The sequence below is a fragment of the Mesorhizobium kowhaii genome (assembly GCF_003253745.1).
GTDB classification, from domain to species: domain Bacteria; phylum Pseudomonadota; class Alphaproteobacteria; order Rhizobiales; family Rhizobiaceae; genus Mesorhizobium; species Mesorhizobium kowhaii.
The window spans coordinates 450816-681000 of record NZ_MZXV01000013.1 but is presented as its reverse complement, the minus strand read 5'-3'; the positions used below and the strand labels follow the sequence as shown (position 1 = coordinate 681000).

Sequence of the window (230185 nt, the reverse complement as noted above, 5' to 3'; positions counted from 1 at the left end):
GGTGTCGATCGGCACCGAGGTTGACATCACCCAGGCCGGCATTCCGGACGTCATCCCGGTCGAAGCCTGCTATCTCGGCTGGCAGGAGTCGCTCAGAAACCTGGCAAGGCTCGTCGAGCCCGAGATCAATCAATAAAGCAATTCCAGGAAAAGTGGGCAGCGGCTTTCCGTCCGGAATTGCGTAGAAACAAATAGCTGCAGCGGTGGACGCGGCGGCCGGAGGACCGGCCGTCGATTAACGTCGACGCCAAGGCAAGCTCTCCGCTCGTTCTTGTCCCCTCAGCGCAAATCCGCGCAAAGGTCGCGAACGCCGCGTCCCAGGCGTTGGCCGAGCACCGGCCCGGCATGGAAGCTATCTGACCTTGATGACGACCTTGCCCTTGGCACGTCCGCTTTCGACGTAAGCCAGAGCCTCATTGGTCGCTTCGAAGGGAAAGACCCGATCGACAACCGGGCGGATCGCTCCGGATTCGATGAGGGACGTGATCTTGCTCAGCTGATCGCCCTGTGCTCCCATGAAAAGGAACGAAAACTTCACGCCACGGCGCTTGGCTTTGGCCCGAATGGCACGACTCAGCAGGCGCAGTATCAGCCTCAGCACCAGGTTCAGGCCCTTTTCCCTGGCAAATTCGGGATCCGGTGGGCCGGAGATGGAGATGAGCTTCCCACCCGGTTTCAGCACGTTCAGGGATTTTTCAAGCGTTTTGCCGTCCTGGCTGTTCAAGACGACGTCGTAGCCCGACAGGACTTTCTCGAAGTCGTCCTTCCTGTAGTCGACGACGACATCGGCGCCGAGACCCTTGACCAGATCGGCACTCGCTGCACCAGCGGTTGTGGCCACGGTCGCGCCGAGGTGCTTTGCCAGTTGGATGGCGAATGTCCCCACGCCGCCGGAGCCAGCCTGGATGAAGACCTTCTGCCCCTTCTTCAAACCTGCCCTTTCGATGAGTGTCTGCCAGGCGGTCAGACCGACCAGGGGGATCGAGGCCGCCTCTTCCATGCTGAGGTTCTCAGGCTTCAAGGCCACGTCGGCTTCATCCATGGCGATGAACTCGGCGAACGTCCCGATCCGGCCATCGCGCGGCCGCGCATAGACATCGTCGCCGGGTTTGAATTTGCGGACTTTCGATCCCACGCGGACAACCGTCCCGGCCACGTCGTGGCCGAGGATGAAGGGCCGGCGATAGGGCAGGATGAGCTTGAACTCTCCGGTCCTGATCTTGGAATCGAGGAGGTTCACTCCAGCGGCATGGATCTCGACCAGGACATCATTGTCCTGGAGCGCCGGCTCCGGCATCTCGGCAAGCCGCAGGATACCCTTCTTGTTATACTTGTCGACAACGAATGCCTTCATGCTGGTGACTTTCTGAAAGTGATTTTGATGTATCGCATATGTGTGAAATCTCTTGGTTCGCTGATGTTCAGACCGGCAGACGGAACTGCTTGCGCAAGCTCTTGTCGAACATCTCCGCGGGGGCAAAGCGGCGCAGGAGGCTGACCTGCCGCGCGGCCTTGCCAGCGGTGTAGCGCCGTCGCGGACGGGCATCGGTCGCCGCCTTGACGACCACCTTCGCCACCACCTCCGGCCGATCGGCTGTCGGCATCACCTCGCTCAGCAGCGCCTTGAGCCCGGCCCGAGCCCGATCGTATTCCTTCAACAGCGAATCCGGCTCGATGCCGTTCTGGTCGAAGACGGTACGCACGAATGCCGGCTCGATGACCGAGACGCGAATATTGAAGGCGCGAACCTCGTGATCGAGCGATTCCGAATAGCCCTCGAGCGCGTGCTTGACCGCAGAGTAATGCGCTGAGTATGGCGCGGGTACCAATCCCAGAATCGAGCCGATATTGATGATGCGCCCTTCGCCGCGCCGCCGCATCGACGGCAACACCGCATTGGTCATGCGAATGACACCGAACAGATTGACGTCGAACAAGGCCTGCACCTGTGCGACCGAGGATTCCTCGGCGCCGCCAAGTAGGCCGACGCCGGCATTGTTGACCAAGAGGTCGATCCGGCCGGTCCGCGACAGCACCGTCGAAACGAGTGCCGCGACGGCCTCGCCGTCGGTCACGTCGCAAGCCAGCATGGTCACCCCGTCCGGCTCGTTGCCGGCCTTGCGGCGGCTCGTTCCGAAGACAGTGAACCCCGCCCGCGCCAGGGCCTCGGCGCTGGCGCGGCCGATGCCCGAGGAGGCTCCAGTCACGACAGCGGTTTTTCCGGATTTCATATTCATTTCGTGCTCCAAACTCATGAGGGCTAGCCTTCTCGCCCCAGTTGAATTACACTCATAATATCAAATTATGATCATAATGCAATAGCAGAAAGGAAGTGCGGCTATGCGCTACGAGAAGGGCCGAAAGGACGCATCACGCGGCCGGATCATGGAAGTCGCCGCCGACCGTTTTCGCAGCGACGGCATCGCTGCGTCCGGACTGGCAACCATCATGAGCGACGCCGGGCTTACGAACGGCGCCTTCTATCCGCACTTTCAATCCAAGGCGGAGCTCGTCCGCGAAAGCGTGGCGGCGGCCATGGAGCTTCAGTCGCAGCAACTGGCCGAAGCACTGGCCTCCGGTGGCCCGGAGATGGGAATAGAGGCGTATCTGTCAGCCGAGCACCGGGACAATCCGGAAAAGGGCTGCGCGTCCGCCGCGCTGCTGCCGGAACTCGCACGTCAGCCACCTGAAACCCGCGAAGTCTATACCGACCACTTGCTGACTTTGGTGCGCCAGTTGGCTGAAGCACTTCCGCAGGCCAAGGACCCGGAAGGCGTGGCGCTGGGTGTCTTCGCAACGCTCATCGGCGCGATGCAACTGGCTCGCGCGGTGGAAGGAACGGAATTGTCGGATCGCATCCTCGCGGCGGGGAAAGACGCAGCGCGGACGCTGATTGAGCCGCGTTAGCCCCGCCCTTGCCGCCCCCTCAGCGCAAATCCGCGCGAAGGTCGCGCACACCGCGTCCGAGGGCGCTGGCGCAAAAGCGTGCGCAGTCGAAACGGTCGAAGAGGCCAAGGCGGCGGTCGAGGCGTTGCCGCTGACCCGCCGGCGCCTTCGCCAATTATGAGCTGATGCATGTCGGCCCGCACGCCCCGCTCGGCCTGCTGATCCAGGTCAAATAAGCGCAGAGGCCAAGCAAGCGCCGCAGGCGCCGTCGATGAAGCATCTTCATCGGCGTCGCCCAGCGGCGGCTTTTCAGCATCGGTCGCGCTTCAGGCCTCAATCAGAGCCCAGTCATCTTGAGCGCCCCTTCAGGGAGGCGATCGCCCTGAACCTCGATCTTCGCCAGAGCCTCGGCCAACTCATGAAGATCTTGCGAGGTGAGCGCAACGTCCACCGCACCGAGGTTCTCCTCGAGACGGTGCAGTTTCGTGGTGCCGGGTATAGGCACGATCCACGGCTTTTGGGCCAGCAGCCAGGCGAGCGCGATCTGGGCCGGGGTAGCTCCCTTGCGCTGCGCAACCGATTTGACGACATCGACCAGCGCCATGTTCGCCTTGCGCGATTCTGGCGAGAAGCGCGGCACGGCATTGCGGAAGTCGGTAGGGTCAAACTTCGTGGTTTCATCGATTTTGCCGGTCAGGAAGCCCGCCCCCAGCGGGCTGAAAGGTACGAAGCCGATCCCGAGCTCTTCGCAGAGCGGCAGAGCCTCGGCTTCAGCGCCGCGGTAAAACAACGAATACTCGCTCTGCACGGCCGAGACTCTCTGTACCGCGTGGGCGCGGCGAATGGTCTGTACACCCGCCTCGGAAAGCCCCCAGTGTTTGACCTTGCCTTCCGCGATCAGGTCCTTGATGGCACCAGCCACATCCTCGATCGGCACGTTCGCGTCGACCCGATGCTGGTAGAAAATGTCGATACGGTCCGTTCTAAGGCGCTTGAGAGCGGCTTCGGCCACGCGCTTGATGTGTTCAGGCCGGCTGTTTGTGCCGCCGGTGCGTGCGCCGGTCTCAAGGTCGATGTCGAAGCCGAATTTCGTGGCGATGACCACCTGGTCGCGAATGGGCTCGAGAGCCTCGCCGACGAGTTCCTCATTTGTAAAGGGCCCATAGGCTTCCGCCGTGTCGAATAGGGTCACACCGCGATCGTGGGCGGCCCTGTCGGCGGGCGGCCCGTAGGCGGAGCTCATGCTCATGCAGCCCAGGCCGAGGGCGGAAACCTCCAGGTCTCCCAGTTTTCTGGTTTTCATAACGGTCTTCCTTTTGATTTGTTGCCAGCTCGGGCTCAGCTCTTCTCCGGCGCTTCGACACCCGAATATGCCAGGACAGCCTCAGGCAGGCGTGCTCCCTGGATTTGGATCGACGCCGCCGAGGCATCAAGTTCCGCAAGTTCCGTGGGCGTGAACCGGACGGAAGTCGCACCGATGTTGTCGAGCAGGTGCGCCATCTGCGTCGTCCCGGGGATAGGCACGATCCAGGGCTTCCGCGCCATCAGCCAGGCCAGAGCGATCTGTCCCGGCGCGGCTTCCTTCCGTTCGGCCCAGCTCTCAACCAGCTTTACGAGCGCCAGGTTGTGCACCAGATTCTCCGGTGAGAAGCGGCCCTCGATCTTGCGAATGTCACCATCGGCGAACCGCGTATTTGCGTCGATGGCACCGGTCAGGAAACCCACGCCGAGCGGACTCCACGGCACGAAGCCAATGCCGAGTTCCTGGCAAAGCGCAATGACCTCGCGTTCAGGCCCGCGCCAGAGCATCGAATACTCGCTCTGGACGGCCGTAATGGGCAGCGCCGCGTGAGCACGGCGAAGTGTCTTGAGTCCCATCTCCGACAGGCCCCAATGCAGGACCTTGCCTTGCGCCATCAGTTCGTTGACCGCGCCGGCGACGTCTTCGATCGGCACCTGCGGATCGACCCGGTGCTGATAGAGGAGGTCAATGCGATCGGTGCGCAGACGCTTGAGCATGCCCTCAACGGCCAGCTTGATGTGGTCCGGACGACTATTGAGCCCCGGGCGCCGTTGGCCCGTTTCAAGATCGATATTCCAGCCGAACTTCGATGTAATCACCACCCGGTCGCGGAACGGCGCGATGCCTTCGCCGAGGATACGCTCCACCTCGTGGGGGCCGTAAGCCTCGGCTGCGTCGAAGAAGGTGACACCCCGATCGAAGGCCGTGCGGATGATGTCGATCATCTGCGGCCGTGCAGGAACGATTGTCTGATAGGTCCGGCTCATATTCTGGACGCCAAGGCCGATGCTGGAGACCTCCAGCGAGCCCAGCTTTCGCCGGCCCTCCACGCTTGGGCCAGAGAGTGCTGGGGCTGCCTGCTGAGCCGCGGCTGAAAACGTCGTTCCACCTGCCAGGGTCGCGGCCGCAACCAGGCCCGTTGCGCTGAGCAACGAACGCCGGTTGATATCGCGGTCTACCGAGCGGCCGGTGCTTTCAATGTTATGCATGGTCAGATCCTTTGCGGGGTGGTCAAGGCTGGAGAGGCTGGGGGCTGTGGGACATCTCCCGCAAAATAGGGCTGGGCCGACTGAGTGATAACCAGCTATAATTGATATGATCTTGTTAGAAGGGCTAACAAATAGGCCATGCAGAATTTCAACGATCTTGCCGCATTCGCGACTGTTGCCCAGGAGCGAAGCTTCACGCGTGCCGCAGCGAAGTTGGGCGTTTCGCCCTCGGCGCTCAGTCAGACCATCCGCAACCTAGAGGAGCGTATCGGGCTGCGGCTCCTGACCCGGACCACGCGCAGCGTAGCGCCGACCGAGGCCGGCGAACGGCTCATGCATACCGTGGCTCCCCGTTTCGAGGAGATCGAGGCCGAACTGGCCACCTTGAACGAGCTTCGCGAAAAGCCGGCTGGAACCGTCCGCATCACCGCTGGCGAACACCCGGCGACGTCGGTGCTGCAGCCCGCGCTGAAGCGCTTCTTGCCGGACTTCCCGGACATTCAGGTTGAGATCATCATCGACTACGGCCTGACCGATATTGTCGCTGAGGGTTTCGACGCCGGCGTGCGGATGGGCGAGCAGGTGGCGAAGGACATGGTGGCGGTCCGTATCGGGCCGGACATTCGCATGGCCGTGGTCGGCTCACCGGCTTACTTCAAGCTGTTTCCGGTCCCTCGAACCCCACAGGACCTCACCGCCCACAAGTGCATAAACATGCGGCTGCCAACCCACGGCGGACTGTTTCCGTGGGGCCTCGAGAAAGATGGCCGCGAGATGAAAGTGCGGGGCGACGGCCAACTGGTCTTCAACACTCTCGGCATGCGCCTGAATTCGGCGCTGGACGGCCTGGGTGTTGCCTACATGCCGGAAGACGAGGCCCTCCCCTACGTCGGGGACGGCCGGTTGGTCCGGGTCCTGGAGGACTGGTGCCCGTACTTCCCCGGTTATCACCTGTACTATCCCAGCCGCCGTCACACGTCGCCGGCTCTGACGCTGCTGGTGGAGGTTCTGCGTTACCGAGGCGGCTGACGAACTGCTTGCCGAACGCCGCCTGCTCGATGGAACACCCGAAATCAGTGCCCCGTACTGCGACCGGAAGAGCCAGCGTCCTCCACCAGCGACAGTTCCGCGTCGTCGGCGACATAGCGGACATAGCGATAGTCGCGAATGAAGCTGATCCGCCCCTCCCGCCACTCCAGCCACATGAAATAGCCGGGCTTCGGGTCGCTCCGCTGTTCGAACACCGCGATCACCTCGCGGCCCTCGAGCCAGGCGGTCGTGACCCATACGCCATCGCTCTTGGCATAGATTGTGAAGAACATGCCGACATCCGCGGCACCCGAGCGCGGCGAGTGCAGGGACTGATGGAGCTTCACATCGTCGGCAAGCAGCGCGCGCAGGCCGTCCCAGTCACGCTTGTTGAACAGGGTGACATAGCGGACCACGGCAGCGGACGCGATGCGCGCATCGGGCAGCGGGGTGGCGTGGGCGTTGATCTCCCGAAGCCGGGCGCGGCCGCGCGCCAGATGCCCCTTCACGGCATCGACCGTGATATCCAGCAGGCTGGCGATCTCGGCCAGCGGCTCGTCGAGCACATCCTTCAGGATGATGACGCTGCGCTGGAGGATCGGCAGTTCCGCAAAGCGCGACACCGCGGTTTGGACGGCTTGCCTGCGCATCAGCATCTCCACGGGGTCGGCTTCGGCGTCGTCGACAATTTCGAGGGCCGCCTCGATAGGCTCGGCAGCACGGACCGCGCGACTGCGCAGCAGGTCCAGCGCACGGTTGTGGGCGATCCGGAACAGCCAGGGTCGCAGTTGCGGCACCTCGCACAGCTCGTCCAGGGCAATGAAGGCTCGGGCAAAGGTGTCCTGCACGACGTCCTCGCCGTCGATGACCGATCCCATCAGGCGCGAGCAATAGCGGTGCAGCTCGGGCCGCAACGCGACAGCAAGGGCAAGGAGCCCTTCCTGGCGGTCGCGATCCACGGCAGGCCCTCTATCGCTCAAGGCGTCGCGCCCTCCATGACGGTGACTCCGGCATCGCCGTTGAGGCCGAAGACGACGCCCTCGGCATATTGCGGATCTTCCAGCACGGAAACCACCCTATCGCCAAACGCCCGGGGCGGCATCGGTGCACCGAAGCGGGCGACGAATTGTTCCGGCGTGATGCCCATGGAGCCCGCATAGGCGTTGGCCGCAGCATCCCCGGTTCCGGTGCCGAGGATCATCTGCCGCGGCACGATGGCCTGGAAGCGGATTCCGAGGTTCTTTTCCTGCGAGACGCCATTGGCGTATTTGGCCATGAACCAAAGCATGCGTTTGGAGCCGCCATAGCCGCCAGACATCTGCGATCCGGTAACGGCCGCGCCGCTTGATCCCACCAGCACGCGGCTGCCCGGTTTGAGCGGCAGGTTGAGCGCCGCCTGCAACCAATAAAGCCCGGCTTTGACGTCGGTTTCCCAGGCTATGGAGAAATCCTCCCACTTCAGCTGATCCAACCGGCCCATCCGCGGCGTCGCACCGGCGTTCAGCACCAGTATATCCGGGTGGATTTCGCCAAGGATGCGATGAGCAGCGTCCTCGTCCGTGACGTCAGCGGCGATCGTGGCGACCCCTAGCCGGACGCTGACCGCCTGCAGCGCTTCGGCACCGCGGGCGACGACCGTCACCCTGGCGCCATGTTCGACCAGCGCCTCGACCAATCCGAGGCCAAGCCCGCGGCTTCCACCGGTGACCACGACAGTTTTATCCCTGAGGCTCATTGATCCTGCTCCAATGCTTGACTGAAGCTATGACGTTTGAGGTTCGGGAAAAGAGTCAGCCCCTGCCGCGCGGCTCGCGCGTCAGAGGAGAGATCGCTATTATTTTTGAGGAGTGGGGGAGATTTATCCCTTAACCGAGGCAGCCGACCGCCGCCCGCGGTGTGCCGCGCCTGCGCATTTGCGACGCCTCGATCATGCCACGCCTGACAAGCGGCAACACCAACGCACCGGTGATCATGATCGCCGACCGCTGCGCCGATTTCATCCTTGGCGGCGCGCCTGGTTGATTTGCATGGCACGACCGGCCGAGACCGGCCGGTCGGCCGCGATCCTAGAGCTTTGTTTCGACGCAATTCCGGACGGAAAACCGTTTCACACTTTTCCTGGAATTGCTCTAAAGATCGAGAGCGACCACCATGCCGCGGACTTCGGCCATCTCCAGCAGCAGGTCCTGTAGGCTTTCCAGCGCGGCACCGGTCAGCGTCAAAAGCTCCGTGATGCTCTCTCTCATCGATATGACGGCGGCGCCTGTCTTCTCGGCGAGCAACCGCCCGATGGCCGTGCGGATCAGGTCGTCCTGATCAGACATCGTGTCACCTCCCAATGCAGCCTCCCCCATGCCTCACCGGCGCTTTCGACGACAGGGCGTGGTTTCCCTTACGGTATGATTTTTTGACGCAGCGCCCACTGCTGTGCTCAAGGTTCCCTCAGTAGGGCATCTTTTTCGCGTCGTGGTTGTAGCGCACGTCGTGGCTTCTGTCATTCCACAAGCCAGTCATGCCGCAGCGCAGCACAGGCAAAATCACTGCGCACCATTTTAAATCTTGACGCGTGTCAATTTTTTATAAAACATGCGGAAACGCTGGCAAGGCATCGGCCAGCGCTCTGGGAGGAGCAATGCCTGACACGAAAAAGCGCCCGAACCGGGGCCGTAAGCAGCAAGTCCTGCCGCCGGCATCGGCTTGTCGGCAGCTTGTCACGCCAAGCGTCGGGGTCGCTTGCGTCCTGTCGGCCATTTCGTTCGCCGAACAACGAACCTGATGCAGATCGTCAAACAATCAGGAGGAGGAAAGACATGCGCATGTTCAATTGCCTGAAACTCAGCACAAATCTGCTTGGCGCCGGCATGCTTGCAACCATCATCTCGGCGCCCGTCCACGCCGAGGACGCGGCCAAAGTCGCCGCCATCGTCAAAGGCCTCGACAATCCGTTCTTCCAGACCATGCAGAAGGGCATCGAAGAGCAGGGCAAGGCCAACGGCGTCAATGTCAGCGTCCAGGCCGCCGCCAACATGGGTGACGCCACCGGCCAGGCCGACCGCCTGACCGCCATGGCCATGCAGGACTTCGATTGCTATCTGGTCAACCCGATCAGCGTCTCCAATCTCGTCCAGGCGCTGGTGCCGGTCGCCCAGAAGAAGAAGCCGATCGTCAACATCGACAGCACCATCGACGCCGAGCAGGCCAAGGCCGCCGGCTTTGCCGTCTCGACCTATATCGGCACCGACAATGTCGCTGCCGGCGCGCTGGCCGGCGAGGAGATGCTGAAGCTGGCGCCGAAAGGCTCCAAGGTCGCGCTGATCGCCGGCATCGTCGGCGATGTCGGCAGCAACGCCCGCATCAAGGGCTTCAAGCAGGCCGTCGAAGGCAAGCTCGATGTGGTGGTGATGGTGAGCGCCGACTGGGACCGCGAGAAGGCGCTGACCGCCGCCACCGACATCCTCGCCGCGCATCCGGATCTCGCCGGCTTCTTCGCCGCCAACGACATCATGGCGCTCGGCGTCGAACGCGCCGTGCAGACCTCGGGCAAGGACGTCAAGGTGATCGGCCTCGACGGCATCGTCGACGCGCTGAAATCGGTCGCCGCCGGCGAACTCTCCGCCACCGTCGCTCAGTACCCCTATGTCGTCGGCGCCATGGGCGTCGAAGCCTGCGCGGTGGCCGCCAAGGGCAAGGAACTGCCCGCCAACGTGCCAGCACCTGTGCTGCTGATCAACAAGGACAATGCGGAAGCGTCCTTGAAGAACTTCCCGCGCCCCGGCGGCGATTATCCCGATCCCTTCCGCGAGATGTTGAAGTGAGCACGCCTTCAGACAACGCGCCCGCCGCCCATTCGGCGGGCGCGGCGGAGGAGAGCCGCCCCTCCCTGTCGGCTCTCCTCCTTGATCCTTCCTTCTGGGCCGACTGGGCATCCGTCGTCGGCCTGGTCGGCCTCGTCATCGTCTTCGGCATCGCCCAGCCGGTCTTTCTCAGCGTCGCCAATCTGCAGGCACTGCTGCTGGCGGCGGCGATCCTGGTCGTGCTGTCGATCGGCCAGACCTTCGTCATCGCGACCTCAGGCATCGACCTGTCGCTGGCGGCCGCCGTCATGCTGGGCGCCATCATCCTCGGCCTCGTCAACGCCGCCGGCTACGGCATCTTCATCGCTTGCGTGCTCGCTGTCGCCGCGACCAGCGCCGTCGGCTTCTTCAACGGCCTCATCATCACCGCCGGCAAAATCCCGGATTTCGTGGTGACGCTCGGCACGCTGTCGGGCATCACCGGGCTTGGCCTCATCCTGTCGGGTGGCGAGCCGACCATGGTCGGCTCGACCTTCCTGCTCAGGCTCGCCTCCGGTTCGTTCGGACCCTTCGGCTATCCCGTCTGGGTAGCGATATCAGCCGTCGTTGTAGCGCATATCGCGCTCTATCACACCCGCTTCGGCGTCCATTTGCTGGCAACCGGCGGCCAGGCCGAAAGCGCCGGAGCGCTCGGCATCCGCACCAACCGGGTCAAGATCGCCGCCTACACGATCTCGGGTTTTTGCGCCGGCATCGCGTCGCTGCTTCTGGTCGCCCGCATCGGCTCGGCCGAGCCGCTGATCAACACCAGCCTGCTCCTGAATTCGGTGGCGGCGGTGGTGCTCGGCGGCGTCAGCCTGTTCGGCGGCCGCGCCAGCATTCTCGGGCCAGCCATCGGCGCGCTGATGCTCACCGCGCTGGTCAACGGCCTGACCTTGCTCAACGTGTCGGCCTTCTACCAACCGCTTGCCGTGGGCGCCATCGTGGTGCTGGCGGCGCTGATCATGCGGTATCAGAAATGAGTGCTGCCAATCACATCCCCGCTTCCGACGCGATCATCGCCTGCGAAGGGCTGAGCAAGCATTTCGGCGGCATCCGCGCCTTCACCGACGTTGCCTTCCAGGCCCGCCGCGGCGAGGTCACAGCCGTCATCGGCGACAATGGTGCCGGCAAGTCGACGCTGATCCGCAGCCTGGTCGGCGTGCATCAGCCGGACGCCGGCAACCTGTTCTTCGACGGCCGGGCGCGGCCCTTCGCCAATCCCGACGAGGCGCGCAAGGCCGGCATCGAAACCGTGCACCAGAACCTGGCGCTGATCGACGAGCTGACGGTCGCGCAGAACCTGTTCCTCAACCGCGAGATCGTGCGCCGCGTCGGCCCTTTCGCCTTCCTCGACCGCAAGGCGATGAAACGCGAGGCCCGCTCCATGCTGTCGCGGCTGTCGATCAATGTGCCGTCGATCAACCAGCGGGTGCGGCGCCTGTCGGGCGGCCAGCGGCAGGCGATCTCGATCTGCCGCGCCGTCGGCTCCGGCGCCAAGCTGGTGGTGATGGACGAACCGACAGCCGCACTTGGCGTGCAGGAGACGGCCAATGTCGAAGCGCTGATCCGGCGCCTGCGCGAGCAGTCCGTCAGCGTCATCCTGGTCAGCCACAATTTAGATCAGGTCCGCCGCCTGTCCGACCAGATCTGGGTGATGCGGGCGGGAAAGATGGTGGCGACCGTGCGTGCGTCGGAAACATCAGGCAACGAACTCGTCGCGCTGGTCACCGGCGCTGTGTGAAGACAAACAAGTTGGCCAAGGTGTGTTGGGATTCAGGTCAGGCCGAGCCGAGAATGGCGGTTTTCGAGAACCGGAGCGGAGCGTACTTAAAGTACGTGAGCACCGGAAGCGCAGAAAACTGCCGTTCGCAGGCCGGCATCACCTGAATATCAACACACCTTAAAGCAATCGCGTTGAGAAGGAGTATGCCGTGGCGGTGATCCGTGTCGGGCTTGTCGGTCTTGGAGAGGTCGCGCAGTCGATCCATCTGCCGGTGCTGAGCGATCAGCGCGACCGCTGGGTGATCGCGGGCGTGTATGATGTTTCGCCGAGCCTGGTGACGCTGTGCACATGGCAATATCCAACGGCAAAAGCCTTCGAGACGGCCGAGGCGCTGATCGCTTCACCCGACATCGACGCGGTCTTCGTGCTGTCGTCCGACGACACCCACAGCCGCTTCGTGCGCGCTGCGATGGAAGCCAACAAGCACATCCTCTTGGAAAAACCCGCCTGTCTGACAGTACGCGAGATCGACGACTTGCTGACGCTGATGCCAGGTTACGAGAAGACGCTTTTCGTCGGCTACATGCGCCGCTACGCCCCGGCCTACCTGGCGGCCAGGGATGAACTGCCCGCCTTCGCCGATATCACCCATGTCCGCATCTTCGACCTGATCTCGGAAGGCCGGCATTTCCTCAAGAAGAGCCAGAACGTCCTATACCCCCAAGACATCAACCCCGCCCTGCTTTCGCGTGGCGCCAAGGAACGCGATGCACTGATCCGCGAAGTCGTCGGCGCCGACGCGCCTGCTGACCTGGTGCGCGCCTATCGCGGGCTGACCGCGCTGTCCTCGCACCACATTTCGGCAATGCGCGGGCTGCTTGGCGAGCCGGCGCGCGTGCTCGCCGCCCACCGCACCAATGGCGGCGCCAACACCAGCGTCACCTTCGACTACGGCCATTTCGCGTGTCTGTATGACGCGGTGGTCGACGATCTTGGCCTGTTCGACGCCATGATCGAGGTGCGCTCCAACGCTAGGCGGGTGCGCATCATCTACGACACACCCTATATCCGCAGCCTGCCGACCCGGCTGGAGGTGACCGACGCCGGCCCGCTCGGCCCGGTGACGAGAACCTTCGGCCCGCTCTATGGCGACGCTTTCTCCAACGAGTTGGAGATTTTCCACCGCCATATCAGCGAAGGCACCAGGCCGCTGACCGACCTCGCCGATTCACGCCGCGACCTGGCGCTGATGGCCGAGATCATCAAGCGGATGAAGGAGAGCGGCCAGCGCTGAGCCTGTTTCGAAACTCGCGCTGGTGAGTCATATGATGGCGGTTTCGAGAACCGTAGCGCAGCGGACATTTGGGTCCGTGAGCACCGGAAGCGCAGAAAACGCCATCAGATATCAGCCAGAGTAGAGTTTCTACTTCCCGCAATGGTGATCGTTGATCTTGTTCAACGCATTCGCGTCGGGCCCAACGCGATGGTAGGAGCACGCTCCGGCCGCCGTGGTGAAGAGCTGCTGATCATAGTAACGCGGGCCGCCGAACAGGAAATTGATGAGATCGTCATCGGCGGGAACGTAGCGTTCGGACTGGGCCTGGTGGTGGTGATGCCGGTCGCCAGCGAACGCCGAAGCGCAAAGGCTGCTGCCCGTTGCGAAAGCGAGAGCCAAGATCGCAAGGCATTTCGTGGTCATCGGCAACACCTCCTGGCCATTCGGAATCACACCATACATCCAAAATCGCCAGCCGGACAAAGGTTCCCAAACGGGCGCGGTTTCTTGAGCCCAGCCTGACGCGATGCCGCAGGAATGCCAAGTGCCGCTGATTGGCTCTTGCCGAAGCCGGCGGCCTCGCTCATCCATGGGATTGCAACGACAGCCTTGGAACCAGCGATGATCGATGCCAGCCTTTATCTAGTCGAAGCGACGATCGAGCAATTGCGCCGCGCGCTCGATGACGGCACTGTCACCAGCGTCGAACTGGTCGGGGCATATCTCAGGCGCATCGCGCATTTCGACCGCCACGGCATCAGCCTCAACGCCGTCCCGGTGCTCAATCCTGACATGTTCGAGGAGGCCACCGCCTCCGACCAGCGCCGCCGCAACGGCGCCGTGCTCGGACCGCTCGACGGCATCCCCTACACCGCCAAGGACAGCTACAAGGTCGCCGGCCTGACGGTGGCCGCCGGCTCGCCGGCCTTCGAGCATCTCGTCGCCAATGAGGACGCCTTCACCATCGCCCGGCTGCGCGCCGGCGGCGCGGTGCTGATCGGTCTCACCAACATGCCGCCGATGGCCAATGGCGGCATGCAGCGCGGCGTCTACGGCCGCGCCGAAAGTCCTTACAATGCCGACTATCTGACCGCCGCCTTCGCGTCAGGCTCATCCAACGGCTCCGGCACGGCGACATCAGCCAGCTTCTGCGCCTTCGGGCTCGGCGAGGAGACCTGGTCGTCCGGCCGGGCGCCGGCCAGCAACAACGCGCTGGTCGCCTACACGCCGTCGCGCGGCGTCATTTCGGTGCGCGGCAACTGGCCGCTGGTGCCGACCATGGATGTCGTGGTGCCGCACACGCGCAGCGTGCTCGACATGCTCGAACTGCTCGAAATCATAGTCGCCGACGATCCCGAGACACGAGGCGATTTCTGGCGCGCGCAGTCCTGGGTCGAACTGCCGAAGAGCTCCGATGTGCGGCCATCGCGTTACACGGACCTCACGCTTGCGGGGTCGCTAAAGGGCATGCGGCTCGGCGTGCCCCGCATGTATATCGGCCGTGACAGCGGGGCGAATCAGCCGATCGAGACCCGCGCCTCGGTGCTTGCCCTGTGGGATCAGGCGGCGGCGGATCTCACGCGGCTAGGCGCCGAGGTGGTGGAGGTCGATTTTCCCGTCGTCTCAAATTACGAGCACGACCGGCCCGGCGCGCGCAGCATGGTCGAGCGCGGGCTGGTGCCGGAAGAATTCGCCGACCGCGAAATCTGGGACCTCTGCATCTGGGGCTGGGACGATTTCCTGCGCGCCAATTCCGACCCGGCACTGCCCGATCTCGTCTCGGTCGATGGCCCAAAGATCTTTCCGCAACCGCCGGGCACGCTGCCCGACCGCTATGAGGGCGGCTTCGACCTTTCGGAATATGTCGAGCGGGCAAGATCGGGCGTCACGCCCGTAGTGGACATTCCGACGCTTGAGGACGGTCTGAAGGGGCTGGAGGCGACACGGCGGATCGATTTCGAGGACTGGCTGGACGCACAGTGCATTGACGCCGTGGTGCTGCCGGCCGCCGCCGATGTCGGGCCTGCCGACGCCGACATCAACGAGGCGTCGGCCGCGCTTGCCTGGCGCAACGGCACCTGGGTCGCCAACGGCAATCTGGTGTGGCGCCATTTCGGCATTCCGACCGTCACCGTGCCGATGGGAACGATGGCCGACATCGGCATGCCGGTTGGCCTCACCTTCGCTGGCAAGGCCTATGATGACGACAGGCTCTTGCGCATGGCCGGCGACTTCGAGCGCTCCACTCAACGCCGCAGCCGCCCACCGCGCACGCCTGAACTGGCCGACGATGTCTTTTCAAGGCGCTCCGGCCAAGCCCTCGACGGTAAGGCGCCGCTCACCATTACGCTTGCCGCCGAGACGCGACCTTCGGGCGATCAGCACGAGATCGCCATCACGCTCGACCTGCCCGTCGAGTCAATCGTGACAGCCAGCGTCCGAGTGCACGTCAACGGAGAGGCCGTCGCCCTGCAGCAAAGCGGCGCCCGCTTCACCGGACATGCTCTGGTCCCGGCCGCCGAGCATCAGCGGCTCCACAGCGTCTGGCGTGGCTCGTATGGCTCGATCGTGACAGCGGTGGTGCGGCTGGAGGATGGCCGCACCGCCGGCGCCTATGCGGTCACCGGCGGCATCGGCTGAACATCGCCTTGCAGATCACGCGGCGTTCAGAGACCGTTTCGAAACTCGCTCCTGCGAGCCATATGGTGGTGTTTTCGAGAACCGGAGCGGAGCGTACATTTGAGTACGTGAGCACCGGAAGCGCAGAAAACGCCGCCAGATGGCCGCAGGAGTAGAGTTTCCAAACGGTCTCTCAATCAGTCCTGATCCAGACACCCTTGGTGTTGAGGTATTCGTCGAGATGTTCGGCGCCGCCCTCGCGGCCGTAGCCGCTCATCTTGTAGCCGCCGAAGGGCACCGCCGGGTCGATGGCGTGATAGGTGTTGACCCAGACGGAGCCGGCGCGCAGGCGGTTTGCCAGCTGGTGCGCCTTGCCGACGTCGCGGGTGAACACGCCGGCACCCAGCCCATAGGGCGTGTCGTTGCCGCGCCGCACCACTTCGTCCAGCGTGTCGAACGGCAGCGCCGAAATCACCGGGCCGAAAATCTCTTCCCGGGCGATACGCATATCGTCGGTCACGCCGGAGAACACGCTGGGCGCGATGAAGTTGCCCGCACCGAGCCCGCCTTCGGTGATGCGGTTGCCGCCGGTGACCAGCTTCGCGCCTTGCCTGGTGCCGTCCTCGATGAAGCCGGTGACGCGTTCGAGCTGCTTGGGCGAAATCAGCGGCCCGATCTCGGTTTCGGGGTCGGCGCCGTCGCCGATCCTGAGCTTTGCCGCATAGGCCGAGACCCGCTCGACGAATTCCTCGTAGATCGGCCGCTCGACGAACAGCCGCGAGCCGGCGATGCAGATCTGGCCGGAATTGGCAAACACCGACATCGCCGCTATCGGCACGGCGCGCTCGAGATCGGCGTCGGCGCAGACGATGACCGGCGACTTGCCGCCGAGCTCCAGCGAGACGCGCTTCATGTTGCCGGCCGAGGCGCGCAGGATGCTCTGGCCGGTCGCCGTCGAGCCGGTGAACACAATCTTGTCGACGTCCATATGGGCGGCGAGCGGCGCGCCGGCTTCCGTGCCGGTGCCGGTGACGATGTTGACGACGCCGGGAGGCACGCCAGCTTCCATCATCAGCGCGCCGATCAAAAGCGGCGTCAGCGGCGCTTCCTCGGACGGCTTCAACACGATGGTGCAGCCGGCCGCCAGCGCCGGGCCGATCTTCCAGATCGATGCGGCTGTCGGCGCGTTCCAGGGAATGATGGCGCCGACCACGCCGACCGGTTCCTTGCGCGTGTAGGAGACGATGTCGCCCGGCAGCGAATTGCCGATCGTGTGGCCATGGATCGACGTCGCCATGCCGGCATAGAAGCGCAGCATGCCGAGCACCCGGTTCCTGTTGGCCAGCGTGCGCACGATGGGCATGCCCATATCTGTCGTGTCGGAAAGCGCGATCTCCTCCCAGCGGCGCTCCATCAGGTCTGCGATCTTGAGCAGCAGCACTTGGCGCTCATAGGGTTTGAACCGGCTCCACGGTCCGTCGAAGGCGCGCCGGGCGGCCGCCACCGCGAGGTCAATATCGCTGGAATCGGAGAGCGGCACGGTGCCGATCACGGCGCCGGTGGCGGGGTTGCGCGTCTCGAAAGTGCGGTCGCTGAGCGCGTCGCACCAGGCGCCATCGATCAGCATCTTGCGGTGCCGACCATCGATGGGCGTGTGAAGGGCCAAGTCTCTCACCGATGCCGTCATGGCGCCGTCCTCATTTCCGCGAGCTCCTACCTAGCGGGCGGCCCAGACAAGGCCGCGCTCGACGATCAAGGCCATTTCCGGGACCGCGAACTCGTCGGCATTGTGTCCCAGCGCGCTATAGAAGACCTTTCCGGCCCCATAGCGACGCTTCCAGACCACCGGCATGACAACTCCGCCTATCCCTGGGAAATGGGCGTCGGTGAAGGTGGTCGTGGCCAGCACCTCGTTGCCCGGATCGACATGCATATAGTACTGCTCCGATCGATAGGCGAAATCACTGACGCCGCTTGTGATCGGATCATCCGGCCTGGTGACGGCGACCGTGTAGTCGATGATGTCGCCGGGATGCGCGACCCATTGGCCGCCCGTCATGAACTGATAATCGGTTTCGCTGCGGAAGCTGTCGCACATCGTGCCGTGAAAGCCGCCAAGCCCGCTGCCCTGGCGAACCGCGAGAACCAGATTCTGAAGTTCGGCCTTTTCGATCGTCGACATGGTGATCACGGGCACGATGAGATCGAAGGAAGCGAGCTTCGGATCGGCGAACATCACTGTGCCCTCGCCGAGCGTGACGTCGAAACCGTTGCGTTCAAGCAGGCTGCGCACGACCTTCGCGCTCTGCTCCGGCGTATGTCCCGGCCAGCCGCCCCAGGCAATCAGGGCTTTCTTCGGCATCTTGTCTCTCCCTGCACTATCCGCCCTGATCGATCCGAGTTCAGCGCCAGCCCAGGGCCGGAGCGACATGGGTCAGGATCGCTTCGATGACATGGGCGTTGTAGTCGACGCCGAGCTGGTTGGGCACGGTGAGCAGCAGCGTGTCTGCCTCGGCGATCGCTTCATCCTGCGCCAATTCCTTGATGAGCACATCCGGCTCGGCCGCATAGCTGCGCCCGAAGATCGCCCTGGTATTTTCCTCGATGAAGCCGATCTGGTCGCTGCTCTGGTTGCCGCGCCCGAAATAGGCCCGGTCGCGATCGTCGACCAGTGCGAAGATACTGCGGCTGACAGAGACGCGCGACCCGCGTTTGTGCCCGGCCGCTTTCCAGGCCTCACGATAGATGCGGATCTGCTCGGCCTGTTGGACGTGGAACGGCTTGCCGCTCTCGTCGAATTTGAGCGTCGAGCTCTGCAGGTTCATGCCCAGTTTCGCCGCCCATTCCGAAGTGGCGTTGGTGGCCGCACCCCACCAGATCCGCTCGCGCAGGCCCTCCGAATGCGGTTCGAGCCGCAGCAGGCCGGGCGGGTTGGGAAACATCGGCCGCGGATTGGGCTGGGCGAACCCCTCGCCCCGCAGCGTATCGAGGAAGACCTCGGCGTGATGCCGCGCCATGTCGGTGTCGCTCTGCCCTTCCGGCGGGGCGTAGCCGAAATAGCGCCAGCCGTCGATCACCTGCTCGGGCGAGCCACGGCTGATGCCGAGCTGCAAGCGGCCGCCGGCGATGATGTCGGCAGCACCGGCGTCCTCGGCCATGTAGAGCGGATTCTCGTAGCGCATATCGATGACCGCTGTGCCGATCTCGATGCGGCTGGTCTTGGCGCCCACAGCCGCCAGCAGCGGGAACGGCGAAGCGAGCTGGCGAGCGAAATGATGGACACGGAAATAGGCGCCGTCCGCGCCCAGTTGCTCAGCGGCGACGGCGAGGTCGATGGACTGCAGCAACGCGTCCGATGCCGACCGCGTCTGTGATTGCGATGAGGGCGTCCAGTGCCCGAATGACAGGAAACCGATTTTCTTCATGCCAAGCGATATATGGAAATGGCGGATGGATTGCAAAGCCGTTCGCCCTGGCTGCAGCCTCTCGGCCATCGCGGCGGATCGATGCTTTACGGAGGGAGAAGCCGACGCTGAAAAGGACCCGCATCGTCCAGATCGAGGTGGTTGTGCCAGCGCCCTTCGCCGCCATGTTGCTCGGCGTTGGCCGGCGACGCTGATCGCATCAAATAATACTGATCCGCGCGTGGCACGATGGCGCTCTCGTCGCGAAACCGGCTAGAAGTGGTAGCTACCATTGCGTATAATTAAATCAACTTGATTTGTTTTCTAGGAAAGTTTGTTGGTAACGCGCACATGACCCTCAGGAAAGCCATCGCTGGCACCAATCTCGAACAGGCCAAGTCCCACAATCGCCGCGTGGTCATCGAAGCGATCAGGACCAACGGCGCATTGTCGCGGGCAGCGATCGCGCGCCTGACGGCGCTGAGCACGCAAACCATTTCCAACATCGTCGAGGAACTCGAGCGCGAACAGCTGCTTAGCGCGCAAGCCACGCTGAAAGGCGCGCGCGGCCAGCCGGCGGTCCCCTACTCGATCAATCCCGACGGCGGCTATTCGATCGGCCTGCAGCTCGATCATCAGCTGGCGGTCGGCGTCATCACCGATCTGTCCGGCACGGTTCGCGCCCGAATCGAGCGCCCGGTGGACCGGCCGACGCCGGCGCAGGCGATGCCCCTGCTGGCCACAATAGGCGGCGACTTGATGCGCAAGTTTCGCTTCGACCGCAACCGCCTGCTCGGCATCGGCATGGCGATGCCTGGCCCGTTCGACGTCGAGGGTATGACCTCGGTCGGGCCGACCGCACTGCCCGGCTGGCAGGATTTCCCCGTCGCCGAAGAATTGCAGCGGCTGACCGGCATTCCGGTGACAGTCGAGAACGACGCCACCGCCGCCGCCATCGGCGAGCGGCTCTATGGCGTTGCCCGCAACCTCAGCAGCTTCGTCTATTTGTTCATCGGCACCGGCCTTGGCGCCGGCCTGTTCCTTGACGGCCATCTCTACAAGGGCAGCCGCCACAATGCCGGCGAGATCGGCCACATGATCGTCAAGCCCGGCGGCCTCGAATGCGGCTGCGGCAAGCGTGGCTGCCTCGAACGCTATGTCTCGTTGCGCGCCGCCTATGAGTGCCTGGAAATCCCCGACCCCGATCATGCCTCGCCGGAATTGCTCCAGGCATTGCTGGCCAATGGCGATAGCCTGGAAGCATGGGTCGCCCAGGCAATCGATCCGCTGCGCCAGGCCATCAACATGCTCGAACTCGCGCTCGATCCCGAAACCGTGGTCCTTGGCGGCTTCATGCCGGTCGGCGTCATCGAGCTTCTGGCGAGCCGGCTCGACCCCCTGTACCTCTCGGTCAGTTCGACCAGTACCCGCACCGTGCCGCGGGTTCTTGTCGGCGCCGCCGGCAAGGATACATCGGTTCTCGGTGCCGCCGCACTGCCGATCTTCTCCGAAACCAACCCGCAATTCGATGTTCTGCAAAAGCCGCATTCCGCTTAGGCATACGGGGCTCTTAGAGACTGTTTCGAAATTCGCTCTGGCGAGTCATATGGTGGTGTTTTCGAGAACCGGAGCGCAGCGGACATTTGGGTCCGTGAGCACCGGAAGCGCAGAAACCGCCATCAGATGGCCGCCGGAGTAGAATTTCCAAACAGTCTCTTAGGTCGCCCCGTAGAGCACCGGCATGAGCCCGGCCAGCGCCTTGAACCGCTCCCAGGATTTTTGCTCCGGCTGCGTCCAGCCGGTTTCCGCCAGCGCCGAAATGCGGGGAAACACCAGCCGGTCAAAGACGGCGCGGTCGGTCATCGGCTCCGACCAGATGCAGGCCTGCACGCCGAGCAGTTTCGTCTTCTGCGTGTCCGTCCAGCCCTCGACGGGATCGAAACCGTACAGCTTTTCCGGATCGGACCAGCCGGCCCACGCCGCACCCGGTTCCGACCAGGCCGGGCTGTTGGCCATGTCGAGGTAGTAGACCTGGCCGGGGCACACCACCATCGCATAGCCCTCCCCCGCAAGGGCGGCCGAGGCTTCCACTGTCCGCCAGCCGCAGAGGTAGCTTTTCTGCTTGTCGATGACATTGCCGTGCGCAGCCTCCTGCCAGCCGCCGGTGATGCAGCCGCGAGACGCAAGGAACGATTGTATGCGCTTGAGAAACTCGGCCTGCAGCACTGCCGCTCCCGACCCGTCGATCTCATCGGCGCCGTGCGTGTTGGTGACCACGTTGAGGCGCTTGGCATGCGCTGCCGCCAGCCCCTCGCCGCCAACCTCGGTGAGCCGCGCCAGCGCCTGTGGCGAGCCCGACCAGGCGCCCAGCGGCACCTCGTCGGCGCCGATATGGATGATCTTGAACGGAAACAGCTCGATCAGTTCGTCGAGGATTTTTTCCAGCACATGGTAGGTTTCCGGCCGCGCCGGATTGATGCAATTGTTGGGAAACCCCTGCACGGAGAAGTACTCGCCACTCTCGCCGGGATCACGCAGTGCCGGTATCGCCTGCAGCATCGCGTAACAATGCCCCGGCACGTCGATCTCCGGCACGACCTCGATGCCGAGCTGGCCGGCCAGCTGAACGACCTCGCGCACGGCCGCCTTTGTGTAGTAGCCGCCGCTCGGCTCGGGGCCCGTGCCCAGCAAGGGCGGCACCGGCAGCCCATGGCCGCGCCACGCGCCGACCTTCGTCAACTCCGGATAGGCTGATATCTCGACCCGCCACGCTTCGTCGTCGGACAGATGCCAGTGGAACCGGTTGAGCTTGTTCCAGGCAAGTATTCGCAGGAAGGTCTTGATCTCCGCCGTCGCATAAAACTGCCGGGCGACGTCGAGATGCGTGCCGCGCCAATCGAGCGCCGGCTCATCGCGGATTTCGCCTTCGGCCGGGAACAGAAACGTCTCGGAGTGCGACCGCGCCCCGCGCAGGATCTGGCCGAGCGTGACCAGCCCGTAGAACAGTCCGGTTTTCGTCCCCGCCGAAACCGCGACGCCATCGGCTGAAAAGCGGATCGCATAGGCCTCCGGGCCAAACCCGTCCGCGATGCCGAGCTCGACCGCCAAACCGCCTTCGGCCTCGTTACGCACAATGCCCTCGACAGCGAACAGGCTGTCGACCAGGGTACTGAACGCATCGGCGGCATCGGCGGCGGCAGCACCCTTCGGCCGAAGTGCCAGACCCGGCGGAACCGCGCGGCGGCCGGAGACCGCAACGGTGCGCGGCCACGGTATGATCGAGACCGGCACGGGCGCCTGCGCGGGCACCGGATAGATTTCGGCGCCGCGCTTCAATGCCGCATTGTCGCCGATCGCCTTGGTCGGAGCCAGCGCAACAGGGGCTACGATGCCATCAGCAAGCACGAGGTAGGCAGCCGTGGCGCCGTCGGTCCAGTGCCGCAGCGGATAGCTCAGCCCATGCGCGGTGATGGTCCATGCCTCATTCGGCTCCAGCACGAAACCGTCCGTCGGCGCGAATTCGGAATGGTTGGACAGTCGCTCCGCCAGCCTGCCACCCTCGACGGTGACGGCCGGATCGATGCGGGCCGGACCGCTGACGCACAACTGAAACCCTTCGATCGCTTTCGACGACAAATTGGTGAGCGTCAGTGAATAGGCGAGTTTTTCACTGGCGGTGGCCGGCGCCCAGGTGGTTTCCAGCCGGAATGCGGATTTGGATGTCATGATGAACTTTCAGATGGGAAATCAATCGAGGTTTTTAAGCAGGCCGGCATAAACGCCGGGTTCAGAATCCGGGATCTGCCTGGCGCCGACGGTGCGCTCGTAGAATTCGGACGGACCGACATCGCCGATGATGGCGTAGCCATAGCCCATGACGCGCATGTCGAGCAGCGTCGCCAGCAGCAGCGCGTGGCCGATGCCGGCGCCGCGCGCGGCCTCGTCGACGCCGGTCGGGCCGAAGAAACCACGCGCGATCGCATCGTAGACGGCAAAGCCGACCAGCCTGCCCTCGCGTGTCGCCAAGAAGCACGAGACCGGCTGGCGCGAAAACGCCACCGTCGTCTCGCTCGACCAGCCCGGGCTGAATGTCTGCCGCACCCAGCCGGTCACCAGTTCGAGTTCCGGCGCCAGCGCCCGGCGGATGGTGACGGCGGCGCCCCGAATGCGCGCATCGAGTTCGGGATCGGGAGTAGGCAGCGAAAGATTGACGAGATAGTCCATGGAAACCCTGTGATGTCAGTTCAGGAAGCGGCGCCCAGCGCGCGGACGAAATGGTTGGGGCCGACCTGATCGACCTTGGCGGAGGATGGCCGGCTCAGCCGTCGCACCTCCTCGGCGTGGCCGAGAAAACGCGCGCTGTCACCCGCCATGAAGGGCCGGTCGGGGTCCGGTACAGCCGAAAGCAGCAGTTGCGTGTAGGGATGGCGGGCATCGCCGATCACCGAGAGCGTGTCACCCCACTCGACCATCTGGCCGGCGAACATCACGATCACCTCTTCGGCGACATGGGCCGCGGTGGCGATGTCATGCGTGATGTAGAGCAGCGCCAGTTGCCGCTCCTGCTTGATGCGCGACACGAGTTCGAGGATGCCTAGGCGGATCGAGACGTCGAGCATCGAGGTCGGCTCGTCGGCGACCAGCACGTCAGGCTGCACGGCGAGCGCACGCGCGATGTTGACGCGCTGGCGCTGGCCTCCCGACAGCTCATGCGGAAATTTGTGCGCGGTCAGCGCCGGCTCCAGCCCGACCCAGTTGAGGAGATCGGCGACACCCTGCACTCGTTCCGCCTTGCTCCTGGCATGGCCATGCAGTGCCAGCGGTCGCGCCAGATGATGCTGCACCGAAAACACCGGGTTGAGCGAGGCGAACGGATCCTGGAACACCATCTGCACGGCGCGGCGGTAGGCCTTCTCCTCGGCGGCCGTACCGGTCTGCGTGATGTTGCGGCCGCGGTAGAGCATCTCGCCGCCGGTCGGGGTGTCCATGCGCGAAATGATGCGGGCGCAGGTGGTCTTGCCGCAGCCGGATTCGCCAACCAGCGCCAGCGCGCGGCCGCCTTTCAGCGACAGCGAGACACCGCGCAATGCCTGCACCAATCCGAAGCTGCGTTCGATGCCGTCCAGCCTGACGATCGGCTCGGCCGCGACGGCTGCTGAGGGTACAGTCGTTACGGCATTCATGCGATGGCGTCCTTCACCGCAGGGTGGCCGGGCAGTTGCGGGATCGCGCCCCAGAGCTTTCGCGTGTAGTCGTGCGCCGGCGCCCGGCTGACCTGCCTGACATCGCCGACTTCGACCAGTTCGCCCTTCAGCATCACCCCGATCCGGTGACAGAGCTGCGCCATCAAATGCAGATCGTGGGTGATGAACAGCACCGAGAAACCATAGCCGCGCTGCAGGTCGATGACCTGTTCGAGGATTTCGCGCTGCACGACCACGTCGAGCGCCGTCGTCGGCTCGTCCATGATGATCAGTTCCGGCTTCAGCGCCAGGCAGATGGCGATGACGATGCGCTGGCGCATGCCGCCTGAGAACTGGTGCGGATAATCGGTCAACCGGCTGGCTGGAATGCCGACCAGCTTGAACATCTCTTCGGCGCGCGCCCGCGATTTCTCGCGCGACGAGCCCGTATGCCGGCGCAGCACGTCGTGGAACTGCGCCTCGACCCGCATCAGCGGATTGAGCGAGTTCATCGCGCTCTGGAACACCATGCCGATCCGCCGCCAGCGCACCTCCTGCAGCCGGCTTTCCGGCAGCTTCAAAAGATCCTGGCCGTCGAGCAGGATCTCGCCGCCCGCCACCCAGGCCGGCGCCTTGGCCAGCCGTGTGATGGCATAGGCGATCGTGCTCTTGCCGCAGCCGGATTCGCCAGCGAGGCCGAACAGTTCGCCGCGGCCGATGTCGAAGGACACGTTCTTGACAGCGCGGAAGGCGCCCCTGTCGAGCAAATAGTCGACGCTGAGGTCGCGGATTTGCAGCAGTGCCTCGCTCACCGTGCCGCCTCCAGTTCGCGCTTGCGCAACCGGCTGAGGCGCAGCCAGCGGCTGAGCGCCGGACCGGAGCGCAGTTGCGGATTGGCGATCTCGTCGAAGGTGAAGTTCAACAGCGCGAGCCCCAACCCGACCAGCGCGATGCCGGCGGCCGGCGCGCTGATGTCCCACCAGGCGCCGACGATGATGGCGGAGGAATTCTGCGCGTTGTAGAGCATCGTCCCCCAAGTGACGTTGAGCGGATCGCCGAAGCCGAGATATTCGAGCGTTGTCTGCGCGACGATGGCGTAGATGATCGAGCCGACGATGTTGATGCCGATCAGCGGCACCAGGTTGGGCAGTATCTCGACGAAGATGATGCGCCAGGCAGGCTCGCCGACCATGCGCGCCGCGGTCACGAACTCGCGGTTCCTGAGCGCCATCGTCTGCGAACGCGTCATGCGCGCGCCCCACGGCCACGAGGTCAGCGCAATGATCAGCATGATGGCGACCGGCCCGACCGTGCCGGCGAAGGAAGCAAGCAGGATCAAGAGCGGAATGTTGGGGATCACCAGCACCGCATTGGTGATCAGGTCCAGCGTCGCATCGGTGCGGCCGCCGAAATAGCCGGCGACCAGCCCGATGATGGTGCCAAGTGCGGTGATGAACAGGCCGGTGGCAAAGCCGACCGCCAGTGACGGCCGCGCGCCCCATACGAATTGCGCATAGACGTCGCGGCCCATCTTGGTCGTGCCGAAATAATGCTCGACGGTCGGCGGCTGGTGCGAGCGGCCGACGCGCTCGCCGGGATCGGTCGGCGCTAGGATCGGCGCAAAGAGTGCCATCAGGCAGAGTGCCGTGACGATGATCAGGCCGGCGACGGCCTTCTTCTGACGCCACAGAAGTTGCCAACCGAAGTTCATGCCCGTTCCTCCCGGATGCGCGGATCGACGACGCCATAGAGGATGTCGACCAGCAGATTGGCGCCGAGCGTCGCCATCGTCATCAGCAGCAGCTGGCCCTGGATGACCGGATAGTCGCGCGCCACGCTGGCGGTGAACAGCGTCAGCCCGAGGCCAGGATAGTTGAAGACGATTTCGGTGACGATCGAGCCGCCGAACACGGCGCCCAGCATCAGCGCGAGATTGGTCAGCACCGGCAGCATGGCGTTTCGCGCCGCATAGGAAAACATCACCGCGGTCTCGCCGAGCCCCTTGGCGCGGCCCATGGTGACATAATCCTCGCCGAGAACCGAGATCATCGAGGAGCGCATCGTCGTCTGGAATTCACCGATCAGATAGGGCGACAGCGTCAGCACCGGCATCACCGCATGCCAGAAGACACTGCCGAAAAAGGTGAAGTTCAAGCCCGGATCGAGATCGGGATTGTAGGCATAGCCGACCGGGAACCAGCGCAACGTCACGCCAAAGGTGAACAGGGTCGCCAGTCCGATGATGACGGGCGGGATCGCGATCAGCACGACAGAAAACGGCGAGACGAACGCATCAAAGCGTCCGCCTCGCCGCCAGGCTGCCACTGCGCCGAGGGAGACTCCAACGCAGAGGGAAAAGATGATCGCCGTGGTGACCAGGAAGGCGGTCCAGCCGGCTGAACGGGCAAGGACCTGGGTGACGGTCTGCGGGTAGTATTTGACCGACACGCCGAGATCGAGCCTGGCAAGGCCGGTGATGTAGTCGACGAACTGCCCCAGGATCGGCTGTTCGACGGCACCGAAACGGGCCTTGATCGCCTCGATCGCCGCCGGTGTCGCGCGCGGCCCAAGCTGCGCGATCATGCCGTCGACCGGGCTTCCCGGCATCAGCCGGGGAACGGTGAAATTCATCACGATGGCAAACAGGAAGGCCACGAAATAGACCCCAAGCCGTCGAAGAGGAATCCGCATCGGCTATTCCTTGTGCTCGGTTGCCTTCTCCGTTTGGCGGAGAAGCTGTCGCCAAAGGCGACGGACGAAGAAGCGGCTGCAGGCATCTTACCATGTCCGGCATCCGGCCTCGCGGCGGGCTGCCGCCGAAACCAGGATTTGGGACACGGCCCTTCCCCCTCATGAGGGGAAGGGAGTTGCATCAGACTTATTGTACCGGCTTCAGGCGCAGCAGATGCATCAACCGCATGCGGTTGTTGTCATGGTCCTCCGGGTTCATCACCGGTTCGTCCTTGGTCACCCAGCCGGTGAAGCGCTTGGTCGAATACTGGTACCAGGTCGGTCCGTTGAACACCGGCACGACCGGGAAATTGTCGGCGATGATCACCTGCACCTGGTCGAACAGCTTCTTGCGCTCCTCGTCGGTGGTTGCCTTGCGGTAGGCGTCGAACACCTTGTCCAGCTCCGGATTGGAGTAGCGCGACGGTGCACTGGTGATGCGCCCGGCAAAGGCCGTCGACAGCGACTGGTAGTAGCCGCGGAACGGCGTCGGCCCGTCGGCGCGCGAGTTCATGACCGCATCAAACGAGCCGTCGAGAATCTGCTTTTGCCACTGCTCGTATTCCGGCGTCGCCACCGAGGCGTTGATGCCGGCCTTGCGCAGGCCTTCGGTGGCGATCTGCACGGCGTCGATCCAGTCGGTCCAGCCATTGGGAACGATGATCGAGAAGGCAATCGGCTGGCCCTTCGGCGTGGTGCGCATGCCGTCGGCGCCCTTCTTGTAGCCGGCGTCGTCAAGCATCTTGTTGGCCTTGTCGACGTCATAGGTCATCCAAACGTCCTTGTCGCCTTCGGCCGCCTTGTTGCGCCAGGCGTCGAAGCGCGGCGGCAGGCCGCTGGCGTGCAGATTGACCACCGGATAGCCAAACCCGGCAATGTCCACCATCGCCGTGCGGTCCATGACCAGGCTGAAGGCGTGGCGGAAGTTGATGTCGTTGAAGGCCTCGGCCAGCGCCGGGTTGACGGTCTTGAAGTTCATCTGGAAGGCGATGGTTTCCGCCGGCGGCTGCCAGTAGCCATTGTGGTCCTTGTCGAGCGCGACATAGGTCTTGTCGATCTCGGGCAGGAACGAGCCGATCCAGTCCATCGAGCCTTCCGGCAGCAGTGCCAGCATCTGGTCGTTGCCCGAGATCTGCGGCAGCTTCAGGCAGTCGACATGCAGCGAAGCCGCGTCCCAGTAGTTCGGGTTGCGGCACTGCTCATAGACCTGCGGCGTGAAGCGGCGGATCTCGGTCATCGGACCCGAGCCGACCGGCTTCTCGTTCTTGAAGGCGAGCGGATCGGCGACATGCTTCCAGATGTGTTCCGGCACGACAGGGAAATCGGCCATCGATTCGGGGAAATGGGTGTCCACGTCCTTCAGGGTGATCTTCACTTCGGTCGGCGAAGGCGCTTCGACCGAGGCGACGCTGCCACCGACGCCGACAATGTCGACCGCCGGGTTCTTCAGCATCAGCTCGAGCGTGAATTTCATGTCGGCCGAGGTCAGCGGCTGGCCATCAGACCATTTGACACCGTCGCGCAGCGTGTAGGTGATCGATTTCAGATCGTCGGAGAATTTGTAGCCCGTCGCCAGCCGGAAGATCGGCTTGCCGCTGTCATAGTCATTGAAGATGACCAGCGGCTCGTAGACGAAGTCCATGGTGCTCTGGCGGCGCCCGCCAAGGTCGAACGGGTTGAAGTTCTGCACCCAGCTCGTCTGCTCCTCGATGTGCATGGCGAGCACGGATTCGGCGGACGCCGGTCGTGCGCCAAAGGAGAAAGTCGTGGCAATGGTCGCGGCGACGAACGCCGTGCCAATCAACAGCCGCCGGCGTGAAATGGCCGTCGACGGGTCTTGCGGATAACGCATATGTGGGTCTGGCAGCCTGGCAGTCATACTTCGTCTCCCATTGTTGATCGGCATTTCCGCCTCTTCGGGCGAGTAACGTAAATCAATTTGATTTAATCCTAGGAGGTAAAGGGGGCCAGCGTCAACGGCCCTGTTGGGCCGTCCCCATGAAGCATGCTCTCCGCCCTACCGGGCGAGCAGCAACGACGGAAGCGTTTGCCGCCGTCCCAAGGCAGGATCGAGATGTCGGGAGATCGCGTCGATCCTGGACGCTTCGCGCCAGCGCAGCGAGGGCGCGATCATTCTGACAGGATGGCTTCCCTCTCCGCCGCCGCCTCGCGATGGCGGAGAACAAGCATCAAAACTCACGCATCGCTATTTTCAAAAGCGCCGATGCCTTGTGCGATGAGGTTGGTCGCCATGACCAGCGAGACGATTGCCGCGGAATTGAAGACGACGACCCACCATTTGCCGCCGGTCAGGAAGCCGTAGCCATCAGCGACGGCCAGTCCCCAGTCGGCGGAAGGCGGTTGGATGCCGAGGCCGAGAAAGCTCAGCGTGGCGATCGAAAAGAACGCGTACCCCAGCCGGGTGACGAGCTCGATCAGGATCGTTTCCCTTATATTGGGCAGGATCTCCAGGAACATGATGGCAAATGCGCCTTCGCCACCAAGCCGGGCGGCGCTGACATAGTCGCGCTCTTTCTGCTCGCGCACGGCGGCGCGAACGGTCCGCGCCACCAGCGGCGCGTAGGCGATGGCGATCACCAGAATGACGGTCAGGTTCGATGGGCCGATCGCCACAAGCGTCATGGTGACGAGGACGATGAACGGAAACGCCATCAGCGTGTCGAGCAGCCGCGCCCCGATGGCATCGACGAGACCGTCGAAATAGCCGAGCACCAGTCCGATGATGCTGCCGGCGGCAACGCCGGCAAGCGTAGCCAGCGGCGCAACCAGCAGGATATCGCGCGACCCGACGACGATGCGGGACAGCACGTCGCGGCCGAGCTGGTCGGTGCCGAACCAGTGCAGCGCATCGGGCGGCGTCAGCATCGCCAGAAAATCCTCGGCATAGGGATCGTAGGGAACGAAGAGATTGCCAAACAGCGCGCCGGCGACCCAGAACAGCAGCAGCAACGAACCGACTACGACCGACGGGGGCAGTCCGGCAAAAACGCTGCGGATCCTGCGCAATGCCGGCAGGCCGACCGCGGCGCGCCGCGGCGCGGGAAACTCCGCCAGATCCGTCATGACGATGCCCGGCGGCGTTGCCGCGGATCGAGCAAGGCCAGCACGACATCGCCTGCCGCCGCCGACAGCACGAATATTGCCGCCATCACCAGGACGCCGGCCTCAAGCATCGGGAAATCGCGTGCCTTGGCCGCGTTCAGAACCAGATTGCCAAGGCCCTGGATGCCGAACAGCGCCTCGATCACCACCAGCCCGCCAAGCATGTAGCCGGTCTGGGTCGCAAGCACCGCGATGGTCGGCGTCAGCGCGTTGCGCAGCACGTGCCGAAAGATGATCTCGCGCCGCTCGAGCCCTTTCAGGACGGCGGTGCGTGTATAGTCGGCGGCCATCGCCTCGATCACGCCGGCCCGCGTCATCCGGGCGATGTAGCCGGCAAGGTTCAGCACCAGCGGCAGTGCCGGCAGGATCAGATAATAGCCATTCGTCCAGAAGCCCGCGCCATCGGGCGCGACACCCGAGATCGGGAACCAGTTCAGCCACAGGCCGAAAACGATGAGCAGCATCAGCCCGGACACAAAGTCGGGGACGATGCCGAAGGAAACGCCCGCCATCACGATCAGCCGGTCGATGAAGCGGCCCGCATTGAGACCGGCGATGACGCCGGCGCCGACCCCCAGCGGAACGAGGAAAACCAGGATGATGCCGGCAAGTGCCGCGGAGCGCTTGAGGCTTTCGAGCACGAACGGCGCCACCGGCGCGCGCATCGACAGCGAGGTGCCGAAATCACCAGTGAGCACGTTGCTGAACCAACGCCCGTACTGGACGAGAACGGGCTGGTCGGCGCCCAGCCGCTTGTTCAGTTCCGCCACCGCTTGCGCGTCGGCAAAGGGCCCGAGCATGACGCGGCCGACATCGCCGGGCAGAACCTGCCCGGCAAAGAAGACCAGGATACTGACCAGCCACAACGTCAGCAGAAGTGTGCCCACGCGCGCCGACAGAGTGCGGCCGGTCACCATCGCGTCTTGCCGCCTCGCCTGGACCCTGCCCCATCCCGATGCGATCGGGATAGGTATCTATTTCCGTGTTCCGGCATCATGCCTGGACGAAGGTAACGCGGTCGAGCAGCAGATGCGAAATCGCCGTGAAGCGCACGCCCTCGACCTTGTTGCTGGTGATGCGGCTGTATTGCGAGAAGTAGCTGATGATCACTGGCGTCTCGTCGAGCAAAAGGTTTTGGATCTTGCCGGCGGCAAGGCGCTGCGCGTTGAGATCACGCGCCTTGGAATAGTCGAGCAGCAAGGCATCGTAGGCCGGGTTGTTGAAATGGGCCGCGTTCCAGGCTCCCGAACTCTTCAGCGTGGCGTTGAGGAAGATGTCAGGTGTGCCGCGATGGCCGAAATCGGTGATGCCAAGAACCGAATCCAGCCAGGGCGAGCTGCCGAATGTCGCCGAGCCGTAATAGGCATCCTGCGGCAGAACATTGAGTTTGACGTCGATGCCGGCCTTCTTGGCGAAGTTCTGGATCAGCACGGCATAGTCGGGAATGTCATAGGCGCGCTCGGTGGTCAGCGTCACCTCGAAGCCGTTGGGAACACCCGCCTCGCCGAGCAGCCGCTTGGCCTCGGCGATGTCCTGCTTGCGCTGCGGCACCGACGGATCGGCCGAGGGGAAGATCGGCGCGAACGGGGTGTCGTTGCCAGCGATGGCGCGGCCTTTCAGCAGCCCCTTTACGATCGCCTCGCGGTCGAGGGTGAGCGCCAGCGCGCGGCGGATGCGCTTGTCGGTGAACGGCGCCTGGTCGGTGCGCAGATGCACCTCGTCATGCGAACTCGCCTGCACGCTGAGGAGCTTGAAGTTGGGATTGCCCTCGATCGCCAGTTCGAGCCGCGTCGTGCTCGGGATGACATCGAGCTGGCCGGCCTGCAGCGCCAGCACCTGGGCCTGCTCGTCGTCGAAGAACTTGATCTCGACGCGGTCGGGCAGCGCCTTGTCGCCCCAATAGTCGGTGTTGCGCACGAAGCTGGCACCCTGCTTGGGACGGAAGGATTCGAGCTTGAACGGGCCGGTGCCGTTGAAAGTCTTCTCGAAATCGCCGGCATAGTCGGCCGGCAGGATGACGGCATTGTAGACGTCGGAGGAGACATAGAAGGGGAAGTTGCTGTTCGGACCGTCGAGATCGAAGGCCACGGTCTCGTCGTCGACCAGCTTGGCGCCACCTTTGGACAGGATGCCCTTGTAGGCCGACAACGCCGACGAGCCGCTGGCCGGATCGACAAGCCGCTCGAAGCTCGCCACCACGTCCTTGGCGGTAACCCCGCGGCCATCGTGGAATTTCACCCCTTGCCGTAGTTTGAAGGTCCAGCGGCTGGCTGTCTCGTCGGCCTCCCAGGACAAAGCGAGCTTCGGCTGCAGCCCGTCCTTCGGATCGTCGAGGATCAAATATTCGCCGACCTGGCTGAGCACCCCGATGCTGGCCGGATCGGTGACCGAGACGGGATCGATCGCCTTGGTCGGCTGGCCGAGGCCGACGCGAACCGTGCCGCCAGCGGCGGCTGCGGCGCGCGCGCCTCCGAGCCCCTGCGAAGCGGCAAAGCCGGTGAGGCCGAGCAGCGCTGCATATTTCAGGAGATCGCGGCGCTTGAGAAAGCCGCCCTGATATTCGTCGACGGCGATATTCCAGATGTCCCCCGACAGATTGCGAAGTGCGTCGATGTCGTTACGTCCAGTCATGTTGAAACCCCTGTCTGAAATGAAGATTGAAAAGCTATGCGACGGGTTCGCCGTCGAGATGGATGCGGTCCACGGCCTGCGGATAGAAGGCGACGAGGCCCTTGATCTTGGGCATCTCGGCGATCGGATCGCGGTAGCTCCAGGCGATGTCCGGGCGCACCGAGCCGTCGCTCAGCAGGCCGGACCAGTAGGAAGCGATGCCCTTGTAGGGACATCGCGTCGTTGTGACGGACGCCGTCAGCCGCTCCAGATTGATGTCATCCGGATGCAAGTAGAAGCGCGTCGGCAGATGCGTCTCGAACAGCAGCACCGGGCGATGGCTGTCGGCGATCGGCTCGCCGTCGAACCAGACCTGCACATGGCTCGAGCTTTGCAGCACATCGATGCGCGCATACGGATCGCGGGCATGGACGAAGACCTCCTCGTCCTCCTCGAACCACTGGTCGACGAGCTTCCAGCTGAAAGCGATGCGCCCGGCCAGCGGCGACAGGTTTTCACCCGGCGGCGACACGAACGACCAGGCCGCATTGGCGCTCCGCCTGTCGCCGGTGTCGATATCCCAATAGGCGGTCTCGCCACCGACCGCGTGCGGTTCGCGATGCAGCGAGGGTTTCAGCACCGACGTGTCGACCGACGCCGCCGGGAAGAAATAGATCGGCAGGAAATGGTTGGAGCGCAGCACCAGCACATTGCGGCTGTCGGCGATGGTGCGGCCACCGAATTTTACGCGCACGCGCTTGGGGCTGTGCAGGACATTGACGAGCTGCGGAGCGGTCGCTTCGCGGGGCTGCAGTCTCGGTGCGGCGGTCATCATCGTTCTCCGGGTCAGGACACGGCGCGCGCAGTGTCGCGCTGCTCGGCGAAACGGTTGGCGGGCCGCGCCAGGCCGAAGCGGTCGCGCAGCGTTCCCGGTGCGTATTCGGTCGGGAACACGCCGCGGCGCTGCAGCTCCGGCACCACCTGTTCGGCGAAATTCACCCAGTCCTCGGGCAGCAGCGGGAACATCAGGTTGAAGCCGTCGGCGGCCCCCGAGACGAACCAGTCCTGCAACTGGTCGGCGATCTGTTTCGGTGTGCCGGCGACGGTCGGCACCGAACCGCTGTTGGCGAGCTTGCGCGCAATTTCGCGCAGGCTGAGATTCTGCTTCGACCACTGCTTGACCCGGTTGAGCGACGTGCGCCCGCCATTGAACGTGCTTTCGTCCGGCAGCGGCGGCAGCGGCCCGTCCGGCGGATAGACGGAGAGATCGATGCCGCTCCAGCTGGACAGAAGGTCGATGCCGACCTGATCGGGGAGCAAGGTCTGCAGATACTCCTGCTTTTCCCGACCTTCCGCCTCGGAAGCAGCGACGATCGGCAGGATGCCGGGCAGGATCTTGAAGCTCTCCGGCCGCCTGCCGTGGCGGGCAAGGCGCTCGTTGATATCCTGACGATACTTGATGCCGTCTTCCCGGGTGCTGTAGATGGCGAAGTGCGCATCGGCCTGAGCGGTGGCAAAGTTCTTGCCGTCCTCGGACGAGCCGGCCTGGACGATCAGCGGATGACCCTGCGGCGGCCGCGAGACATTGAGCGGTCCGCGCACCTTGAAATGCTTCCCCTTGTGTTCGATGGGATGGACCTTGTCGGGGTCGGCGAAATAGCCCGACACCTTGTCGATCAGCAGCGCCTCGTCTTCCCAGCTGTCCCACAGCGCCTTGACGATATCGAGGAATTCGGCCGCGCGCTCATAGCGGAACGCATGTTCGATATTGCAGTCGCGGCCGAAATTGCGCGCCTCCTCGTCCATGGCCGAGGTGACGACGTTCCACGACGCCCTGCCCTTGCTGATATGATCGAGCGAGGCGAACATGCGCGCCACATTGTAGGGCTCGCTGTAGGAGCTCGATGCCGTGGTGATCAGGCCGATGTGCTTGGTCACGCCGGCAAGGGCCGACAGCAGCGTCAGCGGCTCGAGGCGGGCATTGGCGTAGTGGGCAACGCCGCTCTTGACCGAATCCCAGATCGACACGTGGTCGGCGACGAAGATGGTGTCGATCCTCGCGCGCTCGGCCGCCTGCACGAGATCGCGGTAGAACTCGAAGTCCAGCACCTCCCGGCCCGGCGCCCGCGGATGGCGCCACGACATCCGGTGATCGCCCTGCGGGTTGAAGAAAAAAGCGCTGAGGATCATGTGATCTCGAGCCATGCCGGCCTCCTTCCAAATCTGCTCCGGAGACCGTCGTGCTGCTTCGGCAGGCGGCGACAATCTCTCCTGAGCGGTGAAAGGTAGATTGCGTTCCAGCTTTATTCGAGTAATTTTATAGAGATTATGTATTGCGAAAGCGGAAGCGATTGCCCTCGATGGCGGCGCTCGAAGAAAGTGGTTTCAAGCTCCCAATGTCCTCCTCGGTTCTGAACGTAGACCAGCTTTCCATCACCTATGACGGGCGCAACGGATCGCATCCCGCCGTCAGCGGCGTGTCGCTGCACATAGGCGAAGGCGAAGCGCTCGGCCTGGTCGGCGAGTCCGGATCGGGCAAAAGCTCGGTGGCGCTCGCCATCCTGCGCTATCTGCCGAAGAACGCCCGCATCGCGGCGTCAGCACTGGAATTCCAGGGCCGCGAAATCCGCGATCTTTCCGCCGAGCAGCTGCGCCAGCTGCGGGGAAATCACATCGCGGCCGTCTACCAGCACCCGGGTGCTGCCCTCAACCCAAGCATGACGATCGGCCGGCAGATCACCGAGACCATCATGCGGCATCGCCCGGTCCGCCATGACGAGGCCCGCGCGCGCGCCGCCGAACTGCTCGGGCGCGTTCGCGTAAGCCATCCGGACCGGGTGCTGGGCCTCTATCCGCACGAACTTTCCGGCGGCATGCAGCAGCGCGCCAACATCGCCATTGCCATTGCGCTCGACCCGTCGCTGCTGGTGCTGGATGAGCCGACGACGGCGCTCGACGCCAGCGTCCAGTCGGAGATCATTGCCATCCTGCACGACCTGCGCAAGGATCACAAAACCAGCGTTCTGTTGATCAGCCACGACATCAACATGATCCGCCGGTCCTGCGACCGGGTGGCGGTGATGCAGTCGGGAACGGTGGTCGAAAGCGGCGCCGCCACTGAGGTCTTCGACAACCCAACCCATGCCTATACAAAGGCGCTCATCGCCTCGATCCCCGCCCTCAACTACACCAAGCGGGACGGCAGGCTGGCGGAGACGGACGGACCCGGTCTGCCAGCGGCAGCCCAGGATGAAGACGCCGGCGCGCGGAAAGAACGCCAGATCGCGATCGCCTGCAAAGGCATCAGCCATGCCTTCGGCACCCAGCCAGTACTGCACGATATCGATCTCGACATAGGCCAGGGCGAGACGTTCGGGCTGATCGGCGAATCCGGTTCCGGCAAGTCGACCTTGGCAAGGATCGTCACCGGCCTGCAGACGCCAAGCGCCGGATCGGTCGAGCTGTTCGGCAGGACGGTCGCGCCGCGCGTCGAGAAAAGAAACCTTGCTGAAGGCCGCGACGTGCAGATGGTCTTCCAGTCGCCCGATCGCACGCTCAATCCACGCCAGCGGATCGGCAGGATCCTCGGCCGTCCGCTGCGCCGGCTCGCCGGCCTGCGCCGCAGCGAGGTGAGAGCGCGCGTCAGCGACCTCTTGCAGTCAGTCCGCCTCGCTGGCACCACGGCCGAGCAGAAGTCGCGATCGCTGTCCGGCGGCCAGCGGCAACGGGCGGCCATCGCACGGGCCTTCGCCGGCGTGCCGAAGGTCGTCGTGCTCGACGAACCCACCTCGGCGCTCGACGTCTCCGTCCAGGCGACGGTTCTCAACCTGCTCAACGACCTGCAGCGCGACAAGGACACGACCTATCTGTTCATCAGCCACGACCTCCGGGTCGTGCGCTACATGGCCGATAGGATCGGCGTGCTCTATCGCGGCCGTCTGGTTGAAACCGGTTCATCCGACCAGATCTTCCAGGGCCCCAATCACCCCTACACGCAACTGCTCCTGGCCGCGTCCTCCGATGAGGCCGTGCCAAAACTATCCGCTCAAGTCGGGATCGAGGCAGCCGGTATCCCGAACACGGGATGTTCCTTCGCCGACCGCTGCCCTCTGGTGCTGCCAGACTGCAGAAAAGCAGGGCCGCCCGCCAGAGAGATCGCGGCCGGCCACCTCATCGCTTGCTGGCGGCGCGGTCAGGGTTCGTGAACGGATCGCCGGCGGTCCAAAGGCCTGTAGCAGCAGGTTTCCGTTCAGGCGCAGTGCGATGCCGCTTGCGAGGCGTCTGAAACTTCGCATCAATCTACACGGCGGTAGCTTCCGCCCTATTACCGTTCGGCGTTGCTATCGATGTTCGATATCGGACCATCGAAAGCGGCGACGATCGCGGGGATCGTCAAGCGCCGGAAAATCGTGTCGACTTCCGCAGGCGACAGCCTTGATTTGCGATCCATCCACCAGGCCAGGACCGACATCAGGGCGCCAACCACGAACTGGATCAGCGCGCTTCGAGGGATTTGTCCGTCGTTGGCGGCGGGGGCGATGGCTGCAAGGTCCTGGCTCACCAGGTCGGCGAGCAGCGCTCGCATCCGGTTCATGACGATGGCGGATCCCCGCTCCCCGACCAGAACGCGATAGATGTCGCGGAAGCTCTGCGCATGTTCGAAGAGCGCCAGGCTGAAGCCGAGGCAACGCTGGCCAACGTCTCCTTCTTCGGCAAGTGCTGCTTGCTGGTGCGCTGTCAGCAGCGCGCGCAGTTCCGCCAGTCCGTTGGTGAGCAGATCCTCCTTGCTTTTGTAGTGCGCATAAAAGGTCGAACGGCCGACATTCGCACGCTCGACGATGTCCTTGATCGTCACCGCCTCGTAGCCTTTTTCAAGCACCAGCGCGACCAGTGCCTGGTGCAGCGCATCGCGCGAGCGCTGGATACGGCGGTCTTCTTTCATGCGTGCGCGCTACCCGGCCATTGGCCCTGTTTCGTCCGTTACCGGACATTTCGTGCCTCAAGTTCATGTTCAAATTATCAGTCATCGTGTCCGATAACTGCCGTTCTGTCCAGAAAATCGAGGAGGCCAGCCATGGCAACAAGAGACACACCAGGTACCCACAGCCATGGCCATCTGTGGCTCGTCGGCTTGATCGGCGTGGCGGCGGGGCTACTCTTGCTGATTTATGTCCCGTCTCTGCCAGCCGTCTCCGGGACAATTCTGCTCTTCGGCGGCTTTCATCTGGTCGGCGCCCTGGTGCTGCTGGCTTCGCTCTATGTCATGGCCGGGAACAGGCTCGCCGGACGCCTGCCCGGCCGGAAACGCCGGCAGGATACAGCGAATTTCGATTTCGGCTGGGCGCCGGCCTGGGCGCTCGGGCCGTGGATCGCGGCGCTGATCCTGGCCGCAATCGCGGTCGCCGTTCAGGTCGCGACACCGGCCTATTGGCCGCTCGCCATGGTGCTGACGCTGCTTGCGGCGAACTTCTTCGCCGGCGGTCTCATTGCCCGCACCGTAGGACGCTACGAGCATGCGGCGCTGCCGATGGTTGACCTACTGCCGTGCGACGCAGGTGTGGTCCTGGATGCAGGATGCGGCGCCGGCCGAACCACGATCGCGCTCGGCCGCGCGCTCCGGAATGGAAGGGTCGTCGCGCTCGACCGCTTCGATTCGAACTATATCGAAGGCGGCGGCCGGGCGTTGCTCGAACAGAATCTGCGGCTTGCCGGCCTGACCGCGCGCGTTGACATCGAACTTGGCGACCTGACTGCGCTACCCTTCCCGGAAGGCCGCTTTGACGCCGCCGTCAGCGCTCATGCGATTGATCATCTCGGCTCGCAAAAGGAACAGGGGCTGCGTGAGGTCTTGCGCGTCTTGAAACCGGGCGGGCGTTTCCTTCTCGTCGTCTGGGTGCCCGGATGGACGATGTTTGCGATCGTCAGTGTGCTTGCGCTGCTTTTCTCGGGCAAAGGCGCCTGGCGGCGGATGGCGGCGAGCGCAGGGTTCGAACTGTGCGACGAAGGCATGCTCAACGGCAACTGGTTTGTCGTGCTCAAGAAGCCGATTGGTGCAAGCCGCCTTCAGCGAGGTGAGGCAGAATTCCATCGGTTGCCAGGCGCCAGCACACCGATGACCTGGTGGCTCGGCCGGCCGTGCCGCCGTCGCCGGTCGATGCGATGTTCAGGCACAGTGCGACGCCGTCATTGTCGCAGCAATGGAATCCGGCTTGCAAATGCCGTCTGTTGAGGTCAGCCTACCCGGATGATGGCACGCTGGTCGCCAAAACATGTCCTTGTCATTCTGCTCGCGGTATTCTTGACCGCCGGGTTCGGCCTGTCTGCCGCTCAGACGAGCGTCATGTCGGCGAAGATGATGATGACGACTGGCATGACCATGCCCGCTGCCGACACAAGCATGGCCAAGATGGCCGACACCGCCATGAATGGCGATTGCAACGCGTGCCTCAAGGGCGCCGCCGACAGCGGCAAACCGATGCAATGTCCGCCGACCTGCATCGCACCGGTGCTCGCGGTGTTGCCGCTTGAGTTCGCGGTGACGACCGTAGTCCGGACATCGCTGCCGTCGGCGCTGCCGATGCCGTTCCTTCACGGGCGAAGTTCCTTGCCCGATCCCTTCCCTCCCAAATCCATCGATCTCGTCTGACGCAGTTTCAGCCGTCCCGCGGCTGATTTCTGGCGTTTGATTGCCGCTGGCGCTTTGCGCCGGCGAGCACACAGCAATTCGACGTCGAGAGGCTCGCCGTCGATCGAGATCGCAAAGGGCTTGAGAGTGAGTATCGATTTCAATCTTTCCATTTCACGCCGCAGGTTTGTCCTCGCGGCGGCGGGCGTCGCGGCGGCCACCGTAGCGCGTCCCGCATCGTCGATGGCATCCGCCGTCGACGAGCGCCGCATCAGGGTCGCGCCGGGCCAGGCCAGGTTCACCGGCTCCAGCGGCCCGCTTACTCCTGTCTGGGCCTATGACGGGACGGTCCCCGGTCCGATGCTGCGCTTACGCCAGGGCGAACCCGCTCGCATCATCGTCGAGAATGGCCTGGACGAGGAAACCACGGTCCATTGGCATGGCATCCGCCTGCAAAACGCCATGGACGGCGTGCCCGGCCTGACACAGCCGCCGATCAAGCCGGGGACAAGTTTCGTCTATGAATTCACGCCACCCGACGCCGGTACCTTCTGGTACCATCCGCATGCCAACAGCCTTGTGCAGCTCGGCCGCGGCCTAGCCGGCGCCCTCATTGTCGAGGAGGCTGAACCCATTGCTGTCGACCGCGACCTCTTGTGGTTGCTGCAAGACTGGCGGCTTGCCGCCGACGCGCAGATGGCGCCCGGCTTCGGCAGCGCGATGGACGCGGCGATGTCAGGCCGCATCGGCAATATCGTCACCATCAACGGCACGGTTCCAATCGATCAGCGCGTGATCGCTGGGGAGCGGATCAGGCTGCGCTTGGCCAATGCCTCGCTCGCCCGCATCATGGCGCTGCGCTTCGAGGGCCACCGCCCGGTCGTCGTGGCGATCGACGGTCAGCCCTGCGACCCGCACGAACTTGAAGACGGCCGTGTTGTTCTTGCGCCTGCTATGCGCATCGATGTCGTGATCGACATGCAGGGCGACCCGGGCAAGCGCTACGCGGTGATCGACGATTACTATGACGGTCTCGCCTACAAGCTGACCACGCTTGCCTATGACACCGCATCGCCGCTGCGGACCCGTCCTCTCGACGCCCCGCTTGGCCTGCCGCGCAATCCCTTGCCTGAACCCGACCTTGCCGAGGCCGAGCGACAGGAGATCGTCCTGCAAGGCGGCATGATGGGTGGCGGCAAGCTCGCCGGCGTCGGCGGCATGATGGGCATGGCGACACCCGGCATGAATGGCGGCGCGGCCTGGGCGATCAACGGCATGTCGATGACCGGTGACGGCCACGCCGGCATGGCGCCGCGGTTCACGCTGAAACGCGGCACCACTTGTCATCTCACCATGCGCAACGAAACCGCGTGGTGGCATCCAATGCACATCCACGGTTTCAGCATGTCCGTACTTTCCCGCAACGGTTCGCCCGTGCCGAACCGGACATGGCAGGACACGGTGCTGCTTGCCCCCAAGGATACGATCGAATGCGCCTTCGTCGCCGACAATCCCGGCGACTGGATGCTGCACTGCCATGTCGCCGACCATCAGATGGCCGGCCTCATGACGGTGTTTCGAGTGACCTGACCCTTTTCGCCAATCAACGTCAATCAAGGAGAACCGCAATGAAACGGACTTACTACCTCGCCGCCCTCACCATCGCGATCGCGATGCCGCTGCCTGCCGTTGCCGCCACGATCAACGCGGTGATGTACAAGAACCCGAGCTGCAGCTGCTGCGAGACCTACGCCGCCTATCTCGAAAAGAACGGCTTCACGGTTGAACTGAAGCCATCCAACGATCTGGACCAGATCAGCGCCGGCCTTGGCGTTCCCGAGAAATTGCAGGGCTGCCATTCCGTGGTGATCGGCGACTACGTGGTCGATGGTTTCGTGCCGGTCGACCTGATCAAGAAGATGCTGGCGGAACGTCCTGAAATCACAGGCATCGCCATGCCGGGTATGCCGATGGGTTCGCCGGGAATGGGCGGCCAGAAAACCGAGTCCTGGACGATCTACGCCTTCACCAAGGATGGCAAGGCGCCAACCGTCTACGCAACCGAGTGACGGCCACATCGATCTCATTTTTCACTCAAGGAGAACTCAAATGAAACGGACTTATTCCCTCACCGCCCTCATCGTCGCGATCGCTATGCCGCTGCCTGCTGTCGCGGCGACCATCAACGCGGTGATGTACAAGAACCCGCAATGCAGCTGCTGCGAGTCCTATGCCAATTATCTCGAACACAACGGCTTCAAGGTCGACATCAAGCCCGTCAACAACCTGTCCCAGATCAGCAGCGATGCGGGCGTGCCGGCCGACCTCGAAGGCTGCCACACGCTGATGGTCGACGGCTATGTGGTCGACGGGCTGGTGCCGGTCGATATCGTCAAGAAACTGTTGACCGAACGGCCTGCCATCACCGGCATCACGCTGGCCGGCATGCCGACCGGCGCTCCCGGCATGGGTGGCGAGAAGGCTGGCCCTTTCATCGTCTACGCCTTCACCAAGGACGGTAAGGCGCCTACCGTCTACGCGACCGACTGAAAGGCAACCGCGATGTCTGCCGATATGTCGGATTGCCCTGCCAGAACCTGGCTCGCGATGATGTTCCTGTCCGTCGCCGGCTTTCTTGTGCTGCTGGTCCTGCTGCTCGCCATAGCCGCGCTCGGAAAATACTTGCTGTCGGGTCGTCGAACCACGGTCGGCGGCGTGGACTTGCTGCCCGAGTCGAAGGAGCGGCAACCATGAAGATAGTCGCTCTCGCCGCGGATGGGTGCTTCCTCGCATACAAGTACATTCGTTAGTGCTAATATATTCTAGTCATGCACATTCGTTCGTGACGAACATATGGGAGGACGCGATGAAAACCATGAATCGCAGGTCTGCAATTGCTCTCGGTGTGACGGCTGCCGCGATAACGCCTCTGTTCACCCTGGTGGCGTCCGCGAAGGCCAAGAAATACGGCCCGAAGGATGGCAAGGAGATTGCGCCCGGCGTCAGGGTGGTAGAGGTCGGCACCGGCAACGCCGACATTCCCGCCTACAAGAGCATCTCGATTGTCGACGTGGTCTTTCAGCCCGGAGCACACGCACCTCAAAGTGTGATGGACAACGACATGGTCTGCACGATTACTTCCGGCGCATTCACCATCAAGAAGGTAGACAAGGAATTCAAGCTCAAGACGGGTGACATGTACACGTGCGCCAAGGGCAAGACCGACGAGTCGACGAATACAAGCAAGGAGGTCGGCGTGCATCGTATCGCCATCTTGATACCTGCATAGCACTGGAATTCCGGAAGAACGGACGGTTGCACACCCGTCCGGCCGTCGCTTGCGCATCGCCGGCTGCTGGCCTCGTCGGCTAACGCTTTCAGCAAGGTGGGCAGGACCGCTTGCCAGGCGTCTGCTGGCGCTCCTGCCCGGCCATGCATCGGGCCGCATGCCCGCTTTCGTTCAGGCACAGTGCGATGCCGTCATTGGCTCTTGAACGGCCAAGCCGGACCCGCGTAACATCGCGCCACCTGGACTGAGTCTGCTTCATTCGTCCGAGCTAATGCCCGGATTGGTTTGGATATTTTCCTTTGAATACGCTAGCAATTGGCGGCGCGCCGGAGCGCGGCAAATCGTTTGCCCATGTGGCGGAAGCCTCGTGGGGCAAGGGCCTCAGCACCTTGCTCCGTATCGTGCGCATGACGCTGCGCCACCCCTGGCAAGTCGCGATCACCCTCGCCTCGACCTTCATCGCCGCAACGCTGCAGCTTTTCATTCCACGCTTGCTGGGACGCGCCATCGACCAGGCGCAGGGCGTCATGGCCGCGGGCGCCGGTGCCGCGGCGGAACATGCGCTGTGGAACACGGCGCTCACACTGCTCGTCGTCAGCATCCTGCGCGGTCTCTTCACCATGGCGCAGAACTATTACGGCGAGGCCGTTGGCCATCGGACCGGCTATGAACTGCGCCTGGCTTTCTACGAGAAGATCCAGCGCCTGAGCTTCTCCTACCACGACAGGGTTCACACCGGCGATCTGATCACGCTTGGGCTGCTCGATCTCGACGGGGTGCGCATGTTCTTTTCCACCGGCATCCTGCGCGTCGTCCTACTCGGCGTGCTGATCGGCGTCGGCGCCTATCTGCTGATCAGCACCGATCTGGTGCTCGGGCTGCTCAGCCTGAGCTTCGTGCCGTTTGTCGCCTGGCGATCCTCGGTCACCCAGCTGGCGCTGCGCAGCACCTGGCTGACTTTGCAGCAGCGACTGTCGGTGCTGAGCCGGGTGATGGACGAGAACCTCGGGGGCATCCGTGTCGTGCGCGCCTTTGCGGCGCAGCGGCACGAGCTGGAGAAATTCGACCGCGCCAAGCAGGATGCGCTCGACCTTGCCAATGAGCGCGTCGACATCCGCGTCGGCAACACCAGTGCCATGAACTTCTCGTTCCTGGCCGCCATGGGCCTGGTGCTCTGGTTCGGCGGCCAGAAGGTGATTGCCGGCCAAATCAGCGTCGGCACGCTGGCCCAGTTCCTCACCTTCATGACCATCCTACAGATGCCGGTGCGTCAGCTCGGCCTGATGGTCAACTCGTTCGCGCGCGCCTCGACCTGCGGCACCCGCCTGTTCGAACTCCTCGACGCCGAACTCGACATCAAGGACGCGCCCGGCGCCAGGGACCTCGTCGTCACTGACGGCGTGCTGCGTTTCGACAATGTCGGCTTCCGCTACGCGAGCGCGGGCGACCGCCCGACGCTGTCCGGCATTTCCTTCGAGGCGAGGTCCGGCGAGACGATCGGCATCGTCGGCCCGCCGGGCAGCGGCAAGTCGACCATCGCGCATCTGATCCCGCGCTTCTACGACGTCACGTCAGGCAGCATTACCATCGACGGCCAGGACATCAGCAAGGTCACGCTGCAATCGCTGCGCAGGGCCGTCGGCGTCGTGCAGCAGGACGCGTTCCTGTTCACCACCTCGATCGAGAACAACATCGCCTATGGCAACCCCTGGGCGCGCGAGACCCGCATCGGACAGGCGGCCGAGTTCGCCCAGTTGCACAACTACATCATCGGACTTCCCGCCGGCTACACCACGGTCGTCGGTGAACGCGGCGCCTCGCTGTCCGGCGGCCAGCGGCAGCGCCTGACCATCGCGCGCAGCCTGATGCTACGGCCATCGGTGCTGGTCTTCGACGATTCCACCGCGGCCATCGACGCCGGCACCGAGCAGCGCATCCGGGCGGCGATGAAGCGCTTCGCCAAGGACCGCGTGACGCTGATCATCTCGCACCGGCTGAGCTCGCTGATGCATGCCGACCAGATCCTGTTCGTCGAAAGCGGCCGGATCGTCGAGCGCGGCACGCATGAGGAGCTGCTGGCGCTCGGTGGGCGCTATCGCGCGCTCTACGACCTGCAGCTGCGGCCGGACGATGACCGGCCCGCGGTGGTGGGAGCCGCGTGATGTCGACGCAGAGCGACGACGAGAAGGAAGACACCAGCGGGCGGCCGACAAAGGCTGTCGTCGGCTCGCATCGCGACGAGGAAGAGGTTTTCGGCAAGGCCTATGATCCACGCATCGTGCGGCGGATCTGGAGCTTCGTGAAACCGTATCAGAGCCGGATTTTCATCTCGGTCGCCGCGGTGCTGGTGTTCACGCTGACCCAGCTGGCGATCCCGCTGGTCATCCGCTACGCCATCGACCACGGCATGGCGGCGGGCAGGCTCGACCAGTCGGTGATGATCTGGGCGATCAGCGCTTTCACGCTGATCATCCTCATCAACTATGCCGCCAGCCATGTGCAGGAAAGCGTCGTCGGCAAGGTCGCCGAGAACGTGCTGTCGGACCTGCGCCGCGCCATGTTCAGCCATCTGCAGCGAGTCTCGCTGAGCTTCATGGACAAGACCGAGGTCGGCCGGCTGATGTCGCGCCTGCAGGGCGACGTCAACTCGATGCAGGAATTCCTTGAGACGTCGGTGATGTCGGTGGGCGACATCGTGCTGTTGTTCGGCATCGTCAGCGTCCTTTTGTGGCTCGATTTCCGGCTCGGGCTGCTGACGCTGTCAACCATGCCGGTGCTGTTCATCGTGCGCCTGTTCTGGCTGCCGCGCGCCAAGGTTGCCTTCATGGCCGCGCACGAGACCAACTCGATCGCCAACGGCGCGCTGGCCGAAGGCATCCATGGCGTGCGCACGGTGCAGAGCCTCGAGCGCCAGCATGTCAATTTCGACCTCTACGACGAGAAGGTGCTGGCCAATCTCAATGCCCATTTGACGTCGGCGAAATATGCGCAGGTGATGGTGCCGATCGTCGACACGCTGACCGGCATCGCCATGGCGACAGTCATCGTTGTCGGCGGTTCGATGGTGCTCTCGCACAGCCTCGACGTCGGCGTCATGGTGGCGTTCCTGTTCTACATCCAGCGCTTCTTCGACCCGATCCGCTCGCTCACCATGCAGTACAGCGTCATGCAGCGCGCCATGGCCTCGGGCCAGCGCATCTCCGAAGTGCTCGACGTGCCGGTGGATGTCAGCGACAAGGACAGAGCTGTGGCGCTGTCGCGCGACATGGACGGCTCGGTCGAGTTCAGGAACGTCACCTTCGGCTACCGGCAGAACCAGCCAGTGCTGAAGAACATCTCCTTCCGCGTCAATCCCGGCGAGACCGTCGCACTGGTCGGCCCAACCGGGTCGGGCAAGTCGAGCTCGATGGCGCTGGTGCACCGCTTCTACGATGTCTGGTCAGGCCAGGTCCTGGTCGGCGGCCACGACGTGCGCGACCTGACCCAGGATTCGCTCGGCGATCAGGTGGCCATGGTGCTGCAGGAGCCGTTCCTGTTCTCCGGCTCGGTGCTGGAAAACATCCGCTATCACAAGACCGGCGCCAGCCGCGAGGAGGTGGTTCGTGCTGCACAGGCCGTCGGTGCGCACGACTTCATCGAGAACCTGGCCGACGGCTACGACACCGAGCTCGAACAGCGCGGCGGCAATCTCTCGCTCGGCCAGCGCCAGTTGATCAGTTTCGCGCGGGCGCTGGTCGCCGACGCCAAGATCCTCGTCCTCGACGAAGCCACGGCCAGAATCGATTCCTACACCGAGATGCTGATCCAGAAGGCACTGATAAAACTGCTGGAAGGCCGCACCGGGCTGGTCATCGCCCACCGGCTGGCCACCATCCGCGGCGCCGACCGCATCATCGTGCTGCAGAACGGCGAGATCGTCGAAAGCGGCAACCACGAACAGCTGATGGCACGAAAAGGCCTCTACGCCCGCCTCTACAACATGAACTACGCCTCATTCGACGACATTTCCGAAGGCGAGCTGGAACTGGACGCGGCGGTCGGCAAGGCGACGTGATCAGGTTCGCCGACGACGGCAGCCCGATTTTTTGGCTTCAGGGCTGGCGGTGGTTTTCGATCGCCAGACCAAGGCCGGCGTCCTCGGGCGGCAAGCACCTAGACATCAGCATGGGCAGTGATTTTCAGGTGCCAGGCGAATCCGCTTGCCATGACGAGGTTCACTTAATAGCATGTTAAGTGAACCCTGAGATCGCCATGAAAATTGCCGAGGATCACATCCCAGACGACAGCGCCACGTCCAGCGCGGAAGCGCGCCGGTCGACGGTGTTGGGCAATCGCATCAAGGACTATCGCACCGCGCGGCGCCTGACGTTGCGCCAGCTCGGCGACATGATCGGCACCACCGCCAGTTTCCTGAGCCAGCTCGAGCGCGGCCTTTCGGGAGCCAACACCAGCACGCTGATGCTGATCGCCAATGCGCTCGGCATCGGCCTCGCCGATCTTTTCGACGATTGCGAAGTGTCGCCGCACGCGGTGCTGACACGCGCCGAGCGGCCGGCGCTGCCGACGAGCGAAGGCTACCGCAAGACATTGCTGTCGCGCCGGCCAATCCGTGAGATGGAAGTCTATTGCGGCGAATTCGCCGTCGGCGGCTCGACCGGCGACCTGCCCTACACGCATGGCAACGCGCACGAAATGTTCCTCGTGCTGCGCGGCCGCGTGCAACTGACGCTCGGCGACGAGAGCTTCATCCTCGAAGAGGGCGACAGCATCGAATATGCGACCTCGACGCCGCACAGGACCATCAACGTCGGCAATACGGTGGCCGAAGTGCTGTGGATCATCGCGCCGCCGACAAGCGGCGCCGTCGATCTCGACCAATATGTAGCCCGGAAACCACTCGCAGCCGGGTTGCCAAAATCAAACAGCGAGTCATCGGAGGGTTAGAAAATGGGAAGCAGATCAATAGTGGCCGGATTTCTCAGTGCCGCCGCACTGGCCATGATTACAGCCGCCGCGGCTCATGCGCAGAGCGCGCCGCCGGCAGGCACCGTGGTGGACGGTTCGCTGAAGGGAAAGACACTGACCTTCGTCTCCTATGGCGGCATCTACCAGGACGGCCAGGTCGCCGCCCTCAAGGAGTTCGTCGACAAGACTGGCGTCAAGCTGCTGAACGATGGGCCGACCGAAATCGCCAAGCTTCAGGCGCAGGTCGAGTCTGGCAATGTGACCTGGGACGTCGTCGACACCGACGATTTTCCGCCATTCGTGCATTGCGGAAAGCTGTTCCAGAAGCTCGACCTGACCAAGCTGGACGTTTCGCACATCCCGGCCGGACAGGTCGGCGAATGCAGCGTGCCGGCGATGAACTACGGCACCGTCCTGATGTACAAGAACGCGACCTACAAGGACAATCCGCCGAAGGACTGGAAGGATTTCTTCGACACCAAGAAATTCCCCGGCACGCGCGCCATCGATGGCAGTGGCAGCCCGATCGGCGGCCTGATCGAACAGGCCATCCTGGCTGACGGCGGCTCGGTCGACAACATGACCCCGGCCGACATCGACAAGGGCATCGCCAAGATCAAGGCGATCGGTCCGGACACGATCTTCTGGAAGACAGGCGCCGAGTCCCAGCAGCTTGCCGAATCCGGCGAAGCCGACATGATCATCATGTGGACCGGCCGCGCCATGACGGCGGTCAAGAACGGCGCTGCCTATACGCCGGTGTGGAAGGACTGGCTGGTCGTCATGGATCAGCTGACCATCCCGGTCGGGGCCAAGGACACCGACGCCTCCTACGCGCTGATCAACGCCTATCTCGGCAAGAAGTCGCAGGAGATCCTGACCGAGCAGACGTCTTACTCGCCGATCAACACCGAAGCACAGCCCAAGGTGGACGCTTCCGTCGCGGCCTTCCTGACCAACACGCCGGAACACGCCAAGCAGGGCTACCAGCAGAACATCAAGTTCTGGGTCGCCAATTTCGCGACAGCGTCCGACAAGTGGACGGCGCTGATGGCTGGCAACTGAGCCGGCTGAACGCCAAGGTGAAGGCGTGAGCCAGACATCGCATACGCTGGCGGCCGGGGGTGAAAATCCCCGGCCGGTGGGTGCCGAGCAGGGGCCGCAACGGGGCCTGCGGCTTGCCGCCTATCCTTCGCTGCTGGCGATGCCGGCCTTGCTCCTGCTCATCGCGGCGATGGGCTATCCGCTGCTGACCGTCACGCTGCGCAGTTTCTCGGATCCCGCCTGGGGAATGCAGAACTACGTCTGGTTCTTTTCCACGCCGGTGAACGTCACCGTCCTGTGGCGCACCTTTTCCATCGCCGCCTGGGTCACCATCGTCTGCGTCATCGCCGCCTACCCCTATGCCTATCTCATGACAGCGGTCGGACCGCGCATGCGGCTCGTCCTCATCCTGTGCGTCCTGGTGCCGTTCTGGGTCAGCGGCGTGGTGCGCACACTGGCATGGGTGATCCTGCTGCAGGATTCCGGCATCATCAATTCCGTCATCAGGCTGCTCGGATTTGATACCGTGAAGCTGATCCGCACGCAGACCGGCGTGGTGATCGGCATGGCGCAGGTGCTGCTGCCGTTCATGATCCTGCCGCTCTATTCGGTCATGCGCGGTATCGACCTGCGCCTCGTGCAGGCAGCGCGCAGCCTCGGCGCGCGGCCCTCGCTGGCCTTCCTGCAAATCTACCTGCCGCTGTCGCTGCCCGGTGTTTTCGCCGGCGCCATCATCGTCTTCATCCTGTCGCTCGGCTTCTACATCACGCCGGCACTGCTCGGCGGACCCCGTAGCACCATGCTGTCGACGCTGGTGCAGAGCCAGGTGCTCAGCTTGCTCAACTGGGGCCGCGGCGGCGCCATGGGTGTCGTACTGCTGGTCGCGACCTTCGTGCTTCTGGCGCTCGCCGCGCCGCTGATGCGCCAGCGCCACAAGCAGGCGTCCAGATCATGAGACTGGCGCCGTTCCGCATTCTGCTCGGCCTGTTCTGCCTGCTGGTCGCCGTGTGGCTGGTGATGCCGACGCTGGTCATCATCCCGATGTCGTTCAACGAGAAGAAATCGCTTGCCTTCCCGCCGTCCGGCTTTTCCTGGCAGTGGTACGAGAATTTCTTCACCAACCCGGACTGGCTGGCGAGCTTCTTCAATTCGCTAAGGGTCGCGGGCCTCGTCGCCGTCGCCGCCACACTGATCGGCACGCTGGCGGCGCTCGGCCTCAGCCGCATGAAACATGCCGGCGCCGGCCTACTGCGCGCCGTCCTGATCACGCCGATGATCGTGCCCGGCGTGGTGCTGGCGATCGGCATCTATGCCGTCTATCTCGACTACCAGCTTGTCGGCACCACCACCGGCTTCGTCGTCGCGCACACAATGCTGGCGATCCCCTTCGTCATCATCGCGGTGTCGGCGAGCCTCGAAGTCTTCGACGTGCGGCTGGAGACGGCAGCGGCAAGCCTTGGCGCCAACCGCTTCACCGCGTTCCGCACCGTGACCTTGCCGCTGATTGCGCCCGGCATCCTGTCGGGGCTGCTGTTTGCCTTCGTCACCTCCTTCGATGAAATCATCGTCGCGCTGTTCATCACCAGCCCCTACTTGAAGACTTTGCCGGTGCAGATTTTCACCAGCATCACCCGCGATGCCGACCCGACGGTGACGGCGGTCGGAACGATCATCTTCATTGCAACGACGCTGGTGATCAGTGCCGGGCTGATCATCAGCTCGAAATCGACGAGGAGTTGAGATGGCAGCGTCCAACAGCAAAGAACGTGGCGCGGCCATCGACATCAAAGGCGCAACCAAGCGCTACGGCAATTTCACCGCGCTCGACGACGTCAGCCTGCACATCGAGCCGGGCGAGTTCATGACGCTGCTCGGCCCCAGCGGCTCGGGCAAGACCACCACGCTCAACGTCGTCGCCGGCTTCACCGACCTGACCTCCGGAGACCTCGCCGTTGGCGGCAAAAGCATCGTCGCGCTGCCGGCGCACAAGCGCAACATCGGCGTCGTCTTCCAGCACTACGCGCTGTTTCCGCACATGACCGTCGGCAAGAACGTCGCCTATCCGCTCGCCCTGCGCGGCATGGACAAGCAGACGCGCGACGGTCACGTCGCGCGCGCCCTGGACATGGTCAAGATGGCCGACTTCGCGCATCGTTACCCAGCCGAGCTTTCCGGCGGCCAGCAGCAACGCGTGGCGCTGGCGCGCGCCATCGTCTTCGATCCGCCCCTGCTGCTGATGGACGAGCCGCTCGGCGCGCTTGACAAGAAACTGCGCGAATGGCTGCAGCTGGAAATCAAGCGCATCCACCGCGAACTCGGCACCACCTTCGTCTATGTGACGCACGATCAGGAAGAAGCGCTGGTTCTGTCCAACCGCATCGCCGTCTTCAACCAGGGGCGCATCGAACAGGTCGGAACCGGGCGCCAGCTCTATGACGAGCCGGCGACATTGTTCGTGGCGAAGTTCATCGGTGAATCGACCAGTTTGCGTGGTGACGCCCAGACATCGGGCGGCGAGACCAGCCTGACGATTGCCGGCCAGAAGATCGTTGCCGGCGGCAAGCTCGCCGGCGGCCAGAAACCGGTGGTCCTGCTGCGGCCGGAAAAGCTTTCGCTTGCCGGCACCAATACGCCTCCGGCCGCCGGACAGAACAGCCTCACCGGTCAGGTCAGCGAAGCGATCTATCTGGGCTCAGGTTCGAAATACCAGGTGACGCTTCGCGATGGTTCGGTCGCCATCGTGCGCTCGCCGCTGGAGGCCACGCCTTTCTCGATCGGCGACACAGTCGATCTGCGCTGGTCGGTCGTCGATGCAAAACTTCTTGCCGATGACGACCGCGCCGACATGACGATGACCTGACCGCTCTTTTTCCCCGCAGGATTTTTAGACATGGACGCCAAAGTCAACGGCAACGTCTCGTTCTGGTATGCCGACATTGGCCTGCCAGCCTATCGCGCGCCGCTTCCGGGCGACCTCGAAGCCGATGTCTGCATCGTCGGCGCCGGCTACACCGGCCTGTGGACGGCCTACTACCTGAAGAAGGCCGATCCTTCGATCCGCATCGCCATCGTCGAAAGGGAGTTCGCCGGCTTCGGCGCGTCCGGCCGCAATGGCGGTTGGCTGTCCGGCGGCTTCAGCTGGTCGCGCGAGAAATATCTGCAAACATCGACCCGCGGCGCCGTCATCGACATGGAAACCGCCATGCACGGCACGGTCGACGAAGTGATCGCGGTGACCGAGGCCGAAGGCATCGATGCCGATATCCGCCGCGTCGACAATCTGACGGTTGCCACCAACCCGCCGCAGTTGGAACGGATCAAGGCTGCCTATGCGGATGCGGTCGGCTGGAGCGTGCCGAAGGAGCGCGTCAGCCTAATCGACAAGGCAGAGGCCAAGGCCCGCATCGACATCCGGAACGTGCTTGGCGGCTATATCCACCACGGCACGGCGCGTGTGCAGCCGGCCAAGCTTGTGCGCGGCCTGTCCGAAGCCGTCGAGCGGCTTGGTGTGCCGATCTACGAACAGACGACCGTGACGAGTATCGAGAAGGGCAAGGTCACGACCGATCGCGGCACCGTGCGCGCGGCCGTCATCATCCGCGCCACGGAGGGGTTCACGGCCGGCATATCAGGCAATGAGCGGCTCTGGCTGCCGCTCAACAGCGCGCAGATCATCACCGAGCCGCTGCCGCAATCGCTGTGGGACGAGATCGGCTGGCAAGGCCACGAACTCCTGGGCGACGCCGCGCACGCCTATTGCTATGCGCAGCGCACCCGTGAAGGCCGCATCACCATGGGCGGACGCGGCGTGCCCTACCGCTACGGGTCACAGACGGATGTGCGCGGCCAGACCCAGCAGGCGACGATCGAAAGCCTGCACGCGATCCTCACCCGCCTTCTGCCACAGACCAGCAAGCTTCGCATCGACCATGCCTGGTGCGGCGTGCTTGGCGTGCCGCGCGACTGGTGCACGACGGCCGGCCTCGACCTGGAGACCGGCATCGGCTGGGCCGGCGGCTATGTCGGGCTCGGCGTGTCGAGCTCCAACCTTTCGGGCCGGACGCTGCGCGACCTCATCCTGCGCCGCGACACCGAACTGACCCGCCTGCCCTGGGTCAACCGCCAGGTCAGCAAATGGGAGCCCGAGCCGATGCGCTGGTTCGGCGTCCACTCGATGTATCAGCTCTACCGCGTCGCCGACGAGCGCGAGGAAGCTGGCCTCCGGCACACGTCGAAACTGGCGGCCATCGCCGACCGCATCACAGGGCATTGAGCCCTGCCGCGCCACACATCGGATTGAAAAGCATTTTCAGTGCCTGCCCGGAGACTGCCATGATCGACTTCCAGACCTTCGCCCATCTCGCTTCCATAGATCTCGGTGAGCCCGAGCCCAAGCCGACCTCGATCAGCGGCGATCAACTCGAAGCGTCGAGGACATTATGGACATCGCCGGACGGGACACTCGAAGTCGGCGTCTGGGCGTGCACGCCCGGCCGCTTCACCGCCACGCGCGACAGCAATTCCGAAACCTGCCACATCGTGTCCGGCCGGGTCTCGCTGCATGGTCCCGATGGTCGCAGCAAGGAGGTTGGTGCCGGCGAAATGCTGGTGCTGCCGAAAGGCTGGAAAGGCGAATGGACGATCCACGAACCGACGCGGAAACTCTACATCCTGCACTTCGAGGCGGCGTGAGCTAATCGTCGTTCCCGGCGGCGTTCGGCTTGCCTTCGATTGCGTGCCGCAAGGCGTCGTTGATCCGATCCTGCCAGCCGGGGCCATCCGCCTGGAAATGGTCAAGCACGGCCCGATCGATCCTGATCGAAACAAGCTCCCTGACACCAGGAGCGGCCGAGGGCTCGCGAACCGGAGCAACCGGCTTCTTGATTGGCTTGAAGGCAGCTTCCGCCGCCGTCATCGGATTTGTCGGTCGGCGCGGGGGATTTGCCATCGGGTGACCCTGACTGGAGACGACTCATGCTTGCCGATGAGGCTGCACGCTTGCGCGCCACCATAGCCCAACTGGCGCCATCGCGCAGGCCCATTTGGTCAGGACCTGTCTTCGATCCCCTACCCCCCGTACCGGTGCTCGTCACTCGGCGGCTTGAAGAATTTGTGCGTCGACGATTATCCTGATCTCGGCACGGCAAGAGCCGCAATTCGTGCCGGCATGCAGGGCTGCCCCGATCGCCTCGACGCTGGCGCAGCCGCCTCGCACCGCTTGCGCGATCTGGTTGGCGCCGACGCCGAAACAGGAGCAGACGATAGCGCCGCGGTCGACGTCGACTCCACCCGGCCGCCCGGCCACGATCGCCAGCCTGCCGCGCCGGTCGACATGATCGGCATTCAATTGCTCCGCCGCCCAGCCGCGCGACACCGCAACCGGGCCGGGCGCCACGAACAAGGCGCCGGACAAGTGATCGCCGTCGAAGGCGGCGATGCGATGCTGGCCGGCATCGCGGTCATGATAGGCGAGGATTTCGGCGCCCGGCGGCGTGCCGAACAAGGCCCCGGCGAAGCCGGCCCAGTCGATGTCGTCATCGGCAAAGGCAAGCTCGACCCGCCAGCCGCCCTTGCATTTGGCCACTGCCCAGTAGGTCGCGGTATCAGGCGTCGGCCTCTGTCGCATCACGGCGAAGCCGAAGGCTTTCGCGGCGAATTTCTCGATGCGGGCGGCGACATGTTTCAGCGCCGGCTGGCCGGAGACCGGATCGGTCAGCGGCGCGGTCAGCGCGTCGAGCCGGCCCTTTGCGGCGAACTGATCCGTCCAGTGCATCGGTGCAAACAGGCTGCCCTGGCGCTGGCGTGCCGTCACCAGCGCGCGCACCAGCACGTCGCCGCGCGGGCTGGAAACGCGCGCGATATCGGCGTCGCCGATACCGAAGCGCTGCGCATCCGCCGGGTGGATTTCGACGAAAGGCTCGGCAATGTGCTGGGACAGCCGCGGGCTTTTGCCGGTCCGCGTCATGGTGTGCCAGTGGTCGCGGATACGGCCGGTGTTGAGGATCAGCGGATAATCCAGGCTGGTACGGGTCTCGACGGCGGGACGAATGGCGATGAAGCGCGCCTTGCGGTCGGGTGTGTAGAAATTGCCGTCGGCGAAGAAGCGGATGGGTTGATGCCCAGTCGTCCTACCCCCCTTTGGCCAGAGGGGGGTGACTGGGCTCGGCGCTGGCCATTGGAACGGGGCCAATTCCTCATACCCCTCCGCATCAACCCCCGCATAAGCACCAATATCGAAATCCCGCGCGCCATCATTCTCGAACCCCGACAGCGCGGCGTGTTCGGCAAAAACCTCCGATGGCGACGCATAGGAAAATGCCTCGGCAAAGCCCATTCGCTTGCCCACCTCGGCGACGACCTGCCAGTCGGGCCGCGCTTCGCCGGGCAGGTCCAGGAACGCGCGCTGGCGCGAGATGCGGCGCTCCGAATTGGTGACGGTGCCGTCCTTCTCGCCCCATGCGGCGGCGGGCAGCCGGATATGGGCGTGGCGGACCGTGTCGGTCCTGGCCAGTACGTCCGACACCACGACGAACGGGCAAGCCTTGATCGCCGCTTCGACGGCATCGGCGTCGGGCATCGAATCGACCGGGTTGGTGGCCATGATCCACAATGCCTTGATGCGTCCGTCGGCCACCGCCTGAAACATCTCGACCGCCTTCAGGCCCGGCCTTTCCGCAATGGCCGGCGCAGTCCAGAAGCGCTGCATGCGGTCGCGGTGTTCGGGGTTTTCGATCTCCATGTGCGCGGCCAGCATATTGGCCATGCCGCCGACCTCTCGGCCCCCCATGGCGTTGGGCTGGCCGGTCACCGAAAACGGCCCTGCCCCCGGTGAGCCGATCCGGCCGGTGGCGAGATGGCAGTTGATGATGGCGTTGACCTTGTCGGTTCCCGAAGACGACTGGTTCACCCCCTGGCTGTAGACGGTCACGGTCTTGGAGGTCGCGGCAAACAGGCTGTAGAAGCGGTCAAGCTCGTCCTCGCTGAGGCCCGTGGCGGCAGCGACGCCGGCAAGATCGAGCACCGATGCCGCGAAAAGCGCTTGCCCGAAACCGGTCGTGTGCGCCGTGATGTAAGCGCGGTCCAGCGCGTTGTGCCGGCCGAGATAGGCGAGCAGCCCGGTGAACAGAGCGACGTCGCCATCGGGCGCGATCGCCAGATGCATGTCGGCGATGTCGGCGGTCATCGTGCGGCGTGGATCAACCAGCACGACCTTCATCTCCGGCCGCTTTTCCCGGGCCGCCGCGATGCGCTGGTAGAGCACGGGATGGCACCAGGCGAGATTGGAGCCGACCAGCACGATCAGGTCGGCAAGCTCCAGGTCCTCGTACGTTCCCGGCACCGTGTCGGAGCCGAAGGCGCGGCGGTGGCCGGCGACCGACGAGGCCATGCACAGGCGCGAATTGGTGTCGATGTTGGCCGAGCCGACAAAGCCTTTCATCAGCTTGTTGGCGACGTAATAATCCTCGGTCAGCAACTGGCCGGAGACGTAGAAGGCGACGGCGTCCGGACCGTGCTCGGCGATGGTTTGCGAGAAGGTCGAGGCGACGAGGTCGAGCGCCTCGTCCCAGCCGGCGCGGCGGCCGTGAATCTCGGGATGGAGCAGCCTGCCGTCGAGGTCGATGGTCTCCGCCAGGGCCGAACCCTTGGAGCAGAGCCGGCCGAAATTCGCCGGATGGCTGGGGTCGCCGCGGACGCTGACTTCACCGTCCGCGGCGACCTTCGCCAGCACGCCGCAGCCCACCCCACAATAGGGGCAGGTGGTCCTCACCTCGCGCGCTTCGTCAATCTCCATGTTTCAGGCCGCGCGGCTGGCCAGCGCTTCAAGCGCAATGAATAGACGCTCGCCTTCGACCCGCACCGGGATGGTGCGCACCGCGCCCTCATCGGCGCCGAGCGCCCTGCCTGTCTCCAGCGAAATCACCCAATTGTGCAAGGGACAGGTCACCGCCGTGCCGTGCACGATACCTTGGCTGAGCGGCCCACCTTTGTGCGGGCAATGGTCGTCGATGGCGTAGACCTGATCGTCGGCGGTGCGGAAGACGGCGATTTTTCCCTCGGGCGTGTCGACGCAGCGTGCGCCGCGGCGGGGGATGTCGGAGAGGGAGCCTATTGATACCCAGTTCATCTCCATCACTCCGCCGCCTGCGCAAAACCGACCGAAGCCATCGGCCGGAACTCGTGCTTGTCCTTGCCGGAAACGCGTTCCGACCATGGGTCGACCTGGGCGAATTTCTGGCTGAAGACGAAGCGGTCGAAATAGGCCTTGCGCCTCTCGCCATCGTCCATGATCTGACGCTTGATCTCGGGGATGCCGATGCGCTTGGCCCATTTGTAGATGCGCTCGAGGTAGCGGCCCTGCTCGCGGTACATCTGCGTCAGCGCCACGATATGCTCCAGCGCCTCGTCCTCGGTCCTGACCAGGCCGAGCACTTCGGTGCCCTTGATGTCGAGGCCGGCTGCCCCGGCGAAATGGATCTCGTAGCCAGAGTCGACGCAGATGACGCCGACATCCTTGCAGGTCGCCTCGGCGCAGTTCCTGGGGCAACCCGACACCGCCATCTTGACCTTGGCGGGGGTCCACGAGCCCCACATGAATTTCTCGATGCGGATGCCAAGGCCCGTCGAATCCTGCGTGCCGAAGCGGCACCAGTCCGAGCCGACACAGGTCTTCACGGTGCGCAGGCCCTTGGCGTAGGCATGGCCGGAGACGAAGCCGGCCTGGCCGAGATCGGCCCACACCGCCGGCAGGTCTTCCTTGCGGATGCCGAGCATGTCGATGCGCTGGCCGCCGGTGACCTTGACCATCGGGATCTCGAACTTGTCGACGACATCGGCGATGGCGCGCAGTTCGGCGGCATTGGTGACCCCGCCCCACATGCGCGGTACCACTGAATAGGTGCCGTCCTTCTGGATGTTGGCGTGGACGCGCTCGTTGATGAAGCGCGACTGGTAGTCGTCGGCGTAGTCGTTCGGCCAGTCGCAGACGAGATAGTAGTTCAGCGCCGGCCGGCATTTGGCGCAACCGCAGGAGGTCGTCCATTCCAGCTCCTGCATGACGGCCGGTATGGTCTTCAGGCGCTTGGCCACGATCAGCCGGCGCACTTCGTCATGGCCGAGCGTGGTGCAGCCGCACATCGGCTGGACCGCGGCCGGGTTGTACTTGTCGCCAATGGTCAGCACCATCAGCTTCTCGACCAGCCCGGTGCAGGAGCCGCAGGAGGCCGAGGCCTTCGTGTGGGCGCGCACATCGTCGAGCGAGGTCAGCCCCTTGGCCGCGATCGCACCAGTGATCTTGCCCTTGCATACGCCGTTGCAGCCGCAGATTTCCGCATCATCCGGCAAGGCTGCAACGGCCGCCATAGGGTCCAGCGGGGCACCCCCTTGGTAGGACTGGCCGAAAATGAGCGTGTCGCGCATTTCGGAAATGTCGGTCTGCTTCTTCTTGAGGTCGTTGAACCAGGTCCCATCCGCCGTCTCGCCATAGAGCACGGTGCCGATGATGCGGTCGTCCTTCAGCACCAGGCGCTTGTAGACGCCGGCCGCCGCATCGCGCAGCACGATCTCCTGGCGGTCTTCGCCCTCGGCGAAGTCGCCGAGCGAGAACAGGTCGATGCCGGTGACCTTGAGTTTGGTCGGCGTGTCCGAATGCACGAAGGCGGCGGCCCCGTCGCCGGCAAGTTGGCTGGCGGCGACGCGCGCCATTTCGTAGAGCGGCGCGACCAGCCCGTAGACCTGACCATTGACTTCGGCGCATTCGCCGAGCGCGTAGATGTCGGGATCGTTGCTGCGCATGCCGGCATCGACGACGATGCCGCGATTGACGGCAATGCCGGCCTCTTTCGCCAGCGCCGCGTTCGGCCTGATGCCGACGGCCATCACCACCAGCGTCGCCGGGATGACAGTGCCGTCGGCAAGCTCAATTTGCTCGACCTTGCCGTTGCCGGTGATCGCCTGCGTGTTTGCCTTGGTGATGACCTTGATGCCGCGCTGTTCCACCGCGCGCTGCAGGAGATAGCCGGCGGCCGGATCGAGCTGGCGCTCCATCAATGTCGGCATGACATGCAGCACGGTGACATCCATGCCTTGTGCGTTCAGCCCGGCCGCTGCCTCCAGCCCGAGCAGGCCGCCGCCGATGACCACCGCCTTGGCCCGCGACTGGGCCGCCAGCATCATCGCCTGGACGTCGTCGAGATCGCGATAGGTCAGCACGCCGGGCAGATTGTGGCCGGGCACCGGAATGATGAACGGCACCGAGCCGGTGGCGATGACGAGCTTGTCGTAGGGCTCGGTGACGCCATGATCGGAGGTGACGGTCTTCGCCGCCCGGTCGATGGCGACTATTCTGTGGCCCTTGTAGAGGGTGATGCCGTGCTTGATGTACCAGCCGTCGCCATGGATGATGATTTCCTCATAGGCCTTTTCGCCCGACAGCACCGGCGACAGCATGATGCGGTCGTAGTTCACCCTGGGCTCGGCGTTGAAGATGGTGACCTGGTAGCGGCCGGGCGCCTTTTCCAGCAGATGCTCCAGCATGCGCCCGGGGGCCATCCCATTGCCGATGATGACGAGTTTTTCGGTCATGGTTCTGATCCGCTCCAGTCTCACTCAGCCGCGTAGGAAAGGGCTGGAGCTTCGGCAGCAGCGCGCTCCATCCGCCGGATGCTGAAGTGCATCCAGGCAAAGCCGGTGACGACGATGACGAAGAGCAGCATGAAGCAGCTCGACCACAGGCCCGTGAGGTCGTTGAGCGCGCCGAAGGCGATCGGCAGGACAAAGCCGCCGAGCCCGCCGATCATGCCGACAACGCCGCCGACCGCGCCAACGCTGCCTGGATAGTAGGCCGGGATGTGCTTGTAGACGGCAGCCTTGCCGAGGCTCATGAAGAAGCCGAGGACGCTGGCGATAGCGATGAAGGCAACCGGCCCGATGGCGAAGTGGAAGGCGATCGGTCCGCTGGTGCCGTGCACGACATAGTCCGCGGGCGGCAGCGACAGGATCAGCGTGGCCACGGCCGACACCGCGAAGGTCCAATAGAGCACTGTGCGAGCGCCGATCCGATCGGAAAGCACGCCGCCATACGCACGGAAGATACTTGCCGGGATCGAATAGGCTGCGCCGATCATGCCGGCGGTCGCGAGCCCGAAGCCGTAGACACCGATCAGATAGCGCGGCAACCACAGCGATAGCGCCACGAAAGCACCGAAGGCGAAGAAATAGTAGAAGGCGAAGCGCCAGACCTGCAGGTTCTTGAGCGGCGCGAATTCCTGCCAGAAGCTTCTCGGCGGTGCGACCTTGCCCGCGCGGCGCTCACGGATGACCGGATCGTCGCCGGTCGTGAACCAGAAAACGACGGCCATGACGACGAGCGCGGCTGCCCAGATCTGCGCAACCGACTGCCAGCCCCAGGCGAGAAGAACGAACGGTGCCAGGAACTTGGTGACCGCGGCGCCGACATTACCGACGCCGAAAATGCCGAGAGCCGTTCCTTGCTTGCCGGCGGGGAAGAAGCGCGAGACATAGGCGACACCAACGGCGAAGGCGCCGCCAGCGAGCCCGACGCCGAGCGCGGCGATCAGCATCTGCCCATAGGTATGCGCAAAAGCGAGCAGAAAGGTCGCGACCGCCGCTGCAAGCATGGTCGCCGTGTAGACCAGCCGTCCGCCGTACCGGTCGGTCCAGATGCCGAGCACCATACGCACGAGCGAGCCGGTAAGGATTGGCGTGCCGACGAGCAGGCCGAACTCCGTCTCGTTCAGCCCCAGCTCCTGCTTTATGCGCACGCCGATGATTGAAAAGATCGTCCACACCGCGAAGCAGACGGTGAAGGCGATGGTGGACATCGTGAGCGCCTGCCGGGAAGCATTGTCCTGGCTCGGCGCGGCTGAAAGATTTGCGGTCATTGTCAGGCTCCGGATTGCGGCGTGGGAGGCACCGCCCTTGTCTGTTCGTTCGCGACCGTCAGCGGCGCGGCATCGGCGAAATGGTTGAAACCGACCTTTGCGCGATCACTTCGGGACCCTTGCCGTCAGTCTTGGCGCCAGCGGGAAAGAGGAGGAGCGCGGCGGTGAACAGCGCCGCCGTCAGCGCGCTGCTGGCCAGGAAATCGCGGCGCGTGAAGTCCGCGAGGGACGCGCCAGTTCCGATCCGTTTCGTCATCGTCGTCTCCGGTTGGGCGCCGCTTGGGACCAGCGCCGTCGATTGCGTTTTCGATCAAAACAAAAAAGCTGCCGGCCAGGTCGCACGCGTCCGTCCATCCGGGATCGCGTGTTGACCTGAGCGGCAGCTTTGCCTGTGGCGCCCGCCATTGGACGCCGTGTCACTTGGCCCTACGGACCTACAATCTCAAAAGCAGGAAGCGTGCCAATTCGACAGCGCTCTGAATTATCGAATGAAATCAATGTGAACCGCAGCCGCGCGACTTTCAACCAAGCCCTGCGGCGGATCAAAGATTAGTCAGAATGCCTTGCACGGCAGCATAATATTTGTGCAATGCGGTAGACTGCCCATTGCCGATGCAGATTGCCAATTGCCGGTGATGACGAGTTTTTCGGTCATGGCCTTACTCCGCGGCTTCGACGAAGCGGTGGCGTTCATAGAGGAACTTCAGCACCGCCTCGCGGCAGCGCAGGAAGGTGCGGTCCGAAGAGAGTTCGACGCGCCGGCGTGGGCGGGCGAGTGGCACCGCAAGGACCTCGCCGATGGTTGCGGCCGGACCGTTGGTCATCATGACGATGCGGTCGGAGAGCAGCACCGCCTCGTCGACATCGTGGGTGATCATGATCGTCGTCGAGCCGAGCCTGGAATGGATGTCCATCACCGCATCCTGCAGATGGGCGCGCGTCAGCGCGTCGAGCGCGCCGAACGGCTCGTCGAGCAAGAGAATCTTCGGCTCCATGGCGAGCGCGCGCGCAATGCCGACACGCTGCTTCATGCCGCCGGAAATCTCGGCCGGGCGCTTGTCCCTGGCATGCGCCATCTGCACGAGGTCGAGATTGCGCATGATCCAGTCATGCCGCTCGGCACGGCTCCTGGTGCCGCCGAAGACCTTGGACACCGCGAGGTTGATGTTTTCGTAGACGGTGAGCCAGGGCAGCAGCGAGTGATTCTGGAACACCACGGCGCGTTCGGGTCCGGGGCTGTCGACCTCCTTGTCCTCGAGCAGCACGGCGCCGGCGGAGACCTTGGTCAGCCCGGCGATCAAATTGAGCAAGGTCGACTTGCCGCAGCCGGAATGACCGATAATCGAGACGAATTCACCCTTGTCGATGGTCAGTCTTATATCCTTCAGCACCTCACTGACCTGGCCGCCGCGGGCAAAGGATTTGTCGATATGGTCGAGTTTCAGATAGGCCGTCATCGCCCTCTCCTCACTTTGCCGTTGTGCCGCGGGTGACGAAGGCGCCGACCGCCGCGACCAGGCGGTCGAGGCAAAAGCCGGTGACGCCGATATAGGCGAGCGCGACGATGATGTCGGGCAGCCGCGACGAGTTCCACGCGTCCCAGATGAAGAAGCCGATGCCGACACCGCCGGTCAGCATTTCGGCGGCGACGATGGCGAGCCAGGACAGGCCGATGCCGATCCGCAAGCCGGTGAAGATGTAGGGGGCGGCGGCCGGCACCATGATCTTGACGAAGAACTCGAACTGGTTGAGCCGCAGGATACGCGAGACGTTGCGGTAATCCTCGGGGATGTTGCGCACGCCGACAGCGGTGTTGATGATGATCGGCCAGATCGAGGTGATGAAGATGACGAACAGCGCCGACGGGCTGGAATCGCGGAACGCCGCCAGCGACAGCGGCAGCCAGGCCAGCGGCGGCACGGTGCGCAGGATCTGGAACACCGGGTCGAGGCCGCGCATCGCCCAGATCGACTGCCCGACCAGCGCGCCGAGCGCGACGCCGACGATCGCCGCCAGGCCAAAGCCGATGGCGACGCGCTGCAGCGAGATCAGCACCCGCCAGGCCAGCCCGATATCCTGCGGGCCATTGTTGAAGAACGGATGCGCGATCAGGTCGTAGGCCTCGTTCCACACCTGGCTCGGCGGCGGCAGGCTGGCGGTCGGCGACGAGCAGGCGATCTGCCAGACGATCAGCATGAGGGCAATGACGATGGCCGGCGGCACCAGCGCACTGGCCAGTTTGCCGGCGATCACGATCGGATCGAAGCGGCGCCGCGCCTTGGCGGTGAAGGCGATGACCTCCGCTGGCTTGGCCGGGAACGCTTTCACCGTTGTGTCCTCGATTGTCTGGATCGACATGACTGGGAAAAACTCCGTGGGGCAGGTCCTGGATCGGAATTGAAGGCGGCAAGCGGCGCCATGGGCGCCGCTTGACGCCGGTTATGCCGAGGCCTTGATTTTCAGGCTGTCGAGATAGGCGGACGGGTTGGCCGGATCGAAGATCTTGCCGTCGAAGAAGGTCTCGACGCCGCGCGACGAGGACGCCGGGATATCGGCGGCCGCGACCCCGAGGTCCTTGGCCGCCTCGCGCCACAGATCCTCGCGGTTGACCTGATCGACCAGCGCCTTGATGTCGGTGGTCGGCGCGAACTTGCCCCAGCGGATGTTCTCGGCAAGGAACCACGAATCATGGCTCTTGAACGGGTAGGACACGCCGCCCTTCCAGAACTTCATGTAGAGATCGGTGCCGGTGGCGACGCGGCCATTGCCGTAATTGATGTCGCCCTTGAGGCGGCCGATGATGTCGGCGACAGGCACGTTCATCCATTGCCGCTTGCCGATGATGGCGGCCATCTCGTCCTTGTTCTCGCTGGCCTCGCACCATTGCTGGGCTTCCATGACGGCCATCAGGATCGCCTTGGTGGCGTTCGGGTATTTGTCGATGAATTCGGCGCGCAGGCCGAGCGCCTTTTCGGGGTGGCCCTTCCACACTTCGCCGGTCGTGGCGGCGGTGAAACCGACGCCCTGGTGCACGAGCTGCTCGTTCCACGGCTCGCCGACACAGAACACGTCCATGTTGCCGACCTTCATGTTGGCCACCATCTGCGGCGGCGGCACGACGATGGTCGAGACATCCTTGTCGGGATCGATGCCGCCGGCGGCCAGCCAGTAGCGCAGCCACAAATCATGGGTGCCGCCTGGGAAGGTCATCGCAGCCTTGACCTCCTTGCCGGCCGCCTTCTTGGCGGCGAAGGCGTCCTTCAGCTTCGAGGCATCGAGGCCGACGCCGGTGCCAGCATATTCCTGGGCGACCGAAATGCCCTGGCAGTCGTAGTTGAGCCGCGCCACGATCGCCATCGGCATCGGCTGGTTATTCTGCGTCACCTTGCCGGTGTGCATCAGGTAGGGCAGCGGCGTCAGGATATGCGCGCCGTCGATGCCGTTGGCAGCGCCCCCGAGCATCAGATTGTCGCGCGTCGCGCCCCAGGAAGCCTGCTTGAGCACCTCGACATCGGGCATGCCGTATTTGGCAAACAGGCCCTTCTCCTTGGCGATCATCAGCGGTGCGGCATCGGTCAGCGCGATGAAGCCGAGCTTGGCGCCGGTGACCTCCGGCGCGGTCGTGGCGGCGTAGGCGCCAGAGGGGAAGAGCTTGCGGGCCGCCATCAACAGCCCCGCCGTAAGCGCGCTGCTGGCGAGGAAATCGCGACGCGTCATGTCCTTGAGTGTCGTTCCAGTTCCGATCCGTTTCGTCATCGTCGTCTCCCGTTGGGCGCTGCTTGGGATCAGCGCCGTCGATTGCGTGTTCGGTCAAAACAAAAAAGCCGCCGGCTAGGCCGCGCGCGTCCGTCCATCCGGGATCGCGTGTTGACCTGAGCGGCAGCTTTGCCTGTAGCGCCCGCCATTGGACGCCTGTTCCGTGACCCCGAGAAGAGTCTGCTTATTGCAAAGCAGGAACCGTGCCAGTTTCGCAATGGATGACAAACATCAAGGAGATCAACGACATGTCACAATCGTCAGTGCGCCGGCCGGCCGGGCGAGCAAGCCAAAGATTGTTCATTAGCGCCGGTGCGCGCACAATTTTTGTGCAATGCACAAGAATGGCGCGGAAATGATCAGGCTTCCGCGCGGGCCGATTTCTGGCGCGCGATGTAGGCGTCGATCTCGTCGGGATCGAAGATCTGGCCGTCGAAGAAACCGTCGGGACCGAGCACCAGGCTTGCCCCCGCCGAACCGACCGGAGTCGCGGCCTTCAGCGCGCCCTCGACCTTGGCATTGGCGCCGGGAAGTGCGACGCCAAGCGGCTTCAGCGCCGAACGGTAGAGATCGGGACGGTAGCAGTCGCGAGCGATGGCGACATTGTCAGGCGTGTGTTCGACATGCCCCCAGCGCACCATCTGCGTGTAGAACCACAGCGCATGGCTCTTCCAGGGAAAGTTCGCCGCCTTGTCGAAGGGCAGGAAGAAGTCGTCGATATCAAGCGCCGCGCCTCCACCCAATTGAAGATGACCTGTGAGGATCGGCATCTGGACTGCCGGCGGCAGGCCGAGGAAGCCGGACTGCGCCATCACCGCGGCCAATTCGCCATGGTTGGCCGGATCCTGGCACCAGCGCGCCGAGTGATGCAGCGCGCGCAGCAGCGCCGCCAGCGCCTCGGGGGACTGCTCGGCCCAGACCTTGCGCACCCCGATCACTTTCTCCGGGCTGTTGCGCCATATCTGCGCCTTGACGGTGACGATGTGGCCGGTGCCGGCGGCAACCGAGGCGCTGTTCCAGGGCTCGCCGACGCAGTAGCCGTCGATGCGCCCAGCGGCCAGCGCGTCGGCCATGAAGGGCGGCGGCACGATGACGATCTCGATGTCGCGCTGCGGATCGATGCCGCAGGCGGCGAGCCAGTAGCGCAGTTCGTAATTGTGCCCGGAATGCGGATGCACCACGGCGAAGCGCAGCGGGTCGTGGCCGGCCACCGCCCGCTCGCGGATAAGCGCGCCAAGTGCGGCACCGGCGCGCGCCGGGTCGAGATCGGGCTCGGCGCCATGCGCCGCCATGCCAGCCCAGACGGCGTTGGAGATGGTGACGCAGTTGCCGCCAAGACCGAGCGAGAACGGCACGATGGTCTCGGAGGCGAGCGGCGTCAGCCCGAGATTGCAGGCGAGCGGCATCGGTCCCAGCATGTGCGCGAGATGGAAGTGGCCGATGGCGATGCGGTCGCGGATATTGGCCCAGGACGTCTCGCGGTGCAGCGTCAGGTCGATGCCTTCGCGTGCGGCGAAACCAAGCTCGCCGGCCGCGACCAGCACGGCGCTGTCGAACAGCGGCATGAAGCCGGCGGTGATCTGATGCCTGGCGCCCATGCTCATTCGTCCTCCGCCGGTCCCAGCAGTCCGGCGGCGGTCACCAGGCTCTGGGCGATGTCGCTGATCTTGCGGTTCTGGTTCATCGCCGTCTTGCGCAGCAGCGTGTAGGCGGCCTCTTCGCTCAGGCCGCGCGACTTCATCAGGATTCCCTTGGCGCGATCGATCACCTTGCGGTTCTCGAGTTCGCTGCGCGCCTCCTCCAGTTCGCGCGCCATGCGCGAAAAGGCGTTGAAACGGCTGACCGCCATGTCGAGGATCGACTTGACGCGCTCCTGCCGCAAGCCGTCGACGACATAGGCCGAAACGCCGGCATCGACCGCCGCCTCGATCGAGGCCTGGTCGGAGCGGTCGACGAACATGGCGATCGGCCGCTTCACCGCGCGCGACAGCTGGAACATGTTTTCCAGCATGTCGCGATTCGGATTTTCGAGATCGATGACGATGACGTCGGGTTCGATCTCGGCGATCCGCCGCGCAATGCCGGTCACGTCGTGGATGACGGTGACCCGCTCATGGCCGGCCTCGCGCAACCCCGCCTCGATGATCGCGGCGCGGATGCGGTTTTCATCGATCACCAGGACGGCGAGTGCGGTTCGGACCATGCCTGCATTGTGACCAAGCGAAGGAATTGTGCAATGCGGGATGATGCAACGATCGCAACATTCGCCGAGCATGGCCATGGCCTCGCCGACCTGCATCTCATTGGCGATCCGCTTGTAGAGCAGGCCCTGGCGCAGCATCTACAGCACCCGCACTGCTGCAGCGTCGGTGTGGACAGGCGCTGCACCATGTCGGCGCGGCCATACTCTCAGCGGGTGGTTGTCGCTCTCCGGTGCCAAATATCGCGGAACGGATAGTTTTCAAGTCAGCCCATCCAAGCAACAAAAACTGTGGCTAATCGGCTTTCCCCGCCTTCACTGATATCTGCTTCGCAACGGCAATTGTAGTAGTCTCGGTCTGAAAACCTCGGCTGAGAATCAGCCGGGGTGGCGGGCGGCTGATCGTGGCGACACTCAACGCGCAGGTTCTGGATTTTCTCGACTGGTGGCTCGATGAGCTGCGAGGCGTCTGGCCGCGGGTCGCGCCCAGGCAAAAGCAATCTTCCACAGGCGATTGGATCGTCAGCCTGGCGGATGACGGCATCCGCGCCCGCGAGGCCAATGCGCCGGAGTTCCAATCGATCCCGTTGGCGCTCACGGCGTCCTCGGACGAAATTCTGGCACTTCTCCACGGCGGGCCCCGGCGCAAGCGGCCGACCTTCGATATCCGGATCCAGCCCGGGCTGTTCCTGACCCGGCAGTTGGCGGCGCGGCGGCTGCCGCTTCGGCAGGCGCGGGACATGGCCGAGCTCGACCTTCTGGCCTCGACGCCGATCGACCCGGCGCAGGTGCATGTCGTTTTCGCCAGGCAGGTCGAGCAGGAGTGCGTCTACCAAGTTGTCAAGGCGAAGACGCTTGCGGCGGTGCTGGACGCGGTCCGCCGGGCTGGCGGGTCGGTCAGGGGTCTGTCGCTATCGCAACCCGAAAACACGCTACAGGCTGATCCGCAGAGCCTCGCCGCGATCTGGCCGCCGACCGCGCGCGACCGGCGCGCCCGGACTGTCTGGGTGACGGCCTGTTCGATGCTGGCCGCGGCAGCGCTCGTCACCTTCGCGCATGCGCATTGGCGCACCTGGCAGGCCGGCGCGGAACTGGACGCAGAGATCGCCGATGCACAGGTGCTGGCCAAGGCGGCACGCACCGCGCTGCAGAAGCGCCAGACCGGCATAGAGCAAATTGAAAAGATCCGCACGGAAAAGAAAACGACGGCATCGCTGGTGCGCGTCTGGGCCGAACTGACGCACCTGCTTCCCGACTCGGCCTGGCTGACCGATCTGTCGGCCAAGGGCGACGACCTGACCATCACTGGCTTTTCCGCTTCCGCCGCCGAGCTGATCAAGCCAATCGACGATTCGCCGCTGTTTTCGGCGCCCGAATTCGCCTCGCCCGTGGTCAGGGTTCCCGGCCAGGACGGCGAACACTTCACCATTTCGGCAAAGATCGGAGCGCTCTGACGATGCTCTCCGCCATCGTCAACACAAGCCCCCTGGTCCGCCGCCTGATTGCGCTGACAATCGCGACGGTGACGGCCTGTGTCCTGGCCTGGGCGGTGTTCGCGGCATTCGATAGCGTCGCCTCGGCGCAAGCCGAGATCGAGGAAAAGCGCGAGCTTCTCGGCCAGTTGCAAAGCGTGGCGGCGCTGGCAAAGCGCCTCGACAGCACCGCCAGCCCCGTGGCCGCGGCAAATCCCGAGTTTCTCACCGGCGAGAGCGAGGCGATCATTCGCGGTGGGCTGCAGACCCGGCTGAACGCGATTGCCACAGCCAACGGAGTGAACGTGCTGTCGGCCGGCAATGCGCCGGTGCTCAGCGAGGCCGGCGTCGATTTCATCGGGCTGCGAGCCAATCTTTCAGGGCCGCTGGAGGGCATTCACAACGCCGTTCTCGCCATCGAAACGTCGCTTCCGGTGCTGTTCATTCGCGAGGCCACCTTGCGCACGACCGATGTCGGACCGGTCGCCGGGCGCAGCGGCGACCCGGAGATCTTTGCCGAGATCCTGTTTTACGGCCCGCTGCAAACGCCGGTGGCGCCGGCACCCGGTGGGGTCAAGCCATGACCCGGAAATTCGCCGGCCTGGCGATTGCGGGGCTGATCGCGGCCCTCGTCCTGGTCAATGTCGCGCTCTACGACACGCCGGTCGACATCTCGCAGGTCGCTTCCGGAAAGGGACATGACGGCGGCCTGGCCTCGGCCGCGGGCTCATTGCAGTTTCCCGAGGCCGGCAATTTCAGCGAGACGTTCGAGCGGCCGCTGTTCACGCCGACGCGCCGGAAATTCGTGGCCCCGCCGGCCGGCCCGCCGCCGGTTGAGGTTGTCGCGGCCGCCGTCGAACAACCGCCGGCGCCGCCACCGCCCGAGGCAGCACCCGCCATTGCGCCTTCGCTTCTGGGCATCAGCATCCACGGCGGAACGGCGAAAGCCCTGCTGCGCGTCGCCGGAAGCGAAACCGCGATCTGGTACGGCAGTGGCGAGACCGTCGACGGCTGGACGGTGTCGGCGATCGACAAGGATCAGGCCGTACTGGAACGGGGTGGCAAGGTGGCGCGGGTTCCGCTTTATCCGCCATGGAAGAATGCCCCGCCGCCACCCCAAAAGGCCCGGCTACCAGCCCCGAATGTCCCGCCACCAGCCACAAATGAACCGCAACTATGAGCGACCGCCACAAAAGCCCAAACGCGGGCGGCGAAAGCGCCAGCAGCGGCTTTTCGCTGGTCGCCGTGCTGGTGTTCATGCTGATCGTCTCGGCAATCGTCGTCCCCTTCGCCGTGACGGCAAGAACGCGGCTGATGATCGCCAACAACGAGGTCGAACAGGAACGCCTGTGGCTGCTCGCTGAAGGCCTCGGCAATGTGGTTGCGAGCGAATTGACCGGCGGCTCGGGGGCGAAAAAATTTCCGCTGGATTTTACACCCTCCGCGTGCCGGGAGGGCGATTTCAGCTTCGATGTGCGCATCCAGGATCATGACGGGCTGATCGATCTCAATGCCGCCGACGACCAATTGCTGGCGCTTGGTTTCGCATCGCTCGGCTTCGAGCGGCAGACGGCGCAAGCGCTGGCCAAGGCCGCGATCCGGTTTCGCGACAACGCCAAGTTGTTCGCCGGCCAGCCCGGTCCCAGAAGCGCCGTCGGGCCGCCCGAAGACAAGCAGGCGCCGTTCGAATCGGTGTCCGAACTGCAGGAGTTTTCGGCACTTGCGTCGACGCCCCTGCAGACCCTCCATGCTGTTTTCACGGTCAACTCGAAACGCGGCACGATCAGCGCCGATCGTGCGCCGAACCGTCTTCGTGCTGCTCTTGCCGGGGGTAGCAGCGCTTCGGTCACCGAAGCGGCGGCCGATGCATCGGCCTACACGGTCGACGTGGTCGTGAGGCGCGACGATTCGGGGATCACAGCCGAAGCCGGCTTCATCATCGAGACGTCTCCGGTCAGCCCCACGGCATTCCAGCGCGCCTCCCGAAGCCCGGTCACTGCCTTGCCGCCAGCCGCCGCCACAACCGACTGCGAGGTGCTTTTCGGCGCCGAGGCGGCGCGGATTCTGCGCGGGTGGAGCTCATGAACGCTGCCGCCCAGACCCAGGGGATCGAGGCGTTCCTTGCCTTTCTCGAGGGCGAGAAAGTGCTGACCGCGCACGCGGCCCAGCGGGCTTTGGGGGCATCGCGAACGTCTGGACACCCGTTCGATACGGTGATGACCGAACTCGGCCTGATCGGCGAGCAGGAGCTTGCCAACAGCCTCAGCCGCTACCTGAACGCACCGACGCCGGTCGAGATTCCCGAACAGGTTAGCCCCGAAATGCTGGCAGGCGTGCCGCTGGCCTATCTGCGTGAAAACGCGATCCTGCCGCTGCAGATGGATGCCGAGCGGCTGGTTGTCGCCGTGGCCGACCCGTTCTCGTCGGCAACCATCGACGCGCTCGCCTTTCATTATGAGCGGACACTGGCGCTGCGGATATTGCCAAGGCGCATGATTGCCGAATGCATCGACCGCATCGAGCATTCGGCCCTGGCGGCCGTTTCAAATGGCGGCAACAGTGGCGAAACCCTGGATTTCGGTCCCGACGACCTCGAACGGTTGAAGGATTTTGCGCGTGAGGCGCCGATTGTCCGCTTCGTCGCCGAGACCATCCACAAGGCGGTCGATGCGAGAGCCACCGACATTCACATCGAGCCGCTCGAGGATCACGTCCGCATCCGCTTCAGGCATGACGGCATGCTGTCCACCGTCGACACCGCATCGATTGCGATGCTGTCCGGCATCTCCACCCGCATCAAGATCCTGTCGCGGCTCAACATTGCCGAACGGCGCCTGCCGCAGGACGGACGCATGCGCATTGCCGTGCGCGGCCGCGACGTCGACCTGCGCGTCTCGGTCATTCCGTCGATTCACGGCGAAGCCATCGTGCTTCGAATCCTCGACCGCGCAGGCGTCGAATTGCGGTTGGAGAAACTGGGTTTCGACGGCGCCGCGCAAGCGAAAATCCGCAGCATGTCGCAATCCGCCAACGGCATCGTGCTGATCACCGGGCCGACCGGAAGCGGCAAGACGACGACGCTCTATTCCATCCTCGCCGAGCGTTCGCGCCCGGATGTCAAGATTTTCACCGTCGAGGACCCGGTCGAATATCGCATGGCCGGCATCACCCAACTGCAGGTCAATCCGGCGATCGATCTCGACTTTGCCGCCGCCCTGCGTTCGATCCTGCGGCAGGATCCCGATATCATCCTGCTCGGTGAAATTCGCGATCGCGAGACGGCGCAGGTCGCGGTCCAGGCGGCCTTGACCGGCCATCTGGTGTTTTCGACCCTCCACACCAACAGTGCCGCGGGCGCGCTGACGCGCCTTCGCGATATGGGCATCGACGGCTATCTGCTCGGCGCGACGATCAGAGGCGTCATCGCACAGAGGCTGTTGCGCCGTATCTGCCCGACCTGCGGCGGTGCGGACCAAACTGTTCCGGCCTGCCGCACTTGCAACGGCTCCGGCTACAGCGGGCGCACGGTGACCTACGAAATGCTGCAGGTGTCGCCGCGCATCGCCGAACTGATCGACCAGGGTGCCGGCGAAATGGAGATCGGGAAAATTGCCGCCGAAGACGACCTCGTGCCGATGTCGGTCCACGCAACCGCACTTGCCCGATCGCAGGTCACCACGATGGACGAAGTCCGGCGTGTCATCGATCTCGCGGGAGGTGGCTGATGCCGGCCTATGCCTATCGCGCCTATCTCGTCGACGGCAGCACCGAGACCGGCGTTCTCGATGCGTCGACCAAGCAGGATGCCGCCCGCAAACTGGCGCAGCAGGGCCGCCGTTCCTATCATCTTGCCCCGGTGAACGGCGAAAGGCAGACGCTTCGCCTGCCGGGACGCAGCGCGCTGACGTTTACCCGCAGGGTCGATCTCAGCCGGCTGTTTTCCGAGCTTTCGGTGCTTTTGAACGCCGGTTTCACGGTCGACCGTGCCTTGAACGCGGTTATCTCGGGCCAGGCCAACCACCAGCGGCGCCAACAGCTGCAATCGGTGCTCGATCTCACGACGGGCGGCCGGCCGATCGCCGAAGCGTTTGCCGGCCTGCCGGGCATCACCTCCGACGTTGCCGCCTTGCTCGCCAGCGGAGAGCGCAGCGGCAAGATGGCCTATATATGCCAGCGGCTGGCGGATACGTTCGAGGCAACGGCCAAGCGCCGTGCGGCAATCGTCGAGGCCCTGGCCTATCCGGCTTTCCTGCTCATGGTCATGAGCGGCGCGCTGGTCATTCTGGCGACGGTTCTGGTGCCGGCGCTGGAACCGATCTTCGAAGGCTCATCCGCTCCCAAGCCGTTCACCATGACCATGCTTTCGGCGCTCGGCACGGTGTTCAGGGACTATCCGTTCGTGTTCCCGCTGGCGGCGGTCCTGGGCCTGCTTTCCTATCTTTTCCTGTCCCGGTCCGCCGGTGCCAGAAAACAGTTTTCGCATTGGCTGTTGAATATCCCTTTGATCGGCCCGCTGGTCAGGGATGCCGTGATCGCGCGCTACCTGGAAACGCTTGCGCTGCTGCTCGGCAATGGCGTGGCGATGACCGAGGCGCTTGGCCTGGCCGCCAACGTTTCCAGACAGAGTTCACTCGCGGCAAGCTTTGCCACGATCGAAGAAACCGTCGCAAATGGCGCCCGCCTGCATGGCGCGATCGTCAAGGCGGGGATTTTCGACAACGCGACGATGTCGCTGGTCGCGCTCGGCGAAGAGGCGAATGCCCTTCCGGTGGTGCTCGATCGCGCCGCGAAAATGCTTCAGCTGACGCTGTCGCGACGGATCGATACGGTGCTGAAGCTGTTGACGCCGGCGCTGACGATTTCGCTCGGTTTTCTCGTTGGCAGCCTGGTCATTTCGGTGATGACCACGATCCTCAGCATCAACGATCTGGCGCTGCAATGACCGCCGCGCCGAGAGCCGGCGCACCGGCAGACGCAACGGCCGGATTTACCCTGGTCGAAATGCTGGTCGTGCTGGCGATCATGGCCCTTGTCGCGGCCATCGCCGCACCGGGGCTCGTCAGCAATTATCGTACCAAGAACCTGGAGACGCTGGCCGGCGAGATCACCATGCGGCTGCGCCTGTCGCGCACATCGGCAATCGCCACCGCCAGCCCGAAGCAGGTCGTTGTCGATCTCGGCAGTCGCGTCATCCGTTTTGGCGAGCGAGATAGTGTCGCTCTGCCGGACGATGTCAAAATGACCGTAATCACCGGCCAGGAGACCGTCGTCGCTGGTCGGCAGACCGTCCTGACCTTCCTTCCCGATGGCAGCGCTTCCGGTATGGACATTTCCCTGCAGCAAAAGGGACGGACCACGCGCATCGCGGTCAACTGGCTGACCGGGCTTCCAACGTGGCGCGCGCTGCCATGACCGAGCCATCGTCGCAGCCCTCCTCCGAAGACGGATTCTCGATCCTCGAGATGATCGTCGCCATGACCATCCTGGCGCTTGTGCTGGGCATCGCCAGCCAGTCGATAGTGCTGGCGAGCCGCAGCATCGCCGCGGCCAAGCGCCAGGTCGAAGCCGCCAGGACCGTGCGCGTGATGCTGGCCGACTACGAAGCCCAAGTCCAACCCATGGCGCAAACCACGACGCAACCCGGCTGGACCCTGAAGACCCGCACGATAGACGTGTCGAAGGCGAAGGTGACCGCTGTTCTCATCGAGAAGAGCGGTGGAGCGTTTCCAGGCGGGCCGTTTTTGACCTTCGTGCCCGCGCAGGACGCGGCTGCCCCATGAGCGGTCTGCTCTTCCGCGCTCGTTCCAAGGTCCGCGCCGTCTGCCGACAGGAACGTCGTCCAGGCGCCTCTCTGCCAGACGCCAGATCGCCGCCGGGACCATTAGCATCGGTGGAGGGATTTGCGCTCATCGACGTGCTAGTCGGGCTGGCCCTGATCGGCGTGATCACATCGCTGATGATGGTCTTCTTGAGCCAGGCCCGAACGATGATGCGCATCGAAAAGGCAACCGAATTCCAGATGGAGATCGATGCCGTATCGCGGTTTCTGGAAACGGCAATCAGCCACGCCGAGCCGTTGCCCTTGTCCAGATCGTCGCCGGACATGGTGCTTTATCTCAACGGCGACAGTGCCCGGATTGAATTCAACGCCGTTCAGGCGATCGGCTTCAAATCCTCCGCACTGCGCGAAATTGCTGTTTCGCTTGGCGATGGTGGCCAGGCCGGAGGCGCGCTGGCCATTGTCCAGAGAACACGACGCGGCAGCGAACCCGGCGCGTCGACGCCGAGCGAACCGGTGCGGCTGATCGGCGGTGTAAGCGCCATGAGATTCGAATATCTCGACAGTGCGGCGGCACCCTCATCGTGGTCACCAAGCTGGAAAGCGCCGCGGCGCCTGCCCGCCGCCGTGCGGTTCACCCTCTCCGTTCTGCGGGATGGTGCTGCCTATTCGGCGACAGGTTTTGCACGCCTCGACCTGGCAAATGCCCAGGTGCCGCGCACGAAATGAAGACCTCGTTCCTGTCGGAATGAAGTCCTGGTTCCGTCAGTTGGAGACGTCCTGGTCTTCGCCGGTTCCGTCCGGCTTGCCGTCTTTTCCGAAGGTGCGGATGATCACGCCGCTCGCATCGGCCTTCACCTCGTAGAAATAAGGCTTCCCCCACGGATCCTTCAGGCCGGTAGTTCCCTTGAGATAGGGCCCGTTCCAACGCGCTTCGCCGGCGGGCGCCGTGACCAAGGCCGAGAGCCCCTCTTCGGCGGTCGGGTATTTCGCGTTGTCGACATAGTAGAGTTCGAGCGCGCTTTCGATGTTGCGAATTTGCGCCTTGGCGGCGTTGGTCCTGGCCGCGCCGAGATAGCGCAGAACCTGTGGCGCGGCCAGCGTCGCGATCAAAGCGATGATGGCGAGCACGACCAGAAGCTCGACCAGGGTGAAGCCGCTCTCGCGATCGTCGCTTTCACCGACAGATTTTCTGGTGCGGCCGGGTTTTTCCAAAGGTTTGATAAAGCGCAGAGTGATCATCAGAGCAGTCCCATGTTCAAACCTGCAAATTGCTCCAGCGCCCAACTGCAGCCGAGGCCGATGGCGATAAACGGGCCGAAGGCAACACGGGCCCGCGCTGCTGCCGGCCCTGTCGCAAGCACTTGCCCACCGACGAACAGCAGAGCGCTGGCGCTGGCGATGAACAGCAGCACCGGCAGCAGCAGCGGGCTGATCCAGCATGCCGCGGCGGCCAGCATCTTGACGTCGCCGAGGCCGAGACCAATCCTGCCGGTCATCAGGAAATGACCGCGCCGGATCAGCCAGGCAGCGGCAAAAGTCGCGGCAGCAAACAGGAGCCGCAGCAGCAGGCCGTCCGCCTCCGTCGCCATCTGATAGCCAAGGCCGATGGTGGCCAGAGCCAGGTTGAGCCCGTCCGGGATGATCTGCCTGCGGAAATCGGCGATCGAGATCGCGGCGAGAACCGCCGCCAGGGCGACCGTGGCAGCCAGCACGAGAGATGGGTACGCAGCCATCGTCAATACGCCAGCCTCTTCAGATCCTGTTGCAGCTTGGTGCCGCCGCGCCGCTTCTGGATCGGCGTCTGCAGGCTGATCTTGCCGCGGAATTCGTCAGTCACTTCGCGGGCTTCGTTGATGTCACGGACAACATGCGGCCGGATGAAGATGATCAGTTCGGTGCGTCCGATACTGTCCGTCTTCTGCTTGAACGCGTTGCCGATAATCGGGATATCGCCGAGGATAGGCACTTGGGTGCGGTCGACATTGTTGCGCGACTGGATGAGGCCGCCCAGCGCCAGGCTCTCGCCGTCATTGACCAGAACGCGTGTCTGGATCTTGCGCTGCTGGATGGTCGGTGAATCGATGCCGGAGCTGGTCGTCTTGGTCACATTGCTGACCTCCTGCTCGATGTCGAGCATGACCCTGCCGGCATTGTTGATGCGTGGCGTCACCGTCAGGATGACGCCGGTGTCCTTCATCTCGACCGAGACGACCGGCGAGCTGCCGAGGGTCTGGTCCACCACTTGCCTTGTGGCGATCGGCACCTGGTCGCCGACCTGCAATATCGCCTTCTGGTTGTTCAGGGCCATGATGGTTGGCGCCGAGATGACATTGACGTCGGTGATGCTGGACAAGGCGTTCAGCGTCACCTGGATGTTGTCGGTTGCGTAGCTCCAGTTGAAGCCGGGCAGTGCTGCCGCGGCGGCTCCCTTTGCCACGTCGGACAGCGAGATCTTCATGCCGCCATTCTCGAAGAACCAGCGCAGGCCGTATTTCAGCTCGTCGTTGAGCGTGACTTCGGCGATGACGGCTTCCAGCATGACTTGCGTAGGCAGAACGTCGACCTTGGCCAGGATCTGTTCGATGCGTTCGTAGTCGCGCGCCGTGGTCTGGATCAGCAACGCATTGTTTTCGATATCGGCGACGACCGTGGCGTGGGCGGGCGGCTGTCCGTCCTGCGGGGGCAGCGAAGGCGACGGCCCGGTCAATGGCACCGGCGTGACGCCATCCGATTGCATGGCGATCGGGGTCTGGTCGGGCGACACGTTCGAGCCGCCCGAGTCGCCTTCGGTCTTGACGGTGGTGCCGAGAACGGAGCTCAGCACCGCGGCCAGTTCCTTGGCCGGGCGGTTCTGGATCTGGTAGACGAAAAGCTGGCTTTCATTGGTCTCGGCCAGTCTGTCGAGCTTGTTGATCCAGGTCGCCGCACGGGCGAGATAGGCCGGGCGCGAAGTGATCACCAGCACCGAATTCAGCCTGTCGTTGGGGATGAACTGGATAAGTTTGGCGCCCGGCCCGTCCTTGGTGCCGAAGATCGAATCGAGTTCGGCGGCAACCGCTTCCGGTTTGGAGGTCTTCAGCGGATGCAGCGCCACCGACATGCCGCGCATCCAGTCGACGTCGAACACCGAAACCGCTTCGCGAATGGCATTGAGGTCGCTGTCATTGCCGGCGACGGTGATCAGGTTGCGGGTGGAATCGACCCGCAGCACCGAGCCCTGGCGGGTGATCGGTTCGAGAATGGTCTTCATCTCGTCGGCGGCGATGAATTGCAGTTGCAGCACCTGCACCTTGACGCCGGGGCCGGACGGTGACGTCGACGGCACGCTGACCGGCGGTGTGCTGGACATGATTTCGGAAAGCGGCACGACCTGGTAGGTACCGGCTCGGTTGGTGATGCCGGCACCATTCACCGCAAGCGCCGATTGCAGGATGTCGACCAGCGCATCCTTCGACACCGGTTGCGAGGTCTGCAGCGTCACCGTGCCTTGCACGCGCGGGTCGACGATGTAGTTGAGGTGAAGCGCATCGCCAAGCACGGCCTTGGCCGCCTCGGCAATCGGCGCGTTGACCAGATTGAGCTCGAACTGGCCCGAGCCATCTGTCGTCACCTTGGTGACGGGGGCGCCGGAGGAGACGAACTGACCCGAGCCCTGGTATTGCGCGCCGTTAAAGCGCTGCGCCTGGCCGGCGGCCGACGTGACGGCGCCAGGCCCGGTGTATCCCGCCCGCAAGGGCGAGTTCCTGGCGTGCAGGCTGTCGATGGTTTCGGTGAAGAAGTCCTTGCCCGGCGCGGAGGTGCAGCCGGCAATCGCCAGCAGCGTGCACAACACGACGCGACCACTCGGCTTGCTCGACATCCACCCGATTCCCCTAGATTCCCAGTCTAGGGCTTCTTGCAAGCGGATGTTTGGAATGATGGGCGTATTTGGGGTCTATCCACAGGGTAGAGCAGCGCATAAAACGACAGCCGCGCGAACTTCTGCATGATCTTTTTTATCATGCCGTCTTCAGCTTGATCCAAACCGCGGTCAGGTGGGATCGTATCGCGGTCCTGGACACGCGACGATCCTCACCTCAAGCCGGCTAACTCAGTACATGATTCTTTGCTTCAACCATGTAAGGAATCCATTTCCTCCAAGTGTCTTGCGAACTCGCGCGGCGGCCCAATGCGCTTTCATGGTGGCGCCGACATGACAATCGCAGACGATTTCGTGCAGTTGCCAGTCGCTCAGTTTGAAGAAACGCCTGGCCTCGCCATACGTGTCATCTTTCAGGCCCGATGCGCGCAACACCGGGTCGTCGAAGGCAACGGCAAGTGCTGATCCGTCCCCACGCAGGCTGGCACGTTCCTCCAGGTGCAAATATTCGGTACCTGTAAACGCGGCAAGGCATCGCTCGGGATGTTGCTCCAGAAGTTCAGCCCAGCGTTCGAGGCGCTGGTTGCGTGTCATTGCCGAATACGCCGCCGAAGTTTCGATCTTGGCGACCGCATGCAGTTGATCGATTGTCTGATGTTTCATGGCAGGCTCCTGTCGAAAGAGAGGGCGAAGCGCGCCCACGCCTTTGAGGAAATTATCGCGCGGTGATGCTTCGACAAGAGCCGGAAGCCGCAGGAAGGAATCTATCTTTGGATGGCAAATCCCAGACATCCTGGGGATGTCGTTCTCATGGGACCATGACGAGATGTACATCGTCGGCATTTGCAAACACTTTCAAAGTGATGTCAGTCATTTGCTCCCCGCCGGGCGTGAAAAACGATTCCCTCCTCTACCTCGCCGAAGCGGAGGCACCCACCGGACGTCCTCGGCCATGACGACATCGACCAAGCCGAACTCTCTATTCGCGTGAAGCGTTGCCATGAGTGTTGATTCAATTGGCTTTTTCGGGGCCTGAATCATCAATTTTCCCGCATTGTTCCGCACGGTCTCGCGACCCGTGACGGCCCCGTGGCGGTCGGGACAACCACGCAGCAATAACACTCAGTCAAAAATGCCATCGTCCCTTTTCTATTTTCATGCGAACCACGCCTTGTCCCACAAGGGCCAGAATTTCGGAGCCATTGCGCGGCTAGTTTTTGCTTGTGAACGCGCCGGCGGATTGTAGCTTGCCCATGAGCCGGTCCGGCAGGGGCAGTTCGCGAGATGGCCGATAGCAAAATTCCCATGGACCAACCATGCCTCTGAAAGCTGCCGCGCATGTCGAGGCCATGTCCGCCTTTGCCTTGGCAAATTTCGGCGGCTACGACCGGCCAACCCTTGCCCAGAACGAGAGCGCTTTTCCGCCCAGCCCCAGGGCGATCGCTGCCGGCCAGGACGCGATTGCTCGCAGCCATCTCTATCCTGACCCGGACTGGACGGCGCTGCGCGAGGCGATCGCGCAAGCCTATGGTGTCGAGCCCAATCTGATCTTGTGCGGCGCCGGTTCGATGAACCTGATCAGCTGTACCATCGCAGCCTTTGCGGAACTGGGCGACGAGGTGCTGGGCACCTCCTATGCCTATAATTTCGTGGCCTCCGCCGCGGCGCGCGCCGATGCGGTCTATGTCAAGGCCGCGGAACGGGATTTCGCCGTTTCGGTCGACAGCATTCTCGCCGCTGTCACGCCGGCAACGCGGGTTGTCTTCGTCTGCAATCCCGGCAATCCGACCGGCACCCGCATCCGCAACGCCGAACTGGTGCGCTTGCGCGCCGCCTTGCGCGGGGATGTGCTGCTGGTGATCGACCAGGCCTATGGCGAGTTTGACGACCAGGATCCACGGCCTGTCTTTGCGCTTGTCGCACGTGGCGATACCGTCGTGCTGCGCACGCTTTCCAAAGCCTATGGCCTGGCTGGCGCGCGCGTCGGCTGGGGGTTGTTTCCGCCTTCGGTCGCGGCGCAAGTGCGCAAGATGCAGAACTCGAACCAGGTCACCACCGCAAGCCTCGCAATGGCGGTCGCGGCAGTGCAGGACGAGACTTACATGCGCGAAACGGTGGCCCGCACGGCCGGGATTCGCGACCGGTTCGCGCATGATCTGAGGGCTAACGGATATGATGTACCGGAAAGCCGGACGAATTTCGTGCTGATCCGCTTCTCCGACGCAGCCGCCGCGGAGGCCGCCGAGAGAGCCTTGCGCGGCGCCGATATCATTGTGCGCGGCCTGGGCGGTTACGGCCTCACGGACTGTTTGCGCGCGACGGTCGGCCCGCAAGAGATAATGGATCAGGCACTGCGCATACTGATCGACATGCACGGCGGATAGTTTTGGCGACCGCATTCGAGGGAGAGTTGAGAGATGCCATACCTGCCCGTCCGTGACTTCATCGGCTATGGCGACAAGCCACCTTCGGCCGCATGGCCCGGCGGCGCCAAACTGGCGCTCAACATCGTCGTCAACTATGAGGAAGGCGCCGAATACAGCATCGGCGAGGGCGACAACGTCTCCGAGGCGATCCTGTCGGACCTTGCCGTGTCGCCAGCGGTGCCGGGCCTGCGCAACCGCAATATGGAATCGCTCTACGAATACGGCTCACGCGTCGGCGTCTGGCGGCTGTTGTCGCTGTTCCAGGACAAGCAGATCATTCCGACCTTCTACGTCGTGGGACGCGCGCTGGAGCTCAATCCGGCCGCCGGCAAAGCGATCGCGGCACTTGGCAGCGATATCGTCTGCCATGGCTGGCGCTGGATCGACTACGCGGCGTTGACCGAAGACGAGGAACGCGACCATATCGCGATGACGGTCGACACCGTGCAACGGATCACCGGCATCCGTCCACTCGGCTGGTACACCGGTCGGCCCAGCCTCAACACGCGCCGGCTGGTGGTGGAGCACGGCGGCTTCCTGTTCGATTGCGACGACTACAATGACGACCTGCCCTATTTTGTCGAAGTCGGTCCAAAGCGTCATCTGGTCGTCCCGCACAGCTTCGACAACAATGACAGCCGGTTCTCGCGTGGCTCCGGCCTGGAGACCGGCGGCCAGTTCTTCGAATATGTCGGCGATGCGGTGGACTGGCTTCTGGCGGAAGGCGAAAAGACACCGCGCATGATGACGGTATCGCTGCACTGCCGGCTGGCGGCGCGGCCGGGCCGGATGGTCGGGCTGGCCCGCTTCCTCGACAAGATCAGGGCCAATCCCGATATCTGGATCTGCCGCCGCTCAGACCTTGCCCAACATTGGCTGGATCGGTTCGGCGGCTGAGGCGCGATCCGGCGGCACTGGCACCGCCGGCGAATATCCTACTTGTTCGGAACCTCGTAGACCTTGCCGTGCCAGGGCGCGGCGTCGATCTGGTCGAGCGCCATCACGTAGAGCACCTTCTCGTCCGGCCCGAAAGCGAAGTTCGGCATGGATGGCGATGGCACCGAGAGCGTGCGCAGCAGCTTCGCGTCCTTATCGACGACGATGATCTTGCCTGGCGCATCGAGCGAGCGCGGGCTCTGGCCGATATACATCTCGCCGGCCCTGTCCATCTTGATCCCGTCAGGCCAGATGTGCGGCTGGTTCGGGAACAGGTCGTCGAGGCGCAGGAAGACGCGGCGGTTGCTCAGGCTGTGGTCGGACTGGACATCGAACTCGATGATCCGATTGTCCTCGGTCTCGACCAGATACAGGATCTTGCCGTCGTTCGACATGACGAGGCCGTTGGCATTGTGCAGGTCACCGGCAACCTTCTTCACGCTGCCGTCCTTGCCGATGTAGTAGGCCGAGGCGTCGATCAGCGGACCGCCCTTGCCGGAACCGGTGAAATAGGTGCCGCCATCCTTGTCGGGTGCGAAGTCATTCGGGCCGCTGAATGGCTTGCCATCCGTGTCCTTGTCATAGGTCGGCAGCGTCTTGCCGTCGGCCGAGATGCGGCCGATCGTGTTGTTGTCGTAGCAGGTGACGAGGAACTCGCCGGCCGTGGTCGGCAGCACGGCCGACGGGCCGCAACCGTCCATCTTCCAGAAGATCTCGTTCTTCTTGCCGTCCCATACGCTGACCGTACCGCGGCCGTATTCGACGTAGTAGAGCTTGCCCTGGTACCAGATTGGGCCTTCGGCGAACCAGGCGTCGTCATTGATGACCTTCACATCCGCCGCGTGCGCGGATGATGTGAGGGCCAGGGCAAACATGGTGCCCAGCAGATGCCGTTTGATCATGCGATTCCCCTTTGTTTTCAGGCGGTTGAAATCTTCCCTGTGTCAGGTTCGCTGGCGTAACCCGCCAGCTTCGATTGTTCTGTCAGTTGGCCCGCCGATCGCCAGACGGTCCAGACCTACGCCCGCAGCCGCTTGCCCTCGGGGTCGAAGGGCGGCTGCTTCAACAGTACCGCGTCATGAGGTCTTCCCAGGATGGCGACCGTGACGACATCGCCTGCCTTGGCCGAGCCGGCTTTGACATAGCCAAGCGCCAGCGACTGCTCGACGAAATAACCATAGGCGCCTGAAGACACCTGGCCGATCGGCGTGCCGTCCGGCAGGAATATCGGCTCGCCGCCGGTCGCGTCGGCATCCCTGGCGTCGATCGACAGCATGATCAGCTCATCGCGCGCCGGCCTGTCGGCGACGGCGGCGTAGGCATCGCGGTTGAGGAATTCACCCTTGTCCATTTTGACAAGCCGATCGAACTTGACCTCCTGCGGCCAGTATTCGGGGGAATATTCCCGGCTCCAGCTGCCATATCCCTTTTCGACCCGCAGCGACATCAGCGCGCGCGAACCAACCGGCCCGGCACCGACTTCGCTGCCGGCCTTCAGCAAGGCACTGTAGAGCTCGATCTGGTTGGCGGCCGCGCAATAGAGTTCCCAGCCCAAGTCACCGGTGAACGAAACACGCAGCGCCACCACGTCGACACCAGCCACCGTGATCTGGCGCGAGCGCATGAACGCAAACGCCTCCGTCGACAGATCGGCATTGGTCAAGCGCTGCAGCAATTCACGTGATTTCGGGCCGGCGACGTTGAAGCCGGCCAGTTCCTCGGTGCGCGAACGGAACGTGGTGCCTTCAGGCAAAGGGACAGCCTTGAAGAACCTTTGGTGGAAGCGCTCGGCCATGCCGGAACCGAACACCATGAACTCGTCGTCGGACAGCTTTGTCACGGTAAAGTCGCCGGCAATGCCACCGCGCTTGCCGATCAGCGGCGTGAGACAGGAGCGCCCGATCTCCGTCGGCATGCGGTTGGCGAACAGCGCGTTGAGCCAGGCTTCCGCGCCGGGTCCCTTGACCTCGTATTTGGCAAAATTCGAAACGTCGATGATGCCCGCATGCTCGCGCAGCATGCGCGCCTCGCGTCCCACCGGTCCCCACCAGTTCTGGCGCGTGAAGCCGATCGTCTCCTCGCGCGGCTCGCCCTCGGCGGCGAACCAGAGTGGGTGCTCCCAGCCGAAATTGAGGCCGAAGACGGCGTTCATTCCCTTTTGCATGTCATAGGCAGGCCTGGTCCGGACCGGCCGTCCGGCGGCGCGTTCTTCGTTGGGGAAATGGATCTTGAAGCGGTGGCTGTATTGGTCCTGCACGCGGGCCTTGGTGAAAGCCTTGCCGGCCCAGTGGCCAAAGCGCGCCATGTCCCAGGCGAACATGTCGAGCGTAGGCTCGCCCTCGATCATCCACTCGGCCGCCAGCTTGCCCATTCCGCCCGACTGCGAGAACCCGGGAATGATGCCGTTGCAGCAGAAGTAGTTCTGCAACTCCGGCGCCGGGCCAAACAGCACGGCGCTGTCCGGCGACCAGATCATCGGCCCGTTGATCACTTTTTTGACGCCCGCGGTGCCAACCGCGGGAACACGGGCGATGGCGCGCATCATGTTGTCCTCGATGCGATCGAGATCGTCGGGAAAGAGTTCGTGGCCAAAGTCCAGCGGGGTCCCATCCTCTGCCCAGAACTTCATGTTGCGTTCATAGGCCCCGATGAGCAGCCCAAGCCCTTCCTGGCGCAGATAATACTCGCCATCGCGATCGGCGACAGAAGGCAGGCGGCGTCCCATCGCGGCGATCTCGGGAATGGTCTCGGTGACGAAATACTGATGCTCGGTGGGGATCAGCGGCAGGTGCAGGCCAGCCATCGCGGCGACCTCGCGGCCCCACAGGCCGGCGGCGTTGACCACCCATTGCGTGTGGATGTCGCCCTTCGGCGTGCGCACGATCCAGCTGCCGTCCGGCTGCGCCTCGGTGGCAGTGACCGGCGTGAAGCGATGGATCTCCGCCCCGCGCTGGCGGGCGCCGGCGGCATAGGCGGCGGTGACGCCGGACGGGTCGACATTGCCGCCTTCCGGCTCGTACATGATGCAGCGTATGCCGTCGAAATCGACCAGCGGGTGCAGCCGCTCCGCCTCATCGCGCGCGACCTCATAAAAGTTCATCTTGTAGCGTCGCGCCTTGGCCTCCTGCAGCCTCAGCTGATGCTCGCGCGCTTCGGTCTGGGCGAGATAGAGCGAGCCCGGCTGGAAGATGCCACAACCCTGCCCGGTCTCGCTTTCCAGTTCCTTGTAGAGCGCCATGGTGTAGTGCTGCAGGCGGCTGATGTTGGTGGAATCGTGCAGGCCGTGGATGTTGGCCGCCGCATGCCAGGTCGAGCCGGACGTCAGCTCGTTGCGCTCGAGAAGAACCACGTCGGACCAGCCGAATTTGGCCAGGTGATAGAGGATCGAGCAACCGATCAGGCCGCCGCCGATGACAACGGCTTGTGCATGAGTACGCATATCCAGATTTCTTCCCTTGGTGCGGCGATTTTTTTGTTCTGCGCTTTCGAAAAGCGCCTTGCAGGTTGTTAGGCTGGCTGGTCAATCGCAGTCGCCCGGCGACTTCAGGGCGCATCTTGCGCCTCTGAAGTCGTTGCTGTGATCAACCCAATCTATGCCTTGTCGAGCCAGACCTTCTCCAGTTGCAGTTCGAATGTCTGATGCATCTTGAGGTTCTTCACATAGGCGGCATGGTGGCGGTAGAGCGAACGCCAGAACGACTGAACCAGCACGCCTGAATCCTGCAACGTCCACTCGACATCCTTCATCAGCTCCTTGCGCTGGGCAGGATCGGCGACGGCAAGTGCAGCATTGAGCTTCTTGTCGAAATCCGGGTTGGCGTAGCCCGTTTCATTCCAGGCCTCGCCACTGCGATAGGCCAGCGCCAGCACCTGCACGCCGAGCGGCCGCATGCCCCATTCGGTGGTCGACCATGCATACTTCGTCCAGTCGTTCCAGAATGAAGTCCCTGGAATGATCGTGCGCTTCACCTTGAATCCAGCCTCGCGCATCTGCGCGGCGACGACATCGGCAGGGTCTTTGACATAGTCCGAATCGTAGGAAATGAGCTCGAACTCATGATCCATCTGGCCGGCCTCGGTCATCAACGCCTTGGCCTTGGCCAGATCGCGAGGCACTTTCGGCAGCTCATAATATTCCGGATGGATCGGGCAGACATGGTGGTTTTCGGCAACTTGGCCAAGGCCACTGTAGCCGAGCTTCAGCACCGTCTCGTTGTCGACCGCGAGCTGGATGGCGTTGCGCACCCGTTTGTCGTCATAGGGTTTGTTGGTCACATTGGTGCGCAGCACGATCGTTCCCGCGGTGACGACGGATTCCTTGACCAGGCCCATGCCATCATAGAGGTCCACGGTGCCGCCGACAGTCTGATAGTTGCAGTCGATCTCTCCGGCCTCGAAGGCGCTGGCGATGGCCGGGCTCGAAGCGTCCGTCCCGTAATCGGTCCAGTCGACACCGTCGAGATAGGTCTCGCCGCCGAACCAGGTGAAGTCCTTGCGGCGTCTCACTGAAGCCGACTCGCCAACCTTGTATGAGATCAGTTCGTAGGGGCCGGTGCCGGGCGTCTTCGTCATGTCGGCACCGTCCTTGTCGAAGTTGCGGTGGACGATGATTGCCGGATAATCCGCGAAGCCTGGAATGATGGTGACATCGGACTGGCCGCACTTCAGCTTGACGGTGTGGTCGTCGATCTTGGTGATGGCGCCGGCGGCCGCCTTCTTGGTGGCCGGGTCGATCAGCGTGGCCATGCGGCCGGCCATGGAATTGCCTTCGGCCGCCTTGTCGCACCAGCGCTCGATGTTGACGACGATGTCGTCGGCGTTGAGCTCGTCACCGTTTGACCACTTCACGCCCTTGCGCACATGCAGCGTATATTCGGTGGCGTCGTCGCTGACCTCCCAGCTCTCGACCAGATGGCCCTCGAAGGTGAAGTCGGTTGTATAGCGGATCATGTAGTCGTTGCACTGGCGCAGCACGTTGGCCATTTCCGACCAGTCCCACATGCGTGGGTCCTTCATATCCTTGATGATCATTTGCATCTTCAGAATACCGCCCTTCTTGCCCGGTTCCGGGGCCGCGGCCCTGGCCGGCGCGAGGCCGATCATCGAATAGGCGAACGCCGTCGAGGCGCCCATCGCACTCGCCATGGCGAGGAACTCGCGGCGGTCCAGCTTGCCGCTCCTGACTTCGTCTGCGTAGCTTTCAATGACTGCCGGCACGCGGTCACCGTTGCTCTTGAAAATCGACATCGTTGATTCTCCGGTTTGGGCTTTTTGCCCGTCACATTCCCCTTGCGACTGCGCATGTTAGGAGCGATGCAAAAATCCCGGAAGGGCTCGAACCCGAAGAAACCGCCGAAACCCGGCTGTTGAGACCTAAAAAAACGACGCCATTGGCGTGTCAAATTTTTGAGTTTGAGAGTATCCCAACTGCTGAAACAGCTCTAGGCGCCGTCCTCCTGCGCCCGCAAAAGAATCCATTCCCGCACAATGCGGGCGATGTTTCCCTTCGAAAGCTGGTTCTCGGTCAGGTAGTAATTCCAGGGGCTCGCAGGCCGGATCGGGAAGGGTTCGACGAGCAGTCCTCGCCGCAGATAGGCAAGGGCCAGCGACCGCTGCGTCGCGACCAGGCCAGCGCCCATCGCGGCCAGTTCAAGTGCGATGTTGGAGGCGTTGGTCGTCAAGCCCTTGTCGTAATCAGCCATGTCGACGCCAAGCGCCGACGTGACGACCTGCCAGTATTCCTGGCGGCCATGCACGAAGATCCAGTCCACCTTGAGAATATCTTCTGGCGCCTTCAGGGCATTCTCGCCATCCAGCAAGGCCGGTGCGCACAACAGAACCAGTTCGTCGTTCCAAAGCGGGACGCCGGCGGGCGGCCGGTCGTCGAAACGCCGTGTGGAAATGGTGATGTCGGCGATCTGCTCGGTGAGATCCTCCCAGATCGTGCCGTGCAGCACGATCTCGATCTCGGGGTGTTTCTTTCGAAACGCGGCCATGCAGCCGGCCAGCCAGTTCTCCGCCAGGCTCATTGGGCAGGAGATAACCACGGTGCGGTTGCGCGACGAGGTCACGATCGCCTCCGTTGCCTGGTCGATCTGATCGAGTGCCTGACGCAGGGTCGGCAGGAATGCCTCCCCCATTTCGGTGAGCTTGAGGCTGCGCGGATAGCGAATGAACAATCGGCGGCCGATGTAGTGTTCGAGCGCGCGGACATGTGTGCTGACCGCCGCCTGCGTGTATCCGAGTTCCTTGGCGGCCGTGGTGAAGGAGAGATGCCGGGCCGAACTCTCAAACGACCTGATATAGTTCAAAGGGGGTGGCGGCTTCATCGCTAACTCCTGCAACATGCACGAGATAGCTATCCCATAGAAGAGCCGACGTTCAATCATGCTGCGCGGCAAGACATGAATTTTTTTGGGCAAAGCCGCCGAACTAATTGCGTGAAAGCGCGATGAACCCAAATTAATGATGTCGTGACGCAGAGGGGAGTAATGCAAGTGGCTGTGCCGTCGCATCGGCGTGAAGGGCCTGACGCGCGTACCGACGTTGCCACCCGCTTGGCCGATTTCGTGTTGCGGCGACCGGCGGCCGTATTCCCCACACCAGTCCTCGACCATGCGCGTTATCTCCTGCTGGACACGATCGGAATTGCCATTGCGGCTGGTCCCATGGAAGCAGGCAGGATCGCCCGCGACACTGCCGCCCTTCTCTACGGCTCGACCGACCCGTTGCATTCGGCGCGCATGCTCTTCGACGGCCGCCGCGCCAGCATCGCCGGGGCCGCTTATGCGGCGGCAACGCAAATCGACAATCTCGACGGCCACGACGGATACAGCCCGACCAAGGGTCATATCGGCGTCGCCGTCGTGCCTGCGCTGGCAGCGCTTGCAGAAGCATGCCCCGACCTTAGCGGGCCGGAGGCGCTGGCATCCCTTGTCGTCGGCTACGAAGTTGCCGGCCGGGCGGGCATCGCGCTGCACGCAACCGTGTCGGACTACCATACGTCGGGCGCCTGGAACGCGCTGGGCGTGGCCGCGGTGGCGGCGAGGTTGCGGCGGCTCAGCGATGAGCAACTCCGCCAGGCGCTTGGCATTGCCGAATACCACGGCCCGCGCAGCCAGATGATGCGCGAGATCGCCACTCCGACGATGCTGCATGATGGCTCGGGTATTGGCGCGCTGATCGGCCTGTCCGCCGCTGTGCTTGCCGAGCGCGGCTTTACCGGCGCCCCGGCGATCACGGTCGAGGCACTCGACGTCGCCCCGCATTGGCAGGATCTCGGCGTCTTCTGGCAGGTGCTGCACCAGTATGTGAAGCCCTACCCGATCTGCCGCTGGGCACATGCGGCAATCGACGCGACGCGCGGGCTCTGCCGCGCGCATCATCTGACGCCGGCCGACATCCACCACGTTCAGGTCAACAGTTTCCACTACGCCGCAACGCTGTTCGACGGCATGCCGGATACGACCTCGAAGGCGCAGTACAGCCTGCGCTTCGCCGTCGCGACCTTCATTATCCATGGCCGCATCGGACTGGAACATATTTCCGGCAACGGGCTCGAGGATGCTGCCGTCGCCGAGATGCTGGGCCGGATCACCGTCTCGGAATCGGAGCGCCACAGCGTCCGCTTCCCGGCAGGTCGCTGGGCCGATGTCGTCGTCACGACAACCGACGGGATGGTTCTGACGTCGGGCGACATCCACGCGCGCGGCGGACCGGAGGCGCCGCTGACGCTGCAGGAAATCGAGGCCAAATATATGGAATTCGCGGCGCCGGTGCTGGGACAGGGCCGGGCCAGCGCGATCCGCGACGCAGTCCTGTCGCTCACCGACCCGGACAGCCGCTTCCGCGATCTCTCGGTATTGCTCTACGACCCTCCAGTGATCAGTACGATCCTCCAGCGGCCAGCGTGGTAGGCTAGATGCCACTCAGGCCGCTGGACTATGGCGTCGTCATTGTCGGCGGCGGCCAAGCACTGCACGGAACCGCATCATCAACACAGGACACTCATGACCCGCCCGCAAGGAACTATCGCACCGATCCTGACGCCGTTCGAAAACGACGGCCGCATCGCACGTGATCTCTGGATATCGCATGCCAAATGGGTGCTGGATCAGGGAGCGCATTTCCTGTCGCCGTTCGGCACCACGGGCGAGGCGTTGTCGCTTTCTGTGCGCGAACGCGTGCAGGCCCTGGAATGGTTGATCGAGGCAGGCATTTCGCCAAGCCAACTGATGCCCGGAACCGGCGTCACCGCCCTGCCCGAGACCGTCGAGCTGTCGACCCATGCGGTCGGGCTCGGCTGTGCCGGCGTGATGGTGCTGCCATCCTTCTTCTACACGGCTGCCGGCGACAACGGCCAGGCCCGCTACTACAGCGAGCTGATCGAACGGGTGGCGAGCCCTGCAATGCGCATGATCCTCTACCACATCCCGCAGAATTCGGGCGTGCCCGTGAGCCCGGCGCTGACCGCCAAGCTGAATGAGGCGTTTCCCGAAATCGTGGTCGCCTACAAGGACAGCGCCGGCGACTGGAACAACACGGCTGCAGTGATTACCGCAGCGCCCAAGGTTGCGGTCTTCCCGAGCTCGGAAGCGCAGCTGACCAGGGGCCTTGCCAGCGGCGCGGCGGGCTGCATCTCGGCCACCGTCAACCTCAATGCGGCCGCCATCCGGGCCCTCTACGACGCAACGATCACAGGAAAGGACGTTGCCGAGGCGGATGCGGCGATCAAGGCGTTCCGCAAGATCATCCAGGATGCCGGACTGATCCCCGCGATGAAGGCCGTGCTGGCGGTGCGTTCCGGCGACAGGCGTTGGCTGAACCTGCGTGCGCCGCATGAGAATGCAACGCTCGAAAACGGCGAGAGGCTGCTTGCCGCGCTCGGTCCTTCGGCCGATCACATTGGCCGCCGGAGCTGAGACCGGCATCATGTCCCCTCGCCCGTCCGTCATCCTGCATACCGATCGGCCGGCCACAGCGCTGGCGGTGCTCAAGGAGACGCATCCGGATCTCGTGGTCCACGCCTGCGACAGCTACGCCGCTCTTCCCGAACTGATCGGGCGCGTGGCGGCGGAAGTGGTTTATTCCGTCCGCTTCGACGGCACGCCGCGATATCCGCGGCAGGCCCTCGTCGAAAGCCCGACCGTGAAATGGGTATCGATCGGCGGCTCCGGCACGGATCATCTCGGGCGTTGGGACCCGGAGCGGCTTGTGGTGACGAACGCTGCTGGCGTTGCCGCTGGCATGCTGGCGGAATATGCGCTCGGCGCGATGCTGTCCTTCTCGCTCGACCTGCGCGGCTTTGAGCGCCGCCAGCAGGCACGTCTTTGGGGCGGAGGTCGTGTCGAGCCGATCGAGGGCAAGACGGTTCTTATCATCGGCCTCGGCAAGACGGGCACGGCCGTCGCAAGCCGCGCACAGGCCATGGGCATGCGCACGCTTGGCATACGCGCACGGCCAAGATCAATGCCTTGCCTCGACGAGGTGCATGGACCGGATGCGCTGCTGACGCTGCTTGGGCGCGCCGATTTCATCGTCGGCTGCGTACCGCTGCTGCCCAGCACGCGCGGCCTGTTCGGCAAAGCGGCCTTCGCCGCGATGAAGCTTTCCGCCGTGCTCATCGACATCTCGCGCGGCGGCGTGGTCGACGAGGCCGCACTGCTCGAAGCTCTTGACGGCAAGCGTATCAAGGGTGCCGCGCTGGATGTCTTTGCGACTGAGCCGCTGCCGGCCGATCATCCTTTGTGGGGCTACGACAATGTCGCCATCACCCCGCATTGCGCAGCGGTCTACGAGAGCTGGGACGTCAAGTCGGTGCGCATGTTTGCCGACAATCTGACGCGCTATCGCAGCGGTGAGCCGCTCGAGAACGTGGTGAATCCGGAGCGCGGCTACTAAGGCCGGGAGGGAAGGCAGTCATATGACCCAGGACAGGCGCGGCGGTGGCCGCAGATCGAGGCTGGAACGTGGCGGCGGCGGCATCGCGCAACTGCCCTGGCAACATGTGGAGAACCCCTATCCGCCCATGCAGCTTCTGGATGAGGAGCGGATGGAGCGGCTGCATGACACGTCGATGCGCATCCTTTCCGAACTCGGCATCCGCGTCATGAGCGACCGGGTGATGGACCTGTTCGCTGCCGCAGGCGCCATCGTCGACCGTGAGAACAAGACCATCAGGATCGACGAAAGCCTGGTGCGCGAAGCGTTGCGCGCTATGCCGTCGTCCTTCACGTTGACCAGCCGCAATCCGGCAAAGCAGATCCATCTTGGCGGCAATTCGCTGGTGTTCGGCCTGGTCGCAGGCCCGCCCAATGTCCATGACCGGATCAATGGCCGCCGCCAGGGCAATCTTGCCGACTACCAGAATTTCATCCGGCTCGCGCACCACTTCAACGCCATTCACGTCATCGGCAACCAGGTGGTGGCGCCGATGGAACTGCCGGCCAATTCGCGCCATCTGGACACCTACTATGCCAACCTGACGCTGAGCGACCTCAGCTTCCACTGCACGGCGATCGGCCGCGCCAGGGCCATGGACGGGATCAACATGATGGCGATCGCGCGCGGCATCAGCGTCGAGGAGATGCGCGCCTCGCCGGGGGTGACGACGATCATATCGATCAACTCGCCGCGCCTGTTCGACGACGCCATGGCCGAGGGCCTGATCGCGATGGCCGAGCACGGCCAGCCGGTGACCGTCACCCCCTTCACGCTGATGGGCGCGATGACACCGGTCACGCTCGCGGCGGCACTCTGCCAGCAGAACGCCGAAGCGCTGTTCGGCGTGGTGCTGACGCAGCTCGTCAATCCGGGCACGCCGGTGATGTATGGCGCCTTCACCTCCAACGTCGACATGAAGTCGGGCGCGCCGGCCTTCGGCACGCCGGAGAACGCCAAGGCCAACATCATCGCCGGCCAGTTGGCGCGGCGCTACAACCTCCCCTACCGCACCTCCAATGCGAATGCGTCGAACGTGGTCGACCTGCAGGCGGCCTATGAGACGGAAATGGCGACGTGGGGCGCGGTGCTCGGCGGCGCCAACCTGATCTACCATGCGGCCGGCTGGCTGGAGGGCGGGCTGACAGCTTCCTATGAAAAGCTCGTCCTCGATGTCGAGATCCTGCAGAACATGATGGAGTTTTTGCGCCCGTTGCCGTTCGAGGAGGACGATCTCGGCTTTGAAGCGATCAAGTCCGTGCCGGCCGGTGGCCACTTCTTCGGCGCCGAGCACACCATGTCGCGCTACACGACCGCCTTCTACCAGCCGATGCTATCCAACTGGCAGAACCATGGCGCCTGGCAGGAGGCTGGCGGCAAGGATGCACTCGAACGGGCCACCGAACTCTGGCAGCAGGCGCTGCATGACTACGAAGAGCCGGTCATGGACGCCTCGGTCCGCGAAGAGCTCGACGCCTATGTTGCGCGCCGTCGCGAAGAGATCGCCGCCAATCCGGAAGGTTAGTGGCCGCACTTCCGAAGTCAGAAGAGGAAATGTCCCCGATGCTCTATGACCTCGTCATACGCCATGCGACGCTGATTTCAGGCGACGGTTCGAGGCGTTTCGAGGCCGATCTCGCCGTCGCCGGCGACAGGATCGCCGCCATTGGCGCGTTGGGCGATGCGCGCGGCACGCAAGAGATCGACGCTGCGGGCAAGATCGTCGCGCCGGGCTTCATCGACGTGCATACCCATGACGATGGCGCGCTGCTGGCGCCGCATGGCATGGACCCGAAGATCAGCCAGGGGGTGACGACGGTGATCGCCGGCAATTGCGGGATAAGCTTGGCTCCCTTGCTGCTGGACAGCGCACCGCCGCCGCCTTTCACCTTGGTTGGCGGACAGGAGAATTTCCGCTTCGATCGCTTCGCCGATTACGTCGCCGAGCTCCGGCAACACGGCATCGCCACCAACGCGGCCTTGCTCGTCGGCCACACCACCTTGCGTCAGCGGGTCATGCCGGTCACCGACCGAGCCGCCAATGAAGCGGAAACGGCGCGAATGCAGCAAGCGGTGGCGCAGGCGATGGCCGAGGGCGCGTTCGGCCTCAGCACCGGCCTCGACTATCCGCCGGCCGTCAAGTCCTCGACCGCCGAGGTCAAGGCGCTGGCAGCGACGGCGGCAAGCCTCGGCGGGCCCTATGTCACCCATACGCGCAATTACTTCGAGACGATGGATGAGGCGATCGAAGAGGCCATCGACATCGCCGGCCATGCCGGCGGCAAGCTGTTCATCTCCCACCACCAGTGCACTGGCCGCGCCAATTTCGGCAAGAGCGGACCTTCCCTGAAGCGGATCGACCGCGCGCGGAAAACCATGGACATCGGCATGGATGTCTACCCCTATGCCGCAAGCTCCACTGTTTTTCGGCTGGAGCGCTGCGACACCGGACTGAAGGTCCTCATCACCTGGTCCACGCCGCATCCCGAGATGGCCAATCGCGAAATTGCCGACATCGCCCGCGAATGGAATTGCAGCGAACGCGAGGCGGGCCGGCGGCTGTTGCCGGCGGGCGCCGTCTATTTCCAGCTCGACGAGAACGATGTGCGCACCATCCTCGCCCATCCGCGCAGCATGGTCGGGTCAGACGGCCTGCCGCATGACATCCATCCGCATCCACGCCTGTGGGGTACGTTCCCGCGCGTGCTCGGCCACTATGCCCGCGATGTCGGCCTGTTCAGTCTGGAAGAGGCCGTGCATCGCATGACTGGCCTGCCCGCGAGCGAATTCGGCATCCAGCAGCGGGGCACGCTGGCGGTTGGCAATTTCGCCGATCTGACGATCTTCGACCCGGAGACGGTGATCGACACCGCGACCTTCGAGGCGCCGCGCCAGCCTGCCGCCGGCATCGAGCATGTCTTCGTCAACGGCATCTCCGTTTGGCGCGACGGCAAGGCGACCGGCGCGCTGCCGGGCGCGGTGCTGCGCCCCTCTCCTTCAACCGCGACCGTCAAGGCCGACAGGTGTGGATGTGGCGCCCATCACAAGGCTTCATAAAGCCGGTCGACGGTTTCCAGCGTATAGGTGAACTCCACCGGCCGCGTGCAGCGCCAGCCGTCAAAGGGCTGGCCGGCCAGCGCCTTCAATGCCTCGGCCATGCGCAATATGCCACCGCCGTAGAGACGGTTGGCCATGTCGAGCATGCCGGTGCGGTGCATGGCCTCGCTCATGCTGCCGCAGGCGTCCTTGACCAGCCAGACGCGGAACCCCTGATAGACGGCATCGAACACGCTCTCGCTCACGCAGCTGTCGGTCAGCACGCCGGTGATCATCAGGTTCTCGATCCCAATTGCTTCGAGGCGCGGCGAAAGATCGGTCCTGCGGAAAACGCTCGGCCAGTGCTTGTGGATGACGATGTCGCCGGGCAGCGGTGCCACCTCGGCACAGATCTCAGCGCCGCTGCTGCCCGCCACGGCGGAGCGGAATTCCTCGGTCAGGATCTCCTCCTGCCTTGCGTAGCCCTTGCGCTCTTCCGGTTTGACCCAGGCCTGAGCATGGATGATGGGCAGGCCCGCCGCACGCGCAGCGGCGATCAGGCGGGCAGCATTGTCGAGGACCGCGTCGTAACCGACGACCGGCCAGGCGGCACCGGGGCGGTATTCGTTCTGCAGGTCGATGGCGAGCAGAGCTGATTTGGCGAGATTCATGGATGCCCTCGGTCGAAGTCGGTGACGAAGCGGAAAAGCAGACGGATCGCCTGATCGAGATCGGCGATTTCCATGCTTTCATGCGGATTGTGGCTGCCGTTCTCATTGCGCACGAACAGCATGGCGCTGGGAACGCTGGCGCCGGCAAAGGTGGCCGCATCATGCCCGGCGCCGCTCGGCACATGGGGCACGCGCATCTGCATGTCCTGGGCGGCGCGATCGAGCCCGACGATCAGCGCGGGCGCCATGGTCGCGGGCTCCCAGGTGAACCGTGGCCCGGCTTCGAACACCACTCCACGTTTGGCACCGACTTCGGCGAAGAGCGCTTGAAGCCGCGCCTCGATCCGTTCCAGCACCGCAGCCTCCGCGCTGCGTACATCTAGCGTGAAGCGAAGTTCGCCAAGCACGCGGCTGCCGCCATGCTGGCTCGGATCGGATTGTACCCGGCCGAAGGTGATGGTGGCCTCGTGGCCTTCGCGCTCGAGCGCGTCCCATTCCGCTTCGAGGCCGGCGACCAGATCGGCAAAGCCAAGTACGCTGTCATGCCTGGCGAAGCGCGGCTCGGCGCCGGAATGGCCATAGGCGCCGAGGCAGGTTGCGTCGACATAGCGAAAGCCGCCGGCGATGCCGGTGACGATGCCGACTGGCACGCCGGCGGCGACCAGCCGCGGGCCCTGCTCGATATGGACTTCGACGAAAGCCGCGATACGGCTGGTGTCGATCCCCGACACGCCGCGCCTGACAGCGTCGGGATCGAAGCCTTCCTCCAGCATGTGTTCGGCCAAGGTCCGGCCGCTGTCGGATCGCCTTGCCTCGAGTGCTTGCGGCTCCAGCAGGCCGAGTGCGGCCTGGCTGCCGGGATAGGACAGAGGAAACCAAACCGCCTCCTCGGCCCGCGTCACCATCAGGATCAGATCGCGCGCGGGCTGTATCTTCTGGCCGACCAGTTCGGCCATCACCGCAAGGCCCGCGACGACACCGGCAGCGCCGTCGAAATTGCCGCCATGCGGTACGCTGTCGAGATGCGAGCCGATGACGATCGCCGGCAGGTCAGGGTTGCGGCCTTTCAGCGTCAAATAGAGATTGCCGGCCGCATCGACGCGCGCCGTGGCGCCGAGCTTTTCCGCTTCCTTGCGGACGAGGTCGTGGGCAAAACGCTCGCCGGGACCGTAGGCGACCCTGGTTATCCCAGGTGCATCGGTCGTGGTTTCCGCTAGTCTTTCCAGCACGCTCCCGGCAAGCCTGCCGCCTGCCGTCAGGCTGGCAGTTGTCATGACGCGGAAGCCTTCTGAAGACCAGCACCCCGCAGCCGTTGCGGGGTGAGATCCGACAGCGCAACGCCTTGCCTGGTGACATCGTCCGGAAGGCCGCCGCCGCAGATCAGGCTGGCGCAGACGCGCGACAGTGCGGGCGAGGTCTTGATGCCGTAGCCGCCCTGCCCGACCAGCCAGATAAACTCGGGAACCTCGTCATCGGGTCCGACAACCGGCGAGCCGTCCGCGACGAAGGTTCTGAGGCCGGCCCATGAGCGCGATACGCGCTGCACCTCGATGGTGGTCGCCTGGCCCAAACGCTCGGCGCCGATGGCGACATCGATGTCCTCGGCATAGGCGTCCATCGGCACTGAGGGCGTCGCATCGGCCGGCGAGACCAGCAACTGCCCAGCATCCGGCTTGAAATAGAATTCGGCGCCGACATCGTTGACCAGCGGCCAGTCGGCGATGTCGACACCGGCGGGCGCTGGAATGTTGAAGGCGGTGCGGCGCTTCGGCAGCAGTCCGATCGGGCGCACGCCGGCCATGACGGCGATCTCATCGCCCCAGGCGCCGGCGGCATTGACGAGCCTCGGTGCAAGGAGCGTTCCTACTGGCGTTTCGACCCTCCATTGGCCGCCTTGCCGGTCGATCGCCTTGACGCCGGCATCGGTGAGGATCCGGGCGCCGCGCGCACGGGCACCGCGCAGATAGCCCTGGTGCAGGCCGTTGACGTCGATATCCATCGAATGCGGTTCGATGTAAGCGCCGGCGAGATAATCAGCGCGCAGCACCGGCACGCGCGCAATTGCCTCGGCGGGCGTCATTGCGACGATCGAGGGAACCAGCGCCCGCGCCGCCTCCAGCTCCTGGTGCAACAGGTCGAGCTGGTCGCTCCGCGCCACCGTGATCATGCCGCGCTTGCTGAGCAGCGGATAGTCCGAGAAGCCGGCCGGCGGCTCGGTCAGGAATGCACGGCTCGCCAGCACGATCCGGCGGATGACGCCATTGCCGTAGTTTTCGGTAAAACTCGCCGCCGAGCGGCCGGTGGTATGGTAGCCGCAATGGCTTTCCCGCTCGAGGAGAACCACCTTTGCAGAACGGGAAATCTCGAAGGCCGCTCCGGCGCCGGCAATGCCGCCGCCGACGATGATAATGTCGGTTTCCTCAGCGGTGCTCATAGACGTCCATCCTTCGACATGGCTGCCTCGCTGCCGCCACGCGGCACCGGACGTGGTTCGCCCAGACGTCCGCGCCGGGCACGGTCGCGGGCGCCGCGGCCCTCTGCGAGATTGTCGGCCAGCGAATTCTGTAGGGCACAATCTTTCAACGCCAAATCAGTCACCACAGGCACCGGCTTGCCTGCAATCTCCATGCCCTTCAGCCGGGCCCAGACCGCGCGACGCTTGCGCACCTGATGCGACTGCAACTCGCCGAGTTCGACAAAGCTGGTCTCGCGCTTGATCGCCAGTGCGCCGGCGGCAACGGCTGCATCGAACAGCTCCAGGCCTCGCCTTGTGCGCACGATGATGCCGTTGAGCGCTTCATCGTCAACCGCCGGACCGCCATTCAGCCAGGCATCCGAGGCGACGATGTCGGCCACCTGGCCGATCGCGTCGGGACAGATCTTGCAACGCGGCTGGATCATCCACTTGTCCTCGTCTTCCCACAGCTGCCGGTAGGTGAGTTCGAAGGCGCGGCCATCCCTGGTTTCGATTCGATTAAGGCCGGGGTTGCCGTGCCCCCGATAACGAAACAGCGCGAGCTCATCCTCGCGCAACCCAAAACGTTGCAGCACCTGTTCCGACTTCGATAGGTCCGAGGCGCCGCCGCAGACGAAGGCCAGCGCATAGCGCATGTGATCATGGACGCGCGGATCGAGCCGCGCCAGATTGCGCACGGCGGTGATGTCGCAAGGCTTGGCAATCAGCGCGAAGGGCTCGCCGCGATCGAGGATGTCGCTGAAATCCGCCAGCGGCGCGACCGGGCCGTAGCGCGACCCCGCGCCTTCGAGAACCGATGCGGCATCGAAGCTCAGGCGCTGCTCGCTGCGCATCGGAGCCGATCGTAATGCAGATACGTGCAGGATGAACTTGACGCGCCCGGAGCTCAGCATGAACTGGCCAAGCGCCGTCAGCACCCCGCCGCTTGATCCGCGGAACCGCACTTCAGGATCCTCGGCATGGCCGAGCGCCAGGCGTTCGGCGGGGCCCCAGACAGGGTCCGTCAACGCGGCATCGCTTGCTTGCGCCTGATCCGGGCCTGCAATCCGCGTTCCCGGGCAAACCGCGTTGATCTGTGTCAGGGTCGAATGACCCAGCGCCTTGCGGGCGATCGGCCGGACGCGCCCTTCCGGCGTCATGATCATCTCGATCTCACCCGGACCGGAGAGCGAACGGCAGAGCCCACAACCGATGCAAAGCCCGTTCTCGACGATGTCGTTCAGAGACAGCGGAGCGGCGGGCGGAACCGTCATGCCGCACAGCCCTGAGCTTGATTGCGGCTCATCTCAGACACCCGATGCCGCCACGGGTTCGCTGATGAGACGGTACTGATCGGGCCGGCGATAGAGCGCGAAGTCGAAATTCACCCTCCGGCAGGTGGCGATGAGGTCGAGGTCGGCACGATGGACGATGACCTCGTCGTCAAGCGAAAGCGCCTGCGCTGATATCTCGCCGGTCGGCGCGATGATGCAGGAACCGCCGATCAGCGCCTGGCCGTCTTCGCGCCCGGCCTTGGCGGCGGCCGCGACCCACAGCGTGTTCTGATAGGCGCCGGCCTGCATCGGCAGATGGTTGTGGAACATGCGCAGATGCGCCAGCGCCGGCGCCTCGTCGAGCAGCAGCGGCGTGTTGTAACCGATCAGGACCACCTCCGCGCCGTTCAGGCAGAGCATCCGGTAGGTTTCCGGCCAGCGGCGGTCGTTGCAGATTGCCAGACCCACGCGGACGCCGCGATAGTCGAAGACGGGGAAGCCGAGATTGCCCGGCTCGAAATAGCGCCGTTCCAGATGGGTGGTCGTGCCCTCCTCCGGTTCGCTCGACCCCGGCACATGCATCTTGCGGTAGCGGCCGATGAAATCGCCGTCCGGTCCGATCAAGTCCATGGTGTTGAAGCGGCGTATCCGGCCGTCTTCGTGCGCGAGTTCGCAGTAGCCGAGCGCGAAGCCGATCTTGAGGCGGGCGGCCGCGTCGTAGAGGCGCTGTGTTTCCGGCCCCGGCATCGCGCTTTCGAAGAAAGCCTCGATCTCGGCGGTATCATCGATGCGCCAGCGCGGAAAGAAGGTGGTCAGCGCCATTTCGGGGAACACCGCAATCTCGGCCCCGGCAGCAGCTGCCTGCTCCAGCAAGTGGACGAGGCGATCGACCGTCTCGGCACGCGCGGCGCTGCGCTGGATAGGCCCGGTCTGGCAGACCGCGATGGTCAGGAATCTAGCCATGGCGTCGTCTCCTCGACAGGTTTTCCAGAAAGAGCCGGATCGGCGGCGGTGCGCGCGAGGAAGCGTCCGAAACCCGGCTGCACCTGCAGCGCGCCGTCAGCGACTACCGGCACCCCGCGCACCAGAACATCGGTCGGTTTACCGGTCACTGTCCGGCCCTCGTAAGGGGTGAAGTCGACACGCGAATGCAAGGCGGCATGGCCGAGCGTCCAGCGGGCCGTCGGGTCCCACAGCGCCAGATCGGCATCGAGCCCAACGGCGATCCTGCCCTTGGCGTGCGCAAGTCCATAGATCGATGCGGCATTGCGCGAGGTGAGATCGAGATAGCGGCCAAGCGTCAGACGACCTGTCAGCAGCCCTTCCGAAAACAGCAGCGGCAAACGCGTCTCGATGCCCGGAATGCCGCTCAGCGTGGTGTTGAAGGCAGGCGTTTGCGATCTGCCGATCTTGTCCGCGAACCAGTATGGCGAATGGTCCGAGGACCAGAGATCGATGCCGCCATCGATCAGTGCCTGCCACAGATGCTCATGGCTACGCGGCGAGCGCGGCGGCGGCGAGAAGACGAAACGCGCCGCGTCCATGGCCGGGCGGTCGAGATCGGCCGAGCCGACAAACAGATATTGCGGGCAGGTCTCGGCGATCGCATCCACCCCGCGCATGCGCGCCCGCGCCACTTCTTCGGCCGATTGCCAGGAGGAGACGTGGACGATGGTCATGCGCGTGCCGGTCATCTCGGCGAAGGCCAAAGCGCGATGCGTGGCCTCGCGCTCCATGGTCTCGCTATGGGCAACGACGTGGTAGCGAATGTCGGTGCGGCCGAGATCGATCAGGCGCTGGCGCGTTCGCCGGATGGCAGCGTCATTCTCGGCATGGACCATGACGATCCAGCCAAGGCCATGTGCGGCATCGAGTATCCGGAAGAAGAGATCGTCGTCGATGGCGAAGCCCTCATAGGTCATGAACAGCTTGACCGAGGCGATGCCGCGCCCCGCCAGTTGAGAGAGCTGCGCCTCGACATCGGCGCCGGTGCCCATAGTCACCACGGCGTGCAGTCCGTAGTCGATCACCGCGCGTCCCGCGGCGCGGTCGAGCGCACGATCCACGGCACCGATCGTCGACATATCAGGACCCGGCATGCCGAACGGGATGATGCAGGTCGTGCCGCCGAATGCCGCCGAAATGGTGCCGGACTCGAAGTCGTCGGCATTGCCTGCCCCGCCCCAGACCGGCTGGTCGAGATGGCAGTGGGCGTCGATACCTCCGGGCATGACCCAGCGGCCGCTGGCGTCCAGCAGCGCCCTGCCGGACAGGCCGTTGCCGATGGCTGCTATGCGGCCGTCATCGATGCCGACGTCGCATTCGACCCAGCCGTCGTCGATCGCAACCCGTCCGCCTTTGATTGCCAGCTCATGCATCTCGTTTTGCCCGCCTAAAATTCCGCCCTAGGCGACAGCCGCCGTCACCATGATCTCGACGCGGTACTGGTCCCCGGCAAGGCGCGCTTCCACCGTCGCTCGTACCGGCATCGCACTGCGGTCGATCCAGGCATCCCATGCCGAATTCATCATGTCGAAATCAGCAATGTCGCGCAGCCAGATCTGGGCACTCAGCAGCCTGGTCTTGTCGCTGCCGGCCTTGGCCAGACAAGCATCGATCTTGGCAAGGATCTCGCGCGTCTGCGCGGTGGTGTCGCCGGAAAGGTCGTCAGCGGTCAGGCCGGCCAGATAGACGGTGCCGTTGTAGCGGAGCACTCGACAGAAGCGTTGGCCGTTTTCAAGACGTTCAATCGTCATGCAGTTTCCTCCTTGGCGGCTTTCGATCCTGGCAGATTGACTATGGTACGGAGCGGACAAAACGACTGTAAAGCCTGGGAAGCGGCAAGATGCTGCTTTCTGCATTTCGGATGGCCAAAAAAATTGACGCCATAGCCGTGTCAATCTTCGCTTGTGACACGATTGGCGAGGTGTAGCTTTCGTCTGGGAGAGCAGCAGCCGCTGATCAGCGGCACTGCCAAGGGGAGCCGCCGCAATGCATGAAAGTCCCGCGTCGGTTATCGGCCCCGTTTGCGATTCCCGATGCCTCTAGCTGGCTGACGGCGGCATTCATGGGGCCAATCGCTCAAACCGCAATGCGCTTCTGGCGGAATGCAGAGCGCTCCCGCGCCTTGCTGCCGATCATGGCCAGCATCTGCCTCGCCTGCATCGGCAGCGCCATGTTGACGACCGCGGTCTCATTCTACCTCGGCAAACCCGGCATCGCCCCGGAGGTCGTCCAGACCGTGCTGACAGCCTATCCAGTCGGCTTTCTGGTCGGATGCCTGATGACGCGGCCGCTGGTCGCCCGCTACGGTCATGAGCGAACCTTCGCGTTGATCCTAGCAACCGCGTTGCTATCGGCCGCGGGCTTCGTCTTCACCGACTTCGTGCCGAGTTGGTTCTGCTTTCGGCTGCTCGGCGGCATGTCGATGGCCTCGATGTTTGTTGTCTGCGAAAGCTGGATCAATCTCTATGCCGAGCAGCACAATCGCGGCGCGATGTTCTCGATCTACATGCTGACGACGGCCATCGCGGTGCTGCTCGGACAGATCCTGGTTGCGCTGGTCGGTCCGAGGTCGCCGCATCTGTTTTCCGTCGCCGCGGTGATGGTGCTTTTGGCGTTCGTGCCCAAAGTCGCCGGCCTGCGCTGGCCGGCACTGCCTTCCGTTCCGGCCGAGCCGGCGCCAACGATCGGAGCAAGGGCCGCACGGCTCGGGCCACTGGCGCTTTTCAAACTGGCGCCGGTGACAGTCGTCGCCATTTTCCAGGCCGGCATCACCAACATGAACATCTTCGTGCTGACGCCGATCTATGGGACACAGATCGGATTGTCGGCATCAGCCACGGTCTGGTTGGTCACAACGGTGAGCATTGCCGGCATGCTGGCGCAGACGCCGGTGGGCTGGCTGTCGGACCGGTTCGACCGACGCGTGATGCTGCTGGTGCAAGGACTCCTGGCGGTGACGGCCTGCGCCTCGATCGCATGGGTCGGCACTCTTTCCGTGCCGCTGCTGTTCGTGTTGTTCTTTCTCTATGGCGCGACCGCGCTGACGATCTATCCGGTGGCGATGGCATTCGCCGCCTCGCAACTGCCCGTCCGGCACATGGTCGCCGCCTCCGGCACACTTCTCTTGCTCTACTCGATTGGCAATGTGGCGACGCCGGGCGTTGCCGCAGGGCTGATGGTGCATCTCGGGCCGCCGGCAATGTTCCTGCTGCTCGGCGGCGGGGCGGTGCTGGTCACGCTCGCGGCCTGCTACAATCTTCTACGCCGGCCGGCCTCAGCACCGATCGCGCAAACTGTCGAGGAACAGGTTTGATGACGGACAATCCGGCAATGAACCGCCTGAAAGGCAGCGTCATCCTGATCGCGGGCGCAGCAAGTGGCATTGGCGCGGCCATTGCCCGGCGCTGCGTCGCCGAAGGTGCCAGCGTGGTCTGCGCCGACCATGATGCCGCGGCGGCGCAGACACTTGCCGACGGGCTCGGTTCCTCGGCAGTGGCTTGCCGTTGCGATGTCACCGACATCAACTCCGCCCGAAATGCCGTAGAGATCGCGAGAGAGCACTTCGGCCGATTGGATGGGCTCGTGCACAACGCCGCCGCGCCATCGACAGGCGCCACCGTCGTCGATCTCGACGAAAGCTCCTGGCGGCATGAGATCGACGTCAGCCTGACCGGCGCGTTTTTGATGAGCAAGTTCGCGGTGCCATTGATCGCGGCAAGCGGCGGCGGTTCGGTGGTGTTCATCGGCTCGCAATTTGGACGCGTCGCCACCACCAAGGCGGTTGCCTATTGCGCCGCCAAGGCAGGGCTCATCCACCTCGCCAAGGCGATGGCGGTCGACCACGCAGCCGACAAGGTGCGCGTCAACAGTCTGTCGCCCGGTGCGGTGGCGACCACGCGCCTGTTGCGCAGATTTCCAGACTTCGAGGCGGCCAATGCGGGTCTGGGACCGGCGCATCTGCTTGGCCGGATCGCTGAACCGGAAGAAATCGCCGCAGCAGCGGCTTTCCTGCTGTCGTCGGATGCGTCCTTCGTCACCGGCAGCGACATGCTCGTGGACGGCGGCTATGCAACGCGCTGACCTCGATATCCCTTGGCCACTTTCACAGGAGTTCACATGACGCTGCTTGTCACCGGCGGTACCGGCTTTGTCATGAGCGTGGTAGCACGCGAATGGCTGGACCGCGATCCGCAAGCCCGCGCCGTCATTCTCGACCGCTCGGGGCTCGATGCGATCGCGGAGAAATTCTTCGCGCCGGTGCGCGACCGCCTCACGGTCCTCACCGCCGACATACTCGAGCCGTCCGCATGGGCGGCCGCGCTCGATAAATACGGCATCAGCGCTATTGTCCACGGCGCGACGGTCACGCCGAATTCGCGCCCGAGCGACCCGAAACAACCGCCCGAGGCCGAGAACCCCAGCACCATCGTCGACGTCAATCTGATGGGCACGGTGCACATGCTGGAATGGGCGCGCAACCGTCCCGGCATCAAACGCTTCGTCTATGTCAGTTCCGGCTCCGTCTATCGCCATAATGGGCCGGACTGGAACGGCGAGCCGCTGCCCGAGGACGGCTACGTGGCGCCGCTGACACTTTACGGCATCTCGAAATTCGCGGCCGAAATGGTCACCGACCGCTACGCCGACCTGTTCGGTCTTTCCGCCATCTCGGTGCGGCTGTCGTCGGTCTACGGCCCGATGGACCGCGTGACCGGCAGCCGCAACGTCCGTCATTTGCCAAACCGCGTCGCGCATATGGCGCTGGCCGGCGAGACGATCCGGCCGAACAGCCTGGAGCCGCTCGGCGACTACGTGCTGTCGAGCGATGTTGCCCGTGCCATCATCGCCCTGCTCGATGCGGACCGCCTGCGCTACCGTCACTACAACATCGGCAGCGGCGCCACGCAGACCGTCGGCGACTTCATCGGCTGGGCCGCCGAGCGCTTCCCCGGCCTGAACGCCGAGATCAGCCCGCCCGAGACCGCGAACATCATCATGAACGCTGCACTGAAGACCGGCATGTGGGGCGAATACGACCTCGCCCGGATCGAGCGCGACACCAACTGGCGGCCGACGCCGGCCAGAGAGGCTTTCCACGACTACATGGACTGGATCGCCGCCAACGAGGTTTGAGGAGGACACCGTGCCAACCGATCACCAGCATGCGCAGCCGCGCGACTTCGTCGGTTACGGTCCGCGCCCGCCCTTAATGACCTGGCCGGGCGGCATCAAGCTCGCCATCAACCTCGTGCTCAACTATGAGGAAGGATCGGAGTACTCGTGGCTGGAAGATGGCCGCAACGACAATTGGGGCGAGTACAATCTCGCCAGCAGCCCACCGGTGCGCGACCTCGGCACCGAGACCCATTTCGAATATGGCAGCCGCGCCGGTGTGTGGCGCCTCGCGCGACTGTTCGACCGCTACGGCATTCCGATCACCATCTCGGCCTGCGCCGTGGCGCTGGAACGCAATCCGGCAGTGGTCGAATGGATGAATGCGCGCGGGCATGACCTGCTCGGCCATGGCCTGCGCTGGGTCGACTACGCGACGATGGAGCGGAGCGAGGAAGAGCGCCAGCTGCACGAGGCGGTCGCCCTTTACGAAAGGCTGACGGGCAAGCGCCCGGCCGGCTGGAACTGCCGCTCGTTCCCAAGCGTCAACACGCGCGACCTGCTCGTGCGCGAGGGCGGTTTTCTCTACCACTCCGATCCCTGTAACGATGACCTGCCCTATTTCCTCGACCACCAGGGCACCGAGGTGCTTGTCGTGCCCTATTCCAAGACCCTCAACGACAGCCGCTATCTGGTGGCGCCGGGCTACAGCAATCCGCGCGACTTCGCCGAGGATTGCCGCTCGGCGATCGACTACATGCTCGACGAAGCGGACGAGACCGGGGGCCGCATGCTGACGATCGGCATCCATGCGCGATGGATGGGCCAGCCCAACCGGGCGTCCGGACTGCGCGAAGTGATCGAGCACGTGAAGAAGAAACCGGCCGCCGCTTTCATGCGCCGCGAAGACATCGCCCGGTTCTGGCTGGAGAACCATGCCGGCTTCGAGCGGCGCGGCTGACGGCATGTTCGAAACGCTGATCCGGGGAGCCACCATCGTCAACGCCGAAGGGCTCGACCGGCGCGACGTGGGTATCGCCGGCGGCCGGATCGTGGCGCTCGTCGCGCCCGGCGAGACGGCTTCGGCCAGGATCGTCGTCGACGCCTCGGGCAGCTTCCTGTTGCCCGGCCTGGTCGACGCGCATGCGCATCTGCGCGAGCCGGGTCTGACGCACAAGGAGGACTTTTCCTCCGGCACGCATGCCGCAGCACTCGGCGGCGTGACGACGGTGCTTGACATGCCGACCGACGAGCCGTGGACGGCCACCGCCGGAGAACTTTCCGACAAGATGGCCATGGCCGAAGGGCGTATCCATGTCGATGTCGGCTTCCAGGCCGTGATCAGCCACGACCTGTCGCTCGTCCCTGGCCTGCTCGAGTTGGCGCCGGTGTCGTTCGAACTGTTCACCGCCGATGTGCCGGAGGCTTTCCTGTTTCAGACATTGGACGCGGTTACCGAGGCCCTCAGGAATTTTGGCGATGCCGATACGCTGATCGGCGTTTCGCCGGGCGATCAGTCGATGCTGACCGACAGCAGTGCGCGCCACAAGGCGGGGACCATCGCGGCCTTTCTCGACAGCCGGCCACCGCTGGCGGAAGCCGGCGGTATCGCGCGAGCCGTTCTTGCCGCCGCCTCGACCAATACCCGAATCCATGTCCGCCAAATCAACTCGGAACTGGGCGTAAAAATCTGGAGCCGACTGCGCGATCTGGCCGATGCCAGCGTCGAGACAACGCCGCAGAATCTGTCGTTCAGCGCCGACGACTACGAAACGCACGGCGCCAATCTGAAAGGCTCGCCGCCCTTGCGATCGCGGCAGGACGTCGATTGCCTGCGCGCTGCGCTGAAGGCCGGGCTGATCGACATCGTCGCCACCGACCACGCGCCGCACGCACCGGCCGAAAAGGCCGCGTCCTACGCGACTTTCGCCGACATCCCGGGCGGCATGCCGGGGCTGCAGACGCTGCTTCAGGCGATGCTGAAACTCGTCGACGAGGAACTGATAACGCTTGCTGATGTGGTGCGTATGTGCGCGCGCAATCCGGCGAAGCGCTTTGGGCTCGGCCAGCGCAAGGGACGAATCGCTGTCGGCTACGACGCGGACATCTTGATCGTCGACCCGCGGAAATCCAGCGCCATCGCCAACGGCGATCAGGTATCGCGCGCGGGTTACACGCCGTTCGATGGCTGGACCGTCAAGGCGCGGCTGACCAATGTCTTTCTGCGCGGGAAAGAAATCGTTCGCGATCAGGTGTTGATCGATCCCGCACAAGGAAAGCCTGTTCGTCGAGAAAGCTGAAGAAACAAGATGCCCCTGCTCAAGGACAAGGTCGCGATCGTTACCGGCGCAAGCTCCGGCATCGGCCGCGCTATCGCGCTCAACTTCGCGGCGGAAGGCGCCAGCGTCGTCATCGCCGATACGGTCGAACTGCCGATCGAGGGTGGCGAGAGCACCGCCAGCCTGATCCAGCAGGCCGGCGGAACGGCCATGCATGTTGTCACAGACATTTCGGACTGGAATTCGGTCGATGCGCTGGTCGCCACCACCGTGGCGCGCTTCAGCCGGCTGGATGTGATGGTCAACAACGCAGCCGTCTACACCAGCACCAATCTCGTGCAGACCTCGCCGGAGCAATGGAACCGTGTGATCGGCGTCAACCTGACAGGGTTCTTCTACTGCTGCAAACGCGCCGTCCTGCAGATGCTCACCCAGGCGCCGGTCAACGAGGTTCGCGGCCGCATCATCAACATTTCCTCCCAGCATGGCATGGTCGCCTGCCCCGGCGATTTTCCCTATTCGGTGAGCAAGGGCGGCATCGTGCAGATGACACGGCAGATCGCGGTCGACCACGCCGACGATCTGATCGTCTGCAACGCTATCGCGCCCGGCAAGATCATCACCGGCAAGCCGGGCGTGGCCAACAACTCCGATGCGCTCGACTATTCACGCCGGCGCACGCCGTGGCCACGGCTTGGTGCCCCGAGCGACGTTGCGGGCGCCGCCCTGTTCCTCGCCAGCGACATGGCAAGCTACGTTACCGGCATCAACCTGATGGTGGACGGCGGCTGGATGGCGGGCTGACGGAGGAAGACTAAGCCCGCCCCTGCCGGTGGGCGAGGTCGGCTCAGGAGTGACCCGGTTCAAGTCAGGGGACAAGGTGATCACCAGCGCGCTCGGCGCTGCGGCGACGATCAATTATAGGGCGAAACCGGAATGGCAGGACGAAGTGCTTCGTCTGACGGAGCAGCCGCTTCGTCGAGGTTTCCGGCATCAGACCCACCATCGACCGTGTCTTCCCGTTCGATGAGGCACCGGCCGCCTATAGTCATCTGGCGGCCGGTCAGCATTTCGGAAAGACCGTCATCGAAATCAGCGCATCGGGACGATCAAGCCGAAAGGCGCATCCGTCATTACAATCTAACGGCGGGCTTCAGGAGATCTTCGAGGCCGATGCGACGGAACATCTCGGCCCGGACGCGGTCCGCAACGCCGTTGACGATCTCGGCGCCGTCCTGAGACGGATCGACGTGGACGCGGAAGGGCCGCTGGCCGAAGGGCCTGCTGACGACGTCGATGATGGCGACGGCAACCTCGCCGGCATCGGCATCGGCAGGCTCGAGCGAGGCGAGCCCCTGCAACGCTTGCTCAGGCACGCCCTTGTAGGGGCCCTCATTGTATTCGGCTGCTCGCGCCGTATCGGCTGGCGAGCCGGAATGAGCGAAGTGGTTGGTTCCCTTGGTGAAGGCGCCCGGCACAATGATCGAAGTCTCGATACCCCAGCGCGTCAGCTCGGCCGCATAAGAGACGGCAAGCGAATCCATGGCGGCCTTGGCAGCGAAATAGGGCGACAGATAGGGCGGCGTACCGCCGCGGGTGCTCGAAGAAGAGACCCAGACAACAAGGCCCGTGCCCACCTTACGCATGTGTGGCAACGCCGCGCGGTTCACACGCTGGGTCGACAACACATTGATGTCGTAGAGTTCGGCGAACTGCTCCGGCGTAAAGGCCTCGGCGGGACCGAAGGACATATGTCCAGCGTTGTGGATCACGACATCAAGCCGGCCCGTGTCTGCGATGATCGTGGCAATGCCTGCCTCAACCGAGGCGTCGTTGGCGACATCGAGCTCGACGGTACGGAGGTCGACACCGTTGTCCTTGGCGAAGACAGCCGCGTCGGCTACGGCCTTGGCGTTGCGGGTCTGTGTGGCGCGGATGCCGGCATAGACAGTATGGCCGGCCTTGGCGAGAGCGCGGGCGGTGAGCGCGCCGAAGCCGCTCGAGGCGCCGGTGATGACGATGACGTGCTTGCTCATCATTGTGTTCCTTTCAGTTGTTCTTTGGGGTTTTAAGTTTGAGGGCGATGGCTCTCGCCATCGCCGCTTCTTCAAATCAGATCACGCCGCCGTTCGCGCGCAGCGTCTGGCCATTGATCCAGGCGCCATCCGGGCCTGCGAGGAAGGCGACGACGGCGGCGATGTCGGCTGGCGTGCCCAGACGTTCCAGCGGATTCATCTTGGCCATACGCTCGACCAGTTCGTCCGACTTGCCGTCGAGGAAGAGGTCGGTCCCAGTTGGTCCGGGCGCCACCGCATTGACGGTGATGCTGCGGCCACGCATCTCCTTGGCCATGATCGCCGTCAGCGTCTCGACGGCAGCCTTGGTGGCGGCATAGACGCCGTAGGTTTCAAGCTTTAGGCCAACGACTGTAGTCGAGAAGTTGATGACACGACCACCGTTGCGCAGGCGCTTGGCTGCTTCGCGCAGGGTGTTGAAGGTGCCCTTCAGGTTGACGTTGACCTGGCGGTCGAAATTGACGTCGTCGGCACTGGCGAGCGCAGACATCATCATGATGCCGGCATTGTTGACCAGAACGTCGATACCGCCAAAGGCGGTCTCCGCGCTGTCGAACATGCGGCGCACGGCATCGGCATCCGCCACATCGGCCTGGGCGGTAACAGCTTTGCCGCCAGCCTGCTCGATCTTGCGGACCACCTCTTCAGCCGCAGCCGCGCTGCCGGCATAGTTGACGATGACGGTGAAGCCATCCTTGCCGAGACGCTCGGCGATCGCGGCGCCGATGCCGCGCGAGGCGCCGGTGACGATGGCGACTTTGTTATTTTGTTCGGACATTGCCTTCTCCTTTGAAAAACGACGCATCGGTGCGTCGGGATAAGGGTGGTTTACATGTGGCCTTCATGCGGATAATTATCCAATATCTGGCATCACTTTCCGACAATCGCGAATAATAGACATGGATCGATTTGACGCCATGCGCGTCTTCACCCGCATCGTGGAGCGCCGCAGCTTCACCCTGGCCGCCGAGGATCTGGGGCTGCCGCGCTCGACCGTGACCGACGCGGTCAAGCGGCTCGAGGCGCGCCTCGGCGTGCGCCTGCTCCAGCGCACGACGCGCACAGTCAGCCCTACACTCGACGGCGAGGCCTATTACCAGCGTTGCCTGACGATCCTCGCCGATATCGAAGATGCCGAGGGCGCTTTTGCCGGCGCAAAGCCGAAGGGGCTACTGCGCGTTGATGTCCATGGTACGTTGGCCCGGCATTTTGTCCTGCCGAACCTGCCGGATTTCCTCGCGACTTATCCCGAGATCCAGTTCTACATGAGCGAGGGCGACCGGCTGGTCGACCTCGTCCGTGAAGGCATTGATTGCGTGCTGCGCGTGGGCGCCCCGCAGGATAGCGATATGATAGCGCGGAAAGTTGCGCTGCTCGATGAGGTCACGCTGGCGTCACCATCCTATATCGCCGCCTATGGGATGCCGAAGCACCCGCACTCGCTGGATGGGCATCACATGATCGGCTTTCGCTCATCGGCAACCGGGGGCTTGCTCCCGCTGGAGTTCTCGGTCGACGGCGATGTGCACGACGTGACTCTACCCGCCACCGTCTCGGTCAATGCGGCGGAGAGTTATCTGGCGGCGGCGAAACAAGGACTGGGCCTGATCCAGATCCCACGCTACCACGCCGAACACGCCCTAAGAGCTGGCGAAGTGGTCGAGGTGCTTGCGGGGTTCCCACCGTCCAGCACGCCCGTTTCGGTCCTCTATCCGCGCAACCGCCAACTCTCGCCACGCGTACGCGTGTTCATCGACTGGCTCGGCAGGATTTTCGTGCAAAGCGCTTAGTCAGAACCGAAGTTGATTTGAGTTGGCTCTCGAAGGTCACGTGGCAAGCTGAGGATGTTCACCAAGGTGAACGCGCGGACAAAGAGGATGTTGAAGCATCCGTCAGTTCGGCGAAGATTCCGCGCTTAGGTCCCTTTCAAAAACGCCTTCATGGAATCTGGAGTTGGGTTTCGGAGTAAGTACCGGCGTGCAGGCCCTTCGGCGACGTCCGATCCAGGCCATTGTATGACGAGCAGGCATTCACTAGTCTTTCCGTTAGGCCGGGAAACGCACGCATGATACCGAAACTGAACCGCTGGAAGCGCTTCGCCGACTGGGACGAACGGCCTTTGCGCCTGGACAAGTTTGCAGCCGAAGACCCTGCCAACGGCTTCTCCGCCTTCTCGAGTCCGGCCGATCCCAAACCAGGCATCGCCATCAAGGGCGGGCGCGTCGTGTCCCTCGATGGCGTACTCGAACACGACTACGACATGATCGACCGCTTCATTGCCCGCCATCACATCGATCCGGAAGTGGCGCCTGAAGCGATGGCGCTGGACTCAGCGACCGTCGCACGCTGGCTTGTCGACATGAACGTGCCGCGCGAAAAGCTCGTGCGGCTCGCCCATGGCATGACACCTGCGAAACTCGCCGAGGTCGTGTCGCAACTCAACGCGCTGGAGATCGCCTTCGCATACTCGAAGATGAGGGCACGCAAGACGCCGGGCAATCAGGCGCATGTAACCAACGCCAAGGACGACCCGCTCCAGCTCGCCGCGGATGCCGCAACAGCCGTCGCCTTTGGCTTCGACGAGATCGAGACAACGATGCGCGTGTCGCGCAACGCCTGGTCCAACGCGGTGGCGTGTGCGGTGGGCGGCGCGGTCGGCCGCTGGGGAACGCTGTTCCAATGCTCCAGCGAGGAAGCGGAGGAGTTGCGCATCGCCATGGCCGGCTTCACATCCTACGCCGAAACTGTTTCCGTCTACGGCACCGAAAAATCGTTCACCGATGGCGACGACACGCCATGGTCCAAGGCATTCCTCGCCGCCGCCTATGCCTCGCGCGGCGTCAAGATGCGCTGCACATCGGGTGCCGGCTCTGAGTTGCTGATGGGCTTCCATGAGGCAAAATCGCTGCTCTACCTGGAGGCGCGCTGCCTCTGCCTGCAGCGCGGCATGGGGGTGCAGGGCACGCAAAATGGTGGCATCGACGGGGCCCCATTGACCGCCACCATTCCTGGTGGTGTTCGCGAGCTGATGGCCGAGAACCTCATCGCCGTCTGGCTCGATCTCGAATGCGCATCAGGCAATGACGCGCGCTCCACCGAATCGGAAATTCGCGTCGGCGCCAAGATCCTTCCCTACCTGATTGCCGGCTCCGACCTGATTTGCTCCGGAATGGGATCGATCCTGAAATACGACAACTCGTTCAACCCGTCGCTGATCAACGGCGAGGAACTGGAAGACTATCTCGTGCTGCAGCGGGATTTCGAGGCCGATGGCGGTTTGACGCCGCTGCCCGAGTCACGCGCGATCGAGTTGCGCGAGCGGGCGGTGGAGGCGATCGCCGCCGTGTTCGAGGAACTCGGCCTTTCGACGCCGACCGAGGACATGAAGACCAGTGTGGTTTATGCCTCCGGCTCCGACGATACGCGCAGCCTGACGCCGCGCGACGTGAGCTTCATCAGCGAGGCCATCAAGGAGCGCGGCATCACCGTGATCGACGTGGTCAAGGCGCTGGCCAACCGCGGTTTCCGCGAAGAGGCCGAGAACCTCCTGAACGTGGTGAAGCTGCGCCTTTCCGGCGACTATCTCCAGACCTCGGCCATGATCCGCAATGGGCGGATCGTCAGCGCGGTGAACGATCCGAACGACTATCTCGGTCCCGGCTCCGGCTATCGCGTCTCCGAAGAACGCCGCCTGCAGCTCAACGACATCCGCGATGTGCTGGATCAGAAGGAAGTGCTGCGCTCCGAAGCCCTGCACGAGAAGGACGAAGCAAGGCACATCCGCTACCGCAACCTTGGGCCGGCGGCCAACGGGTCGGCAAACGATGACGTGGTGATCGGCATCAGCCCGGCCTTCGGGCTGAAGCTTTACCGAACGACGGCCGGACATCGGCTTTCCGAAGTCCTTGGCGCCATGCTCGATGCAATCCAAGCGCGCGGGCTGAAGGCGCGCGTCGTTCGCTTCCGTCACACGGCGGATACGTCCTTCCTCGGTCTGTCCGCCGCCCGGCTTGCCGGTAGCGGCATCGGCATCGGCATCCAGGCCAAGGGCACGGCCGTCATTCACCAGCGTGACCGCCAGCCGCACAACAACCTGGAGCTGTTTTCCAATGCGCCGATCACCAGGCTCGAGCACTATCGCGCGCTGGGTGCCAATGCGGCCGCTTATGCGCTGGGCGAAATGCCGGAGCCCATCGTGGTGCCGCAACGGGGCGAGGCGATGGGTTCGCGCTACCACGCCCGCGTCGCCCTCATCTACGCAATCGAAACCGGGCTGACAGAGGCTGGTGCCGCTCCCGAAGAGGTTGAAGTCATGCTGACGGGGGCGAAATCATGATCCGCACGCGTGCCGACTATCCGCTCGCCGAAACACAGCCCGGCGCCGTGACGGGCAAGCGCGGCAAGTCGCTTCCTGAGATAACGCTGGATTCGGTGCTTGCCGGCGACGTGACGATGGAAGACCTTCGCATCACACCGCAAGCGCTGCAGGCTCAGGCCGATGTGGCGCGCGATGTCGAACGGCCGACACTGGCCCTCAACTTCGAGCGGGGGGCGGAGCTTGTCGAGGTGCCCCAGGATTTCATCATGCAGGTATATGAATTGTTGCGCCCCGGCCGCGCCAAGTCCAAGGAAGAATTGCTAGAGGCCGCTGCGACGATGCGCGATACCTACCAGGCCGAACGCATCGCCCGTTTCATCGAAGAAGCCGCCGAGACTTATGCGGCGCGAGGCCTTTTCACATTCCGCTTCTGAAGGACCGCATGAACTGGAAAACCGGACTCCGTTCGCTCTACTACGTTGGCGCACCCGAGCCAGATGATCCGGTGCTGGTGCCGGCGCAAACCGCCATCCTGGTCATCGATGTTCAAAACACGTACCTGGAACGGCCGGATCGCGCGTCGCTTTCACCGCAAGAGCAGCACCGCTACGATCTGTGGACGCCGTTCCACGAGCGCATGCACGGCACGGTCATTCCGAACACGGCAAGATTGCTGGAGCTGGCACGGGCAAATGGCATCGAATGCCTCTTTGCCCGTATCGCTTGCCACACCAAGGACGGGCGCGACCGTTCGCTCTCCCAGAAAATGCCGGGGTGGAACAATTTACTTCTGCCCAAGAACGACGCGCCGTCGCAACTCGTTGCCGAGCTTCAGCCGGTCGGCGACGAAATCGTCGTAACCAAGACCACCGACTCCGCGCTGACGGGAACAAATCTTCGTCTGATCCTGCACAATCTTGGCATCAGGAATGTCATCTGTTGCGGCATCTTCACGGACCAGTGCGTGTCATCGACGGTGCGCAGCCTGGCGGATGAAAGCTATGCCGTCATCGTGATCGAGGATTGCTGCGCGGCGGCGACCGACGAGCTTCATCGCAAGGAGCTCGAAATCATCAATATGATCTACTGCCACGTCATGTCGAGTTTCGAGCTTTGCAAAATCATGGCCTTGGCAAAGTGACGCTACGTCCGTAGTGTCATTGCAGCACTCGCAGGCTGGGACACATCGGCCGCCATGTGCGGGGAACAAATACAGCTGTCACGAATGGAGGGGCTTCATGGCCATCGAAACTGCAAGCGGAACGATCGACGTTTCGAAGAGTAACAGCATCAACCTTTTGCACTCGAAGGCCGTGGGGCTCGCGGGAGTGCTCTTTCTGGCCGTCACCGGCGCTGCACCAATGTCGGCAATGCTGGGCAATGTCCCGTTCGCGGCCGGCTACGGCATCGGCAAATATACGCCGGCCGCCTTCCTGATGGCGACGATCGTGCTGACTATCTTCTCGGTCGGCTATGCCGCGATGGCATCGCGCGTGTCGTCGGTCGGCGGCTTTTACTCCTTCATCAGCCAGGGGCTCGGCCGTGAGGTCGGCATGTCCGCAGGCATAGGCTCGCTCGCCTGCTATTCGCTGTTCGAGGCCTCCCTCACCGGGTTGTTCGCGTTTTTTGGCAATTTGTGGATTTCCCAGCACTTCGGCATCAACGTGCCGTGGATCGTCCTTGCCCTGGCCATGATCGTGGTCATCGCAGCACTTGCCTATCGCGATGTGAAGGTGTCGGCACGATTGCTCGGGATAGCCCTCATTCTTGAAGTGATCATGCTCGTGATCTTCTCCCTGGGCGTGCTTTTTGCCCATGGCGGGACGAACTTTTCCGGCGATTCGTTGAATATGTTCAAGGTGTTCACGCCTGTCGCCGAGCAGACAGTCGGAACCGTCGCCATACCGGCGGGCGCGGCGGCCGTCGGCATCTTCATGGCGTTCTGGTCGTGGGTCGGCTTTGAGATGGCGCCGAACTATGCCGAGGAATCCCGCGATCCGAAGCGCATCATTCCGCAATCGCTGCTGATTTCGGTCATCGGCCTTGGCCTGTTCTACACCTTCGTCAGCTGGTGCGCGGTGGCAGCCTATCCCACCGAGGCCGACATGGTGGCCAAGGCATTCTCCGACGGGGTGAACTTCTTCCTGACACCGGTTCAGAGTTTTGTCGGCGGCTGGGGCTACCAACTGATGTCGCTTCTCATCCTGACTAGTTCCTTCGCCTGCGGCATGGCCTTCCACAACACCGCTTCCCGCTACCTGTACTCGCTGGCGCGCGAAGGCGTTCTGCCACAGGCGATCGCGGAGACGCATGATCACCACAAGAGCCCCCACAAGGCCTCGGCCCTGCAATCGGTGCTGGCGGCGGTATGGGTCCTGCTCTACGGTTTGGCCTACGGCTTCGATGATCCGTCGGGACAGGCCTGGCTTGGTGTCTATACGCTGTTTGCGGTGCTCGGCACCGGACTGCTCCTGGTGCTGCAGGCCGTTGTCTCGCTGGCGATCTACATGTGGTTCAAGAAGAACGGCGGCGGCGGCGTGCTGACGACTGTCATTTCGCCGTTGATCTCGCTCGTTGTCCAGCTGGTCCTCGTCTACACGCTGGTGGCCAATCTGGCGACACTGGGCGGCACCAATGGCTTCGCCAGGAGCATCCCCTACGTAGGGCTTGCGATCCTTGTCGTCGGCCTGATCTGGGGCTTCGTGCTGAAGTCCGCCAACCCCAAGGCATACGAGAACATCGGTCACATGGTGAACGAAGGCTAGGGCGTCCATCGCCCTGGAATCCTTTTCGGCAACGGGGACAGAGTATCACTCTGTCCCCGTCTCATTTTGGAGCTTCAAATCATGACCCAGTCTTTGAAGGGTCGGTCCGTTGTCGTTACAGGCGGATCGAAAGGCATCGGCAAGGGCATAGCGCGGGTGTTCGCGCTCTCGGGTGCCAAGGTCGCCATCATTGCGCGCCATGCCGACCAGGCCGAAGCCGCGGCCGCCGAGATCGGCCACGGAGCCTTCGGCGTGGTTGGCGACGTCACTTCACTCGCCAGCATTGAGGGCGCACTTGCGGCGGCAGCCGCAAGAAACGCTGGCATCGACGTGTTGTGCGCCAATGCCGGAATTTTCCCGCAGGCGCGGCTCGAGGACATGACCTCGGAACAATGGGACGCGGTTGTCGACACCAACCTCAAGGGCACCTTCCACGCAGTCAGGGCGGCGGTTCCCTATCTCAAGAAATCCGACCAGGGCCGCATCGTGCTGACGTCCTCGATCACGGGACCGGTCACCGGTTTTCCCGGGTGGTCGCACTACGGCGCCACCAAGGCGGGACAGCTCGGCTTTATGCGCACGGCCTGCATCGAGCTGGCGAAATACGGCATCACCGTCAACGCCGTCATGCCGGGCAACATCGTGACCGAGGGCCTTGCCGGCCTGGGCGAGGACTACCAGAAGACCATGGCAGCCTCGATCCCGCTCAAGCGGCTCGGAACCGTGGAGGACATCGGCCACGCCGCGCTCTACTTTGCTTCGAAGGAGGCAGGCTATGTGACGGGGCAGACGATCATCGTCGACGGCGGCCAGATCCTGCCGGAGAGCCTGGAAGCACTGGCCTGATGATGGCGTCCAATCATTCGCGTCGAATGGCGGCCGGGCAGAGCTAGTCTAGGAAAACTTGCTCAGATACGACTCGCACAGCCCGACCGTTCCCTCGGTGTAAGGGAGGCCCATCGACCTGGCGAGGTCCGTCTCCGCGTGCGAGCCGATCCATGCAACGAGGAGCAGGCGCCGCAGCATCACGAAGGTCGGGATCTCGTCCTCGTCCGCCTTGGGCAGGTCAAGCACACGGCGATAGCCGGTCGTCCACGACTGGATAAGATCGGCTGCTTGCGGCTCGTGCTCGTAGAAGGAGATGGGCGTCGCCGCGTCATACATATACCAGCCGAAGCCGCAGTCGTCGAAGTCTATGACCTTCACTGTCTTGCCGTCGATCAGCAGGTTGGCGAGCCGCAGGTCGCAATGAATGAGGCCGAAGCGGTCATGGCCTTTGCCGAAGGCGGCGAGCCTGCGGCCGATCAGGTCTACGGTCCGGCCAAAGAGCTTGGCTTTCGCAGCGTCGACGCCCATGCCGTCGCGCCAACTCCCCCAATGGGGGCTTTCCTCGCCGAGGCTTGTCTCGAAATCCCATACGTGGCGGCTGAACCAGGAAGGGCGCCGCCACTGCCGGGCGTGGATGTGCATGCGGGCCGTCACCTCGCCCAGCACCTCAAATGGTTCCGCGAGCGCCTCGCCTATGCCTGGCTCCGAACCGGTCTCCCATTGCGACAACACGACATGACGGGGTCGCGCCAATCTGGCATGGCCAACAAGCTGGATTTGCTCGCCGTCCTTGCCCGCGACCGGCACGGGTGTAGAGACAATCCGGGTCTGGCGCAGATCGGTCAGCCAGGCCAGTTCAGATTGGATAGCCGTCCTTGAATGGTAACCGTCGCGGTGGATTCGAAGCGCCCACCGCCGGCCGTCGCGAGCCGCAATCTTGTAGGTCGCGTTCTCCGACAGGTTGATCATCTCGACGGAAACGTCCGCCGGCAGATCGTAGCTGGCGGTGGCTGTCTCCGCCGTCTCCTGCAGGATGCCGAGTTGCTGGTCGTGGGTGAGCGCGTCGAAATCCGTCACTATCCGTCCTGCCCAATCATTGCACCCTTGTCCCCTGCCCGAACCCGCGCGATCCCGGCAAGTCCAGCCGCCGGCTTGAACTGGACGCCTGGCAGTTTCAACCAGGTTCGGGACATGTCAACTCGCCTTGCCTGCCTGATGCAGCAGCTCTCGCGCACGCGGCATTGCCGCATCGAAACGATCCATGATGTCCTGGCAGGTTTCGTGATCCAGAAGAACGCCGGGCTTCCACTGCAGCACCCGCTTGTCGAGTGACGAGAAAATCGCCCAAACGCCCTGCTCGTAGAGTGCACGTGACACGAAGACCGCGCCTTCCGGGTGATTGCTGAATTCCAGGCCAAGGATCACGCCTTTCTGGCGCACCCCGGTGAAGATATCGCCGTGACGAACCGACATCTCGCGCATAGCCTTTGCCATGAACCCGGTCACGGTGCCGACATTGGCCACCAATTCAGGCCGCTGCAGCATCTCGATGACCTTGTGGCCGACGACACAGCCGAGTTCGGCCCCGCCGGTGGTCGAGATGTGGGCCGCCCCATCCTCGTTGAGCCAGCCGCCGGCCTTGTCGTTCACCAGCGCCGCGCTGATCGGATAGAGTCCGCCGGACAGGCCCTTTGCCGTCACCATGATGTCCGGCTGGACGCCATAGGCCTGCCAGCCCCACATGCTGCCGGTCCGCATCAGGCCGGTCTGGACCTCGTCGGCGATGTACATCGTGCCATGCTTTTCGCACAGCGCTTTGCAGGCGTTGAGATAGCCGTCTTTCGGCATCGGGAAGCCGTATGTGGCGGGGATCGTCTCGATAATCAACGCGGCGACGTCCTCGCCCTTGAGCGCCTTCTCCATGGCATCGATATCGTTGAAGGGAACCTGGATGAACGTCTCCGGTTGGTCGGAGAGAAAGATCTTGGTGAAGCGATCGTCGCCGGTCGCTACCGCGAGCCCCGAATGTCCGTGATAACCTTTGATGATCGACACGATCTTGCGCCGCTTGGTGGCATAGCGAGCGCTCTTGATGGCGATGTCCACCGCCTCCGCGCCGCCCGGCGCAAAGATCGCATATTTCATTCCCGGCGAGACATTGACGAGGGATTCGGCCAGCGCCGTTCGCGCGACGGACGGGAACCAATGATTGCCGATGTCGAAATAGTCGAGCGCGCTCTTCAGCGTCTCTACCAGCTCCGGATTGCGGTGACCGAGATTGTAGGTGCCGCCATTCAGGTGCAGGTCGATCAGCCGGCGCCCCGACATGTCGTAGAGGAAATAGCCCTCCCGCCTGCCGATCACGAGATCGATCCCGGCTTTCTGCCAGAACCTGGTCTTGTCGGGATTCCAGAAACGGATTGCCTTGTCGAAAAAATCCTGCTTCGACTCGAACTTGAAGGGGCCGAAGTCGTACATGCCTGTCTTTTCCTCAGAGGTTGATCGGCGCGCAACAAAGCTGGCGAGGCTCACCCACCGGATGATGCAGGATTACGAGCCGCGGAGAAAGGGTGGTGAAGGATGATCCTGAAGGACAGGACGGCGATCGTCACCGGGGCAGGATCAGGCATCGGCAGGGCGGCAGCGTTGATCATCGCGCGCGAGGGTGCGATGGTCGGCGTCGCGGATCGCAGTGCTGACGGCGCGAACGCGACCGTCGAACAGATCTGTGCGGCGGGTGGCCGGGCGAAAGCGCTTGTGTTCGACCTGACAGACGACAAGGCTCTTGAAGCCGGTTTTCACGATTTCATCCACACTCAAGGCAGGATCGACATCCTCCACAATCATGCCGGCGTACAGGTCGAGGGTGACGTGCTTGGTGTGAGTGTCAAAGGCTTCGACACATCCTGGACGCTCAACGTGCGGGCTCATTTCCTCGGTGCCCGCATCGTCATGCCGTTTATGAAAGAGGCAGGTCGCGGGGTCATCCTCAACACGTCGTCGAGCTCCGGCGTGCTCTACGACCGTGAGATGATCGCCTATACGACGACCAAGCACGCGGTGATCGCGATGACGAGGCAGATGGCGGGCGACTATGGCCGCTTCGGCATTCGCGTCAACGCGCTTTGCCCCGGTTGGGTGGACACGCCCTTCAATGCTCCTTTCATCGCCCAGATGGGGGGCCGGGAAGCCATCGAAGCCTACATCCGCGAAAGGGTGCCGCTTGGCCGTTGGGCAAGCGTCGAGGAAATCGCGGAGGCAGTGCTGTTTCTGGTGTCCGACCGGTCCTCATACATGACGGGCCAGATTCTGGTTATCGATGGAGGAGAAACGGTGATCTAGGTACTGAGATCAAGGAATTCCTCGATAACTGCAATGAATTCGCATTGCACCAGAGATGGGCTATCCGGCGGCAATGGCCGAACGTGCCGAGCCGGGCGCGACTCCGGATCCGGGAACATCCGCAGCCATTCTTCATTCACGGCATTCCTGTCGCTGCTGTCACGGAGATAGATCTCCACCTTGATAATGTCCTCCACCCTGCCGCCCGTGGCCTCGATGATGGCACGCATATTGGCAAACACATTGGCTGACTGATCCGCCATCTCGACCGACAACTCGTGAGTGGTCGGACTCACACCGTGAACCGCTCCCGAGAACACCATGTTGCCGATCCGACAGGCATTGGGAACTGGATGCCTGTGCCTCAGTCCTTTCACCGAAATGCTCTTGCGCATGGTTCTGTTGATCCTCCGCGAGATCTGATCCGTGGGATAATTCGTAAATTGCCGGTGCCGAACGGTTGGAGTCAGGTTGCACACGAATGCACCTGGACCGGCTATCGTCTCGCGCGCAAAATCGAGGCTTGGGCGGGCGGCGAAGAAACGCCCGTATCAGGACGCGGCGCAGGAGGCTCATAGCCGGAAGTCAGTTGAATTCCGCACGTCTCGGGCAGCATAAGGGTCGCGGCAAAAGCGATGCCGTAGCCCAACAGCGCAACGAGGCCGATCGCCTCCGCCAGGTTGATATATTGCGCCAGTATCCCGATACTAGATACGGCTGCCGCGCCTGCCGCCTTGCCGGAGTTGTAAGCAAAACTCTGGCCGCTCGCGCGAATGGCAGAGGGGAAAAGCTCGGTGAAGAACGGTCCCAACGCCGCATAGTTTCCGATTGTGAAGAAGCCGAACGGCGCACCCAGGACAACCAGCAGCCAGCCGGATAGCGGCAAGAACATGTAAGCGACGGTAACCAGCCAGGAACACACCAGAAAGAGCTGGAATGTCCGCCGCCGCCCCAGATAATCGGCCAGGTATGCGCTGGCCAGAAATCCGAAAAACGAGCCACCGGTCACCACGAACACGTAGTATCCCGAAGTGCTCGGCGGCAGCCCGCGCACGGTCCTCATAAACGTTGGCAGCCAGTTGACGATTGCGCCACCAACGCCAATCACGCCAAATGCAAGCAGCGAGGAGAGCACCGTTATTCGCAGCGTTTCCGGCTGAAATATCGCCCCCAATCCCGGACGAGTTCCGCTCCTCTCGACAAGCTCGCGCGTTTTGACAAAAACCTCAGGCTCCTCGATCTTGCGGCGCAAATAGAGAACCAGAAGGCCGGGAAGAACGCCGATCATCAACAGCACGCGCCAGCCATACTCCTCGGGCAGGTGCGCCAAAACCACGCCTGCCATGATGGCGGCCGCGCTCCATCCGATGCCGAATCCGCTCTGGACGGTGCCCACGGCCTTGCCGCGATGTTCGGCGCGAATGATCTCGCCCATGAGAACCGCGCCGGCCGCCCACTCACCGCCGAAGCCCAGCCCTTGCAGGATGCGCAAGAACATCAGCTGCTGGAAGTTCTGTGCAAAACCGGCGAGGAAGGAGAAGAGGCAGAACCACAGGATTGTGAACTGCATGATGCGGGCACGACCGAAACGGTCAGCGAGGTATCCACAGGCCCATCCGCCGACCGCCGCGGAGAGCAGCGTCGCCGTAGCCAGGTAACCGGCCTGCGCCGTCGTCATTCCCCAGGCCACAATGAGAATTGGCAATACGAAGCTGAACAGCTGCGCGTCCATCGCATCCACTGCCCAGCCGGCGAAGCAACCCCAGAAGGTGTTCCGCTCCCGCTCCGTCAACTGCTTGTACCAAGTGAACATTTTCTCCTCCCGTAGTTGCTTTGCTGTGGGGCCGGCTAAACGACCAATGGGGTGAGACCTCCGTCCATGGTCAGCGAAGCCCCTGTCACGTAAGAGGATCTGGCGCTGGCGAGGAAAAGTGCGGCGTCGGCCACTTCTTCCGGCTTTGCATAGCGCCGCAGCGGAATGCGTTGCTCGTTCAGCCGCAGCAGTTCCTCCGGCGCCTTGCCCGTCATTTTGGATTCGACTTCAAGCGACATCTGCAGACGCTCGGTCATGGTGGCGGCGGGATTGATGACGTTGACCCTTATGCCGGCGGGGCCCCAGGCGGCCGCCAGTCCCGCCGAGGCGAGCATCAGCGCCGCGTTGGCGGCCCCTCCCGGCAAATGCATGGGGGATGCGATCTTACCGCCGGTGCCGACTATGTTGACGATCGTGCCCGCGCGCCGTGCCACCATCAGGGGCAGGACGTAGTCCATGACGTTCATGTAGGTGAAGAATTTCGCGTCCATCGCGGTACGCCACTTGTCTGGCGTCAACTCGTCCGGAGGAACTCTCCTTGCGCCGCCGGCCGAATTGATCAAGGACGAGATCGGACCCACCTGATCCTCCAGCGCGGCGACCATTTCCTTTGCCGCAAGCCCGTCCGACAGGTCGGCGGCGAAGGTCGCTACCGACAGACCATCGGCAGCCATGCTTGCTTTCGCGTTGTCCAGGTTCTCCTGACTGCGCGATACAATCGCCACGCGGGCCCCTTCCCTGCCGAAGGCGTGCGCGCAGGCCAGCCCTATTCCCTTGCTGCCCCCGGTAATCAGGACAACTTTGCCGTCGAGTTCGAGATCCATCTCAGTGATCCTGTTTTGGGCCATGGGCATTGTGGACGTTGATCGGGGTTCCCGTCGCGAACGCCACGATCTGATCGAATGCGTTGCCGTAGGCGAACTCGTAATTGTCACGTTCGACGTAGCCGAGATGCGGTGTGCACAGTGCGTTGGGAAGCCTGAGCAAGGCGTCGTCGGGATTGGTGAGCGGCTCGCGTTCGAACACATCGACGGCCGCTTTTCCGGGTCGGCCGCGCTTCAGCGCCGACACCAAAGCCCCTGGCTGAATCAACTCGGCACGGCTGGTGTTCACAAGCAGAGCAGTCGGCTTCATCATGGCCAGATCATCAGGACCAATCACACCGGTGGTCTCGGCATTCAGCCGCAGATGCAAACTGAGGACATCCGCCAGCCGGAACAGCGAGTCCTTGTCCGGAGCAGTGTTGAACCCTTCAGCTTTGGCACGAGCCAGTGAGCCCTCGCGGCCCCACACCAGCACATCCATGCCGAAGGCCATGCCGATCCGCGCGACCATCGAGCCCAACCGGCCGAAACCATAGATGCCCAGAACACGCCCCCTCAAGCCCAGCCCGATGGTCGTCTGCCAATGGCCTTGCCGCAGCGATGCACTCTCGAACGGAATGTTGCGCATCGCTGCAAGGATCAACCCCCAGGTAAATTCCACCGTCGAATAGGACGGACGCGATGTGAGAGCGGACGAAACGACGACGCCATGCCTATCGCAAGCCGCCAGATCGATGTGGGGGATGTGACCGTTCTGGCTGATGAGCTTCAAGTTGGGCAGGCGGCTGAGCAGGCTTTCATCGATCCTGGTGCGCTCACGCATCAGCACAAGGACATCTGCCTCGAACAGACGATTTGCCAGGACGTCGATGTCCTCAACGATATCGGTCCAGATGGTAACGTCATGGCCTTCCAGTTTGGAAAAGCAGTCCAGCGTGCGGACGACGTCCTGGTAATCGTTGATGATGGCGACGCGGAGCTTCTTCACTGGATGACCTATCGCTCTATGCATTGCCCGGCAGATCCGCCACCGAGGTACCGGCTTCGATCGCTTCGCACTTCGCCTCTTCAAAGGCTGACTTCTTCAGCGCCTTTGCGAGAACTTCGGCGGCTCGGGCGATCGGGATGAAGCAGACGCCGGTTTCGTCCGCGACAACAATGTCGCCGGGGGCAACCCTGACACCGGCGATCTGGATATCGCCATTGATCTCCACGGTTTCGATCCGCCATTTGCCGGTGACAGGTGTGATCTCGGTGGCCCACAGGGGATATCCGACCCGTCGCGAATGTCCGAGGTCGCGAATGCCTCCGGAGACGATCGCGCCCGCCTCCCCCTGTCTTTTTCCTGTCTGGGCCGAAATTCCGCCCATGTTCGAAACGCCGGCGACGCCATCGATGACCACCACATCACCCGGCAATGCCAGGTTGTGGGCTTCGAACTCTGCCATCCGGTTGACGTGGTCGCGCGCCGTTTCGTAGACATGCTCGCGCTGCAGGATGTTGCGCACCGTAAGCGCGGGACCGACAATCGACGTTGATGGCAGGGTCGGCTTCAGAGTTGATGCGCCAATCGCCCCGGTGATACCGAGCTCATCCATAATATCCGAAATGACGCTCGAGGCGTCGCCGATCCGCTTGAACCCGTCGATCAGACCCTTCGGTGGACGCGGTGTTCGCATCAATCGAATGCGGTCAGGGCTGATCTTGCCAGTAAGTTTCGGCAGCACGTCCGCGAAAGCGAGATCATTCATGGCGTATCCTCTATTTTTGTACGGAGCTTTTATCACCGATGGCGAGATGCGCGCATTCACTCGCATGTGTTCGGTTGCTCGTTCGAAACAGGATTGCCTGCCGCGTTCAGTGCGTCCAATTTAGAATTAGACACAAGCATCATTTCCTGGGTGAATAACGTGCGCCTCGATCTGAACCTGATCGCAGTCCTTGAGGCCATCATGCTGGAAAGGAATGTCACGCGTGCGGCCGCGAGCCTGGCGATGAGTCAGCCGGCAGTGAGCAATGCGTTGCGTCGCGCTCGCAAGCTGACGAAAGATCAGCTCTTCCTCAAGACCGCGACGGGTGTCCAACCGACGTCTCGCATGGTCGCGATGTGGCCCGAAATTCATCGCTCGCTTACGGCAATCCGCGCCTCGTTCGCGCCCGACGATTTCGATCCGGGATCGGATACGACCAGTTTTCGAATTGCGGTCACAGACAGTCTTGCAATGGAAGGTGTCAGCGCAATCACGCTGAAGTTACAGGCCGCATCCCCGCGTGCCCGCGTTTCTTTTGCAGTTCATACCCATGAGGACTCGCTGGAGGGAATCGACCGTGGCGCACTCGACTGCGCGGTAGGCATGTTTGCCTCGCTGCCGAGAGAAGTACATGTGCAAAGTCTCCGGACGGATCGCTATGTCTGCGTCATGCGCAGCGGGCACGAACTGGCGCAGTCTCTGAGCCTCGATCAGTTCACCGCTGCGGCGCACGTTTTGGCAACCCCATCCGGTCTGGAACTGGGGCTTGTGGACGGCTGGCTCAGCCTGACGGGGCGAACAAGAACGATCGTTGCCGTCGTCAATCATTTTGCCGATGCGCTGAGGATTGCCGCACAGAGCGACCTTCTTACCTGCGTCCCACTTGGCTTCTTCAACGGACCGTGGCGCGCCATTGCAGATGAGCGTCAGCTGGTGGTGCGCGACTTGCCGTTCGAGACAGAGAAGCTGCTCTACAAGCTGATCTGGCACGAACGATTGCACACTCACCCTGCCCACCAATGGTTTCGTTCGCTGGTGGGAGATGTCTGCGGATCGCCCCGCGACGGCTCGTCGATTGAGGACGCTGCCCCAGCCACGCAAGCATAGTCTGGCTTATGGAGGCCTATCCCTGACTGTAGTCCACGGGCACATAGGTGTAGGCGTTATCGGCGTCGCGTCGCACGCGGCCCAATCCAGGAAACGATATGTGGGCGCCGCCCACGATATAGCCATTCTGTGCCGCATCTGCGAATGCAAGTTCGTGCACCTGTTGGGCCTCCGATGCGTCCCCATCGTACCGGATTGTGACAGAAGGGTCTTTGAACTGCACCGCGGCGACATGCACGACATCGCCCCACAGGACTATCTTATCGCCCCTGCTCTCGACCACGTACATGGTGTGTCCGGGCGTATGCCCATAAGCGGTTTGCGCGCGCACGCCAGGCACGAGGTCGGTGTTGCCTTCGAAGACGGCGAGCTTGCCAGCTCGCATGTATGGCGTGATCGATGCTATGGCGGCCTCAAAGAATCGCTTCGCTTCAGCGGGAGCAGCGCGCATGTTTGCCTCGCTTAGCCAGTAATCGGTGTCCCGCTTTTCGACACGCACAATTGCATTGGGAAAAGCTCTCTGGCTCTCGGCCATGAGACCCCCAACGTGATCCGTGTGCAGATGTGTGAGGTAAAGCTCGTCGATCTGCTCCGGCTGATAGCCTGACGCGCGCAGATTGCTTAACAGATGACCTGTGGTTGCCCCCAACAGTGAGCCTGCGCCAGCGTCGATCAAGACCAGCTTGGCTCCGGTATTGACGAGAAAGGAATTGTGGGAGGTCTCGATGAGGTCGCCGAGATAGTTGCGTTTCAGTGCTTCTTCGATTCGAGCCGGGTCGCCCTGCAGTAACTTCGTGGCAGGCAGCATATTGCTGCCATCGGATAGCGCCGTTATCTCAAAATCGCCCACCGCCAAGCGATAAAACCCGGGTGCCTGGCTTTTCACCATGGGCGCATCCGCGAACAGAGGCGTCGCAAAACAGCTGGCCAGGCAAAAACAGCCAGCGGCCAAAAGGCTGCGACGGGTGGGATTGATGACGCCGCCGCTGGTCAACTGGGACTGGACAGTGCCTTCGGCGTCGTCGAACAAGCGATCAAGCGTTTTGCGGGGAGCGACCATTTTGGACCTCTATTTGCGTTCTGTCGGAGCACCCAGATGGACGTAAGTCCTTCTGCCTCGCTCCTCGTTTGCCGAAGTTTTGCATGCCTCGGCCGAGACTCTTGTGTGCGTACCGTTCCCGAGACAGCTAACCCCGTCCAATTCAGAGTTTAGGGCAGCATCATAATTCCGTTGAATAACGGCCGTTTGCCGCTGCCAATTCAGGCCCAACACCGGCATGTAGGTTGGTGGTTGAAATTTGGTACGACTTGGGTGGCGCCATGGAATTGCGCTTGTTCTTGGCGATCAACCCGCTGAGTTCGGCCGTATCACATTTCCACCGGATGGGCGCTGGGCTGGTGCTTGGTGAAGCGCGGCAGCAGCCCGGTGCACAGCACCAGCAGCATGATGATCGCAAGCTGACAGGCGATGACGGCGCCGAAGGCTCGCGCTATGCCCGCTGGCTCCAGCGCCAGATAGAGCGTGCCCAGCGTTGCGACGCCGAGCGCCAGGCCGGATTGCTGCAGCGTGATGAGAACGCCGCTGCCGACGCCGGCGAGGTGGGCGGGAACATCGGCGAGCACGGCGCGGAACAACCCTGAAAACAGCATCGATTGTCCGGCGCCGATCAGCACCAGGGGCAGCGCCAGTTCGATCAGGCTCACCTTCGGCCAGCCGGAAACGATGATGCCGATCAACAAGGCCAGTCCAAGCGCCTGCAAGAGGCCGCCCGCTGCCAGGGCGCCGCGGCCGAAGCGGTTGATCATGCGCGGGCTGACCACGGAGCCGATGAAGAACATCACCGCCATCGGCAGGATGGCGAGGCCGCTTTCGAGCGGGTTGGCGCCGAGTCCGTTCTGGACGGTGAGCGCGAAGACGAACATGAAGGCGCCGAAGCCGACGCTGAACAGGGTAATCATGGCCAGGCCGCGCGACATCGACGGCAGCCTGAGCAGCGACGGCGGCAGCAACGGCACCTCGCCGCGCGCCTCGGCAGCGCGTTCGACGATCACGGTCAGGGTGGCCAGCACAGCGGCAGCGATCAGCGTCCCCCATGTCCATGCCGGCCAGCCGAGCGAGTGGCCTTCGGTCAACGGCAGTAAAAGCGCCGTCAGCGTGGCGGCAAACAGCACGGTGCCTGGCAGGTCGATGCCGGTGGGGTGCGGCGAGCGGCTGGCCGGCACGACAAGCCGCGAGGCGAAGAACACGATGATGCCGAGCGGGATGTTGATCAGGAAGATCGGCCGCCAGGAGGTGCCGAACAGATTGGCGCTGACCAGCAGGCCGCCGGCGAGTTGACCGACGACCGCGGCGATGCCCGAGGTTGCGCCGTAAAGCGCGATGGCCCGGGTCTTGCGTTCGCCCTGCAGGGTGGCCTGGAAGGTCGCCAGCACCTGCGGCACCAGCATGGCCGCTGTTGCCCCCTGGACCAGGCGGGCGGCGATCAGCGCATCGATGGTCGGCGCCAGGCCGCAGGCCAGCGACGCCAGGATGAAGCCCGCAAGCCCGACCAGAAACAGCGTGTGACGACCGAAACGATCGCCAAGCCGGCCGCCCAAAACGAGCATGGCGGCATAGGCCACGCCATAGACGGAAACCACCAATTCAAGTGCGGCCGGTGTCGCCTTGAGCGAGTTGGAGATCGTCGGCAGCGCCACGTTGACGATGAAGAAATCGGCGACCGGCAGGAAGGCGCCGGCGAGCAATACATAGACGCCGACCCCGTGCAGCCCGCCGGCGCGTGCCATGGAACGAGGAGAGTGCCAGGCGGAGTTTGGTGAATAGGTGGGGGTCATTCGAGCCTCCATGTGATTATTGGGAGATAGTTATGTACACATAATCATTATGAGCATATACATACCTGGCTGGGCGTTGTAAACTCCTCTTATGGAAACCGATCGCGAATCGTCCGCACGCAAAACTCCACCCCCGGCGGTTCGGTGGGCGGATCTGGCCGACCTGATCCTCATCATTGCCCGCGAGATCCAGTTCCAGGGATACCGGGATGAGCGGGCGCTATCCCTCACGCAGTCGGAAGGCATGGTCATGCGTCACCTGGTTGCACACGTCTCGGCGACACCCAGCCAGATCGCGGCGGCGACCGGGCTGCAGCGCACCAACGTTTCTCCGGTTCTGCGCGACCTCGAAGGAAAGGGACTGATCGAGCGGCATGTCGATCCGGAAGACCGCCGCGGTGTCAGCGTCCACCGCACGCGGCGCGGGGCCGAAAACTACGCGCTGGTGCGCAAGGAATGGGGCGCTGCCATCGCTGCCGCAGCCGGCGGCGATACGAACAAGCTCGACGATGCGCTTGCGCTTCTCAGGTCCATTGAAGCCAGCCTCACCGCGACGCGACCGAACGGCGCCGACGGTCCGGTGCGAGGTTCTGCCCGCCGCCAGAACATCTAGTCTAATCCGGGAAAGACGTGCAGACGCTCGCTGCACGGCTACCCTAAACGCAGACGTTCCCGCACCATCCCATTCGCACGTCGTTGCCGCCGATTACCGCACCGATCGCTGAGCAGCCCTTCGACGCGGGAGGGGCACCTGCAAACTGATTTTCGAGACTCCAACTGTCGGCAGTCCATGTCAGCGACGGGCGTCGTTTGTCGGCAGCTACGCTAGTCGTGCTCGGGTCGTACGCGGCGTGGCCAGGAGAAGGCTGGTTTCGCTGCCCGTTATGCCGGCAATGAGTCGGATGCGGCGCAGCACCGCATCGAAATCAGTCAGTGATGCCGTCCCGAGCTCGACCACCAGATCCCAGCGGCCATTGGTTGTATGGATGGTCGAGACTTCCGGGAAGCCGCCCAGTGCCCGGACCACGCGGTCGGCGGCATGGCCCTCAATCTCAATGAGCATGATACCGCGGATGCGCTGATCGACGGCGTCGGCGCGCAGCACCACCGTGTAGCCGATGATGTCGCCGGACCGTTCCAGCCGCTCCATACGTGCCCTGACCGTGGCGCGCGAGACGCCGAGATCGACGGCGAGATCAGACACGCTCCGCCGCGCATCATGTCGCAGCAAGGTCACGAGCCGTTCGTCCAGCGCATCCATCGGGGTTACCATTTTGATCATTTTCTCTGCCATTACGATAAACAATGCTTCTCGAATTGCCAATTCTGCCTGTTCATATCGCCGGCTCGCCATGATCTCCTCGCGGCATTCGAACTTGGCCGCGGGAAAAACAATGCGTTGCAGAATCGTCGGGGCGCCGGTGCAGGACGGCGCTGGCAGAATGGGATGCGAAATGGGGCCGAGTGCGCTGAGAACCGCCGGACTTGCTGAAGTGCTGTCCGGCCTTGGGCACACTGTCGAGGACATGGGCGCCGTCCAGGCAATTCCGGCGAGGCGCGTCGTGCACGGCAACCTGGCGCTGAAGGCCTTGCCCGAGGTATCGGCCTGGACATCCGCCATTGCCGCGGCCGCTTACGCAGCGAGCAAGGACGCCATGCCGATCTTTCTCGGTGGCGACCATTCAATCTCGGCCGGGACAGTGTCGGGCCTTGCCCGCCGCGCCACTGAGACCGGGCGGCCGCTGTTCGTGCTGTGGCTTGACGCGCATCCGGACTTCCACACGCTCGACACCACCGCCAGCGGCAATCTGCACGGTGTTCCGCTTGCTTACGCCAGCGGCCAGCCGGGTTTTAGCGGCTATTTTCCGGATCTGCCGGCAGCGGTCGATCCCAAGCATATCTGCACCATGGGCCTGCGCAGCGTCGACCCGGCCGAGCGCAGCGCGCTCAACCAGGCGGGCGTGACTGTGCACGACATGCGTGCGATCGACGAGCATGGCATCGCGCCGCTGCTGCGCGCCTTTCTGGCGCGTGTCTCAGCGGAAGGCGGGCTGCTGCATGTCAGTCTCGACGTCGACTTTCTCGACCCCTCAATCGCACCGGCAGTCGGCACCACGGTTCCCGGCGGCGCGACGTTCCGCGAGGCGCATCTGGTGATGGAGATGCTGTCCGACAGCGGCCTCGTCTCCAGCCTGGACCTGGTCGAGTTGAACCCTTTTCTTGACGAGCGTGGCCGCACCGCGACGCTGATGGTCGACCTGACGGCGAGCCTGATGGGCCGCCGCATCATGGACCGCCCGACTCGCAGCCATTCCGGGAGCTTTTGATTATGACCACGGCAAAGCTGAACATCGTCCCCTTCGTCAGCGTCGATCGCATGATGAAGCTGGTGATCGCCATCGGCGTCGAGCGCTTCCTGACCGAGCTCGCCAGCTACATCGAGGAAGACTTCCGTCGCTGGGAACTTTTCGACAAGACGCCACGTATCGCCTCGCATAGCCACGATGGCGTCATCGAACTGATGCCGACCAGCGATGGGCGCCTCTATGGCTTCAAATATGTCAACGGCCATCCGAAAAACATGCGCCAGGGTTTGCAGACGGTCACCGCGTTCGGCGTGCTCGCCGATGTTGGCAGCGGCTATCCTATGCTGCTCACCGAAATGACCATCCTGACTGCGTTGCGCACGGCCGCTACGTCCGCTGTCGCGGCCAAGTATCTGGCACCGAGCGGCGCGCGCACCATGGCCATCATCGGCAATGGCGCCCAATCGGAATTCCAGGCGATCGCCTTCAAGGCGCTGACCGGCGTCGACCGGCTCAGGCTCTACGATATCGACCGGTCCGCCTCGCTGAAATGCGCGAAGAACCTAGCTGGCATGGGATTCGACATCACGATCTGCGCAACCGGGCAGGAAGCGGTTGAAGGTGCCGGGATCATCACGACCGTTACCGCAGACAAGCAGTGCGCCACGATTCTCACCGACAACATGGTCGGCTCCGGCGTCCACATCAACGCCGTCGGCGGTGATTGCCCCGGTAAGACCGAACTGCACAAGGACATCCTGCTGCGCTCCGACATTTTCGTCGAGTTCCCGCCACAGACACGCATCGAGGGCGAGATCCAGCAGTTGGATCCCAACCATCCAGTGACCGAGCTCTGGCAAGTGATCGCCGCCAAGGTTCAAGGCCGCCGCGACGCCAAGCAGATCACGCTATTCGATTCAGTCGGCTTCGCCATCGAGGATTTTTCGGCGCTACGATATGTGCGCGACCAGCTACAAGCGACCGGCCTATACGAGGAACTCGATCTGCTCGCTGATCCCGACGAGCCGCGCGATCTATTTGGCATGCTGCTGAGGGCGGCCATGCAGCCAGCAGCTTGAGGGAACTACCTATACGACGTCGGCTATCTGACGGGGGGCGCAGATCGCGGATACACCGGCGACGGTCCTCGCAGGATAGGTCGACGCCCTTGTTCAACGGCGTCCCAAGGGATCCGTCGGCTACTCCATCGCAGGAACGAAAATGGAAAAGAAGCGGAACTTTCGTGTGCAGTTTTTTTGCACACGGCCCCCAATAACTATCTGATTTTGCTCACCTGTTCGTCCCATCCATCATTGGCACCACGGTTTTACGTCGCACACTGGTTGTTGGCGACGAAAGGGGGTTCGAGTCCATGCTCCACAAGAAGCCAGGCGATGTTGCCGTTATAGATTCAGGCGATTCCTAATTCTTCGGGCAGCGGACGCGCCGGTCTGCAGTTCCGCTCTTCGAGTTGATCGGACGCGCGATCGAACGACCGCCTCAGACGCACCTACTGCTTCACCGAGGTAGAGGTGCCCCAGGTATCCGACAGCACGTAGCCTTGAGGGTACGGATCTGTCGGATCGAGATAGTAGCTATGCTCGCCCGTGATCCAGGCCCGGCCGGTGATCTCCGGAACGATCGCTTTGCGCGTGCCGATTTCCGCCAGCTCCACAATCTTGCCCGTGAAGCGGGAACCGATGATTGATTCATGGATCAGTACGTCGCCAACGCCCATCAAGCCCCGTGCTTGGAGGACGGCCATGCGGGCTGAGGTGCCGGTTCCGGTAGGGCTGCGGTCCGAGCGTCCCGGGGAGACGATGCAGGTGTTGCGGGTGACGTTGCCGGGACCCTGGAATGGCATGGCGAACTGCACGATCGACACGCCGCGCACATGGTCGAATTCCGGATGGACGACATCGAGCTGTTCGCGCGCCGCCCGCCGGACCTTCTCGCCCGCCACCGCCAGTTCGCGAGCCTCGTCGGGGGCGACCGAAAAGCCGAGCGCCTTGGCATCGACGATCGCATAGAACATGCCGCCATAGGCGATATCGACCGTGAGCGTGCCTAGCCCCTCGACCTCGATGCTGGCATCCAAGCGATCGACAAAGGCGGGCGCGTTGCGGAAGGTGATCGACAGGCATTTGCCGTCGCGGCATTCGGCGCGCACCTCGATGACGCCACCCGGCATGTCGAGCTTGAAGCGCGTCTCGGGCTCCTGCATCGGCACCATGCCGGTCTCGAGCAGCACGGTGGCAACGCAGATCGTGTTGGAACCGGACATCGGAGGATATTCCGTCGGCTCCATGATGATGGCCCCGGCCACGCAATCCTCGCGCGTCGATGGAACCAGCAGATTGACGTGCCGAGCAACGCTGCCGCGTGGCTCGCAGATCAGCATCCGCCTTATATGGTCGTGATCCCGTTCCATCGTGATCATCTTTTCCATCATCGTGCGGCCCGCTGGCGGCAGGACGCCGCCGACGATGACGTCGCCGACTTCACCTTCGGCATGACAGCCGACCACACGAATAGAGGCTTTCGTACGCATTGTTTTTCCTTGTCGATTGCAAGCTCATTGCGGCGAACGAGCAGCGAGCCGCGAAATTCAGGCCCAGATGTCCCCCACTGTGGAACCTACTGAGAAGGGATGACCCCTGTCGAATACGATCGTGTTCAGCCCATGACTTTTTTGCCCCAAAGCTGGCCGCCCGCGATTGACCTAAGGAGTTACGCCTTCGAACTCGATCAGCGGCTCCAATGCTTTGCGGAGGGCGACACGCTTGTCTGCGTTCAACGCCGAAAGGGGGCGGCGGGGAGCGCCGGCACCATAGCCAACCAAGTCCGCGGCTGCGTATACAGATTGGACGTAGTCGCCCTTTCGACGCGACGCGCTTTTGACCTTTATGCCGGCTTGTCGTCCGGGTGGCCGAGTTCGCAGAACCAGCCGCCGAGATACTTCACCGATGGCTTTGTCGGATCGGGAACGGGTGTTTTCGCCTCGACGGCAGCACGGAATGGCTCGGCACTGTCTTGCGGGATGAACCCCAGATGGTTCGCGCCGCTGTTGTCGACCATCTTCAGCTTGTTGTCGGAGATGCCGAAGGAGATCGTGTGGCCGACACGCGGCGCGGTCAGCGAAGCCTCGACCAAGCGCACGCAGTCGGCGAAGGAAAGGTATGACCACAACATGCGGCGGTCGGCCGGTTCGGGAAAGGACGAGAAGATGCGCAGGCACGCCGTCTCGATGCCGAACTTGTCCCAGTAGAGCCGGCTCAGGCTCTCGACGAAGTTCTTCGACACGCCGTAGAGACTGTCGGGGCGCACTGGCGCGTCGACGCCGATATGGGCTTCGACTTCATGGTAGCCGATGGCATGCACTGAGGAAGCATAGATGACGCGCTTCACGCCATGCTTCCGCGCGCCTTCATAGATGTGATAGGAGCCGCGAATACTGGAATCCAGGATCGTTTGCCAGGCGCATTCAAGCGGCGCGCCGCCGAAATGCACGATCGCGTCGCAGTCCTTGGTGGCGGCAATTGTCGCCTCCATGTCGGCGAGGTCGAAGACCGCTTCTTCCTCATGCGGGGCAAGATCGCCGAACGGTTCGCGGCCGGCCAGGCGGATCGTTCTTGCCAGCGGTACCAGTCCCTTTCGCAGTTCCGAGCCAAGCCGGCCGGCCGCTCCGGTGATCAGGATGCGTTCGTAATGGGGCATGATCTACTCCACTTGTGCGACGGCGGCATTGATCCGCGCGATCGCTTCGGCGAGCACCTCCTCGCTGGTGGCGGTGGAGATGCGGAAATAGGGTGAAAGTCCGTAGGCGGCACCTGGTACCGAGGCCACGCGGCCCTCATTCAGCAGATAGGTCGCAACGGCGGTGTCGTCTTCGAGCACGATGCCTTTGGGTGTCTTGCGGCCGATCAGGCTGGCGCAGCCGATATAGGCATAGAAGGCGCCCTCCGGCGGCGGCAGCGTCAGGCCATTGATGCGCCTTATGCCATCGACGACCAGGTTCCTGCGCGCCTCGAATGCCCGGCGGAAACAGGCCACCTCGTCCTGCGGGCCGTTCAGCGCAGCAACCGTCGCCGCCTGGGCGATCGAGCACACCGAAGTGACTGACTGGCTCTGGATGGTCGCCATTGCCTTGACCAGCGGCGCCGGGCCCGCTGCGTAGCCGACACGCCAGCCGGTCATCGCATAGGCCTTGGCGACGCCGTTGACGATCAGGCTTCGGTCCCGAAGGTCCGGACAAGCCTTGCCGAACGACACGAACTCGCGACCATCAAAAATGATGTGCTCATAGATTTCGTCGGACAGCACCAGGACCTGCTTGTGCCTGGCCAGGGTATTACCAAGAGCCTTCAACTCCACTTCGGAATAGACCGCGCCCGACGGGTTGCCCGGCATGTTCAGGAACAGCCATTTGGTCTTCGGCGTGATCGCCCGCTCGAGCAGTTCGGGCGTGAGCTTAAACCCGGTCGCTTCCGGGCATTCGACGACGACCGGCGTGCCGCCCAGGAGCTTGACCATCTCGGGGTAGGAGACGAAATAGGGCGCCGGCAGGATCACCTCGTCGCCGCTTTCGAGCGTCGCCATCAGCGCGTTAAAAATGATCTGCTTGGCGCCGTTGGCCACGACGATGTCGTCGGCCGTGTAGTCCAAGCCGTTCTCGCGCCTGAATTTCCCGGCCACGGCCTCGCGCACTTCGATTGTGCCGGCGGCGGCGGTGTAGAGGGTCTGGCCCGCCTTGGCGGCCGTGTGCGCCGCTTCGATGATGTGGGCAGGCGTCGGAAAATCCGGTTCTCCAAGGCCAAGGTCGATGACGTCGACGCCCTTGGCCCGCAGCGCCTTGGCGGCCTGTGAGGCGGCCATCGAAGCCGACGGCTTGACCACGGACAGGCGCGAGGAGATGTAGCTCATTTGCCGTCCTCCGTGACATATCCCCTGGATCGGTCCTGCGCCCTCGCCTCCGCGCCACGCTTGGCCGGATCGCCATAGCCGCCGCCGCCCGGCAATTCCAGTATCAACCGGCGGCCGGCCGGTACATGCTGCCAGCCCTTGGGCCGCATCTGCGTGCCATCGTCCAGCCTGACCACGCCCGCGACGCCGGCCTTTCCACCGTTGCGCCCGTGGGCAGGATGATTGACGCGGTCGAACATGGCCGAGAAGTCGAACTCGTGGCCTTCGGTCGCGGCGATCTCGATAACCTGCCCCAGACCACCACGGAATTCGCCGTCGCCGCCGGAATTGGGGCGCAGCTCCTTGCGCCAGATGACGATCGGACCGGTATGTTCCGTCGCCTCGATCGGCATCGTGTGCACGCCGGAGGGGAAGGCCGTCGCCGACAGCCCGTCGAGGCCGGGCCGCGCGCCCATGCCGCCGGAGTTGAACATCAGCACTTCGGCGCGACGGCCCAGACCGCCAGCGGCCGGCCGCACCGAGATGTGGATGTTCCACAGCGCGCCGGCACCTTCCGACAGGATCGTCCCGGGCAACGCCTTGGAAATCGCTCCCAGCACGAGGTCCGGGACCATGTGGCCGAAGATGTGCCGCAGCGCCACGGGCGCCGGCCGCACCGCGTTCAGGATATTGACCGGCGACGACACGGTGAAGAAGGCAAGCGAGGCCGCATTGTTCGGGATGTCGGGCGCCACCACGCATTTCAGGGCGTAGCAGGCATAGGCCTTGCTGTAGATGATCGGGCAGTTGATGCCCCACCGGCTCATCGGGTCGGTGCCGGTGAAATCGACTTCGACACAGTCCTCGCGAACCGTAACAGCTGCCGCGAGCTTCACCGGCTTGTCGTAGCCGTCGGTCACCAGCTCGTTGGACCAGCTTCCCTTCGGCAGTGCCTTGATGCGTTCGGCCATGGCGTCGCGGGTTCGCGAGAAGATGAAGTCGCCAAGCCCGTCGAGAGACGTCAGGCCGATCTCCTTCATCATGTCGACCAGGCGCCGGTGCCCGACTTCGTTGCAGGCGGCGAGCGAGTAGAAATCGCCGACGACCTGGTTCGGCTCGCGGACATTGGCACGCAGGATCCTGACGAGGTCGAGATTGACCTTGCCCTTCTCCGCGAACTTCATGATCGGGATCTGGATGCCTTCCTCGTAGACAGACTTGGCGTCGGCGCCAAAGCCGCGCCCGCCGACATCGACGACATGGGCAGTACAAGCGAAGAATGCCACGAGTTCGCCGTTCAGAAACGACGGCGACACCATGGTGATGTCATGCAGGTGGCCGGTGCCCAGCCAGGGATCGTTGGTGACGTAGGTATCGGCCTCGAACATATTGTCGCGCGGGATTTCGTTCATGAAATGCAGCACCGCCTCGGCCATGGTGTTGACATGGCCGGGCGTGCCGGTGACCGCCTGTGCCAGCATCTGGCCGCTGGGATCGAACACGCCCGCCGACAGGTCGCCGGACTCGCGCACGGAGGTCGAGAAGGCCGTGCGCAGCAGGGTGAGCGCCTGCTCCTCGACCACCGAGATCAACCGGTTCCACATGACCTGCATGCGGATTTCACTGATGTCGCTCATGCCTGGCTGCCTTTGCGGATCAGAAGGATGGCACCGTCGCTCTGGATAACGGCGTCGAAGCTTGTGGTGACGACGGTGGAGGTTTCGCGCTCGACGATGACCACCGGGCCCGCTACACGATCGCCGGCACGGAGCAGGTCTCGTTCGACGATGCCATAGGTTCGTGGCTCGCCGCTGGCCGGGTCGAATACCGCGCGGGTCGTGGCCGGCTCATTGGTGCGGTGGCCCGTCGTCAGATCGTGCCGGGCGGTGGTGGGCCGAACATCCGTCGCCTTGACCGACCAGGTGACGATCTCGATTTCCAGCCCGTCCAGCCCTTCGATGGCGCGACCGAAGAAGCGCTGGTAGTTCGCCTCGAACAGATCCTTGAGGCTGGTGGCGGCACAGTCGCCGAACGGCTTGTCCGGCAAAAGCACGGGGATCTCCCAGCCCTGGCCGGCGTAGCGCATGAAGGCAGTGATTTCGCAAACGATCGTGCCGCTGGCGCCGGTCCGAACGAAGCCCTCGGCGGACGCCTTGAGCTCGCCAAGCAAGGCGTTGACCTCGGCAGGCTTGAATTGCGAGAGCCGCGTGAGCCTGGACGCCAGAGCCTCGTAGCCGAAGGGAGCCTTGAGGAAGCCGATCGCCGAGCCGACGCCCGCGCCCTTGGGAATGATGCACCGGTCGATGCCGAGTTTTTCGCAGAGCCTTGCTGCGTGAAGCGGTGCTGCACCGCCGAAGGCGATCATCAAATTATCGGAAATGTTCTTGCCGTTCTCGACAGCATGGACGCGAGCGGCATTGGCCATGTTCTCGTCGACCACCTCGCAGATGCCGAAGGCCGTCGACATGGCATCGAGCGACAGGCGCTCGCCCAGGTCGCGCAGGATGGCCAGTTCGGATGCGGACGTGTCGAGCCGGATGGCGCCGCCGGCGAAATTGTCGGGATCGAGCTTGCCAAGCACCAGATCGGCGTCGGTGATCGCCGGACGCTTACCGCCGCGGCCATAGCAGGCCGGGCCCGGCTCTGATCCAGCACTTTCCGGTCCGGTCTGGATGCGGCCCATGGCGTCTACCCAGGCGATGGAGCCGCCGCCGGCGCCGATCTCGATCATCTCGATCACCGGAATCGAGATCGGCATCCCGGAGCCCTTGCAGAAGCGATAGGTGCGCGCGACCTCGAAGGTCCGGGCCGTGCGCGGCACATAGTCCTCGATCAGGCATATCTTGGCGGTCGTGCCGCCCATGTCATAGGATACGACCTTCTCCAGGCCGAAGCGCCTGGCGATGTCGGCGGCAAAGATTGCGCCGCCCGCCGGACCGGACTCGACCAGCCGCACGGGGAATTCCGAGGCGGTTTCCACCGAGATCAGGCCGCCGCCGGAATGGATCATGAAAACCGGGCATGCGGCGCCCATTTCCTTCAGGCGTATCTGCAGGCGGGCGAGATAGTCCGCCATCTGCGGTCGCACATAGGCGTTGGCACAGACCGTGTTGAAGCGCTCGAACTCACGCATCTGCGGCGATACTTCAGCGCTGACCGAAATCGGAATGTTCAGCTTCCGGGCGAGAATTTCGCGAGCTCGGAGCTCGTGAGCCGGGTTGGCGTAGGAGTGGATGAAACCGATCGCCACCGAGCCGAAACCGCCGGCCGCAATCCGTCCGGCGATATCTTCCAGCGCTGCTTCGTCGAGCGGCTGCAGTTCCTGGCCCTGGGCTCCGATCCGGCCCTTGACCGTAAAGCGGTCCTCGCGCGGGATCAGCGGCGGCGGCAGTTGGAGATTCAGATCATACTGCTCGAAGCGGTTCTCCGTGCGCATCTCGATCACGTCGCGAAAACCTTCGGTCGTGACCAGTGCGGTCTTCGCGCCACGGCGCTCGATAAGCGCGTTCGTCGCCAGCGTGGTGCCGTGGATCACGATGTCGACGTCCGCCAGCGAAATGCCGGCGTCGCGCACGACGATCTCGATGCCGTCGAGGATCGCCTGCTCGGGCGCGGCATAGTTGGTCAGGATCTTGGTCGAGAAGATCGTGCCACGCACATCGAGCGCGATATCGGTGAAGGTGCCGCCGATATCCGCGCCGAGACGGATGTCATTTGCCGTACTGGTCATACGTTGGCCTTCTGCGAAGCGAGCGCTGCTTCGCGCATCTGGGACAGGGTCTGGCGCGGCGTGAGGGCTTCCGGGGAAATATCCAGCTCCAGGACTGCGCCGGTCGTCGACGCGAGCGCCCTGCCGAAAGCGCCGGCGAAATCAACGGTCGCGCCGACCCGCTCGGCGTGGAAGCCGTAGGCCCGGGCGATGCCTACGAAATCCGGATTTTCGATCGTGGTTCCCGACACGCGCGCCGGATAGTGCCGCTCCTGATGGGCGCGGATGGTGCCGTAGATGCCATTGTTCAGGATGAGGACGATCGGCTGCGCGCCGGCCTGCATCGCCGTTCCCAGTTCCTGGCAGTTCATCTGGAAATCGCCGTCGCCTGCAAAGCAGACCACGGTGCGGCCGGGACACGCAACCTTGGCCGCGATTGCCGCCGGCAGGCCGTAGCCCATGGCGCCGGATTGTGGCGCAAGCAGCCGTGCCTTTGGGCCGAATTTGAAGAACTTGTTTGGCCAGACGGTGAAATTGCCGGCGCCATTGGTCAGGATGACGTCGTCGGGCAGCGTCTCGCGCAACCAGCGGCTGACCTCGACCATGTCGACGGGGCCAGGCTGGGCTGGCGCCGTGAACGTGCCTTCGTAGCTTTGGCGCGCCTGTGACCGCCACTCGGCCCAGTCGCCCTTCACCGGCGACAGCGCTTTGGCGAAGGCGTTCGGTCCGGCATGGATGCCGAGCGAAGGCACATAGATCTTGCCGATCTCGCGATCCGACCCGTGGACATGGATCAACTTCTGCTTCGGCTCGGGCACGGACAGCAGCGTGTAGCCGTCCGTGGTCATCTCGCCAAAGCGCACATTGATCGCCAGGATGACGTCGGCGTCGCGGATCAGTTTCTTGACATGGGGAACCATGCCGACGCCCGCCTCGCCGACGAAGACTGGCGAGCCATTGTCGAACTGATCCTGGAAGCGAAACGCCGCGACCACCGGAATGTCGGAGGATTCTGCGAAAGCCTGGAGCACGGCGCGCCCTTGCGCCGACCAGTTGGCGCCGCCGATCAGGATGATCGGCCTGCGGGATGCGGCAAGCATCGACCGGGCCTCAGCCAGGGCATCGGCATCAGCGGCGGCCTCGAAAACCCTGGCCGGTCCGCTGAGTGCGGCAACATCGGTCAGCGTCGTCAGCATGTCCTCCGGCAAGGCGATCACCACCGGGCCGGGCCGCCCGGTGAGCGCCGTCGTCCAGGCCCGGGCAACGATTTCCGGCAGGCGCTCGACATCGTCGATCTCGACCGCCCATTTCGCCATCGTGCCGAACACGGCGCGATAGTCGACTTCCTGAAACGCCTCACGGCCGCGCATGTCGGTGCCGACCTGGCCGACGAACAGAAGCATCGGCGAACTGTCCTGCATGGCCGTGTGCACGCCGATGGACGCATTGGCGACGCCCGGCCCGCGCGTCACGAAACAGATGCCCGGAGAGCCCGTCAACTTGCCATAGGCCGAGGCCATGAACGCAGCACCGCCTTCATTTCGGCACAGCACATAGTCCAGTCTTCCGGCCGTGTCGTGCAGCGCATCCAGCACGGCCAGGTAGCTTTCCCCCGGCACGCCGAAGCTCTTGCTTGCGCCGAGCGCCATCAGGCACTCGACAAGAAGCTGGCCCCCATTGCGCATCATCCATCCACTTCTTGTTGGCCCAGGCGAAACGCCAGGGCTGATTGCAGCCGAACCTGCACTTTGGGGCATCGCGGCGAAATCAAGAAATCCCATTCATTGGAAAGTTCTTCTTTCCCGACGGGTTCGCGATGATGACGCCGGGGTTCATTGTGTTCAGCGGATCGAGGGCATGTTTCAGCCGGGCCATCAGGTCCCGTTCGACGGGACTGCGATTGCGGTCGGCCAATACGATCTTTGCCCGGCCCAGGCCATGCTCGGCGGCGAAGCTGCCCGCCATCTCGGTGGCGAGCGCCGCCAGTGCCTGTGCGATCTCCGGCGCCTTGCCGGCGAAATCGGCCTCTCCTTGCGGCGGCGAGAGATTGTAGTGGATGTTGCCGTCGCCCAGATGGCCGAAGGGATTGATGCGCACGCCCGGCAGTATGCCCTGGCAGAGCGCCTGCCCCTTGTCGATGAACTCGGCGATGCGGCCGACCGGCACGGAGATGTCGTGCTTGAGCTGCTCGCCCTCCAGCCGCTGGCCCTCCGGCTGTTCTTCCCGCAGACGCCAGAAATGGGCTCGCTGCGCGTCCGACATGGCCAGCGCCCCGTCCAGGATCAGCCCTCGCTCCATCCCCCATTCCAGAGCCGACGCCAGAATGTCATCCAGCTGAACGCGCGTGGAACTCGACGTCAGTTCCACCAGCACATGGACATCGCCCCGGCTTTCCAACGGGAAGCTCAGCCCGGGCAGATGCTTCAAGGCAAGCGAAAGTCCGAAATCGCAGAAGAATTCAAGACCGGTCAGGAATTCACCCGCCTCCCCCCGCAGATACGTGCCGAAGGCAACCGCGGCGGCGCTGTCGCCCAAGGTGAGAAGCGCCGTCGCCCGCTGCTTGGGCGCTGGAGAGAGCTTCAGGACCGCACGCGTGACGACGCCCAGCGTGCCCTCCGCGCCGCAAAACAGCTTGCGCAGTTGATAGCCGGCATTGTCCTTCTGCACCGCCCGCAATCCGTTCCAGATGGAGCCGTCAGGCAGCACGACCTCCAGGCCGAGGACGAGGTTCTGCATCATGCCATGGCGCAGCGCATGGCTGCCGCCGGCATTTGTGCCGATCAGCCCGCCGATCCGCGCGCTCCCTTCGGCACCCAGATGCATGGGAAAGACCAGGCCATGCGGCGCCAGCGCATCATGCAGCGCGGACAGGATGACGCCAGCATCGACGACAACCGAGCCGCTTGCCGCATCAGGCTCGCCGATCGCCGCCATGCGCGAAAGCGACAGGATGATGCCTCCGGCTCGTTCGACGACGGCGCCGCCGCACAGCCCGGTATTGCCTCCCTGCGGCACCACGTTCATCCCTGCGTCGCAGCAGAGCGTCACAATTTCGGCGACCTGCGCCGTGCTGATCGGCCGGGCCACGCCAAGCGGCGCGATGCCGTAGCGCTTCAGCCAGTCCTGGCGATAGGGCTCGGCCTCTTCTCCCGAAAGCCAGCCTTTCGGGCCGAGCATTTGGGCCAGCGCGGCGGCAGGATCAGTCATGTCGACCCCATCAATGGTCAAGCACTTGCGACAGGAACTGGCGCGTCCGTTCGTTCCGCGGCGTGGTGAAAAAGGTTTCCGGCGGCGCCTCCTCGACGATCTCGCCGCTGTCCATGAAGATGACCCGGTCCGCCACGCGGCGCGCAAAGCCCATCTCGTGGGTCACGCAGATCATCGTCATGCCTTCGGAGGCCAGCGTAACCATGACGTCCAGCACCTCGGAGACCATTTCCGGATCGAGGGCCGAGGTCGGCTCGTCGAACAACATGATCTGCGGCTGCATGCAAAGAGCACGCGCTATCGCAACCCGCTGCTGCTGACCACCGGACAGTTGGCCGGGATATTTCATGGCCTGCTCGGGAATGCGCACCTTTTCCAGATAGCGCCGGGCCGTTGCCTCGGCTTGCGCTCGCGGCTGCTTGCGCACGATCATGGGGGAAAGCATGCAGTTCTCCAGCACCGTCATGTGCGGAAACAGGTTGAAATGCTGGAACACCATTCCGACCTCGCGCCTGATCTCGTCGATGTTACCGACGTCGTCGTTGAGTTCGGTGCCGAGTACGGCGATCCGGCCGCCATTGTGCTGCTCGAGGCGGTTGATGCAGCGGATCATGGTGGACTTGCCGGATCCGGAGGGTCCGCAGACGACGATCCTCTCTCCCCGCTCCACGGCAAGGTTTACCCTCCGCAGCGCGTGGAACGTACCGTAGTACTTATCGAGGTTTTCGATGCGGAGCGCCGGCCCACCGGGTTCGGTCGAATTGCCTGATATCACTTGCGCGCTTCCTTACCGTTCGCTGATCGACATGCGGCGCTCGAGAAAGGCGCCATAGCGGGACAGGCTAAAGACGAAGACGAAGTAGATGAAGGCGATGAAGGCGTAGACCTCGACATAGGCGAAGCGCCATTCGCCGGTTCCGTAAGCGGCATTGCCGGAAGCCAGTATCTCGAAGAAGCCAACGATGATCACCAATGAGGTCTCCTTGAACGAGATGACGAACTGGTTGATGGTGGCCGGCAGGGCGTTGCGCATGGCCTGCGGCAGAAGGATGCGGCCGATGCGTTGCCAATAGCGCATGCCAAGCGCCATGGCAGCCTCCTCCTGTCCTGTCGGAACGCCCTGCATACCGCCGCGCACGATCTCCGCCTGATAGGCGGAGAAGAACAGGGCCGAGCCCAGGATCACCCGGTACAGCTTGTCGCCCTGCAGCCATTGCGGCAGCGCGAACGGCAAAACCACTGCAAATGTAAAGAGGATCGATATCAGCGGAAGCGAGCGGACCCCGTCGATGATGAGGCCGGTGGTGCGGGAGATCCAGGGCAGCTCCGACCGGCGCAGCAAAGCCAGGCAGATCGCGAGGGGGAAGCCGACCAGGCAGGTCGTCACGAAGATGAAGAGGGTGAGCGCCAGTCCTCCCCACGCTTCCTCGCCGACATGGGCGAGACCAAGCACACCGCCTTTCATCAACACGTAGAAAAGGGCCGTTCCGGCGCCCCATACGAGCGCAATTCGACGGCCCGTCCAGAATACCGGGATGCAGCTCAGCACCGTCATGACCACCACGACCACACAGGCCAGGGCCGAGCGCCATTGTTCTTCATAGGGATAGAGCCCGAAGAAGATGATCCGCCATCTGGCAGCAATGACCGACCAGCAGGCTCCCGCTGCCGCCTGGCAGGCTTCCGGCCCGCCGCTGGTCGTGAAGACAGCCGAGAAAACCGCCCAGTTCAGGAGCTTCCAGGCCAGGAAGACCATGATCGTCAGGCAAGCCAGCGACAAAACTGCCTGAAGCGGCGTCGCAAAGAAGCGTCGCCTCAAATCCTCGAGCCTGCCGGGAGCGGGCGGAGCGACAACGACCATCTCCATGTCTCAACCCCTCAGTTGATTGCCCTTGAGGGCGATTGCTTTGTTGATGCGATTGAAGACGGCGGCAAGGCTTAGGTTGATGGCAAGGAAGCCCGCCATCAGGATGCCGATCGCTTCGAGGGTCTGGCCGGAATGGTTGATCGTCAGCGCCACGATCATGAAGAAGTCGGTGAAGCCCACCGCGATGCCCATCGTGGTCGCCTTCATCAGCCAGACGTACTGGTTGGCGAGGATCGGGAGCATGGCGCGCAGCGCCAGCGGGAGCCGCACCAGCGTGAAGACCCGCCAGGGACTGAGGCCCAGGGAAAGTGCTGCCTCGACCTGGCCCTTGCCGACAGATTTGAAGCCTCCGCGTACGATCTCCGCGATGTAGGAGCCGCCATAGATCGCGATGGCGATGGCAAGTGTGGCGAACTCAGGTGGAATGCGCAGGCCGCCTCTCAAATTGAGCCCTTGCAGCGCCGGGAAGTCCAGCAGCGGCAGATCCGGCAAACGTCCAACGGCCAGACTGATAGCCGCGCAGACCAGTGCCGCTGCCGCGGCGGTAAATTGGATGGCGCGCCGCTGGCCGATTGGTTGGCTAAGGCGCGACGTCCTGCCCAGCCAGGTCGGCAGCACGATGGCCGCGACCACAGCCAATGTGGCTGCGGCAAACGCCGCATTGCTGACATTGGGAAACGGGATGTAGAGCCCCCGGCTGGTGAGCAGAAAGCCCCAAGCTTCATGCGCGCCGCGCGGTGTCGGCAGGTGTGTGATGATCGCGTACCAGAAGAAGACCTGGAGGATCAGCGGAATGTTGCGGAAGATGTCCACATAGGTGCGGCCGAGCAGCCGCGCCAAGTCGTTCGAGGACGTCCGCGCCAGACCGACGATCGTTCCCACGATCGTCGCCAGCATCAGGCCGACGCTGCCCAGAAACAACGTGTTGATGATGCCGATGAGGAAGTACCACCAATAGGGATCGTTGGCCGTGGCGGGCAACAGCGAGAAATTGACATCCCAACCCGTCGACTTGAACAGGAAGTTGAATCCGGAGGTAATCCCTTGCTCAGCCAGGTTGCGGCGAGCGATCACGATACCGGCAAGCACCAGCGCGGCGATCGAGCCGACATACAGGACCTGCAACAGCGTGTTGCGGACCTTCTGATTTCTCAGCAGGCTGACCATTGACCAATCTTTCTCGAATTGCCGTCGGGGTCCGCCTGGCCGGAGCCAGGTGGAGCCTTGAGCGGGATGCGTTGAGAACGGATCAGTCGATCACCAGCGGGAACAGGACACCGCCATTGTTCCACAGGTTGGTCAGTTCGCGGTCCATCTTGTAGGGCGAGTCCTTGCCGAGATCGCGATCGAAGATTTCGCCGTAATTGCCGACGTTCTTGATCACCTTGTAGGCCCAGTCGTCATCGAGACCGAGACCCTTGCCCATGCCTGGCGTGACGCCGAGGAATTTGGCGACTTGCGGCGAAGTCGGCTTGGCCTTGATCTCGTCGACGTTCTTGGACGTGATGCCTTCCTGCTCGGCAAAGATCAGGGTGCTGAGCGTCCAGTTGGCGATGTCGACCCAATTGTCGTCGCCTTGCCGCATGATCATGACTTCAGGCTCGACGGCGAGCACGTCAGGCAGGATGACATGGTCTTCGACCTTGCCCTTGGCGATGCGCGCAATAGCCAGAGTCGGCCCCCACTGCGCATAGAGATCGCAGCGCCCTGAGAAATAGGCTTGCTCCAGCTCCTCCGTCTTTTCAATCAGCACGGGCTCGAGCTTGATGCCAAGCTTGGCCGTATAGGCCGCGACCTGCTGTTCCTGCGACGTCCCGGCGGGAATGCAGATCGTGCCGCCGGCGGCATCCTTGAGCGACTTGAGATTGAGCTCCTTGTGCGCCATCACCTTGGTCGTGCCGAGGTAATAGGAGGTGGAGAATTGCAACCCGAGCTCAGTGTCGCGGCTGAGCGTGCCGCCTGATGCCTTGATGATGATGTCGACATCGCCCGACTGAAGAGATGGCCAGCGCTGGGCCCAGCTGATTGGCACGATCTTCAGCTTTGCCTGATCGCCGAAGACGGCCGTGGCCACCGCCCGGCAGAGGTCGATGTCCATACCCTTCCAGTTGCCCTTGTCGTCGACTTCGGCGAAGCCGAGATAGGATCCGTCATGGCCGGTGCAATTGAGCACGCCGCGAGCCTTGACGGTCTCCAGCGTCTTGCCGCCCGCCGCTTCGGCCGTCGCCGAGAAATGCACGAGGCCAAGGGCCATGGCAGCGGCCCCCCATTTCATCGTTTTCATGTTCCGTCTCCACTGTTGAGGTTGTTTGGTTTCTTGTTTTTGGAGGTCCGAAACGTTTCTTTCGGAACTCGGTCTCAAAGCCGCTCCTAGTCGGAAAGCGGGGCCGGTTTCGGCAGGGAGGAAATCTTCAGATCGCTGCCCCAGTCCTGCTGGGCGAGCCATCGATGAAGGGCGGCGACCGCCTTCACGCGCAGGTGCCCACGCGGGACGATCAGGTAGAATCCAGGGACTTCCTCCGGCCGCATGTCGGCAAGGGCGTCGCGGCCAACCGGCGCGACCAGCGCGCCCGACCTCAGATCTTCCTCGGCGTCGATGACGGAGACGAGCCCGACGCCGATGCCTTGCAAGGTTGCACGGCGCATGGTTGCCGCATCGTCGAAGCTGATGCTTCGGTTGCCATCCGTCAGTTCTACACCGAGATGCCGCAGAATATCTGGCCACAGCCGCTTCGACTTGACGGTGTCGAGCAACGTGAACAGTGTCAGGTCCTGCGCCGACTTGATCTTCTCGCCGATGGCCGGGGTGCAGCAAATGACCTTCGGATCCGGCACCAGCAGCGTGGTCTCGTAGTCCGGCCAATTGCCGTAGCCCCACTGGACGGTCATATCGATGTCGTCGCGTCCGAAATCGGGCAGGTCGACCATCGTCGTCAGGCGCAGATCGGCGCCCGGCAATATCTCCCGGAATAGGGATAGCCGCGGCAGCAGATAGTGGGTCGCGAAGTAAGGGCTCGCATTCAGGTTGATGCGGTCCCGGTAGTTCGACTTGGTGACGCGGCGAACGCCTTCCGAGAACTCGTCAAATCCGGCTTTGACATAATGCGAGAGAAGGATGGCCGACTCTGTCAATTCGACCGACCGGCCCTTGCGCTCGAACAGCGTCACCTGAAGCGTATCCTCCAGAAGCTTGATCTGCTGTCCGACGGCCTGCGGCGTGACCAGCAATTCATCTGCCGCCTGCCGAAAGCTCTTGTGTTGCGCGACGGCGTGGAAAACGCGAAGCGCATTGAGCGACGGAAGGCGCAGCTTGCCGGTCATTGTAAATTTCGCTCCTTCTCGCTTGAGGTTCGGTTGATCGTGCACCGCTGCAATTCAGTCGCCGTCGGCGCCAAAAACAGCTCAGGCATATATGTAACCACCTGAAACTATTACGTTTTCTCCCGTCATGTAGGTGTTCTTGGGACCACCGGTCATCAGCACCCACTCGGCAATCTCGGTGGGCTCGGCGCCACGCCCGAGCGGGCTCGCCTTGGCCAGTTCCTCGAGGAAGCCGAGGGCTTTTGCCTTCTCCGTGGCCATGCCGGCCGGGGCTACCGAATTCACCAGGATCCCGTGCTTTGCCACGTCATGAGCGAAGGAGCGGGTAAGGCTGACCACCGCGGCCTTCGTTGCCGCATAGTGGGCGTTCTGCGGATGCGCCTTGAACGCGTCGACTGAAGTCAGGTTTACGATGCGGCCGCGGACATGGCTCTTCGGCTCCTGCGATTGCATGTGGCGAACGGCAGCCACCATCATGTGGTAGGTGCCTTTGATGTTGATGCCATTGGAGGCATCCCAATCGGCGTCGGAAATCTCGAGGATCGGGCGGCGCGGGTAGATTGCGGCGCAATTGATCAATGTGTCGATGCGCCCGAGCTTGGCAACGATGGCGTCGAAGGCGGCGTGGCACTGAGCGCCGACCTGAATGTCACACGCAGCGGCCGCAGTCGGCAGGCCCTTGGCCTTTGCCGGTGCGAGCGCGGATTCGGCAGCTTCCTGGTTTATGTCGATGATGCCGATCTTTGCCGCCCCGGCCTCTACAGCCATCCCAGCCAAAAGAGCGCCGAGGCCGGCGCCGCCACCGACGATCAGAACGGAAAGATCCTTCATTCCAGTTTTCCTTACTTGGTGCCGCTCGGCGAGGTTGGCCAGGTCGGCATGATGTCGAAACGGGTAACGTCGGCCCATGTGGGCAGGGTGAGCACCGCGACGACCATCCTGGCCACGTCATCAGGCTGCACCACCTTGCCGGCGTACATGGCCGCGCGCGCCTCGGCGTCTAGGATGTCGTTGTAGAGCTGCGTCTCGACACGGCCGGCAACGATCTCGGTGACGCGTATGCCGAACGGGGAGAGGTCGGCGCGAAGCGCGGCGGCAAAGCCTGATATCGCCGCCTTGGTGGCCGAATAGACGGCAATGTTGGAATACGCAGCGTGGCCCGCGGTGGAGCCGGTGAACAACACGTGGCCGGACTGCCGTTCGCGCATCCGCGGGACAACGAGGCGGGTGAGCAGGATTGCCGCGCTGAGGTTTACCTCCAGCGTGGTGTCGATATCGGCGATCGTCATGTCGGCGAAATTGCCGAGAGGCGGCATGATCCCGGCATTGTTGATCAGCACGTCGATGGTGAGATCCGCCACGACCGATTCCAGCGCCTCGCGGTCGGTGATGTCGACGGCGATCGGCACGATGCTGGCCCGCTCGGCCTGCAGCTCCTTGAGCGCCGCCTGGCTGCGCCCGACCGCATAGACGTCATAGCCAGCGTCGCTCAATGCGATCGCTATGGCCCGCCCTATGCCACTCGTAGCTCCGGTGATGAAGGCTGTCGTCACGTGGGCTTTTCCCGTTTGCCTGGTTTTCAGTGTGCGGCCTGGACCGATGCCGCGAAACCAAGAAAACCAGCAAAAAGGAAAGATAAACTTTCGAAAGATCGCCTTGCCTCCGAAATCTCTCGCGGGGTTTGTACGGTCGCGGAGGCCGCAAACTCAGGGAAACAGCGAGAAGGTGGTGCCATCTGCCCACTGGAAACGATCCCTGCTGGCCGGCGGAGCAAAAACATGGCTTTCGCAATGCGTGGCTAATTTGGTTCCGGGCGAACGGCTATACGATCGAAGTCGCCAGGCCCTATCCGCCGGTCGGGACGGGCCTTTTCAGATCGGTGAAGAGGGAGGCCGCGGCGGCCTTCTGCTCCGCATCGGTTGCCTCGACACCCGAAGCCCGTGCCAAGGCTCGCACGCGCCCGAGGCTGTTGTGCAGGTGCTTGCGCATGGCTTGGCGAGCAGCGCGAGCGTCCTGCCTTTCGATGGCGTCGACGATGGTTTTGTGCTCGTTGTGAATGCGTGCGTAGTAGCTGTCCTTGAGTGCGGGCGTAACCACGTAGCCCAGTTGAAAGCGTGGAACGATCATCGGCCTGAGGTAACTCAGGAAACCATGGATGAATTCATTGCGTGCCGCCTTGGCGATCGCCAGGTGGAAGTCGTAGTCATAATGGATCTGGACGACAGCGGGATCTGCCTGCTGGGCGTCGACCTGTTCCATCACTGCTCGGATTCCATCCGCCTCCGCATCCGTGCGCCGTTCCGCGCAGAGTCCAGCAGACTCCACTTCGACACTTAATCTTAGTTCGAGCAGGGCGATGGTTTCCGGCAAGGTCCTGAGCGCCTCGTCCGGTATCGAGAAATTGCGCGGCGCCGGCGTTTCGCTCACGAACATGCCGCGTCCCTGCTGCGGCACCACCAGGCCTTCGGAGCGCAGCCGCGCCACCGCTTCCCGCACCACCGTGCGGCTGACGTCGTATTCGGCGCAAAGCTCCGCCTCGGTCGGCAATTGCGCACCGGGCAGCAGCGATCCTGAACGGATCTTTTCAGACAGGCTCTCCGCCACGACGGTGGACAGCGGCTTGCGCTTCGTCATCAGTCTCCCTCTCGCCAGATTCGGGATGATGCCCGAACCGACAGGACCATTCAAACCGCCGCGGTGACGATCAACTCGACCAGCATTCCGGGCTTGGCCATGCGTCCTTCACCGGAAGAGCGCGCCGGTGCATGTTCCTTCGGCATCCAGGCGTCCCAGACCGTGTTGACCTCATCGAAATCCCTGACGTCGTCCAGCCACATCTGCACGTGAAGGATGCGGGACTTGTCCGTGCCTGCCTTGGCCAGCAGCGCATCGATCTTGCCGAGCACCTCGCGCATCTGGTCGGCCGCGGACCGGCCGGGTCTGGCGACCTGGCCGGTGAGATAGAGCGTGCCATTGTGGATGACGCCGTGGTGGATGCGGGTATCGAAGTCGAAGCGCTGGATATCACTCACTGGATTGTCCTTGTCAGATTGCCGGCGTCTGCCGGATGGGGTTGCCCTGCAGGTACTGCGCGTAAGGCGCCTGAACGAGCCAGCCGGCATCGACGGGCAGGGTCACGCCGGTTATCGACGCGGCACGCTCCGAGCAGAGGAACAAGGCCGCCTCGGCAACGTCGCGCGGCTCGACGAAGCGGCGCAGCGCCGTGGTGGCCTGGATCGCTTCGGGATTGCGTTCGCCCTTGGCGATCCTGGCCATCAACCCATCGGAAAGCGTGTAGCCGGGCGCCACCGCATTGACGCGCACCCCGCGCGGGCCGAGTTCGGCTGCAAGGATCTGGGTCAGCGCCAGAACGGCATGCTTTCCAGGAGTATAGGCTGGCAGCGACAGCGGCGCGAAAGAGGCAAGCGACCCGACATTCAGGATGGCGCCGCGACCGGCAGCCGACATCAGCCGGCCGAAGACCTGGCACCCCAGCAGGGTGCCGCGATAATTCACCCTCCACAACCTCTCATCTTCGTCCAGGTCCTGGTCGAGCACGTGCTTGCCGCTCTGCAGGATACCGGCACAATTGACGACGACATGCGGCGTGCCGAACGCATCGCTGACGGCCTGCGCCAGCGCTTCCACCGAGTGGGCATCGGCAACATCGGTCTGGGCAAACAGAGCGCGCGGCGCGCCCGCCGCGCCGCAGGCGTCGACCGCCTGATTGCCTCGTGCCGCATCCCTGCCGGCGACGACCACATTGTAGCCGTCCTCGGCGAAGCGCGTCGCGATCGCGCGTCCGATGCCGGAAGTGCCGCCGATGATGACGGCGGTCAGTGTCTCAGCCATGGCTGCGATCCTTCCGCTCGATGTCGAAGAAAGCGGACATTGCTTCGACCTGGAAATCCATCATCGGGCGCCCCGGCTGGATGCGGCAGCCGATCTCCTTCGCTGCCCTGAGCAGCGCCGTCTCGGCCGGGTCCATGATGATGTCGACGACCGTCATGTCTGGAGTCAGCTTGGTCGCATCCATAGGCAGCGGATCGTTGGCCTTCAGCCCGGAAGGCGTCGCGTTGATCGCCATGTCCATGCCAGACGGATCGGGTTGTCCGACCTCGATACGGCATTTTGGAAACGCCTTGCTGACGAGCGAAGCGAGCTTCTCCGCGCGGCCACTGTCGATGTCGGCCAAGCGGATCTCCGCAGCGCCCTCTTCGGCCAGACAGTAGGTCAGCGACGCGCCGGCGCCGCCGGCGCCGACCTGGAGGATGCGGCGGCCGGCAATCTGATGCCCGCCCGCCTTGAGCCCTTCGATGAAGCCGACGCCGTCGAAATTGTCGGCGTACCAGCTTCCATCCGGCAGCCGGCGGACCGAATTGGCGCTTTGGACTCGTGCGGCGCGGTCGTGGGCGGCGGAACACTTGTGGTAGACCGCGATCTTGTAGGGCACCGAGATGATCACGCCGCGGATGTTCTCGGCCGCCGTGATGCCGGCCCAGAAGGTTTCGAAATCCTCCGGCCGGCAGCTCAGCGGTACCATGAGGCTGTCGAGGCCCTTCTGCTCGAAGATCTCATTGAATATGCCGGGGCTCTTGGCATGTGCCACTGGATGGGCCAGCATCACGAAGATGTCGGCCTTGCCGGTTCCGCGCATCGGTTCACTCCTTTTCTTTTGACTGTTCATGATCGCTCAGGATTTTGGGCGCCCGGACGTATCTTGCAGCGAATTAATGTCATATGATATAGGACATCATACAAATTTCAATGAACCGTCTTTCACGGGAGACCGATCGCAAAAATGCAGGAGCGCCGCAACACATTGAAGGCCGCCATGGCGGCAGGCCGGGCTCACATCGGCATCTGGTGCTCGCTAGCCTCGGCCCTGACCACCGAGATCGTCGCGGGCTCCGGCGCCGGCTGGGTGCTGATCGACGGCGAGCACAGCCCCAACCATCTGCGCAGCATCATGGCGCAGCTGCAGGTGATGGGCGGCTTCGATAGCGAGGCGGTGGTGCGGCTGCCGTCCGACGACGCCAATTTGATCAAGCAGGCGCTGGACATCGGCGCACGCAGCCTGATGATCCCCAATGTGCGGACGGCGGAGCAGGCGCGCACCATCGTCGCCGCGATGACCTATGCCCCGGGCGGCGTCCGCGGCTTCTCCGTCGGCCATCGCGCCAACGCATTCGGCCGCATCACCGGCTATCATGCCAATGCGCGCGCCCAGCAGTTGCTTGCCGTGCAGATCGAGGACGAGACCGGCGTCGCCAATGCCGCCGAAATTGCCGCGGTTGACGGCGTCGACGTCCTCTTTGTCGGTCCTGGGGACCTGTCCACCAACATGGGTGCGATGGGCAACCCCGGCGCGGCGCATGTGCAAGAGGCAATTTCGTCCGTACGCAAGGCCGCAACGTCGGCAGGCAAGGCAAGCGGCATTTTGGCGCCAGTCAAGGCAGACGCCGACCGCTATCTCGCCGACGGCTTCACCATGGTTGCCGTCGGTTCCGACCTCGGCCTGCTGGCGCGGGGTTCGGATGCCCTGGTCGCTTCGTTCAACCAATAGACCGGAGACAGACTGTGGCAATCCCTCCTTACAAGGCGCCGTCGCGCACGAGCTATGACATCGTCATCGTCGGCGGCGCGGTCATCGGTTCGTCGACGGCCTATTGGCTGAGCCAGGCGCAGGGCAGCGGCGCCTCGATCCTCGTGGTCGAACGCGACAGCAGCTACGAGTTCTCGTCGACGGCGCTCTCCACCAGCGCCATCCGCCAGCAATATTCCAATCCGATCAATGTGAAGATCAGCCAGTTCGGCATCGAGATCATTCGGACCTTCCAGGAGCGGATGGCACCCTTCTACAAAGACGAACCGGCGCCCGACCTCGGCTTTCGCGAGCATGGCTATCTCTACTGCTGCTCACCCGATGGCGTGGAGGCGGCGCGTGAGCGCGTCGATCTGCAGCGTAGCCTTGGCGCCCACACGGTCTTCCTCGAGCCAGGTCCGCTGAAGGAGCGCTTTCCCTGGTTGAATGTCGAGGATCTCGGCGGCGGTTCCTGGGGGGCGCGGGAAGAGGGCTGGTTCGATTCCATGGGCATGATGAACGGGTTCCGCCGGGCCGCCCGCGCCAGCGGTGTCGAGTATATCGACAATGCCTCGACGGGACTGGATGTTGCCGATGGGCGGGTCATCTCGGTGCGCCTCGCGACCGGCCAGACGATCGGCTGTGGAACACTGGTCAACGCCGCAGGCCCGCGCGCGCAACAGGTCGCCGCCATGGCCGGCCTGTCGATCCCCGTCGCGCCCTACAAGCGCTACAGCTTCGTCTTCGCCAGCGCCAACCCTATCCCCGGCCGGATGCCCAATGTCATCGACCTGTCCGGTACGTTCGTGCGTCCCGAAGGGGAGCTTTTCCTCACAGGCAACACGCCGCAAGACGACGGACCGGCCGACTACGACGACTTCGAGATGCACCATGAAGAGTTCGACGACTACATCTGGCCGGCGCTCTGGCACCGCATTCCAGCCTTCGACGCATTGAAGGTTCAGACGAGTTGGACCGGCCATTACGAGTACAACATGCTCGACCACAACGGCATCGTCGGTTTCCACCCGGAGGTGACCAACTTCATGTTCGCCAACGGGTTCTCCGGGCACGGCCTGCAACAGTCACCGGCCGTAGGCCGGGCAGTATCGGAGCTGATTATCCACGGGGCCTTTCAGACGCTCGACCTGTCGCCATTCAGCTACGAACGCATAGAGCGCGATGAACCGTTCCTGGAAGAAGCAGTGATCTGACCAAGTTCCATCCATTCTCGACTTGCTTGGATTGCGCCGTGTGAAGCGCCAAGAGCATTCATGATTTGCCTAAAAATGACTAATCGTCCAAAGGCCGAGGGCAATGCGAACCACTTGCAGAATGTGGTTCGCAGTCGGGCAGGTGACGGTCGTAAGAACAGGCGCTGACACAGTCGATTGCTCCTCATTGCTGCACTTGCCGTAGCGCTCGGGAACTGTTCGATGGCTCTCTGGAGGTGATCGAGGGCCTTCGATTTCCGGCAGAAGAAGAACCGCAACCGTCACGGCGGCCGCGAGATGTTTATCCCCATCGTCGACAAGCTGGCGCAAGCGTTGGCGCCACTCGATCGTTCGAAAGGCGGGACGGTGCTGAAGAATGCCTATGGGCGTCTATTCGCGGAAAAGAGCCTCACCGGCATGATGGCACATTGGAACAAGCAGGCCGGCATTCCGGAGGGCTACACTCTGCACGGGCTACGCCGTACTTCGGCACATATCTCGCCGAATGCAACATCCAAGCGCGCGCCATCATGGAGGCGATGGGGCATTCTTCCGTGACGGTCACGGACGAATATGTCCGAGAGGCCAACAAGAAGCGAATGGCTGTCGACATAGCCCGCGCCATCAACGAACGTGCGATGAAGCAGCGAGCGGCACTGCGCGTCGTCAAGTAAGTGAAATCAACCGACCATGCGCAGGGCGGCATATCGGCCGCCCTTTCCTTTGGGCCCACAATGGGCCAAAACGTTTTGGGCCGAGGCATATTTTTATCAATAAAATCAATAGTTATGGCGGGTCCGGAGGGACGTCGTCTTTTCAACAAAAACAATCGGTTAGCGGGTGGTTCGCCCAGCCATATCCTTCGTATGTTCTCGTATTCGGTGGCGAACGCAGCGGTGATGACTCCGAATAAATGCCCGTCCGGCGTCACTTTGCCGAGGCAACATTAACGGCAGACCAACTTCGGGGACACGCAATCACTGATACCGACATTCGGCGATCGCGGCGATTTGACGGAATTTTGCCGCATCTCGTCGCCTGCACTTTTCAGCACACGGCGACGGATGTCGACACTCCTCGCCATCTGCTTCATTCCGCCGCTCGGAGCGGCCACAGGATTATTCGCCTTGCCAACGTCGATGCGCTGACCCCACTGAGATCGCGCGCTGGCTCAGCGGCAACTCTTTTCTACCGGTCCATCGGCCGCCCTCGCGAGTCAGGAAAATTGCGCATTTACATTCCAATTGATTTTTGGATACTAATTGGCATCTGAGTGATTTCCCACGCCGTGGATCTATTCCGAAAGCTGCCACGGAGGCGCAAGGTCGGGGCGATCCAGCCGGTGAATTGACACTCATTTGGGAGGACATCTTGGCTTTTGCTGCACGGGTTCTCACCGCGCGGCGCGAGCGCTGCTCTAGCGCCGCGACGGCAGCCGCGTCGGAAATACGCTCCTGCACGCGGCGGCCTGCGACCTGGTTTTCAGGTGAAACTCGCTAAAGCCCGTGTCACCAGCCGGGCCGCCAAGTGAAATAGCGAAGACAAAATGGAGGAAGTGACATGGCAATGACGAATGAGGCACCGAAGAGCCTCGAGAGCATCTTGGAGGCAGCGGGAGGACCGGTAAACCTGCTCCGCGGCTCCAACCTCGGGCCCTACCGCTTTCCCGTCATTCCGCCCGAGTTCACGAACTGGCGCGACGAAGTGCGTGCGTGGAAGGATAGCTGCGCGCTGCTCGAGCAGTCCTACCACATGACTGAACTGCACCTGCGCGGGTCGCAGGTCATCCCCTTCCTCTCGGAGATCGCTGTCAACAAGTTCGACCCGTTCCCGGTCCTGCGCGCCAAACAGCTCGTGCTGGCGGGCCACGACGGGTTCTACATCGCCGACGCCATCATCTTCCGTGAGGCCGAGGACTTCTTTCGCATCGTCGGCGCTCCCTTCGCAAGCGACTGGGTGCTCTACAATGCGGAGAAGAGCAACTATGATGTCGAGGCGAAAAAGGACGACAATTTCTCGATCCGCTCCGGCACACGCGAGGTGTTCCGCGTCCAGATCCAGGGGCCGAACGCCCTTGCGCTGATGCGCGAGGCGAGCGGCGGCGGCCTGCCGGAGATCAAGTTCTTCAACATCGGCGAGTTCCAGATTGCAGGCAAATCCGTCCGTGCCCTCCGGCACGGCATGGCCGGCGAACCCGGATTCGAGATCTACGGGGCCTGGGACGACCAGCAGGCGGTGCGCGAGGCGCTGGAGAAGACCGGCGAGAAATACGGGATGCGCAAGATCGGCGCCCTTGCCTACTCGACCACTGCACAGGAGTCCGGCTGGGTGCCGATGCCGCTGCCGGCCATCTATCACAGCGATGACATGAAGCCCTACCGCGAGTGGCTGAACAACTACTTCCTGGAGGCGGTCGCCTCACTCGGCGGCAGTTTCGTGTCGGACGACATCACGGACTACTATGTCGACCCGATCGAGCTCGGCTACAGGAACGTGATCGACTTCGGCCGCGACTTCATCGGCCGCGACGCCTTGCTGGAGAGGGCGAACAACCAGCGCCGCACGAAGGTGACGCTTGAGTGGAACGACGAGGATGCGGCCGCCGTGATGCAGGACTCCATCTTCCCGGCCAACGGCACCCCCGCCAAGTTCCTCAACATGCCGATGCCCATGTACGCCACATTCCAGGTCGATGCCGTCATGAAGAAGGACAAGGTTGCGGGGATCTCGACCTGGCCGTCTTTCACGGCAAACGCCAACCGCTTTATCTCGCTGGGGCTTGTCGAAATCGAGCATGCACAACCGGGAACCGAAGTCACGCTTGTGTGGGGCGAGCCTGATTCGCGCCGCAACACGGTAGAGAAGCACCAGTTGCGCGAGATCAGGGCGAAGGTTGCACCGGCACCCTACTTCGAAAAGGTGATCAAGACCGGCAAGCATTGACGCCTGGGCATCGTCGCCTGACGGCTGGCCGCGCACGGATCGAAGATTTCGCCGCCCACTGCTGATCAGGCGGCGCCCTCCAGATAGCGCCTGTCGAAGACGCCTTCAGCCGCCTCGCGCTTCGACTTGTCGAGCAGGTTCGCCCTGACCATCAGGTCGATCGTCGTCTTGAGCGCCCTGTCCGACACGGCAAGGCCTTGCGGCCACATGCCCATGCCGCGCATGTATTCCAGCCCCCGCCGCGCCAGGGATCCACTGTCGGGCGTGGTGATGCGCTGGAAGATCGGCAGGGTAATACCTTGGTTGGCCGCCTCGTTGGTGACCGCATGCGCCTCGATCAGCGCCTTGAGGAAGCTGGTCACCACATCGCGGTTCGCGCCGAGCCAGGGAGCCTTTCCGATGATGGCGGTGAAGACGATCTCGGGGATAGCGGCGCAGACCTCCCCGAGCAGGCTGTAGCCCTGGTCCTGCGCGAGGAAGTTCCACGGCGCGGGCTGCGGAGCGCAGTCGATATCGCCCGCCTGGAGCGCCTCCCACCGCTTCGTATGAATGCCGGCCAAGGCAAACTCATAGTCGCCGGGATAGTGCAGCCCTTCCGCGGCCAGCATGACCTGCGTGTAGATCGCAGTCCCCTCCGTCAGCGAGGAGGTGCCGATCCTTTTCCCCCTCAGCTCGGCGAGCGAGTTGATGCCCGAGCGCGCCACGATGGACATCGGCAGGCGCACGGCGTTGGCTGCCACGATACGCAACTCTCCTCCCCTGACGAAGTCTGCGACGGCGCCTTCCGGCGGCGTGATCGCCAGGTCCGCTTCGCCTTCGAGAACGGCCGTGGTTGCCTTTTCGACACTGCCCATCCGCTTGTAGACGATGCGGATGCCGTGCTTTTCGAAAAGGCCCTGTTCGTCGGCAACGAAGACGGGGAGCCAGTTGAACCCCTGCGCGCCGCCCGCGAGCCGAAGATCGACTGGGCCGGCGGGTTCCAGATTGGTCATGACGATGTCCTCCCTTGAAACGTCCGGCGCGAGCACCGGCTTGCTCATCTGTATGGCGAGATGTGGGTCGCTACTGCGACCTTGGCGCCATTCACATTGACAGGCATATCAGATCGAGATACTAATTGGTATCTAAAGAACAATTGGTATGTCAATATATCGATCGGTGAATCGGCTGATGCAACATCAAGCCGAGAGGGAGGACGTATGCACATTACCAAGAGTATTGCCGACGGCCGGCGGTTCGAAGCATTGACGGACTTCTGACATGAGCGGCCTCGCGCGATCGCCACAGGAAGCGCTGATCCTGGGCATGGCTGTGCTGGGTTTGCTGGCGCTTGTCGCTGCTGGACTGCTGCGCTGGCTGCGCGCCGGGCGGGTCTGGACAGACCTCCTGGTGCCGGCCTCCTTCCTGGTCGCCTACTGGCTCGCCTACAACAAGGTGCCGTCCTTTCCGCCCGTGGGCGCGGTCAACAAGATCTTCTTCGTGGCCGTGATCGGAACGGCGCTCGGTGTCCTGGTCGAGGCCGCCGGCCGCGGCGGGCTGGGTCGTGCACTCGTCCTTGCCCAACCGATCGCGTCTGCCGCGTACATTGGAACGGCTCGGCTGCCCGATGCGCTCCTAGAAGTGGCGGCGGCTGCGCTATGGGGCCTGCTGGTGATGTATGGCCTTTCCCGTGGAACAGGTCAGTCCGAGGACGAATCTGGCACGAGGCGCGCCACACTGCTCGGCATTGCATGCGCCGGATTCGCGCCGATCGCGCTGTTGGGAGCGTCGTCCTCGAGCTTCCAGCTCAGCCTGCTTTTTGCAGCCGCCATCGCGGCCATTGTCGCCGCCAACATTTCAAATCCGAACTTCGGATTTCGCTCCGCATCCCTTCTTGGGGGAGCAGGGGGCATGATCGCGGCCGCGCAAACCGTCACGCTGATCACGCGCAAGACCGACATGCTGGCGCTCGCCGTGCTCACCTTGGTCTTTGTCACGCCTTTTGTCGTCGATCCGATCCTGCGCCGGGTCCGCGCCACGAACAAGGTCGTTCAACTCGCCGCATTTGTCGGGATGTGCCTGCTGTCTGTCGGTGCATCCGTGGCGACTGTGATTGCGCGGTACGGCTCAAGCTTCCCGGTATGACCCGGGAAAGGACTGTCAAAACCATCAACAGGGAGGAACTACAACCATGTCGAAGTTACTGCGCACCACCTTGCTTGCCGCTACCATCGCCTGGCTGCCGCTGACCGCCGAAAGAGCGGCGGCCGGGACATTCGATATTGATCCCGTGCATTCAGGGATCGCATTCTTCATCGATCATCTCGGCTTCTCGCAGGTGATCGGAATCGCGAAGGAATTCTCGGGCTCGTTCCAGTTCGACGCGACAAAGCCGACGGAAAGCAGCCTCGATGTTGCGGTGAAAGTTGCGGGGATCTCGACCAACAATAGCCAGCGGGATAGCGACATCCAGGGCGCGGACTGGTTCAATGCAACGGAGTTCCCCCAGATCACCTTTGTCGGGCACGAATTCAAGGCGGTCGACGCCAAGTCCGGCACGATCGCCGGCGATCTAACCATCGCCGGCGTCACGAAACCCGTCACGCTGGACGTCACCTTCAACAAGGAAGGCCAAAACCCGTGGGACAAGAGCCACGTCGTCGGCTTCAGCGCTCGCGCTTCGATCAAACGCAGCGACTTCGGCATGAAAGCCGCGCTAGGAATGATCGGCGACGATGTGAGCCTCGTTGTTCAAGTTGAAGGGCGTGCCCGTTCGTAGGCCAGCGGTGACGTACCCGGCAGGCAACAAGCCTGCCGGGTACCTCGATTCCGCGCAATGGCAGGAAGCGAAGCGCATTGGCGCGGTCCGCCTCCTTCCGGCCAATTGAGAAACTCTCGTCGGTGTATCGCGCCCGATGAAACGTTCAGTGGCCTATTCCGCCGCCACGGGATCCCTTCGCCCGAAAGAATCGCCACCTTGCGCAAAAAGGTGGCTTGCATGAGCAATGACATTCTCGGTCGTCTCGCGGATATGCCGCTCAACCAGATCCTGTGCCGTGGCCGTGTCGCGGGCGATCACCCGATCCATGATCATCTTGTGCTCGACGTCCTTTGCCCGCCATTGCGGGCGAAACTGCGAGGACATCCTGCGGTAGCGGTGGGCGCGCTCGAAGAGCTTCTGCCGGATTTCCAGCAGATTTGGCGACCCACATGCAACGACCAGGGAAAAGTGGAACGCGCCATGCAACGCGGCCCAGTCGTCGGAGAGATAGTAGCTCGCGCCGAGCCGGCTTTGCAGGCGATCCATCCGATGGAAGTTGGCCATAATGTCGGCCTCCCAGCGATCGTCGCCACGATCGATCGCCAGCCTGATGCACTGCCGTTCGATGAGCACGCGAACATCGGTCAGATCGTTGAGATCAAAGAGCGAGACCGGCGCGACCAGGAAACCGCGCTGCCCCTCCGCCACAACCAGACCTTCGGCAACCAACCGCGAGAGGGCCTCGCGCAAGGTGGAGAAGCTTACTTCATACAGCTCCTTCAGCGTTTCGAAGCGCAGCTTGGTTCCCGGCTTCAAGGCGCAGCTGATGATATCGCTCCGCATGCGCGCCAACACATCCCCGGCGCGTGTCTCACCGGCAGGCCTGAGGGTGGTGCTCATGCATACGACTCCGCATTGAATTAGCGCGGAGATTACTGCGGATTTTCGAAATAATCAAACCTGTCGCCCTGAGGGTACGGGTACCGCCGTCCGGCGGGTGAGCAACAGGGCGTAGGTCTTAGCGGTCGGACAACAGCCTCTCGGCATGCCAGCGCAGATGATCGTCCATGAAGGTCGAAATGAAGAAGTAGGAGTGATCGTAGCCCTCCTGCATGCGCAGGACGAGCCTGATGCCCGCCCGGTCGCACGCCTCCTGGAACAGCCACGGCCGCAGACCGTCCTGCAAAAACCCATCGGCCGTGCCCTGGTCGACCAGGAATTCCGGGAAGCGCGCACCGTCCTCGACGAGCGCGCAGGCATCATGCCCGCGCCATGCCGCCTCGTCGCCGCCGAGATATTTTTCGAACGCCGGCCTCGACCAGCCGGCGGTGGTCGGATGCACGATCGGCGCGAACGCCGAGCAGCTTCGGAAGCGGGCGGGATTCTTCAGCGCAATCGTCAGTGCGCCATGCCCGCCCATCGAATGGCCGAAGATCGCCTGGCGCGTCATGTCGGCGGGAAATTCCCGTGCGATCAACGCCGGCAATTCCTCGGTGACATAGGAATACATGCGATAGTTCCCGGCGTAGGGCTCTTGCGTTGCATCGACATAGAAGCCTGCACCGTTGCCGAACTGCCAGTTGTCTTTTTCATCCGGAACGTCGGCCCCGCGCGGACTGGTATCAGGGCAAACGACGATCAGGCCGAGTTCGGCGGCCATGCGCCTGTACTCGCCCTTGTCCATCACGTTGGCATGGGTGCAGGTCAATCCTGACAGGTACCAGACGACGGGCAGCGGACCTTGCGCCGCCTGAGGTGGCACGAAAACGGCAAACGTCATTTCGCAGGCGCAGGCATCCGAAGCGTGGGAATAGACACCCTGGATACCGCCATGTGATTTGGCGGCGGAAATCGGCTTCATCTGTTCTGGCATGTGTTCCTTCTCCGCCAAACGCCAACCATGGCCGGTGTATCTACCGCAGCGTTTGTGATTGCAGCAAGCTTGGTGGACCGACCAACGGGCATTCCGGAACGCCCGTGTGGCTTCCGCCGATCATAGAGCTTTCAGCGCGGCGTGTGGCTCATACCGATCAGTAGACCACGACGCTGCGAATGCTCTCACCGGCATGCATGAGGTCAAAACCCTTGTTGATGTCCTCGAACTTCAGCGTGTGGGTGATCATCGGGTCGATCTGGATCTTGCCGTCCATGTACCAGTCGACAATCTTCGGCACATCGGTGCGGCCGCGTGCGCCGCCAAAGGCGGTGCCCATCCAGGTACGCCCGGTAACGAGCTGGAACGGCCGCGTCGAGATCTCCTGGCCGGCGCCGGCAACGCCGATGACGACCGACTTGCCCCAGCCGCGGTGTGAGGCTTCCAGCGCCTGGCGCATCACCTTGGTGCTACCGGTGCAGTCGAAGGTGTAGTCGGCGCCGCCGATCTGGTCGGCGCCGCGCTTGGTCATGTTGACCAGATGCGGCACCACATCGCCGTCGATCTCCTTCGGGTTGACGAAATGCGTCATGCCGAACTTCTCGCCCCAGGCCTTCTTGTCGTTGTTCAAATCGACGCCGATGATCATGTCGGCGCCGGCAAGTTTCAGGCCCTGGATGACATTGAGGCCGATGCCGCCGAGGCCGAAGACCACCGCCGTCGCGCCTTGCTCGACCTTGGCCGTATTGATGACCGCACCGATGCCGGTGGTGACGCCGCAGCCGATGTAGCAGATCTTGTCGAAGGGCGCGTCCGGGTTGACCTTGGCCAGCGCGATCTCGGGCAGCACGGTGAAGTTGGAGAAGGTCGAGCAGCCCATATAGTGGAAGATCTTGTCCTTGCCGATCGAGAAGCGCGACGAACCGTCGGGCATCAGACCCTGGCCCTGCGTGGCGCGGATCGCCGTGCACAGATTGGTTTTTCTGGACAGGCAGGACGGGCACTGGCGGCATTCCGGCGTGTAGAGCGGGATGACGTGGTCGCCCTTCTTGACCGAAGTGACGCCCTTGCCGACATCGACGACAACGCCGGCGCCCTCATGGCCAAGGATGGCCGGAAACAGACCCTCTGGATCGGCGCCCGAAAGCGTGAACTCGTCGGTGTGGCAGATGCCGGTCGCCTTGATCTCGACCAGCACCTCGCCATCGCGCGGACCATCGAGGTCGACCTCCATGATCTCCAGCGGTTTTCCGGCGGCGACAGCGACAGCGGCGCGGGTTTTCATGCGTGTTCTCCAATTTCGATCAGCATCGGCCCACGACTGCAGGCCGGTTCTCCAGAGTTCGCGGCGAGGCCGTTGCTAGCCGGCCGCCTTCGCGAGCTTCACCTTGTGCCAGGCGATGATGTCCATCAGTTCCGGCGAGAACGCGTCATAGGCGGGAATCCCGGCCTGGACCAGTGCGCCGCGCACGCTGGCCATGCTGGTCGCCGGGGTCCCGGTCTCGACGAGCGAAGACACAAAGGCCGCGAACTCGATCTTCGGCTGGTGCCCATCCGTCGCCAGTTCGGGATGCACGAATTCGAGGCCGTAGAAATGGTGATCCGGATCGGACACCTTGCCGACCATATGCGTCCCGCAGGATCTGCAGCGGTGGCGTTCGATCTTCTGGGTGGCGTCCACGGCCTCGAGTTTGCTGCCATGCGCCTTCACCTTGACGCAGCCCGCCGGCACGACCGCGATCTGCGCGAAGGCGGCTCCGGCAGGCTTCCAGCATTTCGAACAGCCGCACAGATGATTGTGCGCCACGGCCTGATCCACCGTTATCTCCACCGGCTCGCTGGTACACTTGCAGCGCGCGGTGAATGCGCCGACCGGCGCAGCCGATATATCCCGCTCGACGGCCGGGTGTAGCTCGACCGTCTGGTCGCGCAACGCTTCCGCGCGTGCCTTCAGCGCGCGGTTCAAGTCGTGATAGGCCGTTCGCAGATTGGTATCGATGCTAGGCCAGCGCTCGTCTGCCATCGGGCCGTCGAAGACCTCGTTGTGGCGCACCCGCGTGCCGCCATTCTCGGTCGGCCCCAGGATGAAGATGTGCTCCGCGCTGAACACACCGCCGGGCGCCTGGCTCAGCCAGCGCAGTTCCCGCGCCCCCACGATGCGGGTGATGGTCGGCGTGACCTCGCGCTCGGGAACATTGGGCTGGCGCAGCGTTCCGACGACACGCTGACCGACGGTCGTGCGTCCGTGCAGCACCGGCAAGGCCGGATTCCATTCGGGGTAACGCCCGATGTCGTCCAGCACGGCCCACACGGTCTGCGGCGGCGCGTCGATGACGATCTCGGTTTCAAGCAAGCGCATGGAGCATCCTCATTCCTGGACCAGATTTGTGTTTTGGGGTGCGGCAGCGCGCTAATGCGCGACGGCGCCAAGATAGGCGCTCATGACCTTTGCGTCGTTGAGCAGGTTCGGCGCCGTGTCCTCGCCGACGATCCTTCCCGTCTCGATCAGGTAGCCGCGATCGGCAGTCTTGAAGCTCAGCCGCGCGTTCTGCTCGACAAGCAGGATGCCGAAGCCTTCGCCGGCGATGATAGCCAGTGACTTGAACAGCTCCTTGGACAGCAGCGGCGACAGCCCGAGGGAGGGCTCGTCCAGCATCAGGATGTCCGGCTTGGACATCAGCGCCCTGCCGATCGCGACCATCTGCTGTTCGCCGCCGGACATGGTCTGCGCCAGTTGGCGAGGGCGTTCGGCAAGCCGGGGAAACAGGCCGTAGACGAAGTCGAGCATCTTGCCCGCATCGGCTTTCGCGCGCCTGGCATGACTTCCAAGCCGCAAATTCTCGGCCACGGTGAGTTCGCCAAAGATGCCGCGGCCTTCCGGAACCAGCGCGACCCCCTCCTCCACCATCAGATGGGCGTCGAGTTTGGTGACATCCTTGCCGTTCATGACGATGCTTGTGCCGGGCTCCGTGCCGACAAGCCCTGCGACGGCGCCGAGGAAGCTGGACTTTCCAGCGCCGTTGGCGCCCAGGATGACGCAGATCTCGCCCTTGGAAACACGTGCGGAAACACCGTCGAGCGCGACGTGCCGTCCGTAGCGGACGCCGAGATTGGACACCTCAAGCATCGTCGTCTCCCAGATAGGCACGGACGACCTCCGGGTCGGCCAGGACATCGGCCGATCTGCCATCGGCGATCTTCGTGCCGGAATTCATGACCACGCAGCGTGTACAAAGCGAACGGATGGCATCCATCACGTGCTCGACCATGATGATCGTCCGGCCCTGTTCGCTGATCTCACGGATGAGTTCTATGCCGACCCTCAACTCACTCGGGTTGAGGCCGGCGAGCCATTCGTCGAGCAGCAGGACATGCGGGTTTCCCGCAAGCGCACGGGCGAGCTCGATCCTCTTCTGGTCGATGTAGGTCATCGCCGCGACGGGAACCTCCTCGCGACCTTTCAACCCGACCCGCTCCAGCAGATCGCGGGCGAGCGCCAGCGCCTCGGCGCCCCAGAGCCTGTTGTGCCCGAAGACGGCGCCGGCTACGACGTTCTCCAGCGCGCTCATCGACGGCAGGACGCGCACCAGCTGGAAGGTTCGGGCGACCCCGATGCGGGCGATCTTGTGGGCCGGGCGTCCGGCGATGTTCTGACCGGACAGCAGGATATTGCCCGATGTCGGCGATAGCGCCCCCGATATAAGGTTGAGCATCGTGGTCTTGCCCGAGCCGTTCGGTCCGATCAGTCCCAACAGTTCGCCTTTGGTGACTTCGAAGCTCACGTCGTTGATGGCGACAAGGCCGCCGAAGGCTTTGCGTACCCGATTGATGGTCAGGAGAGGAACGCTCATCTGCCCTCCTCGGCGGTCGTTGCCGGCAGGCTTTTGTCGATGGAGCGGCGGCGACGGAACAGGGTTTCCAACTGGCCCGTGACGCCGTCGGGAAGCACATAGACGATCGCCAGAAATGCGAGTCCCATGATCACCGCCGTCTGGTTCGGGAAGTGGCCAGAGATAAAGTCCATCACCACGGTGAAAGGAACGACGCCGACCAGGGGGCCCCAAAGGCGGCGGGTGCCGCCGAGCAGCGCCATGATGACCACGAGGAAGGACGTCATCGGGTTAAACGCTGCGTCCGGCGTTATGTAGCCGTAGCGAGGCGCCATGATCGCGCCGGCTACGGCAATGAAGGCCCCCGAGACCGCGAACAGGATGACCCTAGTGCGAGCGGTGTCGACGCCGACATGGCGCGCCACGGCTTCGTCATTGCCGATGATGCGCAAGGCGAGACCCAGCCTCGACCTGTTGATGAGCCATCCGGTGACGAACACGACCACCGTCAGCGCGAGCAGCATCCAGTAGAGATGCGTCTCGGTGAAATCGGTAAAGACGTAGAGCCCGATCGTGCCGCCGAAATTGGTCTGCACCCAAGTGACGATCTGGCCGAGGAGTTCGGCAAGGCCGAGGGTGAAGATCACGAAATAGACCCCCGAGAGCCTGAGGGTCGCCAATCCGACCAATGTGGCCAGCAAGGCGCCGGCGACGACCGCGATGAGGATAAGCGCAGGGAAAGGCAGGACGTCGATGAAGATCGCGACCGAATAGGTTCCGACTCCGAAGAAGGCGGCGCTGGCCAGCGAGACAAGGTACGTCGGCCCGGAAAAGAGCGCCCAGGCCGTGCATATGGCGGCATAGAGCATGATGTTCACGCTGAGCGACAGCCAGAAGCCCTCGGTGACCAAGGGGAGAAAGGCCAGCACAGCGGCGCCGGCAAGGCCGGCACCAAGAGCCAGGAGTTCGTTGCGCGGGATGTTCATCATGCCGGCCGCTTTCCGAATATGCCCTGCGGCCGGAACAGCAGCACGACGATGAACAGGGCGTAGTTGGCCGCCAGCGTCAGTCCGGGGTCCAGCAGGCTGGCGACGAGCGTCTCGGTCACGCCCAGGACGAGAGCGGCAAGAACCGCACCGCGAACGTCGCCAACGCCGCCCATGATCACGATGATCAGCGCCTTCATCGTGAAGATCACGCCCATAGACGTGTTGAACGTGTAGAAGGTTGACAGCAGCGTGCCGGCGCAGGCCGTGATCGCTCCTCCGAGCGCAAAGGCGAAGGCCGCGGTCTTGCGCACGTCGATCGCAACGAGCCGCGCGGCGCGCGGATCGACGGCGACGGCGCGAACGGCCGTGCCGCGGTCGGTGTGGTAAAGGAAGACATAGAGACCCGTGGCGATCACGGCGGCGGCGACAAAGGCCACGACGCGGTTCAGGCCGAACGAGTTGCCCATGATGGAAAATGGCTGGGCGAGGAACTCGTAGTTGAAATAGGACCCGCCGAAGGCCTGCAGCATCAGCCCCTGGAACAGGAACAGCAGCCCGAAGGTCGCCAGGATGGAATCGACCTCGAGCATGCCGCGATTGCTGGCCCGCTTCACCAGGGGCTGCATCAGCCAGGTATAGATCAGCCAGTTGACGACGAAGGCGCCGGGGCCGATCACCAGCAGGCCCAGGAGCGGATCGATCCCGAAGCCTGTATACAGCCAGAAGGTGACGAAGCACGCGGCAACGAGCGTCTCGCCATTGGCAAGGTTCATGATCCGCGCCACGCCGTACTGGAGCGTGAGCCCGAGCGCGATGAGCGTGTAGGTGCCCCCAAGGAGCAGGCCTGTCAGCAGGATGAGCATTGTACTCTCGCAGTCACGGGCCCGGCGTCAAGAGGACGCCAGGCCGCCGGGAGGATCGGATCAGTTGCTGGGCCAGGCGGGTTTGAGCACCGGCGGCTGCGCACCCTGGATGTTACCGGTCGCCCTGACGCCATGCACGACGCCATCGCTCCACTGACCCACCGTCCAGTTGTTGTTGTTGATGTTGTTCTCGAAGTGGATATCGCCGATGACGGTCTTGAAGGTGCCCGACTGGATTTCCTTGTTGAGCGCTTGCTTGTCCAGGCTGCCGACGTGCTCGACGGCCTGCTGCAGGATCTCCAGGCTGGCATAAGCCACCGGGCTCGCCCACCAGTCGGCTTCCTGACCGGTCACAGCGAGGTGCTCCTTGCGATAGGCCTGGAAGACGGGGTCGCTCGCATTGACGCCGCCCATGATCAGGACGCCGTTGGCTGCGGCACCAAAGCGCTTTCCGTATCCGTCGAGATTGCCGCCGACACTGACGAAGAACGCCTTGACGTCGAGCTTCTGCAACTGCGCCTGCTCGGTGAGAGCGAAGGTGTCCGGCGGATAGGAATAGGCGATGAAGGCGTCGGGATTGGCCGCCTTGGCGCTGGCGATCACCGGAGCGACGTCCTGATTGCCGAGCGGATAGGAGGTCTCATAGACGATATCGAAGCCGGCCTGCTTGAGCGCGGGCTTGCCGGTCTTGATCATCTCGAGGCCGAAGGCATCGGAAACGTTGACCACCGCGACGCGGTTGCCGATCTTGCCGGCGTCGCGCAGATCCTTGAGCGTGCCGACGATGCCGTCGGCGATGCCCTGCGCCGGGCCGAGCAGCCAAAAGGTGTTCGGCCAGCGCTTGACGAATTGGTCGAGATCGTTGGCATTGCCGGTGGAGACGACCTGAGGGTAGCCATACTTCGCGATCAGCGGAGCGGTTGCGAGATTGAGGCCTGTCGAATAGGGCGGAATGATCAGATCGACCTGGTCCTGGGTGGCAAGACGCTGGATGTTCTTGACCGCCTCTTCCGGCGACGACTTGTCGTCATATTCGACGATCTCGATCGGCCGCATCTGATCGCCGACCTTAAGGCCACCGGCCTTGTTCACCTTCTCGGCCCACAGCTTGATGTTCGGCCAAAGCACACCTGACGCGCCGCCCGCAAGCGGACCGGTCTTGGATGCGCTGACACCGATTCTGACCGGGTCCTGCGCAAAGGCCGCGCTGAACGTGCCGGCCGCCAAGGCCGCCGAAAGCATGAGTACGTTGAAACTGCGTCGCAACATCGAAATTCCTCCCAGTTCTGGTTGTTTTTGGCCTCCCCTCGCCTCCCAGCGAGTTGGTCGACCGATCCCCTAGCGTAATTGCTTAGGTCATTTTCCTCCGATGATCCAGCAAATTTCGTAAACTTACATATTTTCGTTATTTTCTCTTAGTGACGATATTCCCAGTCGGCCCGGGTGCCGACGTTGGCCCCGAACGATGCTGATTTGGCCGCACTGCGGAAAACCGGTCCCGCACTGCATCATTTAAGATACTTTATAGTATGCAGATACGCTTTAGAATGTCAATGCCGAGAAGTCCGCCGGTTCGTCCCACTTGTCTGCCTCAGGCGGATGGAATGCCGCCGCCCCGCCCGGGCGCAGCCTCATTTCGAAGTGCTCGCCAGAGCCTCGAGTGCCAGCACCGGATCCGCGACCTGAGCGGGATCGGGGCTGGCCGACATGGCAAGGAGGCGCTTGCCGATCAGATAGTCACGCGGCGCATTCAGCCCATCGACCGCGACAAGCTGCCCTTCGCGGTAGTACCAGTGCGACCGTCCCGGTCCCGCCCCCTGCCTGACAACCACCGTATCGTCCGGCCGGGACAGGCCGGCGATCTGCAGCTTGAGATCGAACTGATCCGACCAGAACCACGGCTTTGGTCTGTAGGGCTGGCGCGCGCCCATGATGTTGCGGGCGACCAGGTCGGCGCTGTCGATCGCGTTGCCGACGCTCTCCATCCGCAGCCTGCCTCCGGGCAAGGAAAAATTGGCGCAATCGCCTGCGGCCCAGATGAACGGGTCGTCCGTGCGCCCGTAAGCGTCGGCGGCGATGCCGTTGTCGACTGCGAGACCCGCCTCAGCCGCCAGCGCCGTTTCCGGCATACCGCCGATCCCCGCCACGACAACGTCGGCGGTGACGATCGTGCCATCGCTGAGCCTGGCGCCGCCAACCCGGTCTGCGCCCAGCAACTCGCTCACCGATTTGCCGAGATGAAACGCCACGCCCCTGGAGCGGTGGAGCGCCTCGACCGCTGTGGCGGTTTGCGCCGAGGCCACGCGCGCGAGCGGGCGATCGGCGGCTTCCACCACATCCACCGTCATGCCGAGCCCGCGTGCGACGGCGGCGATCTCGAGCCCGATATATCCGCCGCCGATGACAAGGAGCTTGCCTTGCTTTTCAAGCGCCGGCCGCAACCCATCGATGTCGGCGAGCGTTCGGATGGTGAAGATACCCGCAAGACCGCGCGCAATCGCCTGCGGCAACTTTCGGGCGGTCGCTCCGGTTGCGAGCACCAGACGATCGTAGGCAAGCATGCCACCATCGGCGAGACATACGCACCGCCGGGCGCGGTCGATGGATGCGACGCGCGCTCCCAGTCGCAACGCGATCCGGTTCTTTGCGTACCAGTCCTCCGCTTTCAGCTTCAGCCGGTCGCGTTCAAGTTCGCCCAGAAGATAGGCCTTCGACAACGGCGGACGCTGGTAGGGAGCATCCGGCTCTTCCCCGATCAGGGTGATCGATCCCGCGAAGCCGTTCGCCCGCAGCTTCTCTGCCGTCGACAGGCCGGCCTGTCCGGCGCCAACGATGACGATCCTGGTTTCGTTGCCAGGCTCGGCCGCGGCGGGATGATCGGCGTGAAGGGACATGGTCAGCCTCAACCGCTAGGCGGCCGGAACGCGGACGGAAATATTGTCCAGCGCATCGCTGACCTTGACCTGGCAGCTCAGCCGGCTTCCGGATTCGCGCGGCGCTTCGGCGAAGTCCAGCATGTCGTTTTCATGCTCGCTGATGGGTCCGAGCGCCAACATGATTTCCTCGGGAAGCACAACATGGCATGTGGCGCAGGCCGCCGAGCCGTTGCATTCGGCGATGATGCCGGGAACGCTGTTTTCAAGCGCGGTTTCCATCAAGGTGCGGCCGTTCTGGGCCTCAACGGCGAACTCCGTGCCGTCCGCGGAAAGGAACCTGATCGTTGGCATGGCTCTCTCCCTCAAGCGTCCCAGACAACAGGCATGTGCGTGGGGCCACGAAACACCCAGCCCCGGACGCGGACGAGTTCCGGATCCTTGAGCCGGAGATTGTGCAGCCGCTCGAACACCATCGGCACGGCGATCTGGCTCACCAGCGCGCGCGACACCCACGTGCCGGCGCAGAAATGCGAACCGGCGCCGAACGCCAGGTGGGACTTCTTTTCCCGGAAGACATCGAACTTCTCCGGATCGCTGAAACGGCGGTCGTCGTGATTGGCGGCGCCGACGCATAGACCCACCTGCTCGCCCTTGCGGACTAGCGTGCCCGAGATCTCGACGTCGCGGGTCAAGCGGCGAGGATACATGCCGATCGGCGAAATCCAGCGCACCGCTTCTTCGAAAGCCTGCCCCCAGAGAGAAGGCTCGGCGCGAACGCGAGCGAACTGGTCCGGGTTCTGCAGCAGGCCCAGGATCAGCGTAAGGATCGAGTCCCGGGTCTCGTTCAGCCCGCCCCCGATCGCGACCTTGATGTTGGCGTAGATCTGCTCGACCGTCTGCGCAGGATCGGCCTGAAGCATCGATGACAGCATCGAAGGATTTGGATTGTCCCGATGATGGGGAAGCATCCTGTCGACGGCGCTCTCGACGCCGCTGGCAGCCTCCCTCGCCTTTCGCGCGATCTCCGGGTTGTGCGAGTAGTTGCCGGAACCGTCGATCAGCGACTGCGACCACAGCGCCATCGTCTGCCAGTCGACGCCGTCGAAACCCAATATGTCGGCCAGCGCGCGTGCCGCGATCGGCGCGGCGAGTTCCTCGAAAAGTTCGGCCTCGCCCTTGTGCTCGATCTGCGAGATGACATCGTCGCAAATGGCGCGCATGGAATCGGCCCAGCACCGCTTGACGACGCCAGGCCGCAGGCTCGGATCCATCGCCACCCTTTCGCGGGCATGGTCATCGCCGTCCTTGCGCATCAAATTCGGCCCGATCACTGTGTTCAGCAGCGACTGCGGATTGATGGAGGAAAACGTCTCGGGGTCGCGTTCGATGGCCATGATGTCGTCGAAGCGCGTGACCATCATGATGTTGGCCGCCTCGACCTTGACGACGGGCCCGAGGTCGCGGACGCGCTTGAAGACCGGATACGGATTGGCAAGCAGCTCTTCGAACGCAACGTCGTCGACCACTTTCACGGCTTCGCTCATGATTTCCTCCCTGTCGGCAGACGAGGTACGAAATCGACGTGTATTCAGCAATGCGATGGGTTAAATAGATGTCATCGAAAATTTGCATGGAGGTGAAGGTCATGCTCTCCGACGAACTTGCCAGTGTAGACCTCGCCACGCTGCAGACGCTTGTCGCCGTGCAGGACCGCGCCTCGTTTTCCGACGCCTCGCAACTTCTCGGCGTCAACCAGTCCACCATAAGCTACGCTATCAAAAGGCTGCGAAAGGCCTTCAACGATCCGCTGTTCGTCCGCCAGGGCAATTCGATCGTGGCAACCGACAAAGGCGAACAGCTCGCCCAGCAGGCGCGCGGCATCCTTGAGCAGATGGCCGCGCTTTCTTCGCCGTCGGGTTTTGACCCAGCCACGGCCGAGGGAAGCGTGACGGTCTCCTGTAACCACCACGAGCGCATGTTCGTCATTCCCGACTTCGTGCGCAGGGCGCAGAAGGAGGCGCCGAAAGCGACGATCCACATCTTCGAATCCGCTGTCGACGGCAAGCAGCAGTTGAAGCAGAACACGTGCGACATCGTGCTTGGACCGGTCGCGATCCTCGGCGACATCTACTACCGCAGGAAACTGTTCACTGATCACTACGCCTGCGTCATGGACCCGGCGCACCCGCTGGCGCGGGGAACGCTGACGCTCGACCGCTACTGCGCCTCGCGGCATGTCGCGGTCACGCATAACGGACGCTGGGAGGCCCTCTATTTCGCCGCGCTGCGCGCAAAGGGCATCGAGATGCAGCCGGAGGTCACCGTGTCGAGCCACGACATATTGGAGCGGCTTATTCCCGGCTCGGAGCTGGTGGCGACAATCCCGTATCGGCTGGCGCGTCGCCTGTCGGACAAGCTCGCTTTGCGCCCTTTCCCGATGGACGTCTTCATCCAGGTCGACATCTACTGGACCGAGCGTACACACCACTCCGGCCTGCACCGCTGGGCCCGCCAGATACTGGCAGAGGTCGCCGAGAAAAACCTCGGCGGCGGGGACGCGCACGAGGCAGGAAGAGGCGACCACTTACCGGGCCGACAGTAGGCCCGGAGAGAGAAAAAGTCGGCGCCGCCCAATCGAGTGCCGGTGAGCGGGTATGCGACGCGGCCTAGTCCGCAGTCGCACCGAGCATGACGACCGAAACCGTCACCGGCTCGTCGAAGGGATTGCGCCAGGCATGACGCGCGCCCTGCTGCACGACCGTATCGCCCTGCTTCAACTCAACGGTCTTGCCGTCGTCGAGCTCGAGGACAAGCCGGCCCTTGACGACGGTCACGTAGTCGACCGTCGGCGTCTGGTGCATGCCGGGACTGTCCATCTCGAAGCACTCGGCGATGCCGGGCGCGGCCTTCAGATGCTCCGGACCCGCCAGCTCAGGCTTCCAGTCGGGCGACATCATCACACTGTCCGGCGGAAAGGTGATCATCCAGAACACCGAGCCTCCGACCGAAGCGAGCATCGTGCTGTCGCTCGCCATCGGATCGGCACCGCCCGGTTTGGCCAGATCCGGCGTCCCGTCGACCTTCCACTGCGGGGAAGAAACGAAACCGGGCGTGTGCCGCAGCGCCATCTCGCGCGGCGAGGCGCCGTCGCTGATGAATATCGATTTTCCTGCGGCGTTCTTTCCGGTGACGACGCGGCGAGTGCTCATGTCTTATCCTCCCAAGGAATAACTCAGATACCAATTGGTATCAGCATACCCTATCGCATACAACTACGGATGGATCACGAAATTCGAGAAGCCGCCATGACGCACGGCGATGCCCGAAATGGCCTCGTTGACCATGTCCATCGGCGTCGCATGGGTCTCCAGGAGACCCAGGTTGACCTTGCCGATCCCGACGAGGTCAGCCATTTCCTGGCCCTCCGAGGTCGTCAGCCATGCGGAACCGATGAGCCGCTGATTGCGATCCATCATCGTGTGCACGTCGATGGAAACCGCGCCCATGACGGCCCCAATGTCGACGGCGATACCGCCGCGGCGCAGCGCCTTGAGGCCCGCCAGGAACGGCTCGTGCGACGTGCCGGGACCGTTGCAATCGATGAAGGCGTCGACCCCCTCGCCGTGCGCCGTCCTGGAACGGGCCCATTCGTCGGGCATTCCGTCCTCCAGCGAATGCGTCTCGATGATGCCGGGGGCAAGCGCTTCGATCTCCTTCAGCAGCTTCCTGTCGCGACCGGTGCCGAGAATCTTCTTGACCCCGAAGGACGGACCGAAGACCGCGATCGCTATGCCGAGCGTGCCGGAGATGCCGTTGACAAGAATTGTGTCGCCGGGGCCGACCTGCGCCTTCTTCAGAGCGGAATAGCCGGTACCCATGTAGCCGAGCCTTGCCGCCTGGTCGAAACTCATGTTGTCGGGAAGCGACACGATCGCTGATGCCGGCGCCGCCATGTACTCGGAAATGCCGCCGACCGGGTAGTCTTGGAATGTCTGCAGGGCGTCGTGACTGAAGCCGAAATAGCCCTGGAAGGCATAGTGGCGGCAAGAGATCGTGTCGCCGCGCCGGCAATGGCGGCAGCTGCCGCAGGAGCGCCCCGGATTGACATAGACGCGATCGCCGGGCTTCAGATTATGGACCTGGCTGCCCACCGCCGCGATCTCGCCGGCCGGGTCGAGGCCGAAGATCGCTGGCAGCGGCGGCTGCGGCATGTGGGGAAACCAGGTCGGCCACATCGCCAGGATGTTGGCCAGGTTCGGAACGATCCCGCACGAGCAGACCCGAACGAGAACGTCCATCGAGCCAAGTCTGGGAAGCGGCACCTCTTCGATCTTGAGCTGGCCGCCCACTTCATGCATGCGCGCAGCCTTCATCGTCGCCGGAATTGCGGTCACGTGGATACCTCCCTTTCGTTCCAACCCAGTGCACGCCGAGCTTTTCGGCACGCAAATGAGCCTCCTCCCGAGTTCATCTCGGTGGTCGCACAGTTTTTTCGAAATATCAAGCTTATTTCGTAACTTCATTCGAAACGCGACCGCTGTCGTCGCGCTCAAGCAGCCACCCGGCGTTGGACGGCGCAAACAAATGGCCTGCATGTTCGATCACGTTTTCGCTCGTTTCCCGGATGTGCCGGTCGATGAGAGCGAGCGCCTCGCCTTCGTCGCGGGCGACCACAGTCTCCATGATCGCCTTGTGTTCGACGTCCTTCTCGCGCCATCTCGTCCGGAACTGCGAGGACATGCGCCGGTAGCGATGGGCACGCGCGAACAGTTTCTCGCGTATCTGCAGAAGATTGGGCGACTGGCATGCGCTGACAAGCGACAAATGGAAGGCGCCATGGATCGCCGACCATTCCTCGTCGAGATAATACTGGTTGCCGACGCGCTGCTGGAATCGTTCCATGCGATGGAAGGTCCCGATGATGGCCGCCTCCCAGGCATCGTCACCGCGTAGCATGGCGCGCCGAAGCGCTTCCCGTTCGACGAGGACCCGGACATTGGTAAGGTCATTGAGGTCATCTATGGATATGGGAGCGACGATGAAGCCACGCTGGCCTTGCGCCAGCACCAGTTCTTCCGCCACGAGGCAGGACAGGGCTTCGCGCAAGGTCGAGAAGCTGACCGCGTAGCGATCCCGCAACGCCTCGAACCGCAGTCTCTCTCCAGGCCCGAGCACGCAACCGACAATGTCCAGCCGCATGCGGTGAAGGACATCGCCGGCGCGGGTTTCGCCTTTCCGTCTGCTCGTCTCTGTCACGTGGTTGTTCCGCGTCTCATTGCATCCGTCTCGGCAGCCCGGGCGGCGACGCGACCAAGCCGCACCCTAGCAACTATTTCGAAATTATCAATTCTTTCGATGAAAATCCCGAGCGCCGCATCAGCTAAGCGCCGCAGCGCCGCTTTCTGATGAAGATCGCACCGAAAAGCCAAAAATTCTGCGAGAATTGCCATTCCGACCCGATATGCGACCAGATTTCCGATCGCCTCTCACAGCCAGCAGCTTGCATATTTTCGAAAATTTTGTTTACGTCGAACCGCAATCGCCCGCTTTCCGGGCATTCCAGGATATTGGGTGAACCATTGAAATTCGCTTCTTTCGTTGATCACTCCGGGGCCGGCTATGGAATCGTCCAAGGTGAAACGATCCTGCGCCTGGATTCCGTTCCCGGCGCGCCGCCGGATCTCAAAGCCTATCTCGGTAGCCGGTTTCCCGACCTTGCACCCAGCGAGCGTGATCTCGAAACCCTGCGGCTGGCCGAAGTCGGCCTGCTCCCTCCGATTCCCAACCCGGGCAAGATCTTCTGCGTCGCCACCAACTTCCACGAGGATGGCAAGCCGGCGCCGCAGTTCCCGCTGCTGTTCACGCGGCACGCTGAAGCACAGATCGGGCATGGAGGCGCGATTTTGAAGCCGGCGATTTCCGAGAAGCTGGATCTCGAGGGCGAACTGGCGGTGATCATCGGTCGCCGCGCGCACAAGATCGCGCGCGCCGAAGCGATGGCGTACGTCGCCGGCTATGCATGCTTCAACGAGGGGAGCGTACGCGACTGGCAGAAACACTCGAGCCAGTTCACGCCCGGGAAGAACTTCTACCAAAGCGGCGCGTTCGGCCCGTGGATGGTCTGTACGCGCGAGATCCCGGACCCGGCGCGGCTCCTTCTGGAGAGCAGGGTCAACGGCGTGACCAAGCAGTCGATCGCGATCGACCGCATGATCTTCGACATCCCCTGGCTGATCTCCTACATCTCGACTTTCGCCCCGCTCGACCCTGGCGACGTTATCGTTTCGGGCACGCCATCGGGCTTCGGCGGAAGCCGCAATCCGCCGGAGTTCCTTTTTCCTGGTGATGAGGTCGAAATCGAGATCCAGGGCATTGGAACGCTGCGAAACACGGTAGTCTCGGACAGCTGCCTTTGATATTTCGTAATAGTATCTTTTTTTCGAAAATTGTTGCCGCCGGGCTGAGTTTGCTCTAAGGAGGTCGCCAGGGCCATGCTGCGACCGCAAGAGGAGAATAGTGATGCACCTGGTGTTTGGGGTCGGTCACATAAAGCTGAATGTCCGTGACGTCGGGGCCATGATCCATGACTCGACGGAGATTCTCGGGCTGCGCGTCACCAAGCAGGCGGCGGGCGAGACATGGCTGAGCTCGAACGGCCGCAAGGCCGAACTTGTGCTTCTCCAATCTGATGAGAATTCCTGCCACACGATCGGGCTCGAAGCCCTGACCGCCGAGGCTGTCGCGGAAGCCGCCTCGCGCGTGGACGGCGCCGGCTGCCGTGTCCTCTCGCGCGACCCCAGCCTGGCCTGCTGCGATGCCGGCGTGACCTTCGCAACGCCGGAAGGACTGCGCTTCGAGGTTCACACCCCGGCACGCGACGACATGTACAATCCGCGCTACCCAACCAACGGCATCAAGCCGCGACGGCTCGACCACATCAATCTCATCACGCCCGACCCGGTCGCCACAAGGCGGCAGCTCGCCGAAATCTGCGGTATGCAGCTCACCGAGCGCATGGTCAACGAAGCACTGAGCTGGATGCATGGCGGCAACCGCCAGCATCACATCCTGGGTCTGGTGAAGGGCCCGATCGGGCTTCACCACTATTCCTTCGAATTCAGCCACTTCAGCGACTACTGCCGGCTCGGCGACATTCTCGACGGGTTCGACCGCCAAGTCCTTTGGGGGCCGGGCCGCCATCGTCCAGGCGACAACACCTACGCCTACTACCTGGATGCCAGTGGAGCGATCGTCGAGTGCTCCGGCGCCATGCACACGGTGGCCGACGACGCCCACTTCGTGCCGAACGTCATCACCAACCTGGAGCGCCCAGGAAACGTCCGCCAGATGAATGTCTGGGGTTCTCCCGCCCCCCAGGAATGGCGCGAGCACCATTTTCCATTCGCCAGGGTCGACTGATCAGGAAGGCGCGGCGACCGGCCGCGCTTCGGCTGACCGTACAAGGATTCAAAGCGAAGCGTCTCGACCGGGTGGGGCGCTGCTGCCGATAGGAGACTGCCATGCAGGAAAAACTGACGTTCGAATCCGACGGTCTGAAACTGTCGGCGATTCTGCACATTCCCGACAGCCACCGTCCAGGACAGAAGCTGCCCGCGTTCATCGTCTGCCACGGCTTCGTCGGTTCCAAGGACGAGTCGCACGCCCAGATCCAGGCGGAGATGATGGAAGCGTTCGGCTATGCCGCGCTGCGCTTCGACTTCCGCTGCTGCGGCGAGAGCGAGGGCGAGCGCGCCCAGGTGCGCTGCTTCGATCAGGTCGCCGACGCAAAGAACGCGTTGACCTTCCTCGCCAGGCGTCCCGAGATCGACCCGAAGCGAATTGGCATCACCGGCCACAGCTTCGGCGCCGCGGTTTCGGTCTATACAGCCGGGGTCGACGAGCGGTTCGCCTGCGTCATCTCCTCATGCGGCTGGGGTCATGGCGAACGGAAGTTCCGCGGCCAGCACCCCACGCCGGAGGCGTGGGAGCGGTTCATGGGCCTGCTCGAGAAGGGGCGCGAGCACAGGCGCGCGACGGGCGAGAGCATGTGGATCTCGCGCTTCGACGCCGTGCCGATCCCAGAAAAACTGCGCAAGAACCTGTCGCCCAAGGCGATCATGGAAATCCCGACCGAGACGGCATGGAGCATGATGAACTTCAGGGCGGATGACGTGGTGGCCAACATCGCACCGCGGCCGGCCCTGTTCTTCCACACCGCCGACGACATCATCACGCCGACCGAGCAGTCCATCCGCCTGTTCGAGAAGGCCGGGCAGCCGGCCGAGCTGATGCTGATCACGGGCACCGCCCATTTCCCGCTCGCCCCGGAGGACGCGCCGCGCACCAGGATGATGATCAAGGGCTGGCTCGACAAATTCTTCCCGGCAACGCCGGTCGCTTGAGGTCAGCGCAGCCAGACCAGGAGACATCAGGCATGCCCGTCGCCCAGGAAACCGAACTGACCGATTTTGCCACTGCGCTCCTGCATGCTGCCGGCTATACGCCGGACGAGGCGGCACAGACCGCGCGGCTGCTGGTGTGGGCCAATCTGCGCGGCGCGGATTCGCACGGTGTTCTCAGGATCCCGCGCTACATCGAGATGATCAAGACCGCTGTCGTCCACACCGGTCAACAGCCGAAGCTGATCCGGGAATTCGGATCGACCTGCGTTTTCGACTACGGAAAGGCGCCGGGCGCCGTCGCGATGATGCACGCGGCCGGCAAGGCCGGCGACCTGGCGGAAAAGTTCGGCATCGGCTGGTGCGGCGCCCGCGCCATATCGCATGCCGGTGCAATCGGTTACTTCACGACCCAACTGGCCGGCCGCGGCCTCATCGGCATCGCCATGACCGCGTCGAGGCCGCTCATGAGCTACTTCGGCGCAAAGGGCGAGGCCCTGTCGACGAACCCCCTGTCGATCGCCGTTCCGCGGCCTGATGGCGCCGATCCAATCGTGCTCGACATGTCCACGGCCGCCGTCGCGCTCGGCAAGATCATGGCGGCGAAGGATTCGGGCAACCCGATCCCCAAGGGCTGGGCCATCGACGCCAACGGCGTCGAAACGCGGGACCCGCATGCGGTGGCAGCCATACTGCCCATGGCCGGCCCAAAGGGATCCGGCCTGTCGTTGATGATCGAGGTTCTGTCGAGCGTGCTGGTGGGCAACGCCGTCATCGCCCCGTTCCTGCGCGGCGAGAAGAACGGCGGCTTCAATGGCCTTATGCTTGCCATCAATCCGGCGGCCTTCGGCGACACCGCGTCCTTTCTCGCCTCGGTGGAAAGCCTCGCCGGCGCGATCCATGCGCTCGATCCGGCAGCCGGCCCCGATGGCGTGAAGCTACCCGGCGAACGCGGCTTCCAGACCGGGCGGGAGCGCATGGCCAACGGCATCCCGCTGGCGAAAGGCACCGCCAGGAACCTCGCCGATGCCGCCGTTCGGCTGGGGCTCGCGGTGCCGGCTTTCCTACAGTGATGCCGCGCGACAGCCGCGGCGCGCCCTATGCGCGGGCCGCCGGCCGCTTCATGTGCCTGTAGAGATGCGCCTCGTGCATCGAGGTGAGCGTGGCCCTGACCATTTCGCCCGGCGAATCGTCCTTCATGAAGCTGGAGAGGCCGCCGTAGATGAGTTCGAGAACGACGCCGCCCACATAGAGTGGTTCAATATCGGAACCGCCGTAGGGGAAAAGCTTTCCGGACAGCAACTTGCCCAGACCCACCCACTGGTCCTTGAACAAGCGCAGATGCCGCTCTTCCAGTGTGTTGTCCCGGCGGGCGATCCGCAGCAGGTCGATGGCAAGTGTTCCCCACCGCTTGTCCTTCGCCCGCTGGTTGGCCCAATTGCACATCGCGTCGATGATCTCTTTCGGATCATCATAGCCGTCGAGCAGGCTGGTGAGCTCGACCACGTCGCCGCCGGCATGGCGCTCAAGCAATTGAAGGAAGATCTCTTCCTTGGTGGCGAAGTTCGAGTAGAAGGCGCCCTTCGAATATCCGGCCTCTTCCGCGATGCGTTCGATGGTCGCGCCGGAGTAGCCGTCGCGCGACACGACCTCGCTCGCCGACAGCAAAAGCTTCTCGCGGGTCAGAGCCTGGCTCTGTTCGCGTGTCAGTCGTGCCATCTTCAGTCCTTCCAGTCCACCATCGGGATACCTTTGGTATCCGAATCGGCCGAAGGTTAGAAGGCCGAAACAATACAGGCAAGCGCCCAGAAAATCGGGTATTCGGGGCCCATCAGCTGCCAGCGCCAGCGCGGGCCATTGATGCGCACCACCGCATAGGCCGCCCCCAGCAAAACAGCCACGGCGCACGCAGCCGCCCAGCGCGGATGAATGTTGAACACCATTCCAACGGCGGCAAGAACCTCCAGCACTATCGTCAGCACGATGGAGGGTTTTCCAGGTTTCAGTCCGGCGGCCTCGAACGTCTTCGTCGCCTTTTCGAAGTTCCTGATCTTTCCGACGAGATGTGGAAGGAACCAGAGTCCGCACAGAATGCGCAGCAGATCGATTGGCGTTAGCGTAAACTCTGGCACTGATCCCTCCGTGTAGGACGCCGAACGGGCCTTCGATGCCCTTCATCTGTCCTTGTTGCCTGGCTGGCGCGACGTTCCCTCGTTCAGCGAGCGAAGTTCGCGGCGAAAGCGTTCGTCGCCGGGCCGCAACCGGCCGGCGTACGCCGAGATCTCCTGCAAATGCTGTCGTCAGTGGAAATCGGCTCTTGCGTCACCCAATCCAGATACTGTACGGTATCCGCAGTCCGATGGGAATGTCAATGAGGCATCTCCGCGAACCGACATACTGGGAGGAACAGACGATGACGATCATGATGCGGGCGGCACGGCTGCATGCCGTGAACGAGCCGATGCGTGTCGAGCAAGTGGCGAAGCCGGTGGCGTCCGGAACGGATGTGGTCGTCGAGGTCAAGGCCTGCGGGATGGTGCCCAACCTCGCGAACGTGCTGAACAACTGGGAAACCTGGTACCCACATCAGCCGCTGCCGATGAAGCCGGCGATCTTCGGCCTCGACCCGGCGGGCATCGTGCATCAGGTCGGCAACCAGGTCGTGGCGATCAAGCCTGGCGACCGCGTGTATGTTAATCCGCTACGCTCCTGCGGTGCATGCCATGCCTGCGTCAGCGGCCATCAGGCGAAGTGCGAGTACTTCACCTTCAATGGCTACTTCGGCTTCAACAGGAACAGCCTTGAGATCTACAACCGCTATCCGGAAGGCGGCTTCGCCCAGTTCATGTGTGCGCCCCAGAATTCGATCGTCAAGATCCCCGACAACATGACCTTTCCGCAGGCCGCCCGCATGGGTTACCTCGGCACATCCTATTCCGCGATCAAGAAGTTCGGCATACCGACCGGCAAGTCGCTGATCATCAACGGCGCGACGGGCACGTTGGGCGTCGGCGCCACTCTCTTCGCGCTCGCCATGGGCGTCTCGACCATCTACGCGGTGGCCCGCGGCAAGCCCCTGCTTGAGCGGCTGAAACAGCTAGCCCCGAACCGGATCCAGACCTTCTCCAACCAAGACGGCAAGGTCGCCGACTGGATCCGCTCGCAGACCAACGGTCTTGGCGCCGACTTCATGCTCGATTGCCTCGGCGCGGTCGCCGACGTCAATGCCATGAAGGACGCCATGATGGGCGTCAGGCGCGGCGGCCGCATCGTCAACATCGGCGGCACCGGCAGCGACATGCTGTTCAACACCAAGTGGTGGATGGACAATTCGATGGAGCTGATCGGCTCGGCCTGGCTGACCACGGCCGAGGGCATGGAGATCGCCGAGATGGTCCGCTCCGGCACGGTCGATCTCTCGGTGCTGGAGGCTAGGACGTATCCGCTCGAGCAGATCAACGAGGCCATCAACGGCGTCGCTTCCGGTGACGGCGGCTTCACCAACTATGTGCTCGAACCGTAGGCGCAACAATCGGCATCGGCGGACCTCAGCGTCCGCCGCTGGCCGATCGCGTCGCGAAGAGAATCGAAATGATCATTGACTGCCACGGCCACTACACGAGCGAACCGCAGGACCATCATGCCTTTCGCAAGGCGCAGGTCGAGTTCGTCGAGGGCACGCGCCAAGCAAGGCCCGCATACCCTGACATCGCAGACGACGTGCTGAGGGCAACGATCGAACAGAACCAACTGCGACTGCAGCGCGAGCGAGGCTCGGACCTGACCATCCTGTCGCCGCGGGCTTCGGGCATGGGCCATCATATCGGCAGCGCCGAGAACAATGCCGAGTGGTCGCGCATCTCCAACGACTTGATCGCCCGCATCGTCGACATGTTTCCAGCCAACTTCGCTGGCGTATGCCAGCTGCCGCAATCGATGAGCGGCGATCTGAAGCCGGTCCTTGCCGAGCTAGAGCGCTGCGTCGTCGAACTCGGCTTCGTCGGCTGCAACCTCAATCCCGATCCGTCCGGTGGCTTCTGGTCGGCGCCGCCGATCCACGACCGCTACTGGTACCCGCTCTTCGAAAAGCTGGTCGAGTTGCAGGTACCGGCCATGATCCATGTCTCCGGCTCCTGCAGCGCATGCCTGCATACGACCGGTGCGCACTACATCAACGCGGACACCGCGGTGTTCATGCAGCTGATCCAGGGCGACCTGTTCAGCGCGTTTCCCGATCTCAAGCTGATCATCCCGCACGGCGGTGGTGCGGCGCCCTATCATTGGGGACGCTATCGCGGCCTGGCGATGATGTTGGACAGGCCCGGACTGGGCGAGCACCTGCTGCGCAACGTGTTCTTCGACAGCTGCGTCTATCATCAGGCGGGCATCGACACTCTGTTCCGCGTCGTTGGTCCGGCCAACATCCTGTTCGGATCCGAACTGCTCGGAGCGGTCAAGGCCATCGACCCGGAAACCGGCTTCGACTTCGACGATACGCGGCGCTACATCGATGCACTTTCGCTCGGCAAGGCCGAACGGAAGGCCGTTTTCGAAGGCAATGCCCGAAAGGTCTATCCAAGGCTTGATACGCGGCTGAAGGCGCAAGGGCGCTAGGCCACCCAGTGAGCACCGTTCGGGCCCGGGCCAGACACCGCGCCTCATCTTTCCAGGAGAACACCGATGGCCAGAGTCGTCACGAAAACCGAGCGCACACCAATCGAGACCTGCGAGGCTCTTGGCCAGCTTGGCGTGGCCACGGTTCACGAGGCGCAGGGACGGACAGGCCTGCTCGCCGCCCGCCTGCGGCCCATCTATGATGGCGCCAGGATTGGCGGCAACGCGCTGACTTGCGAAGTCGCGCCGGGCGACAACTGGATGATCCACGTCGCGCTGGAACAGGCACTGCCAGGCGACATCCTGGTCGTCACCCCGACCTCGCCCTGCGAGGACGGCTATTTCGGTGACCTGCTGGCCGAGTCGGCCAAGGCGCAAGGCATCAGGGGCCTCATCATCGACGCTGGCGTGCGCGATGTTTCGACCCTGCGCTCCATGGCTTTTCCGGTCTGGTCGAGGGCGATCAGCGCACAGGGGACAGTCAAGGAGACGCTCGGCAACGTCCAGGTGCCGATCGTCTGCGCCGGCGCCCATATTCGGCCAGGCGACGTGATCGTAGCCGATGACGACGGCGTGTGCGTGGTGCCGCGCGAAACCGCTGCAAAGATCCTCGAAATCGCCCGCAAGCGCGAGGCGATGGAAGAAGAAAAGCGAAGCCTCTACGCCGCGGGCAAGTTGAGCCTCGACGTCAACGACATGCGCGAACGCCTGCGGCGCAAAGGCCTTGTCTACGAACAATGATCATAAACCGTCCATCAAAGGAATCCTGAATCCTTTAAATCGCGACTGGCTTTAGCCCGGTGGCGGGGCAGCCACAGGGTGGACATTTCAGCCCATATGGAAAATGATCCTGTTGCCATGCACAACACTGCAGTGCTCTGATCTCGACGAGAAGCCTGAGCGTAGAAGCGGATCAACCAACCTCCGGGTCCAGCGAGCGAGGACGCAAATGGACACCCCAGAGAATGGGCAATTGCATCGCGACGCGGGCGCGCGACCCCGTCGATCGGCCGGCTGGCTTGCCCGCGCCGCCGTGTCGGCGGCATTCCTGCTCGGCGCGGCTTTCAGCAGCACTGCGTTTGCGCAGGACCAGCAGCTACCCGTGGTGACGGCGGCCAAGCCGGTGGTCCGTGAAATCGTCGAAGACGACGAGTTCGTCGGGCGCTTCGAAGCCGTCGACCAGGTCGCCATCCGTTCGCGCGTCAGCGGCTATCTGGACAAGGTCAGCTTCCAGGACGGCGCACTGGTCAACAAGGGCGACCTGCTCTTCACCATCGACCAGCGTCCGTACCAGGCGGCTTATGATGCCGCCAAATCGCAATTGGACGTCGCCAAGAGTCTGCTCGAATTCTCCAAGATGCAGCTGGATCGCGCCGACGAACTCGCCAAGACCGGCAATATCTCAACCGCGACGGTCGACGACCGCCGGCGGGAATACCTTTCGGCGCAGGCGCAGATGCAGGGCGCGACGGCTGCGCTGACGACGGCCAGCCTGAACATGGAATTCACCGAGATCAAGGCGCCCTTGTCCGGCCGCATCGACCGCCGGCTGGTGTCGGTCGGCAACCTCGTGCAGCCGGATTCCACCTTGCTGACGACCATCGTTACGCGCGATCCGATCGACTTCTATTTCGACGTCGACGAGCGCCTGTATTTCAGCTACGCCCGCGACGCGAAGGAGCGTGGCGGCAGCATGCAGGAAGGCGCCGGCGGGCTCGAGGTGGTGGTTCGTGTCGCCGACCGCGCGGAGGCGGTATTCAAAGGCAAGCTCGATTTTGCCGAGAACCGGATCGACAACGCGACCGGCACCATGCGGGTGCGTGCAAGCTTTCCCAACGCCGACGGCATTCTCCAGCCAGGCATGTTCGGGCGCATCAACGTGCCGGGGTCGCTGCCGCATGGCGGCGTGCTGGTGCCCGACGAGGCGATCGGCGCCGATCAGGATCGCCGCATCGTGTTCCTGGTGGATGAGGCCGGGATGGTGTCGGCGAAGCCCGTGCGCACCGGCCCGCTTCTCGACGGCTACCGGGTGATCCGCCAGGGCCTGACCGGCGACGAGACGATCGTCGTGAACGGGCTGATGCACGCCAGGCCCGGCACCAAGGTGAAGGTCGAGATGGTGACGTTGCCGCCCAAGGCCGAGACCGCCGAGTTGCAGCAATGAGGTTCGCACATTTCTTCGTCGACCGTCCGATCTTCGCATCGGTCGTTTCAATCGTCCTGTTGATCCTCGGCGGGATCGCTTATACCCAGCTGCCGGTCGCGCAATATCCCGAGATCGCGCCGCCGACCATCGTCGTTCGCGCGCAGTATCCGGGCGCCGACGCCGAGACGGTCGCAGCGACGGTGGCAACGCCGATCGAGCAGGAGATCAACGGCGTCGAGGGCATGCTCTACATGTCGTCCTATTCGTCGGGCGACGGGGCAATGGGGCTGACCATTACCTTCAAGCTGGGCACCGATCTCGACCAGGCGCAGGTGCTGGTGCAGAACCGCGTGTCGGTCGCCGAGCCGCGCCTGCCCGAAGAAGTCCGCCGCCTCGGCATCACCACCACCAAGAGCTCGCCCGACCTGATGATGGTCGTGCACATGCTGTCGCCCGACAATACCTACGACCAGCTCTACGTCTCGAACTACGCCCGCTCGCAGGTGCGCGACATACTGCTCAGACTCGACGGCGTCGGCGACCTCACCATCTTTGGCGAACGCGAATATTCGCTGCGCATCTGGCTCGATCCGGAAAAACTGTCCGCCCTGGGGATGACCTCGGGCGATGTGGTGCAGGCGCTGCGCGACCAGAACGTCCAGGTGTCGGGCGGCTCGATCGGCGCGCCGCCGACCAGCACCGGCACGGCGTTCCAGTACACGGTCACCACGCAAGGCCGCTTCAACGACGCACGCGACTTCCGATACGTGATCGTCAAATCGACCGACGACGGCCGCCTGATCTCGCTGCAGGACGTGGCGCGCATCGAGCTCGGCGCCAAGGATTACGTCACCAACTCCTATCTCAACGGCAAACCGGCGGTGGCGCTCGCCATCTTCCAGCGGCCGGGCACCAATGCGCTCGCCGCAGCCGCGGAGATCCAGGACAAGATGAAGGAGCTTTCCCGCGACTTCCCGAAGGGGTTGAGCTACGACATCGTCTACAATCCGACCGAGTTCGTCGCCGAGTCGATCCAGGAGGTCTACAAGACGATCCTCGAGGCGATGCTGCTGGTCATAATCGTCATCATCGTCTTCCTGCAATCGTGGCGCATGGCGATCGTGCCGATCGTGGCGATCCCCGTGTCGCTGATCGGCACGCTAGCGGTGCTTTACGCCGCCGGCTTCTCGCTCAACATGCTGACGCTGTTCGGCCTCGTTCTGGCGATCGGCATCGTCGTCGACGATGCGATCGTCGTGGTCGAGAACGTCGAGCGCAACATCGCCAGAGGGCTGGCGCCCAATCCGGCGTCGCACCTAACCATGGACGAAGTCGGAACGGCGGTCATCGCGATCTCGCTGGTGCTGATAGCCGTGTTCGTGCCGACAGCCTTCATCCCCGGCATTTCTGGGCAGTTCTACCTGCAGTTTGCGATCACCATCGCGGTGTCGACGGCGATCTCGGCATTCAATTCGCTGACGCTTTCGCCGGCGCTGGCCGCGCTGCTGTTCAAGCCGCACCACGCCGCGGCGGCGCCGCCGCGCTTTTTCCTGGCGCGGTTCGGACGGGCGCTCGCCGACGGCTTCAATCGCGGCTTCGACAGGGTCGCCCTTTGGTATTCGAGCATCATCCGCGTGCTGGTCGGCTCGTGGATAACGATCGCCGCCATGCTGGCCGTTTTCGCGGCCCTCATCTGCGCCACGGTCTACATGGTGCAGGCGGTGCCGCGCGGTTTCATTCCGTCGCTCGACCAGGGCTATGCGATCGTCGTCGTCCAGTTGCCGGACGGCGCCTCGCTGTCGAGGACCGATGCGGTCATCCAGCAGGCGTCGCAGATCATCCAGAAAACGCCAGGCGTCGACTACGCAGTCGCCTTCGCCGGCTTCTCCGGCGCGACCTTCACCAACGCCAGCAACGCGGGCGTGATCTTCGCCAGGTTCAAGCCGTTTCACGAGCGACTGAAAGCCGGCCAGTCGGCGACCCAGGTCATCGGCAATCTGTTCGGCAGCCTGCAAAGCATCAAGGAAGCCTTCATTATCGCACTGCCGCCGCCGCCGATCCGCGGCGTCGGCAATGCCGGCGGCTTCAAGCTGCAGATCCAGGAGCGCAACAGCGCCGACATGCGGCAGATCCTGGCACTTGCCAACGAAATCGCCGGCAAGGCCAACAAGACGCCGGGGCTGACGGGCGTGTTCACCACGTTCTCCGCGTCGAGCCCGCAATTCTTCCTGGCGATCGATCGCGACAAGGCGCGCATCCTGAACGTGCCGATCCCCAACATCTTCGAGACGCTGTCGATCAATTTGGGCACCGCCTACGTCAACGACTTCAACGCTTTCGGGCGCGTCTACCAGGTGCGGGCGCAGGCCGACCAGGCGTTCCGCCTCGATCGCGCCGACATCTTGAAACTGAAGGTGCGCTCGGCGACCGGCGCGCTGGTTCCGCTCGGCACGTTGATCGAGATCCGCGACGTCACTGGCCCGGCGCTGGTCCAGCGCTACAACATGTACGTCTCGGTGCCGCTGCAGGGCAACGCCGCGCCCGGCGTTTCCACGGGCGACGCGCTGGCATTGATGGAAGGGATCACGGCAAAGACGCTGCCGGCCGGTACCTCCTATGAATGGACCGAGCTCGCCTATCAGGAGCGCAACACCGGCAATGCCGCTGTCTATATCTTCGGACTGTCGGTGCTGTTCGTGTTCCTGGCGCTGGCGGCGCAATATGAAAGCTGGGTACTGCCGTTTGCCATTGTGCTGGTGGTGCCGCTCGGCGTGCTCGCGGCGTTGCTCGGCGTGTCTTTCCGAGGGCTGGACAATAACATCCTCGTGCAGATCGGCCTCATCGTGCTGATCGGGCTTGCTGCCAAGAACGCGATCCTGATCGTCGAGTTCGCGCGGCAGGCGCAGGAACGCGGCCTGACGGCCGCCGAGGCTGCCGTCGAAGCCTGCCGGCTCAGGCTGCGGCCGATCCTGATGACCGCCTTCTCGTTCATCCTCGGCGTCGTGCCGCTGATGATCGCAACGGGCCCGGGCGCAGAAATGCGCCAGTCGCTCGGCACCGCGGTGTTCTCCGGCATGCTCGGCGTCACCTTCGTCGGCCTGTTCCTGACGCCGGTGTTCTACGTCACGCTCAGGTCGTTGTTTTCACGGCGCAAGCCCCGTGCCGAGGCCGAGCCTTCGGGGCCGGCAGAGGCGCCATCGGAGACGGCCGCCGAGTAGGGTTACGAATTCGCCGCGTCGGGCGCGGCTTATCACTCCAGAAAATCGGCGCGGCGCGCTGCACACGACCCCAACAAACGATCAGATTGGGGTCAGTTGTCTGCCTCAACATCTTCGTTACTGGCGGACGTGAGACCAATAAGTGCTTGGTCAGAAATAGGGGGTTCGAGTCCACGTCGTGGGCCCCTTCAGAAAATGGTATAAAAATCAGCCACTTACGCGGTCGTTTTGGTGGGCCCGGAGGGCGTATTAAGACCGTTGATTTTATTGAGTTTTTCGTGGGCCAAAACCAGAAGTCTTCCCGTATCGTTCCGTACGGTCCCGCGGCCAATGGGCGACATCTGGTCCGCAGGTTCAAATCATGGACATGCAACCACCGATACCGGCATTCGCCGATCGCAGCAATTGAGAGCGTTGCCGATCAAGATCCCAATCAGGCCGGTGCGTACTCATTTACCTCGAACACATGGTGATGAACACGGCCGGTAAACATCTTCAGCAGATCACCGGTCACGTCCCTACTTTGAAATCTCACATCGGATTGAAGCGCTCGGTTGCAGGCGTCCATGTCGGGGTAGCGAATGGCGAGCGCCATGGCATAGACGGGAGCGCCTTCGTCCCGCGTCGTGCCATCCAGAACGCGCACTTCCTCCGCTCCGGGAAACTGTGTCCACAGCGGCACCAGCCTTTCCCTGACGAAGCGCCGGAACTCGCTCTCTTGTCCGGGGTGGATTTCACCTTCGAAGAGGGCGTAGCGAATGATCATGACGAGGGTTTCCTGACTTTTCTGCAGTTGATGCGACTTGCCGCCGCCGGCGGCAGGTCGCGGGCCGGACACTTCCCGGATTTGCGGTATCGAATGACGCCGGTTTTGGGGGCGCATCGGGTGATGCGCCCGCCTCCTTGCATGCTTATTTGCCCCAGATTTTCTTGTACTGGTCGCGGTAGCCATTTTCGGGGTCGAACGCATTCTTCGGGCCACCGTCGAACTCGACATTGTCGGCCGTCACCACATGCAGGGGCGACAGGTAGCCCGACCATTTCTCACCGGCGATGGCGCGGTTCAATTCGTCGACCAGTTGCCAGCCCTGCAGGTTGAGCGGTTCGGCGACCGTCACCTTCTGGAACTGGCCGGCGCGGATGCGTTGATAAGCCGATTCCGAACCGTCGCCGGCGGCGACATTGATCGGTGCGTCGGTGCCGGCTTTGCCGGCCGCCGCAAGCGAGGGTCCCATGAAGTCGAAATAGAGATCGTTGATCGCCAGCGAATGCGTCCAGGCATCGCCGTATTTCTGCAGCAGCGAGGTGGTGAGCTGCGGCATGCGCTGCGAGGTCTCGGCGATCGGCGTGTCGACATATTCGAGCACCTTGCCGCCCAGCCGCTCGATCTCCGCCTTCATCTTGTCGGCCTTGGCGATGGCGATGGCGTAGGTCGAATCGGTGAAGATGACGACGCCGGGTTTGCCCTTGGCATCGGCGTAGGCCCAGTCGGCCGCCGCCGTGGAGACCTGCATGGCGTCGGTGGAGACATTGGCGAAGACGCCGCTCTTTTCGTCAGGTCCGATCACCGGTCCGGCATGCCAGGAAACCAGCGGGATGCCGGCAGCCTTCGCCTGCTCCAGCGCCGGCGCCTGCTCGATGGCGTCGAAACCGTTGATGACGATGCCATTCGGCTTCAGCGCCATCGCCTGGCCGAAGGCGGCGGTGCGGCCACCGATCGAGCCGGCGCCGTCGATCACCTTGACCTCCCAGCCGATCGCCTTGGCCGCTTCCTCGACGCCGGTGGTGACGCCCAGAATGCCGCCGTTCTTGAGGTCACCGGCGAGCACGACGATCGTCTTGCCCGGCTGCGCCTTCGGACCGGTGGTCGGGCCGTCCCAGGCGGTGACTTTCTGGGCATATTTTTCGACCACCGCCATGGCGTCGGCCATCGCGTCCGCCCGTGCATGGCCGGCGAACAGGACTGGAGCAGCGATTGCGATAGTCATCAAGGCGACGGATGATTTCAAAAATGTTCTGCGTTGCATGTTGGTACCTCCCTTGGTTTCAAAAAAATTGTCTGGTCTTCGGGGACTCGACTTCGGGCGCCAGGTCACTGGCTGATGTGCCCAGCCACCGGGCCCAAACCGGCCGGATGCGCGTCGACGTAGATGGAATAAAGCGACGTCTGGGCGGTGATGTAGAGGCGGTTGCGCTTCGGACCGCCGAAGCACAAATTGGAGACGATTTCGGGTATCAGGATGCGCCCGATCAGCGTCCCGTCCGGCGCGTAGACGCGAACCGCATCGGCGCTGGAGGCCCAGATGTTGCCATCGCGATCGACGCGGAATCCGTCGAAGAATCCTGCCCCACATTCGGCCAGGGTGCCGCGCGACCGCAGCGAGCGTCCGTCCTTAGCGACGTCATAGGTCTTGATCGCACGCGGCAGGCCCTGAACATGGCTTGCGCCGGTATCCGACACGTAGAGGATGCTCTCGTCGGGCGAAAAAGCCAGCCCGTTCGGCTGCACCAGATCGGTGATGACCGCACCCACCTCGCGGGTTGCTTCATCGAACCGGTAAACATGCGACGCGCCGATCTCCGGCCGGGCAATCATGCCTTCATAGTGGCTGTCGATGCCGTAGACCGGGTCGGTGAACCAGATCGTCCCATCGGATTTGACCACCACATCGTTCGGCGAATTGAACCGCTTGCCATTGATGGCTTCGACAAGCGGCTGCCAGCGTCCATCATGCTCAAGCCGGGAGATGCGCCGGCCGCGATGCTCGCAAGCGACGACGCGGCCCTCGCCATCGAGCGTGTGACCGTTCTGGTTGTTGCAAGGGGTTTCGAAGACACTGACCGAGCCGTCGCTTTCGTCGTAGCGCAGCAACCGGTCGTTGGGGATGTCCGACCACAGCAAATGCTTTGCCGCCGGAACATAGACCGGTCCTTCCGCCCAGCGACTGCCGGTCCACAGCCGTTCGAGCTTGGCATGCCCGATCGTCAGCTTTCGGAAGCGATCGTCCAGAATCTCGTAGTCGCTCATTCCATTATTCCCGGATGGGTTCGGCTGGTCACTTCGAGGACTGCGCTACGGTCTTGGTCCTGGCTCTGTGAGCCGCGCCGCGCTTGCGCTGGGCGTAGCCGGCGATGCCGATGGCGACGAGCAGCGTCACGCCGTTGAACAGCGGTTCGACGAAGAACGAGCCGCCGAACTGCTGGATGCCGGAAATGCCGACCGCCAGGATGATGACGCCGGTCATCGTGCCCCAGACATTGACGCGTCCGGGCTTGATGGTGGTCGAGCCGAGAAAGGCGCCGACCAGGGCCGGTAGCAGATATTCCAGCCCAACGCTGGCCTGGCCGATGCGCAGCTTGGAGGCAAGCAGCACGCCTGTCAGCGCCGTCAGGAAACCCGACGAGATGAAGGCGCCGATGACGAAGCGGCGCACCGGAATGCCGTTCAGCGCAGCGGCTTTCGGGTTGGCGCCGATGGCATAGACGTAGCGACCGATCGGCAGATATTCGAGGATGATCCACAGCGCGACGGCGATCGCCAAAACATAGAGGCCGGTGATCGGCAACCCGAACACCATCGTGCCATTCAGCGCGTAGAACCCGTTCGGCAGCACGCCAACCACTTGCCTGCCGCCAGTGTGCCATAGCGCCAGCGCGTAGAGCACGGTGCCGGTGCCGAGCGTGGCGATGAAAGAGTCGATGCGGGCGACTTCGACCAGCAGTCCGTTGAGGAAGCCGGTTGCAGCACCAAGAAGCAGCACGATGATCACCGCCAGCGGCCACGGAACGCCGAACATGGTCTGCAGGCTGATAGCGAGGATGTGCCACAGCACGATGCCATAGCCGACGGTGAGGTCGATACGGCCGGACGCCATCGGGATCATCGCCGCCAGCGACAGCAGCGCGATGATCGCCTTGTCGGAAATGATCGAGCGCAAATTGAGCATCGTCGGAAACGTGTTCGGCAGCAGGATCGAAAACAAAAGGATCAGCAGCGCCGTCAGGATCACCAGCCCGTACACCGGCAGCAGCCGGATGATCTTCTGCCCCAACGATAAACCCGCCATTTCGCCGCGGGTCGGTTCGAGTGCGCTGGATTCAATCGATTGCATGAACTCGCTCCCAGAAAAATCAGGCGGCTTCGGAAGCCGATGCCGCGGTGATCACGGCGGATGTGGTCAGTTTGTCGCCGGTGAGTTCGCGCACGATCTGTCCGCGCGAAAACACCAAGGCGCGGTGGCAGATATGGGCAATCTCCTCGAAATCGGTCGACACCACGACGACGACGAGGCCGGCTTCGAGCGCCCGGCCGATCAACCGGTAAATCTCGGCCTTGGCGCCGACATCGACGCCGGCCGTCGGATCCTCGGCGATCAGCAAGGTGCGGCCGGTGTGGAGCCAGCGGCCGACGACCACCTTTTGCTGGTTGCCGCCCGACAACGCCTCGATCGGCAGGTTCGGATCGTTGGGGCGCAGCCCGACCGAGCCGCCGATCACTTGCGCCAGGGCGGCCTCCTTGTGTGGCGCCAGAAAGGAGAACAGGCCGCGCTTGCCGGCGCCGGGATTGAGAAAACTGTTTTCGCGGATCGACAAGGAGGCCGCGATGGATTCTTCGGTCCGGTCGCGGGCGATGAGCCCAACACCGGCCGACATCGCCGCGATCGGGCTCGACAGATCGGGCGTAACGCCATTGATGGCCACCGAGCCGGAAAAGGCCTGGCAGCCAAACAGCGCCCGGCCGACCAGTTCTTGCCCGGCGCCGCGCAGGCCGACCAGGCCGAGCAACTCGCCTTTGCGCACGTCGAACGACACCGGGCCTGCACCGGCGCAGACCAGGTCACGGACGGCGCACACCGTCTCGCCGGCCTGCGTCTGGGCTTTGCTGAAAACCTGGCTGACCGGCCGACCGACGATCATCTCGACAAGTTCGTCCGGCCTTGTATCGGCGACCTTCTTTTGACCAACCAGCCTGCCGTCGCGCAGCACCGCGACGCGGTCGGCGATGCGAAAGATCTCGTCGAGGCGATGCGAGACATAGATCATGCCAACGCCGCGCTGCTTGAGCGGGCGGATGGCGTCGAAGAGGCGGTCGACCTCGTCGGCCGGAAGGCTGGCGGTCGGCTCGTCGAGCACCAGCACATCGGCCTCGGTGGCCAGAGCGCGGGCGATGGCGACCAGCGATTTCTCGGTGCGCGTTAGATCCTCGACGCGCGTCGTCGGATCGAAATCGCAGCCGACCAGCTTTAGGGCCTCGTGCGCCCGCTTTTCGGTGGAACGCCAGTCGATGAGACCGGAGCGCAGCGAAAATCCCTGGGCGAGGCCGACATTTTCGCCGACCGTCATCCATTCGATCAGGCCGAGATCCTGGTGAATGAAGGCGACGGATTGGCGCTGGTTCGGCCGCGGCGGGCGATGATGATAGGGCTCGCCGCGAAACAGGATGCTGCCGCCATCGGGACGGTAGATGCCGGCGAGCGTCTTGATCAGCGTCGACTTGCCGGCGCCATTCTCGCCGAGCAGTGCCAGGATCTCGCCCTTGTGCAGATCGAGCGTCACGTCGGAGAGCGCGCGGGTGCCGCCGAACTCCTTGGTAATCGACTTGAACTCGATCAGTTTTTCTTCGGTCACAAAGCGTTCCTCCCGAGATCGCCAAATGATGTTATCGATAACATTTCTGAGCGTCAAGCGACAAAATTGGCTCTCCGCTTAGCTGGTCTTGCCGTCGAGCAGCCGCATCATTTCGGCGGAATCCCTAGGCCCCAGTCCAGCGGCGCAGAGCAGGCGGTGGATCTCAACCACCTGCCCGGTCATCGGCATCGGCGTCTTGGTCTTCAGCGCAAAGGCCTGCAGCGAATCCAGGTCCTTCAGCATGTTGTCGATGCGGCCGGTGGCTGAAAAATCGCGGGCGGCGAATTTTGCCATGAACTCCTGCATGATGCTGGAATCGGCCCGCCCGCCCTTGAGTGCGGCCGGGATGGCCTTCGGATCGACGCCGCCGGCTTCGGCGAGCTTCACCGCTTCGGCGACGGCCTGGAACAGCACCGCGCAGAACAGCTGGTTGATCAGCTTGGTCGTCTGCCCTGCCCCGCTCGGGCCCATCAGCGTGTAGTTGGCGCAGAGATGCCGCATCACCGTGCGCGCGTGTTCGAAGTCTGCCGGCTCACCGCCCGCCATGACGGTCAGCCGGCCGGCCAGCGCGCCGGGAACGCCGCCCGAAAGCGGGCAGTCGAGCCATTTCATGCCGGTCTCGGCCGCGAGCTTCTTCGCCATCTCAGCGGTGTCGGCCGGGTCGATCGACGACATGTCGATCAGCAGCTTGTCGGATGATGCCGCAGCCGCGACACCGGCATCGCCGAACACCACCGAACGCACGATATCGGCATGGTTGAGGCTGAGGATGACGAAGTCGCTCGCTCGCGTTGCCTCGGCAACCGACGCGGCGACAGCCGCGCCCTTCGCGGTCAGGGCAGCAACCTTGGCCTTGTCCAGATCGAACACGGTGACGGCCTGCTTGGCCTCAATCAGGCGGGTAGCGATCGCCGATCCCATGATGCCGGCACCGACAACGGCGACTTTTGCAGCTTGCGTCATCTCAACGAGCCTCTTTCCTTATCCTGGCGGGGGCGATCCCGAAGGCGCCCAGGCCCTGCAACGCCGCATCGGCGATGCTGTCGACGGGGGCGTCGATGTCCACTGTGACCACCAGCTTTTCGTCGTCAGGATGTTCCAGCGCGGCGAATTGGCTGTCGAGCAGCGCCGGCGGGAAGAAGTGGTCGCGACGCGCGGCGAGCCTGGCTTGCAGCAGCGAGCGCGACCCCTCCAGGAATACGACAAACAGCGGCCCGCCTGCCGCATGGCGAAGCCGATCGCGATAGGATTTCTTCAGCGCCGAGCAAGAGACGACGAGCCCGCGGCCCTCCTCACGCGCCTGGCGCAAGGCCGCGCCGACCAGATCCAGCCAGGGCCAGCGATCGTCGTCGGCAAGCGGTATGCCCGCCGACATTTTTTCGACATTGCCACGCGGATGCAGCGTATCGCCTTCGACGAAGGCAAGGCCAAGCCGCGCGGCGATCTCGACGCCAACTCTGGTCTTGCCGCAGCCGCTGACGCCCATCACGACAATGAGCGCGGGTTCAAAGACAGGTCGTGATGCCGCCATCGACATAAAGCGTGTGTCCATTGACAAAGGATGAGGCCGGTCCGGCCAAGAACACTGCCGCGCCGACCAGTTCGCCGACGTCGCCCCAGCGTCCTGCCGGCGTGCGGTTGGTCAGCCAGGTTGAAAATTCGGGATTGTCGACCAGCGCCTGGTTGAGCGGCGTCTTGAAGTAGCCCGGTGCGATGGAATTGATCTGCAGGCCATGCTTGGCCCAGTCGGCGCACATGCCGCGCGTCAGGTTGCGCACCGCGCCTTTCGTGGCCGTATAGGGCGCAATGTTGGTCCGTGCCAGCTCGCTCTGCACCGAAGCGATGTTGATGATCTTGCCGCGTCGCCGCGGGATCATGTGGCGCGCCACCGCTTGCCCGACGAAGAACACGCTGGAGATGTTGGTGCGCAGCAACTCGTCCCATTTATCGGCGGGAAAATCCTCGAGCGGCATGCGGAACTGCATGCCGGCATTGTTGATAAGGATATCGATGGCGCCGATCGTCGTCTCGATCTCGGCGACACCGTTCGCCACCGCCGCATGATCAGTGACGTCGAAGACGGCGCTATCGACCTTGTATCCCTTCGCCGTCAGCGCATCCGCAGCCGTTTTGACTTTTTCGGGGCTGCGGCCGTTGAGCACGATTTCGGCGCCGTGCTGCGCCAGCCCCTCCGCCAAGGCCAGGCCGATGCCCTGCCCCGAACCCGTGACCAGCGCCCGCATGCCGGTCAAATCGAACAACGAACTGCTCAAGTGCTCCTCCCGAGGAATGTCCCTGAATCGGGATACGATTTCCACCGCGCCGCCGCCAGTGCCTATTGACATGAATGTTATCGATAACATAGTCAATGGAAAAATGCAGTAGCGCGGGAGACGATGCCGTGACCGACATATTGATGACCGGACCCTATCCGGAATGGGACATGGCAGACCTCGAAGCGAAATATCGCGTCCACAAGCTTTGGCAGGTCGACGACAGGGACGCGTTGATATCAAGCCATGCCGATGCCATCCGTGCCATCGCGACCCGCGGCGAACTTGGCGCCAGCGCTGCGCTGATGGCGAAACTGCCGAAGCTCGAAATCGTCTCCTGCTACGGCATGGGCACCGACGCCATAGACCTGGCCTACGCGAGGGAAAACCGCATTCGCGTCACCAACACACCTGATGTGCTTACCGAGGACGTGGCCGATATCGGCATCGGGCTGCTGCTCGCTGTGGCGCGCATGATTCCGCAGGCCGATGCCTATGTGCGCGCTGGCAGCTGGCGCAAGGCCAACATGCCGCTGGTGACGCGCGTTTATGGGAAGAGGCTGGGCATTGTCGGCATGGGCCGCATCGGCAAGGCGGTGGCCCGGCGCGCGGCTGCCTTCGACTGCGAGATCGCCTATTTCGGCACCCGCAGACACGACGACCTGCCTTACGACTTCGTCGGCAATCTGGTCGAGCTAGCGCGCCGGAGCGAGTTCCTGATGGTGACGCTGGCCGGTGGCGAAGGCACCAGGAACATCGTCAATGCAGAGATTCTGGCGGCGCTCGGGCCGGATGGCATCCTGATCAACATCGCACGCGGCAGCACCGTCGACGAAACGGCGCTGCTCACCGCGCTGGAATCCGGCGCGATCAAGGGCGCCGGACTCGACGTGTTCTGGAACGAGCCGACGATCGACGAGCGCTTCGGAAGACTTTCCAACGTCGTGCTGCAACCGCACCATGGCAGCGGCACGGTGGAGACCCGCAAGGCCATGGGTCAGTTGGTTCGCGACAATCTCGCGGCCCATTTCGGTGGGCGGACCTTGCTGACGCCTGTCGTCTGAGAGAGGATCATCTTCATGAAGTCGATCGTTATCCACGCCGCAAAAGACCTGAGGATCGAGGAGACCGATCCGGGCGTCCTCGGCGATGGGCAGGTCGAAATCGCCGTCGAAGCCGGCGGCATCTGCGGTTCGGATCTGCACTACTACAATCATGGCGGTTTCGGCACTATCCGCCTGCGCGAGCCGATGATCCTCGGCCACGAGGTTGCCGGCACGGTGAAGGCCATCGGCGGCGGCGTTTCCGCCCTTGCCATCGGCGACCGCGTCGCTATCTCGCCCAGCCGCCCCTGCAATGCCTGCCGCTACTGCCTGCAAGGCATGCAGAACCAGTGCCTCAACATGCGCTTCTACGGCAGCGCCATGCCGATGCCGCACATCCAGGGCGCGTTCCGCCAGCGCCTGGTCGCCGAGGCGTGGCAGTGCCACAGAATAGCCGACCACGTTTCCATCAACGAAGCCGCTTTCGCTGAGCCCTTTGCGGTGACGCTGCATGCCATGAACCGCGCCGGCTCGCTGCTCGGCAAGCGCGTTCTGGTCACCGGCTGCGGGCCGATCGGCGCGCTTTGCATTCTCGCCGCCAGAGCCCACGGTGCGCGCGAAATCGTCGCCACCGATGTCATGGACGGCGTGCTGGCCAAGGCCCTGGAGATCGGCGCCGACCGCACCATCAATGTTGCGACCAACAGTGAAAAGCTCGCCGCCTACAATGTCGACAAGGGCAGTTTCGACGTCATGCTCGAGGCCTCGGGCAACGAACGCGCCGTGCGGGCCGGCCTCGATGTTCTGAAGCCGCGCGGCATGCTGATGCAGCTCGGTCTCGGCGGCGACGTGTCGATCCCGCAGAACCTGATCGTCGCCAAGGAGATCGAGATGCGCGGCAGCTTCCGCTTCCACGACGAGTTCGCGCTCGCCGTCGATCTGATCAATCGCCGCCGGGTGGATGTCAAACCGCTGCTGAGCGGCATTTATCCGCTCGACGAGGCGGTTGCGGCTTTCGAGATCGCCGGTGACCGGAACAAGTCGATGAAGGTCCAGATCGCGTTCTGAACCGACGCGGCAACGTCAGGTGCTTTCGCGCTCGACGACGCGGTAGCCGGTCAGGACGATTTCTTGACCGTGCCGTTTCCCGTCACCGCGGATCACCTGGATCAATCTTCGGGCAGCCTGTTGCCCGATGCCGTAGCAGTCGACATTCACGGTGGTGATGCCGGGATGGCAGAAGGCGGCGACCTCATAGTCGCCAAAACCGGCGATGGCGATGTCCTGCGGCACCCGCATACCCCGGCGCTTGCATTCCATCAGCGCGCCAAAGGCCGAGAGATCCGAAACGCAGAGCACGGCCTCAGTGTCCGGCCAGCGCTCCAGCATGCTGACTACGGCTTGGCCGCCCTGCTCGATGGAGATCGGTGGCACGCCGAAGGAAACGAGGCGACCGGGCGGCAGGCCGAGTTCCTCAATGGCTCTTATGAAGCCTTCACGCCGCTGGCTGCCGCGCGTGTCGCGCGAGGTCGTACCACCGATGTAGCCGAATTTTCGGTAGCCCTTCCTGGCGAGCGTCTTGACGAGAAGCCCCATCGCCTCTTCGTTGGAGAACCCGACCACCTGATCGATCGGCTTTACCGGCAACTCCCAGGTTTCGACCACGGGAATGCCGGCGCTCTTCAGAAGGCGGCGGGCGCGATCCGTATGAGCGCCGCCGGTCAGGATGATGCCTTCCGGCCGCCGGCGGAACATCGCCTCGATCAACCTTTCTTCCTTCTCAGCCGTGTAGTCGGTGTAGCCGAGCAGAAGTTGCAGCCCCGTGCTTTCAAGCTCGTCGGTAATGCCGCGAGCAGTGTCGGCGAAGTTGGAATTGTTGATCGAAGGGACGATAGCGGCGACGAACCCCGTCTTGCGCGAGGACAGGCTGCCGGCTGACTGGTCGAGCACGTAACCAAGGTCGTTGACCGCAGCCATGATCTTTTCCCGCGTGGCCTTGGACACCCGGCTGCCCTCCTTCAGGGCGCGCGAAACCGTCATGGTGGACACACCTGCCCGCAGCGCCACGTCAACCATAGTCGGCGCATGGCTTTCGATGGGCCTCGATGAGGCAGCCTTGGCCATCATGCCGCTCCACCGGCCGGCTGCGGTCTGCCCGAGGAAAGCGCTAGACGCTCGGGCACACTGTCTCTGCGGCGTCCGGCATCGCTCATGAACCACCCATTGGAATCAACTTCACGCAAAGGCATGTTATCGATACCATATCAACAAGACAACAGCCACATACGAGGCCCAATTGTGTGTAGACATGGTCATGAGCACTGGTTTGGGCCGCGGTCACACTTTTGATCTGCTACCAGGTCTTCCCGCGCCGTCCTGGTGCCTAGGTGGATTCCGTAAAAGACCCAGAGAGGTTCGAGTCCAAAACGCAAAAACAAAACGAGTAAAAAATTCAACAGAATCAGATGCTTAATACTTTGGTGGGCCCGGATGGCGTATCAAGATCATTGATTTCATTGGCTTTTTCGTGGGCCAAAATCAGAAGTCTTCCCGTATCGTTCCGCATGGGCCCGCGAACCCGTACAGTCGACTTTAGCTAACCCCAATGCCTCCTTTGCGAACATAAGTTGCCCTTCAAACCAAGGTCTCGGAAAATCCTGATCGAGGTGGGAGGCAATCAGCGCCTGGACCGCATCGAGCCGGACATTCGCCCACCGCTATCATTTCTTCGTGGCCTTACGCTGCTCCGACTGCGATGAACCAAGCGCGCGCAGCACCGCCTCGACAGCCTGGCGTATCAATTCGGGCCGGGCGCCTCGTTCGAGGATGCCGCGCGTCACCTGCAGCCATATACCGATCACGATGTCGACTGCCAACTCTGCGTCCCGAACGCTCAGGCGGCCCTGAACAATCGCCTCGGCAATATCCGCCTTGAGGTTATTCCGGATCCCTCGTGCAAATTCCGTTGGTGAGTGAGAACTCTGAACGACCAGTCGGGCCCAGTTGGAGTCCGAGATCGCCTTTTCCAAGAATTGCGTGAAGGCGAAGGACAGGCGTTCTATTGGATCTTGTAGTTCCAGGCGCGCAGGCGTCAGCACGGCGTCAAAGCTCTCCCCGAGCTTCTCGCCTACGGCTGAGGCCAATTCATCGATGCTCTGGAAGTGATAGTAGAAGGTGCCCTTCGCGACACCTGCTGCCTCTACCACTGCATCCACCGTGAGGGCCTCGCGAAGCCGCTCAGCCAGCAGCATCGCCCCTGCGTCCACGATCAGCGTGCGCGTCCTTTCCCGCTTCTCGCGTCCGATCTCCGCCCTGCGCGCCAAATCAACCTTCGCCATCCGTCATACCTTTTTTGCATTGCACCATTACTAAAATCTCATATTGACCATATAGTCGATTTGACCTAAAGATGCAAATTGAAATTGAGCCGGCGACTTCGACCGGCCCCACTCGGGCTCCCCTGCAGCCCTATCGCTTTCAGATGAGAAGGAACAGCATCCCCATGAATGTACTGTCCCGAAAAGACTTCAGAACAGCAAAACGGCCTCTCCCGTTCGAATGCGTTGCCCTGGTGTTGCAGGGTGGCGGCGCGCTCGGAGCCTATCAAGCTGGAGTCTACGAGGCTCTCGCAGAGGCCGATATCCATCCAAACTGGGTCGCCGGGGTCTCGATCGGTGCCATCAATGCGGCCATCATAGCCGGCAATGAACCCACCGAACGGGTTCAGAAGCTGCGGGCCTTCTGGCGCGAGATCACGGCGAACCCACTTCTCGATTGGGCTGCCGCCGCGCCCACACTCGCTCCGAAAGGAGACCTGCCCCGCTCGCTCTTCAATCAGTTCAGTGCGGCCTGCGCGCTCGTCGCCGGTGCCCCAGGCTTCTTCAGCCTGCGGCAGCCCGTTCCCTGGCTGCAAACGGACGGCTCCCTCGAAGGAACGAGCTTCTACGAAACCAAACATCTGAAGAGCACACTTGAGCGGCTCGTCGACTTCGACCGGATCAACGCCGGCCGCATGCGCTTCAGCGTCGGCGCCGTAAACGTGCGCTCCGGAAATTTCGTCTATTTCGACAATGATCAGCATACAATCCGCCCCGAGCACGTGATGGCCAGCGGATCGCTTCCGCCTGGCTTCCCCGCCGTCGAGATCGACGGCGAATTCTACTGGGACGGCGGCCTTATCTCGAACACGCCGCTGCAATGGGTAGTCGAACATGGGGCACGGCAGGACACCCTCGCCTTCCAGGTGGATCTCTGGAGCGCGCGCGGCGAGTTTCCTCGCAATCTGTCCGAGGTCGCGACGCGGCAGAAGGAAATACAGTATTCGAGCCGCACACGCGCGCATACCGATCAGTTCAAGCAGTATCAACGTGCCCGACACACCCTCGCGAGCCTTCTTTCAAAACTGCCGCCCGAGTTGCTCGACAGCGAGGAAGCAACCGCACTGAGCTCGATCGCGGACCATAAGGTCTACAAACTCGTTCACCTGATATATCGCTCAAAACAGCATGAGGGGTACTCGAAGGATTATGAGTTTTCGAGGCTGTCCATGGAGGAGCATTGGCGCGCCGGCTACTTCGACGCCGTGCGCACGTTACGCCATCCCGAGGCATTGCAACGGCCCGACAATCTGGAAGGGGTGAGCACCTACGATCTTGCCGAGGACGGGCGGGAATAGGCGCCTGCAATGGGAGATGCCTGACGTGCTCAGTCCAATCGCAAGCCCTGTGCAACTCCTTTCAATGCAAGCCATCCACTTCAACAATTGAAGGAACTCTTCAACCATGCATCAAGACACCGTCCGGGCAACGGCTTTCGCCATGCCCCTGACCAGTCCAGCCTATCCGGTCGGTCCGTATCGCTTCCGAAACCGCGAATATCTGATCATCACCTATCGGACCGATCCGAAAAAGCTGCGCGGTCTTGTGCCGGAGCCACTCGAACTATCCGAACCCCTCGTGAAATTCGAGTTCATCCGCATGCCGGACTCGACCGGCTTCGGCGACTACACGGAAAGCGGACAGGTCATCCCTGTCACGTTCCGCGGCCGCAAGGGCAGCTACACCCACTGCATGTTTCTTAACGACCACCCACCGATTGCCGCAGGGCGCGAGCTGTGGGGATTTCCCAAGAAGCTTGCGAGTCCGACGCTCCGCACTGAGACTGACACCTTGGTGGGTACGCTTGATTACGGCCCGGTCCGTGTTGCTACGGCCACCATGGGCTACAAGCACGAAGCAGCCGACCTCTCGGCAGTGAAGAGTTCCCTCGCGGAGCCGAACTTCCTCCTCAAGATCATTCCCCATGTCGACGGCACGCCGCGCATCTGCGAGCTCGTGGAGTATCACCTGGAGGACGTCGATCTGAGAGGCGCCTGGACCGGCCCGGCATCCCTGAACCTCTGGTCGCATGCGCTGGCTCCTGTCGCCGAGCTGCCGGTGCTGGAGGTGGTTTCGGCGATGCACATCGTCGCCGATCTCACACTCGCACTCGGCAAGGTCGTTCATGACTACCTCGCGAAATCCGAGCCTGGCGATCTGAAAGGAAGAATCCATGCGTTCGCAGAATGAAGCTCTATCTAACAATTGGGCAGGTGACGCCGGTGGTCGGCTCATGGACAAGGTCGTGGTAATCACCGGAGCTGCGAGCGGCATTGGCAAGGAGATTGCCCTTACCTTCGCCCGCGAGGGGGCAAAGGTGGTCATCGCGGATCTTGACCTGAAGGCGGCCCAGGAGACGGCCCTTGAGATCGATCCAGCCGCTCAGCGGGCGCTCGGGGTTGGCATGGACGTTAGCAACGAGGAGCAGGTCGAGAGCGGAATGGCGCGGGCTATCGAAACCTTCGGGCGCCTCGACGTCCTTGTCAGCAACGCCGGCGTCCAGATCGTCGCGCCGCTCGTCGAGTTCGATTTCGAGAAATGGAGGAAGTTGCTTTCCATCCACCTGGATGGAGCCTTCCTGACCACCCGTGCCGCCTTGCGGCAGATGTACCGCCAGAACAGCGGCAGCATCATCTACATGGGATCCGTCCACTCCAAGGAGGCGTCTCCATTCAAGGCTCCATATGTCACCGCCAAGCACGGCCTGATAGGCTTGGCCAAGGTCGTGGCCAAGGAGGGGGCCGCCCATGGCGTCCGCGCCAACGTGATCTGCCCTGGATTCGTCCGCACGCCGCTGGTGGAAAAACAGATCCCGGAGCAGGCGCGCGAGCTCGGAATCTCCGCAGCGGACGTGGTCAAGACGGTGATGCTGAGGGAAACGGTCGACGGTGAGTTCACGACCGTGCAGGACGTGGCGGAAGCAGCGCTGTTCCTGGCGGCGTTCCCGTCGAACGCGCTGACCGGCCAGTCGATCGTGGTGAGTCACGGGTGGTTCATGCAGTAGGCGCGTCAGAGAGGCGTGCCTTTGCCCGTCTTTCGCTCTGCCCTGCCTACAGATCAATCTTTACAATCCCCCTATCTTTTTTGCATTGCACAATTGCGCAAATCTCATATTGACTATATCGTCGATTTGACTTAAAAGTCTAAAATCAAATTGGGCAATGGCGAACTCGCCGCGCTCGCAAAACGATCGATCCCTTCAACCCACCGTTCCAACGGAGGCTCTCATGCGCCTGCCCTCAGGTCTGTTCCTTTCTGCCTGTATCGCCTGCCTTTGTCTTTCCGGCTGTTCTGAAGAAGAAACTGCCGCACCATCAGCGCCACGGCCGACACGGGTCGTCGTGGTGACGCCTCACAAGCTCGCCCTGGTGGCGCAGGGCGCCGGCCGCATCCGATCGCGTTATGTGAGCGCGGTTGGCTTCGAGGTCGGCGGTCGAATGCTCTCGCGCGAGGTCGACATGGGCGCAATGGTCAAGAAGGGCCAGAAGCTCGCGGAGCTCAGTGCCGTCGACTACCAGAACAAGGTGACCGCGGCCGAGGCCGACGTCGATGCAGCAAGGGCCGCGCTCGCCCAAGCATCCGCACAGGAGGAACGCTTCAGAATCCTGCTCGGCAAGGGCTTCGCCACACATTCCCAGCACGATGACGCGCTCAAGTCGCTGCAGAGCGCACGAGCGGAGGTCCAGGCGACCGAAGCCAATCTGCGTATCGCGCGGAACCAGCTAAGCTATACCCAGCTCCTTGCGCCCGACGATGGTGTGGTGACGGCGACCGGAGCCGACCCGGGTCAGGTCGTGGCTGCGGGCCAGATGGTCGTCGAGATTTCCGGCAATGACGCACGCGAGGCGGTGTTCGCGGTGGCCACCAATGATGTCACACGGGCAAAGCTCGGCATGGCGGTGAACGTATCGCTGCAGGGTCGTCTCGACATCGCCGTCACCGGCACGATCCGCGAGATTTCGCCAGAGGCCGACAGCGCGACAGGCACCTATCAGGTGAAGGTGGCGCTGGCTTCGCCGCCGGCGGAGATGCGCCTCGGGGCAGTCGTTGTCGGTCGCGTCGAAAGCGAAGGAGGTCAGGAGGTTGCGACATTGCCACCGAGCGCGCTGCTGCAGTCCGGAGGCCAGCCGCAGGTTTGGGTGGTCGGCCAAGACGACAAGGTGCAGCGCCGCGAGGTCAAGCTTGTCGAATTCGATGCGGACTCGATCGTGGTGAGCCACGGACTGTCCGCTGGGGAGAAGGTGGTGACCGCCGGCGTCAATTCGCTCGCCGACGGTGACCTTGTGAACCCAGAGACGGAGGTCAAGTGATGACACGCTTCAATCTCTCCGAATGGGCCGTCCACAACCGCGCCCTCGTCGTCTTCCTCATGCTCATCTGCGTCATTGGCGGAGCGAGCGCCTACGAGCGGCTCGGCCGCCAGGAAGATCCGGATTTCACCGTACAGACCATGGTGGTCCAGGCAAACTGGCCGGGGGCCACCACGGCTGACACGCTCAAGCAAGTGACGGACAGGATCGAAAAGAAGCTCGAGGAGACCCCGAACCTCGATTACATCAAGAGCTACACAAAGCCCGGTCAGGCGACGATTTTCGTCTACATCAAGGAATCGACGCCCAAGCGCGACCTTAGCGACATCTGGTACCAGGTCCGCAAGAAGGTCAGCGACATAAGGGCGACGCTGCCGCAAGGCGTGGTCGGGCCCTTCTTCAACGACGAATTTGGCGACGTCTTCGGAACCATCTACGGCATCACCTATGACGGCTTCACCGCACGCGAGGCGCGCGACTTCGCTGAGACCGCGCGGGGCGAGTTCCTGCGTGCGCCCGACGTCGGCAAGGTCGACATCTATGGCGACCAGGATGAGAAGGTCTATCTGAACTTCTCGCCGCAAAAGCTCGCGAACCTCAAGCTCAGCCTGGACGACGTGCTGGCGGCGATCGCCCGGCAGAATGCCGTGGCGCCTTCGGGCATCATCAACACGCCTCAGGAGACTATGCTCGTCGACGTCACAGGTTCCCTGCTGTCGCCGGACGGCATTGCCAACCTCAACCTCTGGATCGACGGGCGCTTCTACAAACTGACCGACATCGCCCAGGTCCAGCGCGGCTACAGCGACCCGCCCAGCAAGATGTTCCGCGTCAACGGCAAGCCGGCGATCGGCATCGGCGTCAACATGCGGGAGGGCGGCAACAATCTCGACTTCGGCAAGGGCCTGCACGAGGCGGCCGAACGCCTGAAACAGCGCTTTCCCGTCGGCATTGAGCTCAACCTCGTGTCGGACCAGCCCGAGGTCGTGCACGAAGCGATCGGCGGATTCACCGAAGCACTTTTAGAGGCGATCGTCATCGTGCTGGCGGTCAGCTTCCTCAGTCTCGGCTTCAGGGCCGGGCTTGTGGTCGCTCTCTCCATCCCCTTGGTGCTTGCCATCGTTTTTGTGGCCATGAATGCGCTGGGCATCAGCCTGCAGCGCATCTCCCTCGGCGCCCTGATAATCGCGCTCGGGCTTCTCGTCGATGACGCCATGATCACCATCGAGATGATGATCTCAAAGATCGAAGAAGGTATGGAGAAGATCAAGGCGGCAACCTTCGCCTACACCTCCACCGCCTTCCCCATGCTGACGGGAACGCTGATTACGATCCTCGGCTTCCTGCCGATCGGCTTCGCCGACAGCAACACAGGACAATACTGCTTCTCGCTGTTTGTCGTGATCGCGGTGGCGCTCGTTGCCTCATGGTTCGTGGCCGTCGTCTTCGCGCCGGTGATTGGTCTCTCTCTTCTGCCGTCGCACACGAAGAAGGCGCACGGAAACGTCGAGCCGGGCCGCTTCATGCGCGCTTTCGAACGCCTGCTTGGCTTCGCCATGCGGCACCGCTGGCCCACCATCGCTGCGGCGGTCATCCTCTTCGGCGCCTCCCTTTATGGCATGGGCTTCGTGCAGCAGCAGTTCTTCCCGACGTCCAACCGACCCGAGCTCCTCGTGACGATGACCCTGCCAAAGAATGCCTCGATCGCTGCGACCGAAGCGCAGACGGAGCGGCTGGAGAAGGCGCTTGCCGGCGACCCCGACATCGCCCGCTTCTCCTCCTATGTCGGAGGCGGCGCCATCCGCTTCTACCTGCCTCTCGACGTGCAGCTCGACAACGACTTCATGGCCGAGACCGTGGTTGTCACCAAGGACCTCGAGGCGCGTGACCGGGTGCAGGCCAGGCTGGCGACCCTGTTCGCAGGCAGCTTTCCGGACGTGACTGTTCGCATCTCGCGCCTTGAGCTCGGACCGCCCGTCGGCTGGCCTGTGCAATATCGTGTGAGCGCCCCGACCACTGAGGAGGCGAGGCAGTATGCCGAGCAGGTCGCGCAAACTCTGCGAGCATCGGGGCTCGTGCGTAATGTCAACTACGATTGGGCCGAGAAGAACAAGGCGCTGCGCATTGTCGTCGACCAGGACCGGGTTCGCCAGGCAGGCCTGAGCTCCGAGCAGCTTGCCCAGGCGCTCAACCGTGTGATCAGCGGTTCGACCGTTACACAGATCCGCGACTCGATCTACCTCGTCGATGTCGTGGCGCGGGCCGAGAGCGACGAGCGGTCAAGCGTCGAAGCCTTGCGCAATCTCCAGATCACGACGCCCACTGGTGCCTCAGTTCCGCTGCGCGAGCTGGCGCAGTTCCAGTACGAACTCGATGAAGGCTATGTCTGGCGCCGCGGCCGTCTGCCCACCATAACCGTGCAGGCGGAACCGCTGCCTGGGCTGCAGCCAGCGTCCGTGCACGGGCGAATCGCTGGCGCAATCGAGGGGCTGCGCAAGTCGATGCCGGCTGGCACGTTGCTTGAGACGGGAGGCACGGTCGAAAAGAGCGCGCAGAGCAACGCCGCGCTGCTGGCCCAGTTTCCGCTCATGATCACCCTGATGCTCACCGTGCTTATGGTGCAGCTCGGAAGCTTCCGCCAGCTGGCGATGGTGATCAGTGTGGCGCCGCTCGGCCTCATCGGCGTCGCCGCCGCGCTGCTCACCACAAACACGCCGATGGGCTTCATCGCGACACTCGGCATCATTGCGCTGGCCGGTATGATCATCCGCAACTCGGTGATCCTGGTCCACCAAATTGAGCACGAGCGGGCGCAGGGTATCGAACCCTGGAGGGCGGTGATCGACGCGACCACCCACAGGTTCCGGCCGATCATGCTGACGGCGGCCGCCGCGATCCTCGGCATGATCCCGATCATGCACGACGTGTTCTGGGGACCGATGGCCTACGCCATCGTCGGAGGGCTCGCCGTCGCGACCTTGCTGACGCTGGTCTTCCTCCCGGCTCTTTATGTCGCTGTAAACGGCATACGGGAAAGGGACGAAACGATAGCAGCGCCCGCCGTTCCGGCAATCCCCATTCTCGCCCTCCAGCACTGAGAAAGGGATAGCCATGCCGGTTCGGGCCGGAAGCGTGACATCGGCAGTGGTACGCCTGAACATTTCAAAATCGGTGAGAGTTTCGGCTTGGCGAGGATCCACTTCACCAAGCCGGCGTCGACCGGAAACTTCAAGAGCAACTCCATGACTTTGGACCCCGCGACCATCTCAGCCCTATCGGCATTGGCCGGCTCGGCCATCGGTGCCCTGGCATCCGTCGCCACGACCTGGCTCACCCAGTATCAAAAGGATCATATGCAGCGGCTCGAACAGAAAGGCTCGCATCGCGAGCGGCTGTTCGGCGAGTTGATCGACCAGGCATCCAAAACCTATGCAGATGGCATCGTCCAGGAACGGCTGGATGACCCAGCCAAGCTTGTTCCCATGTATGCCACCATCAACAAGCTACGCCTCTTTGCCACGCCCAACACGATCGGTGCCGCCGAAGCGGTACTCGAACGCATCATAGAGACATACGAGTCGCCTTCGACTGCTCCGGAGGCGCGGAACACGCATGTCGCCGCCCATGACATCCTGCGCACATTCGCGGAGTCCTGCCGGGTGGAGTTGGCTCACCTGCGATGACATCCAGAGGAACTTCCATGCCACTTACCTATGAGGGTCCGCGCATGCGCTACGTTGGATTGGCAGCCATCCCATGCATTCTGAGGCGAGCGAGAGAGGTAGTGCGCCGCTTCAGGACACCGGAAGCTCTGCTTAGGTCTACCCTCCTTGGCCTGTGTGTAACCCAGCTTGCAGGCTGCATTGCAGCCTATCCACGCGACGGCGTGCCGACAAAACACATGGCCACAGCCGAAGTGAATGGCTTCCCCGGCGACATACGTGCCTGGGGCGATTCCTATGCAAGTGTCCCGGCCGATCGGCTCGTCTTATTTCGCAACGAGCGGTTAGAGGCGGCCAAGACCGACCCATCCATAAAACCGCGAGAGCTCAATGTGCTGACGCTTTCCGGCGGGGGCAGCAGCGGCGCCTTCGGAGCCGGAATACTCGCCGGATGGACCAAGGCCGGGACCAGGCCCAAGTTCGACATTGTCACCGGTATTAGTACCGGATCTTTGATCGCGCCATTCGCGTTCCTTGGGCCAGCCTACGACGATCAACTCAAGCAAAGCTTCGCCACAATCAAGGATGCCAACATCTATACCAAGCATAGCATCCTCGGCGTGCTGTCGAGCGCCTCCTTCACAAGCAATGCGCCGCTCGCCAAGATGCTTGACGAATACATAACCCAGGACATGCTCGATCAGATCGCCCGGGAGTCAGGGAAGGGACGGCGACTCTTCATCGGAACAACCAACCTCGATGCGGACCGAGCGGTAATCTGGGACATGGGTGCTATTGCTGCGAGCAATCGGTCGGACCGGTTGAAGCTCTTCAAGCAGGTCATCCTGGCTTCCACATCCATTCCCGGCATTTTTCCCCCGGTCGAACTGGAAGTGACCGCGGCGGGCAAGACCTATCACGAAATGCATGTCGACGGTGGCACCAGCAACGAGGTCTTTCTGATGCCCGCTGGGCTGAGCCTGCGCGAGCTCGACCAGACGTTCCACGCTCGGGTCAAGGCGCGGCTTTATATCATCCGCAACGGCCGGACGACGCCGGAACCGAGCATCGTCAAGGCCACACTGCCTGACATTGCCGAAAAGGCGGTCTCTTCCCTCATCAAGACGCAAGGGATTGGCGATCTCTATCGGCTTTACGCTGTCGCCAAGCGCGACGGCATCAACTACAGCTACATAGATATCCCGACCGACTTCACGGTCGAAGCAAAGAGCCCGTTCGACAGCAAGTTCATGCGGGCGCTGTACGAAAAAGGCTACGAAATGGGCCGCGACGGCGTACCGTGGAAAACGGTGCCTCCCGGATTTTCGAAATGAGTAGGTTCGGGCCGGCAGACGATGTCGAATCTGGCCGGACCCAACCGAGTCGGAAGCCGCCCCACGTCCCGCTGATTAGCAAGGACTGCAATGTACAGTCGACGTTACCGCCAACAGCGGTCATCGGAGTCTGTACCTTCGGAAGGACTGGATTTGGCCCAACCGCGACCTCCAACGTGTTCGCCGGAGATGTCTGGCTTCGGGCAACCCAAAATTGAACTCTACGGCCGAGATGAGGCGCAAACGGTCATCATCGCATGACCCCTTCAATGGCAGCTTCGGGTCACGACGAGAAGTCCGCGGTGACGGCGCCGGCATTCTCCTCAGGTCTCGATCCGATGGGGTCGCGGGTGCAACAAGCTGTTGCACAACTCTGCTATCTATAACGCCCATGCCTGACCCGAACTACCTCACCCCTAAAGAAGCCATCGCTGCAGCGACCTTGTCGATCCATTCGTAGTCGAGAGCTAAGATCGACCCCGAGGCGGTCATTCAGGATGCCAATTTGCGTGAAGCGGTCCGCGTGGTGCAGAGGGCGAAAGAAGGACTGTTCAGTCGAAGAAGCCCGCATCCTCTTCCCTGAGATACTTCCTGGCTGCTTCGGCGTCGATATCGAGCCCCAACCCTGGCGCTTCCAGCAGGTCCACCATGCTGTCCTTCACGATCTGCGACGGCAGGCCGATGACGATGTCGTTCCACCACAGGTCCGAGGCGCTGGGATATTCGAACGCCACGTAGTTGGCGGGCAAGGTGGCGCAAACATTGATCAGCGCGCCGAGGCCGAGCAGGCCATTCGCGGTACCGTGCGGGGCCATCAGGATCGAGTGCATGTAAGCGTGCTCGGCAATCCATTTGAGCTCGGCAATGCCACCGACATCGGCAGGGTCGGGGCCGATGACGCGCACCGCCTGCGTCTCGATCAGTTCCTTGAAATTGTGCCGCAGGTAGATCTGCTCGCCGGTATGGATTGGTGTCGAGGTGGATGTGGTCAGCTCCCGATAGGCCTGCGGATTGACCCACGGCACGTAGTCGCCGGTCAGCATGTCCTCGAGCCACATCAAATTGTACTTCTCGACTGCGCGAGCGAACTTGATCGCATCAGGCAGCATCCAGCCCGGGCCGCAGTCCAGCGCCAAGCTGACCTTGTCGCCGAGCACTTCCTTCATCGCGATCACGCAGTCGAGCATATGGTTGAAACCGCGCTCGCTGATCACGCCCTGATCCATGGCACCGTGGTAGCCGGCCTTCTTCTGCGTTACGCCATAGTGGAAGTCCTCGACAGTGTCCTTCATGTTGGAGTGGAACGAGATTCCTTGCTTGACCATGAAGAAGTTCTGCGGCTGCTCCATCATCCATTTGACATCAGCGGCATAATCCTCCGGCCGGTCGCCTGAGCGTTTCTGGCGGATCGAGCCGTTATAGACGCGCACCTTGTCGCGCACCTTGCCACCGAGCAATTTGTAGACCGGCACGCCTGCGGCCTTGCCGGCAATGTCCCACAGCGCATGCTCGATCGCGCTGACCGCCGCGCCATAGGGCTTGAAAGAGCCGCGCTGGCGGATCTTCAGCATCACGCGCTCGACGTCAGTCGGATCCTCGCCGATCAGTGCCTCGCGGAAATGCAGCACCCAAGGCTTGAGGTAGGTCTTGGTGAACTCGACCTCGCCCAGGCCATAGAGCCCCTCATCGGTAACGATGCGGACGATGGGGTGCCTGCCGATAACGGCACAGCGCAGGTCGGTGATCTTCATGCTTTCCCTTTCTTACCTTCCCTCAATAGGTGAGGCGGTCAGCTCCAGGTCCGGTCCCAGGAATATTCGTCATCCCAGTGATCGGTCGGTTGCCACATGCCCTTGACCCCTTCCTGCAGGTGCTGGCCGATGACTTCATCAACCACGTCGTCGATGCCCAGACCTGGCTTGTCCGGCACTGTGATGAACCCGTCCTTGACCAGCGGCTTGGGCAAGCCCGTAACGATATCGTCCCACCAGTCCACTTCGACGCTGTGATACTCGAGCGCCATGAAGTTTTCCGTCGCCACCGCGACATGCGCGGCGGCCATCGCGGCGATCGGGCTTTCAGCCATGTGAATGGCCATGGCAACGCCGTGGTCCTGCGCCATGTCACCGATCTTTTTGGTCTCGAGGATGCCGCCGGTGGTAAGCAAGTCCGGGTGGATGACCGAGATGCCTGAATTGAGCAGCGGCTCGAAACCTTCCTTGAGGTAGATGTCCTCACCCGTGCAGATCGGCACCGACGTTGCCTGCTGTAACTGCCGATACTGCTCGGTGTACTGCCAGGGGATCACGTCCTCGAGCCAGGCTGGTGCGTATTTCTCGATCCGCCGGGCGAGACGGATGCCGTCCTGCAGCGAGACGTGGCCGACATGGTCGATGGCGAGCGGGATCTCGTAGCCGATCTCCTCGCGGACCTCGTGGATATATTGATCGAGCAGGTCGATGCCCTTTTCGGTAAAGTGGAGCCCGGTGAAGGGATGCGGCACGTTCTGCGCGTCATAGACGGCATTGCGCGCCCGGCGCTCGTCCGGCGTGCGTGCCCGGCCGCGACCGGCATGCGTGCGGAAACCATCGAGCACGCCAGCCGGCGCGACCACCGTGCCCGGGATGTGGGACATCTGCGCCAGCCCGAGGTCCATCTTGAGGAAAGTGAAACCGAGATCCATCCGCGCCTTGAGCCGCTTTCCGGACTCGGTGCCGCTGGGCTTCTCCGCGTCGGTGTCGCAATAGACACGCACCTTGTCGCGGAACCGTCCCCCGAGCATCTGGTAGATCGGCACGCCATAGGCCTTGCCGGCGAGATCCCAGAGGGCGATCTCGACTGCCGAGACACCACCACCCTGCCGTCCATGGCCGCCAAACTGCTTGATTCGGCGGAACAGCCGGTCAATGTCACAAGGGTTCTCGCCCAGCAGCCGGCTTTTCAGCATCAGCGCGTAGGTGGCGCTGGCGCCGTCACGCACCTCGCCGAGCCCGACGATACCCTGGTTGGTGTAAATCTTGAGCAGCGCCGAGGTGAATGGCGCACCGACGATTTCGGCCACCCGCATGTCGGTGATGCGAAGGTCGGATGGTTTGGAGCTCGTGTTCACCCGATTGAGCGCCTCGTCGGCTCCGCCCGTCTTTGGCATGACTTATCCTCGTTCTGGTCGGTTGGCTTGTCGTCCGGCATGCCGGGCCGACGTAGAGCATTGCTAGCCCAGCTCAATCTCGTGGGCCTGCAGGTAGTCTCGGTTCATCTCAACGCCGAGACCAGGCTTCGACGTCAGTTTGAGGCTGCCGTTCGAAACGTCGAGTGGACTGTCGATGAGGTGATCGTATTTGCCCAGGTTCCACTCCGACGTTTCGAGTTTGTAGAAGTTGGGAACGGTCATCATCACCTGCGCGCCCGCGACCACGTTGATCGGCCCTGCGGCGTCGTGTGGCGAAACCGGGATGTAGTAGGCTTCGCACAGGGCGGAAATCTTCTTGAGTTCGGTAATGCCGCCGGTCCAGGTGACGTCCGGCATGATGTAGTCGGCGAGCTTGTTCTCGAGCACCGGCACGAAATCCCACTTGGTGTGGCCGCGCTCGCCCCACGAGATGGCGGCACTGACCTTCTCACGCACCTGCTTGAGGGCGTTGAGGCTCTCGGGCGGACACGGCTCCTCAAACCAATCGATCTGGCCGGCCTCCTCGAGGCTACGGCAGAGGCGAATGGCCGTGGGAACGTCGAAGCGGCCATGCGCATCGATCAGGATGTCGACATCGGGCCCCGCGGTTTCGCGGATCAGCGCCGTGAGTTCGGCCGCTTCGCGCTCGTCCTTGCGCGCCATGCTACCATCAAGGTAGCCGTCCTGCTGTTCGCGGGACAGGCCGTCGGCGCTGCGGCCCTGGTGGGGGAAAGGATCGAACTTGAGCGCAGTATGTCCGGACTCGACGATGTCTCGAATTTCGCGGACCACAGCCTCCTTGCTGGTAAATTTGGCCTGGTTGGGATGGGTGTAAAGCGCGATTTCATCGCGTACCGGTCCGCCCAGCAGTTCGTAAATCGGCTTGCCAAGGACTTTGCCCCGGATATCCCAGAGGGCGATGTCGATGGCGCTTACGCATTCGACGGCGGCGCCGCGGCTGCCCATGTAGGTGAAGCTGCGGAAAATCTTGTGCCAGAGGTGCTCGATCCGCGCTGGATCCTCGCCAGTCACGGCGATGCCGATCTGCCGCAGGATCGTGCAGAGCGCGCGGTTGGCCAGCTTTGTGGTGGTGGTGATCTCGCCCCAGCCGCTAACCCCCTCATCGGTCGTCACTTCGACGAACAGGTACTCTCCCCAATATGAGGCATCGGACTTGATCAGCCACGGCCGAACGCTCGTGATTTTCATCTCTCAACTACCTTTATCTGATGGTCAGGCTAACGATGTTCCGGATTGGCGATTCTATCCGGCCCGAGCGGCGTTGCGCGCACGCATCTGTTCGAGAACATGCCGGCCGGAACCCTCGACATGGCGGGAAATGAGGTCGGCGGCCTTGTCTGCCTCTCCCGCCTTCACGAGTGCGATGAGTTCGCGATGCTCGCGAAGGATTGCGGCACGCCGTGCGAGCGTGAAATTGAAACGCCGGCTCACGGCTCGCAGCACTTCGCGATGCTTCCACCAGAGCTCGGCGGCATGGCGGTTATAGTGCCGCTGGTACATCACGGTGTGAAAAGCGGTGTCTAGTTCGCTGTGCCTGAACGTGTCGGCAAAGTTGTTCTCTTCGATCAGGCCCTGGATACGTTCGAGTTCGGCAATGTCCTCGACGGTAGCCATGTTCACAAACCATCGCGTCAGGGCAGGCTCGATCAGGACTCCGATCTCGTAGATATCCCGGACAAAATCCTGATCTATAGGCCGAACGCGCGCGCCTCGGTTGGGAACGAAGGTGACAAAGCCCTCGCCGCGCAATAGCTGCAGAGCTTCGCGCACGGGATTGGTCGAGGTGCCGTGACGCCGGGCGAGATCGGTTACCACAAGCCGCTCGTTGGCGGCGAGCCGCCCCTCGATGATGTCTTCCCTGATCAGCTCATAAAGCGAGGCGCCCTCGCTGGAGGCCCCGATGGGGTCAATCCCCGCGGGTGGCTCTGCTTTAAAATCGCTTGTTTCGGCCAAGGCCGGCTCCCCAAATCAATACACGCTTTAATCGATATCACGCACGGTTTCCATAAACAATGTACGATTTATCGCGTTGACAGACAATCCGCGATCTGAAAACGTACAAAGTGCTCGAAGGGATACACAGAACAGGAAGACGTTCCGCGATCGAACGAGCAAAGACCGCTTGCCTCGATGCAGAGCGGCATGGGAGAGAAACCTGGAGGATACCTATGACGAGGATTACACTCGGCGGTGCCGTCCTGCGCGGCACTGTCTCCGCTGCTTTAGTGGTATCGCTAATGTCCGCGTCGGCGCTGGGTGCGCCGCCGGTCGATTTGAGCAAGTGGTCGCCGGAATATGTGCGCTCCATTGCGGGCACACAGGATTTTGATACGGCGGCCGATTGCGGCAAGGTCACCCCGCTCGACTACAAGGGACGGCTGACTTTCTGGTATCAGGGCGTGTTCGAGGGCGACCCCGACCTCCTGCGCCAGTACTACAAGGAGTTCTTCGAGACCTTCCGCAAGACCTATCCGAACATCCAGCTCGAGGAACAAGCCCTCACCTACAACGACCTTCTCGACAAGTTCCGCACGGCGCTCCTGGGCAATGCCGCGCCGATGGCGGTCCGCCTGCAAATCCTGGGTGGTACCGAGTTCGCCGCAAAGGGCTATCTGCAGCCGCTCAAGCCCGAGGATGTGGGGTATTCGACCGAGGATTTCTGGCCCGGCGCCATGAAGGCGGTGACCTGGGACGGAGTGACCTACGGCATTCCGACCAACAACGAGACGATGGCGTTCATCTGGAACGCCGACATCTTCAAGCGTGCCGGCCTCGATCCGGACAAGGCTCCGGCGACCTGGGACGACGTGGTCAAGTATTCCAAGCAAATTCACGATAAGCTTGGCATTTCCGGCTACGGCCTCGTGGCTCGCAAGAATGCCGGCAACACGCCATACCGCTTCATGCCGCAGCTATGGGCCTATGGCGGCGGCGTCTTCGACGAAGCCACCGCAAACCCGACCTATAAGGAGGTCGAACTCAATAGCCCGCAGAGCAAGGCGGCGCTGCAAGCCTCGTACGATATGTATGTTCGCGACAAGTCGGTTCCGGTTTCGGCACTCACCAACCAGCAGGCCGATAACCAGCCGCTGTTCCTAGCCGGCCAACTCGGCATGATGGTCTCGCACCCGTCCGACTACAACGTCATGCTCGACCTGCAGAAAAAGGCGACGGGCACCGACAAGGACAAGGCTCAGACCGTCATCGACAACATGCGCTACGGCCTGATTCCGACTGGCCCAGACGGCAAGCGCGCCGTTGTATTCGGCGGCTCGAACATTCACATCCTGAAGCCCGAATATGTCGAGGGCGGCAAGGTGGACGAGCCGGCTGCAAAGGCCATCATCTGCATGTGGACGAGCCCTGAATGGTCGCTGAAGATGGCCTACGCCGGCTCGAACCCGGGCAACCTCAACGGCTTCAAGACCAAATGGATGAAGGAACGTCTGGACAGCATCAAGTTCCTCGATGTCACGACGTCGATGCTGCCATACGGCATCCCGTTTCCAGCGCTGCCGCAGTCTCCCGAGATCATGAACATCATCGTCCCGGACATGCTGCAGAATGCCCTGACCGGAGCGATGACCGTCGACCAGGCAGCAGACGACGCGGCCGAAAAGGTAAAGAGCCTGGTAGAGGGCAAACTCTAGTTTGAACCTGACTTACGATCCGACCGGCCGCACCGATGGTGCAGCCGGTTCGTTCCAAAGAATATAAGGGCGCGCCACAGTGACGATCGTGACCGGTAAGGCCGAGGCTCGCCGAAGACTGCAATCCGGTAGGTCCGGCGTGCTGTGGAAGATGTGGGAGCATCGCGCCGACTACGCCTACGTGCTCCCGGCGATCGCCGTGATGCTCATCGTCATCGCCTATCCGATCTATTACACAATCGAGTTGTCATTTTTTAAGACGCCGCCTGGCCTACAGCTGCGCGACAAGATCTACGTCGGCTTCGACAACTACACGAACATCCTCACCAGTCCGGTGTTCTGGAAAGTCACCTGGAACACTATGATCTGGACACTGGCATCGACTTTCATCTCCTTCGTCTTGGGGTTTGGCTCCGCGCTGGCGCTCCACCGCGACTTTATCGGCCGTGGCGTCCTGCGCGCTATCCTGATCATTCCATGGGTTATCAGCGCCGTCGCCGCCTCCTACATCTGGAAGTGGATCTACCATTCGGACTTCGGAGTCATCGGTGCGGTGCTGGTCGGTCTCGGATTGGCCGACCGGCCGCCGAATTTCATCGACAACGTCAGCACGGTGCTGCCCTCCCTGATCGTCGTCAATATCTGGCGCGAGTTTCCCTTTGCCATGATCATGATGATGGCCGGCCTGCAGACGGTCCCCGAACAGCTGCTGAGCGCCGCAAAAGTCGACGGAGCCAGTGCGTGGCAGCGCTTCTGGCACGTTACCTTCCCGCATCTGAGCAGCGTCTCGACGGTGACCATCCTGCTGCTCGCAGTGGCCAACTTCAATTCCTTCATCATCCCTTGGATCATGACCGGCGGCGGGCCATCCAACGCATCGCATATCTGGATCACCCACATTTATGAGCTCGCCTTCGGACGACAGCTCTGGGGCGTGGCATCGGCCTATTCGGTGCTCCTGTTCCTCATCCTGATGACGCTGGGCTACTTCTATGTCCGTGCGCTAAGCGGCAACGAACGGAAAGAGGGGAGCGCATGAGCACGATTGCCGGGACAGCCCCTCGGGGTCAGACCCGTCGCCGCATCCGCGTCGACGGATGGCGGTGGGCCGGGCGCATCTTCCTTGTGTTCATGCTGCTTTACACCGCGTTGCCGATGATCTGGATGCTGATCACTTCGATCAAGTCCGGCTTCGCGGCGATGCAATTCCCGCCGCAATGGTGGCCAGACGAGCCTACCCTTGCCAGCTACCAGAAGCTGCTCGATCCGCAGAACAGCGTCGGCCAGGACTTCCTCCGCTTCTTCTGGAACAGCCTTTTCGTGTCGACCGTCACGACAATCCTTTCGGTGATCGTGGCTGTCCCGGCGGCCTACGCCTTCTCGCGCTTCCGTTTCCCCGGCCGAAACTTCCTGTTCTTCGCCGTGCTGCTGCGCAACATGTTCCCGGCGGTGATCTTTCTCGTGCCGCTGTTCATACTGATGCGCATGCTCGGGCTGGTGAACACGCATGGTTCGCTGATCCTCACCTATCTCACTTTCGGCCTGCCGCTGGCGATTTGGCTGCTCAAGGGCTTCTACGACAACATTCCGGTGCAGCTCGAGCAGGCGGCGCGCATTGACGGGGCAACGCGGTTCCAGGCCTTCATCCTGATCGTGATGCCGCTTTCGACGCCCGGAATCATCGCCACCGCGATCTATTCCTTCATCGGCGCGTGGAACGAGTACATCTATGCCTACACCTTCCTCTCCAAGAACGAGCAGTTGACCCTGCCGGTCGGCATCCAGCGCTTCTTCTCGGAAAATACGACGGACTTTCCGGGCCTGATGGCGGCCAGCTTTATGATGAGCGTGCCCGTCGTCGTGTTGTTCCTCGTCCTGCAACGATACTTCGTACGCGCCCTTACAGAAGGCGCGGTCAAGCACTAGGGAGTTGCCGATGGCCCACGTGGTCCTCAAAGATCTCGTCAAGACCTATGGCGGCTTCAAAGCTGTCAACGACGTTTCGCTGACGGTCAATGACGGCGAGTTCGTTGCGCTGGTCGGCCCTTCAGGCTGCGGCAAGACAACCACCCTCAATCTCGTCGCCGGCCTGATCCCGATCACATCGGGCGACATCGTCATCGGGGACCGGGTGGTCAACGACCTCGACCCCAAGGACCGGGACATCGCAATGGTGTTCCAGAACTACGCGCTCTATCCGCAGAAATCGGTCTACAAAAACCTGGCGTTCCCGCTGCAGATGCGCAAACTGCCCAGGGACGAGATCGACAAGAAGGTCAAGGAAGCGGCGCGGGTGCTCGACATGACGCACCTGCTCGAGCGCAAGCCGCGCGAACTTTCGGGCGGGCAGCAGCAGCGTGTGGCCCTCGGCCGTGCCCTCGTCCGCGACCCCGCTGTTTTCCTCATGGACGAGCCGCTCTCCAACCTCGATGCCAAACTGCGCGTGCAGATGCGGTCGGAGATCAAGCGCTTCCACCAAGACCTCAAGGCGACGATCGTCTATGTGACGCACGATCAGCTCGAAGCCGTGACTATGGCCGACAAGATGGCGGTGATGAACGGCGGCCTGCTGCAGCAGTACGATTCGCCGGCGCAGGTCTTTGCCCATCCGGTGAACATGTTCGTCGCCAGCTTCATCGGCAGCCCGGCGATGAGCCTTATTCCGCTGGAGGCATCGACGGCAAACGGCAACACAGTGTTGACCGGCGCGGAGGGCTGGAGCCTTGAGCTCTCGCCGCGCAACGCCCAGAAGGTTGCAGGGGCAACGACCAGGAAAGTCGTGCTCGGCGCACGTCACTCAACGATCAAACTCCACAAGAGTGCGGTGGCAGGCAGCGTCCCGGCCAGGGCCTATACGGTGGAGCCGACCGGAGACGTCACCTTCGTGCAGGCGTTGCTGTCCGGCGCCATCGTTAACGTCAGCGTGCCGCCGAACATAGCCATCGCGCCCGATGAGCAGATCTGGCTCGAGTTCGACCAGGAGCGGATGCATCTGTTCGACGGCGAAACCGAAATGGCCTTCCAGGCCAACTGACACTGGGCGGATGCGTGTGGAACGTGGGCGTTGATGACTACGAAGCTTAAGATCACCGCGATCAAGCCCTATCCAGTGTGGGTAGGAACGCGCAACCAGATGCTCGTCAAGGTCGAGACCGACCAGGGCATCTTCGGCTGGGGCGAGAGCGGCCTGAGCGGTCGCGAGAGGGCCGTGGCTGGCGCGATCGAGCACTATCGCGAATTTCTCATCGGTCGCGATCCGATGCAGATCGGCCGGATCTGGCAAGAAATCTATCGCAGCCAGTATTTCGAAGGCGGGCGCGTTCTGCAGGCGGCGATTTCCGCCATCGACATTGCCCTTCACGACATCAAGGGCAAGGCGCTGGAGGTACCGGTCTACGAGCTGCTCGGCGGCAAGCAACGCGACCGTATCCCCACCTTCGCCTCGACCGGAGACGATTCCGAGGGCGACGTTGCCATCGAAAGAGCCCGCGAACTGCGCGCACAGGGATGGCAGACGATCCGCTTCTTCCCAGTCGGGCAAAGCAGCAGGGACATCTTCGAGCCGCGCGAGTCGATAGGCGCTACCGCGAGCATGCTGAACAAGGCGCGCGAGGCGCTGGGCGACGAGGTCGTGCTCGGCATCGACTATCATCATCGGCTGTCGGTGGCCGAGGCGGCGAGCTTCTGCAACAAGCTCGGCCGCGGCGTGCTTGATTTCCTCGAGGAGCCGATACGGGACGAGACACCGGAGGCCTATGAATCCCTGCGCACGATGACGGCCATCCCTTTCGCCATCGGCGAGGAGTTTGCCAGCAAGTGGCAGTTCCTGCCCTACATCGAGCGCGGCATCCATCAGTTCAACCGGCTAGATGTCTGCAATGTCGGCGGGATCACCGAGGCGATGAAGGTGGCGGGCTGGAGCGAGGCGCACTATGTCGACTTGATGCCGCACAATCCCCTTGGTCCGGTGTGCACCGCCGCGACCATCCATCTCGCCGCCGCGGTGCCGAACTTCGCGTGGCTCGAGACCAGGGCTCCGGAAAGAAAGCTGGGCTTCGACAATTCCGAGTTCTTCCCGGTGCAACCACGGCTAGACGGCCCCGATTATCCGGTCAGTGACCAACCGGGACTGGGGGTCGAGATCAACGAGGAGGCGATCCAGGCGCAGAGTTTCCGTTTCTGGGAAGCGCCCCACCTCAAGCGCCGCGATGGTTCAGTCACGAACTGGTAGCTCGATTTCAACCGGAGTCCACCATGACGCATACTTCCGACATCACCCGGCCGTCCAAAGACTTGATCGACGCGCTAAGGGAGATCGGCGCCGCGACCGTTGCCGGCACGCTTGGCCACATGGGCTTTCGCAATCCGCATATGGTCGGCCCGGTGGCGCAGAACCACGGCAAGTCGATCGTGGGACCGGCGCTGACGCTGCAGTTCATGCCGCAGCGGCCGGACCTCTTCACCGAGGGAGAATATGCCGATCCGGAAACGCAACTGCATCGGCACGTGCTCTACCACGCGCAGGAAGGAGATGTGGTCGTGGTCGACGCGCGCGGCGACATGAGCTCGGGTGTCTTCGGCGATATGATGTCGACGTATTTCAAGGGCAGAGGCGGCGCTGGCATCGTCATCGACGGGTGCATGCGCGATCGGCCCAATGTCGAGAAGCTCGATCTGCCCCTATGGCTGCGCGGCTGGACGCCCAATTACCATGTGCAGACCAGTATCTATCCAAACGCCGTCAACGTTCCGATTGCCTGCGGCAATGTCACGGTGATCCCCGGCGACATCATCATCGCCGACGACGACGGGGTGGTTGTGCTTCCCGTCGCAATGGCCTCGAAGGTAATCGAAGAATCCCAGAAGCATCACGATTGGGAGGAGTTCTCGCGAGTGAAGCTAATGGAGGGCGGGTCGCTGCAACGCTACTATCCGCTGCACCCAAGTGCGAGCGATGAGTACGAGGAGTGGCGGAAAGCCAACTCCAAATCTTGATAGACGGATACTAGTCGCCTTTGCCTATAAACATGATTGCGCGGTTAAGATGCGCCTAGATGAAGCTGAGGCCTGGTGAGGTTCCCCGTTGACACTTGTCACCAATCTTTCCTCGGCCTACCCGATCCTGCAGGCGGTGGGACTCGACAACGCCAAGGGCATCATTACCCGCTTTCCTTAAAGCGCAGATCGCGAAGGCCATAGACCAGCGCCGAACTCCGACGTTCCTGCGTCGGCTAGCCGCACGGGCGGTCGATGAGACCGCGCACACGAGGGCAATCTTGGTATCTGCTGCCATCCTGATCTCCGGCCCTTGTCTGGCCACGACTGGCCCGAGCCGCGGTGAGCAGCAGGATGGTCAGCGCATCGCGCGAGCCCGCTTCACGGTAGAATAATTCCAACCCATCTACCCCGACGGTGCGATACCTCAGGGTCGCCGACGTCGAAGGCAAAACCATGTCAGTTGAAGCACCAGTATGCTTTTCGGGGAGATGCAATGGGGCTCAAACGCCCTTTGCAGCCAGCAGCTTGCGGTATTCGGGGACGGGCATGCCGCCCCAACCCCAATTCTCCATCTCCACTTCCTCAAACACCACCCAGGTCCAGTCCAGCGGCTTCCCGAGGACGTCGAGCAGTACCTCGCTCACGCCCTTGTAGATGGCTGCTTTCTGCTCCGTTGTAACATGGTCCACACCGGGCTCGGTGCCCTCGCGCGTGAGCTGGACGGTAACGATAGGCATGAAGGGTCTCCCTTGACTGGTGGGCTCAGTGGCCAGCGCTCTGGCCGCCGTCGACATGAAGGGTTTCCCCCGTCACGAAAGGGGCATCCTCCAGGTAGAGGACCGCGCCGACGATGTCGGAAATCTCACCAAGGCGGCCCAGCGGATGCAGGCCCGCCAGCGCCTCGTACATCTCCGGCGCATGCATCGGCGTCCTGATGACGCCCGGCGACACGGCGTTCACCCGGATTCCGCTGCGGGCGTATTCGATCGCCAGACTCCGGGTCGCGGCGTCGAGCCCGCCCTTAGTCAGCGAAGCGAGCACCGATGGCACCTTCGAACTGGCCTGCTTCACCAAGCTGGTGGTGATGTTGACGACATGGCCGCTGCCCTGACGTTCCATTGCGGCGATCACGGCCTGGGTGGCGAAGAAGAAACCGGTCAGGTTGGCATTCCATGACCAAGACCGTTGCAGACACCATCGTGGAGCCGCTGCAGGCTGCAGGAGTCCGTGGGGCGAGCGCCACGGTCAATTGGTGGATCCGTTCGGCTGTCGCTGGAACATTGGCCAGCGCCTTCGTGAGGTACCACAGGAGGACATAGTCGCCGCAGCGGCGAAAATGTTCGGACAGCCGGCGACATGAAGCGCGTGCGCAAGGTCCAACGCAACCTGGCTTGATCGCTATGGGTTCGACGTGAAAGTGGTGGAGCGGGCGGACGCTATTCGTAGCAGCGGCTACGCTATCGATGTGCGAGGCACCGCAATCGACGTCGTCTAACGCATGGGCGCTACCTTCGATACAGCAGTTCCACGGCCGCCGGAATCGCCGATATAGGTTTGTTTTCGCAAACTTTGTAGCGCTGCAATAGTTTACTTTCCACGACTGAGGTGCGCGCGTCGGTCCGGTGTCACGGCGTGATTGGTGAATTCCAGTCCCCGCTGCCGGCGGCGCGGCATTGGCGGCCGGGTTGCACCCGTTGCATGCGGCCCATAACTGGCCCACAACGTTCTGGGCCCAAGGCAATTTTTGGTAACAAAGTCAAAGGTTATGGTGGGCCCGGAGGGACTCGAACCCCCAACCAAGCGGTTATGAGCCGCCGGCTCTAACCATTGAGCTACAGGCCCCACGCGGGCTGGATTAATGTTTTTCGCATCGCGGCACAAGGCTTTCCCGTCAGGCTTCCACTGATCGCCCAAATCAACCCATAATCGCGCTCTACGCGACCTCAGCGACTTTGATCGCGGACCAAGGAGATTTTCATGACCAGACGCCTTTTGCCTCTCGCGCTCGCCGCTGCAATCGCTTTTCCGGCGATGGCTGGAGCCACCGATTTGCCGACGCCGCCCCGCATCATTGTGTCGGGCGAAGGCGAAGCAACCGTAGCCCCCGATCTGGCGGTCCTGACGCTCAGCGTCATGCGCGAGGCCAAGACCGCGCGCGCGGCGCTCGACGCCAACAACGACGCCATGGCCGCCGTGATCGCGTCGATGAAGTCGGCCGGCATCAAGGACCGCGACCTGCAGACCGCGGGCATCCAGATCAACCCGCGCTACAACTACACCAACAAGCCGGACGGCAGCCAGGAAGCCGAACTCGTCGCTTATCAGGTGACCAACACGCTGTCGGTGCGGGTGCGCGATGTCGACAAGACGGGCGAGATTCTGGACAAGGCGGTGTCGCTCGGCGTCAACCAGGGCGGCGGCATCGCCTTCACCAATGACAACCCGGCAGCGACCGTCACCGAGGCCCGCAAGAAGGCGGTCGCCAACGCCATGGCCAAGGCCAAGACGCTGGCCGAAGCCGCCGGCGTCAGCCTCGGCCGGGTGCTCGAGATCACCGATCAGAACATCGCGCCAACGCCGATGCCGATCAACGCCAAGGCCTTCGATGCCGCGGCGGGTGCTGCGGCTCCGGTGCAGGCCGGCGAGAATTCCTACAATGTCCAGGTCACCGTCACCTTCGAGTTGAAGTAAGCGGCTCCTGACGATCCGTGGCCGAGCCTTGCTCGGCCACGGTCAAAGACCACTGCCGTGCATGAAAAACCCCGCGGGATTGCTCCCGCGGGGTTTTTTCGAGCCACACCCTTCAGACGGAAAGGGGCTCAGCTACTCCCGGCTAACCCTCGCAGCGGGTTATGCCGCCAGGCTGATCTTCGCAGAAGATCATGCCTCCAGACCGACCTTCGAGGAGGTGCTTCTTGAACCGATCTCAGCGATAAATAACCGGGCAGCCGCGGTCATTGGCGAACACGATGACAACGCGGTCGCCGTCCTGGCGGCCCATCACCTTCACCGTGCGGCGGCTGACGTCGACGATGCGGGCACGGTAGAGGCCCATGCGTTCGGCCTTGTCGAGGGCGCGGTCTGGCGAACAGCCACGGCGCCAGCCGTAGCGGCGTTCATCACCGCGCCAGTCGCCGCGGCGTTCATCACGGCGATGGCGATAGCCATCGTCGCCGGCATAGACGCCGAAACGCGTGTCGTTGTTGTTGCCGAAGCCGAGATAGAGGCTGTCGGCATGGGCTGGGATCGCGGCCAGCGTGCCGAGACCGACCAGAGCCGAAAGGGCTGCCGTCTTGATCGTGTTGAACATCGTCTTCTCTCCTTGTTGCGGGCTTTCGCCCGTCCTCGTGAACCGATGGGGGGAGAATGCACTTGCCTGTCTGAACTTTTTGCGAACCGGCCATTCATCTCCGGTTCATGTGGCGGAAAGGAATTCGCCGGCCATTTACCATCGTCCACGGCAGGGGTGAATGCTCCAAAACGCCTCAGTCAGTCCCCGGTTCCCAATCCAGCAGATCGGCTTGAAGATCAGGCTCGTCGTCCCAGCGCGAGCCTTAGGGCTCGTCGTCCAGCATGTAATCAAAATAGTCTTCCGGCTCGGCAAGGTCGGTCTCGCTCGCCTTGACCCGCCCGCGCATCGAGATGCCGGCTTCATGAACGGTCTCGGCGCTGCCCGACACCAGCCGGTGCCACCAGTAGAGGTCATGGCCCTCGGCCACCAGCCGGTAGGCGCAGGTGCTGGGCAGCCAGCTGATGGTGCGAACATTTTGCGGCGTCAGCCCGACGCAGTCGGGAACGCGCGCCAGCCGGTTGGCATAGTCCGAACAGCGGCAGCTCTGCGCGTCGAACAGACGGCAGCCGACGCTGGTCCAGTAGATCTCGCCGGTGTCCTCGTCCTCAAGCTTTGACAGGCAGCATTTGCCGCATCCGTCGCACAGCGACTCCCACTCGGCCGGGCTCATCGCCTCCAGCGCCTTGGTTTTCCAGAAGGGCTTTTCCATTCCCGGCATGTGGCCCCAGCCGCCGGCAAGGTCAAGCGCGGCAACGGCCGGAATGCGGCGGTTGCCAGGTGAATGACACGAAGTTGCCTTCAAAAGGTCGGCCAATCGCCCCGTACGGCCTCTATCCCAGCCAAACTGGAACCAATCGGCTCAAGATCAGTTTCGGCAAGGATGGGACCCCACAAGGAGAGTTTTCGATGAAACGCCAACCCCGGATTCTGGCAGGCACCGCACTAGGCCTGCTGATGGCATCCGCGCCGTTGGGCGCGTTCCCGCTTCAGGGAAGTGCCGCCTTCGGCCCCGCCCAGCACACGTCAGCCGCGTTCATTTTGGCGCAGGCAGCGTGCGCCGAGGGCGAATCGGCCGAGGCCTGTGCGCAGAAGCAGCCTAAACAAAGGGAGCGGAAGAAGGCCGAGCCAGAGCAGCAGGCGGCGCCCGCCGCCCAGAGCGAGCAGCCCGCCGAGCAGGAGCAGCCGCGCAAGAAGCGTGAGAAGCAACAGCAACAGACCGAGCAGGCGCCAGCCGAACAGGCCGCCCCGGCCGAAGAACAGCAGCCGCGCAGGAAGAAGCGCGACCAGCAGCAGCAGACTGAGCAGGCGCCGGCCAAGCAAGCCGCTCCGGCGGCCGAGGCGCAGCAGCCCCGCAAGAAAAAGCGCGATCAGCAGCAGCAGACTGAACAGGCGCCAGCCGAGCAAGCCGCTCCGGCCGCCGAGGCGCAGCAGCCCCGCAAGAAAAAGCGCGATCAGCAGCAGCAGACTGAGCAGGCGCCGGCCGAGCAAGCCGCTCCGGCCGCCGAGGCGCAGCAGCCGCGCAAGAAAAAGCGCGATCAGCAGCAGCAGACTGAACAGGCGCCCGCCGAACAGGTCGCTCCGGCCGAGGAACAGCAGCCGCGCAGGAAGAAGCGTGATCAGCAGCAGCAGATCGAGGCCGCCCCTGCCGAACAGGCGGCCCCAGCAAACGACAACAACCCACAGCCCCTGCGCAAGAAGCGCAAGCAGGATCAGCAGATCGAAGCCGCACCCGCCGAACAGGCGCCGGCCAAGAAGGAAGCGCCCGCCGGCGAGCCGGTTCCGCAGGCCGAACCGCTTCAGCCTGAGCAGCAGGCGGCGCCCGCCCAGGGCGAACAGCCTCAGGATAAGAAGAAGCGCGGCAAGAAGCCTGTCATCGAACAGCCGGTGACGGGAGAACAGCCGGCCACTGGAGAACAGCCGTCAACGGCCGAACAGCCCGCCAATGGCCAGCAGCCCGTGACCGGCGAACAGCCGGCCCAAGGTGAAAAAAATGCTGCCCAGGGCGAAGCCCCGGCTGACAAGAACGCAGCTCCCATCCTTGATAGCCAGAAGGATGTCCTGCGCAAGCGCAAGGGCAAGAACGGCCAGCAGGGAGGCGAGAATGCGAATGGCGAGCAGGCCAACCAGCCCGCTCAGCAGAATGGCGAGCAGGCGCAAGCTCCAAAGCCGGTTCCGGTCGACCAGGGACCCCCGCCCACCGACGACAAGTCGGCCCAACAGGCAATCCAGCCTGAAAAGATCGCCCCGGTGACGGAGGAAAAGGGCAAGCGCGTAGAGCGTGCACCCGATGAGAACGTCCGCGACCGCCGGCGTCCGAAAGGCGTCGACGTCGTCAGGGAACTCGGCGACCGCGTCATCCTGCAGTTCAACAACCAGACATTCGTCCAGAGCAATGACGCCCCGCGCATGACCCGCGGCGCCAGAAATGTGTACTATGAGGATCTGTCAGGCGATCGCACTCGGGAAATCGTCGAGCGCGACAATGGCGTCCAGATCGTCACCATCCGCAACCGCTACGGCGACGTCATCCAGCGTTCACGGATCACGCAGGATGGGCGCGAATATGTGCTGAGCTATGTCGACGAGCAGGACTATCAGGATGAGGGCGACTGGCGCGATCCCGGCGACGACCTGCCGCCGATGCGGCTGACCATCCCGCGCCGGGAATACATCCTCGATTCCGAGGACGTCGAAAGCCCGGACGACTACTACACCTTCCTCGAACAGCCGCCGGTGGAGAAGGTCCAGCGCCTCTATTCGATCGACGAGGTCAAGCGTTCGGCCCGCGTGCGCGACATTGCACGCCGCGTCGACCTCGACACGCTGAACTTCGAATTCGGCTCGGCCTCGATCTCCGACACCGAGGTGCAGAAGCTCGAGGGTGTCGCCAACGCCATGGAGAAGCTGCTGAAGAAGAACCCGGCCGAGACCTTCCTGATCGAAGGTCATACCGACGCCGTCGGCAGGCCGGAAGCGAACCTGGCCCTGTCCGATCGCCGCGCGGAATCGGTCGCGGAGGCCCTCACCAATGCCTTCGGCATCCCGCCGGAGAACCTGACGACGCAGGGCTATGGCGAGCAGTATCTGAAGGTCAACACCGCCGCGCCCAACCGCGAGAACCGGCGCGTCGCCATTCGCCGCATCACCTCGCTGGTGGCGCCTGTCGCCAGCAACAATTAGGTCATGATTTCAAAACCATGACCTGGTTTGCGGACTCTGCACGAGAAGCAACCATCCCCGGTCCTGCCGGGGATGGTTCGACGTGCCAGGTTCAACAAGAATTGCATCGGCATTAGAGCCGGCTCATTGAATCGCGGGCTCACCCACCCCAGATTCTGGACTGGGCGTTCCCTGCCCCGTCCCGACTCCAGCGGGACGCATTGAGCCCCGCCGGTCCCTCGCCGGCGGGGTTTTTTGTCTTTCAAACAGGGGCGGCCTGACCGAAATACGACCCACCACCCTACGGCGCACTATCCCAAGAGAACCAACCGGAACCACTCTACGAAGCGTCTCGAACTCGCCATCGAATCGATCATCCTTGCCTCACGCTGGCTGCTGGTCGTCTTCTATCTGGGGCTGGGCGTGGCGCTGGCCATCTATGCGCTCTGAGCAAAGGCAAGAAGGACGAGGAGTGAAAGCCTCGCACTCCTATGCTTGTTAGCATTCGGGAAAATTGATACCATCTATTGGTATTGGAGATTCATCATGCCCAAGAACACCTCCATCACCCTAGGTGATCAGTACGATGCCTTTATCCAGCGGCAGATAGCGAACGGCCGTTTTGGGTCGGCAAGCGAAACCGTTCGGGCCGGCCTTCGTCTTTTGGAAGAACAGGAACTCAAGCTTGAGCAACTCCGGTCTGCCATCGATGAGGGAGATATGTCAGGCGATCCAGAGCCATTCGACTTCGATGCCTTTCTAGAGTCCAAGAAGCGCGGATGAAGCGAACCGTCAGGTTCTCACCAAAAGCGAAAGCAGATCTTGACCAGATTTGGGACCATTCCCTGAAAGAATGGGGTCCCGAGCGAGCGGAAGCCTATATCCACGCCATTCGCTCAATCATAAATTTGATAGGCCAATTTCCAGCGATGGCTAAAAATGCGGAGAATATTCGCCCCGGCTTGGTGAAACATGCCGTAGGCTCTCATGTGCAATTTCTACGAATGGCCAATCGCTCCATCAATGTTGTACGCATTTTGCATCAGCGAATGGAC

The 230185-nt window shown here is 63.1% G+C and carries 209 protein-coding genes, 1 tRNA gene and 5 pseudogenes (2 of these 215 only partly in view); 97 read left to right on the top strand and 118 right to left on the bottom strand.

What is annotated here, in order from left to right; translation table 11 throughout:
- Positions 1–136 carry the 3' portion of an SRPBCC family protein gene (locus tag B5V02_RS05685; protein ID WP_111543201.1) on the top strand. The gene continues 308 nt to the left of window position 1, outside the view, so the window shows 136 of its 444 coding nt (coding positions 309–444); its start codon lies beyond the left edge, outside the window; it ends in the stop codon at positions 134–136.
- A 216-nt stretch (positions 137–352) separates the two neighbouring features.
- Here B5V02_RS05685 and B5V02_RS05680 read toward each other — a convergent pair whose 3' ends face one another.
- Together B5V02_RS05680 and B5V02_RS05675 are read right to left on the bottom strand one after the other, a co-directional pair.
- The gene (locus B5V02_RS05680; RefSeq protein ID WP_111543200.1) at positions 353–1354 is read right to left on the bottom strand and encodes an NADP-dependent oxidoreductase; all 1002 of its coding nucleotides are present in this window, start codon (positions 1352–1354) and stop codon (positions 353–355) included.
- 67 nt (positions 1355–1421) lie between these two features.
- On the bottom strand, positions 1422–2237 hold the full coding sequence (locus tag B5V02_RS05675; RefSeq protein WP_111543763.1) for an oxidoreductase: 816 nt from the start codon (positions 2235–2237) through the stop codon (positions 1422–1424).
- 103 nt (positions 2238–2340) lie between these two features.
- On the opposite strand from B5V02_RS05675, the gene B5V02_RS05670 reads away from it, so the two are divergent.
- The gene (locus B5V02_RS05670) at positions 2341–2907 is read left to right on the top strand and encodes a TetR/AcrR family transcriptional regulator (protein WP_111543199.1); all 567 of its coding nucleotides are present in this window, start codon (positions 2341–2343) and stop codon (positions 2905–2907) included.
- 316 nt (positions 2908–3223) lie between these two features.
- On the opposite strand, the gene B5V02_RS05665 is transcribed toward B5V02_RS05670, so the two are convergent.
- Complete coding sequence (locus B5V02_RS05665) at positions 3224–4189, bottom strand: aldo/keto reductase (protein WP_111543198.1); 966 nt, start codon at positions 4187–4189, stop codon at positions 3224–3226.
- Positions 4190–4224: 35 nt separating this feature from the next.
- Positions 4225–5397: an aldo/keto reductase gene (locus B5V02_RS05660; RefSeq protein ID WP_111543197.1), complete on the bottom strand. Its 1173-nt coding sequence runs from the start codon at positions 5395–5397 to the stop codon at positions 4225–4227.
- Positions 5398–5535: 138 nt separating this feature from the next.
- Here B5V02_RS05660 and B5V02_RS05655 point away from each other — a divergent pair, with 138 nt between their 5' ends.
- On the top strand, positions 5536–6426 hold the full coding sequence (locus B5V02_RS05655; RefSeq protein WP_111543196.1) for a LysR family transcriptional regulator: 891 nt from the start codon (positions 5536–5538) through the stop codon (positions 6424–6426).
- 44 nt (positions 6427–6470) lie between these two features.
- On the opposite strand, the gene B5V02_RS05650 is transcribed toward B5V02_RS05655, so the two are convergent.
- Entirely contained in the window at positions 6471–7406 is a 936-nt protein-coding gene (locus B5V02_RS05650) for a sigma-70 family RNA polymerase sigma factor (protein ID WP_111543195.1), read from the bottom strand.
- Positions 7403–8161 carry an SDR family oxidoreductase gene (locus B5V02_RS05645; RefSeq protein WP_111543194.1) on the bottom strand — a complete coding sequence of 253 codons (759 nt, stop codon included), beginning with the start codon at positions 8159–8161 and terminating at the stop codon, positions 7403–7405. The genes B5V02_RS05650 and B5V02_RS05645 overlap by 4 nt, the downstream gene beginning before the upstream one ends.
- 155 nt (positions 8162–8316) lie before the next feature.
- Between B5V02_RS05645 and B5V02_RS05640 the strand changes: the two are divergent.
- Positions 8317–8448 (top strand): annotated as a pseudogene (locus B5V02_RS05640) (GMC oxidoreductase); the annotation flags it as partial.
- Positions 8449–8555: 107 nt separating this feature from the next.
- Here B5V02_RS05640 and B5V02_RS05635 read toward each other — a convergent pair.
- Entirely contained in the window at positions 8556–8750 is a 195-nt protein-coding gene (locus B5V02_RS05635; protein ID WP_111543193.1) for a hypothetical protein, read from the bottom strand.
- 486 nt (positions 8751–9236) lie between these two features.
- Between B5V02_RS05635 and B5V02_RS05630 the strand changes: the two genes are divergently transcribed.
- The 4 genes from B5V02_RS05630 (at position 9237) to B5V02_RS05615 (ending at position 13279) form a co-directional block, all read left to right on the top strand.
- Positions 9237–10241 (top strand): sugar ABC transporter substrate-binding protein, encoded by a 1005-nt coding sequence (locus B5V02_RS05630; protein WP_111543192.1) that lies wholly within the window; start codon positions 9237–9239, stop codon positions 10239–10241.
- Positions 10238–11242: an ABC transporter permease gene (locus B5V02_RS05625; RefSeq protein WP_111543191.1), complete on the top strand. Its 1005-nt coding sequence runs from the start codon at positions 10238–10240 to the stop codon at positions 11240–11242. Before B5V02_RS05630 ends, B5V02_RS05625 begins: the two co-directional genes overlap by 4 nt.
- Positions 11239–12003 carry an ATP-binding cassette domain-containing protein gene (locus tag B5V02_RS05620; protein WP_111543190.1) on the top strand — a complete coding sequence of 255 codons (765 nt, stop codon included), beginning with the start codon at positions 11239–11241 and terminating at the stop codon, positions 12001–12003. Before B5V02_RS05625 ends, B5V02_RS05620 begins: the two co-directional genes overlap by 4 nt.
- A gap of 190 nt (positions 12004–12193) precedes the next feature.
- Complete coding sequence (locus B5V02_RS05615; RefSeq protein ID WP_111543189.1) at positions 12194–13279, top strand: Gfo/Idh/MocA family protein; 1086 nt, start codon at positions 12194–12196, stop codon at positions 13277–13279.
- A gap of 129 nt (positions 13280–13408) precedes the next feature.
- Here B5V02_RS05615 and B5V02_RS05610 read toward each other — a convergent pair whose 3' ends face one another.
- Positions 13409–13684 (bottom strand): hypothetical protein, encoded by a 276-nt coding sequence (locus B5V02_RS05610; protein ID WP_111543762.1) that lies wholly within the window; start codon positions 13682–13684, stop codon positions 13409–13411.
- Between the two features lie 198 nt (positions 13685–13882).
- Between B5V02_RS05610 and B5V02_RS05605 the strand changes: the two genes are divergently transcribed.
- Positions 13883–15901 carry an amidase gene (locus B5V02_RS05605; RefSeq protein ID WP_111543761.1) on the top strand — a complete coding sequence of 673 codons (2019 nt, stop codon included), beginning with the start codon at positions 13883–13885 and terminating at the stop codon, positions 15899–15901.
- 172 nt (positions 15902–16073) lie between these two features.
- On the opposite strand, the gene B5V02_RS05600 is transcribed toward B5V02_RS05605, so the two are convergent.
- Genes B5V02_RS05600 through B5V02_RS05590 form a run of 3 tightly spaced genes read right to left on the bottom strand, consistent with a single transcriptional unit; the run spans position 16074 to position 19305 of the window.
- Entirely contained in the window at positions 16074–17567 is a 1494-nt protein-coding gene (locus B5V02_RS05600; protein ID WP_111543188.1) for an aldehyde dehydrogenase family protein, read from the bottom strand.
- A 30-nt stretch (positions 17568–17597) separates the two neighbouring features.
- Entirely contained in the window at positions 17598–18242 is a 645-nt protein-coding gene (locus B5V02_RS05595; protein ID WP_111543187.1) for a ThuA domain-containing protein, read from the bottom strand.
- A 40-nt stretch (positions 18243–18282) separates the two neighbouring features.
- Positions 18283–19305, bottom strand: coding sequence for an LLM class flavin-dependent oxidoreductase (locus B5V02_RS05590; protein WP_111543186.1), 1023 nt, complete (start codon positions 19303–19305; stop codon positions 18283–18285).
- A gap of 330 nt (positions 19306–19635) precedes the next feature.
- On the opposite strand from B5V02_RS05590, the gene B5V02_RS05585 reads away from it, so the two are divergent.
- The gene (locus B5V02_RS05585) at positions 19636–20841 is read left to right on the top strand and encodes an ROK family transcriptional regulator (protein WP_111543185.1); all 1206 of its coding nucleotides are present in this window, start codon (positions 19636–19638) and stop codon (positions 20839–20841) included.
- A 159-nt stretch (positions 20842–21000) separates the two neighbouring features.
- Here B5V02_RS05585 and B5V02_RS05580 read toward each other — a convergent pair whose 3' ends face one another.
- The 12 genes from B5V02_RS05580 to B5V02_RS05525 form a co-directional block, all read right to left on the bottom strand.
- Complete coding sequence (locus tag B5V02_RS05580) at positions 21001–23010, bottom strand: beta-N-acetylhexosaminidase (RefSeq protein ID WP_111543184.1); 2010 nt, start codon at positions 23008–23010, stop codon at positions 21001–21003.
- A gap of 21 nt (positions 23011–23031) precedes the next feature.
- A complete protein-coding gene (locus B5V02_RS05575) occupies positions 23032–23508 on the bottom strand; it encodes a GNAT family N-acetyltransferase (protein ID WP_111543183.1) in 477 nt (158 codons plus the stop codon).
- A gap of 20 nt (positions 23509–23528) precedes the next feature.
- Positions 23529–24467, bottom strand: a complete 939-nt coding sequence (locus tag B5V02_RS05570; RefSeq protein WP_111543182.1) for an ABC transporter ATP-binding protein — start codon at positions 24465–24467, stop codon at positions 23529–23531.
- The gene (locus B5V02_RS05565) at positions 24464–25279 is read right to left on the bottom strand and encodes an ABC transporter ATP-binding protein (protein ID WP_111543181.1); all 816 of its coding nucleotides are present in this window, start codon (positions 25277–25279) and stop codon (positions 24464–24466) included. The genes B5V02_RS05570 and B5V02_RS05565 overlap by 4 nt, the downstream gene beginning before the upstream one ends.
- The gene (locus B5V02_RS05560) at positions 25276–26178 is read right to left on the bottom strand and encodes an ABC transporter permease (protein ID WP_111543180.1); all 903 of its coding nucleotides are present in this window, start codon (positions 26176–26178) and stop codon (positions 25276–25278) included. The genes B5V02_RS05565 and B5V02_RS05560 overlap by 4 nt, the downstream gene beginning before the upstream one ends.
- Positions 26175–27158, bottom strand: coding sequence for an ABC transporter permease (locus tag B5V02_RS05555; RefSeq protein ID WP_111543179.1), 984 nt, complete (start codon positions 27156–27158; stop codon positions 26175–26177). Before B5V02_RS05555 ends, B5V02_RS05560 begins: the two co-directional genes overlap by 4 nt.
- Before the next feature lie 187 nt (positions 27159–27345).
- On the bottom strand, positions 27346–29076 hold the full coding sequence (locus B5V02_RS05550) for an ABC transporter substrate-binding protein (protein WP_245445719.1): 1731 nt from the start codon (positions 29074–29076) through the stop codon (positions 27346–27348).
- A 317-nt stretch (positions 29077–29393) separates the two neighbouring features.
- Positions 29394–30281, bottom strand: a complete 888-nt coding sequence (locus B5V02_RS05545; protein ID WP_111543177.1) for an ABC transporter permease — start codon at positions 30279–30281, stop codon at positions 29394–29396.
- Positions 30278–31237, bottom strand: a complete 960-nt coding sequence (locus B5V02_RS05540) for an ABC transporter permease (protein ID WP_111543176.1) — start codon at positions 31235–31237, stop codon at positions 30278–30280. The genes B5V02_RS05545 and B5V02_RS05540 overlap by 4 nt, the downstream gene beginning before the upstream one ends.
- A 76-nt stretch (positions 31238–31313) precedes the next feature.
- On the bottom strand, positions 31314–32951 hold the full coding sequence (locus tag B5V02_RS05535; protein WP_111543175.1) for an ABC transporter substrate-binding protein: 1638 nt from the start codon (positions 32949–32951) through the stop codon (positions 31314–31316).
- A 34-nt stretch (positions 32952–32985) separates the two neighbouring features.
- Entirely contained in the window at positions 32986–33762 is a 777-nt protein-coding gene (locus B5V02_RS05530) for a DUF427 domain-containing protein (protein ID WP_111543760.1), read from the bottom strand.
- 14 nt (positions 33763–33776) lie between these two features.
- Entirely contained in the window at positions 33777–35135 is a 1359-nt protein-coding gene (locus tag B5V02_RS05525; RefSeq protein ID WP_111543174.1) for an LLM class flavin-dependent oxidoreductase, read from the bottom strand.
- 191 nt (positions 35136–35326) lie between these two features.
- Between B5V02_RS05525 and B5V02_RS05520 the strand changes: the two genes are divergently transcribed.
- The gene (locus B5V02_RS05520) at positions 35327–37135 is read left to right on the top strand and encodes a dipeptide ABC transporter ATP-binding protein (protein ID WP_111543759.1); all 1809 of its coding nucleotides are present in this window, start codon (positions 35327–35329) and stop codon (positions 37133–37135) included.
- Between the two features lie 119 nt (positions 37136–37254).
- Here the strand turns inward: B5V02_RS05520 and B5V02_RS40430 are convergent, their stop codons facing one another.
- Positions 37255–37872 (bottom strand): TetR/AcrR family transcriptional regulator, encoded by a 618-nt coding sequence (locus tag B5V02_RS40430; RefSeq protein WP_167458374.1) that lies wholly within the window; start codon positions 37870–37872, stop codon positions 37255–37257.
- 132 nt (positions 37873–38004) lie between these two features.
- Here B5V02_RS40430 and B5V02_RS05510 point away from each other — a divergent pair, with 132 nt between their 5' ends.
- The 16 genes from B5V02_RS05510 to B5V02_RS05440 all read left to right on the top strand — a co-directional run bounded on the left by B5V02_RS05510 (position 38005) and on the right by B5V02_RS05440 (position 53545).
- Positions 38005–39159: a class I SAM-dependent methyltransferase gene (locus B5V02_RS05510; RefSeq protein WP_111543173.1), complete on the top strand. Its 1155-nt coding sequence runs from the start codon at positions 38005–38007 to the stop codon at positions 39157–39159.
- A 168-nt stretch (positions 39160–39327) separates the two neighbouring features.
- A complete protein-coding gene (locus B5V02_RS41430) occupies positions 39328–39576 on the top strand; it encodes a hypothetical protein (RefSeq protein WP_245445717.1) in 249 nt (82 codons plus the stop codon).
- 222 nt (positions 39577–39798) lie between these two features.
- Positions 39799–41145, top strand: a complete 1347-nt coding sequence (locus B5V02_RS05500) for a multicopper oxidase family protein (RefSeq protein ID WP_425374383.1) — start codon at positions 39799–39801, stop codon at positions 41143–41145.
- A gap of 38 nt (positions 41146–41183) precedes the next feature.
- Complete coding sequence (locus B5V02_RS05495) at positions 41184–41624, top strand: DUF411 domain-containing protein (protein ID WP_111543171.1); 441 nt, start codon at positions 41184–41186, stop codon at positions 41622–41624.
- A 40-nt stretch (positions 41625–41664) separates the two neighbouring features.
- Positions 41665–42105: a DUF411 domain-containing protein gene (locus B5V02_RS05490; protein ID WP_111543170.1), complete on the top strand. Its 441-nt coding sequence runs from the start codon at positions 41665–41667 to the stop codon at positions 42103–42105.
- Positions 42106–42117: 12 nt separating this feature from the next.
- The gene (locus B5V02_RS40025) at positions 42118–42309 is read left to right on the top strand and encodes a hypothetical protein (RefSeq protein ID WP_146606016.1); all 192 of its coding nucleotides are present in this window, start codon (positions 42118–42120) and stop codon (positions 42307–42309) included.
- A 112-nt stretch (positions 42310–42421) separates the two neighbouring features.
- Complete coding sequence (locus B5V02_RS05485; RefSeq protein ID WP_111543169.1) at positions 42422–42844, top strand: hypothetical protein; 423 nt, start codon at positions 42422–42424, stop codon at positions 42842–42844.
- Positions 42845–43143: 299 nt separating this feature from the next.
- Positions 43144–45006 (top strand): ABC transporter ATP-binding protein, encoded by a 1863-nt coding sequence (locus B5V02_RS05480; RefSeq protein ID WP_111543168.1) that lies wholly within the window; start codon positions 43144–43146, stop codon positions 45004–45006.
- Entirely contained in the window at positions 45006–46898 is a 1893-nt protein-coding gene (locus B5V02_RS05475; protein WP_111543167.1) for an ABC transporter ATP-binding protein, read from the top strand. Before B5V02_RS05480 ends, B5V02_RS05475 begins: the two co-directional genes overlap by 1 nt.
- 197 nt (positions 46899–47095) lie before the next feature.
- A complete protein-coding gene (locus tag B5V02_RS05470; protein WP_111543166.1) occupies positions 47096–47788 on the top strand; it encodes a helix-turn-helix domain-containing protein in 693 nt (230 codons plus the stop codon).
- Positions 47789–47791: 3 nt separating this feature from the next.
- Positions 47792–48874 carry an extracellular solute-binding protein gene (locus tag B5V02_RS05465; RefSeq protein ID WP_111543165.1) on the top strand — a complete coding sequence of 361 codons (1083 nt, stop codon included), beginning with the start codon at positions 47792–47794 and terminating at the stop codon, positions 48872–48874.
- 25 nt (positions 48875–48899) lie between these two features.
- Positions 48900–49808 carry an ABC transporter permease gene (locus tag B5V02_RS05460; RefSeq protein WP_111543164.1) on the top strand — a complete coding sequence of 303 codons (909 nt, stop codon included), beginning with the start codon at positions 48900–48902 and terminating at the stop codon, positions 49806–49808.
- Positions 49805–50593: an ABC transporter permease gene (locus B5V02_RS05455; protein WP_111543163.1), complete on the top strand. Its 789-nt coding sequence runs from the start codon at positions 49805–49807 to the stop codon at positions 50591–50593. The genes B5V02_RS05460 and B5V02_RS05455 overlap by 4 nt, the downstream gene beginning before the upstream one ends.
- Position 50594: 1 nt before the next feature.
- Positions 50595–51713, top strand: a complete 1119-nt coding sequence (locus B5V02_RS05450; RefSeq protein WP_111543162.1) for an ABC transporter ATP-binding protein — start codon at positions 50595–50597, stop codon at positions 51711–51713.
- Between the two features lie 30 nt (positions 51714–51743).
- Positions 51744–53126 carry an NAD(P)/FAD-dependent oxidoreductase gene (locus tag B5V02_RS05445; protein ID WP_111543161.1) on the top strand — a complete coding sequence of 461 codons (1383 nt, stop codon included), beginning with the start codon at positions 51744–51746 and terminating at the stop codon, positions 53124–53126.
- 59 nt (positions 53127–53185) lie between these two features.
- Positions 53186–53545, top strand: coding sequence for a cupin domain-containing protein (locus tag B5V02_RS05440; protein ID WP_111543160.1), 360 nt, complete (start codon positions 53186–53188; stop codon positions 53543–53545).
- A gap of 1 nt (position 53546) precedes the next feature.
- On the opposite strand, the gene B5V02_RS05435 is transcribed toward B5V02_RS05440, so the two are convergent.
- From B5V02_RS05435 to B5V02_RS05385, 11 genes are all read right to left on the bottom strand, one after another.
- On the bottom strand, positions 53547–53801 hold the full coding sequence (locus B5V02_RS05435; protein WP_111543159.1) for a BrnA antitoxin family protein: 255 nt from the start codon (positions 53799–53801) through the stop codon (positions 53547–53549).
- A gap of 141 nt (positions 53802–53942) precedes the next feature.
- The gene (locus B5V02_RS05430) at positions 53943–56645 is read right to left on the bottom strand and encodes a nitrate reductase (protein WP_111543158.1); all 2703 of its coding nucleotides are present in this window, start codon (positions 56643–56645) and stop codon (positions 53943–53945) included.
- A gap of 3 nt (positions 56646–56648) precedes the next feature.
- A complete protein-coding gene (nirD, locus tag B5V02_RS05425) occupies positions 56649–56984 on the bottom strand; it encodes a nitrite reductase small subunit NirD (protein ID WP_208647041.1) in 336 nt (111 codons plus the stop codon).
- Positions 56984–59434, bottom strand: coding sequence for a nitrite reductase large subunit NirB (nirB, locus tag B5V02_RS05420; RefSeq protein WP_111543157.1), 2451 nt, complete (start codon positions 59432–59434; stop codon positions 56984–56986). The genes nirD and nirB overlap by 1 nt, the downstream gene beginning before the upstream one ends.
- A 20-nt stretch (positions 59435–59454) precedes the next feature.
- Positions 59455–60753, bottom strand: a complete 1299-nt coding sequence (locus B5V02_RS05415; RefSeq protein ID WP_111543156.1) for an MFS transporter — start codon at positions 60751–60753, stop codon at positions 59455–59457.
- A gap of 58 nt (positions 60754–60811) precedes the next feature.
- Entirely contained in the window at positions 60812–61009 is a 198-nt protein-coding gene (locus tag B5V02_RS05410; RefSeq protein WP_111543155.1) for a hypothetical protein, read from the bottom strand.
- A 403-nt stretch (positions 61010–61412) separates the two neighbouring features.
- Positions 61413–62210, bottom strand: coding sequence for an ABC transporter ATP-binding protein (locus B5V02_RS05405; protein ID WP_111543154.1), 798 nt, complete (start codon positions 62208–62210; stop codon positions 61413–61415).
- A gap of 10 nt (positions 62211–62220) precedes the next feature.
- Positions 62221–63111, bottom strand: coding sequence for a nitrate ABC transporter permease (gene ntrB / locus B5V02_RS05400; protein WP_111543153.1), 891 nt, complete (start codon positions 63109–63111; stop codon positions 62221–62223).
- Positions 63112–63192: 81 nt separating this feature from the next.
- On the bottom strand, positions 63193–64509 hold the full coding sequence (locus B5V02_RS05395) for a CmpA/NrtA family ABC transporter substrate-binding protein (protein WP_111543152.1): 1317 nt from the start codon (positions 64507–64509) through the stop codon (positions 63193–63195).
- Positions 64510–64868: 359 nt separating this feature from the next.
- Positions 64869–66107 (bottom strand): CmpA/NrtA family ABC transporter substrate-binding protein, encoded by a 1239-nt coding sequence (locus tag B5V02_RS05390; RefSeq protein WP_167458372.1) that lies wholly within the window; start codon positions 66105–66107, stop codon positions 64869–64871.
- 2 nt (positions 66108–66109) lie between these two features.
- Positions 66110–66712, bottom strand: a complete 603-nt coding sequence (locus B5V02_RS05385; RefSeq protein ID WP_111543756.1) for an ANTAR domain-containing response regulator — start codon at positions 66710–66712, stop codon at positions 66110–66112.
- A 401-nt stretch (positions 66713–67113) separates the two neighbouring features.
- Here B5V02_RS05385 and B5V02_RS05380 point away from each other — a divergent pair, with 401 nt between their 5' ends.
- The 9 genes from B5V02_RS05380 (at position 67114) to B5V02_RS05340 (ending at position 74689) form a co-directional block, all read left to right on the top strand.
- Positions 67114–68163, top strand: a complete 1050-nt coding sequence (locus B5V02_RS05380) for a PilN domain-containing protein (RefSeq protein WP_111543150.1) — start codon at positions 67114–67116, stop codon at positions 68161–68163.
- 2 nt (positions 68164–68165) lie between these two features.
- Positions 68166–68765, top strand: coding sequence for a type II secretion system protein GspM (gene gspM / locus B5V02_RS05375; protein WP_111543149.1), 600 nt, complete (start codon positions 68166–68168; stop codon positions 68763–68765).
- A complete protein-coding gene (locus tag B5V02_RS05370; protein WP_245445715.1) occupies positions 68762–69361 on the top strand; it encodes a hypothetical protein in 600 nt (199 codons plus the stop codon). Before gspM ends, B5V02_RS05370 begins: the two co-directional genes overlap by 4 nt.
- Positions 69358–70266 carry a type II secretion system protein GspK gene (locus B5V02_RS05365; protein WP_111543148.1) on the top strand — a complete coding sequence of 303 codons (909 nt, stop codon included), beginning with the start codon at positions 69358–69360 and terminating at the stop codon, positions 70264–70266. Before B5V02_RS05370 ends, B5V02_RS05365 begins: the two co-directional genes overlap by 4 nt.
- A complete protein-coding gene (locus B5V02_RS05360; RefSeq protein ID WP_111543147.1) occupies positions 70263–71906 on the top strand; it encodes a GspE/PulE family protein in 1644 nt (547 codons plus the stop codon). Before B5V02_RS05365 ends, B5V02_RS05360 begins: the two co-directional genes overlap by 4 nt.
- Entirely contained in the window at positions 71906–73123 is a 1218-nt protein-coding gene (locus B5V02_RS05355; protein ID WP_111543146.1) for a type II secretion system F family protein, read from the top strand. Before B5V02_RS05360 ends, B5V02_RS05355 begins: the two co-directional genes overlap by 1 nt.
- Positions 73120–73593: a prepilin-type N-terminal cleavage/methylation domain-containing protein gene (locus tag B5V02_RS05350; protein WP_111543145.1), complete on the top strand. Its 474-nt coding sequence runs from the start codon at positions 73120–73122 to the stop codon at positions 73591–73593. Before B5V02_RS05355 ends, B5V02_RS05350 begins: the two co-directional genes overlap by 4 nt.
- Complete coding sequence (locus tag B5V02_RS05345) at positions 73590–73961, top strand: PulJ/GspJ family protein (protein ID WP_111543755.1); 372 nt, start codon at positions 73590–73592, stop codon at positions 73959–73961. Before B5V02_RS05350 ends, B5V02_RS05345 begins: the two co-directional genes overlap by 4 nt.
- A 110-nt stretch (positions 73962–74071) precedes the next feature.
- A complete protein-coding gene (locus B5V02_RS05340) occupies positions 74072–74689 on the top strand; it encodes a general secretion pathway protein GspJ (RefSeq protein ID WP_167458371.1) in 618 nt (205 codons plus the stop codon).
- Positions 74690–74725: 36 nt separating this feature from the next.
- Here B5V02_RS05340 and gspG read toward each other — a convergent pair whose 3' ends face one another.
- The 4 genes from gspG to B5V02_RS05320 form a co-directional block, all read right to left on the bottom strand.
- Entirely contained in the window at positions 74726–75202 is a 477-nt protein-coding gene (gene gspG, locus B5V02_RS05335; RefSeq protein WP_245445713.1) for a type II secretion system major pseudopilin GspG, read from the bottom strand.
- Positions 75202–75696 carry a prepilin peptidase gene (locus B5V02_RS05330; RefSeq protein WP_111543143.1) on the bottom strand — a complete coding sequence of 165 codons (495 nt, stop codon included), beginning with the start codon at positions 75694–75696 and terminating at the stop codon, positions 75202–75204. Before B5V02_RS05330 ends, gspG begins: the two co-directional genes overlap by 1 nt.
- Before the next feature lie 2 nt (positions 75697–75698).
- Positions 75699–77822: a type II secretion system secretin GspD gene (gspD, locus tag B5V02_RS05325; RefSeq protein WP_111543142.1), complete on the bottom strand. Its 2124-nt coding sequence runs from the start codon at positions 77820–77822 to the stop codon at positions 75699–75701.
- 231 nt (positions 77823–78053) lie between these two features.
- Positions 78054–78485, bottom strand: a complete 432-nt coding sequence (locus B5V02_RS05320) for a hypothetical protein (protein ID WP_111543141.1) — start codon at positions 78483–78485, stop codon at positions 78054–78056.
- Between the two features lie 653 nt (positions 78486–79138).
- Here B5V02_RS05320 and B5V02_RS05315 point away from each other — a divergent pair.
- Positions 79139–80206 carry a pyridoxal phosphate-dependent aminotransferase gene (locus tag B5V02_RS05315; protein WP_245445711.1) on the top strand — a complete coding sequence of 356 codons (1068 nt, stop codon included), beginning with the start codon at positions 79139–79141 and terminating at the stop codon, positions 80204–80206.
- A 33-nt stretch (positions 80207–80239) separates the two neighbouring features.
- Positions 80240–81145 carry an allantoinase PuuE gene (locus tag B5V02_RS05310; RefSeq protein ID WP_111543140.1) on the top strand — a complete coding sequence of 302 codons (906 nt, stop codon included), beginning with the start codon at positions 80240–80242 and terminating at the stop codon, positions 81143–81145.
- 38 nt (positions 81146–81183) lie between these two features.
- On the opposite strand, the gene B5V02_RS05305 is transcribed toward B5V02_RS05310, so the two are convergent.
- The 4 genes from B5V02_RS05305 to B5V02_RS05290 all read right to left on the bottom strand — a co-directional run bounded on the left by B5V02_RS05305 (position 81184) and on the right by B5V02_RS05290 (position 87513).
- Positions 81184–82086 carry an SMP-30/gluconolactonase/LRE family protein gene (locus tag B5V02_RS05305; RefSeq protein WP_111543139.1) on the bottom strand — a complete coding sequence of 301 codons (903 nt, stop codon included), beginning with the start codon at positions 82084–82086 and terminating at the stop codon, positions 81184–81186.
- Between the two features lie 116 nt (positions 82087–82202).
- Positions 82203–84623 carry a GcvT family protein gene (locus B5V02_RS05300; protein WP_111543138.1) on the bottom strand — a complete coding sequence of 807 codons (2421 nt, stop codon included), beginning with the start codon at positions 84621–84623 and terminating at the stop codon, positions 82203–82205.
- A 152-nt stretch (positions 84624–84775) separates the two neighbouring features.
- Positions 84776–86431: an ABC transporter substrate-binding protein gene (locus tag B5V02_RS05295; RefSeq protein WP_111543137.1), complete on the bottom strand. Its 1656-nt coding sequence runs from the start codon at positions 86429–86431 to the stop codon at positions 84776–84778.
- A 194-nt stretch (positions 86432–86625) separates the two neighbouring features.
- Positions 86626–87513, bottom strand: a complete 888-nt coding sequence (locus B5V02_RS05290) for a LysR substrate-binding domain-containing protein (protein WP_111543136.1) — start codon at positions 87511–87513, stop codon at positions 86626–86628.
- A gap of 162 nt (positions 87514–87675) precedes the next feature.
- Between B5V02_RS05290 and B5V02_RS05285 the strand changes: the two genes are divergently transcribed.
- From B5V02_RS05285 to B5V02_RS05265, 5 genes are all read left to right on the top strand, one after another.
- Complete coding sequence (locus tag B5V02_RS05285) at positions 87676–89100, top strand: MmgE/PrpD family protein (protein ID WP_111543135.1); 1425 nt, start codon at positions 87676–87678, stop codon at positions 89098–89100.
- A 93-nt stretch (positions 89101–89193) separates the two neighbouring features.
- Entirely contained in the window at positions 89194–90105 is a 912-nt protein-coding gene (locus tag B5V02_RS05280; protein WP_111543134.1) for a dihydrodipicolinate synthase family protein, read from the top strand.
- A gap of 10 nt (positions 90106–90115) precedes the next feature.
- Positions 90116–91084, top strand: a complete 969-nt coding sequence (locus B5V02_RS05275; protein ID WP_111543752.1) for a D-2-hydroxyacid dehydrogenase — start codon at positions 90116–90118, stop codon at positions 91082–91084.
- Between the two features lie 22 nt (positions 91085–91106).
- Positions 91107–92648 carry a trimethylamine methyltransferase family protein gene (locus tag B5V02_RS05270; protein WP_111543133.1) on the top strand — a complete coding sequence of 514 codons (1542 nt, stop codon included), beginning with the start codon at positions 91107–91109 and terminating at the stop codon, positions 92646–92648.
- A gap of 38 nt (positions 92649–92686) precedes the next feature.
- Positions 92687–94180, top strand: coding sequence for an N-acyl-D-amino-acid deacylase family protein (locus B5V02_RS05265; protein WP_111543751.1), 1494 nt, complete (start codon positions 92687–92689; stop codon positions 94178–94180).
- Here the strand turns inward: B5V02_RS05265 and B5V02_RS05260 are convergent.
- From B5V02_RS05260 to B5V02_RS05230, 7 genes are read right to left on the bottom strand one after another with little or no spacing between them, the layout of a single operon-like run.
- Positions 94165–94830 (bottom strand): cysteine hydrolase family protein, encoded by a 666-nt coding sequence (locus B5V02_RS05260; protein WP_111543132.1) that lies wholly within the window; start codon positions 94828–94830, stop codon positions 94165–94167. The genes B5V02_RS05265 and B5V02_RS05260 overlap by 16 nt on opposite strands.
- On the bottom strand, positions 94827–96104 hold the full coding sequence (locus B5V02_RS05255; protein ID WP_111543131.1) for a Zn-dependent hydrolase: 1278 nt from the start codon (positions 96102–96104) through the stop codon (positions 94827–94829). Before B5V02_RS05255 ends, B5V02_RS05260 begins: the two co-directional genes overlap by 4 nt.
- Entirely contained in the window at positions 96101–97264 is a 1164-nt protein-coding gene (locus B5V02_RS05250; protein ID WP_111543130.1) for an NAD(P)/FAD-dependent oxidoreductase, read from the bottom strand. Before B5V02_RS05250 ends, B5V02_RS05255 begins: the two co-directional genes overlap by 4 nt.
- A complete protein-coding gene (locus B5V02_RS05245) occupies positions 97261–98559 on the bottom strand; it encodes a Coenzyme F420 hydrogenase/dehydrogenase, beta subunit C-terminal domain (protein ID WP_245445705.1) in 1299 nt (432 codons plus the stop codon). Before B5V02_RS05245 ends, B5V02_RS05250 begins: the two co-directional genes overlap by 4 nt.
- A gap of 33 nt (positions 98560–98592) precedes the next feature.
- The gene (locus tag B5V02_RS05240) at positions 98593–99522 is read right to left on the bottom strand and encodes a nitrilase-related carbon-nitrogen hydrolase (protein ID WP_111543129.1); all 930 of its coding nucleotides are present in this window, start codon (positions 99520–99522) and stop codon (positions 98593–98595) included.
- A complete protein-coding gene (gene hydA, locus B5V02_RS05235; protein WP_111543128.1) occupies positions 99507–100937 on the bottom strand; it encodes a dihydropyrimidinase in 1431 nt (476 codons plus the stop codon). Before hydA ends, B5V02_RS05240 begins: the two co-directional genes overlap by 16 nt.
- A gap of 27 nt (positions 100938–100964) precedes the next feature.
- A complete protein-coding gene (locus B5V02_RS05230; protein WP_111543127.1) occupies positions 100965–101315 on the bottom strand; it encodes a RidA family protein in 351 nt (116 codons plus the stop codon).
- Between the two features lie 311 nt (positions 101316–101626).
- Here B5V02_RS05230 and B5V02_RS05225 point away from each other — a divergent pair, with 311 nt between their 5' ends.
- The 7 genes and pseudogenes from B5V02_RS05225 to B5V02_RS42610 all read left to right on the top strand — a co-directional run.
- Entirely contained in the window at positions 101627–102877 is a 1251-nt protein-coding gene (locus tag B5V02_RS05225; RefSeq protein ID WP_111543126.1) for an MFS transporter, read from the top strand.
- Positions 102877–103644 (top strand): SDR family NAD(P)-dependent oxidoreductase, encoded by a 768-nt coding sequence (locus B5V02_RS05220; protein WP_111543125.1) that lies wholly within the window; start codon positions 102877–102879, stop codon positions 103642–103644. The genes B5V02_RS05225 and B5V02_RS05220 overlap by 1 nt, the downstream gene beginning before the upstream one ends.
- Positions 103645–103680: 36 nt before the next feature.
- Complete coding sequence (locus B5V02_RS05215) at positions 103681–104697, top strand: NAD-dependent epimerase/dehydratase family protein (RefSeq protein WP_111543124.1); 1017 nt, start codon at positions 103681–103683, stop codon at positions 104695–104697.
- Between the two features lie 10 nt (positions 104698–104707).
- Positions 104708–105637, top strand: a complete 930-nt coding sequence (locus B5V02_RS05210) for an allantoinase PuuE (RefSeq protein WP_111543123.1) — start codon at positions 104708–104710, stop codon at positions 105635–105637.
- Positions 105612–106976: a dihydroorotase gene (locus tag B5V02_RS05205; protein ID WP_245445703.1), complete on the top strand. Its 1365-nt coding sequence runs from the start codon at positions 105612–105614 to the stop codon at positions 106974–106976. Before B5V02_RS05210 ends, B5V02_RS05205 begins: the two co-directional genes overlap by 26 nt.
- A 9-nt stretch (positions 106977–106985) precedes the next feature.
- A complete protein-coding gene (locus B5V02_RS05200; protein WP_111543122.1) occupies positions 106986–107759 on the top strand; it encodes an SDR family NAD(P)-dependent oxidoreductase in 774 nt (257 codons plus the stop codon).
- 188 nt (positions 107760–107947) lie between these two features.
- Positions 107948–108031: pseudogene (locus B5V02_RS42610) on the top strand (hypothetical protein); the annotation flags it as partial.
- Between the two features lie 57 nt (positions 108032–108088).
- Here the strand turns inward: B5V02_RS42610 and B5V02_RS05190 are convergent.
- Complete coding sequence (locus tag B5V02_RS05190; protein ID WP_111543748.1) at positions 108089–108991, bottom strand: SDR family oxidoreductase; 903 nt, start codon at positions 108989–108991, stop codon at positions 108089–108091.
- Positions 108992–109067: 76 nt separating this feature from the next.
- On the bottom strand, positions 109068–109808 hold the full coding sequence (locus tag B5V02_RS05185) for an SDR family oxidoreductase (RefSeq protein WP_111543121.1): 741 nt from the start codon (positions 109806–109808) through the stop codon (positions 109068–109070).
- Between the two features lie 121 nt (positions 109809–109929).
- Here B5V02_RS05185 and B5V02_RS05180 point away from each other — a divergent pair, with 121 nt between their 5' ends.
- The 6 genes from B5V02_RS05180 to fabG all read left to right on the top strand — a co-directional run bounded on the left by B5V02_RS05180 (position 109930) and on the right by fabG (position 116959).
- A complete protein-coding gene (locus tag B5V02_RS05180; protein ID WP_111543120.1) occupies positions 109930–110820 on the top strand; it encodes a LysR family transcriptional regulator in 891 nt (296 codons plus the stop codon).
- Positions 110821–111095: 275 nt separating this feature from the next.
- A complete protein-coding gene (locus tag B5V02_RS05175; RefSeq protein WP_111543119.1) occupies positions 111096–113366 on the top strand; it encodes a propanediol/glycerol family dehydratase large subunit in 2271 nt (756 codons plus the stop codon).
- Positions 113363–113782, top strand: coding sequence for a diol dehydratase small subunit (locus tag B5V02_RS05170; RefSeq protein WP_111543118.1), 420 nt, complete (start codon positions 113363–113365; stop codon positions 113780–113782). Before B5V02_RS05175 ends, B5V02_RS05170 begins: the two co-directional genes overlap by 4 nt.
- An 8-nt stretch (positions 113783–113790) precedes the next feature.
- On the top strand, positions 113791–114489 hold the full coding sequence (locus tag B5V02_RS05165; protein WP_111543117.1) for a cysteine hydrolase family protein: 699 nt from the start codon (positions 113791–113793) through the stop codon (positions 114487–114489).
- Positions 114490–114586: 97 nt separating this feature from the next.
- Positions 114587–116113 carry an APC family permease gene (locus B5V02_RS05160; protein ID WP_111543116.1) on the top strand — a complete coding sequence of 509 codons (1527 nt, stop codon included), beginning with the start codon at positions 114587–114589 and terminating at the stop codon, positions 116111–116113.
- Between the two features lie 81 nt (positions 116114–116194).
- On the top strand, positions 116195–116959 hold the full coding sequence (fabG, locus tag B5V02_RS05155; RefSeq protein ID WP_111543115.1) for a 3-oxoacyl-ACP reductase FabG: 765 nt from the start codon (positions 116195–116197) through the stop codon (positions 116957–116959).
- Between the two features lie 48 nt (positions 116960–117007).
- Here fabG and B5V02_RS05150 read toward each other — a convergent pair whose 3' ends face one another.
- Both B5V02_RS05150 and B5V02_RS05145 read right to left on the bottom strand, forming a co-directional pair.
- Complete coding sequence (locus B5V02_RS05150) at positions 117008–118018, bottom strand: phosphotransferase enzyme family protein (protein ID WP_111543114.1); 1011 nt, start codon at positions 118016–118018, stop codon at positions 117008–117010.
- Positions 118019–118135: 117 nt separating this feature from the next.
- Positions 118136–119419: a class-III pyridoxal-phosphate-dependent aminotransferase gene (locus B5V02_RS05145; RefSeq protein WP_111543113.1), complete on the bottom strand. Its 1284-nt coding sequence runs from the start codon at positions 119417–119419 to the stop codon at positions 118136–118138.
- A gap of 102 nt (positions 119420–119521) precedes the next feature.
- Here B5V02_RS05145 and B5V02_RS05140 point away from each other — a divergent pair, with 102 nt between their 5' ends.
- Positions 119522–120283, top strand: a complete 762-nt coding sequence (locus tag B5V02_RS05140; RefSeq protein WP_111543112.1) for an SDR family NAD(P)-dependent oxidoreductase — start codon at positions 119522–119524, stop codon at positions 120281–120283.
- Here B5V02_RS05140 and B5V02_RS05135 read toward each other — a convergent pair.
- From B5V02_RS05135 to B5V02_RS05115, 5 genes are all read right to left on the bottom strand, one after another.
- Positions 120280–120678: a RidA family protein gene (locus B5V02_RS05135; protein WP_111543111.1), complete on the bottom strand. Its 399-nt coding sequence runs from the start codon at positions 120676–120678 to the stop codon at positions 120280–120282. The genes B5V02_RS05140 and B5V02_RS05135 overlap by 4 nt on opposite strands.
- A 101-nt stretch (positions 120679–120779) precedes the next feature.
- On the bottom strand, positions 120780–122144 hold the full coding sequence (locus B5V02_RS05130) for an MFS transporter (RefSeq protein ID WP_281004917.1): 1365 nt from the start codon (positions 122142–122144) through the stop codon (positions 120780–120782).
- Positions 122132–122920 carry an SDR family oxidoreductase gene (locus B5V02_RS05125; protein ID WP_111543109.1) on the bottom strand — a complete coding sequence of 263 codons (789 nt, stop codon included), beginning with the start codon at positions 122918–122920 and terminating at the stop codon, positions 122132–122134. Before B5V02_RS05125 ends, B5V02_RS05130 begins: the two co-directional genes overlap by 13 nt.
- Position 122921: 1 nt before the next feature.
- A complete protein-coding gene (locus B5V02_RS05120) occupies positions 122922–123908 on the bottom strand; it encodes a D-2-hydroxyacid dehydrogenase family protein (protein WP_342633848.1) in 987 nt (328 codons plus the stop codon).
- A gap of 16 nt (positions 123909–123924) precedes the next feature.
- Positions 123925–124731, bottom strand: coding sequence for an RraA family protein (locus B5V02_RS05115; RefSeq protein ID WP_245445701.1), 807 nt, complete (start codon positions 124729–124731; stop codon positions 123925–123927).
- Positions 124732–124830: 99 nt separating this feature from the next.
- Between B5V02_RS05115 and B5V02_RS05110 the strand changes: the two genes are divergently transcribed.
- Complete coding sequence (locus B5V02_RS05110) at positions 124831–125778, top strand: LysR family transcriptional regulator (RefSeq protein WP_245445699.1); 948 nt, start codon at positions 124831–124833, stop codon at positions 125776–125778.
- A gap of 16 nt (positions 125779–125794) precedes the next feature.
- Here B5V02_RS05110 and B5V02_RS05105 read toward each other — a convergent pair whose 3' ends face one another.
- Positions 125795–126838: an MBL fold metallo-hydrolase gene (locus B5V02_RS05105; RefSeq protein WP_111543106.1), complete on the bottom strand. Its 1044-nt coding sequence runs from the start codon at positions 126836–126838 to the stop codon at positions 125795–125797.
- 308 nt (positions 126839–127146) lie between these two features.
- On the bottom strand, positions 127147–128613 hold the full coding sequence (locus tag B5V02_RS05100) for an MFS transporter (protein WP_245445697.1): 1467 nt from the start codon (positions 128611–128613) through the stop codon (positions 127147–127149).
- A 91-nt stretch (positions 128614–128704) separates the two neighbouring features.
- On the opposite strand from B5V02_RS05100, the gene B5V02_RS05095 reads away from it, so the two are divergent.
- The gene (locus tag B5V02_RS05095; protein ID WP_111543104.1) at positions 128705–129226 is read left to right on the top strand and encodes a MarR family winged helix-turn-helix transcriptional regulator; all 522 of its coding nucleotides are present in this window, start codon (positions 128705–128707) and stop codon (positions 129224–129226) included.
- Between the two features lie 207 nt (positions 129227–129433).
- On the opposite strand, the gene B5V02_RS05090 is transcribed toward B5V02_RS05095, so the two are convergent.
- Positions 129434–129874 carry an Lrp/AsnC family transcriptional regulator gene (locus B5V02_RS05090; RefSeq protein ID WP_111543746.1) on the bottom strand — a complete coding sequence of 147 codons (441 nt, stop codon included), beginning with the start codon at positions 129872–129874 and terminating at the stop codon, positions 129434–129436.
- A gap of 133 nt (positions 129875–130007) precedes the next feature.
- Here B5V02_RS05090 and rocF point away from each other — a divergent pair, with 133 nt between their 5' ends.
- Both rocF and B5V02_RS05080 read left to right on the top strand, forming a co-directional pair.
- Positions 130008–130940 carry an arginase gene (rocF, locus tag B5V02_RS05085; RefSeq protein WP_111543745.1) on the top strand — a complete coding sequence of 311 codons (933 nt, stop codon included), beginning with the start codon at positions 130008–130010 and terminating at the stop codon, positions 130938–130940.
- A 2-nt stretch (positions 130941–130942) separates the two neighbouring features.
- Positions 130943–131998: an ornithine cyclodeaminase gene (locus B5V02_RS05080; RefSeq protein ID WP_111543103.1), complete on the top strand. Its 1056-nt coding sequence runs from the start codon at positions 130943–130945 to the stop codon at positions 131996–131998.
- A gap of 431 nt (positions 131999–132429) precedes the next feature.
- Here the strand turns inward: B5V02_RS05080 and B5V02_RS05075 are convergent, their stop codons facing one another.
- From B5V02_RS05075 to B5V02_RS04990, 19 genes and pseudogenes are all read right to left on the bottom strand, one after another.
- Positions 132430–133470 carry a proline racemase family protein gene (locus B5V02_RS05075; protein WP_111543102.1) on the bottom strand — a complete coding sequence of 347 codons (1041 nt, stop codon included), beginning with the start codon at positions 133468–133470 and terminating at the stop codon, positions 132430–132432.
- A gap of 171 nt (positions 133471–133641) precedes the next feature.
- Positions 133642–133800: pseudogene (locus B5V02_RS41425) on the bottom strand (dihydrodipicolinate synthase family protein); the annotation flags it as partial.
- 23 nt (positions 133801–133823) lie between these two features.
- A complete protein-coding gene (locus B5V02_RS05070; RefSeq protein ID WP_111543101.1) occupies positions 133824–134636 on the bottom strand; it encodes an NAD-dependent epimerase/dehydratase family protein in 813 nt (270 codons plus the stop codon).
- Positions 134637–134639: 3 nt separating this feature from the next.
- On the bottom strand, positions 134640–135842 hold the full coding sequence (locus B5V02_RS05065) for a pyridoxal phosphate-dependent aminotransferase (RefSeq protein ID WP_111543100.1): 1203 nt from the start codon (positions 135840–135842) through the stop codon (positions 134640–134642).
- Complete coding sequence (locus B5V02_RS05060; protein WP_111543099.1) at positions 135839–137458, bottom strand: hydantoinase B/oxoprolinase family protein; 1620 nt, start codon at positions 137456–137458, stop codon at positions 135839–135841. The genes B5V02_RS05065 and B5V02_RS05060 overlap by 4 nt, the downstream gene beginning before the upstream one ends.
- Positions 137455–139551, bottom strand: a complete 2097-nt coding sequence (locus B5V02_RS05055; protein WP_111543098.1) for a hydantoinase/oxoprolinase family protein — start codon at positions 139549–139551, stop codon at positions 137455–137457. Before B5V02_RS05055 ends, B5V02_RS05060 begins: the two co-directional genes overlap by 4 nt.
- Positions 139548–141218, bottom strand: coding sequence for a thiamine pyrophosphate-binding protein (locus tag B5V02_RS05050; protein WP_111543097.1), 1671 nt, complete (start codon positions 141216–141218; stop codon positions 139548–139550). Before B5V02_RS05050 ends, B5V02_RS05055 begins: the two co-directional genes overlap by 4 nt.
- Before the next feature lie 79 nt (positions 141219–141297).
- Positions 141298–142737 (bottom strand): FAD-binding oxidoreductase, encoded by a 1440-nt coding sequence (locus tag B5V02_RS05045; RefSeq protein WP_111543096.1) that lies wholly within the window; start codon positions 142735–142737, stop codon positions 141298–141300.
- A gap of 10 nt (positions 142738–142747) precedes the next feature.
- The gene (locus B5V02_RS05040; protein WP_111543095.1) at positions 142748–143512 is read right to left on the bottom strand and encodes an amino acid ABC transporter ATP-binding protein; all 765 of its coding nucleotides are present in this window, start codon (positions 143510–143512) and stop codon (positions 142748–142750) included.
- Between the two features lie 12 nt (positions 143513–143524).
- Entirely contained in the window at positions 143525–144604 is a 1080-nt protein-coding gene (locus B5V02_RS05035; RefSeq protein ID WP_111543094.1) for an amino acid ABC transporter permease, read from the bottom strand.
- A 3-nt stretch (positions 144605–144607) separates the two neighbouring features.
- Positions 144608–145771 carry an ABC transporter permease subunit gene (locus B5V02_RS05030; RefSeq protein ID WP_111543093.1) on the bottom strand — a complete coding sequence of 388 codons (1164 nt, stop codon included), beginning with the start codon at positions 145769–145771 and terminating at the stop codon, positions 144608–144610.
- 82 nt (positions 145772–145853) lie between these two features.
- Positions 145854–146888 (bottom strand): amino acid ABC transporter substrate-binding protein, encoded by a 1035-nt coding sequence (locus B5V02_RS05025; protein WP_111543092.1) that lies wholly within the window; start codon positions 146886–146888, stop codon positions 145854–145856.
- An 86-nt stretch (positions 146889–146974) separates the two neighbouring features.
- Positions 146975–147925 (bottom strand): LysR substrate-binding domain-containing protein, encoded by a 951-nt coding sequence (locus tag B5V02_RS05020; RefSeq protein WP_111543091.1) that lies wholly within the window; start codon positions 147923–147925, stop codon positions 146975–146977.
- Positions 147926–148006: 81 nt separating this feature from the next.
- Positions 148007–148756 carry an SDR family NAD(P)-dependent oxidoreductase gene (locus B5V02_RS05015; protein WP_111543090.1) on the bottom strand — a complete coding sequence of 250 codons (750 nt, stop codon included), beginning with the start codon at positions 148754–148756 and terminating at the stop codon, positions 148007–148009.
- A gap of 11 nt (positions 148757–148767) precedes the next feature.
- Positions 148768–149478, bottom strand: a complete 711-nt coding sequence (locus B5V02_RS05010; protein ID WP_111543089.1) for an SDR family oxidoreductase — start codon at positions 149476–149478, stop codon at positions 148768–148770.
- Between the two features lie 292 nt (positions 149479–149770).
- Complete coding sequence (locus B5V02_RS05005; RefSeq protein WP_167458370.1) at positions 149771–150559, bottom strand: FadR/GntR family transcriptional regulator; 789 nt, start codon at positions 150557–150559, stop codon at positions 149771–149773.
- Positions 150560–150609: 50 nt separating this feature from the next.
- Positions 150610–150957: a RidA family protein gene (locus B5V02_RS05000; protein ID WP_111543087.1), complete on the bottom strand. Its 348-nt coding sequence runs from the start codon at positions 150955–150957 to the stop codon at positions 150610–150612.
- A 13-nt stretch (positions 150958–150970) separates the two neighbouring features.
- Positions 150971–151777 (bottom strand): SDR family NAD(P)-dependent oxidoreductase, encoded by an 807-nt coding sequence (locus B5V02_RS04995; RefSeq protein WP_111543086.1) that lies wholly within the window; start codon positions 151775–151777, stop codon positions 150971–150973.
- Entirely contained in the window at positions 151770–152582 is an 813-nt protein-coding gene (locus B5V02_RS04990) for a shikimate dehydrogenase family protein (protein WP_111543085.1), read from the bottom strand. Before B5V02_RS04990 ends, B5V02_RS04995 begins: the two co-directional genes overlap by 8 nt.
- A 144-nt stretch (positions 152583–152726) precedes the next feature.
- Between B5V02_RS04990 and B5V02_RS04985 the strand changes: the two genes are divergently transcribed.
- The 4 genes from B5V02_RS04985 (at position 152727) to B5V02_RS04970 (ending at position 157666) form a co-directional block, all read left to right on the top strand.
- Positions 152727–153491 (top strand): HpcH/HpaI aldolase family protein, encoded by a 765-nt coding sequence (locus tag B5V02_RS04985; RefSeq protein ID WP_111543084.1) that lies wholly within the window; start codon positions 152727–152729, stop codon positions 153489–153491.
- Between the two features lie 14 nt (positions 153492–153505).
- Entirely contained in the window at positions 153506–154723 is a 1218-nt protein-coding gene (locus B5V02_RS04980; RefSeq protein WP_111543083.1) for an NAD(P)/FAD-dependent oxidoreductase, read from the top strand.
- Between the two features lie 297 nt (positions 154724–155020).
- Positions 155021–155281 (top strand): hypothetical protein, encoded by a 261-nt coding sequence (locus B5V02_RS42605; protein WP_378919217.1) that lies wholly within the window; start codon positions 155021–155023, stop codon positions 155279–155281.
- A gap of 1002 nt (positions 155282–156283) precedes the next feature.
- Positions 156284–157666: an aminomethyltransferase family protein gene (locus tag B5V02_RS04970; RefSeq protein WP_111543082.1), complete on the top strand. Its 1383-nt coding sequence runs from the start codon at positions 156284–156286 to the stop codon at positions 157664–157666.
- 65 nt (positions 157667–157731) lie between these two features.
- Here the strand turns inward: B5V02_RS04970 and B5V02_RS04965 are convergent, their stop codons facing one another.
- Positions 157732–158658: an ABC transporter substrate-binding protein gene (locus B5V02_RS04965; RefSeq protein WP_111543744.1), complete on the bottom strand. Its 927-nt coding sequence runs from the start codon at positions 158656–158658 to the stop codon at positions 157732–157734.
- Positions 158659–158926: 268 nt separating this feature from the next.
- Here B5V02_RS04965 and B5V02_RS04960 point away from each other — a divergent pair, with 268 nt between their 5' ends.
- A complete protein-coding gene (locus B5V02_RS04960) occupies positions 158927–159790 on the top strand; it encodes a hypothetical protein (RefSeq protein ID WP_111543081.1) in 864 nt (287 codons plus the stop codon).
- Positions 159759–160424, top strand: coding sequence for a YceI family protein (locus B5V02_RS04955; protein WP_245445695.1), 666 nt, complete (start codon positions 159759–159761; stop codon positions 160422–160424). The genes B5V02_RS04960 and B5V02_RS04955 overlap by 32 nt, the downstream gene beginning before the upstream one ends.
- A 153-nt stretch (positions 160425–160577) precedes the next feature.
- Here the strand turns inward: B5V02_RS04955 and B5V02_RS04950 are convergent, their stop codons facing one another.
- The 12 genes from B5V02_RS04950 to B5V02_RS04895 all read right to left on the bottom strand — a co-directional run bounded on the left by B5V02_RS04950 (position 160578) and on the right by B5V02_RS04895 (position 172381).
- Complete coding sequence (locus tag B5V02_RS04950) at positions 160578–161306, bottom strand: FCD domain-containing protein (RefSeq protein ID WP_111543079.1); 729 nt, start codon at positions 161304–161306, stop codon at positions 160578–160580.
- A 118-nt stretch (positions 161307–161424) separates the two neighbouring features.
- The gene (gene fghA / locus B5V02_RS04945) at positions 161425–162279 is read right to left on the bottom strand and encodes an S-formylglutathione hydrolase (protein ID WP_111543078.1); all 855 of its coding nucleotides are present in this window, start codon (positions 162277–162279) and stop codon (positions 161425–161427) included.
- A gap of 157 nt (positions 162280–162436) precedes the next feature.
- Positions 162437–163564, bottom strand: a complete 1128-nt coding sequence (locus B5V02_RS04940) for an S-(hydroxymethyl)glutathione dehydrogenase/class III alcohol dehydrogenase (protein ID WP_111543077.1) — start codon at positions 163562–163564, stop codon at positions 162437–162439.
- 75 nt (positions 163565–163639) lie between these two features.
- The gene (locus B5V02_RS04935) at positions 163640–164638 is read right to left on the bottom strand and encodes an SRPBCC family protein (RefSeq protein WP_111543076.1); all 999 of its coding nucleotides are present in this window, start codon (positions 164636–164638) and stop codon (positions 163640–163642) included.
- 51 nt (positions 164639–164689) lie between these two features.
- A complete protein-coding gene (locus tag B5V02_RS04930; protein ID WP_111543075.1) occupies positions 164690–165406 on the bottom strand; it encodes an ABC transporter ATP-binding protein in 717 nt (238 codons plus the stop codon).
- Positions 165399–166130, bottom strand: a complete 732-nt coding sequence (locus B5V02_RS04925; RefSeq protein ID WP_111543074.1) for an ABC transporter ATP-binding protein — start codon at positions 166128–166130, stop codon at positions 165399–165401. Before B5V02_RS04925 ends, B5V02_RS04930 begins: the two co-directional genes overlap by 8 nt.
- Positions 166127–167098, bottom strand: coding sequence for a branched-chain amino acid ABC transporter permease (locus B5V02_RS04920; protein ID WP_245445693.1), 972 nt, complete (start codon positions 167096–167098; stop codon positions 166127–166129). Before B5V02_RS04920 ends, B5V02_RS04925 begins: the two co-directional genes overlap by 4 nt.
- Positions 167095–167961: a branched-chain amino acid ABC transporter permease gene (locus tag B5V02_RS04915; protein ID WP_111543073.1), complete on the bottom strand. Its 867-nt coding sequence runs from the start codon at positions 167959–167961 to the stop codon at positions 167095–167097. Before B5V02_RS04915 ends, B5V02_RS04920 begins: the two co-directional genes overlap by 4 nt.
- A gap of 60 nt (positions 167962–168021) precedes the next feature.
- The gene (locus B5V02_RS04910) at positions 168022–169230 is read right to left on the bottom strand and encodes an amino acid ABC transporter substrate-binding protein (RefSeq protein WP_111543072.1); all 1209 of its coding nucleotides are present in this window, start codon (positions 169228–169230) and stop codon (positions 168022–168024) included.
- Positions 169231–169592: 362 nt separating this feature from the next.
- Positions 169593–170855: an NAD(P)/FAD-dependent oxidoreductase gene (locus B5V02_RS04905; RefSeq protein WP_111543742.1), complete on the bottom strand. Its 1263-nt coding sequence runs from the start codon at positions 170853–170855 to the stop codon at positions 169593–169595.
- 15 nt (positions 170856–170870) lie between these two features.
- On the bottom strand, positions 170871–171188 hold the full coding sequence (locus B5V02_RS04900) for a 2Fe-2S iron-sulfur cluster-binding protein (protein ID WP_111543071.1): 318 nt from the start codon (positions 171186–171188) through the stop codon (positions 170871–170873).
- A gap of 11 nt (positions 171189–171199) precedes the next feature.
- Positions 171200–172381 (bottom strand): cytochrome P450, encoded by a 1182-nt coding sequence (locus tag B5V02_RS04895; protein WP_111543070.1) that lies wholly within the window; start codon positions 172379–172381, stop codon positions 171200–171202.
- A 68-nt stretch (positions 172382–172449) separates the two neighbouring features.
- Here B5V02_RS04895 and B5V02_RS04890 point away from each other — a divergent pair, with 68 nt between their 5' ends.
- A complete protein-coding gene (locus B5V02_RS04890; RefSeq protein ID WP_245445691.1) occupies positions 172450–173439 on the top strand; it encodes a LysR family transcriptional regulator in 990 nt (329 codons plus the stop codon).
- 64 nt (positions 173440–173503) lie between these two features.
- Here the strand turns inward: B5V02_RS04890 and B5V02_RS04885 are convergent, their stop codons facing one another.
- The 3 genes from B5V02_RS04885 to B5V02_RS04875 all read right to left on the bottom strand — a co-directional run bounded on the left by B5V02_RS04885 (position 173504) and on the right by B5V02_RS04875 (position 176093).
- Positions 173504–174046, bottom strand: coding sequence for a cupin domain-containing protein (locus B5V02_RS04885; RefSeq protein ID WP_111543068.1), 543 nt, complete (start codon positions 174044–174046; stop codon positions 173504–173506).
- A gap of 63 nt (positions 174047–174109) precedes the next feature.
- Positions 174110–175231 carry an alcohol dehydrogenase catalytic domain-containing protein gene (locus tag B5V02_RS04880; protein WP_245445689.1) on the bottom strand — a complete coding sequence of 374 codons (1122 nt, stop codon included), beginning with the start codon at positions 175229–175231 and terminating at the stop codon, positions 174110–174112.
- A gap of 112 nt (positions 175232–175343) precedes the next feature.
- On the bottom strand, positions 175344–176093 hold the full coding sequence (locus B5V02_RS04875) for an FCD domain-containing protein (RefSeq protein WP_167458369.1): 750 nt from the start codon (positions 176091–176093) through the stop codon (positions 175344–175346).
- 149 nt (positions 176094–176242) lie between these two features.
- Here B5V02_RS04875 and B5V02_RS04870 point away from each other — a divergent pair, with 149 nt between their 5' ends.
- The 4 genes from B5V02_RS04870 to B5V02_RS04855 all read left to right on the top strand — a co-directional run bounded on the left by B5V02_RS04870 (position 176243) and on the right by B5V02_RS04855 (position 180309).
- Positions 176243–177253, top strand: coding sequence for a fumarylacetoacetate hydrolase family protein (locus B5V02_RS04870; protein WP_245445687.1), 1011 nt, complete (start codon positions 176243–176245; stop codon positions 177251–177253).
- Positions 177254–177356: 103 nt separating this feature from the next.
- Positions 177357–178256: a VOC family protein gene (locus B5V02_RS04865; protein WP_245445685.1), complete on the top strand. Its 900-nt coding sequence runs from the start codon at positions 177357–177359 to the stop codon at positions 178254–178256.
- A gap of 101 nt (positions 178257–178357) precedes the next feature.
- The gene (locus B5V02_RS04860) at positions 178358–179239 is read left to right on the top strand and encodes an alpha/beta hydrolase (RefSeq protein WP_111543063.1); all 882 of its coding nucleotides are present in this window, start codon (positions 178358–178360) and stop codon (positions 179237–179239) included.
- A 32-nt stretch (positions 179240–179271) separates the two neighbouring features.
- Positions 179272–180309, top strand: a complete 1038-nt coding sequence (locus B5V02_RS04855; RefSeq protein WP_111543062.1) for an Ldh family oxidoreductase — start codon at positions 179272–179274, stop codon at positions 180307–180309.
- Positions 180310–180334: 25 nt separating this feature from the next.
- On the opposite strand, the gene B5V02_RS04850 is transcribed toward B5V02_RS04855, so the two are convergent.
- The gene (locus tag B5V02_RS04850; protein WP_167458368.1) at positions 180335–180955 is read right to left on the bottom strand and encodes a TetR/AcrR family transcriptional regulator; all 621 of its coding nucleotides are present in this window, start codon (positions 180953–180955) and stop codon (positions 180335–180337) included.
- A gap of 56 nt (positions 180956–181011) precedes the next feature.
- A complete protein-coding gene (locus B5V02_RS04845; protein ID WP_111543061.1) occupies positions 181012–181368 on the bottom strand; it encodes a DoxX family protein in 357 nt (118 codons plus the stop codon).
- 281 nt (positions 181369–181649) lie between these two features.
- On the opposite strand from B5V02_RS04845, the gene B5V02_RS04840 reads away from it, so the two are divergent.
- The 5 genes from B5V02_RS04840 to B5V02_RS04820 all read left to right on the top strand — a co-directional run bounded on the left by B5V02_RS04840 (position 181650) and on the right by B5V02_RS04820 (position 189214).
- Positions 181650–182759, top strand: a complete 1110-nt coding sequence (locus B5V02_RS04840; protein ID WP_111543740.1) for an alcohol dehydrogenase catalytic domain-containing protein — start codon at positions 181650–181652, stop codon at positions 182757–182759.
- Positions 182760–182827: 68 nt separating this feature from the next.
- Positions 182828–183850, top strand: a complete 1023-nt coding sequence (locus tag B5V02_RS04835) for an amidohydrolase family protein (protein ID WP_167458367.1) — start codon at positions 182828–182830, stop codon at positions 183848–183850.
- A gap of 66 nt (positions 183851–183916) precedes the next feature.
- Positions 183917–184591, top strand: a complete 675-nt coding sequence (locus B5V02_RS04830; protein ID WP_111543059.1) for a 4-carboxy-4-hydroxy-2-oxoadipate aldolase/oxaloacetate decarboxylase — start codon at positions 183917–183919, stop codon at positions 184589–184591.
- Between the two features lie 208 nt (positions 184592–184799).
- Entirely contained in the window at positions 184800–186014 is a 1215-nt protein-coding gene (locus B5V02_RS04825) for an efflux RND transporter periplasmic adaptor subunit (protein WP_111543058.1), read from the top strand.
- Positions 186011–189214, top strand: coding sequence for an efflux RND transporter permease subunit (locus tag B5V02_RS04820; protein ID WP_111543057.1), 3204 nt, complete (start codon positions 186011–186013; stop codon positions 189212–189214). Before B5V02_RS04825 ends, B5V02_RS04820 begins: the two co-directional genes overlap by 4 nt.
- A 433-nt stretch (positions 189215–189647) precedes the next feature.
- On the opposite strand, the gene B5V02_RS04815 is transcribed toward B5V02_RS04820, so the two are convergent.
- The 8 genes from B5V02_RS04815 to B5V02_RS04780 all read right to left on the bottom strand — a co-directional run bounded on the left by B5V02_RS04815 (position 189648) and on the right by B5V02_RS04780 (position 197085).
- Positions 189648–189980 carry a hypothetical protein gene (locus B5V02_RS04815; RefSeq protein WP_111543739.1) on the bottom strand — a complete coding sequence of 111 codons (333 nt, stop codon included), beginning with the start codon at positions 189978–189980 and terminating at the stop codon, positions 189648–189650.
- Between the two features lie 145 nt (positions 189981–190125).
- Positions 190126–191241, bottom strand: a complete 1116-nt coding sequence (locus B5V02_RS04810; protein ID WP_111543056.1) for an ABC transporter substrate-binding protein — start codon at positions 191239–191241, stop codon at positions 190126–190128.
- A 65-nt stretch (positions 191242–191306) separates the two neighbouring features.
- Positions 191307–192242: an SMP-30/gluconolactonase/LRE family protein gene (locus B5V02_RS04805; protein ID WP_111543055.1), complete on the bottom strand. Its 936-nt coding sequence runs from the start codon at positions 192240–192242 to the stop codon at positions 191307–191309.
- A 28-nt stretch (positions 192243–192270) separates the two neighbouring features.
- Positions 192271–193326: an ABC transporter permease gene (locus tag B5V02_RS04800; RefSeq protein ID WP_111543054.1), complete on the bottom strand. Its 1056-nt coding sequence runs from the start codon at positions 193324–193326 to the stop codon at positions 192271–192273.
- 19 nt (positions 193327–193345) lie between these two features.
- Positions 193346–194842 carry a sugar ABC transporter ATP-binding protein gene (locus tag B5V02_RS04795; RefSeq protein WP_111543053.1) on the bottom strand — a complete coding sequence of 499 codons (1497 nt, stop codon included), beginning with the start codon at positions 194840–194842 and terminating at the stop codon, positions 193346–193348.
- Positions 194843–194920: 78 nt separating this feature from the next.
- A complete protein-coding gene (locus B5V02_RS04790) occupies positions 194921–195805 on the bottom strand; it encodes an NAD(P)-dependent oxidoreductase (RefSeq protein ID WP_111543052.1) in 885 nt (294 codons plus the stop codon).
- A 1-nt stretch (position 195806) separates the two neighbouring features.
- Positions 195807–196379: a gluconokinase gene (locus B5V02_RS04785; RefSeq protein WP_111543051.1), complete on the bottom strand. Its 573-nt coding sequence runs from the start codon at positions 196377–196379 to the stop codon at positions 195807–195809.
- Positions 196348–197085 (bottom strand): SDR family oxidoreductase, encoded by a 738-nt coding sequence (locus B5V02_RS04780; RefSeq protein ID WP_245445788.1) that lies wholly within the window; start codon positions 197083–197085, stop codon positions 196348–196350. The genes B5V02_RS04785 and B5V02_RS04780 overlap by 32 nt, the downstream gene beginning before the upstream one ends.
- A gap of 125 nt (positions 197086–197210) precedes the next feature.
- On the opposite strand from B5V02_RS04780, the gene B5V02_RS04775 reads away from it, so the two are divergent.
- Both B5V02_RS04775 and B5V02_RS04770 read left to right on the top strand, forming a co-directional pair.
- Entirely contained in the window at positions 197211–198179 is a 969-nt protein-coding gene (locus B5V02_RS04775; RefSeq protein ID WP_111543049.1) for a 2-hydroxyacid dehydrogenase, read from the top strand.
- A gap of 15 nt (positions 198180–198194) precedes the next feature.
- Positions 198195–199226: an L-idonate 5-dehydrogenase gene (locus tag B5V02_RS04770; RefSeq protein WP_111543048.1), complete on the top strand. Its 1032-nt coding sequence runs from the start codon at positions 198195–198197 to the stop codon at positions 199224–199226.
- Between the two features lie 15 nt (positions 199227–199241).
- Here the strand turns inward: B5V02_RS04770 and B5V02_RS04765 are convergent, their stop codons facing one another.
- Both B5V02_RS04765 and B5V02_RS04760 read right to left on the bottom strand, forming a co-directional pair.
- Positions 199242–200285: a LacI family DNA-binding transcriptional regulator gene (locus tag B5V02_RS04765; protein ID WP_111543047.1), complete on the bottom strand. Its 1044-nt coding sequence runs from the start codon at positions 200283–200285 to the stop codon at positions 199242–199244.
- Positions 200286–200878: 593 nt separating this feature from the next.
- The gene (locus B5V02_RS04760; RefSeq protein ID WP_111543046.1) at positions 200879–201496 is read right to left on the bottom strand and encodes a TetR/AcrR family transcriptional regulator; all 618 of its coding nucleotides are present in this window, start codon (positions 201494–201496) and stop codon (positions 200879–200881) included.
- Between the two features lie 164 nt (positions 201497–201660).
- Here B5V02_RS04760 and B5V02_RS04755 point away from each other — a divergent pair, with 164 nt between their 5' ends.
- The 7 genes from B5V02_RS04755 to B5V02_RS04725 all read left to right on the top strand — a co-directional run bounded on the left by B5V02_RS04755 (position 201661) and on the right by B5V02_RS04725 (position 210841).
- On the top strand, positions 201661–202833 hold the full coding sequence (locus B5V02_RS04755; protein ID WP_111543045.1) for a patatin-like phospholipase family protein: 1173 nt from the start codon (positions 201661–201663) through the stop codon (positions 202831–202833).
- A gap of 106 nt (positions 202834–202939) precedes the next feature.
- Entirely contained in the window at positions 202940–203725 is a 786-nt protein-coding gene (locus B5V02_RS04750) for an acetoacetate decarboxylase (protein ID WP_111543044.1), read from the top strand.
- A gap of 43 nt (positions 203726–203768) precedes the next feature.
- On the top strand, positions 203769–204539 hold the full coding sequence (locus B5V02_RS04745; protein WP_111543043.1) for a 3-hydroxybutyrate dehydrogenase: 771 nt from the start codon (positions 203769–203771) through the stop codon (positions 204537–204539).
- A 340-nt stretch (positions 204540–204879) separates the two neighbouring features.
- Complete coding sequence (locus B5V02_RS04740; RefSeq protein ID WP_245445681.1) at positions 204880–205845, top strand: efflux RND transporter periplasmic adaptor subunit; 966 nt, start codon at positions 204880–204882, stop codon at positions 205843–205845.
- Entirely contained in the window at positions 205845–208943 is a 3099-nt protein-coding gene (locus B5V02_RS04735; RefSeq protein ID WP_111543041.1) for an efflux RND transporter permease subunit, read from the top strand. Before B5V02_RS04740 ends, B5V02_RS04735 begins: the two co-directional genes overlap by 1 nt.
- Before the next feature lie 144 nt (positions 208944–209087).
- Positions 209088–209528, top strand: coding sequence for a hypothetical protein (locus B5V02_RS04730; RefSeq protein WP_111543738.1), 441 nt, complete (start codon positions 209088–209090; stop codon positions 209526–209528).
- A gap of 218 nt (positions 209529–209746) precedes the next feature.
- Positions 209747–210841, top strand: coding sequence for a patatin-like phospholipase family protein (locus B5V02_RS04725; RefSeq protein ID WP_208647040.1), 1095 nt, complete (start codon positions 209747–209749; stop codon positions 210839–210841).
- 551 nt (positions 210842–211392) lie between these two features.
- On the opposite strand, the gene B5V02_RS04720 is transcribed toward B5V02_RS04725, so the two are convergent.
- From B5V02_RS04720 to B5V02_RS04705, 4 genes are all read right to left on the bottom strand, one after another.
- The gene (locus tag B5V02_RS04720) at positions 211393–212592 is read right to left on the bottom strand and encodes a mandelate racemase/muconate lactonizing enzyme family protein (protein WP_111543039.1); all 1200 of its coding nucleotides are present in this window, start codon (positions 212590–212592) and stop codon (positions 211393–211395) included.
- A 38-nt stretch (positions 212593–212630) separates the two neighbouring features.
- A complete protein-coding gene (locus tag B5V02_RS04715; protein WP_111543038.1) occupies positions 212631–213989 on the bottom strand; it encodes a mandelate racemase/muconate lactonizing enzyme family protein in 1359 nt (452 codons plus the stop codon).
- 63 nt (positions 213990–214052) lie between these two features.
- A complete protein-coding gene (locus B5V02_RS04710; RefSeq protein WP_111543037.1) occupies positions 214053–215219 on the bottom strand; it encodes a mandelate racemase/muconate lactonizing enzyme family protein in 1167 nt (388 codons plus the stop codon).
- 54 nt (positions 215220–215273) lie between these two features.
- Complete coding sequence (locus B5V02_RS04705; protein ID WP_111543036.1) at positions 215274–215984, bottom strand: GntR family transcriptional regulator; 711 nt, start codon at positions 215982–215984, stop codon at positions 215274–215276.
- Positions 215985–216199: 215 nt separating this feature from the next.
- Between B5V02_RS04705 and B5V02_RS04700 the strand changes: the two genes are divergently transcribed.
- The 6 genes from B5V02_RS04700 to B5V02_RS04675 all read left to right on the top strand — a co-directional run bounded on the left by B5V02_RS04700 (position 216200) and on the right by B5V02_RS04675 (position 222676).
- Positions 216200–217681 carry an ABC transporter substrate-binding protein gene (locus B5V02_RS04700; protein WP_111543035.1) on the top strand — a complete coding sequence of 494 codons (1482 nt, stop codon included), beginning with the start codon at positions 216200–216202 and terminating at the stop codon, positions 217679–217681.
- Positions 217682–217760: 79 nt separating this feature from the next.
- A complete protein-coding gene (locus B5V02_RS04695; protein ID WP_111543034.1) occupies positions 217761–218720 on the top strand; it encodes a carbohydrate ABC transporter permease in 960 nt (319 codons plus the stop codon).
- Positions 218717–219607, top strand: coding sequence for a carbohydrate ABC transporter permease (locus tag B5V02_RS04690; RefSeq protein ID WP_111543033.1), 891 nt, complete (start codon positions 218717–218719; stop codon positions 219605–219607). Before B5V02_RS04695 ends, B5V02_RS04690 begins: the two co-directional genes overlap by 4 nt.
- 10 nt (positions 219608–219617) lie before the next feature.
- Positions 219618–220715 carry an ABC transporter ATP-binding protein gene (locus B5V02_RS04685; protein ID WP_111543032.1) on the top strand — a complete coding sequence of 366 codons (1098 nt, stop codon included), beginning with the start codon at positions 219618–219620 and terminating at the stop codon, positions 220713–220715.
- 33 nt (positions 220716–220748) lie between these two features.
- The gene (locus tag B5V02_RS04680) at positions 220749–221912 is read left to right on the top strand and encodes a mandelate racemase/muconate lactonizing enzyme family protein (protein ID WP_111543031.1); all 1164 of its coding nucleotides are present in this window, start codon (positions 220749–220751) and stop codon (positions 221910–221912) included.
- A 23-nt stretch (positions 221913–221935) separates the two neighbouring features.
- The gene (locus B5V02_RS04675) at positions 221936–222676 is read left to right on the top strand and encodes a ribonuclease activity regulator RraA (protein ID WP_111543030.1); all 741 of its coding nucleotides are present in this window, start codon (positions 221936–221938) and stop codon (positions 222674–222676) included.
- A gap of 503 nt (positions 222677–223179) precedes the next feature.
- On the opposite strand, the gene B5V02_RS04665 is transcribed toward B5V02_RS04675, so the two are convergent.
- The 3 genes and pseudogenes from B5V02_RS04665 to B5V02_RS04655 all read right to left on the bottom strand — a co-directional run bounded on the left by B5V02_RS04665 (position 223180) and on the right by B5V02_RS04655 (position 224521).
- Entirely contained in the window at positions 223180–223416 is a 237-nt protein-coding gene (locus B5V02_RS04665) for a tautomerase family protein (protein ID WP_111543737.1), read from the bottom strand.
- 25 nt (positions 223417–223441) lie between these two features.
- Positions 223442–223843 (bottom strand): annotated as a pseudogene (locus B5V02_RS04660) (SDR family NAD(P)-dependent oxidoreductase); the annotation flags it as partial.
- A gap of 602 nt (positions 223844–224445) precedes the next feature.
- Positions 224446–224521 (bottom strand) — tRNA-Ile (locus B5V02_RS04655).
- Positions 224522–224656: 135 nt separating this feature from the next.
- Between B5V02_RS04655 and B5V02_RS04650 the strand changes: the two genes are divergently transcribed.
- Complete coding sequence (locus B5V02_RS04650; protein WP_111543028.1) at positions 224657–225370, top strand: SIMPL domain-containing protein; 714 nt, start codon at positions 224657–224659, stop codon at positions 225368–225370.
- 235 nt (positions 225371–225605) lie between these two features.
- On the opposite strand, the gene B5V02_RS04645 is transcribed toward B5V02_RS04650, so the two are convergent.
- Together B5V02_RS04645 and B5V02_RS04640 are read right to left on the bottom strand one after the other, a co-directional pair.
- Positions 225606–225989 carry a hypothetical protein gene (locus tag B5V02_RS04645; RefSeq protein ID WP_111543027.1) on the bottom strand — a complete coding sequence of 128 codons (384 nt, stop codon included), beginning with the start codon at positions 225987–225989 and terminating at the stop codon, positions 225606–225608.
- Between the two features lie 244 nt (positions 225990–226233).
- Entirely contained in the window at positions 226234–226680 is a 447-nt protein-coding gene (locus B5V02_RS04640) for a YcgN family cysteine cluster protein (RefSeq protein WP_111543736.1), read from the bottom strand.
- Between the two features lie 197 nt (positions 226681–226877).
- On the opposite strand from B5V02_RS04640, the gene B5V02_RS04635 reads away from it, so the two are divergent.
- The 4 genes and pseudogenes from B5V02_RS04635 to B5V02_RS04620 form a co-directional block, all read left to right on the top strand.
- Positions 226878–229151 (top strand): OmpA family protein, encoded by a 2274-nt coding sequence (locus B5V02_RS04635; protein ID WP_111543026.1) that lies wholly within the window; start codon positions 226878–226880, stop codon positions 229149–229151.
- Positions 229152–229493: 342 nt separating this feature from the next.
- Positions 229494–229577 (top strand): annotated as a pseudogene (locus tag B5V02_RS42600) (TIGR00645 family protein); the annotation flags it as partial.
- A gap of 99 nt (positions 229578–229676) precedes the next feature.
- Positions 229677–229913, top strand: a complete 237-nt coding sequence (locus B5V02_RS04625) for a type II toxin-antitoxin system ParD family antitoxin (protein WP_111543024.1) — start codon at positions 229677–229679, stop codon at positions 229911–229913.
- Positions 229910–230185: the 5' portion of a type II toxin-antitoxin system RelE/ParE family toxin gene (locus B5V02_RS04620; protein WP_111543023.1), read on the top strand. The gene runs 18 nt beyond the window's last position; the window shows 276 of its 294 coding nt (coding positions 1–276); the start codon lies at positions 229910–229912; the stop codon falls past the right edge of the window. Before B5V02_RS04625 ends, B5V02_RS04620 begins: the two co-directional genes overlap by 4 nt.

Bases quoted from the DNA above. Each gene is read 5' to 3' on its own strand.
- B5V02_RS05680 (WP_111543200.1), bottom strand. From the start codon at position 1,354: ATGAAGGCATTCGTTGTCGACAAGTATAACAAGAAGGGTATCCTGCGG.
- B5V02_RS05675 (WP_111543763.1), bottom strand. From the start codon at position 2,237: ATGAATATGAAATCCGGAAAAACCGCTGTCGTGACTGGAGCCTCCTCG.
- B5V02_RS05670 (WP_111543199.1), top strand. From the start codon at position 2,341: ATGCGCTACGAGAAGGGCCGAAAGGACGCATCACGCGGCCGGATCATG.
- B5V02_RS05665 (WP_111543198.1), bottom strand. From the start codon at position 4,189: ATGAAAACCAGAAAACTGGGAGACCTGGAGGTTTCCGCCCTCGGCCTG.
- B5V02_RS05660 (WP_111543197.1), bottom strand. From the start codon at position 5,397: ATGCATAACATTGAAAGCACCGGCCGCTCGGTAGACCGCGATATCAAC.
- B5V02_RS05655 (WP_111543196.1), top strand. From the start codon at position 5,536: ATGCAGAATTTCAACGATCTTGCCGCATTCGCGACTGTTGCCCAGGAG.
- B5V02_RS05645 (WP_111543194.1), bottom strand. From the start codon at position 8,161: ATGAGCCTCAGGGATAAAACTGTCGTGGTCACCGGTGGAAGCCGCGGG.
- B5V02_RS05635 (WP_111543193.1), bottom strand. From the start codon at position 8,750: ATGTCTGATCAGGACGACCTGATCCGCACGGCCATCGGGCGGTTGCTC.
- B5V02_RS05630 (WP_111543192.1), top strand. From the start codon at position 9,237: ATGCGCATGTTCAATTGCCTGAAACTCAGCACAAATCTGCTTGGCGCC.
- B5V02_RS05620 (WP_111543190.1), top strand. From the start codon at position 11,239: ATGAGTGCTGCCAATCACATCCCCGCTTCCGACGCGATCATCGCCTGC.
- B5V02_RS05610 (WP_111543762.1), bottom strand. From the start codon at position 13,684: ATGACCACGAAATGCCTTGCGATCTTGGCTCTCGCTTTCGCAACGGGC.
- B5V02_RS05605 (WP_111543761.1), top strand. From the start codon at position 13,883: ATGATCGATGCCAGCCTTTATCTAGTCGAAGCGACGATCGAGCAATTG.
- B5V02_RS05600 (WP_111543188.1), bottom strand. From the start codon at position 17,567: ATGACGGCATCGGTGAGAGACTTGGCCCTTCACACGCCCATCGATGGT.
- B5V02_RS05595 (WP_111543187.1), bottom strand. From the start codon at position 18,242: ATGCCGAAGAAAGCCCTGATTGCCTGGGGCGGCTGGCCGGGACATACG.
- B5V02_RS05590 (WP_111543186.1), bottom strand. From the start codon at position 19,305: ATGAAGAAAATCGGTTTCCTGTCATTCGGGCACTGGACGCCCTCATCG.
- B5V02_RS05585 (WP_111543185.1), top strand. From the start codon at position 19,636: ATGACCCTCAGGAAAGCCATCGCTGGCACCAATCTCGAACAGGCCAAG.
- B5V02_RS05580 (WP_111543184.1), bottom strand. From the start codon at position 23,010: ATGACATCCAAATCCGCATTCCGGCTGGAAACCACCTGGGCGCCGGCC.
- B5V02_RS05575 (WP_111543183.1), bottom strand. From the start codon at position 23,508: ATGGACTATCTCGTCAATCTTTCGCTGCCTACTCCCGATCCCGAACTC.
- B5V02_RS05570 (WP_111543182.1), bottom strand. From the start codon at position 24,467: ATGAATGCCGTAACGACTGTACCCTCAGCAGCCGTCGCGGCCGAGCCG.
- B5V02_RS05560 (WP_111543180.1), bottom strand. From the start codon at position 26,178: ATGAACTTCGGTTGGCAACTTCTGTGGCGTCAGAAGAAGGCCGTCGCC.
- B5V02_RS05555 (WP_111543179.1), bottom strand. From the start codon at position 27,158: ATGCGGATTCCTCTTCGACGGCTTGGGGTCTATTTCGTGGCCTTCCTG.
- B5V02_RS05550 (WP_245445719.1), bottom strand. From the start codon at position 29,076: ATGACTGCCAGGCTGCCAGACCCACATATGCGTTATCCGCAAGACCCG.
- B5V02_RS05545 (WP_111543177.1), bottom strand. From the start codon at position 30,281: ATGACGGATCTGGCGGAGTTTCCCGCGCCGCGGCGCGCCGCGGTCGGC.
- B5V02_RS05540 (WP_111543176.1), bottom strand. From the start codon at position 31,237: ATGGTGACCGGCCGCACTCTGTCGGCGCGCGTGGGCACACTTCTGCTG.
- B5V02_RS05535 (WP_111543175.1), bottom strand. From the start codon at position 32,951: ATGACTGGACGTAACGACATCGACGCACTTCGCAATCTGTCGGGGGAC.
- B5V02_RS05530 (WP_111543760.1), bottom strand. From the start codon at position 33,762: ATGACCGCCGCACCGAGACTGCAGCCCCGCGAAGCGACCGCTCCGCAG.
- B5V02_RS05525 (WP_111543174.1), bottom strand. From the start codon at position 35,135: ATGGCTCGAGATCACATGATCCTCAGCGCTTTTTTCTTCAACCCGCAG.
- B5V02_RS05520 (WP_111543759.1), top strand. From the start codon at position 35,327: ATGTCCTCCTCGGTTCTGAACGTAGACCAGCTTTCCATCACCTATGAC.
- B5V02_RS40430 (WP_167458374.1), bottom strand. From the start codon at position 37,872: ATGAAAGAAGACCGCCGTATCCAGCGCTCGCGCGATGCGCTGCACCAG.
- B5V02_RS05510 (WP_111543173.1), top strand. From the start codon at position 38,005: ATGGCAACAAGAGACACACCAGGTACCCACAGCCATGGCCATCTGTGG.
- B5V02_RS41430 (WP_245445717.1), top strand. From the start codon at position 39,328: ATGGCCAAGATGGCCGACACCGCCATGAATGGCGATTGCAACGCGTGC.
- B5V02_RS05500 (WP_425374383.1), top strand. From the start codon at position 39,799: ATGGCATCCGCCGTCGACGAGCGCCGCATCAGGGTCGCGCCGGGCCAG.
- B5V02_RS05495 (WP_111543171.1), top strand. From the start codon at position 41,184: ATGAAACGGACTTACTACCTCGCCGCCCTCACCATCGCGATCGCGATG.
- B5V02_RS05490 (WP_111543170.1), top strand. From the start codon at position 41,665: ATGAAACGGACTTATTCCCTCACCGCCCTCATCGTCGCGATCGCTATG.
- B5V02_RS40025 (WP_146606016.1), top strand. From the start codon at position 42,118: ATGTCTGCCGATATGTCGGATTGCCCTGCCAGAACCTGGCTCGCGATG.
- B5V02_RS05485 (WP_111543169.1), top strand. From the start codon at position 42,422: ATGAAAACCATGAATCGCAGGTCTGCAATTGCTCTCGGTGTGACGGCT.
- B5V02_RS05475 (WP_111543167.1), top strand. From the start codon at position 45,006: ATGTCGACGCAGAGCGACGACGAGAAGGAAGACACCAGCGGGCGGCCG.
- B5V02_RS05470 (WP_111543166.1), top strand. From the start codon at position 47,096: ATGAAAATTGCCGAGGATCACATCCCAGACGACAGCGCCACGTCCAGC.
- B5V02_RS05465 (WP_111543165.1), top strand. From the start codon at position 47,792: ATGGGAAGCAGATCAATAGTGGCCGGATTTCTCAGTGCCGCCGCACTG.
- B5V02_RS05455 (WP_111543163.1), top strand. From the start codon at position 49,805: ATGAGACTGGCGCCGTTCCGCATTCTGCTCGGCCTGTTCTGCCTGCTG.
- B5V02_RS05450 (WP_111543162.1), top strand. From the start codon at position 50,595: ATGGCAGCGTCCAACAGCAAAGAACGTGGCGCGGCCATCGACATCAAA.
- B5V02_RS05445 (WP_111543161.1), top strand. From the start codon at position 51,744: ATGGACGCCAAAGTCAACGGCAACGTCTCGTTCTGGTATGCCGACATT.
- B5V02_RS05440 (WP_111543160.1), top strand. From the start codon at position 53,186: ATGATCGACTTCCAGACCTTCGCCCATCTCGCTTCCATAGATCTCGGT.
- B5V02_RS05435 (WP_111543159.1), bottom strand. From the start codon at position 53,801: ATGGCAAATCCCCCGCGCCGACCGACAAATCCGATGACGGCGGCGGAA.
- B5V02_RS05430 (WP_111543158.1), bottom strand. From the start codon at position 56,645: ATGGAGATTGACGAAGCGCGCGAGGTGAGGACCACCTGCCCCTATTGT.
- nirD (WP_208647041.1), bottom strand. From the start codon at position 56,984: ATGGAGATGAACTGGGTATCAATAGGCTCCCTCTCCGACATCCCCCGC.
- nirB (WP_111543157.1), bottom strand. From the start codon at position 59,434: ATGACCGAAAAACTCGTCATCATCGGCAATGGGATGGCCCCCGGGCGC.
- B5V02_RS05415 (WP_111543156.1), bottom strand. From the start codon at position 60,753: ATGACCGCAAATCTTTCAGCCGCGCCGAGCCAGGACAATGCTTCCCGG.
- B5V02_RS05410 (WP_111543155.1), bottom strand. From the start codon at position 61,009: ATGACGAAACGGATCGGAACTGGCGCGTCCCTCGCGGACTTCACGCGC.
- B5V02_RS05405 (WP_111543154.1), bottom strand. From the start codon at position 62,210: ATGACGGCCTATCTGAAACTCGACCATATCGACAAATCCTTTGCCCGC.
- ntrB (WP_111543153.1), bottom strand. From the start codon at position 63,111: ATGTCGATCCAGACAATCGAGGACACAACGGTGAAAGCGTTCCCGGCC.
- B5V02_RS05395 (WP_111543152.1), bottom strand. From the start codon at position 64,509: ATGACGAAACGGATCGGAACTGGAACGACACTCAAGGACATGACGCGT.
- B5V02_RS05390 (WP_167458372.1), bottom strand. From the start codon at position 66,107: ATGGGCGCCAGGCATCAGATCACCGCCGGCTTCATGCCGCTGTTCGAC.
- B5V02_RS05385 (WP_111543756.1), bottom strand. From the start codon at position 66,712: ATGGTCCGAACCGCACTCGCCGTCCTGGTGATCGATGAAAACCGCATC.
- gspM (WP_111543149.1), top strand. From the start codon at position 68,166: ATGCTCTCCGCCATCGTCAACACAAGCCCCCTGGTCCGCCGCCTGATT.
- B5V02_RS05370 (WP_245445715.1), top strand. From the start codon at position 68,762: ATGACCCGGAAATTCGCCGGCCTGGCGATTGCGGGGCTGATCGCGGCC.
- B5V02_RS05365 (WP_111543148.1), top strand. From the start codon at position 69,358: ATGAGCGACCGCCACAAAAGCCCAAACGCGGGCGGCGAAAGCGCCAGC.
- B5V02_RS05360 (WP_111543147.1), top strand. From the start codon at position 70,263: ATGAACGCTGCCGCCCAGACCCAGGGGATCGAGGCGTTCCTTGCCTTT.
- B5V02_RS05355 (WP_111543146.1), top strand. From the start codon at position 71,906: ATGCCGGCCTATGCCTATCGCGCCTATCTCGTCGACGGCAGCACCGAG.
- B5V02_RS05350 (WP_111543145.1), top strand. From the start codon at position 73,120: ATGACCGCCGCGCCGAGAGCCGGCGCACCGGCAGACGCAACGGCCGGA.
- B5V02_RS05345 (WP_111543755.1), top strand. From the start codon at position 73,590: ATGACCGAGCCATCGTCGCAGCCCTCCTCCGAAGACGGATTCTCGATC.
- gspG (WP_245445713.1), bottom strand. From the start codon at position 75,202: ATGATCACTCTGCGCTTTATCAAACCTTTGGAAAAACCCGGCCGCACC.
- B5V02_RS05330 (WP_111543143.1), bottom strand. From the start codon at position 75,696: ATGGCTGCGTACCCATCTCTCGTGCTGGCTGCCACGGTCGCCCTGGCG.
- gspD (WP_111543142.1), bottom strand. From the start codon at position 77,822: ATGTCGAGCAAGCCGAGTGGTCGCGTCGTGTTGTGCACGCTGCTGGCG.
- B5V02_RS05320 (WP_111543141.1), bottom strand. From the start codon at position 78,485: ATGAAACATCAGACAATCGATCAACTGCATGCGGTCGCCAAGATCGAA.
- B5V02_RS05315 (WP_245445711.1), top strand. From the start codon at position 79,139: ATGCCTCTGAAAGCTGCCGCGCATGTCGAGGCCATGTCCGCCTTTGCC.
- B5V02_RS05310 (WP_111543140.1), top strand. From the start codon at position 80,240: ATGCCATACCTGCCCGTCCGTGACTTCATCGGCTATGGCGACAAGCCA.
- B5V02_RS05305 (WP_111543139.1), bottom strand. From the start codon at position 82,086: ATGATCAAACGGCATCTGCTGGGCACCATGTTTGCCCTGGCCCTCACA.
- B5V02_RS05300 (WP_111543138.1), bottom strand. From the start codon at position 84,623: ATGCGTACTCATGCACAAGCCGTTGTCATCGGCGGCGGCCTGATCGGT.
- B5V02_RS05295 (WP_111543137.1), bottom strand. From the start codon at position 86,431: ATGTCGATTTTCAAGAGCAACGGTGACCGCGTGCCGGCAGTCATTGAA.
- B5V02_RS05290 (WP_111543136.1), bottom strand. From the start codon at position 87,513: ATGAAGCCGCCACCCCCTTTGAACTATATCAGGTCGTTTGAGAGTTCG.
- B5V02_RS05285 (WP_111543135.1), top strand. From the start codon at position 87,676: ATGCAAGTGGCTGTGCCGTCGCATCGGCGTGAAGGGCCTGACGCGCGT.
- B5V02_RS05280 (WP_111543134.1), top strand. From the start codon at position 89,194: ATGACCCGCCCGCAAGGAACTATCGCACCGATCCTGACGCCGTTCGAA.
- B5V02_RS05275 (WP_111543752.1), top strand. From the start codon at position 90,116: ATGTCCCCTCGCCCGTCCGTCATCCTGCATACCGATCGGCCGGCCACA.
- B5V02_RS05270 (WP_111543133.1), top strand. From the start codon at position 91,107: ATGACCCAGGACAGGCGCGGCGGTGGCCGCAGATCGAGGCTGGAACGT.
- B5V02_RS05265 (WP_111543751.1), top strand. From the start codon at position 92,687: ATGCTCTATGACCTCGTCATACGCCATGCGACGCTGATTTCAGGCGAC.
- B5V02_RS05260 (WP_111543132.1), bottom strand. From the start codon at position 94,830: ATGAATCTCGCCAAATCAGCTCTGCTCGCCATCGACCTGCAGAACGAA.
- B5V02_RS05255 (WP_111543131.1), bottom strand. From the start codon at position 96,104: ATGACAACTGCCAGCCTGACGGCAGGCGGCAGGCTTGCCGGGAGCGTG.
- B5V02_RS05250 (WP_111543130.1), bottom strand. From the start codon at position 97,264: ATGAGCACCGCTGAGGAAACCGACATTATCATCGTCGGCGGCGGCATT.
- B5V02_RS05245 (WP_245445705.1), bottom strand. From the start codon at position 98,559: ATGACGGTTCCGCCCGCCGCTCCGCTGTCTCTGAACGACATCGTCGAG.
- B5V02_RS05240 (WP_111543129.1), bottom strand. From the start codon at position 99,522: ATGGCTAGATTCCTGACCATCGCGGTCTGCCAGACCGGGCCTATCCAG.
- hydA (WP_111543128.1), bottom strand. From the start codon at position 100,937: ATGCATGAGCTGGCAATCAAAGGCGGACGGGTTGCGATCGACGACGGC.
- B5V02_RS05230 (WP_111543127.1), bottom strand. From the start codon at position 101,315: ATGACGATTGAACGTCTTGAAAACGGCCAACGCTTCTGTCGAGTGCTC.
- B5V02_RS05225 (WP_111543126.1), top strand. From the start codon at position 101,627: ATGGGGCCAATCGCTCAAACCGCAATGCGCTTCTGGCGGAATGCAGAG.
- B5V02_RS05220 (WP_111543125.1), top strand. From the start codon at position 102,877: ATGACGGACAATCCGGCAATGAACCGCCTGAAAGGCAGCGTCATCCTG.
- B5V02_RS05215 (WP_111543124.1), top strand. From the start codon at position 103,681: ATGACGCTGCTTGTCACCGGCGGTACCGGCTTTGTCATGAGCGTGGTA.
- B5V02_RS05205 (WP_245445703.1), top strand. From the start codon at position 105,612: ATGCCGGCTTCGAGCGGCGCGGCTGACGGCATGTTCGAAACGCTGATC.
- B5V02_RS05200 (WP_111543122.1), top strand. From the start codon at position 106,986: ATGCCCCTGCTCAAGGACAAGGTCGCGATCGTTACCGGCGCAAGCTCC.
- B5V02_RS05190 (WP_111543748.1), bottom strand. From the start codon at position 108,991: ATGAGCAAGCACGTCATCGTCATCACCGGCGCCTCGAGCGGCTTCGGC.
- B5V02_RS05185 (WP_111543121.1), bottom strand. From the start codon at position 109,808: ATGTCCGAACAAAATAACAAAGTCGCCATCGTCACCGGCGCCTCGCGC.
- B5V02_RS05180 (WP_111543120.1), top strand. From the start codon at position 109,930: ATGGATCGATTTGACGCCATGCGCGTCTTCACCCGCATCGTGGAGCGC.
- B5V02_RS05175 (WP_111543119.1), top strand. From the start codon at position 111,096: ATGATACCGAAACTGAACCGCTGGAAGCGCTTCGCCGACTGGGACGAA.
- B5V02_RS05170 (WP_111543118.1), top strand. From the start codon at position 113,363: ATGATCCGCACGCGTGCCGACTATCCGCTCGCCGAAACACAGCCCGGC.
- B5V02_RS05165 (WP_111543117.1), top strand. From the start codon at position 113,791: ATGAACTGGAAAACCGGACTCCGTTCGCTCTACTACGTTGGCGCACCC.
- B5V02_RS05160 (WP_111543116.1), top strand. From the start codon at position 114,587: ATGGCCATCGAAACTGCAAGCGGAACGATCGACGTTTCGAAGAGTAAC.
- fabG (WP_111543115.1), top strand. From the start codon at position 116,195: ATGACCCAGTCTTTGAAGGGTCGGTCCGTTGTCGTTACAGGCGGATCG.
- B5V02_RS05145 (WP_111543113.1), bottom strand. From the start codon at position 119,419: ATGTACGACTTCGGCCCCTTCAAGTTCGAGTCGAAGCAGGATTTTTTC.
- B5V02_RS05140 (WP_111543112.1), top strand. From the start codon at position 119,522: ATGATCCTGAAGGACAGGACGGCGATCGTCACCGGGGCAGGATCAGGC.
- B5V02_RS05135 (WP_111543111.1), bottom strand. From the start codon at position 120,678: ATGCGCAAGAGCATTTCGGTGAAAGGACTGAGGCACAGGCATCCAGTT.
- B5V02_RS05125 (WP_111543109.1), bottom strand. From the start codon at position 122,920: ATGGATCTCGAACTCGACGGCAAAGTTGTCCTGATTACCGGGGGCAGC.
- B5V02_RS05105 (WP_111543106.1), bottom strand. From the start codon at position 126,838: ATGGTCGCTCCCCGCAAAACGCTTGATCGCTTGTTCGACGACGCCGAA.
- B5V02_RS05100 (WP_245445697.1), bottom strand. From the start codon at position 128,613: ATGACCCCCACCTATTCACCAAACTCCGCCTGGCACTCTCCTCGTTCC.
- B5V02_RS05095 (WP_111543104.1), top strand. From the start codon at position 128,705: ATGGAAACCGATCGCGAATCGTCCGCACGCAAAACTCCACCCCCGGCG.
- B5V02_RS05090 (WP_111543746.1), bottom strand. From the start codon at position 129,874: ATGGATGCGCTGGACGAACGGCTCGTGACCTTGCTGCGACATGATGCG.
- rocF (WP_111543745.1), top strand. From the start codon at position 130,008: ATGCGTTGCAGAATCGTCGGGGCGCCGGTGCAGGACGGCGCTGGCAGA.
- B5V02_RS05080 (WP_111543103.1), top strand. From the start codon at position 130,943: ATGACCACGGCAAAGCTGAACATCGTCCCCTTCGTCAGCGTCGATCGC.
- B5V02_RS05075 (WP_111543102.1), bottom strand. From the start codon at position 133,470: ATGCGTACGAAAGCCTCTATTCGTGTGGTCGGCTGTCATGCCGAAGGT.
- B5V02_RS05070 (WP_111543101.1), bottom strand. From the start codon at position 134,636: ATGCCCCATTACGAACGCATCCTGATCACCGGAGCGGCCGGCCGGCTT.
- B5V02_RS05065 (WP_111543100.1), bottom strand. From the start codon at position 135,842: ATGAGCTACATCTCCTCGCGCCTGTCCGTGGTCAAGCCGTCGGCTTCG.
- B5V02_RS05060 (WP_111543099.1), bottom strand. From the start codon at position 137,458: ATGAGCGACATCAGTGAAATCCGCATGCAGGTCATGTGGAACCGGTTG.
- B5V02_RS05055 (WP_111543098.1), bottom strand. From the start codon at position 139,551: ATGACCAGTACGGCAAATGACATCCGTCTCGGCGCGGATATCGGCGGC.
- B5V02_RS05050 (WP_111543097.1), bottom strand. From the start codon at position 141,218: ATGATGCGCAATGGGGGCCAGCTTCTTGTCGAGTGCCTGATGGCGCTC.
- B5V02_RS05045 (WP_111543096.1), bottom strand. From the start codon at position 142,737: ATGACTGATCCTGCCGCCGCGCTGGCCCAAATGCTCGGCCCGAAAGGC.
- B5V02_RS05035 (WP_111543094.1), bottom strand. From the start codon at position 144,604: ATGGAGATGGTCGTTGTCGCTCCGCCCGCTCCCGGCAGGCTCGAGGAT.
- B5V02_RS05030 (WP_111543093.1), bottom strand. From the start codon at position 145,771: ATGGTCAGCCTGCTGAGAAATCAGAAGGTCCGCAACACGCTGTTGCAG.
- B5V02_RS05025 (WP_111543092.1), bottom strand. From the start codon at position 146,888: ATGAAAACGATGAAATGGGGGGCCGCTGCCATGGCCCTTGGCCTCGTG.
- B5V02_RS05020 (WP_111543091.1), bottom strand. From the start codon at position 147,925: ATGACCGGCAAGCTGCGCCTTCCGTCGCTCAATGCGCTTCGCGTTTTC.
- B5V02_RS05015 (WP_111543090.1), bottom strand. From the start codon at position 148,756: ATGAAGGATCTTTCCGTTCTGATCGTCGGTGGCGGCGCCGGCCTCGGC.
- B5V02_RS05005 (WP_167458370.1), bottom strand. From the start codon at position 150,559: ATGACGAAGCGCAAGCCGCTGTCCACCGTCGTGGCGGAGAGCCTGTCT.
- B5V02_RS04995 (WP_111543086.1), bottom strand. From the start codon at position 151,777: ATGGCTGAGACACTGACCGCCGTCATCATCGGCGGCACTTCCGGCATC.
- B5V02_RS04990 (WP_111543085.1), bottom strand. From the start codon at position 152,582: ATGCGCGGAACCGGCAAGGCCGACATCTTCGTGATGCTGGCCCATCCA.
- B5V02_RS04985 (WP_111543084.1), top strand. From the start codon at position 152,727: ATGCAGGAGCGCCGCAACACATTGAAGGCCGCCATGGCGGCAGGCCGG.
- B5V02_RS42605 (WP_378919217.1), top strand. From the start codon at position 155,021: ATGTTTATCCCCATCGTCGACAAGCTGGCGCAAGCGTTGGCGCCACTC.
- B5V02_RS04970 (WP_111543082.1), top strand. From the start codon at position 156,284: ATGGCAATGACGAATGAGGCACCGAAGAGCCTCGAGAGCATCTTGGAG.
- B5V02_RS04965 (WP_111543744.1), bottom strand. From the start codon at position 158,658: ATGACCAATCTGGAACCCGCCGGCCCAGTCGATCTTCGGCTCGCGGGC.
- B5V02_RS04960 (WP_111543081.1), top strand. From the start codon at position 158,927: ATGAGCGGCCTCGCGCGATCGCCACAGGAAGCGCTGATCCTGGGCATG.
- B5V02_RS04950 (WP_111543079.1), bottom strand. From the start codon at position 161,306: ATGAGCACCACCCTCAGGCCTGCCGGTGAGACACGCGCCGGGGATGTG.
- fghA (WP_111543078.1), bottom strand. From the start codon at position 162,279: ATGCCAGAACAGATGAAGCCGATTTCCGCCGCCAAATCACATGGCGGT.
- B5V02_RS04940 (WP_111543077.1), bottom strand. From the start codon at position 163,564: ATGAAAACCCGCGCCGCTGTCGCTGTCGCCGCCGGAAAACCGCTGGAG.
- B5V02_RS04935 (WP_111543076.1), bottom strand. From the start codon at position 164,638: ATGCGCTTGCTTGAAACCGAGATCGTCATCGACGCGCCGCCGCAGACC.
- B5V02_RS04930 (WP_111543075.1), bottom strand. From the start codon at position 165,406: ATGCTTGAGGTGTCCAATCTCGGCGTCCGCTACGGACGGCACGTCGCG.
- B5V02_RS04925 (WP_111543074.1), bottom strand. From the start codon at position 166,130: ATGAGCGTTCCTCTCCTGACCATCAATCGGGTACGCAAAGCCTTCGGC.
- B5V02_RS04920 (WP_245445693.1), bottom strand. From the start codon at position 167,098: ATGATGAACATCCCGCGCAACGAACTCCTGGCTCTTGGTGCCGGCCTT.
- B5V02_RS04915 (WP_111543073.1), bottom strand. From the start codon at position 167,961: ATGCTCATCCTGCTGACAGGCCTGCTCCTTGGGGGCACCTACACGCTC.
- B5V02_RS04910 (WP_111543072.1), bottom strand. From the start codon at position 169,230: ATGTTGCGACGCAGTTTCAACGTACTCATGCTTTCGGCGGCCTTGGCG.
- B5V02_RS04905 (WP_111543742.1), bottom strand. From the start codon at position 170,855: ATGTCCCTTCACGCCGATCATCCCGCCGCGGCCGAGCCTGGCAACGAA.
- B5V02_RS04900 (WP_111543071.1), bottom strand. From the start codon at position 171,188: ATGCCAACGATCAGGTTCCTTTCCGCGGACGGCACGGAGTTCGCCGTT.
- B5V02_RS04895 (WP_111543070.1), bottom strand. From the start codon at position 172,381: ATGAGCGAAGCCGTGAAAGTGGTCGACGACGTTGCGTTCGAAGAGCTG.
- B5V02_RS04890 (WP_245445691.1), top strand. From the start codon at position 172,450: ATGTCATCGAAAATTTGCATGGAGGTGAAGGTCATGCTCTCCGACGAA.
- B5V02_RS04885 (WP_111543068.1), bottom strand. From the start codon at position 174,046: ATGAGCACTCGCCGCGTCGTCACCGGAAAGAACGCCGCAGGAAAATCG.
- B5V02_RS04870 (WP_245445687.1), top strand. From the start codon at position 176,243: ATGAAGATCGCACCGAAAAGCCAAAAATTCTGCGAGAATTGCCATTCC.
- B5V02_RS04865 (WP_245445685.1), top strand. From the start codon at position 177,357: ATGCACCTGGTGTTTGGGGTCGGTCACATAAAGCTGAATGTCCGTGAC.
- B5V02_RS04860 (WP_111543063.1), top strand. From the start codon at position 178,358: ATGCAGGAAAAACTGACGTTCGAATCCGACGGTCTGAAACTGTCGGCG.
- B5V02_RS04855 (WP_111543062.1), top strand. From the start codon at position 179,272: ATGCCCGTCGCCCAGGAAACCGAACTGACCGATTTTGCCACTGCGCTC.
- B5V02_RS04850 (WP_167458368.1), bottom strand. From the start codon at position 180,955: ATGGCACGACTGACACGCGAACAGAGCCAGGCTCTGACCCGCGAGAAG.
- B5V02_RS04840 (WP_111543740.1), top strand. From the start codon at position 181,650: ATGACGATCATGATGCGGGCGGCACGGCTGCATGCCGTGAACGAGCCG.
- B5V02_RS04835 (WP_167458367.1), top strand. From the start codon at position 182,828: ATGATCATTGACTGCCACGGCCACTACACGAGCGAACCGCAGGACCAT.
- B5V02_RS04830 (WP_111543059.1), top strand. From the start codon at position 183,917: ATGGCCAGAGTCGTCACGAAAACCGAGCGCACACCAATCGAGACCTGC.
- B5V02_RS04825 (WP_111543058.1), top strand. From the start codon at position 184,800: ATGGACACCCCAGAGAATGGGCAATTGCATCGCGACGCGGGCGCGCGA.
- B5V02_RS04820 (WP_111543057.1), top strand. From the start codon at position 186,011: ATGAGGTTCGCACATTTCTTCGTCGACCGTCCGATCTTCGCATCGGTC.
- B5V02_RS04815 (WP_111543739.1), bottom strand. From the start codon at position 189,980: ATGATCATTCGCTACGCCCTCTTCGAAGGTGAAATCCACCCCGGACAA.
- B5V02_RS04810 (WP_111543056.1), bottom strand. From the start codon at position 191,241: ATGCAACGCAGAACATTTTTGAAATCATCCGTCGCCTTGATGACTATC.
- B5V02_RS04805 (WP_111543055.1), bottom strand. From the start codon at position 192,242: ATGAGCGACTACGAGATTCTGGACGATCGCTTCCGAAAGCTGACGATC.
- B5V02_RS04800 (WP_111543054.1), bottom strand. From the start codon at position 193,326: ATGCAATCGATTGAATCCAGCGCACTCGAACCGACCCGCGGCGAAATG.
- B5V02_RS04790 (WP_111543052.1), bottom strand. From the start codon at position 195,805: ATGACGCAAGCTGCAAAAGTCGCCGTTGTCGGTGCCGGCATCATGGGA.
- B5V02_RS04785 (WP_111543051.1), bottom strand. From the start codon at position 196,379: ATGTCGATGGCGGCATCACGACCTGTCTTTGAACCCGCGCTCATTGTC.
- B5V02_RS04780 (WP_245445788.1), bottom strand. From the start codon at position 197,085: ATGCGGGCGCTGGTCACGGGTTCGGGGCAGGGCATCGGCCTGGCCTTG.
- B5V02_RS04775 (WP_111543049.1), top strand. From the start codon at position 197,211: ATGGAAAAATGCAGTAGCGCGGGAGACGATGCCGTGACCGACATATTG.
- B5V02_RS04770 (WP_111543048.1), top strand. From the start codon at position 198,195: ATGAAGTCGATCGTTATCCACGCCGCAAAAGACCTGAGGATCGAGGAG.
- B5V02_RS04765 (WP_111543047.1), bottom strand. From the start codon at position 200,285: ATGATGGCCAAGGCTGCCTCATCGAGGCCCATCGAAAGCCATGCGCCG.
- B5V02_RS04760 (WP_111543046.1), bottom strand. From the start codon at position 201,496: ATGGCGAAGGTTGATTTGGCGCGCAGGGCGGAGATCGGACGCGAGAAG.
- B5V02_RS04755 (WP_111543045.1), top strand. From the start codon at position 201,661: ATGAATGTACTGTCCCGAAAAGACTTCAGAACAGCAAAACGGCCTCTC.
- B5V02_RS04750 (WP_111543044.1), top strand. From the start codon at position 202,940: ATGCATCAAGACACCGTCCGGGCAACGGCTTTCGCCATGCCCCTGACC.
- B5V02_RS04745 (WP_111543043.1), top strand. From the start codon at position 203,769: ATGGACAAGGTCGTGGTAATCACCGGAGCTGCGAGCGGCATTGGCAAG.
- B5V02_RS04735 (WP_111543041.1), top strand. From the start codon at position 205,845: ATGACACGCTTCAATCTCTCCGAATGGGCCGTCCACAACCGCGCCCTC.
- B5V02_RS04730 (WP_111543738.1), top strand. From the start codon at position 209,088: ATGACTTTGGACCCCGCGACCATCTCAGCCCTATCGGCATTGGCCGGC.
- B5V02_RS04725 (WP_208647040.1), top strand. From the start codon at position 209,747: ATGGCCACAGCCGAAGTGAATGGCTTCCCCGGCGACATACGTGCCTGG.
- B5V02_RS04720 (WP_111543039.1), bottom strand. From the start codon at position 212,592: ATGAAGATCACCGACCTGCGCTGTGCCGTTATCGGCAGGCACCCCATC.
- B5V02_RS04715 (WP_111543038.1), bottom strand. From the start codon at position 213,989: ATGCCAAAGACGGGCGGAGCCGACGAGGCGCTCAATCGGGTGAACACG.
- B5V02_RS04710 (WP_111543037.1), bottom strand. From the start codon at position 215,219: ATGAAAATCACGAGCGTTCGGCCGTGGCTGATCAAGTCCGATGCCTCA.
- B5V02_RS04700 (WP_111543035.1), top strand. From the start codon at position 216,200: ATGACGAGGATTACACTCGGCGGTGCCGTCCTGCGCGGCACTGTCTCC.
- B5V02_RS04690 (WP_111543033.1), top strand. From the start codon at position 218,717: ATGAGCACGATTGCCGGGACAGCCCCTCGGGGTCAGACCCGTCGCCGC.
- B5V02_RS04685 (WP_111543032.1), top strand. From the start codon at position 219,618: ATGGCCCACGTGGTCCTCAAAGATCTCGTCAAGACCTATGGCGGCTTC.
- B5V02_RS04680 (WP_111543031.1), top strand. From the start codon at position 220,749: ATGACTACGAAGCTTAAGATCACCGCGATCAAGCCCTATCCAGTGTGG.
- B5V02_RS04675 (WP_111543030.1), top strand. From the start codon at position 221,936: ATGACGCATACTTCCGACATCACCCGGCCGTCCAAAGACTTGATCGAC.
- B5V02_RS04665 (WP_111543737.1), bottom strand. From the start codon at position 223,416: ATGCCTATCGTTACCGTCCAGCTCACGCGCGAGGGCACCGAGCCCGGT.
- B5V02_RS04650 (WP_111543028.1), top strand. From the start codon at position 224,657: ATGACCAGACGCCTTTTGCCTCTCGCGCTCGCCGCTGCAATCGCTTTT.
- B5V02_RS04645 (WP_111543027.1), bottom strand. From the start codon at position 225,989: ATGTTCAACACGATCAAGACGGCAGCCCTTTCGGCTCTGGTCGGTCTC.
- B5V02_RS04640 (WP_111543736.1), bottom strand. From the start codon at position 226,680: ATGGAAAAGCCCTTCTGGAAAACCAAGGCGCTGGAGGCGATGAGCCCG.
- B5V02_RS04635 (WP_111543026.1), top strand. From the start codon at position 226,878: ATGAAACGCCAACCCCGGATTCTGGCAGGCACCGCACTAGGCCTGCTG.
- B5V02_RS04625 (WP_111543024.1), top strand. From the start codon at position 229,677: ATGCCCAAGAACACCTCCATCACCCTAGGTGATCAGTACGATGCCTTT.